We start from the raw sequence: 228,000 nt of genomic DNA on the forward strand, positions 1-228,000 counted from the left end.
CAGGTGTTCTCCGGCGCGATCATCCCTGCCCTGACTAACTGAGCGGCACACCGGCGCTGGTGGGCCACCGAACGCTGCAAGAACCACGCCACTTATCGCTGCGATCCACATCCTTCACCGCTCAGCTCGCGTCCGCTGTTTGAGACCCAATCTGCCGGTGGGAGATGGTCAACTGCCTCGACCAGACTGCCCAGTTCGACGGTGTCGGGCAGCACCGTGTCGGCCTCCTGCCCGGCTCCGGCTCCGACGTCGTCGGCCGGTTCGGTGGCGGGCGTGGACCAGAGCCTACGTCGGGCCAGTTGCCTGGACCAGTCACCCAGGGCCATGATGTCTGCCGCGCCGATCCGCCAGCGGGCGCTCGAAAGCAATCGCAGCAGGGAATCGGATCGATCCGGGTCGCCGAGCACCCGCAGCACTGCGAGCAGTTCAACGATTTCGGGTGTGCGGAGCAAGCCCCCAAGTCCCACAATCTGCACCGGAATGCCACGCTTCGCCAGCTCCTGACGGATGGGTTCAAACTGCCGCCGCCCACGGCATAGGACTGCGACGGTCGGTTTGAGCGCCCGGCCCTCGGCACCGACCTCAAAACCTCGCCGTCGATGGTGCTCCACCTGGTCCGCCAGGGCAGCGGCCTCACCCGTAACCGTTTCGCCGTCCAGCTGTACCGATGCTTCGCACAGGTACCTACCCAGATACACCTCCCCCACTCCTGCCCGGGGTTTCGGTTCCAGCGGAGGGACGAACAGGGTAGAGCTGCGCAGCCAGCTGGGTTGACGATTGAGTTCGGAGGCAACAGCGTTGGCTGCCGCGAGAATACTGGTGCCGTTGCGCCAGGCGACCGAAAGGTTGGCGACCGATGAAGGGCGTAACCCGTCGTCGGCGGTGAGGGGGAACGTGGTGCGGAACGTTCCCAGTTGACCGGCCGAAGCTCCGCGGAAACCATAGATCGACTGGTGGGGGTCCCCCACAGCGGTCACCGCCCGGCCGTCGCCGAAGAGCTTTGAGAACAACACCATCTGTGCAAACGAGGTGTCCTGGAATTCGTCCAGCAGGACTACCCGGAATTTCTGGCGCTCCATTTCCACCGCCTCGGGGATGTCGCTGACAATCCTTGCTGCGAGAGCAACCAGATCACCGAAGTCCAGCTGCCGACGGGTGTGTTTGGCATCTGAATAGTGTTCGACCAGTTCGGTGACGGTCACCCGGGTTCGCAGTTTGTCCAGCAGCCTGGCAACAGCCTGTGCCGGGCGGCGCGTTGTGCCCGTCGCGTATTCCAGCTCACCGACGGCCGAGATGTGTTCCCTCAGCACCGCCCTCACTTCGGCCGGTGTCACCAGATGTTCAGCGCATTCCCCGGCCATGGTGAGGACCGCCTTGACCAGGGTGGACTTCGCGGCACTGAAATGCTCCCATTCCCCCTCATACGCTTCCACCACGGAACTGGCCAGTTGCCAGGCCTGTGCAGCACCGAGCAGCACCGAGTCCCGCTCCACCCCGATGCGCAATCCATAGTCCTGGACAATCGAGTTGGCGTACGAGTGATAGGTCGACACGCTCGGGTCTAGCCGGTCCTCGTCGGTGCCTTCATATCCGGCCGCGTCCAACGCTGGGTACAGTGCCGACAATTGCTGCCGGATCCGGGTGGACAACTCTCCGGCTGCCTTTTTGGTGAAAGTTACACCCAGGATCTGCTCCGGCCGGACCAGTGCGTTGGCTACCAACCAAACCACCCGGTCAGCCATGGTCTTGGTCTTACCTGATCCGGCGCCCGCAATGACGAGCAGCGGCTCGAGCGGCGCTTCAATAATGGTGACCTGATCTGGTGTGGGGTACTGCACTGGTGAAGTGGGATCACGGTGCAGTAGTTCAGCGAGTTCTCTGGCAGAAAACCGCTGGGCCACCCGATTGGCGGGCACTCCACCAGTTGCGACCGGGGCTGCTGCGCTGCTCATTCGGTCACCTGCCGTCCCTCTTGGCACAGCGGACAGATTTCGGGCAGTCGACAACCTGACCCACCGTGGCCTGATCGCTTCGGATCATGCACCGTATCGAACTGAGCTGACGACATAAGACGTGCTGCTTCCTCGATCATTTCCCGGGCCCACCCATCGTCGGCCGCCAGGGCGGGTTGCTGCTGGACTCCCGCTTCCTTGCGGGTGGTTCCCAGCTGGACCAGGGCGGCCCCACCCGATCCTGCGACCTGCCCAGCAGAGAGTGCCCCCTCATTCACGGCGACCTGGTAGGAGGCCAACTGCGGGTGCCGGTCCAGATCCGCCAGCGAGGGCGAGGACTTGCCGGTTTTCAGGTCGACTATGACCAGCCTGCCCTCAGCATCGATTTCCAGCCGGTCGATCTGCCCCCTCAATCTCGCGACGCGCGGGGCATCCCCGATTGCCACCTCCAGGTCCACTTCGAAATCGACCTCAGTGCCGACCAGTGACCGACCTGCCTGCCGCATCGCAATCACGTAGCCAGCGAGCTTCCGCACCATCTGTTCGGCACGCTGAAAATCGATCCTCCCCTCCCAGTTCTCCTTCATCCCGAGGGAAGGCCAACGGCGCTGCAACTCCTCAACGTATTGACTACCGGTGGCATCCGGGAAGTCCTGGGCAATGCTGTGCACCAGCGTTCCCAGAGACCGCGCGAAGTCCATCGTCGGCTCACCGCCGACCGCCGATACAAACCAGTTCAACGGTGATTTCAGGACAGCATCAACCTTGGAAGGAGACACCGGGATGGGCTGGTCGCCGGGCACCACCGGTGCGCTGGAGGAGAGCTCCTGGAGGCCCCACCACTCACGGGGGTGGGCTCCCGGCACCGTAGGAGAATGGTTGACCATAGCGCCCAGATGGTGGGTCGCTTCCCGAGAGAGTTCAGGGTATGCGGTCGCTTGCTGAGCATACTTCCTCAGCTCAGCCACGAGCGCGCGCAGCGTCAGCGGGCGTTGCACCTCGGTCCGGGACCGCTCCAATTGACCGGGGGGCAACGGATCCACCAGGTCCAGGAACGGTGAGGGCTGTGCCTCATCGGATGCCACGGCACAGCAAATCAATTCTTCGGTGGCCCGGGATACGGCGACCGAGAAGCTGCGAAGCTCGTCGAAGCGGATCTCCTGCATCAGGATCAACGGGTCGCGGTGCCGGCGAAAATCCGCTCCGTAATCCATCAGCGCGGTGAGTTCGCCTGAACCGAGCAATTCCCCTCTGAGCCGCAGATTGGGCCAGGTCCCCTCCTGGATACCTGCCACGATCACCACCGGCCATTCCCGACCGGAAGCGCTGGCGGGGGTGAGCAGCGCCACGGATTCCTGGTTCTGGGCGCGCGGCGCCAACGTGTCCATTGGCAGTTCCTGGCTGGTCAGGTACTCGAGGAACCGGGCCGGCGCCGCCCCGGGCACCTGGTCGACGAACCGTTCGGCCGTCTGGAACAGGGCCACTACTGCGTCGAGGTCGCGGTCAGCGCGGGCAGCGGACGCTCCCTCGGCAACCGCTGAGTCGGCCCATTGAGTTGACCACCCTGAGGCCTCCCACAGCGCCCACAACACCGTCTCGGGGTTGGCTCCCTCCGCCTCAAGAGCTGACGTTCCGGCTGAGATCATCCGCGCGACCCTTCGTGCCGCTTTACCGCCCTGCATCCCTGGGCCAATCAGCGAGGGGTCGGTGAGTGCCTCAACCAGCAACTCGTCGCTGGTCCTCCCCCGGCCGGCCGCCACTTCCGTCTGGCGAAGGCTCTGCCGCAACCGGCGGAGCTCAAGTGTCCCCGCGCCGCCTACCCGTGATGATAGTAAGGACACGGCTAACGCCGCATCCAGGGTCACCTGGCCCAGGACGACCCCAAAAATGTCCAGTAACGGCTTCACCGCTGGTTCGTCACGAATGGCCCGCTCCGCTGCCGGAACGTTGACCGCAATCCCCTGTCCGGTCAGATAACGCTGAAACTCGGCCAGTTGGGCCCCGGTCCTCACGATCACTGCAATGTCGCCGAGACTCCGTCCCGCGAAGAGTTGTGCCTCAAGGATCCGTTGCGCCACATACCGCAGCTCATGGAATGAGGAATCCACCAGATGCGCGGAGACCGACCCCACCTCATTGAGAATTGTTGGGCCCTGCGGTGCAGGCTCCAGCGTTCTGTACGCGCCCGCACCGCCGACGATCGAAATGCGCGAGGCCACGTTTTGCCATGCCTCCGCCAACGGCCCGGTCAGCCGGTGGGAGGTCCTGAGCGCAACCGTCAGCAGCTTGGTGTTCCCCGTGAGGTCCTGTGCCAGTCTGCCGGTCAGCTCAGGCCGGGCGCCCCTGAAGCCGTGAACGACGGTGTCCGGGCACGACGCCACGAGGACGTCGCTGTCCCTGCCCAGCAGGGTGAACAGGGCATGGACAGCCGCGTTCGACTCCTGGTAGTCGTCTACGAGAATGAGCTGCAGCCGGGATCGCTCCTGTGCCAGCAGATCCGCGTCGACCTCCAGCAGGTTCCGGGCCGCGGTAAGCACGCCCGCCGGATCGAATGCCTCGGGCATCCGCAGATCCAGGACGTCGCGGTACTCCTGGTACAGCTGGGCGCCCGCTGTCCAGTCTGGACGGTTGAAACGACGCCCCAGGTCAGCCAGTTCATCCGGATGCATTCCGTACTCGCTGACCCGGTCGAAAAGCTCCCGCACCTCTTGCCTGAACCCTCTGGTGGAAAGGGCGAGGGTCAAACCCTCCGGCCACCCCAGCGGTGTCGCCCCGGGCCGGTTGTGACCGTCCAGGAGCTCCTTGATGATTAGGTCCTGTTCCGCGCCGGAGAGGAGACGGGGGCTGCGAATCAGCTCGGGGATCCGTCCCTCAATTCGCGCCCTGCGGATCAGGTCAAAGGCATAAGACGCCCAGGTCCGTGCTGGTGCTGCGCTTAGGCTGCGGTTCAGGCGGGAGGTCAACGCGTCACGAAGCCGTGCTGCGCTCAGGCGGGACGGCGCCAGCATCAGGACTGAGGCCGGATCCAGCCCGTCCTGATCGATCCGCCGCACCGCCGCTTCGACCAGCACGGTTGACTTGCCGGTCCCTGGGCCGCCCAACACCAGCACCGGTCCGCTACCGGCGCCAAGAGCAACGATTTCTGCCTGTTCAGGGCTAAGGACCGGCGCCGTGGCTGACGGTTGCCCGGCCCGCGCATCTCCTGCTGTTACCAATCGTGGTCTGGCGTTCATGGTTTCAGCCAATCATGCGGGTCTGACGTTTTAGGGATCGGCTCCGAACCCCCGGCCAGTGCGGAACGGGTCACCTCGATTGCGCCCCGTTCGGTTTCGGTTGGGTTCCATCGGGCCGCAGCCATCTCGATCGTGTACCCCGGCTCCGACCGGGCCTGGGATCGGGTATCCCCGCTGGTTCGCAGCGGGGTCCCCTCAGCCACATAACGGGGTAAAGCCTCTGCGCTGTGGCCGAGCGGAGGAAGGCCGCTGGCGCGGACCACCCGCCACCACGGCGTACCGTCGCCGCACCGGGACATTGCGGCACCGACCTGCCGGGGGCCAGCGCACTCCAGCAGCTCGGAGATGTCGCCATAGGAAAGGACGGAACCGCCAGGAATCATTCCTGCTATCTCGTACACCGCCTCGGCGAATTCATCATTCATGAATTCCAGCCTAACCGGACCCACCTCACCCGAAATGTCGGTGCCGGAGGATAGCGTCAAAGGCATGGATAGCTGGCATCACCACCCACGAGCGGCCTTTGACCTCGAGACCACTGGACGCGACCCGCTGGCGGCCCGGATTGTCACCGCGTCGATAGTGCTGGTGGACGCGGATGGCTCAGCGCTTGAGCAACATGAGTGGTTGGCCGACCCCGGTGTTGAGATCCCCCTGGAGGCTGCAGCAATCCATGGGGTCAGCACCGAGCGGGCCCGTGCCGAGGGCCAACCGGTGGCCCGGGTAGTGCAGGAAATCGCCGCAGTCCTGAATCGTCTGTTCACAGCGGGAATTCCCGTCCTGGCTTTCAACGCACGCTACGACTTCACTGTGCTGGCCAGTGAAGGTGCCCGGCATGCGGTACCCGTACCCCATCCGTTCCCGGTCCTCGACCCGTACATCATGGACAAGCAGGCTGATCGTTTCCGCCGTGGAAAACGGACCCTGACAGCTATGTCTGAACACTATGGGGTGGCGTTTGAAAACGCCCACACGTCGGCCGCGGATGTGCTGGCAACCTTGCAGGTCGCGGCGGTCCTTGCCGAACGCTTCCCGCATCTGCAACGTCCTGCAGGAGTACTTCATGCATCGCAGGTGGTGTGGGCGGCCCGGCAGGCCGCGAGCTTCCAGGAATACCTCCGCCGCGACGATCCGGCGGCAGTCGTTGAAGGGCGCTGGCCCGCGATCGCCTCCTAGGGACATCACGGGAACGCCGCCGCGAGTCCACTTTTCCGAAGATTCTTCGATCTGGAGGCGGGGATGCCCCAGACGGCGCCCGATGAGTGATTCAGGGCACTAAAGTTCAGTCACTTCTTTCATGCGTGTGATGATGGCTTGGGCGTCGATCGATTCGCCCTCCGGCCGTGATACACCCGATCATCCGGCCGTCGCCAGCAACCATGAGGGCCCATGATCACAGTTTCCGACCTGCGTAAGACCTACCAGCAGGGCAGCCGCACCATTACCGCCCTTGACGGGGTGAGCCTGACCGTGCCCCGCGGGTCGATCCACGGCATCATCGGTCATTCCGGTGCGGGAAAGTCGACCCTCGTGCGGTGCCTGACCCTGCTGGACCGCCCCAGCTCCGGGTCGGTCACCATTGACGGTCGTGAACTGACCGCTGTCAAGGATTCAGAGATCCGCACTGCGCGCCGTCGAATTGGAATGGTCTTCCAGCACGCCAACCTGATGGATTCCCGCACGGCTGCCCAGAATGTGGCGCACCCCCTGGAACTGGTGAAGACCCCCAAGGCAGATATCTCTTCCACGGTGGCACGTCTCCTGGATCTGGTGGGATTGGCTGGCTTCGCCGATGCCTACCCGTCGCAGTTATCCGGTGGCCAGAAGCAGCGGGTGGGTATTGCCCGGGCGCTCGCCTCCGATCCCGACGTGCTGCTCTGCGACGAGCCCACCTCGGCACTCGATCCAACCACCACTGACGACATCCTGGATCTGATCCATAACCTCACTGACACGCTGGGCTTGACGGTGCTGATCATCACCCATGAGATGAACGTCGTGAAGCGCATCTGCGATTCGGTATCGCTGCTGGAGGATGGCCGGGTGGTGGAACATGGCAGGCTGCAGGACGTGGCGGCCCAGCTCGACGGAAAGCTGTCACGGGCGCTGCTGCCGCTACCAGCCCATCGGCCAGGAAGAATGCCAGCGCTCGAACTGCTCCTAGCGGGGGATGTCGCGTCAGCGCCGGTCCTGTCCGATCTGGGCCGACGGTTCGATCTGAGCATCAATGTTCTGGCTGGCAGCGTCGAAAATCTCGCCGACAGCCGCTTCGGCCGGCTACGAATCGAAGTGAGTGAGCTGGCGCCAGTCGAAGAAATGCTGCAGTACCTGCAGTCCCAGGGCGTCGCGGCAAAGGTGGCATGATGGATTTTTTTGATCAGCTCTTCACTAACCCAGGCATCACCCGTGCCCTGCCCGAAGAATTCGCAGCAACGATGCAGATGATCGGCATCTCGGGCTTCTTCACCCTTCTGGTGGGGTTGCCGTTGGGCGTGTTTCTTTCCGCCAGCGCCCCCGACGGGTTGCGGCCGATGCCCCTGACCAACAAGGTGATCAGCGGCGTCGTCGTCAATATCACCCGTTCCATTCCGTTCGCCATCCTGATGGTGTCACTGATCCCGCTCGCCCGGCTCCTGACCGGCACCTCGATCGGACCGGTTGCGGCATCGGTATCACTAAGCATCGGCGCCATCCCGTTCTTCGCCCGACTGGTCGAAACCTCCCTCCGCGACGTCAGTTCAGGCAAGATCGACGCTGCTCTCGTGATGGGTTCCACCCGAATGCAGGTGGTGACCAAGGTGCTCCTCCGTGAGGCGCTCCCGGGTCTGATTGCCGCGCTCACGACGACGCTGGTCACCCTGGTCGGCTACTCGGCGATGGCCGGCATCATCGGCGGCGGTGGTCTCGGCCGACTCGCCTACAACTACGGCCTCCAACGGTTCGACACCACCGTCATGGTGGTGGTAATCATCATCATCGTCCTCATCGTGCAGGCCATTCAGCTCGCCGGGGACTGGGCTGCGCGCCGGGTGGATCACCGCTCGGCAGCGACGGCCGGGAGCGGTAAACGGCTGCGTCGCAAGGCTGCGGTCCAGGTGGTCGGCAGCTGACGCCGTCGCCGTTCCCAACACTCACTGCCTGCACCTACTTTTGTACGCCCCTTGAAAGGAAACCTGTTCTATTGCGTAAGTTACTCACCCTCGCTGCTACCGGCGTCGCTGCTACCCTCATGCTGAGCGCCTGTGGCGGTTCAGCCGACACCGAGGTCGTCTCCTCACTGGATCCCGCCAACCCGCAAACCATCACCGTTGGGGCGAGCCCGCAGCCCCACGCCCGGATCCTTGAGTTCGTCGACGAGAATCTCGCCGAGGAAGCGGGACTCGACCTCGAGATCACCGAGTTCGACGATTACACCACCCCGAATATCGCGCTCAGCGACGGTGACCTGGACGCCAACTACTTCCAGCACCTGCCGTATTTCAACAGCCAGGTTGAAGGCCAGGGGTACGACTTCGCCCACGGCGAGGGCGTCCACATCGAGCCGTATGCTGCCTTCTCCGAGCAGCATGAGGACGTCTCGGACATCCCCGAGGGCGGACGCATCGCCATCACCAACGACCCCTCCAATCAGGCCCGCGCACTGACGCTGTTGCAGGATGCCGGGATTCTTGAGGGCATTGCCGAGGACGCCTCAGTACTTGCGCTCTCCGACGAGCAGAACCCGATGGGCCTGGAGTTCATCGAGAACCAGCCCGAACTGCTGCTCAACGATCTCCAGGACCCCAGCGTTGACCTGGCCATCATCAATGGCAACTACATTCTCGACGCGGGTCTCAGCACCGCTGATGCCCTCGTCGTTGAATCGCTTGATGGCAATCCCTACGCCAATTTCCTGGCCTGGAACACCGCTTCAGACGGTGATGCACGGATCGCGAAGCTCGAGGAGCTGTTGCACTCCCCCGAGGTCAAGGCCTACATCGAGGAACAGTGGCCCAGCGGAGACGTCGCTCCCGCGTCCTAGCCCACACCAGGGAACCCCGCATAGAAACGGCTTTCGTTTCCGTGCGGGGTTCCCTTGTTTGTGCCTGGGTGTCAGTCGACAGGCGTCAGCCGACGGGCGTCGCTCCTGCTGCGGCAGCCGCAGCAGCAGGCAACGCGTCGTAGATCCGGTTCATGGCTGCGTCGTCGTGCGCGGAGGACAGGAACCACGCCTCAAAGACGGACGGCGGCAGATAGACACCCGACTCCAGCATTGAATGGAAGAACGGGGCGTAGCGGTAGGAGTCCTGGGCCAGCGCCTCGGCGTAGTTGTGGACGCCGCCCGCCGACGTCCCGAAGGCCACGCTGAACAGGTTCCCTGCCCGCTGGATGGAATGGTCGACGCCGGCGCGATCCAGTTCGGTGGAGAGCGCGGCTGACAGTGCCAGGGAGTTCGAGTCGATCTGCTGGTAGACATCAGCGGTTGCATGGCTCAACTGGGCAACCCCGGCGGCCATTGCCAGCGGGTTCCCGGACAGGGTGCCCGCCTGGTACACGGGTCCCAGGGGAGCCAGGTAATTCATGACGTCCTCGCGACCGCCCAGGGCTGCTGCGGGGAGCCCGCCCCCGATCACCTTCCCGAAGGTCAGCAGGTCGGGGGTCCATGCTTCCTCGGCGCCGGCGGCGCCTCCGGTGAGGCCCCAATATCCACCCGGCCCCACCCTGAAGCCCGTGAGAACCTCGTCGACAATGAGCAGCGCGCCGTGGGCGGCGGTGATCCGGGACAGGCCCGCATTGAAGCCCGGCCCCGGTGTCACTACTCCCATATTGGCTGGCGCGGCCTCGGTGATGACAGCGGCGATTGAATCCCCGTGGTCGGCGAAAGCTGCTTCGACGGCTGCCAGGTCGTTGTAGGGCAGCACCAGGGTTTCCGCTGCGGTCGCGGCGGTGACCCCGGCCGAGCCGGGGAGCGCGAGGGTCGCCACACCGGACCCGGCTGCTGCCAGGAGGGAATCCAGATGACCGTGGTAGCAGCCAGCAAACTTCACGATCAGGTTGCGGCCGGTGAACCCGCGGGCCAGGCGGACCGCCGTCATGGTCGCCTCGGTACCCGTGGACACCATCCGCAGCCGTTCCACCGCTGGCACCCGATCCTTCACCAGTTGCGCCAGGTCAGCCTCGGCCGGGGTTGACGCGCCAAAGGACAGGCCGTTGTCCGCCGCACGGTGCACCGCGTCCAGCACCGCCGGGTGGCCGTGTCCGAGCAGAGCCGGACCCCAGGAACACACCAGGTCGACATACTCGCGACCGTCGGCGTCGGTGACGTGGGGGCCTTTGGCCGAGACCAGGAAGCGGGGGGTGCCACCGACCGATCCGAAAGCCCGGACCGGAGAGTTGACCCCGCCAGGCATGAGGGCTTGCGCCCGTGTGAACAATTCTTCTGAAACGGTCATGGTTTACTCCTTTAGCCAGCCGGCGAGTTCGGCGGCCCAGTAGGTCAGGATAATGTTCGCCCCGGCGCGTTTGATGCCGAGAACTGATTCTTCGATGGCCCGACGACGGTCGATCCAGCCATTCGCAGCGGCGGCCTCGATCATGGCGTACTCCCCCGAGATCTGGTAGGCGCCCACCGGTACAGGAGACAGCGCCGCAACATCAGCGAGGATGTCGAGGTAGCTCATTGCCGGTTTGACCATCACCATGTCTGCGCCTTCCTCGAGGTCCAGTTCGACCTCCAGGAGTGCTTCGCGGCGGTTTGCTGCGTCCATTTGGTAGGTTCGCCGGTCGCCCTTGAGCTGCGAATCGACTGCCTCACGGAACGGGCCGTAAAAGGCTGACGCGTATTTGGCGGCGTAGGCCAGAACGGCAGTTTCCTGATGCCCTGCCTCCTCAAGCGCCTGACGGATGACTGCCACTTGACCGTCCATCATGCCTGACGGACCGAGAACGTGCGCCCCGGCGTTGGCCTGGGCGACAGCCATTTCGGCATACACCGCGAGCGTCGCATCGTTGTCGACCGTTCCGTCGGACGCGAGCACGCCACAGTGCCCATGGTCGGTGAATTCGTCGAGGCAGACATCGCTCATGACCACCAGGTCGTCTCCCACCTCAGCCCGAACGTCAGCGATCGCCCGGTTCAGGACGCCGTCCGGGTCAAGCCCTGCGCTGCCCGTCGCATCGCGCTGGGCGGGGATACCAAAGAGCATGATCCCGCCGACACCCAACTGGACCGCCTCCGCGGCTGCACGCTTCAGCGACTCGGTGCTGTGCTGGACCACTCCGGGCATCGAGGAAATGGGGTGCGGGCTGGTGAGCCCCTCGCGGATGAACGCTGGCAGCACCAGTTCGGCGGGGCTCAGTCGGTGCTCGGCGGTCAGGCGCCTCAGCGCCGGAGTGGTCCGCAGCCGGCGTGGTCGGTGTTGGGGGAAACTCATGGGTGCTCCTCTTCTCTTGCAGTCAGCTTTTCACGTTCGGGGTGGTCCTGCATCGCGGCTGCGATCGCATCGGCGATCCCCGCGGGCGTCGGGTCGGCTGCTACCGCGGCGATGGGGATACCGCACCGTTGCGCTTCAGCAGCAGTGCTGGCACCGATCATGACGGCGGCGAGTCCGGCCGGAAAGCCTTCGGCGGGTGAGTGAGTGGTCCGTTCGCTCAACCTGCGGACGGTGCTGGGGGAAGTGAACACCACGGCATCGATAGCGCCAGCTGCGACAGCTGTCCAGAAACCGGCTGGGTCCAGTTCGGGCAGCTCGGGGCACCTATCCGGGGCTTCCGGTCCGCTGGCTCCAGTTCCATCGTGTTTAGCGGGTCCGTCAGGTCCTACACTGGCGGTGATCCGACGCGACGGGTCCGCCGGGTAGGACACGGTACGGTACGCGGTGATTTGCACCAGGTCCCAGCCCTGACCGCTGAGTAGGCGCTCAAGGGTGTCGGCTGCAATGTCGGCTTGCGGGAGGAGGATGCGACCCTCGGGTGCCAGCCCGCTGAAGGCGGCGGCCAGTCCGACGGCCGAACTCTCATGACCGGTCCGATCAGGCACCAGGTCAGCCCTCAGACCTTCGGCGAACAGCGCCCCGGCGGTCGCCTCCCCCACCGCCGCGATGAGTGTGCCGGACGGGACCGCTGAGCCAAGCGCAAGTCCACGGCGAGCCAACTGGTGTTTCAGCGCCCGAACCGTGGTGCTGCTGGTCGCCACGAGCCAGCTAAACGCTCCGCCGGCCAGGTCATCCAGGGCAGCCTCGAGCAATGCTGAGTCTTCGGGAGTCTCGAAGTCAATCAGGGGCAGCAGTTGCACTGCGGCCCCGCGCGAGTGCAGCTCCCCCACCGTCCGGACGGCGTGCTCAGCACCTCGCAGCAACACCACGCGGACACCCTCCAGCGGGTGATTACCGGAAGTTGGGGCTGGGGTCATTGGGCGGTGAGCGGAGCAATGCTCGCGGCACCAGCGGCCAGCAGATCCTCGGCAAGTCCCACGCCCAGCGCATCCGCGCCATCGACTGAGAGGTCCCCGCCGGAACGAGCCAGCCGGAGCAGTTGGGTTCCGTCAAGGCTGCACACCACAGCCTGCAGTGTAAGGACTTCGCCGGTCACCGTGGCGAGGGCCCCGATGGGGGCACTGCACCCTGCTTCGAGACGGCGCAGGACCGCCCGCTCGGCGGTGACTGCAAGCCGGGTGGTGGTGTGGTCGTAGTCCTTGAGGGCTGCAGCGAAGGGTGAGTCGAGGGCGTCACCGGTCCGGCATTCGACTGCCAGTGCACCCTGTCCGGGTGCAGGCAGCATCACTGCCGGGTCGATGAGCTCGGTAATGACGCTTTCGCGCCCCAACCGGAACAACCCGGCGGCAGCGAGCACCACCGCGTCGAGGTCACCCGGGCCCGACTCGCTCAGCCCGGCAACCCTGGCAAGGCGGGTGTCAACGTTGCCCCTGATGTCGATGACCTCCAGTCCGGGCCGTGCAGCACGTAGCTGGGCGGCCCGGCGCGGGGAACCCGTGCCCACCGTTGCACCGTCGGGGAGGGTGGCCAAGGTAAGCCCATCCCTGGCGCAAAGCGCATCACGGGTGTCCGCCCGTTCGGGAATGGCTGCGACGTTCAACCCCTCGGCGGGGACCGTCGGAAGGTCCTTGAGCGAGTGCACGGCAAGGTCGCAGCGGTCATCCAGAAGGGCATCGCGCAGCGCCGCAACAAACACGCCGGTTCCCCCGATCTGGGTGAGTGAACCCTTATGCACGTCACCCTCGGTGCGGATCCGGACCAGCTCGTGGACTGCGCCGCTGAGCGAGCTGATCCGCTCGGCAACCGTGGTGGTCTGGGTGAGCGCCAACGCACTGGCGCGGGTGCCCACCCGCAGGGGCCCGGTCACGAGGCGGGTGCCGTCCCCGGTAGTCCGACAGTCGAGTCCGCCGCGGCGACAGTGGGCTTGGGGCCCCTGCGGTTGGCGCAGCAGTTGGGCCGGCAGACATCGAACCAGGGTCCCAGGTTCGTGGCGGACGGCCGGTCGGCGATGTTGTTCTCCACCGTGCGTTCGCAGACCAGGTCGATCAGGCCCGCGACGAACTTGTCGTGGGTTCCCGGGGTGGGGACCCGCTCGGCGAGGACGCCCAGATCGGCGCAGGTCTCAAGGGCCTCGGTGTCGAGGTCCCATTTCACTTCCATGTGGTCGCTGACAAATCCGAGCGGAACGATGACGACGCCCTTGGTGCCCGCCGCGGCGAGATCCTTGATCGCATCGTTGATGTCGGGCTCCAGCCAGGGCACATGCGGGGCACCCGACCGTGATTGGTAGACAAGTGACCAGTCGACGCCGGCGGATTCCGGCACCCGGTCGAGCACAGCCTGGGCTGTGGCCAGGTGCTGGGCGACGTAGGCACCCTCGGCGTAGGCGGGCCCGCCGTCGGCCTCACCGTTGACCCGCGGCCCTGCGGCCTCGGCGTCGCCGGTGGGGATCGAGTGGGTGGCGAACAGGATATGGATTGGGGCGTCGGTTTCACCGCTGTCGGTCAGCTTCTGGCGCAGCGCTGAAAGACCGTTGGTCACACCCTCGACGAACGGCTCGACGAAACCGGGGTGGTCGAAGTATTGCCTGACCTTGTCTACCTCAAGCTTGCCTTCGAGGCCGGTCTCAACCAGGGCCATCCCCAGGTCTTCCCGGTACTGGCGGCAACTCGAGTAACAGGAGTAGGCGCTCGTGGTGACGGTGAGCACGCGGCGGTGTCCGGCGTCGTACGCCTCCTGCAGGGTGTCCGCGATGAACGGCGCCCAGTTGCGGTTGCCCCAGAACACCGGTAGATCGATGCCCCGGTTGGCCAGTTCGGCTTCCATTGCCGCCTTCAGCGCACGGTTCTGGGCGTTGATGGGGCTGATGCCGCCGTTGGCGCGGTAGTGGTGGGAGACCTCTTCGAGGCGTTCGTCGGGGATGCCGCGGCCACGGGTGACGTTCCGGAGGAAGGGAATGACATCTTCCTGACCCTCGGGTCCGCCGAAGGAGGCGAGCACAATGGCGTCGTAGTTTTTGGGCGCCATCCGCCCGTTGTCGTCCACGCCGTCGAGCGGGTGAAAGGCCTGAGCGGTCATCGGAGCACCTCTGCAATCCCGGCGGTATCGATCCGCCGTCCGGTGTAAAAGGGAATTTCGTCGCGCACGTGCCGCCTGGCCTCGGTTTCGCGGAGGTGGCGCATCAGGTCGACCAGGTCGACCAGGTCGGGTGCCTCAAGGGCGAGGATCCACTCCCAGTCGCCGAGGGCGAAGGAGGAGACGGTGTTGGAGAGGACCTGAGGGTAGTCACGGCCCTTCAAGCCGTGGTCGTACAGCATCTCGCGGCGCTCTTCCGACGGGAGGATGTACCAGTCATAGGAGCGGACAAACGGGTAGACACAGACCCATTCGGCCGGTGCCACGCCGCGTGAGAACGCCGGGGAGTGGCTCTTCGAGAATTCAGCGGCCCGGTGAACGCCCATGGCGGACCAGACAATCTCGGCCGTTGCGAATTCGGTGGTCCGACGGATCTTCCGGACGGCGGCCTGCAGTGCTTCGGGCTGGGAGCCATGCAACCAGACCATCACATCGGCGTCTTCGCGCATTCCGGAGACGTCGTAGAAGCCGCGCAGCGTCACCCCGTCGGCGTCGAGGGACTCGATGACCTGCTCAAGGGAGCCGGTGGCGGAGCCCTGTGTCACAGCGCTGCGTTTGAACACCGTCCACAGGGTGAAGAACAGCTCAGCCGCGGCGTCGTCGGCGGTGGCTGTTGAAGGATTTTGCGTGTGCTCCGTGCGGGTTTGCTCACTCATGGTACTAGTCTGCCCCTCAGTGAGGAGCAAACCGAAATCTGAGGTTCTACTGCGCGTAGAAAGTCGCGAAGATCACAGCCCAGTTGGGTCGCTGGCCTGCGGGGCCAACCGATCAGCGAGGGCTTTGGCTCTCACCCTGGCGTCGTCAATGACAGCGACCAGACCTGTCCCAGCGAGCCACGCACCAGTGATTTCAAGGTGGCGTTCCGAGGCCGCGGCGGCACGAACCCGTGCCACCAGGTCACGGTGACCTACCGAAGCGTGGGGCAGGGCACCGTTCCAGCGGACCACTTTCCATCCCACCACGTCAGCTTCATCAATGGTGGTCTCGAGGAGCGCTGAGGCGTCGGCGAGCGCTGCCCCGTAGAGCGCGGTGTCGTCGGCCAGTTCATCGCCGAGCTGACCTGCCCGCCCGTAGGAAAGCCTGAGCACGTGGCTGCCCGGGCCCGCCTGATCCGCGAGCCAGGACCATTTCGCGGTGGCGTGGGTGAGCGCTTTGGCGCTGACGCCCTCAGCCCCGGCTGCTACCAGCACCCCGGTCCCCCGCGGGTGGGCATCGAGTTCCGGAACGTCGACGACGAGGGTCACCAAAGCCACCCCCGGAACCGCCTGGGGTCGGTCCTCCCGCAGCCTTGGCAGTGCATCACCGAGAAGGTCGACGGCGCCTGGCCCGTCCACCGCCATCACCAGCGCCTCGGCTGCAATGGGGCCGCTGGCGGTGGTTACCGTCCAGCCCGTTCCCGACCGGGCGATTGAGAGCACCTCACTGTCCGGCCTGAGATCGGCTCCGCCAGCACGAAGTTCGTCGGTCAACGCAGCGGTGAGTTGGGCCATGCCCCCGCTCAGGCCCCCGACGGCCGAGCCGGCGGGCGCTGCAGCGCGCATGGCGCCCACTGCCGCACCGAGCGATCCGTGGTGCTTCATCATTTTGCGAAGTCCGGGCGCCACGGAATCAACGTCAAGGTCATCGGGATCAGCCGAGAACACTCCGCCGACAACCGGCGCGACCAGGCGGGTGAGGACGTCGATGCCCATCCGGGCGCGCACCACCTCGCCCAGGCTGATTCCCTCGTCTTTGTACAGGCTGCCCAGCGGGAGCACCTTGTCCAGTGATGCCCGCAACGCCCCAGCCCTGCCGATGGCCCGCACGATCTCGGGGTCGAGTACATCCGCGGGAATACCGAGGATGCCGCTACGAGGCAGGGGCATGGCACTGTGCTGGGGGTCTTTGCCGGGGAACCTGATCCACGCTCCCGCCGGGTTAGGGATGACGAGGCGGTCGGCCAGGCCAAGCTGACGTGCCAGGGCGGGCACAGTGTCCGAACGGGTGGAATACGATTCAGCTCCGCTGTCAAGCCTTAAGCCCGCCACCTCGTGGTCGGCCACGCAGCCACCGAAGGCTGATGACCGTTCGAGGACCGTCACGGTCAGACCGCGGGCCAACAGCTCGCGGGCCACGATCAATCCGGCCATCCCGCCCCCAACAACAACGACGGGTTTACCCGGCGTTACGCGTGGGGCACTGCTACGGTGCGGCATGGTTACGGTTCCACCGAGTGGATGAGTTGAACAATCCTTGTCAGGACCGCCGGGTCGGTTTCAGGTGGCACGCCGTGGCCGAGGTTGACGACATGGCCGGGGGCGGCCGAACCCGCCTTCAGCACGTCGAGCACGTGGGCCTCGAGGACCTCCCACGGAGCTGAGAGCAGCGCCGGGTCAATGTTGCCCTGCAGGGGAACTGCGCCACCGAGCCGACGATTGGCTTCGTCGAGGGGCAGCCGGTAGTCAACTCCGACCACATCGACACCAACATCATGCATTGCCACCAGGAGTTCCGAAGTACCGGTTCCGAAGTGAATCAGAGGCGCTCCGAGGCCTCGCACAAAGTCCAACGCCCGTCCGGACGCCGGGGCGACGTGCGCCTGATAATCGGCCAGGCCCAGTGAGCCTGCCCACGAGTCGAAAAGCTGGGCGGCACTCGCTCCGGCCTCCAGCTGGGCCTTCAGGAACTTCCCCGAAGCGTCGGCAGCCCAGCGTGTCAGCGCACCCCAGGTTTCCGGATCGGCATGCATCATGGTCCGTGGGCCGAGGTGATCCCGGGACGGTTTGCCCTCGACCATGTAGGCGGCGAGGGTGAAGGGGGCGCCAGCGAACCCGATGAGCGGGGTGCTTCCGAGCTCAGCGACGGTCAGGGCGACTGCCTGCCGGATAGGTTCGAGCGCTTCATCGGTCAGTTCCGGGAGCGCTGCAACATCCGCGGCGGTGCGGACTGGTGTGCCGAGCACCGGCCCGACCCCTGGCACAATATCGACGTCTACGCCGGCCAACTTGAGCGGGATGACGATATCGGAGAAGAAAATGGCGGCGTCGACGTCGTGCCTGCGAACCGGCTGGAGGGTAATTTCAGAGGCCATCGCCGGGTCGAGGCATGAATCGAGCATCGCCGTCCCCTGCCGCAGTGCCCGATATTCGGGCAGGGACCGACCGGCCTGGCGCATGAACCACACCGGACGCCTGCTGGGACGCTCACCGCGGTAGGCCGAGATCAGCGGCGAGGAGGAAGTCCGGCCATCTACCAGGGGGTGTGTTGCACTTAGAGTCATATCTCGATTGTGCCAAGTTCGGGCGGTTTCGGTTAACCCACCGGACACCAGCGGGGCTTGCCCCTCTCCGGGGGCCGGGCAAAAGCGCTGGCCGGGTGGCGAACCTCACCCCGCCGAGGATCGCCGGAACGGTCGAAAGGACGCCGAACTTAGGCATACCTATTCATGCCTTGGAAGCACGTTTCGCTATGCTGAGTGAGCTGTGGTTTTACTATCTCTGGTTGCAACCCATTCCGATGTGGACTTGGAAACCGTCGCCCGACTAAGTGTCGGCGCCGACCAAGTCGCATCCGCCGTGCTCGCTGACGGGCCCGCCGTCTCAGGGGCGGTCACCCTGGCCACCTGCAACCGCCTCGAAATTTACTGTGATGCCGCCTCCGCAGACGACGTCGAGGCCGCACGCTCTGCAGTCATCACCCGCATCAGCGGACTGTCCGGGTTGCCGGAAAGCTGGGTATCCTCGGCGTTCACCACACGCACCGGTGAAGACGTGGCCCGCCACCTGTTTGCCGTCGGAGCAGGCCTTGACTCGGCTGTGGTTGGCGAACGCGAGATCGCCGGGCAGGTCCGCCGGGCCCTGATCGAATCTCAGGCCAACGGCACCACCAGTGGCCCTCTTGTCCGGCTGTTTCAGGAAGCCTCTCGCACCGCCAAAGACGTCGGGGCGCAGACGGCTCTGGGCAGCCAGGGCCGGTCAATCGTTTCAGTGGCGTTGGAGCTTGCCGCCGATCTGTCGCTGACCCGCGAATTCACCGACAAGTCAGTGGTGGTGTTTGGGACCGGCGCGTACGCCGGTGCAACGATGGCCCTGCTGAAGGAAAAGGGCTGCACTGACATCTCAGTGTTTTCCTCCTCCGGGCGCTCCGAGGCTTTCGTATCCACCCGCGGTGGCGTAGCCCTCACCGCCGATGACCTTCCGGCAGCACTGGCTACCGCCGATATTGTGGTGGGTTGCAGCGGCAGCGACAACCGGGTGGAGGCCGCCGACGTCGAGCGTGTTCGCGCCAGCGTCGACAAGCAGCTCATCGTCGTCGACCTGGCCCTCAGCCACGACTTCGACCCGGCGGTGGGCTCCCTAGACGACGTCGAACTGATTACCCTCGAGTCGGTCCGGCTCGCAGCGCCGAGCGAGCAGGCGGCAGCGCTCAGCCAGGCAAGCTCCCTCGTGGCCGAAGCAGCCCGCTCTTTCCAGGACCGGCAGAACTCACGGGCCATGGACACCGCTATCGTTGCCTTGCGGAAGCACACCCAGCAGGTACTCGAATCTGAGATGCAGAAAGTCAGGGCGCAACACGGCTGCACGGCCGCCGCCGAGGAAGTGGAGTTCGCGCTCCGCAGGATGGTCCGCCAACTGCTCCACGTTCCAACCGTGCGCGCCCGGGAACTGGCAGCCGAAGGACGACAGCAGGATTATGCGGCCGCTCTTGAAGCCCTCTACGGTATTGACCTTGAGGCGCCTGCCGACCAGTCGGCTGAGGCCAGCTGCCCGGTGCGGCAGGATCCGCCAGCGACGGGCACTGCGTAACGCTCGCAGTTTCGTTCCGGGCGATCGAGTCGCTGCATCCCCGACCGCCCTGGACCGCCTCTGCCGCTCATCCCGGGGCAAATCCACCACAGCTGCACAAGTGTTCGACGACGGCGCCTGACTTCTGGCTGGGGGCCTAGTAGACCGGCTTGTCGGGCTCAATCCGCTTGACCCATTCGAGGATGCCGCCGTCAACGTTGTAGACCCGGGAGTGTCCTGCCGTGCGAAGGTGCTGCACGATGTCAGCCGACCGGCTGCCCGCCTTGCAATGCACATACACGTCCCTGTCACGGCTGACCGCCCGCTCCCCGGACAGGATTGAGTTCCTGGGCATCAGGGTGGCCCCGTCGATGCTGACGATCTCGTACTCACCCGGTTCCCTGACATCGATGAGGTCGAAGTCCCTGCTTCCACTCCCGCGTTCGCGCAGCAACTTGTCCAGTTCGACCACGCTGACTGAGGGCACACCGGGTGCCTTCCCGGCCGGCAGACCGCAGAACGCCTGATAGTCGATCAGCTCGGTTACTGGGGCCGCGTCTGGATCCCGGCGGACCCGGACCTCGCGCCAGGTCATTTCCAGGGCGTCGAAGATCAATACCCGACCCAAAAGGGAAACCCCCGTGCCGGTGATGAGCTTGATCGCTTCGTTGACCATCACCGAACCGATCTGCGCGCAGAGGACGCCGAGAACTCCACCCTCGGCGCAGGACGGCACCGAGCCGGGCGGCGGGGCATCCGGGTAAAGATCACGGTAGCTCGGACCGTGCTGAGCCCAGAACACACTCACCTGGCCGTCGAACCGCAGAATCGACCCCCACACATAGGGCTTGCCGAGGATTTCCGCGGCGTCGCTGACCAGGTAGCGGGTCGCAAAATTGTCAGTTCCGTCCAGGATCAGATCGTATTCTGCGAAAATCTGCAACGCGTTGCTGTTGTCCAGGCGCACCACATGCTGTTGGACGGTCACCAGCGGGTTCAGCTCCGCGATGCTCTCCGCAGCCGACTGTGCTTTCGGCTGCCCAACGTTCGACACCCCGTGAATGATCTGCCGCTGCAGGTTCGAAACGTCGACGACGTCGTCGTCGACAATCCCGATAGTGCCCACGCCCGCTGCCGCCAGATACAGCAACGCCGGGGAGCCCAGCCCGCCGGCCCCGATCACCAGCACCCGGGCGTTCTTCAACCGCTGCTGGGCGGTCAGACCAAAACCGGGAATGATCAGGTGGCGGGAATACCGTTCGGTCTCCTCACGCGATAGATCTGCATGCGGGGCAACCAGGGGGTCAAGCCCTGCTACAGGTGAGCTCATGCATCAAATGTATGCCCGTTGAACTATCGGAGGCCAGCCGTGCCATCCCGAGGTTACCCGCGGGTAAACTGGTGGCTACTCCCCCGGGCCATCGCCCCAGAGTGAACCCGTCCCAACGATCAAAGGCCAAACCAAGCGTGAGCGCAGAAGCACCGACCGGCGGCAAAGCCACACGCCTCCCGCGAGACGAGCGGAGGCGTCAGTTGTTGAACGCTGCCCACGAAGTGTTTGTTGCCAACGGGTACCACGGTGCCGCGATGGACGAGATCGCCGAGGTGGCCAAGGTCAGCAAACCGGTGTTGTACCAGCACTTCCCGGGCAAACGAGAGCTGTATCTGGCACTGCTGGAGAATCATTTGGCTGAGCTGACCGCACTGCTTGTCGAGGCGCTACAGTCCACCAGCGATAACAAGCTGCGGGTCCACGCAACCATGCGCGCCTATTTCCAGTTCATCGCCCAGGACAGTCAGGCCCACCGGCTGGTGTTTGAATCTGACTTGTTCAACGACCCCGACGTCAGTGGTCGGCTCGAGGAGTTCAACGCCCGGTTCGCTGATGCCATCGCCGGGGTTATTGCTGAAGATACCCACCTGTCCCATCTGGAAGCCACCCTTCTGGGACACGGCCTTGCTGGTATGGCGCAGGTCAGTGCACGGTACTGGCTGGAGACCGACGGCACCATGGACATCGATGCTGCCAGTGAGCTGATTTACCGTTTAGCTTGGCGCGGAATCAGTCGCTTCCCCAAGGAAATCTAGAGTAAGTTCCAGTGAGGGCACTTACCCACCCAGTTACCGCAACATCAGGAGGAAACCGCCATGGAAATCAAAATTGGTATCCAGAACGTCAATCGGGAAATCGTTCTCGAATCCGAGCAGACAGCCGACGAGGTTGCTGACATTGTCGCGAAGGCCATGAACGGCGGGGCTGAACTGCGGCTGGCCGACAGCAAGGGCCGCCACGTGATCGTCCCCTCGAACGTTCTCGGCTATGTTGAAATCGGTGCCGAAGAGTCGCGCCGGGTAGGTTTCGGGGCACTCTAAACGGGTCTTGGGGGCGGGCGGGGGCGACCATGCTGACACTGATCGCCGTCGCTGCCGCGACCCTGGTGATCGGCTTCGCCGTGCGGATCACCGACCGACGACATCAGCGGTACAACCCCCTGGTCCTTCCCGGGATTGCCCTGGTCTCGGGGCTACTGGGATGGATCGTCGTGCAGTTCACGGGGCTGGGGTATGACCCGACCCTCTTCTGGCTCAGTTGGGCCCTCCCCATTCTCGCGTCGACACTGCTCACCATCGCCATTGCCTGGTGGCTGGGACGACACCGTGAAACGGAAGAAGCGGAGGCGTTCAGGAGAGTGGCTGATGACTAGCGTGGAAAACTTATTCGGGCTACACCCCGCCCGGTGCCCGCTGTACGCTCGTTAGATGAGTGTCGCACCGCAGCTAGCCGTTACCCTCGACGACCGTTTCGCTCGGGAACTGAGCGAAATGGCTGTTCCCTGGCAGGCCGACGAAGCGCCTGATCCCCGGTTACTGGTCCTTAACGTCCCACTCGCAGCCCAGCTGGGGCTCGATTCGGAGTCGCTGCGGACCGCCGAGGGTTCGCGGCTTTTGACCGGCACTTTGCTGCCGCCGGGTGCCACCCCGGTGGCCCAGGCCTATTCCGGCCACCAGTTCGGCGGATTCTCCCCTCGCCTCGGTGATGGCCGGGCACTTCTCCTCGGCGAAATCACCGATCCTGCGGGCGGGATACACGATCTCCATCTGAAAGGTTCCGGGCGCACACCGTTTGCCCGTGGGGGCGACGGGTTGGCGGCCGTAGGACCGATGCTCCGCGAGTACCTCATCAGCGAGTCCATGCATGCCTTGGGTATCCCCACTACCCGGGCTCTCGCCGTCGTAGCCACCGGACGGCAGGTACGCCGCGAGACTCTCCTGCCAGGTGCCGTTCTCGCCCGGGTGGCTGGCAGCCACCTGCGGGTGGGTAGCTTCCAGTTTGCCCAGGCGACCGGCGACGTCGGCCTGATCCGCCGCCTAGCCGATCACGCGCTAGCCCGCCACTATCCCGAAGCCGCTCAATCCGAGCACCCCTACCTCGCCCTGTTCGAGGCGGTAATGGCTGCGCAGGCGGCCCTGGTGGCTCGGTGGATGCTGGTCGGGTTTGTTCACGGCGTCATGAACACCGATAACATGACCATCTCGGGCGAGACCATCGACTATGGGCCCTGCGCCTTTATGGATGAATTCAACCCAGCGGCGGTGTACAGCTCAATCGACGAGAGCGGGCGGTATGCGTACGCCAACCAGCCGGTAGTGGCCGAATGGAACCTAGCCCGGCTTGCTGAAGCCCTCCTGCCCCTCCTCCACGAGGATCAGGAGAAGGCAGTCGCAATGGCCACCGACGCGCTCGGCGGGTTCCGTCGCCAGTATGGCGACGCGTGGGCGACCGGGATGAAAGCCAAACTCGGCCTGGCCGGCAACCCTGATGATTCGGTGCTCCTGCCCCTGATCGATGAGCTACTCGCACTGCTTCAGGCTGATCGGGTCGATTACACCTCCTTCTTCAGGAGCCTCGGCGCTGCCGCCCGGGGCGACGCCGATCTGACGCGGACCCACTTTGCCGATACTGAAGGGGTCGACGCCTGGCTCCACCGCTGGCGTGCCCTTGGGCCAGACGCCGTCGCAATGGGCCAGTTCAACCCCGTCTACATCCCGCGCAATCATCTGGTGGAGGAAGCCCTGGCAGCTGCGACGGGTGGGGATCTGGTGCCGTTTGAACGACTGCTGGAAGCCGTAACCTCGCCCTACGACGAGCGGCCCGGGCTGGAACGTTATGCTGCTGCCGCACCCGACGATTTCGGCGCGTACCGGACTTTCTGCGGGACCTAAATTCGTTCGCCTTCGCCTGCCTGACGCCGAAGAATGTCAGCGGCATGTCGACCGGCGCAATGCGCCGTGGCGCAGGCCTGAGGCAAATGGGCAGGCGCACGCTCAGCAGGGCGCCGACGGGGGAAACAAAACCGCCGCAGGCCGATTGAAGCTAACTAAGCGGTCAGGCCGAGCAGGCTCATGCGGCGGGAGTGGTTGCGGGTGAGCTGGGAAAACAACAGCAGCGTCTCCTTCTCCTGGTCTTCTTCGGCTCCTGCGAACAGCAGCGCGCCGAGGAATGCTCGCTCAATTCCGATGCGCTGTGCCTGGGTGAGAGCCTCCCCGACCAGTCGCCTGCCCCACAGCGCCAGCCGGGAAGCCAACCGCGGGTCGTCGGCAAGTGCCTCCTGCAGCCGTTCCTGCAGCAGCGGCCCCTGCTCATCGGCAGACTGGATCCGTCCGATCAGCTCTCGGGTCGATGCATCCAGCCGTCCGGCGAGCGCCGTATAGAAGTCGTCGGAGATCGCGTCGATCACGTACGCCTTCATCAGCGACTCGTACCAGTCGGCTGGCCGGGTTCGCTCGTGAAAAGAATCGATTGACGGTTGGAAGGGGGACATCGCGGTCTCGACGTCCACCCCCAACACAGCCAGATGGTTGCTGACCATTTCGAAGTGCTCAAACTCTTTGACAGCCAACCGGCCAAGGGTGGCCCGGTCATGGAGGGTGGGAGAGAAACGCGCGTCTGAGGACAGCCGCTCAAATCCTGAGAGTTCGCCGTAAGCCATCACCCCGAACAGGTCAACGATGAACCGTGCGTAGCGGGGGTCCGCAGGGAGCCGGGGCTGCGTTCCGGCGGTGTGCTCGTCGGAGGCCTGCTGGGGAGGGGAGGACGGCAGTGAACTCATGGGGTTAAGGGTACCGGTGCCCGAACGCCTGAAACCCGGTGACGCGCGCTGCGCGCGATCCGGTGGGCGGTCGGTCGGTGTATTACGGTTGAGATTGTGCCGTACTCGCATCTTGATTTGTCGAATCGGAATTCCCAGCTGCAGCTGACCCGTTCCCTGCAGCTCCTCCGGGAGGAGTTGGGCCTCGAGTCCGACTTCCCGCCCGAGGTGCTCGCCGAAGCTGAGCACGCGGTCAGGAACCATTCCCGCCCGGATACCGATCTGACCGACCTCGGCTTCATCACTATTGATCCACCCGGATCCATTGACCTGGATCAGGCAGTCCATCTGGAACGCCGCGGGGCCGGGTACCGGGTCTGGTATGCGATCGCCGACGTGCCGGCATTCGTGGCACCGGGTGGTGCGATTGATCTGGAGGCCCGACGCCGGGGCCAGACGGTCTACGCCCCGGACGGCAGGATCTCGCTCCACCCCGAGATCATTTCCGAGGACGCCGCCAGTCTTCTGCCTGGGCTGGTTCGCCCGGCCTACGTGTGGCAGTTCGAGTTAAACGAGGCGGGCGAGGTCGAGGACACCGACCTGCGACGCGCCCTCATCCGCAGCCGGGCCCAGCTCACCTACGAACAGGTGCAGCGCGACATCGACTCAGGCGGCGCCCCCGAGAATCTGCTCCTCCTCCGGGAAGTGGGGCTCCTACGGATCGAGCTGGAACGCCTCCGTGGCGGCGCCAGCCTCAACCTTCCCGAGCAGGAGATAGCCAACGACGGCGACAGGTACTTCATTCTGACGTCGCCACCGCTCCCGGCGGAGGACTGGAACGCACAAATATCCCTGATGACGGGGATGGCCGCCGCTCAGTTGATGATCGACGGAAAAATCGGTGTGCTGCGCACCATGCCCCCGCCGGACCGGGAGTCCGTGGCCCGCTTCCGCCAGCAGGCGCGGGTGCTCGGCACCCCCTGGCCGGAGGGTATGGCGTACGGGGAATTCCTGCGCAGCCTTGACACCACCGATCCCCGCCAGCTCTCACTGATGCATGCGGCGGCGTCCCTGTTCAGGGGCGCCGGTTATACAGCGTTCGACGGCGAACTCCCCGCCGCCATGAGCCAGGCTGCCATTGCCGCTCCCTATGCTCACACCACAGCGCCGCTGCGGCGGCTGGTTGACCGTTTCGTTCTGGTGATCTGCGCCGCCCTGTGCGGCGACACCGAGGTCCCGGCGTGGGCGCGCGACGCACTTCCGGAACTCAACTCGCTAATGAACTCGTCCAACCAACTCTCCTCCCGGCTCGAACGCGGTGCACTGGACGCCGTCGAGGCAGCGTTGCTGAGTAATCTGGTGGGGCAGGAATTCGACGCCGTCGTCATCTCCGGCGCCAAACCGCCGAACGGCAACTCGCAGAACGGCTATCTGCCCGTCGGAACCATCCAGCTGGCCAACCCGGCCTTCGAGGCGAGGTGTGAGGGGGACCTGGTTGCCGGCGAGGCTGTCCGGGTACGCCTGGTACGTGCTGACATCGATGCCCGTGTTACCCGCTTCGAACTGATCAATGGCCCGGCCGGTCCCGGCGTGTCGGGCACGCCGGCCGGGGCAGGGTAGAGTTTACTGCGTAGTAATGGATGCCCGGTCGTACTCATCATTCCCTGATAAGTTACCCCTGACCCGCAAGTACCTACGCGATCTTGAGTTCTTCTTAGCCGACAGGATTCGTCCGAATCCCCGGCCTGCAGTCGTAAGCCCGCGATCGGCTTCCACTGGACGCCATGCGCCTGTTCCTCCGGGCTGACCACACGTCAGCCACCCGTCGAGATCCAGCAGCCGTACGGCCTAAATGAACGGTATTTAATTGAACACTGAAAACACCCAGGTGACAGACACCCATCATCTCCATGCTGACAACAGCGACGACGAGATCTTCGTCGAGGAGACACTGGTAACCACCGAGGAGCCCCATAAAGAGGCCGAAGAAACGTTCGCGGACTTCAACGTCCGTGCAGACATTGTGGAGTCCCTGGCTGATGCCGGGATTATCCACCCGTTCCCCATCCAGGCCATGACCCTGTCAATCGCCCTGGGCGGACATGACATCATCGGCCAGGCCAAGACCGGCACCGGTAAGACACTCGGCTTCGGTATTCCCGCCCTGCAGCGCGTCGTCGCCCCCAAGGACGACGGCTACGACCGACTGCCTGTGCCGGGCGCCCCCCAGGCGCTCATTGTGGTTCCTACCCGCGAACTCGCCGTCCAGGTTGCTGGTGACCTCACCACCGCCGCCAAGAAGCGTCACGCTCGGATCGTCACCATTTACGGTGGCCGCGCCTATGAGCCACAGATCGAAGCGCTCAAGAAGGGCACCGAGATCGTGGTCGGCACCCCCGGCCGTCTGATCGACCTGTACCGCCAGAAGCTGCTCTCCCTCGCCAATGTGAAACTGGTGGTGTTGGACGAGGCTGACGAAATGCTTGACCTTGGGTTCCTGCCCGACGTCGAAACGTTGATCGCCGGCACCCCGGCTGTACGGCAGACCATGCTGTTCTCAGCGACCATGCCCGGCCCGGTGGTAGCTATGGCACGCCGGTACATGACCCAGCCGACCCACATCCGCGCGGCTGATCCCGAGGACGAGGGAATCACCAAGAAGGATATCCGCCAGGTCATCTACCGGGCACATAACCTCGACAAGGCCGAGGTGGTGGCCCGGATCCTGCAGTCCCGGGGCCGTGGGCGCACCATCATTTTCACCAAGACCAAACGCACCGCCGCCAAGCTGTCCGAGGAACTGATTGACCGCGGCTTCGCGGCCGGGGCGATCCACGGAGACCTGGGCCAGGGCGCCCGGGAGCAGGCGCTTCGGGCCTTCCGCGGAGACAAGATTGACGTCCTCGTGGCCACCGAGGTGGCAGCCCGGGGCATCGACGTGGAAGACATCACCCACGTGATCAATTACCAGTGCCCCGAGGACGAGAAAGCCTATCTGCACCGGGTCGGCCGCACCGGCCGGGCCGGCAAGAAGGGCACAGCCGTCACCTTCGTGGACTGGGACGACATGCCACGCTGGGGCCTGATCAACAAGGCTCTCGGCCTTAACGCTGCCGAGCCCGTGGAGACCTATTCCTCATCCCCACACCTCTACGAGGAACTTGACATCCCCGAGGGCACCAAGGGACGGCTACCCCGGGACAAGCGGACCCTCGCAGGCATCAACGCCGAAACACTTGAGGATCTCGGCGAAACGGGCAAGAAGCATCGTGCAGCCCCCGAGTCACACGGCTCCGGCAGGGGACGCGGCTCGGAGCGGTCCGGCGGCGGTGACCGTTCACGCGGCGGCGACCGCTCACGGTCGTCCGATCAGCGCGACTCCCAGAAATCCGGCGAAAGCTCCGGCAACCGCCGCCGTCGTTCGGGCGGATCAGCCGAAGAATCTGCACCGTCACGCCAGACGGCAGCCAGCGCGCCAGCATCGGGTGCCGACAACGCACCGGCCACCGACCGTCCCCGCCGCAGCCGCTCCCGCACCCGGAGCCGCAACGGTGAGGTAGTGAACAAGCCTGCAGCCGGAGCCGAGGGCTAGGCACAACATGTCCGTCCCCGCGCCGGCGCCGTTGTGGCGTCCGGACGGCAGCAACCTGGTGGTGCACGCTGACAACGCCGACTACCTCCCGACGCTGCCTGACAATTCCTTCACCATGATCTACGTTGACCCGCCCTTCAACACGGGGCGGGCCCAACGGCGTCAACAAACGTCGATGGTCCGCACCATTGATGGGACCGGGGACCGGGTCGGTTTCAAGGGGCACAGCTACTCGACGGTCAAGGGGATGCTGGCGAGCTACGACGACGCCTTCGAGGATTACTGGGAGTTCCTGGCCCCACGCCTCGCTGAAGCGTGGCGGCTCCTCACCGACGACGGCACCCTGTACGTGCATCTGGACTACCGGGAAGTGCACTACGTCAAGGTGATGCTTGACGCCCTTTTCGGCAGGGACAGCTTCCTGAACGAAATCATCTGGGCCTACGACTATGGCGCCCGCGCGAAGAGCCGATGGCCAGCCAAACACGACAACATTCTGGTCTACGTGAAGAACCCTTCGAACTACTATTTCGACAGCGCAGGGGTGGACCGCGAGCCCTATATGGCGCCCGGGCTGGTCACCCCCGAGAAGGCTGCCCTGGGCAAACTGCCCACCGATGTCTGGTGGCATACCATCGTCTCCCCCACCGGTCGGGAAAAGACCGGCTACCCCACCCAGAAACCCGAGGGGCTCCTTCGCCGGGCGGTCACGGCCAGCAGCCGCGAGGGTGACTGGGTACTCGACTTCTTCGCAGGATCCGGAACCATCGGCGCGGTGGCAGCGAAACTGGGCCGCCGGTTCGTCTGCGTTGACCAAAACCCCCAAGCGATCGACGTGATGAAGGCCAGGCTCGGCGCCTACTGCTGACCGGTTCCCGCTTCGCGCAGGCAGGTGTTCAGCGAACCACTACCGACCCGGTGGCCAACGCCTCAATTTGCTCCAGCACGTCGGGGGCAGTGAGGTTCTCCCCCAGGCGGTTCGGTTTCCCTTCCCCGTGGTAGTCGCTGGATCCAGTGGCCAGCAAGCCATGCTCCGCAGCAATCCGTCGCAGGTCACGGCGTCCCGGCTCCGGGTTGTCGCGATGTTCGATCTCGAGGCCCTGCAATCCGGCATCGATCATCTGGCCCATCACATCGTCACCCACGATCCGGCCGCGGGCCGATGCCACCGGATGGGCGAAGACCGCAACGCCGCCCGCCGCGCGAATCAGTTCCACCGCCTGCGCGGGGTGCGGTGCGTAGTGGCCCACCCAGTAAGGGGACGCGGCAGTGAGGATATCGGTGAAGGCTTCGCTCCGGTTGGAAACGATACCCAGCGCCACCAGAGAATCGGCGATATGGGGGCGTCCGACAGTTGCCCCGTCCGCGATGTGCTCCTGCACATCGGACCAGGTAATGGGATAGTCGGCTCCAAGGCGCTCCACCATTCGCTCGGCCCGCGTCAGTCGGGCGTCCCTGGACCGAAGGATTTCAGCCTTCAGTCCGGGGTGTAGCGGATCGTGCAGGTAGGAGAGCACATGAACGCTGATACCCGTGTCAGTCCGGCACGACACCTCCATGCCAGGGATCAGCGCCACGCCATGGGTACGCGCCGCAGCTGCGGCTGCTGCCCAGCCCGCGGTCGAGTCGTGATCGGTCAGGGCAATCACATCAATTTCCGCGTCCAGCGCTGCCTTGATCAGCTCTGCAGGACTTTCGGTGCCGTCCGAGACGGTTGAATGGGTGTGTAGGTCGATTCTCACCCACCTAATCTACGCCCGCAGTGGTGTTCTCCCTGACAACTGTTTGGTTGCCTCCGGTACCGGTGAGATCATGGACTGGTGAGTACAGCAGAGAACAACACCCTGTCCCAGACCGCCGGCGCGCTCTCCACCACCGAAGAGCAGCCTCTTGTTGCCCGGAACGAGAACCGTTCCCAGCGCCCCGAATCGGAGGCGTTTAAGGCGTTCATGGCCCAGCAGTGGGAACCCAAGCCCACCGAGCTGCCCGCCGAGGCTGAGGTAGCCCCGCACGCCGCGAAACGCCGTCGTGCTATCTCAGACCGATTCCCTGGCGAACGGCTCGTCATCCCCGCCGGGCCGTTCAAGGTGCGCTCCAACGACACCGACTACCGCTTCCGGCCGCATTCCGGGTTTGCGCACCTCACCGGTCTTGGGCTCGATCACGAACCCGACGCAGTGCTCATCATGGAGCCCACCGAGGCTGGCCACGGCGACGACGGCGGCCAGCACCACTCCACCCTGTACTTCAGGGAGCTTGCTGGTCACGACAACCCCGAGTTCTATGCCAATGCCCGCTACGGCGAGTTCTGGATCGGCTCACGCCTGTCACACGCGCAGATCAGGACCCTGCTCTCCATCGAGACTGCAGACCTCGCCGAATTGGAAGTCGCAGTCACCAAGGACGCAGGCGTCCCCGAGGTGGGAGGCATGCGGATCCGGTTGCTGCGCGAAGTCGATCTCAACGCGGACGCCCTGGTCGACACCTCCCGGATCAACACCGGCGTCGACCTGGAAAAATCCGATGAGCTCGACGGCAAGCTCGCCGAAGCGCTCTCCGAACTGCGCCTGATCAAGGACGCCTGGGAGGTGGACCAGATGAAGGTCGCCGTCGCGGCGACAGTCAACGGCTTCCACGAGGTGGTCAAGGAACTCCCCCGCGCCATCACCCACCATCGCGGTGAGCGTGTCGTCGAAGGAGCATTTTTCGCCCGCGCCCGTGAAGAAGGCAACGACCTGGGCTACGACACCATTGCCGCGTGTGGCAACAATGCCACGGTGCTCCACTGGATCCGTAACAACGGGCCGGTGCACGCAGGGGAACTCCTGCTCCTCGACGCGGGCGTCGAGGCTGACACCCTCTATACCGCAGACATCACGCGCACCCTCCCGGTCAACGGCAGGTATACCGACATCCAGCGGAAGATCTACCAGGCAGTCCTCGACGCCGCCGACGCCGGATTCGCGGCGGCCCAACCCGGCCGCAAGTTCCGCGATGTCCACCAGGCGGCAATCACCGTTCTCGCGGAACGGCTCGACGCCTGGGGCCTCCTCCCCGTGTCCCTGGAGGAAGCCCTGTCTCAGGACGGCCAGCACCACCGCCGGTGGATGCCGCATGGTACGAGCCACCACCTGGGCATGGACGTTCACGACTGCGCCCAGGCCAAGCGCGAGCTCTACCTGGACGGCATCCTGACCGAAGGTATGGTCTTCACCATCGAGCCAGGCCTGTACTTCAAGGACGAGGACCTGGCGGTCCCCGAGGAGTTCCGCGGGATCGGTGTGCGGATCGAGGATGACATCCTGATGACCGCCGATGGCCCCGTCAATCTGAGCGCGGCGCTGCCCCGCGAGGCCGACGACGTCGAAGCGTGGATGGCCGGGATTTACAGCCCTACCGGCGAGTAGCCCCGGCCCCGAGCGTGCCTAGCCCCAGCGAAGGTGGCTAGGCACGCTCGTCGGCGGGCTGACCCGATTCCTCGGGACCCTTCGCCGGGCTTTCTGTCGCGGCCGCGCTATTCTCCTGAGGGTTAACCCGGACACCGTACTGCGGCCGCCCGTCGGGGAGGTCAGCGAACTGGCCACGCCGGGGACCGGAGAGGCCTGCACCCTGCGACCCATCCGCTGCGGTGTGTGCACCCTGGTCCGGCGCGTTTCCCTGGCTGGCGGTCCCGGACTCCGGGGTGCCGGGCTGCTGTGGATTCTGGATGGGCTGGGCGAGCGGGTCTTTCCAGGCCTGCGGCTGCCCGGGCTGGCCCGGTGCCTGTGGGCCGCTACCCGGAGGCGCCGCGGGTGGTTGCCACCCTTGCGCGGACCCGCCGGGGTGCTGGGCCTGACCGTTCATTGGCAACTGTTGCAGCATCCGTCGGGCTTCACCGGCCGATTCCGGTTCGACGATGACATCGTAGCTGGTGGCGATGACCTGACTCGTGGAGGTGAAGTCCCGCTTGCCACGCTGGAAGGCGTAGGTGATGACGCCAAACAGCATCCAGAACACGGCGCCAAGCGCCATCGCGGTGAAGATCGGCAGGTACGCACCGCCGTCGCCGAACAGCGTCAGGATCAGACCCACGAAAAATCCGAACCATGCACCCGTTGCAGCGCTGGCCAATGCCACCCGCGGGTAGCTGAGCCGGCCCGTCACTCGTTCAACAGTCTTCAGATCGCTGCCAATGATCGAGACTTTCTGCACGGGGAACTTGCTGTCGGCTAGGTAATCCACTGCCTTCTGCGCGTCCAGGTAGGCACTGTACCGTCCGACCGTTTCGCCTTTGGGCAGGATGCGGCCTTCATCCCGTGACGCCGTTCGACCAAGCACATTTGACATGGTTCCATTCTCACCCAGAACGGCTGACCTGTGGGCCCGTATCGCTCGCAGTGAACTAGCGCTACGTTGCCGCCGATCGAATAGGGCGGAAGCGGCCGTTCCAAAGTAGCCTAGGCAGGTGAGCACTAATCCCACCCGCGTCTTCGTGGCGCGCCTGCTTGGCCTCGACGTGTTTGACCCACTGGGTGACCGTCTGGGCCGACTTCGTGATGCGGTGGTTCTTGACCTCGGCCCGAACACCGCGCCCCAGGCCGTTGGCCTGGTGGTGGAGGTACCCGGCAAACGGCGGGTCTTTGTCCCGATGACCCGGGTCACGTCGATTGATTCGACCCAGATCATCTGCACCGGACTGGTCAACCTCCGCCGCTTCGAACAGCGCGGCGCCGAAATGCTGGTGGTGGGTGAGCTTTTTGACCGCCGGGTGACCCTGCGCGACGGGAGCGGCGAGGCAGTAATCGAGGATATCGCCATCGAGGTGGACCGCGCCGGCGACTGGCACGTATCGCAGGTATTCATCCGGCGCGGCTCGTCGTCGTCGGCGCTGCGTGGACTCCGCCGGGGCGAACGCCTCATTGTCGACTGGCTGGACGCCTACCACGGGGACGCTGCCGAACCGCAGGGCGCTTCCCAGTTTGTTGCGCAACACGAGGACCTCAAGCCGGCCGACTTCGCGGACGCGCTGCACGAAATGAGCGACAAACGACGCACCGAGATTGCGGGCGCCCTGCAGGATGACCGGCTCGCTGACATCCTGCAGGAACTCCCGGACGATGACCAGGTGCAGATCATCTCTTCGCTCCACCGTGAACGTGCCGCCGATGTGCTGGAGGAAATGGACCCCGACGACGCCGCGGACCTCCTCAACGAACTGCCCGAAGCGCAGAAGGAGGACCTCCTCGCGTTGATGGAACCCGAAGACGCAGAGGATGTGCGACGCCTGCTCCAATACGAGGAGGACACTGCCGGCTCGATGATGACCACCGTGCCGGTCATCCTCCCGCCCGAGGCGACAGTGGCCGAAGCCCTCGCGCACGTCCGGCGTGAGGAACTGACTCCAGCGTTGGCCTCATCGATTTTCGTGTGCCGACCACCGCTTGAGACACCCACCGGACGGTATCTCGGCGTCGTCCACATCCAGCAGCTGCTGCGATTCCCTCCGCCGGAGCAGCTGGGGAACATCGTTGACACCGATCTGGAGCCCGTCGGGGACCAGGCCAACATCAGCGAGGTTGCCCGCATCCTTGCGACCTACAATCTGAACTCCATTCCCGTCGTCAACGCTGAAGGTCGGTTGGTCGGAGCGGTGACAGTCGACGACGTCCTCGACCACCTGCTGCCCGATGATTGGCGCGCTGCCAACGACTACCCGGGATTGACGAAGGGAGCAACCAATGGCTGAGCGGATCAAAACCACTGCGACAGGGCTCGACACCCCGCGCGAGAGCCGTAAACGCTGGCTGCCCCGGCTGCGGCCGAACCCGGACCGGTTCGGGAGCGCCACAGAAAACTTCGCCCGGTTCATGGGGACACCCCAGTTCCTGTTCTACATGACAGTCTTTGTTGCCCTCTGGCTGGCCTGGAACTCCTGGGCCCCAGGCGGACTGCGTTTCGACAGCGCCGCCATCGGTTTCACCCTGCTGACCCTGATGCTCTCCCTCCAAGCATCCTATGCAGCACCCCTGCTGCTTCTGGCACAGAACCGGCAGGACGACCGCGACCGGGTGTCGCTGCGGCAGGATCGGCAGCGTGCTGAACGGAACCTTTCCGACACCGAATATCTGACCCGGGAAATCGCTGAATTGCGGATCGCGATCCGCGAGGTCGCGACGCGCGATTATGTCCGGTCCGAACTGCGCTCAGTCCTTGAGGAAATCCTTGAGACCGCCGAAGACAAAGACACGGCCCTCCATAAAAAGTCGCGCCGGAAGGGCGGCGACCAGACGGCGTCGCTGCCGAAGCTGCAGCCCAACCGGTCTGACCGGTTGTGACATTGCGGGAGCAGGTGGATGCAGCCCTCGCCACCGTGATTGACCCTGAACTTCGCAAACCAATCACCGAGCTGGGTATGGTTGCGGGCACCGATATCGTCGGCGGCGCCGTCACCGTTGAGGTGCTGCTCACCATTGCTGGCTGCCCGCTGCGCGGGACCATCACCCGCGACGTCGAAACCGCGGTAGGGGGCCTCCACGGAGTCACCTCGGTGGACGTACGGCTCTCGGTGATGACCCAACAGCAACGCGACCGGCTCAAGGAACAGCTCAGGGGCCCCGGTGGCCGGAAGGGCATCCCGTTCAACGACGAGGGCTCACTGACCCGGGTGTACGCGGTGGCGAGCGGCAAAGGCGGGGTCGGCAAATCGAGCGTCACAGTGAATCTTGCGGTGGCAATGGCCGCCCAGGGCCTGAGAGTGGGGATTGTCGACGCTGACGTCTACGGCTTCTCGGTACCTTCCCTGCTGGGGATCACCCAGCCGCCAACCCGGGTCGATGAGATGATCCTCCCGCCGGTCGCCTACGACGTCAAAGTCATTTCAATTGGCATGTTCATCGCCGGCAATCAGCCGGTCGCCTGGCGCGGGCCGATGCTCCACCGGGCACTTGAGCAGTTTCTCAGCGACGTGCACTTCGGCGATCTGGACGTATTGTTCCTCGATCTTCCTCCTGGCACCGGGGACATCGCCATCTCTGTGGCCCAACTGCTGCCCTCGTCGGAGCTGTTGGTGGTCACCACGCCGCAGACGGCGGCCGCGGACGTTGCTGAACGCGCCGGGACCCTGGCCAACCAGACGGGCCAGAAGGTTTCAGGGGTGATCGAGAACATGTCCTGGCTTGAGCTTCCCGGTGGGGAACGGATGCAACTGTTCGGCAAGGGTGGCGGGCTCGCCCTGACCGGCCGCCTCACTGAGGCCCTGGGCTACCCGGTCCCGCTCCTCGGCAGTGTCCCACTCGAGATTGCCCTTCGCGAGGGTGGGGATAGTGGGGAACCTATCGTCAATGGGACCAGCGAATCCGCCGCAGCGCAGGAACTTCGCCAGATAGCGGACACCCTCGCCCGCCGTCCGCGTGAGCTCGGCGGCCGTCGGCTGAAGGTCACTCCCACCTAGCCAGGCAGGCTTCGCCTGACCGGTTCCGTCCGGGCGCAACAGCCTGGTGCTAGGTGGCTTCCACATCGAACGGCGCCAGCTGGCCGGCGCTGAGCCGCGGTGACGTCGCGACTGACGGCAGCGGCCGTGACCTGGCTGGCGGCGTGACGGAAGCCGGGGCCGCCGGGTTCGGTGCTCCCCCGCTAACAGGCTTGAAAGCGTCCTGGACGTCGTCGATCAGGGCTTCCTTGATGATCCGACGCGGATCGTACTGGCGGGGGTCGAGCTTGCGCCAGTCGACGTCGTCGAGTTCCGGGCCGACTTCCTCGCGGAGCTGCTCCCGCGCGCCCGATGCCATCCGGCGGAGATCCTTCACCAGCCTGCCCAGCTGGGCGGCATACTCCGGCAGCCGTTCAGGTCCGAGAACCATGACGGCGATGACAGCCAGCAGCAAAAACTCGAGCCCGTTGATTCCAAACACTGAAGAAGACTACCTTTCGGCGGCGACAGGAGCTATTTGGCTCACTGTCCCGAGGCTGGCTGCGCCAGCTTGTTGAGCCCTCGAAGAATCCTGCTCAGGGGGTCATGCGGAGTCGGCTCGGTTGGCGCCAGCCGGGAATGCTCGGCCAGTACCAGTTGGCTAACAGCCTGCGGCATTTCTGCTGCGGGAAGACTCGAGACAACGGTGTAGGTTACCGACTGGGAGTCGAGCACCACCTGCCAGGAGTGCCCCGGGTGGACCCAGATTTGGCGTTGCATCCCGCCGATGCGTTCGAAGCCGTCGTCGACGACGGAGTTCCCCGTCAGGGCGTTGATGGGCGGTGACGCGACAGGTGCCCGACCGTCGCCGAGTTTGCGCTGTTCGTAGATCGTGACTGAGTCAGTTCCGTCGTTGAGCACCATCATGAGTGCCGGACGGTTCGCCACAGTGATGGCTTCCGCACCCGCCACGCTGAACCCCATCATTTCGAGGTCGGGGCAGTACCAGCCACCGCCCCTGAGCTCTTCGAGCTGGCTGGCATCCAGCAGGGTTGGGGTGTCGGAGGCAACCGACTGCCAGCCAGCCATCAGCGCCCCGCTTCGACCGCTGCCGGCGAGGACCTCATGCTCCGATTCGATGCCAAGGGCATAGGCACCGGTAAGCGTTGCGAGCGCGACGACGGCCAGCCCTCCGCTCACCGCCATCGGTGTGCGGTGGCGTGAGGCAAACCCTGCCATCCGCCGGCGCGGTCCGTGCCTTTCCTCCCCGACGACGTCGGGCGCCACTCCGGGACGCGTCTCTGGGTGGCGCTGGGCGGTCGCCATGATGCGATCGAACAGATCGGCGTCGGGCCGTGGGATCTCTGAGCTTTGCAGCCGGTTTCGGACACCCCGATGCTCCCGCACGGTGTCCCGGCAGGAAGCGCAGCGGGCGAGGTGGCTTTCCACCGCCCTGCGGCGGTCCAAGGGCAACTCCCCGTCTACGAAATCAGCTAGATGCCGCTTCGGATGTCGCATGGCCGCTAACGGGCACCCGCAATCCGGGGCAGCTTCATTCGGGGGCTTTTGGCGGCGGTCAGGGCCGGGTCGCGGTGAGCAAGCTTTTCGCGCAGCATGGTGCGCCCCCGGTGGATCCGTGAGCGCACTGTTCCCAGCTTCACCCCGAGGGCTTCAGCCACCTCGTTGTAGGCGAGCCCTTCCAGATCGCACAGGACCACAGCCGCCCGGAAATCGGGTGGGAGCTCTTCGAGGGCAGCCTGCACATCAATGTCGAGGTTGTTGAATTCAAAACTGCGTTCCGGCCCGGGATGGGCGCTGGGCAGGCGGCTTTCGGCCTCCTCCGTCAGGCCATCGAACCTGATCCGGCTTTTCCGGCGAGCCTGATCCAGGAACAGATTGGTGGTGATTCGGTGCAGCCACCCATCGAGGGTGCCGGGCGTGAAGTTGGCCAGGGACCGGAAGACCCTGACAAACACTTCCTGGGTGAGATCCTCGGCGTCGAACTTGTTGCCGGTCAGGCGGTAGGCCAGCCGGTACACCTTCGGCGAATGGACAACCACCACTTCTTCCCAGGAGGGCGCCACCCAGGCGGCGTCCGTGCCTGCTGCTTCATCGGTGACGGTGGCAGCGGCCACCGTTGTTTGCGAAGTGGACATCAACCTCTCCTCCCAGTGTGAAACAGCATTTTGCCGTCTCCCAAGGTATTCGCGGCCAATGGTTCACCGGATGCCTGGAGCTTGAAATATTGCCCTATCAAGCTGGGAGATCGCTGGAAAACTGGTGTGCCCTGGCCTGCGAAAGCCCTGCGACGGCGCTCAGATTCCGTTGATCACCCAAATGGGGCGAGGAGCCCCCCAACCAGTAGGCTGGGTACCAAAGCGAGAACGTCCCCTGAACGAGAAGACTGAACGGTAAATACATGAGCGCGGACAAACAAAGTAGCTGGTCATACGCCGAGGGGCTGCCCGACGAGGATGAAGTCCTGCTGCGTGCCCGGGACCGGTCCTACGAGCTTGGGGTCACGCCGGTCAGCACCGGTGTCGCGGCCGCGTTGACAGTCCTTGCTGCGACGTCAAAGGCACAGACAGTTGTGGAGATCGGTGCCGGGGCCGGTGTGTCCGGGGTATGTATCCTGCGCGGCCTGGGACCGCAGTCGGTCCTGACCACCATCGACTCCGACGTCGACCACCTCCGCGCTGCGAGAGAGGCCTACGCCGAGGCTGGCGTGCCGGGGAACCGGACACGCACCATCTCAGGCCGGGCCGCTGACGTGCTGCCCCGCCTCACTGACGCCGCCTACGATCTGGTCTTTATCGACGCAGACAAGGCCGGTCTGCCGCTCTACGCAAATCAGGCCATCCGCCTGCTGAAGCCGGGCGGCATGTTGATGCTCAACGACGCACTGGATCAGGATCGGGTGGCAGATCCGGCCATCCGAGAGGATTCGACCAACATTCTCCGCCAGGTGGGACGCACTATTCGCGACCACGAGCAACTGGTGTCGGCCATGCTTCCCACCGGCCATGGCCTGCTGCTCGCCGTTAAGATGCCAGCCATCCGTAAGTAGTCACTGCTGGGGTCGGCACCCTTGGGGTCGACCCCAGCAGCGCTGCCACTTTGGGCGACTACTCGGTGACCGTCAAAAGGCAGTCCTTGAGGTTGCCGGCTTCCTCCGCATTGAGTTCGACCACTAGCCGCCCGCCACCATCAATCGGTACCCGCATGATCAGGCTGCGGCCCTCTTTGGTGACTTCCATCGGCCCATCGCCGGTCCGCGGTTTCATGGCAGCCATAAAGGTATCCCTTCAAATGTGCGCGCCCGGGATCCCCGGCCGCCCGTCAACGAAAATTAACGTCAGTGACACGGCGGCATGCTGGCCCCCGCGCATTGATCCTCCACCATTATCCCGCACAGAGCCGGACTCGGCGAATCGCGGTGCGTTGTGGGTCACATCGAGCCCCGCACCCAGCAGTGCAGCAGATGGTCATTGACGTACCCGGTTGCCTGCATCATGGCGTACCCGGTAGTGGGACCAACAAACCTGAATCCGTGCGACCGCAGGGCCTTTGCCAGTGCCACCGATTCAGGGACAACCGCAGGCACGTCGGTCAGTGCAACCGGGGCGGGACGAGGTGCTGGCCGGTGCGCTTCAAGGATATTGGCGAGGCTTTCACCCGGTGGGAGAGTGAGCAGCGCCCGGGCATTCGCTATGGTTGCGAGGATCTTCGCCCGGTTACGGACAATTCCGGCATCCTGAAGCAACCGCTCGACGTCGTCGTCGTCGAATTCTGCCACCACGGCCGGTTCGAACTCCCTGAAGGCCGCCCGGAAGGACTCCCGCTTCCGCAGAATGGTAATCCAGCTCAGACCGGATTGGAAGGCTTCGAGGCTGAGCCGTTCAAACAGGGCTGCCTCCCCGGAGACGGAGCGACCCCATTCCTCGTCGTGGTAGGTCCGGTAATCGGCAGTAGCGTTGGCCCAGTCGCAGCGCACCCGCCCGTCCTCCCCGAGTGCCGCGCCGCTCATCGGCTGTCCTGGCGGGACCGTCGGAGGTCGGCGATGATCTCGTCCCGCTCGGCGAGCGCTGACGCCAGCTTCTCGAGGACCTCGTCGACCTGGTCCATCCGGTACCCACGCAAGGCGGGGGCGAAGCGGATTCTATCGATGTCGGACGGGTGGGGGTCGTCGGGCAGCAGCACTGCGGGCAGGGACGGAGCGGGTTCGACCAGCCCCGCAGGATGCCCGGGGACCGTCAGATCCCCTCCCGGACGCTGCCGTCCGACGACGGCGAAAGCCACAGCACCCACCACAGCGATAGCAATAAACACCAGGAAAATACTCACCGTGTCAATGCTGCCAGAGTTAACGGTGCCATTGTTATTGGTGCCAGCGAATGGTCACGGTGACTTGTGTGATGCGGTGTCTGCCTGCACCAGCCGGACGGCTTCGGCTGGGTCGTCCACCAGATGCACCAGGTCCAGGTCCCTGGCGGAGATCATCCCGTTCGCCAGCAGGCTGCCCCTCACCCAATCCCAGAGCGGCGCCCAGAACTCAGTGCCCATCAGGACAATGGGGAAGGAGGTGACCTTCCTGGTCTGGACCAGGGTCATGGCTTCGAATAGTTCATCCAGGGTGCCGAATCCACCCGGCAGGACGATGAACCCTTGCGCATATTTCACGAACATGGTTTTTCGGACGAAGAAGTACCTGAAGTTCACTCCAAGGTCCACCCACTCATTCATCCCATGTTCGAACGGCAGCTCGATGCCGAGACCAACTGAGAGTCCGCCGGCCTCGCAGGCTCCCTTGTTGGCCGCTTCCATGGCTCCCGGACCTCCACCTGTGATGACCGCATAGTTTGCCTCCACCAGGCGCCGGCCCACCTCCTCACCCATCGCGTAGAACGGCGAATCCCGTGGGGTGCGCGCCGAGCCGAACACACTGATAGCCGGCCCAAGCTCGGCGAGCGTCCCGAAACCTTCGACGAACTCGCTCTGGATACGCAGCACCCGCCACGGGTCCGTCTTGGTGAAGTGGTTCCCTCCCCCTGAGTCCAGCAGGTAGCTGTCAGATTGAGGTGCCTGGATCTGCCCACGGCGGAGCTCCACCTGGCCTCGCCGGCGTGACGGGGTGGCGCGGGCGCCATTGGATTCTGGACTGGACAAAAACTCGTTGGAAGCCATCTTTTGAGCCTATCCGTCCTCCGCAACCCCTTTGGGTCTTGGTTGCTCTTGAGTCACGATTTACCAAATCGCAACAATCATGTGTTGCCAGCGGGCATTCGTTCGCTACATTCATCTCTATGACCAGTGATTTCGAAGCGAACTCGCCCGCTGCACCATCATCTGAGACGCCGCTCGTGCTGCTGAAGAACGTCAACAAGCACTACGGCGAACTCCATGTGCTGCAGAACATCAACCTCGAGGTGGCCCGCGGTGAGGTGGTGGTAGTGATCGGACCGTCCGGTTCCGGTAAATCAACCCTCTGCCGTGCCATCAACCGGCTGGAAACCATCGACGACGGAGAGATCCGGATCGACGGCGTTGAACTGCCTGCCGAGGGCAAGGCGCTTGCAAAACTCCGCGCCGACGTCGGGATGGTGTTCCAGTCCTTCAACCTGTTTGCCCACAAATCCATCCTCGAAAATGTGACGTTGGGGCCGATCAAGGTCAAAGGCATGAAAAGTGCCGAGGCCAAGGAGCTGGCCATGTCCCTGCTGAAGCGGGTAGGGGTTGATAACCAGGCCCAGAAACTGCCAGCGCAGCTTTCCGGCGGTCAGCAGCAACGTGTGGCGATTGCCCGTGCGCTTGCCATGCAGCCGAAGGTGATGCTGTTTGACGAACCCACCTCCGCGCTTGACCCCGAAATGATCAACGAGGTCCTCGACGCGATGGTCACCCTGGCCAAGGAGGGTATGACCATGATCGTGGTGACCCACGAAATGGGCTTCGCCCGCAAGGCAGCGGACCGGGTGATCTTCATGGACGGCGGCCAGATCGTCGAGGAGGCCACCCCCGAAGAGTTCTTCACCAACCCCCAGAGCAACCGAGCCAAAGACTTCCTCGGCAAGATCCTGGCGCATTAGCCCCACAAATTTTCATCAAGTCAGACGAAACGCAAGGAGAAATCATGCGCAAGACCCGTTACGCAGCAGCCGCCATGGCAGCTGTAGCAGCACTCACCCTTTCCGCCTGTGGCGGCGGGGACGAGGGTGGCGACGACACCGCGACAGATGCAGGCTCCGACAGCATCCGCATCGGCATCAAGTTCGACCAGCCGGGCCTGGGCTTCGATGAAGGCGGCGAGTACTCCGGCTTCGACGTCGACGTTGCCAAATATGTGGCCACCGAGCTCGGTTACTCCGAGGACCAGATCGAATGGGTCGAGGCTCCTTCGGCCAACCGCGAGAATCTGCTCTCCACCGAAGAGGTGGACATGATTTTCGCTACCTATTCCATTACTGACGAGCGCAAGGAAACCGTCGACTTCGCCGGACCGTACTTCGTTGCCGGCCAGGACCTCCTGGTCCGCGCAGACGACGAGGAAATCACCGGGCCAGAGTCGCTGACCGGCAAGAACCTTTGCTCGGTTGCCGGTTCCACCTCGGCTGCTCGTATCAACGAAGAGTTCGGCGCCGATGCCAACCTGGTTGAGCAGCCCGGCTACGCCGAGTGTGTCTCGCTGATGGGCGGCGGCCAGATCGACGCCGTCACCACCGATGACATCATCCTGGCCGGCCTCGCCGCGCAGGAAGCCAATGCCGGCCAGTTCAAGGTGGTGGGCAACCCGTTCTCCGAGGAGAACTATGGAGTTGGCCTCACCAAGGGCAGCGACCTGTGTGAAGATGTCAACGCCGCCATCGTCAAGATGATCGACGAGGGTGCCTGGGAAGAAGCCATCACGAACAACACCGAGGGCGCTGACTACACCTTCAACGACGAGCTGAACCCACCAGAGCCTGACGCCTGCGCCTAAGCTCGAGCCGTTTTTTTGCCTTGGTGGGGTAGCTTCGCGGCTGCCTCACCAAGGCTTTTCAACTTTACGGTTTTCAACACCACGGAAGAGGTGAACCATGGATAACTTCCTATCGCTCTTTGAGACGTACGACGTCGCTGGAGCGTTCTGGGTCAATATCCAGCTGACGTTTTGGGCCGCTATCTGGTCATTTATCCTGGGAACTATCCTTGCGCTCATGCGCATCTCGCCGATCGCCAGCCTGCAGTGGTTCGGCGCGGCGTATGTGAATATCTTCCGGAACACACCGCTCACGGTGATCATTGCCTTCGGTGTCCTCGGGCTGTGGGGACAACTGAATGTGGTCCTGGCCGAGGATTTCCAGGTGAATTTCCTCCGCCTGGCCATCCTGGGCTTGAGCATCTACCACGCGGCCTTCGTTTGTGAAGCGATCCGCAGCGGTGTCAACACCGTTCCCCTCGGCCAGGCAGAGGCCGCCCGCGCTATTGGGCTAAGCTTCCTGCCGGCCGCCCGCCTGATCATTCTGCCGCAGGCGCTCCGTGGTGCAGTTGCACCGCTGGGTAACGTCCTCATTGCCCTGACCAAGAACTCGACTGTCGCGTTCGCTGGATCGGTGATCGAGTCCTCAAACCTGATGAAGGAAATGATCGAGTTCAGGGGTGACCTGGTGATTCCCATCTTCTTTATCTTCGCCATGGGCTTCGTGATCATCGTTGTCCCCATCGGCCTTCTTACTACCTGGTTGTCAAGGAAACTGGCGGTGGCACGATGAGCGCTCAACAGGTTCTATTCGATGCACCGGGACCGAAGGGCAAGCGCCGCATCCTTCTTGGCAATATCGCTGGCGTGCTGCTGGTGCTGGGCCTCTTAGGCTACGTAGTAGTAGCTCTGGCCGCCCAGGGCCAGTTCGAAGCCGCCAAGTGGACGCCCTTCCTCGAGTGGCGGACCTGGGAGTTCTTCATTCTCCCGGGCCTGCTCAGCACCCTGAAGGCCGCGGCGGTCGCAGTGGTCACCTCGATCGCGTTTGGGCTGCTGTTCGGGATCGGCCGACTATCCCATATCGCACCGGTCCGCTGGGTTGCTGGTCTCGTCGTCGAATTTCTCCGTGCGGTACCCGTCCTGCTGATGATGATCTTCCTGTGGCTTGCCCTGGCTCAGGTTGGTTTCATCGATGATCCGATCTTTGTGGCAGTTGTGACGGCACTGACCCTGTACAACGGGTCGGTGATCGCCGAACTGGTCCGATCCGGAGTACATGGCCTTCCCAAGGGCCAGCGCGAAGCGGCGATGGCCATCGGTATGACCCCGGGCAAGTCCCTGCGGAGCATCGAGATTCCCCAGGCGCTGGTCGCGATGCTGCCAGCCATGGTCAGCCAGTTCGTCGTCATCCTCAAGGACTCCGCACTGGGCTACATCATCGGCTACGCGGAACTCCTCCAGTTCTCCCGCCGCCTCGGCGTCGGTGAAGGCAACCTGCTGCAGTCCCTCCTGATTGCTGCCTTCATCTTCATCTTGATCAACTTCGCCCTCTCCTCGGCAGCCAACAAGCTCTCCACGCTGCTGAGCTTCAGGACAGGTCGCAAGGTCAAGCAGACCGAGGATCCGGAACTGGCTGCAGCGGCCCCCGTGCCCTAGCCAGGATCGACGCGGACATGAAAGTGCGGCTACACCTCAGGGTGTAGCCGCACTCTTTTGTCCAATGGCTGCCTGAGCCCGCCGTCTGGGTGGGCTAGCCCAGCCAGGTCTTCAGCGCCCTCAGGCACTCGCGGATCTCGTCGGCGCTGACGTGCTCGTTATCCGAGTGCGCCAGCAGCGGATCACCCGGCCCGAAGTTCACGGCCGGGATGCCCAACTCGCTGAAGCGGGCGACGTCGGTCCAGCCGTACTTCGGTTTGGGCTCGGCACCCACGGCCGCCACGAAGTCTGCTGCCGCAGGATGGTGCAGCCCGGGGCGGGCGCCGGCGGCAGCGTCGGTGCGTTCGACGTCGTAGCCCTCCAGCACCGCCCGGACGTAAGCCTCGGCGTCGTCGGGCGACTTATCCGGCGCAAACCGGTAGTTCACCTCAACCACTGTCCGGTCGGGGATGACGTTCCCAGCCGTGCCGCCCTTGATCATCACCGCGTTAAGGCTCTCCCGGTAGGCGAGACCATCCACGTCAACGGTGAGTGGTTCGTGGTCGCGAAGCCGGGTCAGGATGTCGCCAGCCGCATGGATGGCGTTCTCCCCCATCCAGGCACGTGCCGAGTGCGCTGCCCGGCCGGTGGTGGTGACATTGAAGCGGGCGGTGCCGTTGCAGCCGCCCTCGACGGTACCGTCCGTGGGTTCCAGCAACACTGCGAAATCGGCGGTCAACCAGTCAGGGAACCTGGTCACCAGCCTGCCAAGCCCACTCAACGACGCATCGACTTCCTCGTGGTCGTAAAACACGTAGGTAATGTCGCGGGCGGGTTCGGTCAGCGCTGCGGCGAGCGCCAACTGGACCGCCACCCCGCCCTTCATATCGGTGGCACCCCTGCCGTAAAGCACTTCGCCGTCCCAGGTGCTGGGGACGGTTCCCCGGGAGCCGGGAACACCTGGAAGGGGCACGGTGTCCAGATGGCCGGCGAGGATGACCCGTTCGGCACGGCCCAGTGAGGTCCGCGCGATGATTGAGTCGCCGTCGCGCACCAGCTCCAGATGAGGGCAGGCCTGCAAGGCGGTTTCGACGGCGTCGGCGAGGGTCCGCTCATTGCCGGAGACACTCTCAATGTCGAGGAGAGAGGCGGTCAGAGCTGCAACATCGGCAGAAAGGTCAAGGGCTGCGGGGAGGTTAGCGGTCATTGATCCAGCCTATCGCTCGGTAGACTTGAGGCCATGACTGAACGAGCCACATCCCCCACGCCAGCAACCGATCCAGGCCCCCGCTCAGCCCACGGACTGGGTCTGGCGACCTTCGCCGCCAACCGCACCGTCCTTGATGTGTGGTTTCCCCGCCCCGAACTCGGCGACACATCGCAGGAGGATCTCAGAAGCTCTCTCGACGCCCTGGCCGGGAACGATGACCTGCGCGGCACCAGCCAGGAAGTCATTGCGGCGCACGCCGACCTGGATTCGGCACCGACCGACGCGGCGGACGCATATCTTCGCCTGCACCTTCTGTCCCACCGGCTTGCAGCGCCCAACACCGTCAACCTCGACGGCGTGTTTGGGCTGCTGGCCAACGTGGTGTGGACCAACTTCGGGCCCTGCCCCGTCGAAGACTTCGAAAGCACCCGCCTCCGGCTGCGGACCCGCGGCACGGTAGTGGTCTACGGCGTGGACAAGTTCCCCCGCATGGTCGACTACGTACTGCCCGCCGGGGTACGGATTGCCGACGCCGACCGGGTGCGGCTTGGCGCACACCTGGCCGTTGGTACCACCGTCATGCATGAGGGCTTCGTCAACTTCAATGCGGGCACCCTCGGCCAGTCGATGGTCGAAGGACGCATTTCCGCCGGAGTGGTGGTGGGCAACGGTTCGGACATCGGTGGCGGCGCATCCATCATGGGCACACTCTCCGGGGGCGGCAAGGAACGGGTGGCGATCGGCGAACGGTGCCTTCTCGGCGCTCAAGCCGGCATCGGGATTTCCCTCGGCGACGACTGCGTCGTCGAAGCCGGCCTGTACATTACTGCTGGCACCAAGGTCACCCTCCCGGACGGGCGAGTGGTCAAGGCCGCCGAGCTCTCCGGTGAGTCCTTCCTGCTGTTCCTCCGCAACTCGGCGACCGGCGTCGTCGAGGCACGTCCGCGCAGCGGCCACGGGATCGCCTTGAACTCAGTGCTGCACGCCAACTAGGGACCCGTGGCTTACACGAAAGCCGAAGCGCGTCGCCGTCGTCGGGTGAAGACGACGCTTGTTCTCGTCGTGCTGCTGGCGGTGCTGTCCGGTGGCATCTATCTGGCCGTCAACCAGGTGAACACGTCGGAAGTCCTGGTGCGGGAGCGCTGCACCGCCGTCGTCGGCGACGATACCTACGAACTTGGCCTCGAACAGGCCGAGAATGCCTCGCTGATCGCCGCTGTCGCCGTCACCCGTGGGCTGCCGGCGCGGGCCGCTTCCATTGCGCTCGCGACGGCGGTCCAGGAGTCGGGGCTCCGCAACCTGGACTACGGTGACCAGGCCGGACCGGATTCGCGCGGGCTCTTCCAGCAGCGACCATCGCAGGGCTGGGGCACCGACGCCGAGGTACAGGATCCCCTCTACGCGGCCGGGGCGTTCTACGACGCGCTCGTGCTGGTACCCGGCTACGAGGCCCTGCCCATCACCGAGGCGGCGCAGGCCGTGCAACGCAGCGCCCTGCCGGATGCCTACGCCGATCACGAGGCGGAGGGGCGCGCTTTTGCGTCGGCCTTGACCGGCAACTCCCCTGCCTCCCTGAACTGTGTCTTGCGGGGCACCGACCAGGTGGGCGATCCGGCCGCTGTGCAGGCGGCCGCCGAACAGGTTTTCGGCCCCCTCGAAACGTCACTGAACGACGACGGGGCGCTCAGTTTCGCTGCTTCCGGAACCCAGGGCTGGGCAACCGCGCAATGGGCGGTCGCAAACGCCAAGGCGCTGCACATCGAAGCGGTGTCCTATGGTGGTCTGCAATGGACCAGGTCAACTCACGGCTGGGAAGCCGCTGAAACAACGACTGGGCTGATTGTCGTCAAGCTGGCCTTGGCGGACGCCTGACCGGGGTCCTAGGCGAGCAGTTCCACGACCGGCCGAACGTAGCTAGTGAAGGCTAGTGCGTCGTCGGAGAGGTCCTGGCTCATGAGAAGCGTTGCTGGCTCAACGAACCAGGCACGCGGTTCGCTGAGCGGAAGCTCGACCACCTGCAAGGTAAACGCCCGGGAGCTCCGGCCCAACTCCAGTTCCCGCTCCTCGACCAGCTGCTCGAACGGGTCTCTCCGCCGAACCTTTCCCCTCCGGTGTTTCAGCGCGGCATACTCTGCCCTCCGCTCGCGTGACCAGTCGATCGCCGCACCATAGTGGGCTTGAGCCAGCAGCTGAAGGGCGGGCAGGGACGCCAGCTCCGGAAAATGCGGTGCCGTCGCCTCGGCGTCGAAACAGTCCGCAACCAGCTGACGCCACCACGTCTCCCATTCAATCCGGAGCACCGTCAGGCCCCCGGCGTCGTGCACCAGTTGGCTGGGGTCTACCCGATGCACCGAGGGGACCAGCTCGGACACCACCGGGACCCCGACAGCGTCCAACCCAGCGCAGTCCCTCAAATACAGGGAGAACAGCATTACCGGCGACGTGTCAACAACAATGTGCCACCCATGACCACCCGCGGTCATCAACCAATCATCCTTTCTGGGGCGAATCCTCCGGCCTCCCCGGCAGAGACTCGACCTATTGAATCCAAGGGTAGACCGAACGCCCGCGACCCTCTACCCGTGAAGACCACCGATATCCCAGTAACAAACTAGGCTGGAAGCATGAAAATTCTTGTTACCGGCGGCAGCGGCTACATCGGCTCGCATACGACGCTCGCCCTCCTTGAAGCTGGCCACCAGGTGGTGGTTGTCGACAATCTCATGAACTCCTCTGAGACCGCCCTTGACCGGGTCAGGGAACTGAGTGCGAAGGCTCTTACCTTCCACAAAGTGGATCTCCTCGACGAGGCAGCACTCACGGCGGTTTTCGACGCAGAAGCTGTTGATGCTGTAATCCACTTCGCTGGTTTGAAGGCGGTGGGCGAGTCAGTGGCCAAGCCGCTGCATTACTATCACAACAACGTCGGCGGAACGCTGAATCTGCTACGGGTCATGGATGCAGCACAGGTAAGGACACTGGTTTTCAGCTCTTCCGCCACCGTCTACGGCGCTTCGGAAGAGGTTCCGCTGATCGAGAAAATGCCGCTTGACGCGGTCAATCCCTATGGCCGCACCAAGGAACAAATCGAGGACATCCTCTCGGATCTCGGTGCCGCCGATGGCCGCTGGAACATCGCTTTGCTGAGGTATTTCAACCCGGTCGGGGCCCACGAATCCGGGCTGATTGGGGAGGACCCCACTGGCATTCCCAATAACCTGTTGCCCTTCGTGGCCCAGGTGGCAGTGGGGCGCCGGGAGAAAGTGATGGTTTTCGGCAACGATTACCCCACCCCCGATGGCACGGGCATCCGCGACTACATTCACGTGGTGGACCTGGCAGCCGGGCACCTGGCGGCGCTGGATTATCTGACCACCCACGCCGGGGTGCACCGCTGGAACCTGGGCACCGGCAACGGGTCATCGGTGCTTGAGGTACTTGCGGCCTTTTCCGCTGCTGCCGGGCATGAGATCCCCTACGAATTCGCGGCCCGGCGGCCCGGCGACGCGGCGGTCAGCTATGCCGACCCGTCAGCCGCACTGGCGGATCTCGGCTGGTCGGCCCACCGCTCCCTGCAGCAGATGTGCGAGGACCATTGGCGCTGGCAAAAACACAATCCCCAGGGCTACTCGGACCAGTAGTCGCCCGGCGGCTTCCCCGCGTTAACCGCGACGGCCGGTCACCTGCGAAGGTGACCGGCCGTCGTCGTAAGCGGTAGGTGCGGGCTACCTTGCGGGGTAGTTGCGCGCTGCTTCGCCCGTGTAGAGCTGGCGGGGGCGACCAATCTTGGTTTGCGGGTCCTGCATCATTTCACGCCACTGGGCGATCCACCCCGGCAACCGGCCGATCGCGAACAAGACGGTGAACATCTTTTCCGGGAAGCCCATCGCCTTGTAGATCAGGCCGGTGTAGAAGTCTACGTTCGGGTACAGCTTGCGTTCGATGAAGTAGTCATCGGCCAGGGCCTTCTCCTCAAGGCGCATCGCGATGTCGAGCAGTTCGTCATTGCCGCCGAGTTTGCCGAGAATGTCGTGGGCGGTGGCCTTCACGATGGTGGCGCGCGGGTCGTAATTCTTGTAGACGCGGTGCCCGAAGCCCATCAGCTTCACGCCGTCTTCCTTGTTCTTGACCTTTTCCATGAAGTCTTCGGGCTTCATGCCCTTGCCCTGGATATCGCGGAGCATGTTCAGTACGGCTTCATTGGCCCCGCCGTGCAGCGGGCCGAAGAGCGCGTTGATACCGGCAGACACCGAGGCGAACATGTTGGCGTGCGAGCTGCCAACCAGGCGAACCGTTGAGGTGGAGCAGTTCTGCTCGTGGTCGGCGTGCAGGATCAGCAGCAGGTCGAGGGCCTTGACCATCATCGGGTCCAGGTCATACGGTTCCGCGGGCAGCCCGAAGGAGAGCCTGAGGAAGTTCTCGACCAGGTTCATCGAGTTGTCCGGGTACAGCATCGGCTGGCCGATTGACTTCTTGTGTGCGTAGGCGGCGATGACCGGCAGCTTCGCCATCAGGCGGAAGGTGGAGAGCTCCACCTGTTCGTCGTCGAACGGGTCGAGGGAGTCCTGGTAGAACGTGGATAGCGCCGAGACGGCCGAGGACAGCACCGGCATGGGGTGCGCGTCGCGGGGGAAGCCGCCGAAGAAACCCTTGAGTTCCTCATGAAGGAGCGTGTGCCGGCGGATGCGGTCGTCGAAGGCGGCCAGTTCGGTGGGGGTCGGCAGGTTCCCGTAGATCAGCAGGTAGGAAACCTCAAGGAAGCTGGAGTGCTGGGCCAGCTGGTCGATTGGGTATCCGCGGTAGCGCAGGATGCCCTGGTCGCCGTCAATGTAGGTGATAGCCGAGGTGGTGGCCGCGGTGTTCATGAAGCCCGGGTCGTAGGTGACGGCGCCGGTCTGCTTGAGCAGCTTCGACACGTCATAGCCATTGTTGCCTTCAGCAGCATTGACCATCGGGAGGCTGAGTTTCCCTCCGTCATAGTGCAACGATGCACCGTTTTGCTCGGTCATTGAACTCTCCTCTAGGAGTGGTGGCATGCATTGGCTTGCGACACCTTCGCACATTCAACTAAAACGCTACCGGTAGGGACACCCGGAGCGCTAATCGGCGATCCCGTTCGCCGAACGCTGCATCTACTGGGCTTACTGGGCCTGCTGGGCCGCGGACAGCCTTTGGACTGCCGCATCGATGGCCTGGTCGGAGCCGGTCAGCGCGACCCGGATGAATCCTTGGCCAGCATCACCGTAAAAAGTACCCGGCCCGACGATGATCCCCAGCCTGGCGAACCGTTCCACAGTGGTCCAGGTGTCTTCGCCCGCGGTAGCCCACAGGTACAGGCCCGCCACCGAATCCTCGAGCCGCAGTCCGAAGCCCTCCAGCGCGGGGATCAGCTGGTCCCGACGTCGCCGGTACAGGTCCTTCTGGGCTTGCACGTGCTCGTCGTCGTTAAGTGCGGCGCGCATGGCTTCCTGGACCGGGAACGGCACGATCATCCCGGCGTGTTTGCGGGAGTTGACCATGTTGGCAATCAGGTCAGGATCCCCAGCAGTGAACGCGGCCCGGTAGCCGGCCATGTTGGATTGCTTGCTCAACGAGTAGACGGCGAGCAGGTTGCTGTGGCTTCCCCCATTGACGCGGGCGTCCAGCACACTGGGGACCGGTTCGCCGCCCCTGGCGCTATCCCAGTCGCCCCAGCCGAGTTCCGCGTAGCACTCGTCGGAGGCGACGACGGCGCCCAGCGCGCGTGCTTCGGTCACGACGTGTGCGAGGTCGGTGGCCGAGAGGACGCGACCCGTCGGGTTGGCGGGCGAGTTGACCCACACCAGCCGGACACGCGCCCTGGTCTCCTCATCAAGGGTGGACAGGTCATCGGCGGCGACTGCCGTGGCACCCGCAAGTTCCGCACCGATGTCATAGGTGGGGTACGCGACTGTCGGGCGGACGACGACGTCGCCCTCGCCCAGCCCGAGCAACGTTGGCAGCCAGGCGACGAGTTCCTTGGACCCGACCGTCGGCAGGACATCCAACGGATCGAGCCCGTCAACGCCACGGCGGCGGGCGAACCAGTTGCTAACCGCGGACCTGAGCTCGTCAGTGCCGTGGGTGGTGGGATATCCCGGGGCGTCGGCCGCAGCGGTCAACGCCGCCTGGATGACCGCCGGGGTTGGATCGACTGGCGTTCCGATGGACAGGTTCACAGCCCCACCGGTGTGCTGCTTCGCCAGAGTCACGTACGGTGCCATGGCGTCCCAGGGGTAGTCAGGGAGCGCGATCCCGAACTGTCGGCCGCCGTCGTGGGTGGTCATGCGCCCTGGATCTGGGGCGGGAGGGCCGCGATGATCGGGTGGTCCTTGCCAATGTTGCCCAGCTTCGCGGCGCCGCCGGGTGAGCCAATGTCGTCGAAGAACTCGACGTTGGCTTTGTAGTACTCGGCCCACTGCTCGGGGGTGTCATCCTCGTAGTAGATGGCTTCCACAGGGCAGACCGGCTCGCATGCGCCGCAGTCGACGCACTCATCCGGATGGATATAGAGGGACCGTTCGCCTTCGTAGATGCAATCTACTGGGCATTCCTCGATGCAGGCCTTGTCCTTCAAATCCACGCACGGCTGTGCGATTACGTAGGTCACTTCCCACGCCTTTCCAGTTGGGGCTGTCGTTCCGGTTCCAGCTTAACGCAATGGCCCGGTGCAGCCGCATCGTGTGCTCGTTCAGCCCTATGAGCCCCACCACTACCAACGCTGCCCACTACGCTGATCACATGGACTCCCCCGCACGCCACCTGCTCACACTTCCCGTGGGGACCCGCGTCGTGGTCAGGTATCGCCTTGACGATGGGCTCACCGACGCGCTCGGGGAGCTGGTTCGGATCGATGAGCAGACCTGTACCGTGCGGACCAGGCGCCACGGCGACGTCGTCGTACCCCTCGAGCTGGTAACCGCCGCCAAGCCTGTGCCTCCCCCACCCCCGCGGCGGCCTCGACGCTTCTAGGCCCAGCCGGTCAGCACTTCTGCCCACTACATGCGGGTGATTTCCCCCTGGCAGCACCCCATCACTGGACTTCAACGATGCGGGCTACTGAGCAACCTTGTCGGGGAGCTTCTTCATACCCCAGAAGCCCCCGCCCAGCACGGGAATGGTCGCCACGAGGGTCCCCGCCACCCCGATCCACATTGTCGGGAGGATCCCGAGCTGCTCGCCCAGCACTCCCGCGAGGAGGCCAGCGATCGGCATGACCCCCCACACCACAAACCTGATGGACGCGTTCATCCTGCCGAGCAGCCTCGGGGGACAGACCCGCTGGCGCATGCTGACCTGCATGATGTTGTAGGCCAGGACGCAAAAGGTCATCCCAGCCTCCCCCACAATGAGCAGAGCCAACGCGGTAGGCTTCGACGGCGCGAGTGCAGCCAGCGGCACCAGCATCAGGAAGGCGCTGCTGGCCAGGGACGCGAGCGGGATCACGGTCCCCTCACCGATCCGTGCCGCAATCCAGGGGGTTGCAAGGGCGCCCGCCAGCCCGCCCACCGCAGCGACCGAAAGGATCAGGCCGAGCGCTGCCGCCCCCAGGTCGAGGTCCCGCAGGATCAGCAGGGGCAGCAGGGTGAAGAGCAGCGACGCGAAAAAGTTGACGCCGGCAGTGCAGGCCGCGACGCGCCGGATCAGCGGATGCCGCCAGACGAAGGAAAGCCCCTCCTTGATTTCGACGGCAAGCGGACGCCGGTCCGCAACTGGCGAACGCTGCTCCTCGTCCCGGGTCCGGAGCAGGAACACGGCCGACAGCAGATAGCCAGCTGACTGACCGACGACCAGCAGCGGCGCACTGAGCAGCTGCAATAGCCCGCCGCCCAGTGCGGGCCCACCCAGCCTGGAAATCTGGGCGGTCGACTCGAGCTTCGAGTTGGCACTGGGCACCTGGTCGCCTGCCACCAGCACGGGAACGTAGCTTTGGTAGGCGACATCGAAAAACACGGTTGCGATGCCGACGACGCCGGCCACCAGGCAGAGGTGCCAGATGGTAAGCGAATCCACCCACCAGAGCAGGGGGATCGCGAGCATCGCGACCATCCGCACCAGATCCGCCCCGATCATGACCCGGCGTTTGAGCCAGCGGTCAACCCAGGCTCCGGCGGGTAGCCCGACGAGCAGGAACGCTGCCGTGCCGCTGGCATTGAGCACACCGACTTCAAACTCGGAGGCACCCAAAAGCAGAACAGCGATGACCGGGAGGGCAAGATGCCCGAGTTGGGTTCCCAGCTGGCTGATGGCTTGTCCGGCCCAGAAATTGAGAAAGTTCCGATCGCGAAGCAGGGACGGCGGCGGGGATTCGGTCTGGGTGGTCACCGTCACAGTCTGCGTGCAGTGATTGACTACTGTCAATCACTGGGTCGGCCTGACGTATCATTTAGGAATGGATACTGATGAGGATGTGCAGGCCCGCGGCCGAGCGCTCAGCTCCCCCGTTAGGCTCAGAATCCTCCGGCTGTGCCTTCATAAGGGCAGAACCAACAAGGAAATCGCTGAGCTCCTCGACCTTAATCCGGCGACCGCACTGCACCACGTACGGACCCTCCTGGCAACCGGGTTCCTGACGGCCGAGGAAACCCGCACCGGCAACCGCGGCGCCAAGGAAATTCCCTACCGGGCGACCGGACTGTCATGGCGAAGCAGGATTCCTAATGCTGCGCCGGTGCTGGTAGAAACTTTCCTGCAGGAGATTGACGGGCTGAATCCGTCGGAGATTGATGTCTGGCGGCTTGGTGTCCGTTTGAACGAAACAAACCGCTCCGAGATGATGCGCAGGATCCGCGAGATCCTAGAGGAATACGCAATCCGCGATTCAGACACCGACGGCACCGCCACGTCCATCATGTTGGCCCATCATCTGGACCGCAGCGCGGACTAGCCGACACGGCCTAGACCGGACGGATAGCTCGCCGGGGCCGCAGCACCCACCAGGACACCATCGAAGCGGCGACCGTGACGACCGCCAGGCCAAACACCCAGATGCTTCCCGCGACCGCAGACGGCAAGAGTGGTTCCATCCCCAAGTCAGTCAGCACCAGCGGCTGATCCTCGCTGGCGGCAAACAATCCCACCACCAGGTAAGCGACTCCACCCACCACCGGGGCAAAATATACATTGCGAGCCCACAGCGCCACGAAAACGGCGACACTCCCTGCCAGCAGCACTGCCGCGGCCGCGCCCACCGGAAGGGTGAGGCCGTCAAAGTCCCACTGCTGGCCATGGAGGGCGGTTCCCAGGACTGCCACAGCAAGCCCCAAAGCGAGCGAAACGAGAAACGCCCACCACAGGGGAATTACCTGGTGGTGGGCGTTTCCACGGGCGGGGCGATCCCCCACCGCGGTGCCCATTGGCTGGCTGACGACGACGACGGCTGGGCGCCGGTCGTCGTCGTCAGTCAGTGCCGATGAGCGATCCTGCAAAACGGTCGAAGGCTAGACGCGGGCGCGTGAACGAGCCGCGCGCATCCGCTCGTTGGCATCGAGGATCAGCTTGCGGATCCGGATCGACTCCGGAGTCACCTCAACACACTCGTCTTCGCGGGCGAACTCCAACGACTCTTCAAGGGTCAGCTTGCGGGGAGGGGTGAGGTTCTCGAAGGTATCCGATGAGGCTGCACGCATGTTGGTGAGCTTCTTTTCCTTGGTGATGTTCACGTCCATGTCATCGGCGCGTGAGTTCTCGCCAACGATCATGCCCTGGTACACCTCGGAGGTGGGCTCCACGAAGAAGGAGCCGCGTTCCTGCAGGTTGATCATGGCGAACGGGGTAACGACTCCGGCGCGGTCAGCGATCATCGAGCCGTTGGTGCGGTACTCGATGTCCCCGGCCCAGGGCTCGTAACCCTCGGAGTAGGAAGCAGCGATACCGGCGCCGCGGGTGTCCGTGAGGAACTTGGTACGGAACCCAATCAGGCCACGGGCGGGGACGATGAATTCCATCCGGACCCAACCGGTGCCGTGGTTGGACATGTTGGTCATGCGGCCCTTGCGGGTCGCGAGGATCTGGGTCACTGCGCCCAGGTACTCCTCGGGTACGTCGATGGTCATGTGCTCCATCGGCTCGTGCACCTTGCCGTCGACCATCCGGGTCACAACCTGAGGCTTGCCGACCGTCAGTTCGAAACCTTCACGACGCATCTGCTCGACGAGGATAGCGAGTGCAAGCTCGCCACGGCCCTGTACTTCCCAGGCGTCGGGACGCTCTGTGGGAAGAACCTTCAGGGAAACGTTACCGATCAGTTCACGGTCCAGGCGATCCTTCACCTGGCGCGCGGTCACCTTGGCGCCCTTGACCCGGCCGGCGAGCGGCGAGGTGTTGATACCGATGGTGACCGAGATGGCCGGGTCATCGACGGTGATCAGGGGCAGCGGCTGGGGGTTGTCAATGTCGGTCAGGGTCTCACCGATGGTGATGTCCTCGATGCCGGCGACGGCGACGATCTCGCCCGGTCCGGCGGAATCGGTAGGCACGCGATCGAGGGCGCGGGTGGCCAGCAGCTCGGTGATCTTGACTGACTTCAGCTCACCGTTCTGACGGGCCCAGGCGACGGTCTGTCCCTTACGCAGGGTGCCGTTGAAGATACGCAGCAGGGCGAGACGGCCCAGGAACGGGGATGCGTCGAGGTTGGTAACGTGCGCCTGCAGCACACCGTCCGGGTTGTACCGGGGCGCTGGGATGTGATCGATGATGGTCTTGAACAGTGGCTCAAGGTTGTCATTCGACGGAACCGTGCCGTCAGCCGGCTGCTCGAGTGAGGCTGCGCCTTCACGGGCTGCCGCGTAGACGACTGGCACGTTGAGAACCGAGTCGAGGTCCAGGTCCGGAACTTCGTCGGCGAGGTCCGAGGCAAGGCCCAGGAGGAGGTCCATTGATTCGCTGACCACTTCATCGATCCGCGAGTCGGGACGGTCAGTCTTGTTGACCAGCAGTACCACTGGGAGCTTCGCGGCGAGGGCCTTACGCAGCACGAAACGGGTCTGGGGCAGTGGGCCTTCAGAGGCATCCACCAGCAGGACAACGCCGTCGACCATTGACAGCCCGCGTTCCACCTCGCCACCGAAGTCGGCGTGGCCCGGGGTGTCGATCACGTTGATGGTGATGGTCTCGCCATTGGCAGAGGGCCCGTCGTAGAACACGGTGGTGTTCTTGGCCAGGATGGTGATGCCTTTTTCGCGCTCGAGGTCACCGGAGTCCATGACCCGGTCTGCCACGTCGCCGTGGGCTGCGAAGGAATTGGTCTGCCGGAGCATGGCATCAACCAAGGTGGTCTTTCCGTGGTCAACGTGGGCCACGATGGCAACGTTGCGGAGGTCGCTGCGAACAGCTGTGTTGCCTGTGGTTTCAGACATGCGTAATGACTCAATTCAGTAATCTTGAGGGGAATCTAGCGTTATGAGGACGGCGCCTGCTTGTACCAGTCTAAGCTCTCAGGAAAAAATGCCCTAACGCGGCGATCAGCTCGGGTCAAAATAGCAGGTCCTCGGTGTTCCACGCAGAAACGGCCCGCCCCTGAAGGGCGAGCCGTTTCCGTGTCCTACCCCGGTGAACAATGGGGCAGCTCTTTAGCTAAAGTGCTAGGACTTTTTGGAGCGGGAAAGCTTCCAGCGCCGGGCCCCCGAGTTTCCGGCTGCCCCCCGTGGAGCTTCCTCGAGGTGGTAATCCCGCCAGCTGATCCTGGATCTGCTGATCCATCCGATCAGACATGTGTTCGCTGACATGGTCGTTGACCTGATCGGCAACAGCTATGCGTGCCTGGCGCCGCTGGGCACGCAGGAAATCCTGGTGCTCCTCGTGGAATGCCTTGACCGTGGCAATGCACATGAAGATCATCACCACACTGAACGGCAGTGCGGTCAGGATGGCCGCCGTCTGGATGGAGGCCAGTCCATCATCGCCAACCAGGAGCAGGGAGATTGCTACCGTAGCGGCGGCAACGGCCCAGAACGCGCGGATCCAGTGGTTGGGATCCGGGTGCCCGCCGGTTGAGATCATGCTCATCACCAGAGCACCGGAGTCCGCCGAGGTGATGAAGAAGATTGCGATCAGGATGATCGCCCCGATCAACAGGATCGGACCGCCGGGTAGGTCTGTCAGGAGCCCGAACAGCGCGTTATTGGTATCCACCGCACCGTCTTCCCCAACCAGACCGCCGTTGCCGAACAGCTCGCGGTAGAGGGCTGATCCGCCGAGTACCGAGAACCAGAGGAAGGTGAGCAACGTCGGAACGAGCAGCACGCCGGCAACGAATTCGCGCACGGTACGGCCCTTGGAAATGCGGGCGATGAAGATGCCTACGAACGGGGCCCAGGAAATCCACCAGCCCCAGTAGAAGGTGGTCCAGGCCGACTGCCAGGCTTCGCCGTCGGCTCCGGCAAAGGCGAGGGTGTCGAAGGTCAGACCCACAACGTTCTGCAAGTAGTTACCAATGGACTGAACGAACTCACGGAGCAGGAACAGCGTTGGGCCGGTGAAAAGAATGAAGAGAAGCAGCACGCCGGCGAGCACCAGGTTGGTGTTGGACAGCCATTTCATGCCCTTGCCTACGCCTGAGATAACTGACACCAGGGTCAAGGCTGTGATGCACAGGATGAGACCAACCTGGGTGAACTTGGTTGCTTCCATGATGTTGGCGGTATCGAGCCCCGCCGACATCTGGAGAACGCCGAGTCCCAGGGAGGTAGCGACGCCAAATAGGGTGCCAACCAGGGCAACGATGTCAATGGCGTCGCCCCATTTGCCCTTGACCTTGTCGCCCAGCAGAGGTTCGAGGGTCCAACGAATGGAGATGGGACGACCGCGGCGGTGCACCGCATAGGCAATAGCGAGGCCTACTACTACGTAAATGCTCCAGGCGTGGAGGCCCCAGTGGAGGAAGGTCTGGGTCAGGGCTTGCTGGGCAAGCTCAATGCCGGTCCCTTCTGTCCCGGGCGGGGGTGCAGCGAAGTGGTTCAGCGGTTCAGCGACGCCCCAGAAGACCAGGCCAATGCCCATGCCAGCAGCAAAGAGCAGCGCAAACCAGGACATCAGCGAGAATTCCGCCCGGTCCTCGTCCTTACCAAGACGGATATCGCCGAAGCGACTCAGGCCGACCCAGAGCGAAAAAACAACGAACATGGCAACGATGGCCACGTAGTACCAGCCGAACGCGCTGATGACGTTCGTCTGGATGGCGCCGAAGACTTCGGCGGCCGTGGAGGGGAAGATGAGGGCGAAGCCCACGAACACCACGATAAGCGCAGCGGCCGGAATGAACACCGCTTTGGACAGCCGTGAAGCTGGCTGCGGTTTCCCTTCCGTGGGATGGCCATCTGACTCGCCGGGTGGACTATCGGTTGCCGGATTTCCGGACCTGAGGGACATTCGGGTAACTCCTCATGCTTCTTGTTTTAAGGTGAGAATGACTATTGACAAGGCTCTACCTAGGCAGTAGGGCCTAACCCAGCGTACAGAAGGACCGGTCCCGATGCACAAGGCCGGCTTAACGCGAGAACGACGGCGACCCATCCGCGGAAGGGATGTGTCGCCGTCGTTCCTGGTAAACGGGAGCCGTTACTCGGCTGATGCGAGGAGCTTCGCCCGCAGCTCCCGGCGTTCGCGCTGCTTCTCCGGGTTCGGCAGCGGGACCGCCGCGAGGAGCCGCTGAGTGTAGGGATCCTGAGGCCGCCGAAGGATCTGGTCCCTGGTCCCCTGCTCCACAATCCTGCCTCGTCGCATCACGCAAATCCGGTCGGACATGAGGTCGACGACGGCGAGGTCGTGGGTGACGAACAGGCAGGCGAACCCGAGCTCCTGCTGCAGGTTCTTCAGCAGTTCCAGCACGGTGGCCTGCACCGACACATCGAGTGCTGAGGTCGGTTCATCAGCCACGAGAAGCTTCGGTTTCAACGATAGTGCGCGAGCAATACCGACCCGCTGCTTCTGCCCACCCGAGAGCTCATGTGGGTACCGGTTGCGGTAGGCGCGCGGCAGCTCCACCTGGTCGAGGAGGGTCTCGATCCGCTTCTGCAGATCGGCGCCCTTAGCCACCTTCGCCAGGAACATCGGTTCGCCGATGCTCTCCCCCAGGGGCAGCCGGGGGTTCAATGATGAGGAAGGGTCCTGGAAGACCATTCCCACGTTGCGGCGCAGCTCGAACAGTTCCTTACGGGTCGCGTTCGAGATTTCCTTGCCGGTGACGGTCAGCGACCCTGCGGCGACGGGCAGCAAGCCAACTGCCGCACGCCCGATGGTTGTTTTCCCTGATCCTGACTCGCCAACCAAGCCGAGAATCTCTCCCGGGTAGATGGCCAGATTCGCCCCTTCGACCGCCCGGAATGCGGGGACCCTGCCCTGTTTGGGGTACTCGATTGCCACATCTGTGAGTTGCAACACTGCGGCACCGCGCGAGGTGTCAGCGGCGCGTTCTGCTTCATCGAGCCGCGCCTGGTTGTCGCGTTCGCGCCGCATCAGCTCGTCCTGGTCGACGTCCCTGAGCTCGGTGCGGGTGGCGGCTGCAAGCGCTGCGGTGACATCTACTTCATCGGTGTCGCCGCCGCCCTGCCCAAGGTGGGGCACCGCGGCGAGCAGTTTCCTGGTGTATTCGTGCTGCGGGTCATGAAAAATCTGTGCGGAGGTGCCCGCTTCAACGATCCGGCCCTTGCTCATCACTACGATGTGGTCGGCGAGGTCGGCGACCACTCCCATGTCATGGGTGATCAATACGATGGCACTGTTTAGCTTGTTGCGCAGGTTGCGCATCAGGTCCAGGATTTCGGCCTGAACAGTCACGTCCAGCGCGGTTGTGGGCTCGTCGGCAATGAGTAGCTTCGGATCACAGGAAAGCGACTGGGCGATCATGGCCCGTTGGCGCTGCCCACCAGACAGCTGGTGCGGGTAGGACTTGAACGCCTTCTCAGGGTCGGGAAGCTCAACCATGTCAAGCAGCTTCAGCGCCCGCTCTTTGGCCTCGTCCGGGGAAATCTCGTTGTGCAGGCGGATGGTTTCGATGATCTGGAACCCGATGGTGTACACCGGGTTCATTGCGGTCATCGGTTCCTGGAAAATGACCGCAACGTCACGGCCACGAACCTGGCGAAGTTTGCTTCCGGTCAGCCCGAGGATCTCCCTGCCGTTGAGCTTCACGCTGCCCGTGGTGCGGCTGTTTTCAGGGAGCAAGCCCAGGAGAGACATGGAGCTCGCGCTCTTGCCCGATCCGGACTCGCCCACGATGGCGAGTACCTCACCGGCCTTGACCTCGTAGTTCAGGTCGATGGCTGCAGGGACCCAGACCTTGTCCACGCCATAGTCGACGCTCAAGCCTTTGACCTGGAGCACAGGAACGCCGCCCTGGGGTGTCTGGCCTGTTTCCGAATTTTCGATGACGCCGTCGGTCATGATTCTGCTTTCCTTCCGCCCGTGGCCTGCCACATTCTGGTGATTAGTGGACTGGCCCGGAATCCTGAAACTATATGGGTATGAATAGCCCGAGTGATGTAGCCAGTCCCGTCATCTTCAAACCACGATTTGGCAAGTGGTTTGCAGGTTTGACCTGGGTGCTGGCCGGGATTGGTATTGCCCTGTCGGTGGCTGGTGACGGCGTTGACGGTTTGATTTCCGCGTGGCCGTTGCTCGCCCTGGCCTACTTTGGCTGGTTGCTGTTCTGGCATCCGTCCGTGGTGATTGCCGACGACGCAGTAACGCTCAACAACCCGCTGCGCTCCATTTCGGTGCCGTGGGCGGCGCTGATTCACGTCGACACGAAGTTTGCCCTTACCCTCGTCACCGTTCGCGGTAGTCACACCGCGTGGGCGGCGCCGGCTCCCGGCGTCTGGGGCACACACCGGGGTAAGCCTGAGCATGTTCAGGGCCTGCCCGAATCCAGCTACGGTCCAGCCCAGTCCATTCGACCGGGAGATCTGAAGAATACCGATTCGGGAGCGGCAGCCTTCCTGGTCCGTACCCACTGGGCGGCCCTGGTCGACGGTGGACTGGTTGACGCCGACGCCACGGAAACCACTGCTGTGGTTACCCGCATCCACTGGGTTGAGATCGGATGTGCAATCGCCCTGATTGCCGCCAACCTGATTGCTTTCTCCCTGGTCTAACTGGTAGGCGCGACGCGGCAGCACCACTGCCGCGCCTACCGGGTCAACCATGCGCTTCGGCACTTTAGGCCTCGGGGCGGCTGGGGTCGGAGATATCGCCAGAGTGTACTGCCTTCTTGGCGTTGAATTTCTTCTGACGCGGATCGAAAGCATCTCGTAGCCCATCACCGATGAAGTTGATCGACAAACAGATCAGGATGATGAAGAGCCCAGGCCACCAGAACAACCATGGCCGGGTGTTGAACGCCTGCTGGTTGTCGCTGATCAGACTGCCGAGGGAGATATCGGGGGCCCTGACTCCCAGCCCAAGGAAGGACAGTGCTGACTCCAGCAGGATGGCCGACGCCATCACCAGGGTGGTGTTGACGATAATCACGCCCACGGCGTTGGGCAGGATGTGCTTGAAAATGATCCTGGTATCGGATGCCCCTGCGATCCGGGCAGCGTCAACGAATTCGCGCTCACGGAGGGAGAGGAACTCCCCGCGGACCAGGCGGGCAAGACCAGTCCAGATGATCAGCCCCACAAACACTCCGAGCAGAATTACCCCTGCGCTACCACCCATGATGCTGCGCAGGAAGGTGCCGCTGCCGGTGAGGTTGTTCCCCACGCTACCGAGGACGGCGGCGAGAATGATCAGGGGGATCACGATGATGACGTCGGTGAAGCGCATCAGTACTGATTCGACCCAGCCGCGGAAGTACCCTGACACTCCACCGATGATCACGCCGAGGATCCCACCGAGGATGCCGATGATGAACATGATGATCAGCGAGAGCTGGGTGCCGCGCATGGTCATGGCGAACAGGTCGCGGCCGACGCGGTCCTGACCGAATGGGTGGTCACCGAAGTCGAACGGCAGGACCCAGGTGGGTGCGCCGTTGGGGGTGGCGAGGGGAAGAGTCTGAACGTAGTTCCATTTCCACCAGCCCGGGATGCCCGCATACCCGATCGAGGTGAAAGCGGTGATCACCACGAGGACGAAAACCACCATGCTCACAACGGCGGCTGAGTTGCCGAAGAACCGCTTGCGGACGATCTGACCCTGGCTCAGGCCAATCGAGTCGTCTTTCTTCGGGGTCGGCTTTTGCTTGTTCTCTGCTCTGGTGCTCATGCTTTTACCCTCACTCGTGGGTCAAGTACCGAGTAGGCCAGGTCTGCAACCAGGTTGAAGACGAGGGCCAGGATGCCGGTAATCAGGAAGACTCCCATGATGGGATTCGGATCAACGCGGCCCAACGCACCAATGAACAGTTGTCCCATACCGCTGAAGGCGAAGACCTGTTCGGTGATGATGGCACCGCCGATCAGTCCACCGATGTCAAAGGCGACGAGGGTGGCCAATGGGATCAGTGCGTTCCGGAACGCGTGACGCATCACGACTGTGCGCTCGCCCAGCCCCTTGGCGCGTGCCGTGCGGATGTAGTCCTGGTTCATGATCTCGAGCATCGATGCCCTTGAATAGCGGCTGTAGCCGGCCAATGAGATCAGCATCAGCGCAATGGTGGGGAGCAGGAGATGGGTAAAGGTATCGATGCCCATGATCCAGAAGTCACCCTCAAGGTTCGGGGTGGAGGAACCCAGGGTGGCAATTGGCCTGCCCCGGATCCTGCTGTTGTCCGAGTAGAGGGGCCAGGACTGCATAAATCGGTCGAGGAGGATGGTGAAACCCATGAGGAAAGCAGTGAGTCCCGCAGCGTTCATGCTCTGCCGACGGTCGTAGCCGCCCATGAAGTATCCAACAGCGACGCCGACCAGCACGGTAGCGACAGCCAGCAGGACGATCATCAGCGGGGTCGCCAGGTCGAGCAGTGGCTGCATGGTGAAGTAGGCAATCATGCCGATGCCAACGGTGATCAGCGCCGAGTAGAGCGCCTTGCGGTTCTTCAGCCCTGCGGTCAGGAGGGTGACACCGTAGGCAATTCCGACGCCTGCAATGGCAATGACGACGGGGCCGAAGCCTGGTTCGAGGAACCATTGAGTGAGGTCGAGGAAAAAGAGAATGACTGCTGCGAAGGCGAACCCGGCCGCCCCTGCGATCAGACGCTTCTTCAAAGTCCCTCGGGCGACCAGATACCAGATAAAGGCGGAGACCGAACTGGTGACCAGTATCGCAGTGAGGGAAATATTCGGATCGGCAAGGAACGTGTTGAAGCTAATCGCTCCATACTCCTTCAACAGGACCGCCACCCAGAAGATTGGGAGGGAGAAGAAGAGGAACGCCATGAAGGTGACACCGTAATCGAGTCCGCTGTATTGGCGGAGGGCGGTGATGATACCTAGCGAAATGCCGATCAGGATGGCGAGGACGGTGGCGCCAGTGACGAGGAGGATGGTCTGGCCCATCGCCCGGGAGAGTAACTGGGTTACTTCAATTCCGGCGATGCTGCTGCCGAGGTCGCAGGTAGCAGCGAAGGGGATGAGGCAGCTGGCTGCCCCACCAAGCCATTCGAAGTACCGGATAGGGGCTGGGACGTCGAGACTCAGCAGGTCTGTCCGAAGTTGGATGAGCGTTTCCCGGTTGGGAACGTTGCTCTCGCGCAGATCCCTCAGCGGATCGCCTGAAAATGCGGTCAGCATGTAGACGATGAAGGATGCGCCCAACAGGATGAGCACGGCGGCAACTAAGCGCCGGACGATGTAGGTCACCATAGTGTTTAAACCTCAATGTTAAGGTTCCGGGGATCACCCGGCGTTGTGGCAAGAGTGTAATGCACCGAACAGGCAGCCGATATTTGGGAGATCCCAATCGCTTCCCGCAGATGCGCAATTCCGAGGACGGTGCAGGCGCTAGAAAGCGCTGGGGCCAGCGAGGCCGGCCCCAGCGCTTTCGTGTCTAGCGCACTAGATAATGGGTGTGGCCGAATTACTCAGCAACTGTCCATTCCCAGAAGTTCCACCAGATACCCTCTTGGGTCGGGCTGAAGCCGACGCCTTCGATTGAATCACTGGCAGCGTTGATACCGATCGACTGGAACAGAGGCAGGCCATAGCCGGTCTCGAACAGGCGGGTGTCAACGATGGTCTGCAGCTCCTGCTGCTCAGCTTCATCAGTGGTGACGATCAGCTCGTCCATAGCTTCCTGAGCTTCATCATCACAGAATCCGCTGAAGTTGGATGCCGAGCCACAGCCGTAGAGCTGGGGAACACCGGTTACGCCAACGCCCGTGCTGACCCAGCCGAAGATGGTTGCGTCATAGGTTCCCGTACCCAAAGCTGAACCCCACTCGTTGCCGGGGAGTCCGCCGTCAACAACCTGGAAGCCAGCCTGCTCAGCGCTTTCGGCGATGAGGGTGTAAGCGTCAACCCGGTTGGGGTTGTCGACGCTGTACATGATCCGGACCTCAGGAGTTGCTCCATCGAGCAGTTCCTTTGCTCCTTCGATGTCAACTTCGTCATACTCTTCTGAACCGTTCACGGGAACAGCTGCCTCGTAGCCGGGGGTGCCGACGTCGAAGATGTTGGAGTTGCGGTGGTCAGCTTCTGGATCCAGCTGCGCGATGGTGGAAGCAACAATGGCGTCGCGAGGGATCGTCTTCATGAACGCCTTGCGAACGTTCTCGTCTTCGAAGACACCGCTGTAGTTGAGGTCAAGGTGATCGAAGGAGAGCTCGTCGCCTTCGAAGATGTTGACGCCGTCAATGGCTTCGAGTGACGCGAGCGTGTCAGCTGATGCCTGTGGCTGGATAACGTCGACGTCGCCGTTCTGCAGGCCCTGGACCTGGGCAGTGGCGTCACCGATGTAGCGGATGGTGATTTCGTCGAGCTGGGTCTCGGGGCCCCAGTTGTAGTCTTCGTTCTTGACCAGTGTCATCGACTGGTCAGGAGTCATTGAGTCAACGATGTACGGTCCGCTGGACAGGTACATGGCTGGATCGTCAGGAAGGGTGGTGGTGTCGAAGGCAGTGTTCCAGATGTCAGCGACTGGCTGAAGGTCGGGACGTTCCTGAGGATTTTCCGGATCACCTTCGGGGGTGTTCTGGATGAGTTCGATCAGGGCAGCTTCGTCAGCAAGACCGGCCTGGGTTGCGACCACGTGGGCTGGGGTGTCAATCACGCCGTAGGCGATTTCCCAGTCAGCGTAGGGCTCGGTGTACTCGATGGTGATGGAACGGCCATCTTCGCCCAATTCGGGGAGCAGTGACAGGTCCAGGCCAGCGGTGCTGGCTGCTGCGAAGTACGTGGCGCCGGTTTCTGCTTCGGCGTCCGCGTCGTCAAAGTAACCCGAGCTGACGGCCCAGGAGAACAGGAGATCTCCGCCGTCGATTGGCTCGCCGTCGGACCAGGCGACACCCTCGTTGACGGTGTAGGTGACGGTCAGAGGATCTTCGGAAACAACTTCGTAGGATCCGAATTCTTCCCTCGGAACAACCTCAAGCTGGTCGTTGATGTAGTTGAACCCCGACTTGGTCAAGTAGCTGACCTTGCCGTTGATATCGACGTTGCCTGTAGCGCTGTCTGAGTTGAACGAGGTAAACGGGTTTACCTCGGCAACACTTACGACTCCGCCGCTCGAGGCGCCGGTGTCGCCGCTCGCGTCTGGGTCAGAATTGCCGTCGCCACTGTCTGTGCTGGCGCAGGCGCTGAGTGCAAGTGCAGCGATTGCCGCGACTCCCACAGCTTTGGAAGTACGTCCGAAACGCATTCCGCCTCCTATTTCGTGTTCTGGATAGAGCCCCATGTGGTTTTACAAAGAGCTGACACGCCCCTCCCTGAGGAGTGGCGTGCCTCACATGACTAGAAGCCTAAGGGCTAATTGTTGCGGTCAGGTGTCCTAACCCCCATCGCAACCGGGTTGTTACCGAGATGCAACCAAATTTTTTTTCGGGTGTTCATTCAGGGATTTCCCAGCACCCGCCGATCAACATTATTGGCCCAGCTTTTGTACAGGAAACCCGCTGGACACTCATTGGGCGGCAAACGCGAAGATACGCTTCCAACAACATGAGCTTGGTCGACTACCCGCCGCAGTCCTTCCGGTCGCGGCACGACTTCAGCTCACTCTCGCGAAGCGGATCCTCGTTGCGCACCTTCTGCCTTGGAGACCCGCTTGTTGTTGATCAGATCTGCCTTACTCATGGTGTGTGCCCTCGTAGTTGTAGCTGGCACCCTCATCGCTCCCCCGCCCGCTACATCGGCTTCTGCCTTCAGCGACGTTCCGCTGGGCACACCGTTTCATTCCGAAATCACCTGGTTGGCAACCCAGGACATTTCCACCGGCTACCCAGACGGTACGTTCAAGCCGGGGCAGCCCGTCAACCGGGATGCGATGGCGGCCTTCCTCTACCGCCTGGCAGGCAAGCCTGCGTTCGCCTCGCCCAGCCAATCGAGATTTGCCGACGTCCCCATGGGATCGCAGTTTTTTAGGGAGATTCATTGGTTGGCTTCCTCCGGGATCACAACCGGCTGGTCCGACGGGACATTTAGACCGCTGCAACCAGTTAAGCGGGATGCGATGGCGGCCTTCCTTTACCGCTTTGCCGTAAGCCCCCAGTTCGCTCCGCCCCGGGCTGCAGCATTCGGCGATGTTCCGGTCGGCGTCGAGTTCTACAAGGAAATCAGCTGGCTGGCGACCACCGGAATCTCTACCGGGTACCCGGGTGACGTCTTCAAACCGTTGCAAGCCGTCAACCGCGACGCGATGGCGGCCTTTATGTACCGGACCGCACCCCAGCTGCCGCCCGACCACAGCTTGCCACTTACACCTGTGACGAGAGATTTCAGGCTTTACCCTTTCAGCACCTCTGCGTTCTCCAACACCCGGGTGGGACCTGCGATCAGGTTCGCCAGCGCTTCTGACCCACGGCACTCAACCTTTCGCGCCGGCGGCACCAACGTCAACAGCGAACGGTGGTCCATCTCGGTTCAACAAGCCTCGCAAAGCGATCCGGTCGCCACTGTGCGTGCCGACGCCGGTGGCACCCACTCCATCAGGATCCCGCTCAACGCGACCACCACGGGTGGGACTGACCAACATATGTCGATCATCCAGCCCGACGCCCGAACCGCCTATGAGGCCTGGGGCATGCAACGAATATCCGCGACTGAGTGGACAGCCCGCTATCTCGTGAAGACCGACATTCGCGGCGAGGGAATGACAGCTGGGGCGCGGGCTTCTGGAATCAGCCATCTCCATGGCTTGATCCGGAAGGACGAACTGAAGAACCTCGACATCAACCACAGCCTCGCGATCGGTATCGACAACGCGCAGCTCAAAAGCGTCAACAACGGCACCGGCGTCTGGCCGGCACGGCGAGAGGACGGCGATTCAGCGCGGGCTTATACCGGGAATATTCCGATGGGCTCGATGCTAGCCCTCCCTCATGGCACCAACCTGGGTGCGCTTGGACTGTCGCCCGAGGGTTATGCGCTCGCTGAGGCCTTACAGCAATATGGCGGACATGTCCTGGTCCGCTCCAGCGGGGTCACCCTCTACGCGGAGCCCGCAGCAAACCAGACACAGGTCAAAGCCCTCAAGAATGACTGGGCGAAGCTTCGTCCCCTGCTGCGGATAGTCACCAACAACACCAAGGACAACATTGCCGGTGCCCGCTAGCTACCCGGGTCATACATGAACTCACGGAGTTCCTGGGAACAACGGCAGGACACCGCGATCTTCTTCGCCCACTCGACGGCGTCGCCGCGCGTGGGCAACTCGAGCACGGTGAACCTGCCCGTGAGTTCACTGCCCGGGTAGATCGCGCTGCTGGCAGTGCCATCGGCAGAGATCAGCACCGGATCGATGCTCTCGTTGATCCCGCCCGCGAACACATACACGCCGGCAGCTTTGGCGTCCACGATCACAGCGTGAGAGGCGGCGACGACGGCGGGAAACTCTTCTTCAGGGATCATCATCGCTTCGCTCGGGAATGAGATGAGATATTTGGTCTTGACTCGATGATGGCCGTCATTGGGCACGACGGCAATGGTCTCTGATCGACGATCAGCGTTGCCCTGCAGTCGGCGGTCAGTCACCCACCGGCCGCCACGGCCCCCATTGCTCGGCGCCGGGAACATCACCCCTGGTCCACCACTGCGTCCGGTACATCTCGCCCTCGAAGATCACCCGGCGGCCCTCGGTGTAAACCATGTCTTCCTCCCAGGCCACGGGTTCGGCGTCGGCAGCCTCCTGGGCCGACAGCGAGGGGTCGGCTGCCGGTGGGGCGTCCGCCGTCGTTGCACCCGGGGTGGTTGTGCCGGGGGTGATGGTTGGCGGACTGGGTGGCTGCACCGTGGTCTCGGGCATCACCCTGTCACGTGCCGGGCCTCGTGAGGCTTCCCGCAGCTGATCGGAAAGTACGGTCAGGAGCGAACCGTCCCGGTTGCCTGCCAGGTCCCACCACATGCCACCGCCCAGCCCCTTCTCCAGAATGTAATCGCTCTTGAGACGCACGGTTTCGGGGTTGTCGTAGCTCCACCATTTGTCGCCGTCGAACCGCCAGGCCGCGCCGAGTGTCGTGTCGGTGAATTCCTCACCGACCTCTCGCAGCTCGTCGTAATCCTCCAGGCCCGGTTCTTCACCGCCCGGCGCGGGTCCGGTGGCTTCGCCCCAAGGCTCCGCCGAGTCAGCACCCATCCAGCCCCTGCCGAACGCGGCGAGCCCGAGACCGAGTTGGGCGGGGTCGATTCCGGCGTCGAGATAGGCACTGACGGTCCGGTCCACTGAGAAACGCTCGCCGTCTGGGCGTGGATCTTCCGGATCGTCGAAAAGGTTTCCCTGGTGGCCGGTGAGGCCCGGTTCCCACGTTCCCCACAGGTCGTAGCCCTGGATATTTCCGAAGTCGAGGTATTCAAAGAGTTCGGGGTCGTTCCAGCCACCGGCCTCGATAACCTCAGGATTTGCTGGCAGGAAGGCGCTCAGGGAATAGGAGGCACCCGTGTTAGCCCCATGGGCATCGAGTTGCTCCCGGAATTCTTGCAGCAGCAGCCGGAAGTTCTCGGCGTCGTTTTCGGGGTCCACACCGTTACCCTCTAGCCCTTTATCGGTACCCGGCCATTCCCAGTCGATGTCGATGCCGTCGAAGATGCCGGCCGCAGCACCGTCCCCTCCCCTGCCCTCGATCATCGGGAGGTTGCCCTTGATGTACAGGTCGATGCAGGAGGCGACGAGGGCCTTGCGGGATTCGTCGGTCGCCGCGGCACGCGAGAAGTTCTTCGACCAGGTCCAGCCACCGAGTGAGATCACCGCACGCAGCCCCGGGTTGGCTGCCTTCAGCTGCCGGAGCTGATTGAAGGATCCGGCCAGCGGTTGCTCTGCTGTGTCACCGATCCCGGCAATGGAGCCAGCCGCGTCGTAGGCCATGCCGTAGTCCGCCCACGCGTCGGAGGCGCCGTCAGAACCGTCCGGACCGCTTCCCTGAGCCTTGTTCGCTTCGAAGCAAGTCAGCGTCTCGTGGTGGATGTTCCCGAAGGCGTAGTTGATGTGACTCAGGTTTCCGGCGGCTCCAGAGTCCTGAAGGGCCTTCATGGGGAATTGTCGCCCATAGACTCCCCACTGGGGGAAATAGCCGACGCTTCGGTAACCGTTGATGCGGGCCGGAGTGGTAGCGGCGTCATCGGAACCGCTTCCCTTCGAGGTGTTCCCGAAGGAACAGGCGGCAATGCCGCTGATTCCTAGGAGGGCAACGACGGCCAAAGCGACAATCCGCTGGGATCGGCGCGGACGCACGCGTTTCATTCGTTCCTCCGGCATATGAGACCAACACCGGCAGGCAGCGGCTTCTCTAGGTTACGGCATGAAGCGTGCCGCGGGTGGACCCGGTGTGCAAGCAGCTGCCGGGGTCGCTACCCCCTGATCCGCTTGTTTTCCGGGTCGAACAGAGGGGTGGCATCGGTCGCCGCCACCGTGACGGGATACCGGTCTTCCATGTAGTCAACGGCCAACTCGGTGCCGACCACTGCGAGGGCGGGTGGAAGATAGCTCATCAGCACATGCTTTCCCAGAGAGGGAGCGGACCCCGCTGAGGTGACGTATGAGCGCCGCCCGTGCCCGTCGACTAGCGGTGCGCCGTCCCGCTCAACGATTGGTTCACCGCCAAGCATGTATCGGCGCCGCCCGTTGGGAGAAACGTGGTCGTCCACTGTCAGGGAACAGAGCACGGCTGCGGGGTCCCCAGCGCGTTGTGCAAGGTACGCGGCACGGCCGGTAAACTCGGCATCCTTGACGCGGGGCCGCATCAGTCCGGCCTCGACCAGGGTGCGTTCGGAGTCCAGTTCGGCGCCGTGCGCCCGGTAGCTCTTTTCGATCCGTCCGGTGCCTCCATAGACACCGATTCCCACCGGAACAAGGCCGTGTGGCGCCCCCGCCGAGCGGACCAGGTCCCACAGTCGCGTGCCCTGCTCCATGGGTACGTAGAGTTCCCATCCCAGCTCGCCAACGTAGGAGATTCGGGATGCGAGCACGGAGAGCGGGCCAACCTCGATGTCACGGCAGGAGCTGAACCGGAAGCCCTCATGGGAAATGTCGTGATCCGTCAGCGCCCCAAGAATGTCGCGTGCACGCGGCCCCCAAAGTCCCACCGTTGTATAGGCCGATGTTTGGTCGACAAGCTGGGCGCTGCCATTGGCTGGCAGGTGATCCTGGAACCGCCTGCGGTCGATATTGCCTGTCAGCCCGCCGGTAACCACACGGAAGTGACCATCGCCGAGTCGCATCACCGTGAGGTCGGCACGGATACCGCCGCGGGAATCAAGCACGGGTGTGTAGATGACGCGACCAATCCCGACGTCGGCTTGCGCCACGACCGTGCGCTGCACTGCCGCGAGCGCACCCGGACCAACGACGTCGAAAATCGCGAACGCCGACAGGTCAACGACGCCCGCACGCTCACGCATCGCAAGGTGCTCGGCGTTGATGATGGGCGACCACCACCGGCTGTCCCACTCAACTTCCCTCGGCATCACGGCATCACCGTAGTCACCCAACAAGGCCTCGTTGGAGTTGTACCACATGGGTCGTTCCCAGCCGGCGGCCTCGAAGAATGCCGCACCAAGTGCACGCTGGCTGGAGTGCATCGGAGCCAGCCGTAGGTTGCGGTTGCTGGCCCACTGCTCACCGGGATGCACAATCCCATAGGTCTTGTTGAACCCCTCCGCTGCGCGTGCCCTCACATGCTCACCGGTTCGCTGGTGTGGGTAAAATCGCGCGACGTCGGCGTGGTGGAGGTCAATTCCGGGGTTCCCGTGAGTCATCCACTCAGCTAACAGGCGACCAACGGCCGGACCTTCCCTGATCCACACCGCGGCCGCAGACCAAAGGCCCGCAACCTCCGGTGTCTGCCCCAGCACCTGCCCGCCATCGGCGGTAAGTGAGAGCAGCCCGTTGATCGCGTAATTGATCTTGACATCCGGATTGCCCAGAATCTCAGGCATCAACTCCCTGGCCTGCTTCAGCTGCGGCTCAAAATCTTCCGCGGTAAACGGCATTTCGGTGGGTGAGAGATCCGCCTCGTCAATCGATGGAATCCCATCGGCATCGAGCAGTATGGGACGGTGTGCATAGGAACCGACCTCCATGTCGGAACCGTGCTGGCGTTCGTAGCAGAACGTATCCATGTCCCGGATGATGGGGAACGAGATTTGCCCTGGTGTAGCTGCGAACCGGGGCACCGGACCCACCTTGATGAGCTGGTGCACGGCAGGCGTCAGCGGGATGGACGCCCCAGCCATCGCAGCGATTCGCGGACTCCACACCCCACATGCGATGACGACAGTAGCGGCCTCAATATCTCCCCCGGATGTCCTGACGCGACGAATCTGGCCATCCTCGACGTCGAGGCCGATCACCTCGACCCCGGAAACGACTTGCAGCGCCCCAAGTTCCAACGCCTGCTCGCGCATGATTTCGCCGGCACGCACCGAATCAACAACGCCAGCTGAGGGGGTCCAGAAACCGCCCACCAGCACCGACGGATCAATGAAGGGCACCTTCTCGTGAATCTGCCCTGGTGTGACAAGTTCGGAATCAATACCCCAGGCCTTCGCTGAGGACATCCGCCGGCGCAACTCCTCCATCCGCCCCTCAGTGCGTGCCACCTCAAACCCGCCGGAGGTAGTAAACACGCCCATGTCCTTGTACTGGCGGACGCTGTCCAGGATGAGGTCGGTAACACCCCGGGGATGGTTAACGGGGAAGATGAAATTTGATGCGTGACCGGTGGACCCGCCGGGGTTAGGGAGAGGCCCCTTGTCGATCTGCACAATATCCCGCCAGCCCAGCCGCGCGAGGTGGTGCACCAGGGAGTTACCGACAATGCCGGCACCAATAACCACTGCCTGCGCCCGGGTTGGAATGGTACTCATATTCTGCTCCTCCATCGCCGGGGTGTCCGCGTTCCCTGCAACCCGCGGTTCGCCGTCGTCCGCCGCGCCTGCTACCGCACGAAGCCCTCTCAGAATCCTTGTCGGGAATCCGGGTGTCAAGAGTTCGCCCCAATTCCGCAAGCGGTGCATCGTCATACCGCGGATCCGGAACGGCACATCCGCTGCCCGGCGCCCGAGCTGAAAGCCCCCGCTGGTAGAGTCTGGACCGGCCGTCGGGGACAATTTTCGGGCGGACCAGAGAAGAATTGCAGCAAGTAAATAAAGGAGGCAGCACGTGACGAACGGTTCTCAATCCATCGACCGCGCCGCGCTGCTGCTCTCCCTGGTGGTCCGCGCCGACGATCCGATCTCCTTCACCGAGCTGGTGGACCAGACTGGGTTGGCACGGTCCACCGTTTCACGACTGCTTCAGGCACTTGAACGCAACGGGATGCTGGAACGCAACCATGATGGTCGCTTCCTGGGCGGCGCACTGTTCACCCATTACGCCCACCGGTTTGACCGCGTCGAGTCGCTGGCCACCGCCGCACAACCAATGCTTGAGCGAATCGCCGAGGAGACCGGCGAATCCGTGACTCTTGGTGTCCCTCGCGGGGACACGGTAGTCCACGTAGCCCAGACCGACACCACCTACATTCTTGGCACAACCAATTGGGTGGGAGTAAATCTGCCCCCGCACTGCTCCGCACTCGGCAAAGTGCTGTATGCCTTCGGGGCGCTCCGCCTGCCCAAGGACCCACTTGAGCAGAGGACGCCCAACACAGTCCGGAATGTCGCAGCCCTCGAAGGCGAGCTCACGAGGGTCCGGGAACGGGGCTATTCGCTGACCCGAAGCGAGCTTGAGGAGGGACTGGACGCACTTGCCGCACCCGTCAGTGACAGCCATGGAAGGGTTCTGGCAGCGATCGGGGTATCAGGTCCGGCTTTCAGGCTGGAGCAGTCCCATCAGGAGATTGGCGCTCTACTGGTCGCCGAGGCCGGTTTGCTTTCGCGGATCCTGGGGCGGCGTGCACGCAAGGAAGCAGCTGCTCCTGACCCCGGCGCACTCAGCTGACGGGACCTCCGAGGCGCCCGATGAGGTTCCGCCGCCATTCTTCGGCCTGGCGCACCTGATTAAAGGTGTAGATGTGCAGCCCCTCGACTCTGGACTCGGGTTTCACCAAGGCAGGCGCAAGATGGTCAAGGAATCGCTCCGGACTGTAGCCGCCGGGCGCTGCTAGGCGTGCAAAGAGCGACGTGTTCTTGGCAAGGAACCGAGTGGACTCCCCCACCCCGATCCTGGTGGCCACGGACAGCAGTTTCGATCGCTCAACCGGCCCAGGCATGCCAATCCACAGCGGCATGAGGACGCCACGCTTCCGCACGCGTTCAATCCAGGCAGCGATAACCGCAGGGTCCAGGCACAGGTTGCTCACTACATTGGTGGCGTGATTGCGCTTGTCCCACATCGCTTGAATGGTGACGTCGTCGGCGATGACCGGATGGGACTCGGGATAGCCTGCGACTCCCACCGATCGGAAGGGCCGTCCCAGTGCAGTGAGGTCCTGCAGTAATTCGAGCGAACCCGCGTAACTGTCCTTGTCCGGCCGCGCATCCCCTGCCGGGATGAAAACGCTGTCGACGCCGGCAGCCACCAGCTGTTCGATGATCTCCTCCAGGTGTTGCCGACCCTGAACCATTCGTGCAGCAACGTGAGGAATGGTCTGGTACCCGGCGCGGCTGAGGGTTTCGGTCACCGCCAGGGTCGCCGTCAGCCCTTTTCCGGCCGATGCCGTGATGGTCAGCCGACGGCCAACAGGCAGATTCGCCATCACCTCATCCGCAATGGCTGCGGTAGGCAGGATTTCATACCGGGCGGTCTCAAGCAGCCTGCGATAAGAAGGCCTCGCGAAATCCCTTGCACGCCACATCGGGGTCACCCTACACTCATCATGTGGGACTGAAGTTCCATCTTATGAGACTACGCCGACTGCCTTGGTTTGCAATTCCCCCGGGCTGGTCGATAGGGAGTTCACCATGCATCACAACGTCCCATCAGTTGACCAACGTGACAGAACGGTTCCGATCAATCTCCGCCAATCGGGCCCGACGCCGGTGGAGTTGCAGATCGACACCCGGGTCCGCAAATCACCGTATTGGCAGCTTTCCTATGAAGCAGGCTGCTGGCGTGCGCAGGTCTACAACCGGATGTACCACCCGAGAGGCTACATTCGTCCCGAAGACGGCGGAATGATGGCCGAGTATGAGGCGCTGGTCAACCACGTCACCATGTGGAATGTTGCGGTGGAGCGGCAGATCCAGGTCAAGGGCCCGGACGCGGAGGCCTTTGTGGACTTCGTCATCACACGCGATGCCAAGAAAATTCCCCCGATGAGGGCGCGGTACGTCATCCTGTGCAACGAAGCCGCTGGAATCCTCAACGACCCGGTGTTGCTCCGCGTTGCCGACGACGAGTTCTGGTTCAGTCTCTCCGATTCCGACCTGTGGCTATGGCTTCAGGGGGTCAATGTAGGCAAGCGCTTCAACGTGAGTATCGGGGAAATCGACGTTTCACCGGTGCAAATCCAGGGACCCAAATCTGTTGACCTCATGGTGGACCTGATTGGGCCGGCAGCCGCAGAAATTCCCTCCTACGGGTTACTGTCCTCGTCGGTTGGCGGTTGTGAGGTCATTGTTTCGCAGACCGGCTTCACCGGGGAAAAGGGGTACGAAATCTATCTCCGCGATGCAACCCTGCACGCGGAGAAACTGTGGAATGCCGTTCTGGAGGCAGGCCAACGCCACAACCTCATGGTGGTTGCTCCGGCACACCACCGACGGATTGCAGCGGGAATTCTGTCCTGGGGTCAGGATATGGATGCCGAGACGTTGCCGTTTCAGGTGAATCTGGGCTATCAGATTCCCCGACAGAAGACCACGGACTACATCGGGAAAGAAGCACTGGAGGCGGCCCGTGACGCCTTGGAAGCCGGCTCACCCCCGTATACCCACACCCTCGTAGGCATGAGGCTCGGTGGTCAGCCGATCGACGACTATGCGCCCGATTTCTGGTTGATCAGCGCAGCACAGGACGGCGATCCGATTGGCTACGTCACCTCGCCCTGGTATTCCCCCGAACTCGGCGTCAACATTGCGATGGGATTTGTCCCTATTGATCTCACTGCGCTCGGCACCGAGTTGTGGGTACACCTGCCCGATTCCTATGCCTCGGAGCCCGGAAAGCCGGTCACCGCCGAGGTGGTCGAGATGCCGTTCCGCGAGTCGGTGAATCCCAACCAGCGCGAGCGGTTGAAGATCCGCGGGATGGACGCTGCCGTCTGAGGGCGAGGACAGCCGGAGCTGAACTAGCCAGTCGTCGAATCCAGACGCACGACGAGATGCGCATTTTTCGCGCTTTGTGCGATCAGGCGTGCATTAACTTCATCGGTCCCCCTGGCCCACGCCCTGGCCTCATCATGAGTCTTCCCGAATAGCTCATGGCGTTTGATCAGTTGCTGGTGTCGTACCTCTTCCGGCGGGGCGAGGTGCCAGGTGTCTTCCATCACGGAACGCGCACGTGGCCAGTGTCCGGTGGGCTGGAGCAAATAGTTGCCTTCGGTGACGACCAGGGGCACGTCATAGTGCACAGGAATCGCCGAGCCGATGGGTTCTTCCAGTTCCCGGCGAAACTCCGGAGCGTAGATGTAAGGCTCGGAGTCGCCGGTTTGCGTATGCAGGCGCTCCAGGAGAGCGGAATAGCCGCCGTCGTCGAAGGTGTCGATGGCACCCTTTCTGGAGCCACGACCGAGGTCCTCCAGAACCCGGTTCGCATAGTGGAAGCCGTCCATTGAAACGAGGACTGCGACGCCGGGTCCTAGGCTCGCTACCAGTCGCTCCGCGAGCGTCGACTTACCAGCCCCCGGCGCTCCCGCAATACCGAGGATGCTTCTCTTCCCGCTGCCCGCCAGGGCCCGGGCCCGGAGTACCAGATCCTCGTAAGTCATCGTCCGGGGCATAACCGCGTCGATTGACATCGCTTCACCATCCTCAAGGTCGGTACTGCTAATCATGGAGTTTCTCGAACCAGGTGCGGGCTCCCAGTGATACGCGATGGATCGCGGGAACCTTGGCTGCCATAACAAGAGTCACTCGGGAAGGACGGCCGGGGATTCTGACACCTCTTCCACGCGGACCGGCAGTGCCTTGTCGCCCCGCAGCAGGGCGCGGAGCAACCGCCGGGCCTCCCATTTGGGCCACGGCGGCGCTTTGCCGCGCCGCAGCACCAGGCCCCCGTCCTTAGTCCCGTACCGCTTCTGTAGATCGTCCAGCTCCTCGGCTTGCAGCAGCGCGACTGTGCTTCCCGCAGTCGCGTCGACAAGCCGGACCAGCGCGGACGGCCCCGTCAGGTCGGTGGCGACGATGCGCTGCTCGCTCGCGGCGAGAATAGTCTTCTGCGCTGCGCGGGTAACGATCAGCGGACGTGACGGCCCTTCCAGCAGGCCGATCAGCACGTCCGCGGCGGCGTCAGGGCGGCCGATTTTCCGCGCCGCCGCCTGCATCCGCTGCAGCCGGCCCGGCTCTCGGAGCACCTCGTCGATCTTCCAGCCGATCGTCGCGGCGGTGTTGCAGCGCACAGCTGCCCCCTGCTCCATCAGGTAGTCCCCGTTGCGAACCTCCTGCCCCGGGATGGGGTTCACCAGCACCATGGGCAGCCCTGCAGCCATGCATTCCGACGCCGACAGCCCGCCCGGCTTTCCCACGAACAGGTCGGCGCGGCGCAGCAGTTGCGGCATTTCCTCCGTGAAGCCGAGCACGCGGTAGCGGTCGCCAGCGGGCGCCACCAGCTGTTCGATGCGATGCCGCAGCGCATCGTTGCGTCCGCAGATGATCGTAGCTGTGAACGACGAGCGCATGTGCATCGTCTGCCGCACCACCGAGACCGCATAGTCGCCGCCGGTGGCGCCCGCCGAGATCAGCAGCATCGGAGGCTCATTGGTATCGCTCATGGGCTCGGACGCACCATCAATTTGTTTGGCGATCGGGATGCCTGTGGCTGCGACGCGGTCGGGAGGGAGTCCGAGCGCCATCAGCTCAACTCTTGCCTCCTCCCTGGCCACGAACAGCGAGTGGAATGCGCCCGGAAGCCACAGGCCCTGGAAGTCGTAGTCCGTGGTTACGACAGCGGTCCTCGCGTCAGTCACACCGCGAAGGAGCAGCGACGAAAGGAGCTGGGCCGGCAAGAAATGCGTGCACACGATAGCGGTCGGCCGGAACCGTTTGATCTCATCGATCACCGGAACGGCGTTCGCCCGTGTCCACGGGTCGATTGGACCGCGGCGCCGGAATGGCCGGTCGCTCAGGTCGTAGCCCCAATCCACCAGCCATGGCAGGCCCTCGACCAGCACGAAGTAGCCTTTCCCCAGCAAGGCGCGGTAGAGCACGCTACTCACCTGGAGCACGTCCAAAACCTGTACCTCGGCGATGTCGGCGCGCCCAGCGCACTCCTGCTGTAGCGCCGCCGCGGCGCTGTTGTGTCCCGCTCCGACCCCTGCGGACAGGATCAGAACGCGTTCCCCTCCGTCGGTGTGGGACCCTCGTACCGGTGTCTTGCGCATGGTGTGAGGCTAGCAGTCCTCACCCTGAGAAATGAGCGTCCAACCGTGCTCGGCCCTTTCCCCGGCGGGCCCCGCTACTTTCCCGGCGGGGGCTCGCGGTCTCACTTTGCTGCGAGCGACTGAACCTGTCGGCTAATCGCTGGCAGATCGACGATCATCATGTCCCAGACCGCGCCATAGTCAGTTCCCTCGGCTCGCACTCCACGCCTCACCAACCAAGGACGACTTGCGCCACGGCAACCGGCGATCCCGTGCCCGTGCCCTACCTGAGACTGAGCACCTCATCAATCAGGCGGTTGTTGACGAACACCCGGGCACTAGTGGCACCGGCAGCGGCCATGGCCGTGTATTCGAGTTGCGCCTTAGCGCGCGGTATGTCGCAGACACCCCCGAGCATGAACTGCCCGGTGAGCCAGATCGTGATGGTGTTGCCGTTCAGCTCGCCGCCGACGTACGTGAGACTCGACTGGTACAGGACGTTCACGAGCCCCGACATGCCGACATCGCGACTCTTGTTTGCGAGCAGGGTCTCCATGCTGGGACCCACCTGGTCCGTGAACCGGACGGGGGCCGTGGTCGTAGCGATGAGGCTGTCACCGCAGCCGATCAAAGGTCCTGAAACACCGTTGTCATCGACAGCGACATAGTAGATGGTCAGCGGAGCAACCTGCTCCAGAAGTCCGGCGGGCGTTGGTTCCGCCGTCTCGGACGGGCTCGCGGGGGCGGAGGACGGCGGTACAGCAGCGGTGGAGGTAGGGGCGGCCGACGGAGTGCTCGGCGCAGGCGGGCTAGCCGTCGTCACGGACGGGCTTACTGTCGGGGTTGGATTGGCGGGGTCGCTCGTCGGGACGGCGACCGGTGGGCCGAAACAACCCGTGAGCACGATGAGACCGGAGAGTGCGAGAACCCCGAATGCTGAAAGCCTGGTCATGATGCCCCCTTGGATGCGGCATCGCCCCATCGCGGGACCGCACTTTGAAGCTACGGCTAAGGGTTTCATCGGAACAGAGACTTTGGTCCTGCTTCGGCAGCGAATACCCCATGGGCGCCAGCAGCCAGTAATGCGACGGCCAGCGACCTCCCATACTGCTTGTCTGAAACTCAGGTAAACAGTAGGTCACCCAATCATGTAGGCGAATCCACGCCCCTCCGATGCCACAGCCTGGACGAAGTTTCTGGCTCGATGAAGGAACTCGGTTGCATAGGCAACCTCGGACTCCAGCCTCTGGGACGAGTGGACCCCCTCCAAACCCGCTTCGATGTCGTGGTCGCCAATCATCTCCACATCCCGGGCGACTAGTTCAACCTCGTCCGGTGGGAGGGCGCGCAGCCATGGGCGCCAGGTGAAACCATTGTCGAGGTAGGTCACGTGTCCTTCAAACATTCGATAGGCCGGTCTGGCTCTATCACCTGCACCGGGCGGAGCGGTGAGCCTTTGCAGACACAACCACGCCTTATCAAGGTACAGAAGGTCACGCTCCGGAACGGATCGCCGAAAATCTGTGGAACCCTGCGTGAAGCCCTCTTCGAGGCCCAGAACGTCTGCGAGCGGGTCGGATCCGATCACGGTGAGTGGGTCGCTGAGCGCCCTCTCGGTCTGCTCGCTATCGAACGCGTATGCGTAGTATCCAATACCCATACGACGATTCTGAGCCCATCAAGACACTTTCACTCGCTGGCATTGGCTATATGTGGATAACCCCACCCCTTGGGCAGTCCTGTACGGTAACGGTGCGACATTCCGACACGGAATAAGAGATCTCGATCCCCCACGCGACAATCACAGAAGAGGATCCACTTGCTGCGCTCGGGGACCGTAGACGTCGCGGCGGTGGCCGACCGTGATCACGGCAACGACAAGAACGTTGTCGTCGAGGGTGTAAATGATGCGGTAGTTCCCTACCCTCACCCGGAGCCCAGTCCGCCCCTGAAGCGACTTGGCCACTGGCGGCCGCGGATCCTCCCCAAGAAGCGCAATCGCACCACGAATGCGGTCGCGATCCTGATGATCGATGCGCCTCAAAGCACGAACTGCAGCAGGGCGCAGCTCGATTTGGTAGCTCACGTCCAGCCTAAATCTGCCTTTACCTGGGCCCAGGGAATATTGGGACCTTCCTCAGCTATTGCCTCGTCGAACGCAACAACATCTTCGGCATCTTCGAGCGCATCCAGCATCCGCTCATACTGCTCGGGGCTAACGATCACGGCGGCGCGCTGACCGCGACGCTCGATGAACACAGCTTCGCTCTTCGAACGGGCAATGACGTCGGAAAGATGGTTGCGCGCATCTGCGACGCTCACAGTAGACATGTCTTCATTGTACATTTTGGTAACACTGATGTACATGAAGCAGCGAGTGGCCAGTCCGCAAGAATCTATTTAAACGTTGAAACGGAACTCCACCAGATTGCCGCGGTTAGAACCGTCATTCCAACGCGCGGATATCGTCCCTTCCCAGGCCTGAGGGAGATGCTCACACTGTCCTGCAAATATTTCACCGGGCGTCCTTGTCCGGGGCGAGTCTTGGCAATCCGCGCAATCGTTCACTGCACGAGCGCGCCGACGACCCCTTTTCTAATCATCCGCGGGATGACATGTCATTAACGCTCGTATCGGAGGGAGCTGGGGTCCTGGCCCCCTGAGACTTGTTTCCAGCCGTCCCTTGCTAGATCCCGCTTCAGTTCTGCCAGTGCTGCGTCCATTCCCGGGGACCAGCTCTCCTGTGGTGGCACCGGGGGGACCGACCTTGCTGAAGGAAACGTCGAGCTCTTGTAACGAGCCTTTCCGTCGACTTGACCCACGAACCGCAGATGAGTGCTTCCGTATTGGGACCCGAGCGTTGTCAGGATGCTCGCCCACCATGACGTGCCCCCGATATCCTCAAGGGCAACGGTGAGCTCCTCCTTCGCCAGCTTCACGAAACTGTTCCTTGAATGACTTTGCGATGCGAGGGTGAACGAAGTGAATGCCACACGCTCGTCGGGTACTCCTCCTTCAGCAGCCATGCCAGGCCACCAGCAAGCACAAGATTGGGCAGCGTCCAGATTCCCAACGGTGTATCAGCATTCAAGAAGACGATGGCACCGGCCAGACCCTCTTTGACGGATCGGCCGCGACTGAAAATCAGCAGTCCCATGGCGATTTCGCCCGCATGTTGATCTGCCTCCTCGCTTCCGCGTCGAAGAACGCTTTTTATGGCGTTCGATGATCCGACGCGGTCCGGAGACAACAGGGTCTCTTGCATCCGCTTCTCCGGACAGGGCCAAAAGTCCCCGCCGGCGGCAGAGCTTCCAGGCAAGGTGAAGGCCCGCCCATGCTCCCTCCCGCTGGTCAGGGCGTCGCCCCTCGGGATCCAGTGACGATCTGTGATCTGGTTTCGGGGTGACGGGGCGCTTCAGCTACAGGAGGAAGTCGCTTCCCGGAGCCGGTTCGGCCTCTGCTGTGGAAGACTGCTGGCATGGAGGCACCACCGCGCGATCACGACATCGTCCTCTTCGGTGCGACCGGCTTTGTCGGTGAATTGATCGCCGGATATCTTGCGGACCACGCTCCACCAGACCTGCGCGTGGGACTCGCGGGGAGGTCGAGGGTGAAGCTCGAGGCCGTACGGTCCAGGCTGCCCGTCGCCGCACAGGACTGGTCCCTCATTGAGGCGGATTCGGGGCGCCCTGACTCGCTCGCGGCGCTGGCCGCGGGCACCAGGGTTCTCTTCACCACGGTGGGTCCCTACGCGAAGTACGGGCTGCCGGTTGTCGAGGCGTGCGCCCGTGCCGGCACCCATTACGGGGACCTGACGGGCGAGGTGTCCTTCGTCCGTGAAGCCATCGACCGTTGGGACGCCCTGGCAAGGACTACAGGTGCACGGATCGTCCATGCGTGCGGCTACGACTCCGTCCCGTCCGACCTCGCGGTGCTCCTCCTGCACCAGGCCGCGGAGGCCGATGGTGCGGGCGGACTGACCGAGGTGCAGCTCGTCGCCAGGGCGAAGGGCGGCTTTAGCGGCGGCACTATCGACTCCATGCGTGGGCAGCTCGACGGTATGCGGGCGGACCCTGTGCTGCGATCGCTCGCGGGCGATCCTTACTCCCTCAGTCCGGACCGGACGGCGGAGCCCTCGAACAGGCAGCCGTCGGATCTGGGGTGGGTCGGCCGGTCGGAGGACGGCCTGTGGGCCGCGCCCTTCATCATGGCGTCGGCGAATACGCGGATCGTCCGTCGCAGCAATGCCCTGCAGGGTTGGGCCTACGGTAGGTCCCTGCGGTACGGCGAAGTGATGGGTATGGGGCGGGGGCCCGTCGGCGCCGTCATCGCCGGAGCGACGGCGCTTGGCATACGGGTGTTCGGAGCCGCACTGGCCCTACCTTTCACGAGGAAACTACTGGACCGCGTCCTTCCGTCGCCTGGTGCGGGCCCGAGCGAGGCCGCGCGGCGCTCAGGCTGGTTCCATTCTCGGGTGACTGCTTCCACGGAGAGCGGCCGGCGGTACCGGGCCGTCGCAGCCGGGCCCGGCGACCCGGGATACGCTGCCACCGCCGTGATGGCCGGGGAGGCAGCGCTCTCACTTGCCCTCGACGGCGACCGTCTGCCGCCCGCCGCAGGATCGCTGACCCCGGCGACCGCCTTCGGTAACGTCCTGGTGGAGAGGCTGCGCGCCGCAGGCCATACCTACGAGGTCATGTCCCTCACCTGACGCAGGAAGTGGTGCACTGGTCGTGCTCAATGTCCAAAGAGGAGTGAGAGGCCTACTTCGCAGGACGGAAGGCGGAAGCCATGTCCGCAGGCAGATAAGCGGCTTTACAACGTCATATTCATATATACAAAGTGCCTCGCCAGGTTACTGACCCGGCCGCGTCATTTCGGACTGAAAGATAGTTGATCGGTGGAATCGAGCTGAGCCTGAGTCTTAGAGACATGTGATCACGGCAACGACAAGGACGTCGTCGACGGTGTAGAGGATGCGGTAGCTCCCTATCCGGACCCGTAGCCCGGGTCCCCCTGAAGCGACTTGGTCCGTGGTGAGAGGCGAATACTAAACGTTGAAACGGAACTCCACCACGTCGCCGTCGGCCATAACGTATTCCTTGCCCTCAATACGGACCTTGCCACGGGACTTGGCCTCAGCCATCGATCCGGCGTCCACCAGATCATCGAAGGAGACCACCTCTGCCTTGATGAAGCCGCGTTGGAAGTCGGTGTGAATGACTCCCGCAGCTTCGGGAGCGGTCGCGCCCTTGGTGATGGTCCACGCCCTGGTTTCCTTGGGGCCGGCTGTAAGATAGGTCTGCAGGCCGAGGGTGTGGAAGCCAACGTGTGCCAGCTGGTCAAGACCGGACTCGTTTTGACCGTTCATCTCGAGCATTTCGCGAGCCTCTTCCTCGTCCAGCTCGACCAAATCTGACTCCAGCTTGGCATCGAGGAAGATGCAGTCGGCGGGCGCCACGAGTTCGCGGAGCTCGGCCTCGCGTTCCTCGTTCCCTAGGACAGAATCGTCGGCGTTGAAGACGTAGATAAAGGGCTTGGCGGTAAGCAAGCTCAGTTCGCGAAGATGTTCCATCTCCAGCTTGTCTTTGGCGACCGAGGCGAAAATGGTGTCGCCACGTTCCAGCACCGATTGCGCGGCAACCATGGCTGCGAGCTGCGCCGGTTCCCGCTTCTTGATCTTGACTTCCTTCTCAACCCTGGGAATGGCTTTCTCAAGGGTTTGGAGGTCAGCAAGGATCAACTCGGTGTTGATTGTCTCCATGTCGGAACGAGCATCGACCTTGCCGTCAACGTGAATCACATCGGGATCGTCAAACACGCGGATTACCTGAGCAATAGCCTCGGCCTCACGGATGTTGGCCAGGAACTGGTTTCCCAGTCCCTCGCCCTCCGACGCGCCCTTGACGATCCCTGCGATGTCAACGAAAGAAACGGTGGCTGGCAGAATGCGCTGCGACCCGAAGATTTCGGCCAGTTTGCCAAGCCGTGCGTCAGGCAGGCTCACCACCCCGACGTTCGGCTCGATGGTCGCGAACGGGTAGTTCGCAGCAAGCACATTGTTGCGGGTGAGCGCATTGAATAGGGTTGATTTGCCGACGTTGGGCAGTCCGACGATGCCAATAGTAAGAGCCACGGGAATAGAGTCTACCGTTTGCCCCAGCTTCCACCGCGCCGCGGCGGGTGAACCAGAATGTCGGTGCTGACTGAGATGGTGGTGGCATGGACGGATTCATTGTGGTTTTGATCGTATTGTCGGTGCTCATCGGCGCAATCCTCGGGGCGGTGGGTGTCGCCTGGGCGGCACGGCTCAAGGTGCAGCGTTTGGCAGAGGAGCTCGACGACGTCGGCGAGCGTCTGGGGAGCACCAACGCCGCGTTGGCTACTGCAACAGCGGAAAACCGGATGCTGGTCGCCCAAAACCGTGAGCTCACCTCCCGGTCAGCGGGTGATCAGTCGGTCTTGCGTGCGCTGGCACCGGTGGCCGACAAGCTGACTCATCTCCAGTCTCAGGTGGGGATCCTCGAACGCGACAGGGTGGAGCAGTTCGGGCAACTCGCCGAACAACTCAGGGAGGCACGGCACTCGGACGCGCAACTCCTATCCACCACGCATTCGCTGACGGCTGCACTGCGGAGCAACAGCGCCCGCGGCCAGTGGGGGGAGGTACAGCTTCGACGGGTGGTGGAGGCGGCAGGAATGCTGCCCCGCGTCGACTTCCTGGAGCAGACAACCATCACGCTCAGCGCTGGCGCCAAAGACACCTCAGCCAGGCCCGACATGATCGTTCAGCTGCCCGGTGGTAAACAGCTGGTAGTGGATGCGAAGGTGCCGCTGGCTGCGTTCCTTGACGCCCAGGAGTTGCCCGAGGGATCCGACGGTGGAGACGGCCAGCCGGCCAGCCAGCGCGAGATCCTGCTGCAGCAGCATGCCAAAGCGCTGCGGGCCCACATTGATGCCTTGGCACGAAAGCGGTACTGGCAGGGCGTGGAGAACACGCCGGAGTTGGTGGTGTGTTTCATTCCCGTAGAGTCGGTGCTTTCATCGGCGCTGCGCGCAGATCCCGGCCTTCTCGATTACGCCTTCACCCGCAACGTGGCACTAGCCTCACCGGTTTCGCTTCTGGCCATTTTGAAAGGTGCGGCGTACAGCTGGCGGCAGGATGTCCTGACCGAAAATGCCAAAGAGCTGTTTGACCTGTCCCGGCAGCTCTATGACCGGCTAGGCACCATGGGAGAGCACGTGACCAGGCTCGGCAATTCACTGAAATCGTCGGTGGAGAAATACAACTCGTTTGTGGGAACCCTTGAATCACGGGTCTTGCCAACGGCCCGCCGCATCAACGACTTCGATTCCGCTTCCCTGGACGGCTCGTCGACCGATCCGGCGCAGCCGTCCAGCACGCTCCGGGTACCAGCGGTGGAGTCAACACCACGGCTCCTGAGCGCACCCGAGCTGCTTGAGGATAACGCGTCAGGGAACGACGGCGACCGCCGCAGCGCGTAGGACGGGCCTCAGCGCTTGGGCCGGGGTCCCCTGCCACCGATGCCGCTGGTGGAATCCCCCATCGCCTTGAGGGTGGCGCGGATTTCCTTGGGCAACGAGAAAATGATGTCCTCCTCGGCCGTGACCACTTCCTCGACGTCGCCGTACCCATAGTCTGCGAGGAGACGCAATACATCCTGGACCAGATTGTCGGGGACAGATGCACCCGATGTGACACCAATGGTTGAGACGCCCTCGAACCAGCTCTCGTCCACCTCGTTCGCAAAATCGACCCGGTAAGAGGCCTTCGCGCCGTATTCGAGGGCCACTTCGACCAGTCGTACCGAGTTGGAGGAATTGGCTGAACCAACCACGATCACCAGATCCGAGCTGGGTGAGATCTTCTTGATCGCTGCCTGCCGGTTGGAGGTGGCATAGCAAATATCGTCACTCGGCGGGTCCTGCAGGGTGGGGATGCGTTCCTTGAGCAGGTTGACGGTGAGCATCGTCTCATCGACGCTAAGGGTGGTCTGCGACAACCAGATCACCTTGTCGGGGTCGCGGACCGTCACCTTGTCCACATCCTCCGGACCGTTGACGATCTGGATGTGCTCCGGGGCTTCCCCCGCGGTGCCTTCTACTTCCTCATGGCCCTCATGACCGATCAGCAGGATGTCGAAATCGTCCCTCGCAAAGCGGACCGCTTCCTTGTGGACCTTGGTCACCAGAGGGCACGTGGCGTCGATGGTGCGCAGCCCCCGGTCTGCTGCCGATTGGATCACTGCTGGCGAGACGCCGTGGGCGGAAAAGACCACCAGGGCACCCTCGGGTACCTCCTCGTTCTCTTCCACAAAGATGGCACCCTTGGCCTCAAGCGTGGAGACCACGTGCAGGTTGTGAACAATCTGTTTGCGCACGTACACCGGCGCGCCGTAGTGTTCGAGAGCTTTCTCGACGGCGATTACGGCCCGGTCCACTCCGGCGCAGTAGCCGCGCGGTGCAGCGAGCAGGACTTTGCGTCCCCCCGACACGGGCTGCGCGGCGTCGATCTCGGCAGGCGAGCGCCGCCTCCTGGGCACCGAGGGCATGGGCACTGAGACTGCTGTGCTGGTCATCCCTCAATGCTAACGGTTGTGGGCCCTCTGACCCGAGACAGCTGGCCCTGATCCGCTGAGAGCTAAGCCACGGTTGTTCTTCGACCGCCGCTGATCAGCCGGGATGCTACCCCTACCAGGAGCAACACCACTCCCACTCCGATGACCGCCAGACATAGCGGCTCGCTGACCTCCGCGGCCCGGGCTACCAAACCGTCCTGAAACAGGGCGGAGATGGAACCTTCAGATGCCCCGCGCTCGGCCCGCACCCGTTCCAGAATCTCTGGCGCGGCCCGGACCCCCGCCCAGTAGAGCACCCCGAGGGCCGCCGTGCCCAGGCCCAGGAACGCCAGGGTTGTGCTCCGCCGTCGGGCTAGCCCAAGGGCGCTCAGTGCGCTCACCACCGCGCCGGCACCCAGTATCGGCCACAGCCCCGCGACGGCCGCAAGCTGGCCCACAGTGCTTTGCCGCTCCGGTGAAGCGACTTCCACCAGGGTCTGCTCCGGGGCCGGGACGTCTACCCCCAGTCTTGTCCCCACTTCCTCAAGGGCGAGGGCGAGAACCGGGGCGAGATCGAGCCTTACGGGTTCGGGCGAGTCAACACCGTTGAACACGTCGGCGTCGGCCGGGAAACTCAGCTCGTGCGACCGCTGCAACGTGTCATTCCATGCCGCTGGATAGCCTGGCAGGCCAACGACGTTGCCCGCCGCCTCCGCGATGAGCGGTTCAACAATGCCGGTCAGGGCCTCGGGAAGTCCAGCATTTGCGGTGGCTTCGGAGGCTAGGGCTGACGTTAGCTGCGCCTGAAACTCGGGATCAGAGCCAAGCGGTCCGGCCAGCTCAACGAAACCGTCCACCTGCACGAAGTTCCTGTCGATCCAGGCACCCGGCAGGGCAATCCCGGCCAGCACCAGCGCTACCAGCGTGAAAAACGCCGCACCAAACGTCCGCATATTCTGTCCTGCCTTGTAGTGAGAGAAGTATTGATTATGCCCCGGCCAGCTGGACTCTTCCTCCACACCGAGTCTGTGTGGACCCGGCCGGGGGCGCAAGCTGATAAACATGAAGGGAACAAGGTGCAACGCCACGCCTTGTTCCAGCCACAAGCGTTGGGAGTGTCAACTGATGAATGACGACGGCGCGGTGCAGCCGCGCAACGGTTCCAACGGTGTGCGCCTCCAGAGCCAGGACCTGGCTGGTGTAAACCCATCTCAGCCCACGACTCTTCCTGCCACCGCGGCCGAAACAACGGCCGAGCGGCCCTGGCCCCTTCACCTGCTCTCCGAGAAGTTGAAGGCTCATCTGGAACGCGCTCCGGCCGCCTGGGTTGAAGGGCAGATTATTGAAGTGAACCGCCGGTCCAATATGTGTTTCGTGACGCTACGGGATGTCGACGCCGAGGTGTCGCTGCCGTTGACGATCCGCGGCAACGTGTTGTCCCGCCTGGACCTGCCGCTCGAACACGGTTCACGTGTGGTGGCCCAACTGAAGCCTGACTTCTGGCTGAAGACCGGGCGCCTATCCATGCAGACGTGGCAGATCCGGCAGGTGGGCCTCGGTGACCTGTTGGCGCGGATTGAACGGCTTCGGCAGTCACTCGCCGCCGAGGGTCTGTTCGCCGCACGGCTCCGTAAACCCCTCCCTCTGCTCCCCCACCGGATTGGGTTGATCACCGGGCGCGGTTCGGACGCGATGAAGGACGTACTACGAAACGCCAGCCTGCGGTGGCCGGCCGTCGAGTTCGAGATCCGGGAGGTCGCGGTTCAGGGGGTTGGCTGCGTCGGCCAGGTGACCGCGGCACTGGCCGAATTGGACGCCATGCCCACTGTGGACGTCATCATCATTACCCGGGGTGGCGGCTCACTCGAAGACCTTCTGCCGTTCAGCAGTGAAGAGATGGTCCGGGCGGTAGCAGCGGCCCGGACTCCAGTGGTGAGCGCAATCGGGCATGAAGCAGACCGACCACTGATTGATGAGGTGGCGGATCTCCGTGCGTCCACCCCCACCGATGCAGCCAAGCGCGTGGTTCCCGACGTCGCTGAGGAATTCGAACGGATCCGGCAGTCTCGGGCGCAACTCTCCCGGGCCATTGGAACGCTCGTTGCAAGGGAAACCGAGCGGCTCACCCACCTCCGTTCGCGGCCAGTGTTGGCCCAGCCTGAGGGGATGGTGTCGGTACGGGTGGATGACGTTGAGAGGTTACGAGGGCGCGCCCGGCTCGCGGTGTCGTCGGCCGTCTCGCGCGACACGGACCGAGTGCACCACCTTCGTTCCCAGATCCGGTCACTTTCTCCGCAGAACACCCTCGACCGCGGCTACGCGGTGGTCCAGCTTGAGGATGGGTCCATCGCGCGGGATGCCGCGTCGACTCCTCCCGGGTCCCTGCTCAAGATCCGTCTGGCGCGCGGTGAACTCGCCGCCTCAACCCTCGCATCCAGCCACCCCCACATCACCAATCCAGAGGACACCCCATGAGCCAGCCCACCGGATCTGCTGCCAACGACCCGACAGCAGATCAAGACGTCAGCAAATTGTCGTACGAACAGGCACGCGAGCAACTCGTCTCGGTCGTCAGCCAGCTTGAGGCCGGCGGAGTGACCCTTGAACGTTCCCTGGCCCTATGGGAACGAGGCGAGGCGCTAGCCGATCATTGCGAATCCTGGCTTGAGGGGGCCAAGAAACGTCTCGCGGCGGCCCGCGACAAAGCCGAGCAAACCGGCTAGCTAGTCACCACGACCAAGGACGGCCGGGCGGGTTGGCTGGTGGGGACGTCGGTCAGGACTGGGCGAGGCGTGCCTGCTCGGCTTCGACGTCGAACTGGGCTTTCGGCCAACTGAGTTGCATATCCTGAAGCGCGTCGATGATGAGTTGCTGAACAGCCATCCGTGCGTACCACTTCCGGTCTGCGGGAACCACAAACCACGGCGCCTCAGGGGTGGTCGTGCGCTCAATCGCCAGTTGATAGGCGGCCTGGTACTCGTCCCACAACTCGCGTTCGTCCAGATCGCCGGTGTTGTACTTCCAGTGTTTGTCTTTGCGTTCAAGCCGTTCCGCCAGTCGAGCTTTCTGCTCCTCCGGACTGATGTGGAGCATTACCTTGATGATGCGTGTTCCTGATTCCACCAGCGACGCTTCGAAATCCCTGATGACGTCGTAGCGCTCCTCGATCACCGATGGCTTCGCCAATCCGCGCACCCGCTGGATCAGTACGTCTTCGTAGTGGGAGCGATCGAAGACGCCGATCATTCCGGGACCGGGCAACTGTTTCTTGATCCGCCAAAGAAAGTCGTGGCGCTTCTCTGCGGCCGTGGGTGCCTTGAATGCGTAATGCTTGACGCCCTGCGGATCGACTGCCCCCACCACATGGCGGACAATTCCGCCCTTTCCCGCAGTATCCATGGCCTGGAGCACCACGAGTAGCGAGACCTCGCTGCCGAACCTGCTTTCGGCAAAGAGTTTCTCCTGAAGCTCCGACAGCTCCGCGTTCTCAGCGTCCAGCTTGAGCCGGCCCTTTTTCTTACCCCCCGAAAATCCGGGGGTGGAGCGGGAATCGATCGAGGCGAGGTCGATATCCGGCCCCACCAGCAGGGCCTTGCTGGGGCTGGTCTCAAACGCTGGGGTTGCGGGCGTCATAGTGTTCCTTCCAGAAGCGATTTATGGCTTGTAGGTACTGAGGAACTCGGCTAGCCTGCCGATGGCATCCTCAAGGTCGTCCACGTTGGGCAGCGTGACCATTCTGAAATGGTCGGGATTGATCCAGTTGAAGGCGCGGCCGTGGGAGATCAGGATCTTCTGCTGCTTGAGCAGGTCGAGGGCGAACTGTTCGTCGTCCTTTATCGGATACATTTCGGGGTCCAGCCGTGGGAACAGGTACAACGCACCCTGCGCCAGTTCGCAACTCACGCCGGGGATCTCGTTCAACAGCTGATAGGCCTTATCGCGCTGCTGCTTCAGCCGTCCCCCGGGCAGGATGAGGTCATTGATGCTCTGGTGCCCGCCCAGCGCTGTCTGGATCGCGTGCTGGGCCGGAACATTGGCACAGAGTCTCATGTTGGCCAGCAGGTTGATCCCTTCAATGTAATCTGCAGCCCGATGCTTGGGCCCAGTAATCGCCATCCAGCCGCTTCGGAACCCGGCGATCCGGTATGCCTTCGAAAGACCGCTGTAGGTCAGGCACAGCACGTCGTCACCCGTGACGGTCGCCGCGTTGATGTGAACCGCATCGTCGTACAGGATCTTTTCGTAGATTTCATCGGCGAAGATGATGAGGTCGTGCTCGCGCGCCAACTTCACCATCCCCTCGATGATTGAGCGTGGGTAGACCGCCCCGGTGGGGTTGTTGGGGTTGATGAGTACTATTCCCTTGGTCCGGCTCGTGATCTTTGCTGCAAGATCCTCGAGATCGGGCCACCAATGGTTTTCCTCGTCGCAGAGGTAGTGCACGGCAGTGCCACCGGCCAGGGACACCGATGCGGTCCACAGTGGGTAGTCGGGGGTGGGCACGAGTACCTCGTCGCCGTTGTTCAGCAAGGCCTGCAACGACATGGTGATCAGTTCGCTGACACCGTTGCCCAGGTAGACGTCGTCGACGTCCATGTGGGTAAGGCCGCGACCCTGGTAGTACTGCACCACTGCCGTTCGTGCTGAAAAAATGCCGCGGGAGTCGCTGTAGCCCTGGGCTTTGGGGAGATGGCGGATCATGTCCACCAGGATGGCTTCCGGGGCTTCGAAACCAAACGGCGCTGGATTACCAATGTTCAGCTTCAGGATCCGGTGTCCTTCGGCCTCCATGAACTTGGCATGATCGAGCAGCGGCCCCCGGATGTCGTAGAGAACGTTCTGGAGCTTGTTTGACTGCTTGAATTCTGCCATTTACACAGGATGCCACAGCAGAGCGGTGGGATACGTGATTAGCACTCCGTAGCGCCTCTCGGCGCTGCCTTTCGTTACGGCTGACGGAACCTATTCCGATAGTCCTTGGCCTGGACCTCTTCCCTGGCGGCAGGCCGCTCAGATCTGCCTATACTGGTCCAGCCCTGAGGCTAACAACTCTCGACCCGCCCTCGACGCCGTAAGCCTCGAAGCTCTCCCGACGAGCGCGTTGGCCAGGCCTGATTCACCGGCGTACCAGGGAAGTGATTCGTGCAGTGGGCGCTAACCCGCTGGGTAAATCCGCACTGCTGCAGCATGTTCACTGATTGTCCTCACAGTAAATTCTCCATGCATAAGGCGACATCTACCAGCCCCACCCGGTCAAGGGTGGGCAGGTCGGAGAGGTTCACCCAGGCGGCCCGGTCGGTCGATCCATTAGCCTCATGGCGGAGCGATCCATCGATGGTGCGAGCTCGATAAACAATCCTGAGTGCGTGCATCGGCCTGTCAGAACCGTTGAGGCGGTCGGATGCTGCGATGTGGAGGCTGTCGACACCCAACAGGTGATCGAGCTCGGCCGTGTAGCCGGTCTCTTCATATATTTCGCGGACGGCAGCAGCCGGCGCGTCTTCGCCCAACTCCAAACCTCCGCCGGGAAGAGTCCAGCCAGCGGCCCCGGATTCGTTCCAATGCGCCAGAAGGATTTTGCCGTTGTCGATAATCAGCCCGTAAGCCCCAATCCTCGTATCCCATGCAGCACTCATGGCGGCAAGTCTAACCAGCGTGCGGTGTGAGTGGTCCTGCTCCCGGCAATGTATCGCTCGTCAGATGCTGGAACTTGACCCGCCGGGCAAAATGTTAACTACTTAACAGTATGGATCTCCGACAGTCGACCGTGTTCAAGCTGCACCGGGCAACAACACTGGTGACCCGGGTGTCCGACGAGTACCTCATCGCACGTCATGGCATCCACTACGCACCTTTCCTGGTCCTGTTGACCCTTCGCATCGCTGGCCCGTCTCCGCAGCGGGCAATAGCCCAGGGACTCGACGTGAGCAGGGCATCGGTCACTCAACGCGTCCACCAGCTCAGGGAGCAGGGCCTGGTCAGCGTGTCGATCAACGCCGCAGATCCGCGGGCGAACGTGGTCGACCTGACGCTCTCGGGTCGGCGGCTAACCGACGCCGCGTGGCACGGGCTCGAAGCGACGCTTAGCGCCGTCGACGACGGTGTGGACGACGGATTACTCCGACATCAGCTCGAAAAGCTGATTACTAACTGCACCACTGCCCTTTCAGTGGTCAACGCGACCGACCACAGGACTGAGTGATGTTCCCTTCCCCAATCATCGCGGCGCCCATGGCCGGCGGCGTATCGACCCCGGCCTTGGTGTCAGCTGTCGCGCGGGCCGGCGGCCTTGGCTTCCTCGCTGCGGGCTACAAATCAGTCACGGCTTTGCGCGCTGAGATTGCATCGGTCCGCTTGACCGGCCTGCCTTTCGGGGTGAACCTGTTCGTTCCCGGTGGTCCTGCGAAAAACCGGGAACCGCTGTTGGCCTACCGCGCGAAGCTGGCTTCCCTTGCTGACCGTTATGGCGTGGTACTGCCCGATCCCCAGTACGACGACGACGGCTGGGACTCCAAAGTCCGCACCCTGATGGACGAGCCAGTCCCCTTCGTAAGCCTGACTTTCGGGCTACCGGACCGGGCAATCATTGGCGCACTCCAGCAACGCGGCACCGTGGTCATCTCAACGGTGACATGCCAACGTGAGCTAGTCGTAGCCCAGGAGCACGGGGTCGACGCTGCTGTAGTCCAGCACAGTTCAGCGGGAGGCCACAGTGCTGTCTTCGATCCCAGCCATCCGGCCGAGAGGCCAACCACCGACATTGCAGCCCTGATTGCCTCGCTGATCCCGAACTCCACAGTCCCACTGATTGCAGCGGGGGGTCTCACCGGAGGACGGGACATCCGGCGGACGCTCGACACCGGGGCGACAGCCGTTCAGCTCGGAACACTGTTTGTGCGAACCCATGAAAGCGGTGCGCGCCAGATCCACAAAGACGCTCTCGCCTCCCTGGCATTTCCGGGGACTGCGGTGACCCAGGCATTCAGCGGAAGACCGGCAAGGGGGCTCGAGAATCAGTTCATGAGGGAACACCGCGATGCCCCGCTCGGATACCCGGAAGTGCATCATCTGACATCATCCCTGCGCGCGGCAGCCGCAGCTGCTGGCGATCCTGAGCTGCTGGCGTTGTGGGCCGGCACGGGGTACCGCGCCGCTCAGCCGATTGGGGCGACCGACCTGGTGGCACACCTAATAGCCGAGCTCGACCGCTAGGGTGGAACCCAACCGCAATCGTTCACGAGGAAGTGGCTTGCCCATGGCTGAAGACGCCGCACCTACCCTAGCCGCCCCCAACCGTGCGCGGGATACCCCGATGCTCGATCAGACAGACCAGCAGATCCTGAAGGAGCTGGTCGCCGACGCACGGATCACCAACGCGCAGCTCGCGGAGCGGATCGGGGTGGCGCCGTCGACGGCTCTCTTACGAACGAGACAACTCGTGGACCGCGGAGTGATCAGCGGGTATCACGCACAGCTCGATTTCGCGGCAATTGGCCGCGCCGTTCAGGCCATGGTCTCGGTCCAGCTCAAGGGTCATAATCGCGAGGAGATCGATCGGTTCACTGATCGGGTGCCGAATCTGCCGGAGGTAGTTTCCACCTTTCACGTCGCAGGATCGGTGGACTATTTGCTGCATCTGGCGGTGCCAAGCACGGAGGTCCTGCGGGACTGGGTACTGGACCATCTGACGACAGATCCGGTGGTAGGCCACACCGAGACGACCCTGGTGTTCAACCATTTACCGGGCAATACCGGGGTGTTGCCTTAGCCTCGACGACGGACGCTGCGGGGCCAGGTGCAGCTGGGCCCCTACAGCCGCAGGCCTGAGTGGTGCGCGGCCGCTAGATCCCGCCGTCGCTCGTCGTGAGCATGGATTGCTTCACTGTCGCGGGCCTGATCGAGTGCGAGTCGCTCGCCGATGGAGACCAGGCGGTGACCCACCAGGATGAGAAGGGCGTCGAAACCCGTGGGCCTGACGGACGGGGAATAGGTGGCAAAAGTGGTCATCACTGCTTCTTTTCTACGTCAAAGGTTCGGATGAAGCTGGCTTCCCCTGATGCTGTAGCGGAATGTCGAATTGTCCCTGCAGGATGGGGAAAGCGTTGAAGTGCAGCTGCACTGCGCGAGCGTCGGGATCGGTAGCGCCGCTGTCACGATATTTCGCCAGAAGGGCTCTGGCGTGGTTAAGCATCTCTTCAGTGATCTCGGCCAGCTGCCCGGCAGTCAGCCGGGCGTTCATGGTGGCGATAACCGACCCGTCAAACCAGTCCTGTGGGAGGTAGTCATAGCCTTGTTCCATGAAGTCCTGTAACAGAGCCGCCCGGTGATGCTCAATCTCACGGTTGAGTATTCGAGACGCGTGCAGGGCCGCAGGATCTTCGGCCAGATCACTGGAAAACAGGCTTAGCGCACCCGGTGGACGCTCCCACCAGCGCTCCCGGGCTGAGCCCTTACCCTCCACCTCTCGGACCAGTTGGTGCTTGGCGAGTTGGCGAAGGTGATAGCTGGTCGCACCACTCGATTCTCCAAGCCGGGCAGCAAGTGTGCTGGCGGTCTGGGGGCCGAGTTGAGATAGCTGCTCCAAAAGCTGGATTCTAAGCGGATGAGACAGCGCTTTGAGCCCGGCGAGATCCAGGGTGCGGTCGGCTGACTGGGCGTCGGATCCGTGGCGTGTACTCATAGACCCAAGATACAGTTACAAAACTTTCTTTGCAAGGGTTTCTTTGCATAGAAATCTTTGTAGTGGGGCCTCAGTAGCTGGGCGGTGAAAGCTACCCAGGGAGGTGGCCTCGAAGTGTGCTGCGCAGGCTTCGCATTGCCAGAGCAAAGCTTGCCAGAGCGATCAGTCCCGCGAAGCCCGCTACCGAACGGTCCAGTCCCCACGCTTGGGTGGCGGCACCAAGGCCGACCACCGGAAGGCTGCTTCCCAGGTAGGTGAGGACATAGAGGGTACTGATGATCTGGGCATGCTGGGATGGCTCCACCCGCAGGGACACCTCGTTGAACACCATCCGAAACGCCACCCCCTGTCCCGCCCCGGCAATAACACACGCCACAACCAAGAGCGGCACACTGTCGATAGACCCAGCCACAGGGATCAGTGCCACCCCCACCCCTAGTGCGGTCAGCCCGAGTCCGACGACATGCCTACCCCGCACCTTCATCAATTGGCTCAGCGCCGACGAGGCCAGGACCAGAGCTGCCAGGAGCCCGATCAGGGGCCGGGAGCTAGTGTCGGCGAGCGAGGCAAAGTACGTCGGCGCCAGGCTGAGGGTGAAACCGAAAACGGCAAAACTGAGGAATCCAACTGCTGATGCATTCCAGAAGGCCCTACCAGCGGCTTTCGACACAGCGGGACGACGCGGCTTCAGGGCACGGAGGGGCGACGCTGGGTCAGCCGTCCTGATGGCTGGCCGGGCCTTCAGGGTGAGCAGCGGAACCAGGAGCATCAGCAGGACCACAGAATAGATGGCGAACGGGGTCCTGCTGGGATCGGGCAGCAGGGATAGCAAGCCGCCGATGATTGGCCCGGCAGCAACTCCCCCGGCTGACGCCAGCAGCGTGAATCGTGAAGCCCAGTCTGGTCGGTGTGGCAATAGGTCCCGCAATGCAGCGGAACTGGCCCCGGTCGCCAGGGCGACCGCCGCACCCTGCAGGCAGCGCCCCAGAACCAGCATTGGAAGCGAGGTTGCTGCTCCGAATACCCCTGCCCCGGCAAAACCGATCAGGACGGCGAGCACCAGGGCCGCCCGCCGGCCAACATGGTCAGACCAATGGCCCACGAGCAGCAAGCCGACCACCAGCGACACCACATAGGCGGAGAAAGCCACTGTGACTTCGAGCGGCGAAATTCCAATCTTTGACTGCAGGAGTGGATAGATCGGCGTTGCCAGGTTGGCCCCGATAAGGAGGGTCGAGATGACCACCGCAGCCAGCACCAACCGACTTTTGACTGACGCGTCCCAGCCCCAGCGGACCTTGTCCGACGGCTTCATCCGCAGCTCGCTGAGAACACTCACTTCGACTCCATACAGTTAAACAAACAGCACATATCCCCCTTATTCTCCGGTTCTCAGGTGCAATCGGAGCATTTTGGATAGTAAACTTGAGCGTTATCACCAATTTTTGACAACGTTACTGACAGGAAGTGGGCGTCATGAGCAAATTGGACCTGGTCGACATCCGGCTCCTTCTGGAGCTGGTTCGGGATCCGCGGGCACAGATTGGCGAACTCAGCGATCAGCTGGGTGTTGCCCGCAACACAGCCCAGTCACGTATTCGACGGTTGCTCAGATCTGGGACTCTGCGATCCAGCGGTCGCGAACTGGATTTGGAAGCGCTCAACTACGATGTTGCGGCCTTCGTCACTATCGAGGTCTCCCACCGCGAGCTCGACGGCGTCATTGCTGGCCTTCGACGCCTCTATCAGGTACTGGAAGTCCATGAGATCTCGGGCCGTGGCGATATCTGGTGTCGTGTCACCGCAACCGACACGCATCACCTGCAATCTGCACTTCGATCGATCCTGCGGATCAAGGGAGTGATTCGCACCGAGACCGTCCTGGCCCTGCACGAACACATCCCGTACCGCACCGAACCGCTATTGCAGACCCTCGCCGAGGAGAACTGATTTTTCCCGGACTCTCATGTGGGTCTCATCTTGAGTGGTGATATTCAGGGATGAAGTCCCCACGGGCCCAGCAAGGCACCGCCGCCTTCGCCGATGGCACCGTCCCCCTCGTCGTCGCAGTCCGACACTGTGCAAATCCCCTCCCGGAACCTGTTGATACTGGAGCCAGGATCGGGAGGTACTTGGCTTCTGGTCGGTGGGGTCCTTTCGGGATCCTCAGTAGCTGGTTATATGACCACTGTGCACGGCGTTTGTGAGACGAGAAGGACTGATTATGAGACCTCTCACAATCAGTCAGCTTTCAAGCGTCAACGCTTCGTTGGCGAGGGTCTCCGCGATGGAGAGCCGCTTCAGTGCGTCGGCTCTCCAGGACGTCGGATCCGCGGTGGTCGCCCTGTGTTTGGCGCCGGCCACCAAAGTGAGCGCCACGCCTGCAGCACGGCCACGAAGCGCGGCCGGGTTCACTTCGCCGTCGAATACTGCCAGGAACCGGTTGAGAGCCGCGGGGACATGCTGGTAACGGCTGTCCAGGGCCGGTAAGACCGCAAGATGCCCGATGAAGCAGGCCAGGTCGTCCACCAGGTACCCGGGGCCCAGCGCGTCAACGTCCAATAGACCTGACACGTTGCCGCCCGAAACCAACAGATTCCCTTCATAGAAGTCGCCGTGCGACGGGACTTTGGGGCCGGCAGGGCTTGATGCAACGAGACTGTGCACCCGTTCGGCGAGTTCCGAGATTCGTGTCGCTTCGCCCGGTAGGACGGCGGTAGCTCCCTTGGCGTAGTCGCGGACCCGTGCCGACCAGGCTGGCCGCTCCGGCAGCTGCATCGCTTCGGCTGGCAGCCGGCGCAGCAACTCGACCAGGGTCTTCGGGCTCAGCGACTCCGCACCGTCGCGCATGAGTTGTTCAGCAAGCGGGGTGCCGGCAGCTGGGTGCATCGCCAGCACATCGGGTGCCGGAACGTCGATGAGTGACGGGGCGGGTATCGCCGCGGCCCTGAGCATTTGATGACGTGCGGCGAGTTGGGCTGCTTGACCGGCCCGGAGAACCTTCAGATAACGCCGCTGGCCGGCCAGGTCTGCGGTGAGGACTGCCCGTCTGAGGGGACGGTAGCTGACCGTCGCCAGCACCGGAACGCCCTCCGGTAACGACCCGGTTGATTGGCTGTCCAGGAACAACGCTTCGCCCACTTTTCGGGCATCGCACGCCCACGGCAGCCCGGGTAGCAGCGGATCGTTAGGGTGTAGCCACACCGTTAACGTGGTGTCGTCGGGTCCGCTGAGCTGCACCGTTGCGGGGATGTCGGCAGGTAGTGGCGCGGTGCTGACGCATAGAAAATCTGTGGTGAGTTCGCCGTTTTCGGCTTCCGCCTGCACCTGATATATTCCGGTTGCCCCGGCCCCGGGACGGTGGTGAACCTGTTCCAGTGACCAGTGAGTGGGTCGTCGTCCTAACGTCGCGAGTGCGAGACGAAGTGGCTCAGCCACGTCGTCTCCCTCAAGCAAACGCAGTTGGGCCGCCTCGGCCCCCTGCCTTGGGTGGGAAGAATCAGGCCCGACGACGCTGTAGGACGTCATCCAGGTTCATCCTGCCAGTGGTGGGGTTGGCGGTTGAGTTGCTTCCCGATGACGTGTCAGGACTGGCTACTGCGGGCGCAGCTGCTCCTTGTTTCAGGGTCGTTTTGGCCTGTGCCTTGGGAGCAGCAGGGAGCTCCAGTGGGGCTGGAGCCTGCCGCTGTGCCTTTGCGGCTGCAACATACATGGGCTTGGGCACCTCAACGGGCTGCCAGGGTGTTCCTGCGGATTCGGTAGTCGCCTCAGCGTCGGGTGAGACGGAACTGTGGGGATCAGCGCTGGCTGCTTCCGTAACGGTGGCACTGGCGGCGACGGCGAGGGCTGCCTGGCGCAGTTCGGTGGCAGTCAGGTTTGCGGTGCCGGTTGTGCCCGTCGTCGCCCCCTGCTCGTTAGGAGAGCTCTCTGCTGCGGGGCCCGTTGTTTCGGCGTCGAAGAGGTTGGTCTCCCGCCGCGGGGCGGGAACAGCCGGGGCGGCGAACGCTTGTGCCCGGGGAGGCAGGTCAGTCGTCCGGTGGGACATGGCGTCTGCGAATGCCGCCTCGAGCTTACGACGCCGATCGCGGACAGCGAGGACCCGGAGTCCTGCTACCGCAAGCAGGAACAGCACGAAGGCTCCAGCAGGTACCAGTGCTGGCACCAGGGAGAGGGCGGCGAGAGGTATGCAGACGACGGCCGCTAGAAGCGCTACAGCAGCGATGGCGGCAATGGAGCTGCGCCCGCGCCGGATGGTGAGCCGACCCTGGGGCGAGTAGGCCTTGGGGGCTGCTCCGCCGCCCATGGTGCCAGCGGCGTCGGTGGTGTGGCCGGACATTTCCATAATGCTCCCCTGAGAGACTTTGCTCTCGGCTGTTGCTGATGAAACTAGGGCGGAGGTGGCCACCGGCTCAACCAACAGGGCCGGGCGGCGGATACGAAGAACGTAGGGGGCAACCCAGATCAGCCAGAGGCCGACAATAGCGGCGAGCACCACCGAGCTGTTCATAGAGAAGTCCACGTCTAAAACCGTAGGTTGTTTACCCTGATCAGGTGAGTATTGCCGGCGGTGTGTCGTCCCCGGGTTGGTGAATTGCCGTGTCCCGGTGGCTACGGGCCACCTGGTTTTTCCAGCGTGCCAGTAGCCCGTCGGGGACCTCGTCGTGGGTCAGCGCGAAGCTGCGATGGTCGGCCCATTGACCGGCAATGTGCAGGTAACTCTCGCGCAGCCCTTCGTCCCGAAATCCCAGTTTTTCGACGACCCGTAGACTCGCCGAATTTTCCGGCCGGATGTTGATTTCCATCCGGTGGAGTCCCAGGCTCCGGAAGCAGTAGTCGGTCACCAGGGCAACTGCGGTGGGGGCGATGCCCTGGCCGGCGCGCTGCCGGTCCACCCAGTAGCCGAGAGTGGCGCTCATCGCCGACCCCCAAACGATCGTCGAAACCGTGAGTTGGCCGACAATGGCGGTCTCCCGGAGGTGAGAGCTGCGTTCAGTGATCAGAAAAGGTAACGCGGAGCCGCTCCGTGCCTGTTTCTTCAACGACCGGACCATCTCGGTGTAACTCGGCAGGTAGCCGCCCGGGGCGGGATTTGATGCCTCCCAAGGCGCCAACCAGTCAGCGTTGCGTTGCCTGACCGCTGACCATTCCCGCTTGTCTCGAAAACGAACGGGCCTGAGGACCAGATCGTCGGTCTCAAGGGTCACCGGCCAGGTGAATTGCCCGCTCACTGGGTACAGGCTAGCCGTTGAGGTTGTTGGTGAAGCTCTTCAACCAGTCCTGGAGGTCTGGGCCGAGATCCTCACGCTCCGACGCGAGGGTGACCACGGCCTTGATGTAGCTGAGCTTGTCTCCCGTGTCATACCGGCGTCCACGGAACACCACTCCGTATACGCCTGATCCTTCGCCGTCGGCTGAGGCAAGAGTCTGCAGCGCATCGGTCAGCTGGATTTCACCGCCGCGGCCGGGGCCGGTGGTTTCCAGAACGTCGAAGACCCGCGGGTGCAGGACATAGCGACCGATGACTGCCAGGTTCGATGGAGCTTCGTCAATCGCTGGCTTCTCCACCAGTTCGCTGACCCGAACATACTCTTCGCCGTCGATGGCTGAAATGTCGGCGCAGCCGTAGGCGCTGATCTGCTCAGGGTCAACCTCGATCAGCGCGATCACTGACCCCCCGGTCTTTTCCTGTACCTCAATCATGGTCTTGAGGAGAACATCCCGCTCGTCGATCAGGTCATCGCCGAGCAGGACGGCGAATGGCTCGTTGCCGACGTGAAGCTTCGCACGGAGCACTGCGTGTCCGAGACCCTTCGGGTCGCCTTGGCGGAGGTAGTGGATATCCCCGAGCTCCGATGGACGACGGACCGCGGCGAGCTTTTCGTGATCGCCCTTCGCCTCGAGGGTCTGCTCAATAAATGGCACCCGGTCGAAGTGGTCCTCCAGCGAACGCTTGTTGCGTCCGGTGATCATCAGAATGTCGGTCATACCGGCATGGACTGCTTCTTCGACCACATACTGGATCGCCGGCTTGTCGACTACCGGAAGCATTTCTTTGGGCATCGCCTTCGTGGCGGGAAGAAACCGCGTGCCAAGTCCCGCAGCGGGGATGACAGCCTTGTTCACTCGTGAGCTCATGACACCACCCTACATAACGTCAGTCCGCTTATAGCGACATTTGGCAGCGGGAGGCTAACAGTGGTCGGTTTCGGTAGTGTGTGCCGGTATGGGACACACTACGACGGCGGCGGAAAAGCAAAATGCCAGGCAGCTCTTTCGTTCCAGGCGCCGAGAAATGTCCAACGAAGAGCGTCTCCGCTCGGCTGCTGGTCTGGCTCAGCAGGTCCTACAACGGCTGCAGGCATCGTCAGGCCCCCACGGCGGTTTGATCGCCGCCTACCTATCAATGGACCCTGAACCAGGGACCGCGCGGCTCCTTGACGCGTTAACCCGCGACGGATACGACGTCGTCGTGCCGATCTGCGAGCCTGACTATCAGCTGTCCTGGTGCCAGTGGAGCGCCGACGCCGAACTGCGCCGCAGCCCTCGCGCGCCCCTGATGGAACCTGTAGGTGAACGCTTCAGCTTTTCCGAGCTACTGGACCGTCATGGCTCGCCCTCCCTCGTTTTGGTGCCGGGACTGGCGGTCGACCACACCGGCACCCGCCTGGGACAGGGCGGCGGCTACTACGATCGGTTCCTTGCCCAGGCACGGACGGTGGTGCCGGACCTCCCGGCGGCAGCATATCTCTATGAACACGAACTGTTACCGAAGCGGTCGCTTGCCAAGACCGAACTCGACATGCCGCTCAGCGGCGCGTTCACCCCCTCCGCGTTCCACCGGCTGAGCCCTGCAGTGTAGCGGTGTAGACTTAGCACTCGGGACCTTAGAGTGCCAGTCGAACCGACTTGGGTGACCGATCCCCAAGAACACAGCTTGTCCAGGAGGATTTTCTTGCCTACTTACGCATACGCCTGCAGAGACTGCGAACACGCTTTCGACATTCACCAGGCCTTCTCCGATAACTCCCTGACCGTCTGCCCTGAATGCGACGGATCGCTTCGGAAAAAGTTCAACAGCGTGGGGGTTGTCTTCAAGGGGTCCGGTTTCTACCGCAATGATTCCCGCGACAGCAAGAAGTCAGTCGACGTCGGTGCGAGCAATTCCGTCGCGTCCACCGGCTCGGTTTCTGAATCGTCGTCCAGCAGCTCCGAGAATAAACCCAGCACCACAGGCCCGGGCAAGGACGCCTCCCCGGCCCCCACCAAGTCAGCACCGGCGACAAAGACCACCGCGGCCGCCAGCTAGGGACACCGCTGAACACCGTCTGCCACAGTGGCCTTATCCACATAGCAGGCGAAGCGCCCCTCGTGCTCCCAAGGCGGTTCTAACGTTTGTGGATGGCCCTTGGCAAACATCCACCACGGCACCCCCAACGAGCCGGGGAGTCCTCGCACCGCGTCGGGCGGTTCGTGTTCCGAAACCGCAGGCTCCTGGCAGCAATGCTGTTCTGCCTGGCCACGGCAGTGGCCGTGGAGGCGTTGATCCCTCCCGAGCAGACCCGCGTCGGCGTTGTTGCGGCGGCGGCAGATCTCCCGGTGGGTACCGTTCTCACTGCCGCCCACCTGACCATTGTTGAACTGCCGGCCGAGGCGGTCATGTCCGCGTCCTTCGCCGACCCGAGCGAAGTAGTGGGTGAACAGCTCGCCACTCCCCTGCCGCACGGCTTCGTTCTCACCCCCACCGCCTTTGTCGGATCAGGGCTGCTCACCGGCGCACCCGCAGGCACCGTCGCGGTACCCTTACGCCCGTCGGACCCGTCAACGGTCCAGCTGCTGTCCCCCGGCCACTATGTGGAAGTGGTGCTCAGCACGGGGAATGGCTTCGATGTACCTGGTGACACAACCGTGCTGGCTCGGGGTTTGCCGGTGCTGTGGACCTCGGCTGCCCCCAGCAGCGGCCCATCGGGCGTCTGGCCGGGCAACTCTGAGAGCGAAGGGCTCGTGGTGGTTGCCGCAGCACCGGCAGACGCCGCAGCCCTGGCGGGCGCCTCCAGCACCGGCAACGTTCATCTGGTGCTGACCGGCGCACCACCCGGCTAGGACATCGAGTTAGACCATCGAGTTAGGGCACGGGCGAGGACATTGCGCTAGCGCACGGCGTCCTTGGTTCGGCTGCCAGGGCCGCCAGGGCTGCCAGGGCTGCCAGGGCTGCCAGTCAGGACCATCAGTCCCAGTGCGGGGGACGCTGGTCCTTCAACCACGCTTCATGGGACTCGTCGCGCTCACCCCATGAATCGGCCTCATCCTCTGCAGCGCGCTTGGGCAGGACACTGTCGTGGCTTGCCTGGCCTGTTCCGCTCATGCTCGTCCCGCTCTGTGAGTTTGAATGTCGTCCACTGGTCACCTCGGGCAACCCCAGATAGCGTCCAATCAGATCAGCGCATCCGTTCGGGTCGGTGAACACCTCGATGGTCCAGAGGGGCATGTACCGCCACCCCATCCGCTCAAGGAGTTGGGGGCGAAGCCTGCTTCGCTCCCGAACCGTCATGGTGCGGTACCTTTCGGTCCCATCGGATTCGATAGCGATCGGTGGCGTTTGCATGCCGGAACCTGACTCGTCGGACGGCTTACCTACTGTTGCCGACCCTGCTGTGGCGACGATGTCGAGAACCCCGTCATAGTGGTCCAGCACGTGGGCACCACGGTCGCGAAGTCGATTGACCAGATCCGCGACCAGCGGATCTGGGTTCACCGGTGCTGCGGGCTCCCCTGACGGATCCGGGGTCTCTCCGGTCCCCTCCCCCAGCTCTCGCTCGAGCAGACCGAAGAAATCCAACGCTCCATTGTCGAGCCGGGTGGGGTCGAGGTCCGTTGGGAGGAAGCACGTAACAATGTGGAGTTGGTGACGCGCCCTGGTCATGGCTGTGACGAACCGACCGCGACCATCGGGGCCGGACAGCTGGCCGAAGTTATGCAGTGCCCTGCCGTGCGGGGTCCGCCCGAAGCCGAGGGAGAAGATCACACAATCCCGGGTGAGGCCCGCGGCCCGCTCGACCGGGACCACTCGGAACGATTCCTTGCCCGGGGCGAAGAAGTCAGCCGCCCAGGGCAGCTCTGCCATCCGCTGTCTAATCGCCTGGCCTACCCGCCCTGCGTGCCGGGCGCTAGCGGTTACCACTGCCAGCGAACTGCTGGGACGGCGTCGGATGTGTTCGAAGACCAGTTCCACGACACGGCTGACTTCGGCCGCAACGCTTTCCACACCGGCCTGATCGGCGCTCGGCATTCCGGTGCCGTCTGGTAGATAGTCGACGGTGAGGGCCCGGCCGGTACCCGAAACTTCCGAACCATGAGGTAGCCGGGAGAGCTGGCCGTCATAGAAGGTGTCGCTCAGATAGCCGGTCAAAGCCTTGTCAACGCCCCGATACACCACGCTCAGCGGACTGGTGGGGAAGATGCCAGAGAGGGCCGAGTAGGCGCTGTTGAGCTGGTCGGCTTCCTGAGGTGACTCGGCTCCTGCACCGACGCTGAAGCTTTGGGGTCCACCGAGGCGGTCATCGCCGAAAGCGATGACCTGGGTTGCCCTCGCCAGAGCCGGAACGGCCGACTGCAGGGAGATTGATTCGGCATCCAGAACAATGACCGCGTCAAAGGTCTTGTCGGCTGGTAGCACCATCGGAAGCATGAGGGGACTCGCCGCCCAAACCGGCATGAGGGCGGTCACCAGGTCGTCATCCTGGGCACTGAGCCCAGCGAGATCCAGGGTGCCTGTGCGGAGCAGTTCCCGGAGCTTCTCCGCTTCCGCGGGATGCGCCGCAAGCGCCGTCCGCCAGCGTTCAGCGAGGGCAAATCGGAGCCGTCCTGGACCGGAAGCGATGTGCGCGTTGTCGGCCAGACGGTAGTCCGCTTCGAGCCGGCGCAGGCTCTCGCCGTCGGACATTGCCAGATAGTCGTCACCGCTGATCATGGCGTCGAGGGCAGACTGCCACCACGCCAGTTCCAGTTCGGATCCCACCTGACGCGCGCCTACTTCGCGCCGCGCCAGATCGTCGAGCAATTCGCCCAACCCACGTTCACGCATTTCGTCGAGCAGCAGGGTGCGCTCCGGCAGGGTTGCGAGGGTTTGTCTGTCCCTGGCGAGCTCGGCGAGGCGTTGGCCCAGCTCTTCCAGCGGCATAGCGGCCAGGTCAACATGGCCGGGGGTCGTGGCAAGTACTTTGGTGAGCTCGTCCAGTTCCCGGCGGATCTTGTGGTGGAAGTTGTTGATCTCGGCGAGACCCGTTGGCACAGAGGGGTGCCGTTCAGTCGTCGCGTACCGGGTCCAGAGCGTCCGCTGCTGCTGCACTTCCACCAGGGAAGTGTGCAGGTCGGCGATGTGTACACCGGGGCGAACATATTCCTTTGCCACCCTGCGAAGCCGCGATCGGGTCATCGAGCTCATCTCGATGGCGCGCTCGCGACGCCAGGACGATGAGGCCGTGGCTGTGATGAGGTCGGTGACCGGCCGGTCGAAGATATCTGGCGTGAATTTGTCGAGGCTTGCCCGGACCGCTGCGAGGAGCTCCAATTGCTCTCCCCACTCGGTGAACGAACCGCCGAGACTGATCTGGGAATGATCGGCTACCCGCAGCACCTTTTCGCGAAGCAGCGGGATGTCGCGGGCCAGGTCGACGGCCAGCTCGTGTGCACGCTCAGTTTCCTTACGGTTCAGCAGCTTGGCGCCGTACCAGGGACTCTCTACGGCCGAGGCGCTGAAGCTGCCCAGTTCTGCTGCCCTGCGAAGCCGGCCAGCGAGCTCAACGCGGTCGGGGATGCTGTCCATCACGCTACGGAGCAGGCGAACCGTTGTTGCCGGCGAGGGATTCAATGAGGTCAATTCCGCCAGCGATTGCATTGCCTGGTAGGGCGAACAACCCCAGCGGCTTCGCACGTTGTGCAGAGACCTCACATGGTCCTGCAGCTGATGGCGGTGGTCGACCAGAGTCTGGTGGAGTCCGTCCAGCTCGGGCCGCGTCGCCTTCTCGTTCCGCACGATCGCCCGGATCAGCTGGTCTTTGAGTTGCTGTTCGTTGATGTTGGCATTGAGCTGGAGGACCAGCGAGCCAAGGTTCAGTGTGTCCAGTTCCTGGACCACTTCGTTGAGGGTACCGCGACGCTCAGCCACCACTAGGACGCTCTTGCCCTGCTCGGCAAGAGCCGCAACGGCGTTGAGAGCGGTCTGGGTCTGGCCCGATCCTGGGGGTGCCGACACCACCAATGACCGTCCCTGGACGATCTGGTCCAGGACCTGCTGCTGCGCAGAGTCGGCATCCCTGATCAGCAGTTCATCGGCTGGCAGACGTTCATCAATCGGTGTTGCCAGCTCAGGGGCATCCGGTGCCGCAGGTGCGGGCTGTCCCTCCTTTGCCGCATCCACCAGGGCTGCAAGCACGGGATGGTCGGAGCGGATGGCCGGATCGTCGGCGACGTCAGCGAGATCGGCAAAGGTGGACACGAGGAGATGGTGCTCGATGGCCATCCCACGCACACCCTCGGTCAGTGCACGGAGCTTGTCCAGGACCGGCAACGGATCGAAGCGCGCTGTGCCGTAGGCCAGTTTGGCGACGGACTCGGGGTCGAACGACACCCCCTGTGCTGACCGCAGGTGGCGCACCAGCGCGGGGTTAAGCCGCGCATGCTCGGTGAGCTGGAGTTCGTAGTCGTCCTGGGACGCATGAACCGTCAGTGAAACCGAGGTCAACAGAACCGGCGCGGTCAGCGACTCGGACCGGCCGTCGTCGTCGACGCTGCGCCAGGCGGCGGTTCCGGCAGCGAGATAACCGACGTCGATACCGCGCTCGGTGCCCACCTCGTAGATCTTCGCCCGAAGGACCCGTGCCGCCTTCATCGCTGCCGCGTACTGACCCGGGTCCCGGAGGAGAGTGGACAGCCGGGTGCGACGGCCAGCAAGGAGCTGGGCGAGACCCGAGGGGTGGGCGTGCGTGAGATCGATGCTGTTGGCCGACGCAGGTGAGAAGTGCAGCAGGGTGTCGGCACCCGCGTGGGCGCCGAGCTGCTTGAGCCACGGCAGGAGGAAGTTCCCAGCGGAGTCCCCGGGATCCTGCACTGACACGGTGGTCTCCATTTCTGCGGTTATTTTCGACGATCTCGACCAGATGGGCATGCCTTCCAAGCTATCCGACAAGGGTGGTCACGGCGGGGCCGCAACACCGGGGACGGTCAAATACCCTTCCCAACCGGGGTCGGACTACTCCCACTCGATGGTGCCTGGCGGCTTGCTGGTGATATCTAGCACCACCCGGTTCACTCCCTCTACCTCATTGGTGATGCGGTTGGAGATCCGGGCGAGCAGGTCAAACGGCAGGCGGGACCAATCGGCGGTCATTGCATCTTCACTAGACACGGGCCTGAGTACGATCGGATGCCCATAGGTTCGACCGTCACCCTGCACTCCGACGCTCCGAACGTCGGCGAGCAGCACGACGGGCATCTGCCAGACCTCGTTGTCCAGTCCGGCCGCTGTCAGTTCCGCACGGGCGATGGCATCTGCCCGGCGCAGCAGGTCAAGCCGTTCCTGGGTTACGTCGCCGACAATCCTGATTCCCAGACCTGGGCCGGGGAACGGCTGTCGACCCACAATTTCGGCGGGCAGCCCAAGCTGCGCGCCGACCGCCCGGACCTCGTCCTTGAACAGGGCACGAAGGGGTTCGACGAGTTCAAACTGCAGGTCCTCGGGAAGACCCCCCACATTGTGGTGGCTCTTGATGTTCGCAGCACCTTCGCCGCCACCGGACTCAACGACGTCGGGGTAAAGGGTGCCCTGCACCAGGAAGCGGATCTTTTCACCGTGTGCCTGAGCCTCGGCGATGATCGCCCGCTCGGCTTCCTCGAAAGCGCGAATGAACTCGCGGCCGATGATCTTGCGCTTGGTTTCAGGATCGCTGACCCCAGCCAGTGCGTCCAGGAACCGCTTTTGTTCATTGGCTACGTAGAGGTTGACGCCGGTCGCAGCAACGAAGTCACGCTCGACCTGCTCTGCTTCCCCCTCGCGGAGCAGACCGTGATCCACGAATACGCAGGTCAGCTGGTCGCCCACTGCCCGCTGCACCAGGGCTGCGGCGACGGCGGAGTCAACCCCTCCGGAGAGCCCGCAGATGACGCGCGCGTCCCCCACCTGCTCGCGGATGCGGTCTACCTGCTCTTCAAGAATGTTGCCGGTGGTCCAGTTGGCGTCAAGCCGTGCGCCCTTGAACAGGAAGTTTTCCAGCACCTGCTGCCCGTGGTCCGAATGTTTCACTTCAGGGTGCCACTGCACGCCGTAGAGGCGCCGTTTTTCGTCGGCGAAGGCAGCAACCGGGGCACCAGCGGTGCTGGCCAGAACCTCGAATCCATCGGGTGCGGCCTGAACGCTATCGCCGTGGCTCATCCAGGCGTTCTGGTGCTCGGGGACACCGTCGAGCAACGATCCCCCGACGCCGGACGCTGCGACGTTGGTGGAGCCGTACTCCCGAAGCCCGGTCTTCGCGACCGTACCGCCCAGGGCTGAGGCCATGGCCTGGAAGCCGTAGCAGATTCCCAGGACGGGCACGCCTGCCGAGAACAGCTCGGGGTCAACCCGAGGTGCACCCTCGGCATAGACGCTCGAGGGACCGCCCGACAGGATGATCGCCACCGGGTTTTTGGCCAGCAGATCGGCTGTTTTGAGGGTGTGCGGCACCACCTCGGAGTAAACGTCCGCGTCACGGACCCGGCGGGCAATGAGCTGGGCATACTGGGCGCCGTAGTCCACCACCAGCACCGGCCGGTGGCTGGTTTCGGAGGTCTCCTCGAGGGGGGTGGCGGTGGCTTCGGCTTGGCCTGAAACTCCGGGTCCGGGTGCGGGAATAGTCACGCATCAACAATAGTCGCCATGGGCACCCGACCGCACATTGCGACGGCCCGATATCGCTAGTACCGAGACGCTGCCTCGGGGTGGGCGGCGAGCTCCTGCTCTACCTGACGGTGGATCCGGCGTTCAACAATGAAGGACAGCAACGGCACAACCCCACCCAGGGCCATCACCAGGAACTGTTTGAACGGCCAGCGCATCATCTGCCACAACCGGAAATCAGCGATCAGGTACACCACGTACATCCAGCCATGCACGATCAGCACAGTGGTGGAAAAGTTGAACCCTTCGGCGGAATCCGAGAACTCCTTGTCAGTCAGGGACAGCAGCCCCTCGGGTCCGCCGATCATGATGTGGGATTGCATGCCGTAGGCGGCAATCATCTCCACGACCACCAGCAGCAGCATGATCCCGGTGGCGTAGGCCAGCACCTTGTAGAACTTCACGGCGGAGAGAATCTGGGCGTGGGTGCCGCCGAACCGTCGCTTGGTTTTCTTAGCGGTACCAGCTCTGCCGTCGATGGATTTGTTGACGTCTGGCGTGCTCACTGTCGTACCTCATTCGTAGTTGTTTCACGCTCGGACGGGGCGACTTCTTCCGCCTCGTCATCTTCTGCTTCTTCGAGGGTGCGCCGGTAATCATCAGCCACCAGGCGCCACCAGAGGAAGAAGGCGAACCCGGCAAAGACAAACCATTCCACGGCGTAGAAGATGTTCAGCCAGTTCAGCGGGGTCTCCTGCGGCTGGGGACCGACTGTGACGACCTCCAGTGGATCCTCGGGTGCCTGCTGCGCTCCAGCCAGCGTGGTGCTTGTTGAGACGACGAAGCCGGAGTAGATGGCCCGGTCCCACCGGTTGGTGAGGTCGGCAGTCGCGAGGGTGGGAATCTGGCCAGCGACTGGTCGCTCGGCGACCGGGCCCTCAGCTGGAAGCAGCCGCCCGATCACGGAGCCTGGACCTACCAGCTCAGGCACCTCAATCGCCGCTGTGGCGTCGGCGATCCAACCGTGCACCACCGGAATTACTGTCTGCTCGTCGAAACCGGTCGCCGCCACCGTGGTCCCCTGATCGACCGCAAAGGCCGAGATCAACCAGAACCCCGCCCGGTCTTCCTGAAGCCGATCCTGCACCAACACCGTGGTGTCAGCGAGAAACTCGCCATCCATGGTGATCATCTGGTCCGCGACCGGCGCGGTCATGGGGACACCCGGGCTAAAAACGTCGGTTAGCGGTTGTACCTGCTCGGTGGCGCTCTCTGGGGGCGGCGCTTCACCGGACGAGTTGGAGAACTGCCATTGGCTCAAAAGCACAAAGACTCCCGCAATCACCATGGCGAGGATCAGTGAAAGGATCCAACGGGGTTTCAGCGCGGTTTTGAGCACACCTTAACGGTACTTCGTCACCGTGTAGAAAACCGAATGCACCCGAGAATTCCCAGCCGGTCAGCAGTGGGCAATTTAGTGATTGGGAAGTGTCTACCACTTGGGTGCGAAGGCGCTAGGATGGTTGATCGTGCGCTCGTATCCCTACCCTGACCCCGGCCCTCCGGACCTCCGCTCCCCTTCCCGCTATCTGCTCTGGCTCGCATCGAAGCAAAAAGCAACGCTTCTGGCCGGAGTAGTGTTCGGCACTGCCTGGATGGTCGCCCAGGCTGTGATGCCCTATGTGCTGGGCCGGGCCATCGATGAAGGCGTGGTGGCCGGCGACTTCGACCGGCTCCTGCTGTGGGTGGGCGTCCTGATCCTCCTGACCGTCGTGCAGGCAGTCGCAGGCACTCTCGAGCACCGCACGGCAATCAGCGGCTGGCTGCAGGCGGCCTTCCATTCGATCCGTTTGATCGGCTACAAGATCACCCGTACCGGGGATGCTTTGCCGCGGCGGCTCTCCACCGGTGAGGTGGTTTCAACTGCGGCCTCGGACGCCACCCGGTTGGGCGAGATTTACGCGGTATCGGCCCGGCTGGCTGGCTCCATCATGGCCTGGCTGGTGGTCTGTGTGCTCATTTCACAAACCTCCCTCCTGCTCGGTCTGATCGTCCTGATCGGTGTTCCTGCGTGCTGCGGCCTCCTGCTCTTCGTGGTCCGCCCCCTCCAGGCCCGTCAGCGTGAACAACGCGAAGCGTCCGGCAAGATGACCGCCGTCGGCGCCGATACGGTGGCCGGGCTCCGGGTGCTCAGGGGAATCGGCGGTGAGCACATTTTCGTGAACCGCTACCGTCAGCACTCCGCGAAAACCCGGGACTCTGGCATCCGTGTTGCGTACTCCCTGGCCGATCTCGAAGCTTCCCAGGTATTCATTGCCGGGGCCTTCAGCGTGCTGTTCACCTGGGTCGGCGCCAATCTGGCCCTCGCGGGCGAGATCGAGCCGGGACAGCTGGTGGCGCTCTACGGCTATTCGATCTTCCTCATGACTCCGATTCGCGCGGCTGCCGACAGCGTGGCCCGCTTCATCCGGGCACATGTTGGTGCCCGCAAGATCATCGCCGTTCTCGTCGTCGAACCCGACGTAACTGACAGGGACACCACTTCCCCAGCACCACCCCCCGGCGCTACGCTGCTCGACGCCAGCACCGGCGTGCTAATCCACCCCGGTCGGATGACCGCGGTGGTGTCGGTGGACACCGCCGCGTCAGCCGATCTGGCAACCCGGTTGGGCCGGTTTGAGGACGAGGTGCTCCACCTCGCCGAAGTCCGCTGGGGTGCCGAACCGTTACGCAACATCGCACTGCAGGACATCCGCCAGCGGATCGTGGTGAGCGAGGCGAACCCCCAGCTTTTCACCGGCTCCCTGCGCTCCGAATTGGATCCACAGGCGAGGCATGATGACACGCGCATCCTTGCCGCCCTGGACGCCTCCAGTGCACTGGACATCCTCGACGGAATCGACGACGGCCTGGACCACGAGGTGACCGAGCGCGGCAGGGGCTTTTCGGGTGGGCAGCGTCAGCGCCTGGTCCTCGCTCGCGCCCTGCTGACTGAGGCCGAGACGCTGGTGCTGATCGAACCGACCAGCGCCGTCGATGCCCATACCGAATCCAGGATCGCTGCCCGGCTGAAGGGCCTGCGGGGCGGCGCCGACCAGACCACGGTTGTGGTGACGGCCAGCCCGCTGATGCTCGGCGTCATGGACCACGTCATTTACCTTGAGGATGGCCGTGTGGCCGCTGAAGGAACGCACCTGGAACTGCTGACCAGCCAGCCCGCCTACCGAAACGTGGTAATCCGAAGTGAGTGAAACAACTGCCGCTCCCGACCCGACCGGGAAGCTTCCGGTTGCGGACCCGATCCAGGTTCGAGCCGAAGCCGCGCGGCTAATCAGGCACCACCGCGGCGGACTTTCCCGCGTCATTGCGCTTTATGTTGGGTCTGCCATCGCCGGACTGGTGGGACCAGTACTACTCGGTCGAGTGGTCGACGCCGTGGTCGAGGGAACCACTTCGGACTATATTGCGGTCATTTCGCTGGTCATGCTGGGGTTCCTGATTGTTCAGGCCCTCCTGCGACGACTGGCCGTCCGGGCCGGAATGGTGTTCGGGGAAACGGTTTTCGCCGAACTGCGCGAGGACTTCATGAAACAGGTCACCTCGCTGCCGTTGTCCACCGTGGAAAAGGCCGGAACCGGTGACCTCGTATCCCGCACCACCAACGACGTCGACGCCGTCTCCCACACTGTGCGGTTCGGTGTGCCCCAGGTGGTGGTGTCGATAGTGACCATCCTGCTGACCATCGGCGCAGCGGTGATCACCTCGCCGATCCTCGCACTGGCTCTATTGGTCGGCCTCCCCGTGCTGTATCCGGTGACCCGGTGGTACCTCAAGCGAAGCTCGGCTGGTTACCAGAAGGAACGGGAAACCTACGCCGTCGTGAACGGCTCGATCACCGAAACCATCGAGGGCGCCCGCACGGTGGACGCTCTTGGGCTGGGTGCGCTGCGCCGGGACCGCATCGATGGAGCGTTGACGGACAGCTACCGGGCCGAGCGGTACACCCTCTGGCTGCGCACTGTGCTTTTCCCGGCAGCCGACTTTGCCTTCTGGCTGCCGGTGGCGGGTGTACTGCTCTGGGGCGGCTGGCTCGCCTCCATCGACGTCGTTACCCCCGGCGTCGTCGCAACGGTTGCCTTGTTTGCCGTGCGGCTCATTGATCCGGTGGATCTCCTGATCATGTGGACCGACGAAATTCAGGTGGGTGCCGCATCGCTGGCGCGCATCGTAGGGATCAAGGAGGTTCGGCCGGATCGGCACGCCACCGATAATGAGCCGTTGAACGACGACATCCTCGTATCCAAGGCACGGTACGCCTACCGCCCCGGCCACGACGTCCTGCATGGTGTGGATCTGCAGTTGCGTCGGGGGGAACGGCTGGCAATGGTCGGGCCCTCAGGCGCTGGTAAGTCCACCCTGGGACGGTTGATTGCCGGGATTCACCCGCCCACCGCCGGTTCGGTCACCGTCGGAGACGTGCCCCTGGTTGATCGTCCCCTCGACGCGCTGCGCCGTGAGGTGGCACTGGTCACTCAGGAACACCATGTGTTTGTCGGATCCCTGGCGGACAACATCCGCCTCGGTAAGGACGATGCGACGCAGGCGCAACTCGAACAGGCCCTGGACGACGTCGGGGCGCTGGGTTGGGCACGCGCCCTACCGCTCGGACTCGAAACCGAAGTGGGTTCCGGCGCGCACGAGCTAACCCCAGCCCAGGCCCAGGAACTTGCACTCGCGCGGCTGGTCCTCGCCGACCCGCACACACTGGTCCTGGATGAGGCAACCTCATTGATCGATCCGCAGGCCGCCCGCGATCTGGAACGCTCGCTGAACGCGGTGCTGGAGGGGCGGACCGTGGTGGCCATTGCCCACCGCCTGCATACGGCTCACGACGCCGATCGGGTGGCCGTCGTGGAGAACGGCAACATCACCGAGCTCGGCTCGCACGATGAGCTGCTCGCCCTTGATGGTTCCTATGCGGCGTTGTGGAAGTCATGGCGGTCCGAATGACGACCGCCATGACAACGGGCTTCTCGCAGACGGCTCAGTGGTCGAAGAACACCAGCGAGGAATTGATCAACTCGGCGATTACCTCGGTGTCGTGGGCACGCCTGAGTGATTCCCTGAAGTTCTCCTTGAACAGGGACCGCGCCAGCGTGGCCAGCACCTCGAGGTGTTCCGAGAAGGACTGCGACGGCGTGGCGATCAGCAGGACCAGCGTCGCCGGCCCGTCCACTGCCCCGAAGTCGAGGCTGTGGCCGTATTTGGTGACGCCCACCGCGATACTGGTCTGGGTGACGTAGTCGCTGCGCGCGTGCGGCAGCCCTACCCCACCCGGCAGCCCGGTAGCCATCTGGTGTTCCCTCGAATTGACCTGCGCAAGGAATCCCTCGAGCTGCGAGATACGCCCCGCCTCGAACAGTTTGGTGGCAAGCTGTTCCGTCGCCGCTTCCTTGTCGGCGGCAACCATCTCCAGGATCACCAGATCAGGGGTGGTCAAAACGGCATCGGTGAATTCCAGGGATCGCTCGGTCATGGTAGACCTCTCGCGGGTTGCGTTGGGCAGGCGGCACGGCGTCCAGACCGCGGTCCTAGCTTAGCGGGACAATATCTTCGACTCCCATCCGGGCATTGTCTGCCAGGACGTCGTCGGGCTGCTCCTGACTCAGCCGCTCGGCTTCTACCCGGGCGAGGTAGTGTTTGACCTCGCGGTCGACCTGGGCGTCGCTCCAGTCGAGGAACGGCGCCATCAGCGACGCGACATCAGGAGCCGCCGACACGCCACGGTCCCAGGATTCAATGGAGATCCTGGTGCGGCGGGTGAGGACGTCGTCGACATGGCGCGCGTTCTCATGGGTTACCGCGTAGACCACTTCAGCTCCAAGATAGTCATCTGCCCCTGGCAACGGCTCGCCGAGGCTCCTGTCCTCGCGGATCAGCGCGAGAATGTCCTCCGCATGGCTCCCATAGCGCTGCAGGAGGTGTTCCACCCGTGCCACGTGGACACCCGACTGGTCAGCCATCCTGGCACGCTTGTTCCAGGCCGCCTTGTACCCTTCAGCGCCCAGCAGCGGGACGGTTTCGGTGCAGCTGGCGGGGACCCGCTCGTCCAGTGCCCGGGTCGCCTCATCCACCGCGTCCTTGGCCATCACCCGGTAGGTGGTCCACTTGCCCCCAGCGACGACCACGAGGCCCGGAACCGGGTGCGCGACCACGTGCTCCCGTGAAAGTTTCGCCGTGGAGTCACTTTCGCCAGCCAGGAGCGGCCGCAGCCCGGCGTACACACCCTCGACGTCTTCCCGGGTGAGCGGGCGGCGCAACACCTTATTGACATGCTCCAGGATATAGTCGATGTCCTTGGAGGACGCGGCCGGGTGCGCCTTATCCAGGTCCCAGTCGGTGTCGGTGGTTCCGATAATCCAGTGACGACCCCAGGGGATAACGAACAGGACGGACTTCTCGGTGCGCAGGATCAGTCCCACTGTGGACTGGAAGCGGTCCCGCGGAACGACGAGGTGGATGCCCTTTGAGGCCCTGACCTTCATCTGGCCGCGGTCGGTGACCATAGCCTGGGTTTCGTCGGTCCAGACGCCCGTGGCATTGATGACCTGCTTCGCGCGGATGTCGAACTGTTCGCCGGTTTCCTGGTCCTTGACGCGGGCTCCGACCACACGTTCACCCTCGCGGAGGAAATCTACTACCGTCACCCGGTTGGCGACTTTGGCCCCGTAGTGATCTGCGGTCCGCACCATGTTGACCACATACCGCGCGTCGTCCACCTGGGCGTCGTAATAGCGGATGGAGCCCACCATTGCGTCTTCTTTAAGGCTGGGGGCGGCCCGGAGGGTCCCGCGACGGGAAAGGTGCTTGTGCATGGGGACGCCCCGCGAGTTGCCTGAGGTCATGCCCATGGTGTCGTACAGCAAGATTCCGGCACCCACATAGGGGCGCTCGAAGAACCGCTTGGTGAGCGGGTAGAGGAACGGTACCGGTCGGACCAGGTGCGGTGCGATTCGCTGGATCAGCAGGCCGCGTTCTTTGAGGGCCTCCTGTACCAGCGCGAAGTCGAGCATTTCGAGGTACCGCAGACCACCGTGGATCAGCTTCGATGACCGTGAGGAAGTGCCTGATGCCCAGTCGCGGGCTTCAACCATCCCCACGTCCAGTCCGCGGGTCACGGCGTCGAGCGCCGATCCAGCGCCGACGACGCCGCCGCCTACGATCAGGATGTCCAACTCCCTACCGGACTCCGAGGTGGCTTTCAACGCTGCTAGCGCGTCTTCACGGTTCTTCGGGCTCAGTGCTCCTGATGACATGGCGGCGATCCTTCGTCGGGTTCGATACTACGTCCCCCAACCTTAGCAATCAGCCGTTGGAAATGTAGGGGGAAAGAACTACTTCCACCCGCTGGAACTCCTTGAGGTCCGAGTAGCCGGTGGTGGCCATCGCCCGGCGCAGGGCGCCAATCACATTGGAGGTTCCATCCGTGTGATGCGACGGCCCCCACAGCACCTCCTTGAGCGGACCCACCGTGCCAATCTTGACCCTGTCGCCGCGGGGTAGTTCGTCGTGGTGAGCCTCCTGGCCCCAGTGCCAGCCCTGTCCCGGCGCTTCCTCGGCGCGGGCCAGTGCCGAACCGAGCATGACCGCGTCGGCACCCATCGCGATGGCTTTGACGATGTCACCGCTGGCACCCATCCCGCCATCCGCGATCACGTGCACGTAGCGACCGCCTGATTCATCCATGTAATCCCGCCGTGCGGCTGCTACGTCCGAAATGGCCGAAGCCAGCGGTGAGTGGATGCCCAGGGCGCGTCGCGTCGTCGTCGTCGCACCCCCGCCAAACCCGACCAGCACGCCGGCAGCACCGGTGCGCATCAGGTGCAGCGCCGGGGTGTAACCGGCGGCTCCTCCGACGATGACCGGGACGTCGAGCTCATAAATGAACTGTTTGAGGTTCAGGGGTCGGTCGTCCTTGGAGACGTGCTCGGCGGAGACCGTGGTGCCACGGATCACGAAGATATCGACCCCGGCGGCGAGGACGGTCTTGTAGAACTGCTGGGTGCGTTGGGGTGTCAGAGAGCCGGCCACCGTGACCCCGGCCTCGCGCATTTCGGCGAGCCTGCTGGTGATCAGGCCCTCCTGGATTGGCGCGTTGTAAATTTCCTGCATCCGGCGGGTGGCCGCCGGACTGAAATTCTCGGTGCTCAGGTTCGCGATCTCGTCCAGCATGGGCTGGGGATCCTCATAGCGGGTCCACAAACCCTCAAGGTTGAGCACGCCAAGACCGCCCAGCCGCCCCATGGCAATGGCGGTCTCCGGCGACATCACGGAATCCATCGGTGCGGCGATGACTGGCATTTCGAACTGGTAGGCGTCGATCTGCCATTGCACGGACACGTCATGGGGGTCACGGGTGCGGCGGGACGGAACCACCGCTACGTCATCGAGGGAGTACGCCCTGCGTCCGCGCTTGCCTCGGCCAATTTCAATCTCGTTAGTCACCTGACAAGGTTATCCCAGGGCGACACGCAAGGACTCCGCGGCGGGTTTCCCGGCATTCAGCCGGCCTTTCGCCCTGAATTAGGGGGCTCCACCCACCAGATCCCACCAGAAGGTGATAAGCCTACTTTCTTTTCGCCCCACAAGAGGGCTAGGGTGGATGGCATCCCCGACATCGCATCCCGGACATGGGAGCCTACCTGGTACCGGTCCTCCGATCTCACTAGTGAAGGAATTGTCGACATGCAGGAGCTGGAGCAATGGCCCACCGGGAGGCTATTAACCACCGCGGCGCGACTGGTCGACCATGCCTGGAACGCGGGGCTGGTTGACCTCGGACTCACCCATGCCGGGTACACCGCGCTGCGGGTGTTGCAGGATTACGGCCCGATCAATCAGACCAAGCTGGCTCAGCTGATTCGTGTACAGAATCAGACCATGGGTAAAACCATCGAGAAGCTTCAGGTGAATGGCTACGTCAATCGCGTCCGGGGCGAAGTGGACCAGCGAATCCAGATGGTTTCAGTTTCCGACGCCGGTAGGAGCGCGTTGGTCAGTGCACTCAAGATCGAACAGAACCTCATCGCCGGTGGCGGGCTGCTCTCCGACACCCTAAGGGCGGAGCTGCGCAACCTGATCGAAGAATTGGGTGCAGGTCGCAACGGGGGCGCTCAGGCCGCAGGCTAATATTTCCCAGCCCTTTCGACGTAGACTGCCGTGTGCAGGGATTATCCGAGCACACTCTTCGAAAGGCAGAGGCTTATGGGCGACAAAAGTAGGCTTTCACCGGAGCAGCCCTTCCCGGCGGACCTGGCTCCACTGGAGGATAGCCAGGTTGAAATTCTGAACAGCAAAATCCACCGTCAGCTGGACGCCGAATACACCACGGATCACGAGCCCGATCCGGAAACCGAGTCCCGCTACGAGGAGCTCAGGGCCGAACTTGACTATCGAGCCGCGGACCATCAGCTGCCCGTGGACGGACGAGATGCGTTTGCCACCTCGGCTCAGGAGCCGAAGGACAAGACCTCGGCTTAGGGCTTGCCGATCAGGTTTCAGCAACGGTGTTCGGATCAAGCCCAAGCTGGCTCTCAAACATCCTGAAATACCGGCCACGGAGATTCACGAGTTCATCGTGGGTTCCCGACTCCGCGATCTGCCCATCCTCCAGCATGTAAATGATGTCGGCTTTCTCGATGGTCGCCAGCCGGTGGCTGATGGCAATGATCGTGTGTTCCCGGTCGGCAAAGAGCCGGCCGAAGATGCGGTGTTCGGCAAGCGCGTCGATCGCCGAGGTGGGCTCGTCCATCACGATGAACGGGGCACCGCGGTAGAAGTTGCGGGCCATCGCCAGTCGCTGCCATTGCCCGCCGGACAGCCCACTCCCCTTCCGTCCACGGGGGTCTTCCATCCAGTTGCTGACATGGCTTTCGAACCCGTTCGGGAGGCGACTGATAAAGTCGCTGGCCTCGGCGTCGCGGGCGGCCCGCTCGATCCGTGTATCGTCCCGTGGCAATGACACATCCCCGAAGTAAATGTTGTTGGCCGCCGTTGCGAATTCGTACTTGAGGAAATCCTGCGACATCACCGCGAGATGCCGATGCCATGAGCTGATGTCCAGACCCCTCAGGTCCTGCCCATCCAGCAGCACCTTGCCCGACTCCGGCTGGTACAGCCCGGCCAGAACGCGGATCAGGGTCGACTTTCCCGCACCGTTTTCCCCGACAATGGCTATGTGCTGTCCCTTCCGGATGCTCAGGGAAATGCCCTTCAGCACCCGAGCTGACCCACCAGTGTAGGTGTAGGAAATATTCTCCAACGTCACCTCAGCCGGGGCTTTGGCCAGCACCTCTCCACCGCCGACGGCCGTGGGGTATTTCATGAATTCCTCGTAGTCCTTGAGGTTCGCGAGGTCCTCATCGATTGAACTGAGTGAGGTGACCAGCGAATTGGCGGTCGTAAGGGCGCGGCTGACAATCTGCTGGATGTAGAGGAACTGTCCCACCGGCTGTGCCCGGGCAATGATTTGACCTACCACCCAGATCAGGGCCACCACTTCGGCGCCGTATTGAAGTGCATCGGCAGCCAGTTGTTTGGGAATGTACCGCTTCTGGAACTCCAGTCGGCGGAGTTCGTCGGCATCGCGGAGGCGGGACCGCAGGTCCATCAGGTAGCCCACGATGCCGTAGAGCCTCATCTCGGCAATATGTTGCGGTCGAATCAGGTTCGTTTCTATTAGCCGACGCTGCCGGCGTGAATCCACCTGGGTATTCCAGTGGGCCATTTGTTCGCGGGATAGCTTGAACTGTAGGTAGACGCTCGGGATGATCGCGATCAGTACGATCAGTGCGACCCACCAGCTGACCAGCAGGAGCGCGCCGATGGCCAGGACCACCGAGGCTAGCTGGGTGAAGATCGCAGCGATCCGGTCGAGAACGCGCGCATAGGAATCCGAGAACCGTTTGGCCCGGTCGTACAGGTCAACGGTGTCCTTGTCGTCGTACCGCCAGAACTCGAGCGCGAGAAACCGTTCGTACATCAGGTCCCCCACCACCGCTCCCACCCTGAAGCTCATGACCTGCTGGATATACCGGTCCACGCTGGTGAAGGCGCCCCAAAACAATCCCAGGCCGGCGGTGATCAGCACATAGAGCACCGCCTGCTGGCCGGCGTCGGGATTCCCGGCGTAGGCCTCGGCAAGCGCGGTCGTGGTCAGCGCGGCGAAATAGGTGGTCACCAGCGGGAGGACAGCAGCGATCAGCGACCCCACGACCTTCATGACGACGGCGCCCGGTGACGCTCTGAAGCTCACTCTCAGGACCTGCCCGACGGCGCGCGCGTAGGGTCTCAGGGAAAGCCTCGGTCGAGGGACCCGGGGTGGGCGGAGCTCATCATCTGTCATGGATCCTCACCGTTCTGCCGGGACCCATGCACGCTGCTGACCCGCGCCCGGCGCGTTACTTGCTGCCGTAGTTCGGAGCCTCGACGGTCATCTGGATGTCGTGGGGGTGCGACTCCTTCAAGCCGGCGGAGGTGATACGGACAAACTTGCCCTTTGCCTTCAACTCTCCGATGGTGCGGGCACCCGTGTAGAACATGGTCTGACGCAGTCCCCCGACCAGTTGGTAGGCGACGGACTCGAGCGGTCCGCGGTAGGCGACGCGGCCTTCGACGCCTTCGGGGATCAGCTTGTCATCCCCTGTGACGTCGGCCTGGAAGTAGCGGTCCTTCGAGTAGGACGTATTCTTTCCGCGGGTCTGCATGGCGCCGAGGGAACCCATGCCACGGTAGGTCTTGTACTGCTTGCCGTTCACGAAGATCAGTTCGCCAGGGGCTTCGGCCGAGCCGGCCAGCAGCGAGCCGAGCATGACGGTGTCGGCACCGGCGACCAGCGCCTTGCCGATGTCGCCCGAGTACTGGAGTCCGCCGTCGGCGATCACGGGCACCCCTGCCGGGATGGCAGCCTTGGCTGATTCATAGATGGCGGTCACCTGGGGTACGCCAACGCCCGCCACCACTCGAGTGGTGCAGATGGATCCGGGGCCTACCCCGACCTTGATACCGTCGGCGCCGGCGTCGATCAGCGCCTGGGCGCCGTCCCGTGTTGCTGCCTGGCCACCGATGATGTCGACGTGAGCCACTGATCGTTCGGCTTTGAGCCGGGCAATCATCTCGAGAACACCGGCACTGTGCCCGTTGGCAGTGTCAACGAACAGGGCGTCAACTCCGGCGTCCACGAGGGCCATGGCGCGATCCCAGCCATCACCGAAGAAGCCGATAGCGGCGCCGACGCGCAGCCGGCCTTCGTCGTCCTTCGTGGAGAGCGGATACTGCTCGGCTTTTGTAAAGTCCTTAACAGTAATCAGTCCTCGAAGAATGCCTTCTCCGTCGACGAGCGGAAGCTTTTCAATTTTGTTCTTGGCCAGCAGCCCGATCGCGTCCTCACCACTGATTCCGACCTGCCCGGTCACCAGCGGCATGGGAGTCATGACCGCGCGCACCAGGCGGTGTGGCCACTCATGTTCGGAAACGAACCGGGTATCACGATTGGTGACGATGCCGAGCAGATGCCCGGCGTCGTCGACGACGGGAAGACCCGACACCCGATAGTGGCCGCATAGTTCGTCCAGCTCAGCAAGGGTGGCATCTGGACCGATGGTGACCGGATGAGCGATCATGCCGGACTCGCTGCGCTTGACCCGGTCCACCTGCTCCGCCTGATCCTGGATCGACAGGTTCCGGTGGATCACGCCGAGGCCGCCCTGGCGGGCCATTGCCACGGCCATGCGTGCCTCGGTGACGGTGTCCATTGCCGAGGACAACAGCGGGGTCTGAACGGTGATGCGCTTGGAAACGCGCGAACTGGTGTCAGCCTCGGACGGGATCACATCGGTGAGGCCGGGCAGGAGCAGGACGTCGTCGTACGTCAGGCCAACGAATCCGAATGGGTCATGGGTTTCGTTGCGCTGGGACGGCTGGGTCACTGCGTCGCCTCTTTCTCAGATGGTCTGTGGGTAGAAGCTGGCCGAGGGATATTCGAATTGCCAGACTCTCATCCTAAAACGATTGCCGGGTGCACCCTATTCCGGGAGCGTGTGATTCGACACAGCCCGGATCGATCAGGAATGGAGCAGAGCATCAATCTGGTGGGTTATCACCCGGTAGTAGGAGCTGGAGTAGATAGGGAGAACTGCCCACCAGATGGCAGCACCCCCGGTCCGAGGACCGGGGGTGCTGTCATGTCTGTCTAGCCCTTGAGGGAACTAGTGGCTGTGACCTTCTTCGTCGTCGCTCTCTGGCTTCTCGACCACAAGTGTTTCGGTGGTGAGAATCAGGGCCGCGATCGAGGCCGCGTTCCGGAGTGCTGAACGGGTGACCTTGACGGGGTCGATGATGCCGGCGTCGATGAGGTTCTCGTAGTCACCGGTGACAGCATTGAAGCCGTGTCCGGGCTCGAGTTCCTCGACGCGGTGCACCACAACGTAGCCTTCGTGGCCAGCGTTCTCAGCGATCCAGCGCAGTGGCTGGGCCAAGGCGCGTCGCACCAGGTTGATCGCGGTTGCGGCGTCGCCTTCGAGGGCGAGTACCGAAGCGTCAGTGTCCAGCGCCTTCGAGGCGTGGATCAGTGCGGCGCCGCCGCCGGCAACAATGCCCTCATCGAGAGCTGCACGTGTCGCTGACACGGCGTCCTCAATGCGGTGCTTCTTTTCCTTGAGCTCGACCTCGGTGGCTGCGCCAACCTTGATGACTCCGATGCCGCCGGCCAGTTTGGCCAGGCGTTCCTGAAGCTTCTCGCGGTCCCAATCAGAATCGGTGCGCTCAACCTCGGCACGGATCTGGGCTACGCGGTCCGCAACATCGGACTCGCTGCCGATGCCGTCAACGATCGTGGTGGTGTCTTTGGTAACGGTGATCCGGCGAGCGGAACCCAGCACCTCAAGGCCTACCTGGTCCAGCTTGAGGCCGAGGTCCGGTGAAACAACCTGCGCACCGGTCAGCGTGGCGATGTCCTGCAGCATTGCCTTGCGGCGGTCGCCGAAGCCTGGCGCCTTGACGGCAACCACGTTCAGGGTGCCGCGGATCTTGTTGACTACCAGGGTGGACAACGCTTCGCCGTCAATATCCTCAGCAATGATGAAGAGGGGCTTGCCGGCCTGCAGCGCCTTCTCCAGCAGCGGCAGGAATTCCTGCAGTGAGGAGATTTTGCCGGAGTTGATCAGGATCAGTGCGTCTTCGAGCACTGCTTCCTGGCGTTCGGCGTCGGTGATGAAGTAAGGGCTGAGGAAGCCCTTGTCGAACTGCATGCCCTCGGTGAGCACGAGTTCGGTCTGGGTGCTGGAGGACTCCTCGATGGTGATAACGCCATCCTTGCCGACCTTCTCGAAGGCTTCAGCGATGAGCTCGCCGACCTCTGAGCTCTGGGCGGAGATGGAGGCGACGCTGGCGGTCTGCTGACCGACAACTTCGCGGGCATTCTCGAGCAGGCGGGCAGCAACGGCCTCGATGGAGACCTCAATGCCACGCTTCAGCTGCGATGGGGCAGCGCCGGCTGCGACATTCCGCAGGCCTTCGGTGACCAGTGCCTGTGCCAGCACCGTCGCGGTGGTGGTGCCGTCACCGGCGATGTCGTTGGTCTTGGTGGCCACTTCCTTGGCGAACTGAGCACCAAGGTTCTCGAACGGATCGTCCAGTTCGATTTCGCGGGCGATGGTCACGCCGTCGTTGGTGATGGTGGGGGCGCCCCACTTCTTGTCCAGCACGACGTTGCGGCCGCGGGGGCCGAGCGTCACCTTGACGGTGTCAGCCAACTTGTTGACTCCCGCTTCCAGTGCGCGGCGTGCAGCGTCGTCAAACTTCAACTGCTTTGCCATGATGTGTTCCTCTTCCATTGTGCAAATACTGCTTGTGAAAAACCTGGTGGTTCTTGGTACGTCTTCACGCACCGACGAGAGAACCCCGGCCTGTGTGGCCGGGGTTCTCTCGAGTGAACACTACTTAACGACGATCGCCAGAACGTCGCGGGCTGAGAGTACGAGGTACTCCGCGCCGGCGTGCTTGACTTCGGTTCCGCCGTACTTCGAGTAGATGACAATGTCGCCTTCGGCTACATCTACAGGCACGCGGTTTCCGTTATCGTCAACGCGGCCTGGGCCTACTGCAACAACTTCGCCCTCCTGGGGCTTTTCCTTGGCAGTATCCGGGATTACCAGACCCGAGGCAGTGGTCTGCTCGGCTTCCAGTGGGCGGACAACAATACGATCCTCAAGAGGCTTAATAGAGACCGGCACGCGGACCTCTCCTTCGCTTGGGTGACAAATGGAATTAAGGCCTTCGGATGGCGCTGACCGTCGTCGCGGTGCCGGCTCACGCTTCCCTGAAGGAGTTAGCACCCTCATGGTGAGAGTGCCAAGTCTGACTTTATGCATTGGTTAGCACTCGGTCAAGGCGAGTGCCAGATTGCGCTGCCAGCGCAGCACGGTTTCCGACCGGTTTATCCCAGGAATTCGTTTCCAGGGGTTCAGCGGCCAGGCCAGCGACTACTGCAGCGAAGGCCGCCACGTGGACCCACTGGTTGAGCCCCCCGCCGCAGCAGCAAGCCCCCGACCACCAGCGAGTCCGGGCTGCCACTGAGCAACTGTGCTGCATCCGTGCGCCGACCGCGCTTCGACGCCGTTAGACTCCGCCCAGTAGACTGGGGAACTGGCCAGCAATGGCATTCCCACCACTTTCGAAAGCAGTTTCGTGACCCAGCAGGTACAGGCCTCCACCCAGCGCCACACTGGCATCGCCCAGGAGGCGTCCCGCCGTCGTACATTCGCCGTCATTTCTCACCCCGATGCCGGCAAATCGACCCTGACCGAAGCCTTGGCCCTTCACGCCCGCGTGATCGGCACGGCCGGTGCCACCAACGGCAAGGAGAACCGCCGGGAGACCGTATCCGACTGGATGCAGATGGAGAAGGACCGCGGCATTTCCATCAGCTCCACGGCGCTGCAGTTCTCCTACCGGGACACGGTCATCAACCTGCTGGACACCCCCGGCCACTCGGACTTCTCCGAGGACACGTACCGGGTGCTGGCCGCAGTGGACTGCGCGGTCATGCTGATCGACGCAGCAAAGGGCCTTGAGACCCAGACCATGAAGCTGTTCGAGGTCTGTCGGCAACGCAACATTCCCATCATCACGGTGATCAACAAATGGGACCGACCCGGGCTGGATGCTTTGGCACTCATGGACGAAATCACCGAGCGCACCGGGCTGATTCCGATGCCGCTGACCTGGGCCGTGGGTTTCGCCGGCGACTTCCGCGGCGTGTGGGACCTCAAGCGTGACGAGTTTGTTCGTTTCACCCGCAAGAACGCCGGTGCTTCCCTTGCCGTCGAAGAGCACCTGAGCCCAGCCGAAGCCTTGGCACAGGAGGGCGACGCCTGGACGGACGCCCTCGACGAAGCGTCGCTGGTCATCGAGTCGAACCAGCCGTTCGATCTGGAAAGCTTCCACGCCGGTACGGGCACCCCGGTGTTGTTCTCGTCAGCGGTTCTGAACTTTGGCGTCCAGCACATCCTGGACGCCCTGGTCGACCTGGCACCAGCCGCCGGTCCCCGCAAGGACGTCGACGGCAACCCCCGTCCGGTCGATGCCCCTTTCTCGGGATTTGTCTTCAAGGTCCAGGCCGGCATGAACCGCGCGCACCGCGACCACGTCGCATTCATCAGGGTCTGCTCCGGCGTGTTTGAACGCGGCATGGTGGTCACCCACGCCAACTCCGGCAAGACCTTCGCCACCAAGTACGCCCAGCAGCTCTTCGGCCGTGAACGGGAGGTGATTGACGAGGCCTGGCCGGGCGACGTCGTCGGGCTCGTCAATGCATCGGCGCTGCGGATGGGCGACAGCCTCTACATCGAGGAGCCGGTGGAGTTTCCGCCGATTCCCCTGTTCAGCCCCGAGCACTTCCGGGTGGCCAGATCCAAGGATGCCGGCCGCTTCAAGCAGTTCCGGCGCGGGATTGAACAGCTGGGCCATGAGGGAATCATTCAGGTGCTGCGCTCGGATCTTCGTGGCGATCAGGCACCGGTGCTGGCCGCCGTCGGGCCGATGCAGTTCGAGGTGGTGGCCGACCGGATGGAGCACGATTTCGGCGCACCGATGCGAATGGAGCCGCTCCCCTATTCGCTGGCCCGGCTCACCACCCACGACGCGCAGGCAGCCCTCAGCGCCATCCGTGGCACAGAGGTGCTGGTCCGGTCCGACGGCGAGTATCTGGCCCTGTTCAACGACATCTGGGCGCTGCGTCGGGTCGAGAAGAATTCCCCCGAGATATCGCTGAGCACCATCGGCACCGATGCCGGGGACGCCCGAGGCTACTGAGATGGCCTCCGACGCCGCGACTGACCTGATCGCGCCGCTCCTGACCCCTGCGGGCTGGGAACTGTTGAACTCCCTGGCTCCGTACAACGAAGCCGACACGATGCGCCTGAGCACCTCGCTGCGCCGGGCAGGGCACGACCCGGTGGTCATCTCGGCCGCTCTGACCCAGTCCCGGTTGCGCTCCAAGGCGGAAACGAAGTTTGGGCCGTTCGCAGCCCGCATGCTGTTCACCGCCGCCGGTCTGGAACAGGCCACCCGCCTCGGTGTGGCTGCCCATCATGCTGAACGCTTTGTCACGGCTGGCCTCGAACGGGTCGCCGACCTGGGCTGCGGGATTGGTGCTGACGCGATCGCCCTGGCCAGCCTGGACCGCCAGGTCACTGCCGTGGAGATCGACGAGACGACCGCCGCCGCCGCAACCATGAACTTGATGCCCTGGCCCAATGCGACTGTGGTGGGTGGCGATGCGGAGTCGTTCGACCTTACCGGGTACGACGGCGTCTGGCTGGACCCCGCCCGCCGCACCACCAGCACCTCGGGCACCACCCGGATCTTTGACCCGGAGGCATTTTCCCCTCCCCTGTCCTTCGTCGAGCGCCTCGCCGACGAAGGGACCCCAGTCGGGGTGAAGCTAGGCCCGGGCATCCCCCACGAGGCGGTGCCCGCCGGGTGCGAGGCGCAGTGGGTGTCCGTCGATGGGGATGTCACTGAGGTGTCACTCTGGTTCAACTCCCTGAAGCGCCCCGACGTGCGCCGTTCCGCGCTGGTGATTAGCTCCCACGGTGCCGCGGAGCTCACCAGTGCAGCCGATTTCGACGACGGAACCCGCCCGCCGATCGGCGCCCCCGAAGGGTACCTGTACGAGCCGGACGGCGCGGTGATCCGCGCCGGGCTGGTGGCGGACGTCGCACGTCAACTGGATGGCCACCTGCTGGATCCGCGGATCGCGTACATCTGCGCCCCGAACCTGCAGGAAACTCCGTTCGCCCGCGCCTACAAGGTGTTGAGCGTGATGCCGTATAACGTCAAGGCCCTCCGGACGTGGGTCCGCGAGAACGGCATCGGCGTGCTGGACATCAAGAAACGCGGCACCTCGGTGACCCCCGAAGAACTTCGCAAGCAGCTCCTCGCCGGGTCGGGGAAGGCGCGTAAATCCGCCGGGAAGAAGAAGGCCACCCTGGTCCTCACCCGGATCGGTGAGGATCGGGTGGCGATCGTCGTCGAGCCCGTCACCGCCTGACGGCGTCAGCTGCTCCCGCGGTGGCCAGAAGCTCCGCGGTGGTCAGAAGCCGTCGTCGTCGCCGGAAAGTGTCGGTGGCGGGTGGAAGAGTCTGCTCATGGAAGCAAAAACCCCACGAATAGATGTCATCCTGCGTTCGTTCCTGGCGGACGAAAGTGCGGGCCGAAGTCATGTCGTCGGCGCGCGGTACTACCGGGTGATGGCCCACCTGTGCCATTACCTTGAGTCAGTGGACGCTACGGTGCTGCTAGGGCCGGAATCCGGAATCATTCTCGCTGCCGAACGTGAGTTTCAACCGAACGGTGCCTTCCTGCGGCTGTTCGACGCCCACGATCTGATCTACTGCCTGCCGGGTTTTCTCGACAGCCGGTGGCTGATGACCAATCCCAGCGATGCGCGCACTCAGGTCAGTCTGACGGACCGGCTGCTGCGCTGGGTGCGGCGGCGCTATCGGGAAGACATATATTACTGCGCTGGCGGGATCCGCCAGTGTACCGAGGCAATCAGACAGGCCCGACGACGGCTGCGGGGGTAACGCCCGGCTGCCTAGGCCGATCCCCGCCACATCACTGACGTCTCCAGCACTTCCGCTGGGATCGGCAACCCTCTGATCTGGGCCAGCACGAGTTCCGCCGCCCGTTTACCCAGCAGATCCGCCGGCTGCCTGACCGTTGACAGCTGTGGCCGGCACCGCAGCGCCCAGCTACTGTCGTCGAACCCGACAATCCCCACGTCCTCCGGGACCTGACGGCCACTTTCCTGCAGGGCCGTCATCGCCCCGGCGGCCACAGCATCGGATGCCGCGAAGACGCCGTCGAGGTCGGGGCGACGCCTGAGCAACTCCTGCATCCCCTCCAGCCCAAACCCATACGTGTACAACGGGTACTCCACCACCAGCCCTGGATCAAACAAATCCCCCATCGCCGCCTTGAACCCGGCCAGCCGGTCCTGGCCGGAGTCACGGTCAAGCGCGCACGCGATCATGGCCACCCGGGTACGTCCAGTGCCCAACAGTCGGGCGGTGATGGCTTCGGCCGCCGCTGCGTTATCGATAGCAACATACGGAATATCCGGGATCCCCGGTGGGTGGCCGACGAAGGCCGCAGGCACACCGAGATTCTTGACCGCCAAGGCAATCGGGTCGGACGCCCGCGCGGACACGATCACCGCGCCGTCCACCAAGCCACCCTGAAGATAGTCGGCAACCCTGCGGCTATCGCGTTCGGAGTCGATGATGAGCGACACCAGCTGGTAGTCGGCGGCTGACAATACCGCGTTGGCGCCCAGCAGAATCGACCCGATGTTGGGGTCTTCAAACAACAGCGAGTGAGGTTCGTGAATGATCAGTCCGATGGCCCCGGACTCCTGCCGGACCAGATTCCTGGCCACCGAGTTACGCACATATCCGACCCGCAGGATCGCTTCTTCCACGGCCAGTTTCGCATCCTCGGACACATAGCGTTCCCCGTTGACAACCCGCGACACCGTCCCACGGGACAGCCCGGCAGCCGACGCAACATCATTGATGGTTGCCCTGCGGATGCGCGTGCGCGTTGACTCCATACCTGTACCTTAGCCGAGCCGCTGCCTGCGGCCGTGGCCTGCCCCAGGCTCGCATCGCACCCGCGGCCAAATAATTTCGTTGACAAGCAAATGTGACGTGCCTTACTCTGGGAACGTTCACAGAAGACCTCGAAGGCGAGTTCATTAGCCCGATTCTGGGAGCGTTCACAGAACGCATCCGCTTCACCGGCCGCCCTCGAGCTGAACGTCCACTATCGACGAGGAGCCGGGTTGAATTCGAGCACCACCACTGTCACAGATCTCTCCGGCAACGGAGACCTGGTCTACGGCTGCGACTACAACCCTGAGCAATGGGATCCCGCCGTGTGGCCCGAGGACATCCGGTTGATGAAGGAGGCGGGTGTCAACCTCGCCGCCATCAACATCTTCGGCTGGGCTGAGCTGGAACCCGCCGACGGCGTCGTGACGTTTGACCGGCTGGACGAGGTCATTGCGCTGTTGCATGCCAACGGTATTTCGGTGAACCTCGGGACCGGCACCTCCTCCCCTCCCCCCTGGCTGACCGCCCTGCACCCGGAAATCCTTCCGCAAATGGCCGACGGCACCCGGCGGTGGCCCGGCGGACGCCAGGCGTGGTGCCCCAGCTCCCCGATATTCCGCGAGCGCGCACTCCGGCTGGTGGAGCGGGTGGCGCAACGGTACGGCAACCACCCCGCGGTCACCGTATGGCACGTCTCCAATGAACTGGGCTGCCACAACGCGCTGTGTTACTGCGACGTCTCAGCCGCCGCGTTCCGCACCTGGCTGCACCACCGCTACACCACCGTTGACGAGCTCAACCGGGCCTGGGGCACCTCCTTCTGGAGCCAACGCTACTCGGACTGGGCACAGATCCTCCCCCCGCGGGCCACCATTTCGGCTTTGAACCCCACCCAGGAACTCGATTTCCAACGCTTCAGTTCCGACGCACTGCTTGACTACTACCAGGCTGAAGCCGCAGTGATCCGGAACCACAGTTCCATCCCCATCACCACCAACTTCATGGTTGCCGCCCACATCCGCAACCAGGATTACTGGACCTGGGCCCCTGAGATGGACGTCATCGCCAACGACCATTACCTCGACCACCGGCTCGACGCGCCCCTGGTTGAGCTGGCGTTCGCCGCCGACACCACCCGCGGACTCGCCCAGGGCAAGCCGTGGCTGCTGATGGAACATTCCACCGGCGCCGTGAACTGGCAACCCCGCAACATTGCCAAGGGGCCCGGCGAAATGGTCCGCAACTCACTCAGCCACCTGGCACGTGGCGCCGATGGCCTCTGCTTCTTCCAGTGGCGCGCGTCTCTGCAGGGCAGCGAGAAATTCCACTCCGCCATGCTCCCCCACGCCGGCACCGATTCGCAGACCTGGCGCGACGTCGTCGGCCTCGGCGCAGCCCTCCGAAAGCTGCGCGAGCTGGGCGGAACCACGGTGCACGCCGAGGTGGCGCTCGTCTTCAGCTGGGAGGCATGGTGGGCCCACGACCAGGAGTCGCACCCGTCGGGTGACGTCAGCTACATCGGCCAGGTCCACGCTGCCTACACTGCACTGTGGGAAGCCGGACTCACTGTCGACGTCGTCGCCCCCGGCGCTCCGCTCTCCCGCTACAAGCTGGTGGTGGTCCCGAACCTGTATCTGATCCGGGACGAGCATGCCGCGGTCATCAGGGATTTCGTCGACGACGGCGGGTCCGCCTTCATCAGCTTCTTCAGCGGAATCGTTGACGAGAACGAAAGAGTGCGCCCCGGCGGGTACCCCGGAGCTTTCAGGGACCTGCTGGGTATCCGCACGGAGGAGTTCTTCCCTCTCGATCCGGCGCATCCGCTCACCCTCGACAACGGGTCCCCCGCCTCTCTCTGGTCCGAAGCGCTCCACCTCACGAGAGCCGAAGCCATCCTGAGTTATGCCACCGGCACCCACGTGGGCACCCCAGCAGTGACCCGCAACCACTATGGGGCCGGTGAGGCCTGGTATGCCGCGACGGTACTGGACCGTGGCGTCTTGAAGGACCTGCTGCTGCGTGCCGCGGTGACCGCCGGCGTGACACTGCCCGAGGTGCAGTCAGGGCTCGAGTCGATCACGCGGCGCGGCAACGGCCATGAGTACGTTTTCCTGATCAACCACACCACCGAGGACCGCAAACACCGGGTCAGCGGCATGGAACTGTTGACTGACGAGGCCGTGTCCGGCGTCGTCGTCGTTCCCGCCGGCGCAGTGCGCGTGGTTCGTACCACCCCAGAAATCCCCGACGCCCACGGCCTGGCTCAGGGCCGAAAGGATGCAGGCCATGACAGTCACTAACCCTCCGGTCGGGGCGCCAAAGGCCCCTCCGGTCGTGAGGAAAAACCGTTCGTCGGGAGCGCAGCGCCGCGCCGTCGCCCTGTTCATCGCGCCGTTCGGGCTCCTGTTCCTCGCCTTCTACGCAATTCCGATCGTCTACGCGATTGTGCAGTCGCTGCTCACCGTCGAGCGCGAAGGGACATTCGGCGCACCCCGCCAGGTCTTCGGCGGCTTTGTGCAGTACGAGCAGGTCTTCCAGGACGGCGCGTTCTGGGCTTCGGTGGGCCGGGTGATGGTGTTCGGCGCTGTACAGGTGCCCATCATGCTGGGGCTGGCGCTCCTGTTCGCCCTGCTGCTGGATTCACCGCTGCTGAAGGGGAAAAAGTTCTTCCGCCTGGCGTTCTTCGCCCCCTACGCCGTCCCGGGAGTAATCGCCGCCATCATGTGGGGGTTCCTCTACTCGCCGTCGCTCTCACCGTTCGGCGCGGTGACATCGAACGTCGACTTCCTGTCGGCGAACCTCGTGCTCTGGGCCATAGCCAACATCGTGACCTGGGTGTATGTCGGGTACAACATGCTCATCATCTATGCGTCGCTGCTGGCGATCCCCACCGAAATCTACGAGGCCGCGAGGCTCGACGGGGCGAGCAACATCCAGATCGCGTGGCGCATCAAGATCCCCCTGGTGATCCCGGCGATCATCCTGACGGCGGTCTTTTCGATCATCGGCACCCTGCAGCTGCTCGCCGAACCGCAGACCCTGCGTAGCTTCAGCTCGGCGATCAACAGCACGTTCACGCCCAACCTCGCGGTCTACACCACCGCGTCGGTTCCAAACTACAATCTGGCCGCGGCGTTCTCGGTGGTCCTCGCACTCGCCACGTTCATCCTCTCCTTCGTCTTCCTGAAGTCGACCCAGCGGAAGGTTACCCAGTGACCGCAGCCCCAGCCACGGCCTCCAAACGCCCACGCGGTGGAGGACCCAGACCGCCCCGGGAAGACACCGCGCGTGGACCCCGCCAGAGCATCATGTCGCGCAGCGCCGCGATGCTCATCATGGGTGTTTTCACGCTCTACTTTCTGACCCCCATCTGGTGGCTCCTCACCACCTCAACGAAAACCGGTGGCGAAATCACGTCGACGGCGCCGCTGTGGTTCACGGCGAATTCGTTCGGAACCTTCTTCAACAACCTGGGACGGCTATTCACCTACAACGACGGACTGTTCGGCCGGTGGCTCCTGAACTCGGCCATCTACGCGGGGATCGGGGCCCTGCTCGGCACCGTCATTGCCGCGATGTGCGGGTACGCGCTCGCTAAATACGAGTTCAAGGGACGCGAGGCGATCTTCAACATCGTGCTCAGCGGTGTCCTTGTTCCCGCGACAGCGCTGGCTTTGCCGCTCTTCCTGATCTTCAGCCAGGCCAATCTGACAAACACCATGTGGGCGGTGTTCCTGCCGAGCCTGGTCAGCCCGTTTGGCGTCTACCTGGCCCGGATCTACGCGGCGGCCAGCGTCCCCGGGGAGTTGCTCGAGGCAGCGCGACTGGACGGATCGGGGGAGGTCCGGACCTTCTTCACGGTCTCCACCCGCCTGATGGCTCCCGCGCTGGTCACGATTTTCCTCTTCCAGTTCGTGGCGATCTGGAACAACTTCTTCCTTCCTCTCATCATGCTCCGCGATCAGGTACTCTTCCCGGTCACCCTGGGCCTCTACGCGTGGAACAGCCAGATCAGCCAGATCCCCGAACTGCGGTCCCTGGTGCTTGTCGGAGCTCTCGTCTCGATTGTCCCGCTGATCATCGCGTTCCTCGCACTACAACGCTTCTGGAGCAGCGGGCTCGGCGCCGGCGGCGTCAAATAGCACACAGATTTTCACAATCAGCACCACCTGGTGCAGGGACATCCGCTCCTGCACTGAACTACCACCGATAGGAAAAACAATGCGCGCGCATTACGGAAAAGTCACCGCGGCCTTTGCCATCTCTGCGCTGGCTCTCACCGGTTGTTCAGCCGGCGGGGACAGCTCGGGCGGAGGGGCCGAAGCGGCACCCTGCGAGGCCTCCGAGGGGCCAGTCGAGCTGAACTTCACCACCTGGGTTCCAGGGATGGACCAGGTAGTTGAACTGTGGAACGAGGAGAACCCGGACATCCAGGTCACCGTGCAGACCGGACCCAACGGCAACTCCGGTACCTACCAGAACTTCTTCAATCAGATTCAGGCTGGCAACGCACCCGACCTCGGCCAGATCGAGTACGACGCACTGCCGAACTTCCGTGTCCAGGACGGGCTGGAAAACATCGCCGAGTGCGCTGGCGTCACGGAGGCCGCCGACCAGTTCGTCGATTGGACGTGGGGACAGACGACCTTCGGCGAGGAGGGCTCGGTCTACGCCATCCCGCAGGACAGCGGCCCCATGGCCATGTACTACCGCGCCGATCTCTTCGAGGAGGCCGGCATCGAGGTTCCCACCACCTGGGAGGAATATGCCGTTGCCGCCGAGCAGATCAAGGCGGAGGGCGCCTACATCACCAACTTCCCCAAGACTGACGTCAACTGGTTCGCCGGCATGGTCTGGCAGAACGGCGGCCAGTGGTTCGCCAACGACGGCGAGAGCTGGGACGTTAATCTGACCGGGCCCGAGTCCGAGGAAGTCGCGACCTACTGGCAGGACCTGCTGTCGGAGGACCTCGTGTCCACCCTCCCGTCCTTCTCGGACGAGTGGAACGCATCGTTCAACGAGGGCCAGCAGTGGACCTGGGTTTCGGCCGTGTGGGGTGCAACCACCCTGTCCGACGGCGCACCCGACACAGCAGGCAAGTGGGCCGTTGCCCCCATGCCGCAGTGGGAAGCAGGCGGAGAAACCGCCGGCAACTGGGGTGGCTCCTCCACCGCTGTGCTGAAGGGCTCAGAGCACCCGGCCGAGGCAGCGCAGTTCGCCTTGTGGCTCAACACCGACCCTGAAGCCCTGGCCCTGGCCAACGAACTCGGCGGGCTGTACCCAGCAGCAAAGTCTGCGACCGAGCTTGAGGCCTTCGCTGGCGGCGTCGAATTCTACGACGGACAGCAGATCTATGATGTCTTCGCCGAAGCCTCAGCGAACGTTGACCCCAACTTCACCTGGGGCCCGACCATGACCCAGACCTACACTGACGTCTCCGACGGTTTCGGTGCAGCGATTGGCGGCTCCGGCACACTGCTGGATGCGCTCAGTGAAGGCCAGCAGCAGACCGTCGATGCACTGAAAGCGCAGTCCATCCCGGTCCAGGAATAGCAGTAGCCTCCCTACCCGGCCGTTAGCGCGGCGGCGTTGTGACGGACCCGGATTTGCATGAGTAGTTGATGCCGATCCGGGTCCGCTGTTCATCCACCGCAATGCACCCGTCCGGGTCAGTAACCCGCTGCGCCCGGTCACACACACCGCTGCCAGCTCGTCCTCCCGACCGGGTCGCCGGTTAGCCAGTTAGCCGAATAACAGCCGGTTAGCAGCCGGTTCCGGCGTCGTACCCGGCAGCGTCGACCGGAAGTTGTCCCGGCGCTGGAGCGGCCCCCGTCAGGACAGCCAGCACGGCGGCGAACGCGCCCGGCGTGTTTCCGTACGCAGCAATCTCCACGGGAGCGTCAACCGCTTCCAGCCACCAGGGGGCATCCAGCGCGACGGCGACGTCGGCCGGCGCTGCACCGGTCCCGCCAGCACCGACCAATGAAACTGTGGTGCCGCCGGGGCCCACGGTAACCCCCGCCGCCTCAGCAGCCTCGGTAAACCGTTGGGCGTCGGCCTCAGTACCACCGACGACCGAAGCCGTACCGTTCAAGAGGTCCCCGCCGCACTGGCCGGTGAGCACGGTGATTGCAGCTGCCGACGCCACACCGCTCGCCTCCGCCTGCTCCCCTGGTTCGGCCGGGTCGGCTTCAGCCGCCAACTCCGCCTGCCACAGCATCAGCGAGACCACACGGGTCGCGGCCTCGGCCAGCCGTTCGTCGGGGAGGCTGCCGTCGTCGATGGCGGCAACAATTGCCGCGTGTGCGGCGTACGAGTCGGTGGGCATCAGGAGCAGGTCCGCGCCGGCGGCTAGCGCACGGGGAGCCGACTGCCCGCCCGGGTATAACTCTTCAACGGCTGCCATGTTCAGAGCGTCGGTGACTATCACTCCGTCGAAGCCCAGGCCGCGCAGCGCTGCATAGTTCGGCGCCGAGACCGACGACGGCACGCCCGGGTCCACGGCGTCAACGGCGATATGGCCCATCATCATCACCGGTGCTCCCGAGTCCGCCGCGGCTTTGAACGGCACCCAGTCGCGGGTCTCAAGCTCCTCAAGGGAGGCGGTCTGCACCGGCAACTCAAGATGTGAATCGGCGGGTACCGACCCGTGCCCGGGGAAGTGCTTCACACTGGGCAGCACAGCCGACTCCAGTATTCCGGTGACGGCCGCCGAGCCAAGGTCGCCGACCAGGGCCGGGTCATCCGAGTAGGCGCGGGCACCGATGGTGGGGTCACTGGCCCCGGTGGTGACATCGACCGACGGGGCGTGGTTCATGGTGAACCCAAGACCCGCGAGTTCGGAGTTCATGGCTGTCATTGAGGTTGCCACCAGCGCCGGATCCCCGGCGGCACCGTAGGTCATAGGAGTTGGCCAGCCGGTCAAGGGTGCGCCGAGGCGGGCAACCTGCCCGCCTTCCTGATCCACGGAGATGACGGCGGGCCAGGTCCGGCCGTCATCAGCGACGGCTTCGGCCAGGCCGGACGTGACTGCTGCCATCGCATCCGCATCGACTGTCCCGTCACCGGCCAGTGGAACGTTGTCTCCCATAATGATGCTGCCCGCGAGGTGCAGGTCACGGATGGCCTGTTGCTGTCCGGCCGGATCGGTGCCCGTGTAGAAGCCCACCATCACCTGCCCCGCCCGCTCCTCGGTGCTCATCGCAGCGACGGCGGCAACGGCGTCGTCGTAATTCGCGGTACTCGGGCCCCACGGCAACACGGGGTTGCTGGGTGCCGTCGGTTTCGGAGACGACGACGTGGGCGGACTCTCGGGGGAGGGCGACCCGGCGCCGTTGCCCGCGGGGGTGCACCCGGCCACGAGCAGGAGCGTGAGAACCGCTAATCCTGTCTGGCCTAAGCCCCGACGACGTGGCAGAATCCCAGTGTTCGCCCGGCGGGCTGCGCGTTTCACTGTATCGATGCTACTCCTGCTCTAATATTGGGACAGTTCTCTTCCGCGGATGACGCGATACCGAGGCAGAATTTTCCAGCAGTCCGGTACCGGTCAGGAGCCAGCTACATGAACATCGAATTTGCGCAATCAGCCCAGTCAACGCTCGGCGTGGAGTGGGAACTCGCCCTGGTGGACCGCTACAACGGCGATCTGGTCTCGGTTGCAAATCAGGTCCTGCGGGGAGTCGCGGCCAACCATCCCGAGTTGCAGGAGGATGAGGAGCACCCCCATATCAAGCAGGAGTTGCTGCTGAACACGGTGGAGCTGGTGACCGGCATCTGCCACACGGTGGCCGAGGCGAAAGCTGATCTTTCCCGCTCCCTGGCAGCGGTCCGCGAGGTCACCGACCCGATGGGCGTTGAGCTGTTCTCCGCCGGCTCGCACCCTTTCAGCGTGCCACGGTCCCAGCCGGTGACCGATAAGGAGCGCTACTTCAAACTGATCGATCGCACCCAGTGGTGGGGCCAGCAGATGGTCATCTACGGTGTCCACGTGCATGTGGGGCTGGACCGCCGGGACAAGGCGATGCCGATCCTGGACGGCCTGGTGAACTATGTGCCGCATTTCCAGGCGCTGTCGGCGTCGTCGCCGTTCTGGGGTGGCGATGATACGGGGTACGCGTCGCAGCGTGCCCTGATGTTCCAACAGCTACCCACCGCTGGATTGCCGTTCCAGTTCCCATCCTGGGCGGAGTACGAGTCCTATGTGCAGGACATGTTCACCACCGGGGTGATCGACTCAGTGAACGAGATCCGGTGGGATATTCGACCGGTCGCGAACCTGGGCACCATCGAAATGCGGGTCTGCGACGGACTTTCAACCCTCCAGGACGTGGGAGCAGTTGCTGCGCTGACCCAGTGCCTCGTCGACGAATTCTCCACCACCCTGGACAACGGCGGAACCATCCCCACCATGCCGCCCTGGCATGTGCAGGAGAACAAGTGGCGTGCCGCCCGCTATGGGATGGAAGCCATCATTATCCTGGACGCCCAGGGCAAGGAGCAGCTGGTCACCGAGCACCTCGTCGAGGTGCTGGAGCGGCTGCAGCCGGTCGCGAAGAAACTGGGCTGCGTCGAGGAGCTCGGTGATGTGGAGAAGATCCTGGCCCGCGGTGCTGGCTATCAGCGACAGCGTCGGGTCGCCGCCGAGCACGACGGCGACCTCAGCGCCGTCGTCCTCGACATGGTGGCCCAGCTTCGCGAATAGCCCCCACTCCGCTGCCCCCAAAACCCCGGATCAGTTGGTGGTGGTGGGGTCAGGCGAAGACGCTGGTCACCGGGAGCGAGGAATCGGTGGCGAAGCGCAATCCCGTGGGCTCCCCACCATTCATCACGATCTGCGCCCCGAAGGCCGCCACCATTGCACCGTTATCGGTGCACAGGGACAGCGGCGGCACCGTCAGGGTGATCCCGGCGGCCGCGCAACGCTGGGCGGTCAGCGTCCGCAACCGCGAGTTGGCGGCCACCCCGCCGCCGAGCAGCAGACTGGTGATCCCGTGTTCACGGCAGGCCAGCACGGCCTTGGAGGTGATCACGTCGACCACCGCCTCCTGGAAGGACGCCGCGATGTCGGCAACGGGGAGGTCGACGCCGTCTGCCTCGTATTGTTCCACGCAGCGGGCGACGGCGGTCTTCAGGCCGCTGAACGAAAAGTCGTACCGGTGTTCTCCGGGCTGCTCCGCCGTTCCGAGGTACTTGGGCTGGGTGAGCCCACGGGGAAACCGGATCGCCTTCGGGTTACCGTCGGCGGCAATCCGGTCTATTGCCGGGCCACCCGGGTATCCGAGCCCGAGGATGCGGGCCACCTTGTCATAGGCTTCACCGGCGGCGTCGTCGATGGTGGACCCGAGCAGCTCGACGTCGAAGGCCAGGTTGTTGACCTGCAGTATCTCCGTGTGACCACCCGACACCAGCAGGGCACCGAGATTCGGGGGGAGGCCGTCCGGGAACGCCGAATCCAGCACGCCCACACCCACGTGGGCCACCAGGTGGTTCACGGCGAATAGCGGTTTGCCGGTCGCGAGCGCCAGGGCTTTCGCCGCCGAAACACCCACCATCAGCGCACCCGACAGCCCGGGCCCCGATGTCACAGCGATAGCGTCGATTTCCGCCAGTGAGACGTCAGCCTCGGCGAGCGCCTGGCGCAGGGTGGGAACGAAGGCGTCAAGGTGCGCCCGGGAGGCGATCTCGGGGATCACTCCCCCAAACCGGACGTGTTCATCCATTGAGGAGGACACCGTGTTGGTGAGCAGTTGCGTGCCACGCACCAGTCCGACGCCGGTCTCGTCGCAGGAGGATTCGATGCCGAGGACCAGCGGATTGTCACGGTTCACAGGATCAGCCTCATCACCCAGGCGTCGACGCCGTCGCGGTAGTATTTTCGCCGGGTATGAATATGCTCAAACCCGGTCAGCGTATAGAGTTTCTGCGCCCGGGGGTTGTCAGCCCGGACTTCCAGGAGCACTTCGGTGGCGCCGCGGTGTCGTGCCTCGGCCAGCAGCTCGCTCAGCATCGCGGTCCCGATTCCCTGCCCCTCATAACCGGGCAGCACGCCGATCGTCTGGATGTCGGCGGTCGCCGCCACACACATGACTCCCGCATAGCCGACCATGCGGCCCTCGATCTCGGCGACCAGGTAGCGGCGTGTTTCAGTCTGGGACACCTCATCCAGGAACATTTCCAGCGGCCAGGCGTCAGTAGGGAACAGTTCCAACTCCAGGCGTGCGACAGCCGGAACGTCCTGAAGCAGCAAATCGCGCAACGAGAGGCTCATCCGGTCGCCCGCTTCCGGGGGCCGGGGACCCGCGCGTCGGACTCCCGCAGGTACAGCGGAGCGGTATCCAACAACGCCAGCCCAGCGGAGAGCCGCCGGGAGGCGGACCGCCCCAACGCCGCGGCCGAGGGGTGCAGTTCGGTGAAGCCTGCGACTCCTGCCAGGACGTCGGGGTAGAGGCCCGCGCCTTTGCCATAGGTCGGGAGGGTAGGGAGCGACGACGGCGCGCCCACGTGCGGCCCCTCCAGCACCCCGGGGACGCCGTCCTCGGCCCGGTACCGGGCCCAGTAGACCTCTTTCCGCCGGGCATCCGTGGCGACCAGGAACTCGCCGGTCCCGGCATGCGCTGCAGCGTCCTCGGCGATGGAGTCGAGACTCATCACTCCGTGCAGCGGCACGTCCCAGACGTAGGCGAGAGTCCTGGCGGTAGCCAACCCGGCCCGCAGCCCGGTGAAAGGTCCCGGCCCAACGCCCACCACTATCGCCGTCAGGTCCGTTCCGGTGATACCCGCTTCGGCCAGCAGATCGGCGACTGCGGGGGCGAGCACCTCCGCGTGGCTCCTCGTGTCTTCGGTCGCGAAAGCCCCGGTCACGACGCCGTCCAGCACCAGGGCTGCACTCGCCGCGGCGGAGGTATCGAGGGACAAAATCAGCATCCTGCCAGCCTAATCGAGGGAGCCGACGGCAGACGGCGTATTCGCCCAGCGCTGACCGTACCCCTCGATGAGGACCCGTCGAGGCTCGTCGTCGTCATCGGGGTCAGCGGAGGCGCCGGCCATCGCTGGCCGGTCAAGATGAATCTCGAGGTGGCTCTCGGCCAGATGCTCCACCCGCCCGGCTCCCCACTCGACGACTGTCACGCTGGTATCCATGGTCGATTCCAGGTCGAGGTCATCGATGTCAGCGGCGGATTCCAGCCGGTAGGCGTCGGCGTGTACGAGCGCCGGCCCGCTGGCCAGCGGTGGGTGCACGCGGACGAGGACGAAGGTGGGGGAAATGATCCCCGGCCGGACGCCAAGGCCAACGCCCAGCCCCTGGGTGAAGGTGGTCTTCCCGGCACCGAGTCCGCCGGTGAGGATCAGCAGGTCACCGGCCGCCAGGTCGCCGCCGAGCGCCGCGGCGAACCGCTGCAGTCCGGCGGCCGAGTGCACGGTGAAACTCCGGGACCACGCCGGTCCGCTGTGCCCGCTACTGGTCTGCATCGGCGCTCGTGTCGTTGAGGTAGGTGCGGGGGACGCGGCCACTGATCCGCGTCACTATCTCGTAGTTGATCGAGCCGCTGGCGTCAGCCCAAGCGTCGGCCGACGGTTCGTCGGCGCCGCCGCCAAACAGCACCGCCGGGTGGCCCAGCGGGCTTCGCCCGGTGCCGGCAATTCCGGTGGTCTGCAGGTCGATGACCAGCTGGTCCATGGCGATCCGGCCCACCACCGGGTACTGGCGCCCATCCACCAGCACCGGTGCACCGGTGGCGACCCGGGGGACGCCGTCGGCGTAGCCCACCGGGATCAGCGCTAGCGTTGTGGGTTGGGTGGTGCGGTAGCTGAGGCCGTAGGAGACCCCCTGCCCGGCGGGTACTTCCTTGCAGTTGGCCACCGAGGTGACGAATCGCATTGCGGGGCGCAGGCCCAGCCCCTGCGAACTCTGGCTGCGGAACGGTGAGAGCCCATAGATGCCGAGCCCCACCCGCACCAGGTCGAAGTGCGTGTCTGGGCGGGACAGTGCGCCGGGGGTGTTGGCGAGGTGGCGGAGTTCGACGTCGACGCCGGCGTCCTCGGCCACCGCAACCGCCGCACGGAAGCGGCGGACCTGGTCGTCCGTTTCGTGGCGGTCCGGTTCGTCGGCGACTGCCAGGTGGGAGAAGACCCCGACCACCCGGAGGAGCCCCGCCTCCTGCTGCTCCAGCGCCCGGCCGATCAGCTTGTCCCACAGTTCCGGTGGGCAGCCGTTGCGTCCCAGCCCGGTGTCGATTTTCAGCTGGATCCGCGCGGGCAGTTGCTGGCGCCGGGCCGCTGCCACTACGTGGTCGAGTTCCCATCCGGAGACACCAATGTCGATACCGTTTCTGATGGCCGCCCCGAAATCGGATTCGACGGTGTGCAGCCAGGCGAGGATGGGTGCTTCGATGCCTGCTTCACGCAGGTCCAGCGCCTCCGAGATGTGGGCGACGCCCAACCAGGCGGCACCGGATTCCAGGGCGGCACGAGCCACCTGCCGGGCGCCGTGCCCGTAGCCGTCGGCTTTCACTACCGCCATGACGCGGGCCGGGCTGACGACGTCGGCGATGTGCCTGACATTGTGACGCACTGCGTCCAGATCGACCTCGACCCGCCGTTCGGCTGCCGGGGGTTCAGCTAAGAAACTCACTGGTCCATTCTGTCATTCCTGCGCGGGGGCTCCCGCCGGGCGACCCCGCGCTCGATGAGGTTCACGCGTCGGATTGGCGGGCGATGGTCGCCGAAGCCCGCCGCACTGCTTCCAGCGGAACACCCGAGACCATGTCCTCGAGGAACTCGTAGCGTTTCAGCCACTGTTTGCGGACCTTGTCGCGGGATTCGCTCACCCGGTGCCACCAGTCGGCAATGTCACCCCACCCGGGTGCGGCGAGGGACCCGCCCACTTCCTGCACGGACAGGGCGGCGCACAGGTTGGCGAACCGTAGCCGGTCGGCGAGGGAGAACCCGGCGAGGTCACCCATCACGAAAGCGGCGGCGAAGCAGTCACCCGCCCCGGTGGGGTCATAGGCTTTCACCGGCAGGGCCGGCACCCACTCCTCCTCCCCCGTGATGGAATCGATGGCGATGGCCCCCTGCTGGCCCACCGTGACCACTGCCACCGGCACCCGGTCGGCGAGCGCATACAGGGCCGCCCACGGGTCGTCGGTGCGGGTGTAGGCCATCGCCTCCACATCGTTGGGCACGAAAGCGTGGAAGTACTGCAACGTATCCAGCGCATTTCCCGACCACTGCCCGGTGGGGTCCCAGCCCACATCACCAAACAATTTGGTCCCATTCGCCTGCGCGGCGAGAGCCCAGGGTTCCAGCTGCGGTTCGACGCTGACGACGGCGGCCCGGGCGCGCGGCGGCGGGTCGCCGAGCAGGTCCGTGGCGGAGACCGGCGAGGGGTGTCCGTGGGTCACCATTGACCTGTCGCGTTGCACCGACAGGGACACCGTGACCGGTGAGTGCCAGTTCTCGAATGTCCTCGACCGGGACAGGTCAACATGTTCCTGATCCCGCAGGATGCCCTTGTTGTAGTCACCGTACCCATCGTCGCCGAACGCCGCCGACAGGGTGGTGCGTAACCCCAGCCGGCTCGCGGCGATCGCCTGGTTGGCAACACCACCCGGGCAGGATCCCATCCCGTCAGCCCACACCTCGGTGCCCGGTGACGGCAGGTGTTCAAGGCCGGTGAAAACAATGTCGAGGAAGACTGATCCGCTGAGGAGCAGGTCAAACTCCGGATCGGACGCGGAGCGGCTATCAGCCAGAGGATCAAAACGATGCGCGGTGCCCATGTACGGCACAATACTCTTAGGCCTCCGGCGCGCAGCACACGTGTGACGCCGGACGCCCGCTTATGAGGACACCTACTGCTGCGGAGGGTTCATGAAACTGGTCATCGTGGGCGGCGGCGGCTTCCGGGTTCCGCTGGTGTACCGGGCCCTGGCAACCGGTCAGTTCGCGGGCGTCATCACTGAGGTGGTCCTGCATGATTCGGACCCGTCCCGGCTGAAGGCTATTGCCCGGGTCCTGCAGACGATGCCGCTGCCGGCAGGCTCCAGCCGGCCACAGTTGGAAACCGAGTTGGCCCTTGACCATGCCCTGGCCGGCGCCGATGTGGTCTTCGCGGCCATCCGCAGCGGCGGCGCAGCCGGGCGGGTCCTCGACGAGCGTGTTGCCCTGGACGAGGGCCTGCTGGGCCAGGAAACCGTGGGCGCCGGGGGCATCTCCTACGCACTGCGGTCGGTGCCGCAGATGCTGACGGTCGCTGAATCCATGCGACGAGTCTGCCCCGCCGCGTGGCTGATCAACTTCACCAACCCGGCGGGAATGGTGACCGGCGCGATGCAGGCCGTTCTGGGTGACAAAGCGATTGGAATCTGCGATTCGGCTGCCGGGCTGGTGTCACGCGCGGCGACGGCGGCAGGGGTCCCACTCGTCGAGGGCTCCCTGGCCGGGGTTGACTACGTTGGTCTGAACCATCTGGGCTGGTTGCGTGGCCTGACGTACGAGGACGTCGACCGGCTGCCGGGGTTGCTGGCGGACCCGCAGCGGCTCGCCTCCTTCGAGGAGGGACGGGTGTTCGGGCCGGATCTGCCGAGGCTCCTCGGGGCGGTGCCCAACGAGTACCTGTTCTACTGTTACTTCCACCGCGAGGCGGTCCGGTCCCTGTCGGGGGCCGCTGAAACCCGCGGTGCGTTCCTGCACCGTCAGCAGGAGCAGCTCTACACCGAGTTGCTGACGACGCCCGAGCCCTTCGCGGTGTGGGACGGAGCGCGGCTCGCCCGGGAAGAGGGATACCTGGCCGAGGCCCGCCCGGACGCTGAGGAACGCGATGAAGCCGGCCTGGCTGGGGGCGGTTATGAGCGCATCGCATTGGCGGCGATGCGAGCCCTGCTGACCGGCCAGCCCACCGAGCTGATCGTCAATGTCCGCAATGGGGGCACCCTACCGGCCTTGCCGCCGGACGCCGTCGTCGAACTTCCCGCCCGGCTCGACCAGACCGGTGCCACGCCGCTGCCCGCCGGGCCGCTGACCACCCACCAGCTGGGTCTGATGGGGCAGTTGCTGGCGGTGGAGGAGGCGGTGATTCACGCGGCCGTCCACGCCGACCGGGACTCGGCGCTCCGAGCGTTTCTGGTGCATCCGCTGATCGACTCGGCCCACGCTGCCTCGCGGTTGTTGAACGGGTACGAGCGGGCGTTCCCCGACCTGGCCGCGTTCTGGAGGTAGCCACCCACTTTTGGAGGGGTGTTTCGATGCGGCGGAACGGTCCGGTCAGAGCTCCCGGAACATCAGGTGCAGCCCCACAAAACCTTCGGTCGGGTGCCGGAACGCGCCGGGAACGGTGGTGAGGATCCCGAACCCGAGCGATTCCCACAGCCGCACCGCACGGGTGTTCGTTTCCACGACCGCGTTGAACTGCATCGCGCGGTATCCCTGCTCCCGGGCCTGCGACAGCACCCGGCCGGCCAGAAAACGCCCCACTCCCCTGCCGCCGGCGTCACCGGCCACCAGGAAACTGGCGTTCGCCACGTGCGACCCGCCCCCGCCCCGGTTCGCGTGCAGCTGGGCGGTCCCGACGACGGCGCCACCGGGCACCTCCGCGACGTATACCCGCATCGTGGCGTCGGAGGGGGCCAACCATTCGACCCGCGCCTGCGCTTCGGAAAGCTCAGCGTCCCAGCAGTAGGTCTCACCGGCGCGCAGCACCGGTTCCATGATGGCCCAGAGGGCGGGCCAGTCCGCCTCGGTGGCTTCACGGACGTGCAGTGCCCCAGCGTCGGACATCGGTGGGACGCCTAGGCGTCGAGGGCCTTGGCCCACAGGTTGATGTCCGATTCGACGGCGAACTCGTCGATGGCGGTGAGCTCGTCCTGGCTGAACTCGAGGTTCTTCACGGCTGTCAGGCTGTTCTCCAGCTGCGTCACGCTTGACGCGCCGATCAGGGCCGATGTGATGGGGCTGCCCTTGGACTGCTCGCGCAGGATCCAGGCGATTGCCATCTGCGCCAGCGACTGGCCACGGTCCTGGGCGATCCGGTTGAGGCCGCGGACCCGGCGCAGGTTGTCCTCGGAAAGGTGCTCTTCCGACAGCGACTTGTTGGACGCCGCGCGGGAGCCCTCGGGAATTCCGTCGAGGTAGCGGTCGGTCAACAGCCCCTGGGCCAGTGGCGAGAAGGCGATTGATCCGACGCCCTCCTGCTCCAGCACCTCGGGCAGGTTGGGAGTGCCGTTCTCCACCCAGCGGTTCAGCATTGAGTAAGAGGGCTGGTGGATCAGCAGAGGCGTGCCGAGATCCCTGAGGATTGCTGCGGCTTCGGCAGTTTTCTCCGGCGAGTAGGAGGAGATCCCCGCGTACAGGGCCCGCCCCGACCGCACCGCGGTGTCCAGGGCCCCCATGGTCTCCTCGAGCGGCGTGTTCGGGTCGGGACGGTGGCTGTAGAAAATGTCCACATAGTCCAGCCCCATCCGGTTCAGTGACTGGTCGAGGCTCGCGAGCAGGTATTTCCGGGATCCCCACTCGCCGTAGGGGCCCGGCCACATGTCGTAGCCGGCCTTGCTGGAAATGACCAGCTCGTCGCGGAACGGAGCAAAGTCGTCCTTGAGGTGCCGTCCGAAATTCGTTTCGGCGCTACCGGCAGGGGGTCCGTAGTTGTTGGCCAGGTCGAAGTGGGTGACCCCGAGGTCGAAGGCACGCCGCAAAATGGCGCGCTGATCGGCGAACGGCTTGTCATCCCCGAAGTTGTGCCACAGGCCGAGCGACACCGCGGGGAGCTGCAGTCCGCTGCGCCCCACCCGTCGGTAGGGCATCGTTTCGTAACGGTCATCGGCTGGGTGATACGTCATGGGTCTCTCCTGGGTCTGGGGGAAGGGTGGTGCGGCGGGGCTGGCTGAATCAGCTGAGAATTGCCGACCCGCGGGCCGGCAGGGTGCACCGGCCGGCGTCCAGCACCTCGCCTGGGACGGTGGATAGCAGTACCTGTGAGGCGTCCACGGGAACGGTCCGCTCCTCGTCGGCGAGATTGACGACGACGACGGTCCCGCCGCGGCGGATCGCCAGCCACTTCTCGGGCTCGCTGAAGTCGACGGACACAGCAGTGAAGTCGGGATTCATCAGGTCGGGGGTGTCGCGCCGCAACCGGATCAGCTGGCGGTACACCTCCAGGAGGCGCGCGTGGTCGCCGGTCTCCACTTCATCCCAGTCCAGCTTGGCTGACGCGAAGGTCTCTGGATCCTGCGGGTTGGGCACGGTGTCGGCGTCCCAGCCCATCCGTTCGAACTCGCGCAGACGGCCCTCGGCTGTTGCCTTGCCCAGTTCCGGTTCGGGGTGGGAGGTGAAGAACGGCCAGGGGGTGGAGGCACCAAATTCTTCGCCCATGAACAGCATCGGGGTGAAGGGCCCGGCCAGGTTCAGGACGGCGGCCTGCGCCAGTTGGGCGAAGCCAACGGTGGCACCCATCCGGTCGCCGGCCGCCCGGTTGCCGATCTGGTCGTGATTCTGCGTGCAGACCACCAGCTGGTGGGAGGTGATGTGGGCTGGGTCGATGGGCCGTCCGTGGCCGCGTTCGCGGAAAGACGAGTAGGTTCCGTTGTGGAAGAACCCGTCTTCCATCACCTTGGCCAGTGCGCCAACCGAGTCGAAATCTTCGTAGTAGCCGGTGGTTTCCCCGGTCACGTTGACGTGCACAGCGTGGTGGAAATCGTCGCTCCACTGACCGGTCAGTCCGTATCCACCCGCCGCACGGGAGGTTATGAGCCGCGGATTGTTCAGGTCTGACTCAGCGACCAGAAACAGGGGTTTGCCCAGTTCCTTGGCGAGGGTGTCAGTTTCCTGAGCGAATTCTTCAAGAATGTGCAGGGCGCGTTCGTCGTGCAGTGCGTGCACTGCGTCGAGGCGGAGGCCGTCGACGTGGAAATCGCTGAACCACATCCGAATATTGTCCAGCACGTAGCGGCGGACCTCATCGGACAGCGGCCCATCGAGGTTCAGCGAATCACCCCAGGTGTTCGCTTTGCCTTCGGTGAGGTACGGGCCGAACTGGCCGAGATAGTTGCCGCTGGGTCCCAGGTGGTTGTGCACCACATCCTGGATGACCCCCAGACCCCGCTGGTGCGCCGCGTCGACGAACCGCTGGTATCCGGCGGGACCCCCGTAGGTCTCCTGGATCGCGAACCAGAGGACGCCGTCGTAACCCCAGTTGTGGGTGCCGTTGAACGCGTTCACGGGGAGGAGTTCGATGTGCTGGACGCCGAGCCCAACCAGGTAGTCGAGCTTCCCGATCGCCGCATCGAAGGTGCCCTCGGGCGTGAAGGTCCCGATGTGCAGTTCGTAGATCACTCCGCCGTTGAGACCCGGCGAAGCCCAGGAGCTGTCCTGCCACGAGTGGGCGCTCGGGTCGAAGGTCTGGGACAGTCCGTGCACGCCGTCGGGCTGGCAGCGGGACCGGGGATCGGGGATCGGCGACTCGGCGCCGTCCACCAGATACCCGTAGGTGGTGCTCTCCGTTGCCGCCGGGAGGGCGTCAACGGTCCACCAGCCGTCGTCGGTTTTGGTCATGGCCGCGGTGGTGCCGTCCGCGTGCAGCGAGAGGGTGGTTGCCTTCGGGGCCCAGACGTCGAATGGTTTCCTCATGATGCGTCCTCCCGGACCAGCAGTGCTACTGGGTAGGTTTCAAAAATGGTTCCGGCCGGCACGGGACCGCCGGAGAAGGTTGCACCGGTAATGGCGCAGCTGTACTGGCCGTCCGGAAGCACGATTGAGGTGTCCCTCCAGCCGCCCTGGCGTTCGAGGCCGAGGGGTAGCCGGGTCACCAGGGTGACGGCTCCCCCGCGGTCGAAGGCGAACACGTGATCGGCGGCCGCACCGGTTGTCGCCACGGCGGTGTACCCGCCGAACAGTTCGGGCCGGTCGCGGCGTAGCTTCAGGGCACGGGAGACCACGAGTAGCTTCGCCACCGCTGACTCGTCGACCGCCGGCAGCGCACCGAAGGCCAGGTTCACCAGTGCTTGTTTCCGCGCTTCAAAGTCCACGGGCCTGCGGTTGTCGGGGTCCACCAGTGAGTCTTCCCAGAATTCCGAACCCTGATACACATCGGGGACGCCCGGCATGGTCAGCTGCAACAGCTTCGCGCTCAGGGAGTTTGACCAGCCGTAGCCCTTGATCTTGTCCACCAAAGCGGTGACGAGGGCAGTGACCGCCGGGTTGTCGTAGGCCGCGTCGACCGCGGCATGCATGCGGTCCTCGAAGGCGGCGTTCGGGGCTGTCCAGTGGGTACTGGAGTCGGCTTCACGGGACGCCTTTTCCACGTAGGCGTGGGCCCGTTCGCGGCTGAGCGGCCACGCGCCGACCATGGCCTGCCACAGCAGTGACGAGAATGCCGGGTCCCCGAGGGGTGCTGCGCCGTCGAGCTGGTCAAGAATTGAGGCCCAGTCGTCGGCCAGCTCGGAGAGCACTGTGATCCTCGCGCGGGTGTCTTCGCTACGTTTGGTGTCGTGGGTGCTGAGCGCTGTCATGGACAGTGGGTTGTCACGCTGGCGGCGCAGCAGCCGGTTGTGCATTTCAGTCCGGTTGATCGAGAAAATGGACGGGTCGGCGCCCACCTCGTTCAGGGAGGTCAGCCGGTTGTACCGGTAGAACGCGGTGTCCTCGACCCCTTTGGCCATCACCATGCCCGAGGTCTGCTGGAACCTGGTGGCCAGCTCCGTCAATGCGGAGTCAGGGTCGGCAAGATACGGGTTAAGCAGTTGGTGCAGGGCGCTCAGCGTGTCGGCCAGGTCCGGGCGGTGCACCTGCGCGGCGAGGACGGCGTCGTCGAGGTACCCCGCACCACCGGGCAGGTAACTGCGGTAGACCGGGAAACACGCCAGCAGTTCGGCGATAGCGTCGGCGGTCTGCTCGGCGTCGAGGCCGGCATCGGCCGGAACCAGGCGGGTCAGCCGCAGCACCTCCGACCGGAGGATCCCATCGGCGATCCCGCGTTTGGTGCCGTGGATCATCGAGTGGAAATCCTCGGCCGGCGCAACCCGTTCAAGTGCGGCTTGGCCGGCCGGGTCCACGAACAGGCGGTCAATATCGGCGAGCGCGTCGTAGCCGGTGGTGCCTTCGGTCGCCCATTCCGGCGGGAGGACTTCGCCCGGCTCCAGAATTTTCTCGACCAGGACATAGGCCCCGCCGGTGAGTTCACGCAACCGGTCCAGGTAGCCTGCAGGGTCGGCCAGCCCGTCCGGGTGATCGATCCGGAGCCCATCCACCAGGGATTCCTCAAACCAGCTGCGGATCTCGCTGTGGGACTCATCGAAGACCCGTGGCACTTCGACTCGCACCCCCGCCAGGGTGTTGACGCCGAAGAACCGGCGGTAGTTCAGTTCGCTGTCCGCGCGCCGCCAGTTCACCAGCTCGTAGTGCTGCCGGGCATGCACGGCCTGGGCCGTGTCTCCAGTTTCGTAGCTGCCGTCAGCGATCGGGAACCGGTGATCGTAGTAGCGCAGTTCCCCGCCGTCGAGCTCCAGGGCCGACAGTTCGTCATCCCCGTCGCCGAGGACCGGCAGACGGATCTTCCCGTCCGCGGTCGCCCAGTCGACGTCGAACGCCTCGGCGTAGGGCGAGTTCTGCCCGCCCTTGAGCAGCGAGGACCACCAGGGGTTCTGCGCAGGGGTCTGCACCCCCAGGTGGTTGGGCACAATGTCCACCAGGACGCCGAGCCCCGCCGCATGCGCGGCGTCCGAGAGCGCCACGAAGGCGTCCCGTCCGCCGCGCTCCGGGTCGATCGCCGTGGGATCGGTGACATCGTAACCGTGTCCCGATCCCTTCTCGGCCGTCAGCACCGGCGACAGGTACACCCAGTCCACGCCCAGGTCCCGCAGGTAAGGGACCACCGCCGCGGCAGCCCTCAGGTCGAACTCGGATTGAATCTGCAACCGGTAGGTCGACTTCGGGATCCTCATGGATGTACTCCTGAACTTCGGTGCTGTGTGTCGTTCGAACTGCGGCAGGGTGAACTGCTGCGGTGCCTGGGGTGACCCAGGCGGTTAGGCGCCGCCGGGCTGGTGCGAGTTGGCCAACGCAGCCAGTGACGCTGCCACCGAGTGATCGAGATCCTCGGTTTCGGCGTGGGCGCGCAACACCACCATTGACTTGGCTTCCAGCGTGATCGTGGCTTCCGCGGGGATGGCGTCCGAGTCGGCGTACTTGCCGGCGGTATCGATGACCTCGTCCCAGGTCGGGGCGTACTCCTGCGGTGGGAGGGTGAAGTCGACCGGCTCGTCGCTGGCGTTGAACAGCAGCAGGAAGTTCTGGTCGGTGATCCGCTGCCCGCGGGCGTCGCGGCCGGAGATACCCTGGCCGTTCAGGAACACGCCAATGGATCGGCCGAACCCGGTGTCCCAATCCTCCGGTGCCATGACGGTGCCGTCGGTGCCCAGCCATACGATGTCCGGCAGGGCCTCGCCCTCGCCGCGTCGTACCGGCCGGCCGTCGAAGAACCGGCGACGGCGGAACGTCGGGTGCTCCGACCGCAGCCGGTTCACAGCGGCGGTGAATTCGAGCAGCGGCTGGTCCATCTGGTCCCAGTGAATCCAGCTGATCTCGGAGTCCTGTGCATAGGTGTTGTTGTTGCCCTGCTGGGTGCGGCCCAGCTCATCACCGTGCAGCAGCATTGGCACACCCTGCGACAGCAGGAGGGTGGCAATGAAGTTGCGCTGCTGGCGGACCCTGAGGGTATTGACCTCGGGGTTGTCGGTGGGGCCTTCCTCACCGCAGTTCCAGGACCGGTTGTGGGTTTCGCCGTCGTTGTTGTCTTCACCGTTGGCGTCATTGTGCTTCTCGTTGTAGGACACGAGGTCGCGGATGGTGAAGCCATCATGGGCGGTGACGAAGTTGATCGATGCGACCGGGCGGCGTGCTGACTGCTCATAGAGGTCTGCTGAGCCGGTCAGGCGTGAGGCGAATTCGCCCAGTGTCGACGGTTCTCCACGCCAGAAGTCACGCACCGTGTCGCGGTACTTGCCGTTCCACTCGGTCCACTGCGGTGGGAAGTTGCCCACCTGGTAGCCGCCGGGTCCAACGTCCCACGGCTCGGCGATGAGCTTGACCTGGGAGACCACTGGGTCCTGCTGCACCAGTTCGAAGAACGCCGACAGGCGGTCGACGTCGTAGAACTCGCGGGCCAGGGTGGACGCGAGGTCGAAGCGGAAGCCGTCGACGTGCATTTCCGTCACCCAGTAGCGCAGTGAGTCCATCAGGAGCTGCAGGGAGTGCGGGTTGCCCACGTTCAGTGAGTTGCCGGTGCCGGTGTAATCCATGTAGTACTTCTTGTCGTCTTCGACGAGCCGGTAGTACGCGGAGTTGTCGATGCCGCGCATCGACAGGGTGGGGCCCAGATGGTTGCCCTCGGCGGTGTGGTTGTACACGACGTCGAGAATCACTTCGATGCCGGCCAGGTGGAGTTCACGCACCATGGCCTTGAATTCCTGGACCTGTTCGCCGGTGTCACCGGCGGAGCCGTAGGTGTTGTGCGGTGCGAAGAAGCCGATGGTGTTGTAGCCCCAGTAGTTGGTGAGGCCCTTTTCCTGGAGGGTGCTGTCATTGACGAACTGGTGCACTGGCATCAGTTCGATGGCGGTGATTCCCAGCTTCTGCAGGTGCGAGATGACTGAAGGGTGCGCAACGCCGGCGTACGTGCCGCGCTGTTCCTCGGGGACCTCCGGGTGCAGCTGGGTGAGTCCCTTGACATGGGCTTCGTAAATGACCGACTGGTGGTACGGGATCCGTGGCTTACGGTCGCCGTCCCAGTCGAAGAATGGGTTGACGACGACGCCCAGCATCATGTGGGGTGCCGAATCGTCATTGTTGATCGAGTTTTCGTCGCCGAAGTTGTACCCGAACAGTGCCGGGTCCCAGTCCATCTGGCCGTGGACGGCCTTGGCGTACGGGTCCAGGAGGAGCTTGTTCGGGTTGCAGCGGTGGCCCTCTTCGGGGGCGTTGGGACCGTGGACCCGGTAGCCATACTTCTGGCCCGGGACGATGTGCGGTAGGTACCCGTGCCAGACGTAGCCGTCCACCTCGTTGAGGTGCACGCGGGTTTCGGTGCCGTCGTCCTCGAACAGGCAGAGCTCCACCCTGTCGGCAATCTCGCTGTACAACGCAAAGTTGGTACCGGTGCCGTCATAGGTAGCGCCCAAAGGGTACGCTTCGCCGGGCCAGAGTTCCATGTGTTCTCCTGAAGTGGTGTAATTCGTTGGTCGAAAAGTGAACGGTCCAGCTACCTTCATAGCGCAACCAGGTGACTAGTTAGTGAATTGTGTCCTTGCCGGGTGGTGCGGTGAGCAGGTCCGCGAGGACCGCACCAAGGTGTTGCGGCAGCTCCGAGACCACGATCGGCCCGAACCCGGCAGCCCTGGTCCCCGCCAGACCGTGGAGCAGCGCCGCAGCTGCTGCTATCGCCGCCCACTTGTCCTGCACCGGTACGCCGATGCGGTCGATGGCAGCGTCGCCGTCGTCGTCGGCAAGTGTTGCCACCAGGGCGCCCAGTATGCCAGCGAGCGTATCCCCCGACCCTGCAGTGGCGAGCCACGGCGTCGCTTCCGCCTGGCTGAACAGCGTGCCCGACGGCGACGCCACCACTGTGACTGCACCCTTGAGCAGCACTGTGGCACCGGTGAGCTCAGCCGCGATGCGGGCGTACTCGGTGGGGGCCGCCTCGATGTCGCGCCGGGTCGCCCTGACCTTGCGCCTCGCCAGCACCGCCTGCAGCTCGCCCGCATGAGGGGTCAGGATCACCTGTGGTCCCAGCCTGCGCGGCAGGAGGGCCAGTGCACCGGCGTCGACCACCGTGGGCAAGCCGGACGCCATCGCGTCGCGGGCCCGGCGCCGCTGGTCCGGGTCCTCGTCGGCCCCGGGGCCAACCAACCAGGCCTGAACGTGGGTCGGCTTGACCTGCCCCTGGGAGCAGACCGCCTCGGGGTGGGTCCGGTTGACCAGGGCGGCGACCGACGGTGGTCCGAGATACCTGACCATTCCCAGCCCGGTGGCCAGGGCGGCTCCGGTTGCCAGGACCGCCGCGCCCGGGTACATCGCCGAACCGGCGGCAATGCCGAGCACTCCGCGGGTGTACTTGTGGTCGGCGGGGCGGGGCCTGCGGTACAGGGCCGCTGCGTCGGCGGCCTCGAGACGGAATAGGTCAGGTTCCGGCAGCGACTCGGAGAGCCCAATGTCGACGACGACGACGCGCCCCGCGGCGTGCGCCCCCGGCCCCGTGAGGAGCCCGGTCTTGAGCGCACCGAAGGTGACCGTGAGGTCGGCGTGAAGGACCGGTTCGTTGACCATGCCGGTGTCCGCATCCACCCCGCTGGGAAGGTCGCAGGCGACGACGATGCCGGTAGCCGCCGCGGCGAGCTCCCGGACCAGGGTGGCCGCGGGTTCGCGGAGACCGCCGGACCCGCCGATCCCCAGAATCCCGTCAATGACAAGGTCCGCCGCGGCGGTTGACCCCACCAGGCGTCCAGTGGTCGCTGGGCTGAGCAGTTCAACGCGGCCGCCGGCGCGTTGAAACGCTGCGAGTGCCAGCGGATGAGTGGTGGCGGAGGTGAGGATTGCCGTCGTGCGCACTCCCCTGCCGGCCAGGCGTGCGGCCGCGAAAAGGGCGTCGCCGGCGTTGTTGCCGCTGCCGGCGAGAACCACCGCTGTGCGCCCGTAACAGCCGCCGGTCCGGCTGATCAGTTCGGCGGCGGCGGCAGCGTAAAGACCGTGGGCTGCGCGCTGCATCAGGGCAGCGCCGTGCCCGGCGTCGAGGAGAGGGGCTTCAGCCGAACGGATCGCACTGCCCGAATAGGCGCTAAGCATACTTAGGAGTCTATCCCGACCGACGGTGCTGTTGATGCCACGGGTCCGGCTTCGGCTTCGGCGACCACCATCGCCGTCGCCACCCCTCCGTCATGGCTGAGCGAGAGGTGCCAGCGGTGCACACCCTTCGCGGCGGCGGCGGCCGCCACGGTGCCTTTGACTTCCACCGATGGGCTGCCGGCAGCGTCGAGCCCAATCCAGCAGTCCTGCCAGTTCATTCCCGCGGGGGCGCCGAGGGCCTTGGCCACCGCCTCTTTGGCGGCGAACCGGGCGGCGAGCGAGCGCAGGTTCAGCACCCGCTCGGCCGGCACGAACAATCGTTCACGCAGGCCAGGCGTCCGTTCCAGCTGCCGCCCGAACCGGTCTATGTCAACAACGTCAACGCCTATGCCAACGATCATCGGTTATTACTCAACCGTGACTGACTTGGCCAGGTTGCGGGGCTGGTCGACGTCGTACCCCTTGGCGGACGCCAGCTCGCAGGCGAAGATCTGCAGCGGCACAGTGGTGAGCAGCGGTGCCAGCAGGGTAGGAGTCTTGGGTACGTAGAACACGTGTTCGGCGTAGGCTTCCACCGAGGTGTCGCCTTCCTCCGCGATCACGATGGTGACTGCACCGCGGGCGCGAATCTCCTGGATGTTGGAGACCACCTTGGCGTGCAGGGAGTCCCTGCCGTTCGGTGACGGCACCACGACGACCACCGGCTGCCCATCTTCGATCAACGCGATGGGGCCGTGCTTCAGCTCACCGGCGGCGAACCCTTCGGCGTGGATGTAGGCGAGTTCCTTGAGCTTCAAGGCACCCTCCATCGCCACGGGGAATCCGACGTGCCGGCCCAGGAAGAGCACCGACTTGGCGTTGGACATGTCGCGGGCAAGCTTCTTGACCTTGTCGGCGTTGTCCAGGATGCTCTGGATCTTCGCTGGCATTTCGGCGAGATCGGCGAGGACGTCCGCGATCTCGTCGCCGAACTTGTTGCCGCGCAGTTGCGCCAGGTACAGACCCAGCAGGTAGGCGGCGGTGATCTGGGCGAGGAACGCCTTCGTCGAGGCGACGGCGATTTCCGGACCGGCGTGGGTGTACAGCACGGCGTCTGACTCACGCGGAATGGTGGATCCGTTGGTGTTGCAGATCGCCACCACCTTGGCGCCCTGTTCGCGGGCGTAACGCACCGCCATCAGGGTGTCCATGGTTTCACCGGACTGGGAGATGGCGACGACGAGTGTCTTCTCGTTGACGATCGGATCGCGGTACCTGAACTCATGGGAGAGTTCCACTTCAGTGGGGATACGGCACCAGTGCTCGATGGCGTACTTGGCCACCTGCCCGGCGTAGGCCGACGTACCGCAAGCGAGGACAACGATCTTGTCCACGGAGCGCAGGATGGTCTCGTCGATCCGCAGTTCATCGAGGATCAGCTTGCCCTTCGCATCGGAGCGGCCCAGGAGGGTCTGCGCGACGGCGTCGGGCTGGTCATTGATTTCCTTCTCCATGAAGGAGGGGTAGCCGCCCTTTTCCGCGGCTGCCGCGTCCCAGTCCACGTGGAATTCCTTGCCCTCGGCCGGGGCGCCGAAGAAGTCGGTGATGACGACGTCGTCGGGAGTGATGGTGACTACCTGATCCTGGCCCAGCTCAACGGCGCGGCGGGTGAAGTCAATGAAGCCCGACACATCGGAGCCGAGGAAATTCTCGCCGTCGCCGAGACCGACGACGAGGGGCGAGTTGCGGCGGGCCGCGACGACGATACCCGGTGAGTCCTGGTGCACGGCGAGGAGGGTGAAGGCGCCTTCCAGCTGCTGGCTGGCTTTGCGCATGGCATTGGGGAGCGGATCAGGGTCGCCGGCGGCCGACAGCTCCCGGTAGATGCTGCCGAGCAGGGCTGCCGCCACCTCGGTGTCCGTTTCGGAGAGGAAGGTTTCGCCCTGCTCAAGCAGTGCTGCCTTGAGTTCGGCGAAGTTCTCGATGATGCCGTTGTGAATGACGGCCAGCCGGCCGTTGTCAGCGAGGTGGGGGTGCGCGTTGGTGTCATTGGGTGCGCCGTGGGTCGCCCAACGGGTGTGGCCGATACCGGTCAGGGACGCGGTCAGCGGGCGGGCCTCAAGTTCGGCCACCAGGTTGCTGAGCTTGCCTGACTTCTTCCGCGACTCGATGCCGTTGGGGGTCAATACTGCCACTCCGGCCGAGTCGTAGCCGCGATACTCAAGGCGCCGCAAACCCTCCATGACGACGTCGAGCGCGCCATGGGTTCCCGTTGTACCGTCTGAGGACACTGTTGATCGGCCTACGTAGCCTACGATTCCACACATGGGCTTAAGAGTACCGTCAGCCCGGGCGTTCAGACGCAGGCCGCCGCTCCGCCGGAGCGGCCCGCCCCGGTGAGGTTCGCATCTGGGGCCGCCAACAGGCACAATTCAGATGGTGAATGAGACAAATCCCGGGGTGACCGCGGGCAATGGTGCGGAGAGCAACTTCACACCCTTCGTTGAGCTGGACCGCCAGACCTGGGCCCGGCTCTCAAATGAGATCAGCTCCCCCCTCGATCTTGAGGACATTCTTCGGCTGCGGGGGTTGGGCGACGAGCTCAACCTCGACGAGGTGCGTGAGGTCTACCTTCCCCTTTCGCGGCTCCTATCCCTTTACGTGGCGGCCGCGGGCGAGTTGCATGCCGCTACCACGACGTTCCTGGGCGAACAGCGCACCCGCACCCCTTTCGTCATCGGGGTCGCCGGTTCGGTGGCCGTCGGAAAATCGACGACCGCCCGCGTGCTGCGCGAGCTGTTGAGCCGCTGGCCGGACACCCCCAACGTGGAGCTGGTCACCACCGACGGGTTCCTGTACCCGAATGATGAGCTGGAACGCCGCGGCCTGATGCAGCGCAAGGGCTTCCCCGAATCCTACGATCGACGACGCCTGCTCAGGTTTGTCAGCGAGGTCAAGAGCGGCGCCGATGAGGTGCGCGCCCCGTGGTACTCCCACCTGACCTACAACATCGTGCCCGACCGTGAAGTGGTGGTGAGGCGTCCCGACGTGCTCATTGTCGAGGGCCTCAACGTGCTCGCGCCAGCCAGGACCCGCGCCGATGGGCGGTCCGGCCTGGCCCTGAGCGACTTCTTCGACTTCTCCATTTATGTGGACGCCAAGACCTCCTACATTGAGCAGTGGTACGTCCAGCGGTTCCAGTCGCTGCGCTCCGGTGCGTTCGCCAACCCCCAGTCCTATTTCCACCGGTATGCGTCGTTGACCGATGACGAGGCCCGCGAGACGGCGCTCGGCATCTGGAAACGGATCAACGAGCCCAACCTGATGGCCAATGTGCTGCCCACCAGGGGCCGGGCGCAGCTGGTGCTGACCAAGGAAGCCGACCACTCAGTGCGGCGAATGCTGCTCCGGAAGACATGACCGGGATGCGTCGGTGGCCCGCCCGACCGCTATTGGTGACGGCTGCGATCCTGGCTGCTGCCGTCTCCGGCTGCGGAACACCCGATCCGGACCCCACGGCATCGGACCTCCCAGGCCTTGCCGTCGGGGAGATCCCCGCACCCGCCCAACGGTCGCCGTCGTCAGCGGCCACCGCCACTGCCACTGCTGGCCCGGTCCCCGCCACTGCTGGCCCGGTCCCTGCCAGCTCGGCGACGGACGCCTACGCCGATCCCTCGGCTGCCACCGTCGTCGTCAACAAACGGCGGCCGCTCGACCCGATCGACTACGCCCCATCGGACCGGGTCCTCCCCGAGGTGCCCCTCGCGACGGACCGCGTCAATGCAACGCTGCGCCCTGATGTGGCCGAGGCCGTGGAGGAAATGTTCGCCGCGGCCGCCGACGACGACGTCTGGCTCACCCTGGTCAGCGGCTACCGCTCCTATGCCGTGCAGGCCTCTACCTACGACTACTGGGTGAGCCGCAACGGCAGCCCCGAAGACGCGGATAACTATTCGGCCCGACCGGGCTTCTCGGAGCACCAGACCGGGCTCGCCTTCGATATCGGTCAGGATGACGGCGCCTGCACCCTCCGGTCCTGCTTCAGCGACACGACGGCAGCAGGCTGGGCAGCGGATAACGCCCACGAGTTCGGGTTCATCCTCAGATACCCGGAGGGCCGGCAGGAAACCACCGGGTTCCTCGCGGAAGCCTGGCATTACCGTTTCGTCGGGACAGACACTTCTGCGGCCATGAGGGCTGACGGAGTGGAAACCCTGGAGGAGTTCTTCGGGCTGCCCGAAGCGCCCGACTACGGCTAAGCCGATATCCTAGACGAATGCTAAACGGATTCAAGACCTTCATCATGAAGGGCAACGTCATCGACCTTGCGGTCGCAGTGGTTCTGGGTACGGCGTTCGGCGCCGTTGTCAAAGCGCTGGTCGATTCGGTGTTCATGCCGCTGGTCTCGGCGCTGGTGGGATCCCCGAACTTCGACGACTTCGCGAAAGTCACGATCAACGGGAACGACATTCTGTTCGGGGTCCTGCTGACCGCGGTCGTCAACTTCCTGCTGGTAGCAGCGGCGATCTACTTCGTCGTCGTGCTTCCAATGAACAAGATGATCGAACGACGCAACCGGAACCTCGGAATCGTCGAGCAGGAACCCGCCGTGGATCCCCAGATCGAGCTGCTCACCGAGATCAGGGACAGCCTCGCCGCTCGTCGCTAGCCCGCCCCTGTGAGCAGGGCTGGCCGGGAAACTCTTGACTACCACGACCTCTTGACTACGCCGGAGTGAGGGCCAGCCGATGCTGCACTGTCTCGGCGAGACGGTCCGCGGTGCGCTGCGCTGTCTCCATGTCGGCGGCTTCCACCATGACCCGGACCACCGGCTCGGTCCCGGAGGGACGAAGCAGCACCCGGCCGGTCTCCCCCAGCGCGTCCTGCGCCTCGAGCACTGCCTGCTGGACATGCTCGTTGGTGGTCACCGCTGCCTTGTCCACACCCTTGACGTTGATCAGCACCTGAGGGAGCTTGTTCATGATCTGGGACAGTTCCTTGAGCGACCGCCCGGTACGCGCCACCTGAGCGGCGAGCTGGAGGCCGGTCAAGACGCCGTCGCCCGTGGTGGCGTACTGCGCGAAGATCACGTGACCCGACTGTTCGCCGCCCAGGCTGTACCCGCCGTCGCGCATGCCCTCGAGCACGTAGCGGTCACCCACACCGGTTTCCCTGAGACTGATCCCCGCATCGCGGAGGGCGAGCTTCAGGCCAAGGTTGCTCATCACGGTTGCTACCAGCGTGTTGTCCTTGAGCGTGCCGGCCGCGTTCATTGCCACAGCCATGATCGCCATGATCTGGTCGCCGTCGACGATTGTTCCTTCATGGTCGACGGCGAGGCAGCGGTCGGCGTCGCCGTCGTGGGCGATCCCCAGATCAGCACCATGCTCCAGCACCGCAGCCTGCAGGGGGCCGAGATGGGTGGAGCCATAGCCGTCGTTGATGTTGATCCCGTCAGGATCGGCGCCGATCACCACAATTTCGGCGCCGGCGTCGGCGAAGACCTGCGGGGAGCAGCCACTGGCGGCGCCGTGCGCACAGTCCAGCACCACTTTCACGCCCTCGAGGCGGTTGGGGAGGGTCTGCAGGAGGTGGACCACGTAGCGATCTTCGGCGTCGGCGAACCGCTGGATCCGCCCGACGTCCCCTCCGGTGGGCCGCAGCGCGGGCCGGGTCAGCTCCAGCTCGATGGCATCTTCAATCTGGTCGTCGAGCTTTTTCCCGCCGCGGGCCAGGAACTTGATGCCGTTATCGGGCGCCGCGTTGTGTGAAGCCGAGATCATGACCCCAAAATCGGCGTCCAGATCGGCTACCAGGAATGCCGCAGCGGGAGTGGGGAGGATTCCGGCGTCGTACACGTCAACCCCGGCACCGGCCAGACCGGCTTCCACCGCCGCAGCAATGAAGTCACCGCTGATGCGGGGGTCCCGCGCGATCACTGCTGTCGGCCGTCTACCCTCGGTCTTGCGGTGGCCCAACACCACTGCAGCCGCCTGAGCCAGCTGCATTGCCAGCTCCGGGGTGATCAGGTCGTTTGCCAGTCCGCGGACGCCGTCGGTCCCAAATAATCTACTCATCGGTGTACATCCTAGTTCAGGGGAATCGATCCCTATCTTAAACACCTAACGCCCGTCCGGTAACCGGACGGGCGTTAGGACCACTGAAGGCCGGGCATCCGAAGTGGAAGCGCGCCGGTCCACGTGGTTGGTTAGCGCTTGGAGTACTGAGGCGCCTTGCGAGCCTTCTTCAGACCAGCCTTCTTACGCTCGATCACTCGTGCGTCACGGGTCAGGAAGCCAGCCTTCTTGAGGATGGCGCGGTTGTTCTCGCGGTCAATCTCGTTCAGGGAACGGGCGACGCCTAGGCGCAGCGCACCGGCCTGGCCGGATGGGCCACCACCGTGGATGCGGGCTACGACGTCGTAGGAGCCAAGGAGGTCAAGGATCTTGAACGGATCGTTGACTTCCTGCTGGTGCAGCTTGTTGGGGAAGTAATCAGCCAGTTCGCGGCCGTTGACAATCCACTTGCCGGTACCCGGTACGAGCCGGACCCGTGCAACTGCTTCCTTGCGACGACCAACGGCTCCGCCGCCAACAGTCAGTGCGGGACGTTCCTTGGCTACAGCCTCGGTGGTCTCGCCGGATTCTGAGGTATAGCTCGTGAGCTCCTCAGTTGGTTCATTCAGCTCTTCAGTGTTCTGAGCCACGGTTCTCCTTGAATTAATTTCTTAGTGTGTGGTGGCCAGGACTACTGGGCGACCTGGGTAATTTCGAAGGTCTTCGGCTGCTGGGCAGCGTGTGGGTGCTCAGCACCGCGGTAGACCTTCAGTTTCCCGATCTGCTGAGCAGCCAGGGAAGTCTTGGGAAGCATGCCTCGGATAGCCTTCTCCACAGCGCGGACTGGATTTTGTTCCAGCAGCTCTGCGTAGTTGACCGACGAGAGGCCACCCGGGAACCCGGAGTGGCGGTATGCACGCTTCTGCTCGAGCTTGGCGCCGGTGAGGGCTACCTTCTCGGCGTTGATGATGATGACGAAATCGCCCATATCCATATGGGGTGCAAAGGTCGGCTTGTGCTTTCCGCGCAGCAGTGTTGCGGTCTGGCTGGCAAGTCGGCCTAGGACAACGTCGGTGGCGTCAATGACGTGCCACTGGCGGTTGATGTCGCCTGGCTTCGGGGTGTACGTACGCACGGTTTTTGCCTTCGTTTCTTGTTCGGTGACGCCTTCGCAACCGGGACTTGAATCCCCGCGCGAAAGCTCAGCTTATGCATGCGCTACCGGAACTTCAGGTGAGGGCTGAAAGCCAGTGATCCCGGATATCTCGGCCATATCCGCGGGCCAGGTGACTCTGCAACCGAGTCGCCACGCGGACATGGACGTATCGAGGTGGGATACGCACAACGACTACCAAGATTAGCGCGAAGCTGTGCCTCAGGTCAAAGCGAGCCCTGCGCTGGCTTATCTCGACGGCGGGAGGTTGCCCTGGTGAAAACGTGGATCCGGGGATTTTGTCGAAAACGGAAACTTAAGGTTAGGTTAGCCTTTCCTAATTGTTCCGGCAGGAAGTGCCGCGGACACACATGTCGATTGGAGTTTCCAGGTGAAGAACATCATGGGCCGGACCGTTGCCCTTCCCGCGGCCGTCATTACGACGGCGCTCGTCCTCGCGGGGTGCGGGACAGCAGCCAGCAGCACCGACGCGACCAGCAAAACGTCGGAGTCAGCTGCCACTGAGCTCACGATTGAACATGCCCAGGGTGAGACCGTCCTGGAGGGGGTTCCTGAAACCGTCGTCACCTTCGACATGGCTTCGCTCGACACACTGGACACCCTCGGGGTGCCTGTCGCCGGACTCCCGCAGGAAAACCTGCCGGATTACCTCGAGAAGTACTCCAGTGCTGACTACCAGAATATGGGAACCCTCTTCGAGCCGGACTACGAGGCGGTCAATGCTGCCGAACCGGACCTTATCATCGTCGCCAACCGGTCCTCAGAGGCGTACGCCGAGCTGAGCAAGATTGCCCCGACCATCGACCTGACCCTGGACTGGGAAGACTATCTGGGAAGCTTCACCCAGAACGTGGAGACGCTCGGCGAGGTCTTCGACAAGACGGCCGAGACGGATGCCGCTCTGGAGGAGGTCTCAGCGAAGATCGACGAGGCGCAGTCCGTGGCAGGGGACGCCGGAACCGGCCTGATCGTCATGACCAGCGCCGGGGAGATTACCGCCTATGGGCCGGGGTCCAGGTTCGGCTGGCTGCACGACGAGCTTGGCCTGGAACCAGCAGTGGCCGACGTCGAGGCGGAAACCCACGGGGATCCGGTATCCAACGAATTTCTGCTCGAAACCAACCCGGACTGGCTCTTCGTCATCGACCGTGATGCAGCGGTCGGCGAGTCCGGTAGTGCCAACGCCCAGGAAGTCCTCGACAACGAGGTAGTTGCCAAAAGCACCGCGTGGAGTGAAGACCAGGTGGTGTATCTGGACCCGGTGCCCTGGTACATCGTCATGAGCGGTCTCACCGCGGTGAACGACATGGTCGATTCCGTTATCGACGGGCTGTCCTAATCGGCCCCCAGGCCCTGCGCACCTCCAGCATGGCCCCGGCCGCTCCCACGGTCCGTCGCCGCGGTCCAGCGCCACTACTGCTGCCCCTCGCCGGGGTGGCCGTAGTGGCGCTGGCGGTCGGCAGCACCTTCATCGGCGTCAGCGACGTCACCCCGGCGAGCCTGCTGCGGGGTGGGGCCGATAGCGAGGCGGCCTTCCTGCTCCTCGCCAGCCGGGTGCCGCGGACCATCGCGCTGGTTTTGACCGGCATTTCCATGTCGGTGGTCGGTCTCATCATGCAGATGCTGGTGCGCAACAAGTTCGTCGAGCCCAGTACCACCGGCACTGCTGAATCAGCTGCCCTGGGATTGCTGGTCGCAACAGTCTTCCTTCCAGAGGTTTCCCTGATGGGGAAAATGCTGGTGGCCGCACTCTTCGCCCTTGCCGGAACCTCCCTTTTTCTGTTGATCCTGCGGCGCATCCCGGTCCGGTCGATCGTGCTGGTTCCCCTGGTTGGCATCATGCTGGGCGGCATCATCGGTGCGGTGACCACCTTCTATGCCTACCGCCTTGACCTGCTGCAGACCCTCGGCGTGTGGATGACCGGTGATTTCTCGGGAATCCTCAGGGGCCGGTACGAGCTTCTCTGGGTTGCCTTCGCCATGACGGTCATTGCCTACCTGGCAGCCAACCGATTCACCGTCGCGGGGTTGGGACAGCAGTTCACCAACAACGCTGGACTCAATTACGGGCGCCTGCTGATCTTTGGTCTGGTGATCGTGTCGGTCGTCAGCGCCGTCGTCGTCGTCACGGCCGGCGTCATTCCGTTTCTGGGGCTGGTCGTACCCAACGTCGTCAGTCTGATGATGGGAGACAACGTCAGGAACTCGATGCCCTGGGTCGCGGTCCTGGGAGCCGGGTTTGTCCTTGTCTGCGACATGATCGGGCGCCTGGTGCGTTTCCCTTACGAGATACCGTTGGGCGTCGTCGTCGGCGTGGTGGGGGCTGCAATCTTCCTTTACCTGCTTTTGAGGAGCCCTGGCCGTGTCCACTAAATCGGTAGCTTCGCCTCCGCGAGCGCCCGGGAGTTGTCGGCCCAACCGACCAGCCGCAGTGCTCGTGGTCCTGAGTTTGCTGGCCCTCGGGTGCATCGTCTGCTTCCTCACCGTGGGAATCGTTGGCAGCTGGGATTTTGCAGTGCCGTTCCGCGCGCGGAAAGTCGCAGCCATGACGCTCGTGGCCATCGCCGTCGGCGTCTCAACGGTCCTCTTCCAGACCGTCACCAACAACCGGATCCTGACCCCGTCCATCATGGGCTTCGATGCGCTCTATGTGCTGATCCAGACGTTGATTGTCTTCAGCTTCGGTGCCCTGACCCTCGCAACAATCGATGACCGGCTGAAGTGGGTCGTGGAGGTGGGCGCGATGGTCCTGTTCTCTACCCTCCTCTTTCGTTGGCTGTTCTTCGGGGCACGGCGCAGCCTGCATCTGATGATCCTGGTTGGGATCATCCTCGGGGTGCTCTTCCGAAGCATCTCCGGATTCATCCAGCGGATGCTCGACCCCGCAGCCTTCGCCGTGCTGCAGGACTCGTTTTTCGCAAGCTTCAACGCGGTGAACGAGGAGCTCATTGTCATCTCCGCGGTAGCGGTTCTGATCTGCCTGTTGGTCGGAGTCCGGCTGCTCCCAGTCTTCGACGTCCTGGCGCTGGGCGAGAACCACTCAATAGGTTTGGGCGTCAACCACCGACGGACCGTGATGACCGTATTGGTCTTAATCGCCGTCCTGGTTTCAGTGTCCACCGCACTGGTCGGGCCGATCACCTTCTTTGGGCTGATTGTCGCAAACCTCGCGTATGCGCTTACCGGATCCAGCCGGCACCGCGTGGTGCTGCCCGGAACGGTCCTGCTGGGCATCATTGCTCTCGTTGGTGGTCAGCTCATTCTCGAGCAGGTCTTCGGCTTCAATACGGCACTGGGCATCATCATCGAGTTTGCTGGCGGAATTTTGTTCGTCATTCTCCTGATCAGAAAGGGACCCCGATGATCACGTTACGAGGGGTAACAAAAAGCTACGGCTCGCAGGCAGTTGTCGACGGCGTCGATCTGGACCTCGGTCGGATTGGGGTCACGTCAATCATTGGCCCCAACGGCGCCGGCAAGTCGACGCTGCTCTCGATCGTTGGACGTCTGTTGTCGATGGATCATGGCACTGTCGAAATTGATGGGCTGGACATCAGGACGACGTCGGGCAGGGTCCTGGCGAAAAAGATTGCCATGCTGCATCAGGACAACCACCTCACTGCACGCCTGACGGTGGGCGAACTCGTGGCTTTCGGACGCTACCCACACTCCCGGGGGCGACTCACCAACGATGACAAGAAACGGATTGACGAGGCCCTGCGTTACCTCGATCTGACGGCACTTCAGTTTCGCTTCCTCGACGAGCTGTCTGGTGGGCAGCGACAGCGGGCGTTCATCGCGATGGTGCTGGCGCAGGACACCGACTATGTCCTTCTCGATGAGCCGCTGAACAACCTGGATCTTCGGCATGCTGTTGAAATCATGCGCCTGCTGCGCCGGGCCGCCGATGACATGGGTAAGCGGGTGGTTCTGGTCATGCATGACATCAATTTCGCTTCGGTCTATTCGGACGAGATCGTCGCGATGGCCAGCGGAAGGATCATCCACCAGGGCCCGGTTGAGACCATCATGCGGCCCGAGATACTTTCCGCCATCTACGAGACGCCGATCGATGTGCAGAGCATCGATGGGAAACTGATTAGTTTGCATTACACCTGATTTTGAGACCTAGCTCCCCCGACAAGTCGGAGATCCGGGAACATCGCTCCTGGTCATGGAAGGACATAGCACCGTACTTAGACGCAGGTTTCCGCTTGGTGTCGCCCGATTGGCCCAGCTAATCCGCAGTATCGGCAACCTCTGCGCAGGGTTTACGCAGGATAAGAAAAGCACCCGTATTCAAGGAGTTGCTAATGCTACTTTCTATCCAGCGTCGGTTCTCATCCGGCGTACCGTTTACCTCATTCCCAGGAGCATTACATGGTCTCTCTCTTTGCCACCCTGCACGTCCTTGGCATCAAAGCCACCGAACGCCTTCGCCGCGAACAGACCGGCGCAACCGCCGTTGAGTACGCCCTGATGGTTGGGCTCATCGCGGTTGTCCTGATTGGTGGGCTTACCGTATTTGGCCCCCAACTCAGCACCTTCTTTAATGGGCTTGGCGGCCGACTCGGCATCCTGCCAACGACTTAAGAGACTGCTCAAATCCACCCCGCTGGGCACGGCGACACATCAACAAAGGGTGCGGCAGCGGCGCGTTTGCGCCGCTGCCGCCTGTACTCTACGGAAGATCTAATGAAACGGTTGCGTTCCGAATCCGGTGCCGCCGCGGTGGAATTTGCCTTAGTCGTTCCGATGCTGCTCGTGATCCTACTTGGAATCGTTGAGTTTGGGCGGGTATTCAACGCCCAAATTCAGGTGACTTCCGCGGCCAGGGAGGCCGTTCGGGTGATGGCTATCCAAAAGGATGCAGACGTGGCAGTTTCCACCGCCATCTCGTCTGCTCCCGGGCTAAACCCAATCCTTGACCCGGCTCAGGTCTTTGTTACACCATGCACAACCTCCAGTGATACGACAGTCACAATTACATACACGATCGATCTACTTGCTGGTCTTTTCGCTGATGCGATCCCACTTACTGGAAGAGGTGTCATGCGATGCGGAGGCTGAAGAACGAGGCAGATGGCGCGATAGCCGTCATGACAGCACTACTCATGGTCTTGGTACTCGGTATGACTGCCCTCGTGATCGATGTGGGCATGCTTTACTTCGAACGCGCTCAATTGCAGAACGGGGCTGACGCTGCTGCCCTAGCAATCGCTCAGGATTGTGCATATCAGGACTTATGCGACCCTATTCTTGCGGCAGCCACCGCAACAGACCTCGCTGGTGCGAATGCTAACGATTCACGCGCTGCCGCGGTGGCCGATCTCTCAATTGCAAACTCCGTCGTCGTGACCACCACCACGTTGACGCCGACCGGCCAGCCAGCCGTCCAGCACTGGTTCGCCCCCATCCTTGGAATTAGCTCGACCGCGGTAGGCGCACGCGCCACGGCCTCTTGGGGCAGCCCCTCAAAGGCAACGGTGTTCCCCTTTACCGCCCCCAAATGCCTCTTTGATCAGACACCGTCAGATCAAGAGATCTGGATTACCGTCGACTCAACATGTATCGATGCGTCGGGAAAGTCCCTCCCCGGAGCTTTCGGCTGGCTTGAGGAAAGCGAGAAGAAGAGCTGCAGCGCCTCCGTTGATGTCGATGAAGTGATTGCCGGCCAACCTGGCAAGAGCGCCCCCCAGAACTGCGACATTGACGGCAAGACTATTCTATTGCCTGTCTATGTCGAGAAGTCAGGCAATGGCAGCCATGTGGAATATTCAGTGGATGGATTTGCAGCCTTCTACGTCACTGCTCACAGCTGGCCCAACGATAAGCATCCCGATCAACCGGCGGCAGGAATCCGGGGCAAGTTCATCACCCTGGTATCGCTCGAAGACCTTGAATCATTCGGTGTTGAGGAACTCGGCGGCGACGAGTTGAATGCCTTTTTTGTCACGCTAAGCCAGTAGGGATACCACGGTGAAGAGTCGAATTATCGGTGCCATAGCAGCTGTCTTACTTGCAGTTGTGGGGGCCATTCTGCTCGTGCAGTACGTCAGCACATCCGAGCAGCGTGCCTTTGCTGGCACTGAGACACAGTCAGTTTTGGTAATCCGAGACGGTCTTACTGTCCCGGAAGGCGCGCCTGCAGAAAGTCTGATCGACTTTGTAGACGTCGAATCTGTACCAACGAAGGTCGTACCCACAGACGCAATTGCCAGCCTAGAAGAAGTAGCTGGATTGGTTACAAGTACCCAGCTGATGGCAGGCGAACAGGTACTCCGCACGAGGTTCGTGGATCCGGCGGAAGCCAGTGTGGACGAAAAGGTGGCCGTACCGGAAGGGATGCAGGAAGTGACTATTCTCCTCGAACCCCAACGGGCAGTCGGCGGTCAAATAGTTCCCGGCGACACAGTGGGGGTTTTCATCTCGTTGGATGGGGGTGGCGAAGTCAATCCTCTGGCGGTTACGCACCTAACCTTGCACAAAGTGTTGGTTACCAGCATTCAGGGGCTGCCAGAGCAAGCTGAGGAATCGAATGCGACCGCTTCCACCCCCATTCCGGCCGGAAGCTTGCTTGTGACTCTGGCACGCCCCGTTATGGACGCGGAGAAAATCGTCTACGGTCAAGAATTCGGCAGAATCTGGCTCTCCAAGGAGCCTGCCACCGCTACCGAAGACGGCGCGAGGCGGATCACCGCAGACGAGATCTACGAATGAGCCGCTACGCAATAGTCACTACCGCACCAGAGTTTCACCAGCGGCTGAAGGAAGCAGCATCGGGCGCCCTGGAAGGTGAAATTCATGCTTGGGTCGGTGGCGGCTTCCCTTCAGGATCCCGGGAACTAGTGGACCAACTTCCCGATCCCCGACTATTGGATGTTCTGATACTGGGGCCGGGAGTTCCACTCGACGATGCTCTTGCACTGGCTGACCAGTTCGAAGTGCAGTTCCCCGAGGTCAGCGTGCTTCTGGCGACCACGCCGAGCCCCTCCGTCGTGCTCAGCGCTATGCGCGCCGGGATCCGGGACGTAGTAGAACCCGAAGCTGATGTGGCAGACCTGAGCGTCCTACTTCATCGAGCCACCCGCAGTGCCGCCATTCGCCGCCGTGCTGCCAGTCTTTCCTCCGGAGAGTCAAGCAGTTCGGCTAATGGCAGGGTTATTGCAGTTGTATCGCCCAAGGGTGGTGCGGGCAAGACCACTGTTGCCAGCAACCTCGCGGTTGGGTTGGCTGGCACTGCTCCCCATGCCACTGTGCTGGTAGATCTTGACCTGCAGTTCGGCGACGTGGCGAGTGCCCTGTCGATCTCGCCGGACCATTCAGTGACCGACGCTGTCCATGGACCGGCCAGACGCGACACGATGGTCTTGAAGTCCTTTCTCAGCGCCCACCCGACCGGGCTCTTCGCTCTCTGCGCCCCGGATCTTCCTGACTCGGCGGACGACGTTACCGGTGAGGATGTGGCACACCTACTTGATCAATTGGCGAGCCAATACCGCTATGTCATAGTCGATACGTCGCCGGGCCTTTCAGACCATACTCTGGCGACGCTGGATAAGGCCACCGACTACGTGTTCGTCAGCGGAATGGACGTGCCGAGCGTACGCGGGCTAAGGAAGGAACTTGACGTGCTGAAGGAGCTGGGACTAACTCCGATTCACCGGCACATAGTGCTCAACAGTGCAGACCAACGCGACGGGTTGACGCTCGCCGATGTAGAGGCGACCTTGGGAACAAAAGTAGATATTGTCATCCCCTCGTCACGGCCTGTCCGGATTTCGACCAACCAAGGTCTGCCACTCCTGCAAGGGAAGAAGAGGGATCCCGCCTCGAAGGCCCTTCGGAGGCTGCTTCTCCGTTTCAACCCTCCGGCGGCCGTCAGCCCCAAAGGACGGGGACGCCACCGGGGAGGTAAATCATGAATCTCGCACAACGCCTAGATGCTGCGCGACGATCGTCAGGCGGATCGCCCAGCCCTCTTCTGGACCAAGAGGGACCCCCACCGGATCAACCAAGAACTGCAATAGCACCGACCAAGCTGACGGGTAGCCAATCATCTCGGCCCAGCAAGCCGGCTGCAGCGGCGGCGGCGCCCCCGGCAAGGGACGCGCTCGCGAAGTTGAAGGACAGGGCAGGAACCATCTTGTTCGAGCGCCTGGGTAACAGGCTGCTCGACTCTGCGCTCACGGAGGAACAACTTCACGCTTTAGTACAAGAAGAGCTGACCCAGGTGGTCGAGGAGGAGGAAGTTCCTCTCTCAAAGGAGGAACGGCAGCGGCTCATACGTGGGGTAAGCGACGACGTGTTGGGCTATGGTCCGCTGCAACATCTGCTTGATGACGAGGACATCACTGAAATCATGGTCAACGGACCGAACATGATCTACGTCGAACACAAGGGGAAGCTGACCCGCAGCGGAGTGCGGTTCGCTTCAGAAGAACACCTTCGGAAAGTCATTGAACGTATCGTCTCCCGGGTGGGACGCCGAATCGATGAATCGTCGCCACTGGTGGACGCACGTCTGGCAGATGGCTCCCGCGTCAACGCGGTAATACCTCCGCTGGCCGTCAACGGCTCATCCCTAACCATCCGCAAATTCGCTACGGATCCGTTTCAGGTTCACGACCTGATCGGTTTCGGGACCCTGTCACCGGACATGGCTGAATTGCTGGATGCCTGCGTCAAAGCCCGCCTGAACATCATCGTTTCGGGAGGCACCGGCACCGGTAAAACGACCTTGCTGAATGTCCTGTCCTCCTTTATCCCCGAGGGCGAAAGGATTGTCACCATTGAAGACGCGGTCGAGCTGCAACTGCAGCAGGACCATGTGGTGCGGCTAGAGAGCAGGCCCACCAATATCGAAGGCAAAGGCGAAATCACTATTCGGGACCTGGTACGCAACTCACTAAGAATGCGTCCAGACCGCATCGTAGTTGGCGAGGTTCGCGGTGGCGAAACGCTAGACATGCTCCAAGCTATGAACACCGGGCACGATGGCTCTTTGTCCACCGTGCACTCAAACTCTCCACGGGATGCAATAGCACGCCTTGAAACCCTAGTGCTTATGGCAGGTATGGACCTTCCTTTACGGGCGGTCCGCGAACAGATAGCCGCCGCGGTCGATGTGATCGTCCAGCTCACCCGACTGCGTGATGGCACCAGACGGGTTACGCACGTGACGGAGGTACAAGGCATGGAAGGTGAGATAGTGACCCTCCAGGATGCCTTCGTCTTCGACTATAGCGCCGGTCTCGATTCCAGCGGTCGCTTCCTCGGAACGCCGGTAGCAACCGGGGTGAGGCCCAAGTTCACTGACAAGTTCAGAGATCTAGGCATAGAACTCTCGCCCAGTGTTTTCGGCTCCCCGCTGAATGGCAGGAACGACCGGTGACGACCGACCCACCGGTCACCCAGCTGATCCTAGGGATAGCGGCATGCTTCGCCGCACTAGCCGCGGCAATATTTCTCGTACTTATTCCGCGGAGACCCAAAAACGCATTGAACCGTAGCAGGACATCCGCAGCACCGGCCTCAACTCAGTTAACCCAATTGGCTTCGCTGACAACAAGAATGATTGACAGGCTCCTCAAACGTCGAAATCTTATGGCCGGAATGGCCGGCAGGCTCGAGGACGCCGGACTAAAGATTCGACCTGCAGATTTTATCGTGTTAACCGGTGTAGGGGCACTTCTCGCCGCATGCGTCGGCCTAATCTTGTCCGGGTCCCTCATCGCGATGATCTTTGCGGTGGCGGTACCGCTTATAGCCAAAGTGACCCTCGGGTTCCTAATCTCGCGACGCCGTAAGCAGTTTGCCGATCAGCTTGACGATACCTTGCAACTGCTCGCTGGGGGGCTGCGGGCGGGTCATAGTCTACTTCGCGCCATAGATGCCGTCTCAGCTGACTCGGAGGAACCAACCGCTGAAGAGTTCACACGAATCATCAACGAGACGCGGCTCGGTCGGGACCTCGGCGAAGCACTCGATGATGCATCCTTGCGGATGCAGTCCGAAGACTTTTCCTGGGTCGCCCAGGCTATTGCAATCCACCGCGAGGTAGGTGGGAATCTCGCTACCGTCTTAGATCAGGTGGGTCAGACCATCCGGGAACGTAATCAAATTCGACGTCAGGTAGTTGCTCTCGCTGCCGAAGGCAAACTTTCGGCCCTAATTCTGATGGGACTGCCATTCGTGCTCGGTGGTGTGCTGCTGCTGATCAGTCCCGGCTATATGGACCCGTTGCTCCAACATCCAATCGGATTCATTCTGATGGGGGCCTCGGTAATCTTGCTCATCGTTGGTGCGATCTGGCTAAAGAAGGTCATCTCAATCAAGTTTTAGTCACCAAGCAGATCACATCTGGCCCTAGGAAGAAAACAGTCATGCCACCTCTAGTAATCTTTGCAATCTGCGCAATCCCGACGGCTTTTCTGTTGTTTGCTTGGTCCATATTCGGGGTCCGGGCGCCGGGTCGAAAGGGCATGCAGACCAACCTTCAAAGAGGCTTCGTTGGAGAAATTGGGGTAAAGAAGCGGAGCAACAGTCGAATCGAGGCTATTGCGAGCCGATTTACACCGGATCTTCTTGTCGCGAAACTCGATCGCCAACTCGCTCTCGCGGGACGTCCACCAACCTGGCCGCTGAGACGGCTCGTAACGGCCAAAATTGCACTTGGTAGTTTGGCGGCCATTTTCGGGGCTCTTTACCTTGGTGCGAATCCTGGCGGCAAAAGCATACTGCTGGTCCTAGCGGCCACCGGCGTCGCCTACTTCGTGCCCGACTTGCTGGTCTACAGCAAGGGAACCGAACGCCAAACTGCAATCGCGCTTGAGCTGCCCGACACTCTCGACCAGATGACCATTGCAGTCGAAGCGGGGCTGGGATTCGATTCGGCCATGGCGCGTGCAGGACAGAACGGGAAAGGTCCGCTTGCAGCCGAGTTGGTCCGCACCCTCCAGGACATGCAGTTGGGTATGGGCCGACGCGACGCGTACACTGCACTGCTCGCCCGGACGAACACCCCTGACCTTCGAAAGTTTGTCAACGCGATTGTGCAGGCTGACCGTTACGGCATATCGATCTCGGCTGTGCTTAGGGTGCAGGCAAGCGAGATGAGAGTGAAACGGCGTCAACGCGCAGAAGAAAAAGCCATGCAGATCCCAGTAAAAGTGCTATTCCCTTTGATGGTCTGCATTCTGCCGGTGTTGTTTATTGTCTTGCTCGGACCCGCAGGGATTAATGTCTTCCTCACCGTAACTCAATAGCCGCTTGCGCCTGGTGCGCGGCGAACCACGCGGGCACCTGATCCGCTGGCAGAGCCGGCGACCACAGGTACCCCTGCGCAATGGGCACCTGCATCCGGGACAGCTCGTCCAGTTGCTCAGCGGTCTCCACCCCTTCAGCCACTACCCGTAGCCCCAGAGCCTGCCCCATCGCGGCAATGGCTTCCACAATCGGGCCAGCGTGCACGTCGCTACCACCCAGACCGTCGATGAATGACCGGTCAATTTTCAATGATGTGACGGGAAAGCGTCTGAGATAACTCAATGAGGAGTAGCCTGTCCCGAAGTCATCAACGGCAATGCCAATCCCGAGGCTGCGGAGTTTGGTCAGCGTTTTTAGTGACTGGTCGGCGTCGCCCATCAGGACAGATTCGGTGATTTCCAGGATCACTGCCGACGGTTCAATCCCCGCCGCCCGAATGGCGGCGCCCACTGCTGAGTGAAGGCCTGCGTCCTGCAGTTGCCGCGCCGAAAGATTCACCGCCATCCGCCATTCTTCCGCACCGGGCAGGTTCGCCTTCCACCACTTCACCTGCTGGAGAGCCTGGTTGAGCACCCATAACCCGATCGGAACAATCTGACCGGTTTCTTCAGCGACCGGAATGAACGAGTCAGGCCCAATCAGCCCGTGTTCCGGGTGTTGCCATCTCACCAGGGCTTCAAATCCAACTGGTTTACCGTTCGCCACATCGATCACCGGTTGGTAATGAACCTGCAATTGATCGCGTTCGATTGCACGCGGCAGTTCCGTCTCGACGGCCAGCCGCAAAGCCGCTCGCCGGTGCATTGCCTCATCAAAGACGATTGCCTTGTTCCTCCCGCTCACCTTGGCCCGATACATCGCGGCATCGGAATTGTGCAGCAGGGATTCCGGGGTGTCATCGACAGAGGAGATCGCGATGCCGATACTGACATCCACGAACACTTCCCGGTCCAGAAGCTCAAACGGTATTTGCACTGCTGCACGGATCCGGCGGGCGAGTTTCGTCGCGCTATCCTCGGTCATATCCGCGCAGACAATGACGAACTCGTCACCAGCGAAACGGGCCAGTGTGTCCTCAGGTCGAACAGTGCCCAGCAACCGGGACGACAGCTGGACCAAAAGGCTATCCCCTGCAGCGTGGCCCAGTCCGTCGTTGATGACCTTGAAACGGTCCACGTCGAGGAAGAGCACTCCAACTTGTGAGCCTCTCAGCGCGCACTCGGCCAGAGCCTCCTGAATGCTCTCCGTGAGCAGCGCCCGGTTCGCCAGGCCGGTCAGCGGGTCCCTGAACGCCAGCCGTTCTAGCGCCTGTTCCCCCAGCTTCCGCTCGGTAATATCCAGCGCCGTCCCCAACATCTTGACCGGCTCGCCGTCGTCGTCCCGCTCAAGAACTGCCCTGGCGTAAACCCATCGCACGTCCGCGCCCTGGCCTCCCACACGGTAGGTGAAGTCGACTGACATCCCACGGTCCATAAAGTCCTTCCACAGGAGGGCAATACGGTCGCGGTCCTCCGGGTGCACCGCACTCAACAGTGGCCCGCGCGCGCCCTCCGCCGTAACCGGCAGCCCATGGATTCTGCAATATTCGTCAGACCGCCAGACCCGGTCGGCATGGGCATCCCACTCCACGGACCCAACGTGGGCCATTTCCTGGGCAGCTGCAAGCCGGTCCCGCTCCAGTTCAGAAGCGGCGCGCAGCCTGTTGATTTCAGACACATCACGGGCGACCGCAGATGAACCGACCAATTGTCCCTGCTCGTCATACATCGGGGATAGCGTGAGCGAAATGTCCAACACCGATCCGTCTTTCCGCATCCCCCGAACCAGCTGGCCGATGACGGGCTCCCCCCGCCGGAGCTTGTCGCGTAGCTCCTCGTCCGCACCGGAACGTTCCTCCGGCGAGAGCATCAGCACGCTACGGCCAATCGCTTCCTCCGGCGAATAACCGTAGATCCGCTCAGCTCCTGCATTCCAACTAGTGATAATCCCCTCGAGGGTTGCACCGTTTATCGCATCGTTCGAGAATTCGACCAGACTCGACAGCCGGCCCATTTCAGCCTGGGCGCGATTCGATTCGGTCGTGTCCGTGGAGACATCAATCACCGCAATTACCTGCCCGGCTTTGTCATAGAGCGGGGTGATTGTCGAGTAAACGGACAGGCGTCGACCGTTTCTGTGCTTGGTCCAGTGCTCACCAGACCACGGCTTTCCGGACGATACCTGGGCAATGATCGCCGCGGCTCTGGTGCCGTTGTCGAACAGGGCGAGATCCGCGAAGTGCCGCCCAACCGCATCCCCCGCGCTCCACCCCAGCATCTGCGCCGAGGCATCGTTCCAATAGGTAATCCGCCCTTGTAAATCAATTGCGACTACTGATTGCCCGACGGCGTCGAGCAGCGACGCTTGGAAGGAGCTTTCCAGCTGGGCCACTCGCTGCGGCGTAATGTCGATGTGGGTGACGACCAGACCGCCGCTGTCACTCCTGCAGATGCGCGTGCGAATCCAGCGTTCACCGCCCTGAGACGGATACTCAAGTGCAAGGTTTTGATGGACCCCGCTCAGGACAGCGTGGAGACCAGTTGAAACCTCGACAGCGGCGCTATCACCTTCCGCCGCCGCCGCGACACACTCCGTCAGGTAGGACACCCCGGCGACCGGTGCTGCGATACCGGCGAAGGGCTGAGAGAAACGCTCCCATTCCCGATTCACCGCCGAGATCACGCCATCCACATCGAGTACCGCTACCGCCACCGGGAGCGCGTCAAGGGTTTCACGCAATCCTGCCCGCGGCCGCTGCGCGGGATTGCCGTCGGCCGGGACCGAGGGTCGGTACGTGGTCATCATCACAGCCTATGCCAACCACTGGTCGGGCCTACCATAAACGGACCAGGCAAAGGAATAACGCAGCTTTTGCGCAGTGTAACCCAAACTATTGACCGAAATAAAGGCGATCGAAGTACTCTCAATAAATGATCCCTGCAAATTGCGCCGTGCCTAAAGCGGTGAGGACGGTTTACACGGTGGCGGAATCTACCGCACCAATCGCTCAGTGCTGCCCCTGATATTTTCTCCACAGGGCCGCGTCCCCCTCATCGATCAAAACACCTTACTGGCCCTTGCAGATCAGCTCGAAAACCCGTCGGCCGTCAAGGCATTCATCCTCGACTTCATCCATGTTTGGGATGAAAGGTTTATCCGGCTGGCGGACACCGTTTCCCGTGGTGACCACGCCGCCGCTATGGAAGCGGTGCTGAGCGTCAGAACCAGCGCGATGATGGTCGGGGCAGCGCGGCTCGCCAGCCTGGCTTCCGCCCTTGAGGAATCAGTCCGGCTCAACGACCTGATCGAAGCCGCCGACATCCTTCCGCTCGTGGAAGCGTGCGGCATCCAAACGATCCGCGAACTGGCTCTTTGCTCTGAGGCTGTTCCCGGGTAGAACGAATGATGGCCGCTGGATCAGGTTCGCTTGGGCGCCAACCTGTAGCCAACCCCGCGGACGGTCAACAGCCACCTGGGTTCGCGCGTATCCTCGCCCAGCTTCCGGCGGAGATTGCCCATATGGACCTCTACCGCCCGCTCGTCGGCATCACTGATATAGGCGTCGTCCCGGTAGTGGTGACCCCTGACAACCCGGACCAGATTCGCTTTGGTACGGACTGATCCGCCGCTTCGCAGGAGATCGTGCAGCAAGTCGAACTCACTGCGTGTGAGGCTGAGTTTGTTCCCCGCCAACGTCGCGGTCCGCGTTTCGTGGTTGAGCGCCAGCCCATTGTGCAGCAGTACCCCGGGTTCCCCTTCGTCGGGAGTCGGAGCGCTGCCCTCCCCTGTTGCATCGGGGTTCCGTGGCCTACGGAGCATTGCGGCTATCCGCGCCCGAAGTTCCCGTGGTCGGAAAGGTTTGGTGATGAAATCATCCGCACCTGATTGCAGTGCAGTAAGGGTATCCAGTTCGTCGGTTCGAGCCGTAAGCATCAGAACGTAGCAATTACTCGACTGCCGGATCCTGCGGAGCACCTCGTACCCGTCGATATCCGGAAGGCCCACATCGAGGGTCACAATGGTCGCGTGATGTTTGCCGACCAGCTCGACCCCTTCGCGGCCGGAGCCCGCCGAATGAACTTCAAATCCAGACTGGGTCAGGACAGCATCGACCAGGTTTCGCACATCGGCATCGTCTTCGATAACCACTGCAACTCCGGGATCGCTCATATCATTCCCTATTGTCGGCTCGTCTGGCCACTAGGCCATTGGGCTGTAAAGGATACGTCCCCCCGCATTTCACAATACTTCCGTTCGGTCCCCCAGCATACTCTTTGCAGTGGAGTCTGCTCGGTTTGAATCCGCAGACCGTCTCGACTGCGTATCAATATGCGAGATTCCCGGTGCGAGGGTAGGCAACTCCGATTGTTGGGAGATAATGGGCGCATGCGTTACGACGGCTCGGGGAAGCCGACAACCGAATACTCTCGCCATGATTCCGGAAACTCGGCTACGCCTGAGCGCTTGTGGCTGCCCGGATTCGGACGGTTCGAAGGGGGCTTCAACCCTCGTAAAAAGGCGGCAATGCACCAATTGCCCCTGACGATTGCGGTCGTAATCATTGCCGGGACCGCACCGCTATTGAATCCGGATTTACTGCTGAGCGGACTCTTTCTCACAGGACTATTCCTGACCATTGCTCTTTTCGCGGCGTGTTTCCTGGTTCCATGGGGGCGCCTACCAACAGGGGCAATGCTTGCCATCCCCATCCTGGATTTTGTAGCCATTTTGCTCTGCCGGAACGGCGCCGTCGACATCGTCCCTGGCCTGGGCGCGCTTGCGGCCTTCCCTGTCGTCTGGCTGGCTGCGTCCGGTCTGATGCCCCTGCTGGCCGCGATAGTCAGCTTCGTTGGACCCTACCTCATTGTCCTTTTCCCCTATTTGCTGGACTCCACCACCACTTATGCATCCCTGGTGGACACCCTGTTGCTCCCGACCATGACGCTGGCCCTTTTCCTCGTGATGAGAGTCCTCACGCTCCAGATGCGGATGCAACGGCTGGAGTTACAGCAAAAGGCCGATGAGGTGTTAGCCCTTGAGGCTCAGAGTGGTGATCGCGAGAGACTGCTCGCTGCCATCCTCGACACGGTCGACGTCGGCGTCCTCGCCGTCGATACGGAAGGAAGGACCTTGCTGTCCAACCGGCAGCAGCAACTGTTCCAGCAGGGAGCGTCCTCCCAAGACTGCGACGAAGACATCAGGTTCTTCGGAAGCAAGGGATCCACTCCCCTACCCGAATCGCTGCACCCCATTCGACGGGCCGCCGAGGGCGAATCCTTCTCCAATAACCTTCTCTGGTTCGGCGAGGGAGACTGTCAACGGGCGGTGTCCACAGCAGCCCGGCCGATGACTGGTAACGGCGGGGAGTTCACCGGCTCAGTCATCGTCTTCACGGACGTCACCGACCTGGCGAAGGCGCTGACGGTGAAGGAGGATTTCGTCTCCAATGTCACGCACGAGTTCAGCACACCGCTCACTTCCATTCTCGGCCATCTCGACCTGGTACTCGAGTCCCCGGACGTCCTGACCCCGCATACCCGGGAGTCCCTGGGCATCGCCAGACGGAACGCTGAACGCCTCTCCATCCTGGTTTCGGACCTCCTGTCGGCAGCCTCCGCTTCGATCAACCTGCATGCCAAGCCGACCGAGCTGACGGCTCTTCTGACCTCCCGGATACGGTCGGCCCGGACGCACGCGACCAACGCCGGAATCACACTCGTTTCGGAGGTACCTCAGTGCCTGTGGGCCATCGCCGATCCAATGAGGATGGGCCAGGTGGTAGATAACCTGCTCTCGAACGCCATCAAATACTCGCCCGATGGTGGAGCCGTCACTGTCCGGGCACATGCGGGAGAGGGAAAGGTCCTGCTGGAAGTCGAGGACTGCGGAATAGGTATGACCCCGGACGAGACAGCGCTGATTTACGGTCGGTTTTTTCGCGCTCACAGCGCAAGGGAATCGGCGATTCCCGGGGTCGGTTTGGGCCTGGCCATCACCAAGGCAATTGTCGAAGGCCACGGCGGCACGATTCATTGCTCGAGCTCACTCGGAACCGGTACAAAGTTCACTGTCAGTCTGCCAACAACCATGGCCCATGCGCCGGCAGTCGTTGGCTGACCGGATGCCGATGAGGGAATCTGTTGGCAGCGAGGTCCTGGCTTTGCCACGCGCTGCCCGCATCGTGACCGTGGCTGTGACGGCGTTGCTGGCCGGACTAGTTCTCCTGCGGTTCGGGTGGGCACCCGAGACCCCTTCGTTCCTTGTGCTGCCCCTGTTCGGGGTAGTGCTGGCCATGATCGATCTGCGCACAAGGCTCCTGCCGAACGCGCTCTTGCTGCCGTTCGCGGCCACCACGCTGGTCCTTCTCCTAGCGTCCAGTGGCCTGTCCGGCGACTGGAACCGGCTGGCCGGCGCGGCCCTCGGCGGTGTTGCCATGTTCGGCATCTACCTTGTGCTTGCACTTGTTTCACCGGGCAGCCTCGGGATGGGCGACGTAAAGCTCGCCGCGGTGCTTGGTCTCTACGGGGGTTATGCCGGAATGACCACCTGGTTGGCAACGCTGCTCGGCGGCTTCCTCATCGGCGGCCTTATCAGTGTGTTCCTGCTTCTCTTCACCAAAGCGTCGGCCCGTTCGGTTTTCCCGTTTGGACCGCCGATGCTCGCCGCGTGCTTCGCTGCGATCGTCGCGTTCGGCTAATGCCGTAGCGCGGTGACGCTGCCGTCTCGGCGCGCACGGGTCTCCTCAGCGCGGGAGCCAATGCCGTCGTCGTCGGGGTACCGGACCTCTTCGAGGACCAGCGGGTGAGGGGCAGCGAGCACGGACCGCGCCTCCTTGCTGCGCGCGGTGAGCCGTTCGAAGAGCCACTCGGGGTCTTTCTCCCCCACACCCACACGCAACGTTGAGCCGATAAGCCCTCGCACCATGTTGTGGCAAAAGGCGTCAGCCTGAATGGCCGCGGTGATGACGCCGTCGTCGCCGCGGCTGAAGTCGAACCGCTGCAGCTCGCGGACAGTTGTCGCGCCGGGCCGCGGTTTCACAAAGGAGCGGAAGTCCTGCAGGCCGAGTAGCAGCCGGGCGCCGTCGTTCATCCGGTCGACCTGCAGCTCGTCGGGGTGCCAGAGCGTCACGCCGCGGACCAAGGGGTCCCGCAGTTCGGGACGGTCGGCGATCCGGTAGCTGTAACGACGCCACAGCGCCGAGAACCTGGCATCGAACCCGGTGGGGGCCAGCCCTACCTTGAGAACGACGACAGCGGGCACCTGGTGGCGCTGCCGGTCGACTTTGTTGAGTTCACGGCTGATCGTGGCTCCCAGCCTGCGCATCATTGCCGTTTCCGGGGTCATCTCCTTGCCGCGGCTGAGACCAAACCATTCCGCTGGGGTGAGATCCACATGAGCCACCTGACCGCGGGCGTGGACGCCGGTATCGGTGCGCCCCGCGACCGTCAGCCGAGCGGGACGGCGCAACAGCGTTGCGAGCCCTGCCTCGACCGCTCCCTGTACGGTGAGCAACCCAGGTTGCAGGGCCCATCCGGAGAAGGACGCTCCATCGTAGGCAAGATCGAGCCGGACACGCAAAAGCCCGCTGTCCTCACGAAGGACAGCGGGCTTTTGCTCAGTCATGGTGCTTATTCAGATGCGGAAGAATTACTTCTTGCCGTCGTCTTCGGTGGTGCCTTCTTCGACTACAACAACCTCATCGGCGCCGGCCTCGGCGCTGACGTTGGTGTCCTCAGCGGCGACCTCTTCGGCCGACGATGCTGAATCTGCTGAATCTGCTGAATCGACCGAGTCAGCTGACTCTGGCGAATCCGCTGAATCCGCTGACTCTGGTGAGTCTGCCTCTACCGGAGCGGCTGGAGCTGCGTTCGCCTTGGACTGCTCGGCTTCTGCAACGACTGACTGCTTCGCTGACATTGGCTCCAGAACCAGTTCGATGACGGCCATCGGGGCGTTGTCGCCCTTACGGTTACCGATCTTGGTGATGCGGGTGTAGCCACCTTCGCGCTCGGCAACGGCAGGAGCGATGTCCGTGAACAGCTCATGGACGATGCTCTTGCTGCTGATGACGCCCAGGACGCGACGACGTGAGGCGAGATCGCCCTTCTTCGCGAAGGTGATCAGGCGCTCGGCGTAGGGGCGAAGCCTCTTCGCCTTGGTCACCGTGGTGGTGATGCGCTTGTGCTCGAACAGTGAGGCGGCCAAGTTGGCGAGCATCAGGCGTTCGTGCGCCGGACCGCCTCCGAGACGTGGGCCCTTTGTTGGTGTGGGCATGATTGTTTCTCCTCTAAGTGGTCCTGTCCGCCGCTATCAGCGGCGGACAGGTCTTTCTAACGTTGTTAGAGCTCGTCGTCGCTGTATGCGGCGTCGTCTTCTTCAATGGCTGCTGCGCGAGCCGCGAGGTCGAACCCTGGAGGGGAATCCTTCAGGGACAGACCCAGCTCAACCAGCTTGGCCTTGACCTCATCGATCGACTTGGCACCGAAGTTCCGGATGTCCATCAGGTCGGCCTCGGAGCGCGCAACGAGTTCACCCACGGTGTGGATACCCTCACGCTTGAGGCAGTTGTATGACCGAACAGTCAGCTCGAGATCTTCAATGGGCAGCGCCATGTCGGCTGCCAGGGCAGCGTCCGTTGGCGATGGGCCAATCTCGATGCCTTCGGCGGCGGTGTTCAGCTCACGAGCCAGTCCGAACAGTTCCACCAGGGTGGTACCGGCCGAGGCTACTGCATCGCGGGGGGCGATGGCGTCCTTGGTTTCGACGTCGACGATCAGACGGTCGAAGTCGGTGCGCTGCTCAACACGGGTTGCTTCGACCCGGAAGGTGACCTTCAGGACCGGCGAGTAGATCGAGTCGACCGGGATGCGGCCGATCTCCGAGTCGCCGGACTTGTTCTGTGAGGCCGACACGTAGCCACGCCCACGTTCGATGGTCAGCTCGAGTTCAAACTTCCCCTTCGAGTTAAGGGTGGCGATGTGCAGATCCGGGTTGTGGAACTCGACACCGGCTGGCGGTGCAATGTCCGCCGCGGTGACGACGCCGGGACCCTGCTTGCGCAGGTAGGCGACAACTGGCTCGTCGTGCTCGGAAGACACGGCCAGGTTCTTGATGTTCAGGATGATCTCGGTGACATCTTCCTTGACACCAGGAACCGTGGTGAACTCGTGCAGAACACCGTCGATACGGATGCTGGTTACAGCTGCACCCGGGATCGAGGAAAGCAGGGTGCGGCGGAGTGAGTTTCCGAGGGTGTAGCCGAAACCGGGCTCAAGCGGCTCGATGACGAACCGTGAGCGGTTGTCGGCGACGACTTCTTCAGTCAGGGTGGGGCGCTGTGCAATAAGCACTTACATTTCCTTTCAGGGTGCATCCGCTATATGACGCAACACAAATGGTGGAAAGGGACAGCTAGCAAGCAACGCTTATTAGCTTGGGGAGCGGTGTCGAACGCCGCCCTGAACAATCCCAGGTAGTGGAATCATTCAGCGCGGCATTCGCACCGTAAAAGCTAATTAGACGCGGCGACGCTTCGGAGGCCGGCAACCGTTGTGGGCGCTGGGGGTGACATCCTGGATGGAGCCAACCTCCAGGCCGGTGGCCTGCAGCGAGCGGATAGCTGTTTCGCGTCCTGAGCCTGGGCCCTTGACGAAAACGTCGACCTTCTTGACGCCGTGTTCCTGCGCACGCTTGGCGGCAGCCTCGGCTGCCATCTGAGCGGCGAACGGGGTCGACTTACGAGAGCCCTTGAATCCAACTTCACCGGCGGAGGCCCAGGAGATAACTGCTCCTGACGGGTCCGTGATGGACACGATGGTGTTGTTGAAGGTGCTCTTGATGTGCGCCTGTCCAAGCGCGATATTCTTCTTATCCTTGCGACGCGGCTTACGTACCGCTCCACGAGTCTTGGGGGGCATTGCTTCTCCTACGAAAGGTGATGGGTGAGGTGCCGGGACCTGAGGGCCTGGCGAAGGCGAGCTATGGAACCAATCCTGGGCCGCCTGATGAGGAAGCCAATGGGTGGGCCCATGGCCGCCGGATTCCCTGGCCGGACGAGCGCTAGCGAGTCAGGTTAGGGAGCTGCCAGAGACTAGCGCGCGGCCTTCTTCTTGCCGGCCACGGTGCGCTTGGGGCCCTTACGGGTACGCGCGTTGGTCTTCGTACGCTGTCCGCGTACAGGAAGACCGCGGCGGTGCCGGATGCCTTCGTAGCTTCCGATCTCCACCTTCCGGCGGATGTCGGCGGCTACCTCACGGCGGAGGTCACCTTCGACCTTGTAGTTGACTTCGATGTAGTCACGCAGCTGCAGCAGCTCCGCGTCACTGAGGTCCTTGACGCGCGTATTCGGGCTGATCCCGGTTTCTGCCAGCGTCTGGTCTGCACGGGTCTTGCCCACGCCATAGATATAGGTAAGCGCTATCACTACCCGCTTTTCGCGGGGAATGTCTACGCCAGCGAGACGTGCCATAGTGGCGGTTCTCCTTTGGTGTTTCTGGAGGTCTGAGACAGAGCGGCCTGCTGAGAATCTCAGCTCCCCGGCCTCCGTGCCCGGGGGTGTGCTCCCACTGATCGTGGGAACTGCTCTGCCTTTATGGTTGTACTACTGCAGCGCGTGGGTGGTGCTTCTCCTGAAGAGAAGAACTAGCCCTGACGCTGTTTGTGGCGCGGGTTTTCGCAGATTACGAGTACGTTGCCCTTGCGGCGAACCACCTGGCACTTATCGCAGATCCGCTTGACGCTCGGCTGGACCTTCATGGTTTTCCTTTGCGTTGTTTGCAGATTGTGCTGTAACTACACTCCCTATCCTGAGGCAGGACGGGAGAATTCCTTATTTGTAGCGGTAGACGATACGGCCTCGTGTGAGGTCGTAAGGGCTAAGCTCCACTACCACCCGGTCCTCAGGAAGGATCCGAATATAGTGCTGACGCATTTTTCCCGAGATGTGGGCGAGGACAATGTGACCGTTTGCCAGCTCAACGCGGAACATCGCGTTGGGCAGAGCCTCGTTCACAGTGCCTTCAATCTCAATGACACCGTCTTTCTTGGCCATATCCTCCGCTAACGTCTATGCCAGCCACTTACGCGGTTGGCGATTGGGGTTGTGATCGTTGACCTACTCCCAGCGCAGCAACAGATTCGGGTTACCGGACCGTGCACACGTGGCACCCTAAATGGGCACACGAGTAGAGACAACCAACAGGCAACTCTACGCTAACAGTTGTGAAATGTTAAATCTGAGGCCCGGGAATCAGAGCGCGACGGGCGTGACACCCAAGGGCGCGAGCTTGGCCGCTCCCCCGTCTTCGGCGCTGAGCACCCAGATGCCACCGTCGTGTACCGCAACGGTGTGCTCCCACTGACATGACCGCTTGCCGTCAGTGGTGACAACGGTCCAGTCGTCGTCGAGCAAAGTTGTCTCCAGGCCACCAAGAACAAGCATGGGCTCTATCGCCAAACACAGCCCTGGCTTAACCTTGGGACCGCGGTGTCCACTGCGGTAGTTGAGCACGTCGGGAGGCTGGTGCATGGCGGTCCCGATGCCATGCCCAACATAGTCCTGCAGGATCCCTAACGGAGCGCCATCAAGCCCGGAGACGTAGTCGTCAATAGCGTTGCCCACGTCGCCGACATTCCGAGCGTTCGCCAACGCGGCGATCCCATGCCACATGGCCGACTCTGTCGCGTCTGACAGCCGCTGGTCCTCGGCGCGCGCCTGCCCGACAATCACCGAGCGGGCGGAGTCTGAATGCCAGCCGTCCACGATGGCGCCACCATCAATGGAGAGGATATCTCCGTCCTGCAGCGCATAGTCCCCTGGGATCCCGTGCACAACCTCATGGTTCACCGATGCGCAGATCGATGCGGGGAACCCGTGGTAACCCAGAAAGTTGGACGTTGCTCCCGAAGCCTTCAAGACACCAGCGAACACGTCGTCGAGTTCGCGGGTGGTCACGCCCACCGCGGCGGCGGCTACGGCCTCATCCAGCGCTGCCGAAAGGATCAACCCGGCCTTCCGCATGATGCGGATCTGCTGGTTGTTCTTGTATTCGACCTTCGACTGGCGGAACATCGTCAATCTACCGGGTGCCGTTCAGGGCGCCGACAACTCGTTCGGTGACTTCGTCGATGGCTCCGATACCGTCGACCCGCCTGACGATGCCGCGCCCCTCGTACTGCGAGACAACCTCTTCGGTCTGCTCGTGGTACAGGTCGAGCCGGTGGCGGATGACGGTTTCGTTGTCATCGCTGCGGCCGTCCAGCTCGGCGCGCCCGGTCAGGCGACGGATCAGTTCCTCGTCTGGGGCCGTGAGCTGCAGAACGGCGTCGAGGGTGAGCTCGTTCTGCTTGAGGATGTCATCCAGTTCCACCACCTGCGCTGGTGTGCGCGGGTAGCCGTCGAGGAGGAACCCCTCGCGGACATCGTCTTCCTTCAGACGATCCCGCACCATCGAGTTGGTGACGCTGTCTGGTACGAAGTCTCCGGCGTCCATGTACTTTTTGGCCTCCAGGCCAAGTGGAGTCTCGCGCTTCACGTTGTCCCGGAATATGTCTCCGGTAGAAATCGCGACGACACCTAGCCGCTCGGAGATCCGCGAAGCCTGTGTGCCTTTGCCGGATCCGGGAGGACCAATTATGAGCATGCGTGTCATCGCAACAACCCTTCGTAGTGACGCTGCTGAAGCTGGGCGTCGATCTGCTTCACCGTTTCGAGTCCAACACCCACCATGATGAGGATTGAAACACCACCGAACGGGAAGTTCTGGTTTGCGTTGATCAGCACGAGCGCGATCAACGGGATCAGTGCTACCAGGCCGAGGTAAAGGGCGCCCGGGAGGGTGATGCGGGACAACACGTACTGCAGGTACTCGGCCGTTGGCCGCCCCGCACGGATACCCGGAATGAACCCACCGTATTTCTTCATGTTCTCCGAAACCTCGTCCGGGTTGAACGTGATTGCTACGTAGAAGTAGGTGAAGAAGACGATCATGGCGAAGTAGAGAGCCATGTACAGCGGGTGGTCGCCGTTGGCGAGGTAGGTGGTGATGAAGTTGACCCATTCCGGCGGCGGAGTCTGGCCGTCGGTGGGTGTGTTGAACTGTGCGATCAGGCTTGGCAGGTACAACATCGACGACGCGAAGATCACCGGGATGACGCCGGCCATGTTCACCTTGATCGGGATGTAGGTACTGCTTCCCCCGAGCGTGCGTCGACCAACCATCCGCTTGGCGTACTGCACGGGGATTCGACGCTGCGACTGCTCAACAAAGATCACCAGTGCAACCACCACCAGACCGATGGCGATCACTGCCACAAACACCGTCCAGCCCTGGGTGCGGAGGATCTCGCCCAGAGAGGTTGGGAAGCCTGCAGCGATGGCGGTGAAGATGAGCAGTGACATGCCGTTGCCGACTCCACGCTCGGTGATGAGTTCACCCATCCACATGATCAGGCCGGTGCCGGCAGTAAGGGTCAGGATCAAAAGCAGGATGGTGATGATGCTGTCATCCGGGATGATCGGCACTGGACAGTCACCCAGCAGGGCTCCCGATCGGGCCAGGGAAACCAGCGTGGTCGCGTTGAGCAAGGCCAACGCGATGGTCAGGTAACGCGTGTACTGGGTCAGCGTTGACTGCCCCTGCGCGCCTTCCTGATGCAGCTCCTGGAACCGCGGGATGACCACGCGGAGGAGCTGGGTGATGATGCTCGCCGTGATGTAGGGCATGATGCCCAGAGCGAAGATGGACACTTGCAGGAGAGCGCCACCACTGAAGAGGTTCACGAACTCGTAGAGACCGCCCTCGGTGTTGCCGAGCTGCAAACACTGCTGAACATTGCCGTAGTCAACACCGGGCGCGGGGATGAAGGCACCCAGGCGGAAGATGGTGATGATTCCAAGCGTGAACAACAGCTTGCGCCGCAAGTCTGGCGTCCGGAAAGCCCGGCCAATAGCGCTAAGCAAGCGTCCTCCTGAAGGTCTTGGTGTCCATGGCGGACAGATACACAACAACCGAGTCTAACGGTTGAAACCCGGTGCGTCGGACCCGGGGGCGGCTAGGTAAGCCTACTTGGCCGTAAAAAAACTCTTGGTGGGCCGGAATGTTCCGGCCCACCAAGAGTCTAGTTGCTAGATCGGGTAGATCACAGCGGCTCTGAATTAGAGTCCGGTGACCGAACCGCCGGCTGCAGTGATCTTCTCTGCAGCGCTAGCCGAGTACGCGTGCACGGTGACATCGACCTTGACGGTGATATCACCGGTGCCCAGTACCTTCACGGGCTGGTTCTTGCGAACCGCACCGTTGGCGACCAGGCTGTCGACCGACACCTCGCCACCGTTGGGGTAGAGCTCCGAGATCTTGTCCAGGTTTACAACCTGGAACTCGACCCGGAATGGGTTCTTGAACCCACGCAGTTTAGGAAGGCGCATGTGCAGGGGAAGCTGTCCGCCTGCGAAGCCTGCCTTGACCTGGTAACGGGCCTTGGTTCCCTTCATACCGCGTCCTGCAGTCTTACCCTTGGAGCCTTCGCCACGGCCCACGCGGGTCTTGGCGGTCTTCGCTCCAGGGGCGGGACGCAGGTGGTGGACCTTGAGCGCGTGAACGCGCTCGTTGTCCGGATTGACCGTGGCTGCTGCCACATTCTTCTCTGCCATTAGTTGGCCTCCTCAACCTTCACGAGGTGCGGAACCGTGTTGACCATGCCAACGGTAACGGCATCAGCGGTACGGACAACTGTGTGCCCGATGCGCTTGAGGCCGAGGGACCGCAGGGTGTCGCGCTGGTTCTGCTTGCCGCCAATGACGGACTTGATTTGGGTGATTTCAAGCTTCGCTGAGCTTACTAACACGCGCTTGGGAGTTGCCATTACGCACCTGCCTTTTGTTCCTGCATTGCGCGCAGCATCGACGAGGAAGCCACCTGATCCAGCGGCAACCCACGACGGGCCGCTACTGCCTGAGGCTCTTCCAGCCGCTTCAGCGCGTCAACAGTTGCGTGAACAATGTTGATGGCGTTCGAAGAACCGAGTGATTTGGACAGAACGTCGTGGATGCCGACGCATTCCAGCACAGCACGCACCGGGCCACCGGCGATAACGCCGGTACCTGGGGAGGCTGGGCGGAGCAGGACTACGCCTGCGGCCGCTTCGCCCTGAACCAGGTGAGGAACCGTACCACCGATGCGGGGGACCTTGAAGAAGGACTTCTTGGCCTCTTCAACGCCCTTTGCGATAGCTGACGGAACTTCCTTGGCCTTGCCGTAACCGACGCCGACCATTCCGTTACCGTCGCCAACGACAACCAGGGCGGTGAAGCTGAAACGCCGTCCACCCTTGACTACCTTTGACACACGGTTGATGGCAACCACGCGCTCGACAAACTTGTCTTTGTCGTCGCCACGGCCCCCGTCACGGCCACCACGGCCGCCGTCGCGACCGCCACGGCCGCCGTCACGGCCACCGGCGCCGCTGTTGCGGCCACCACGTTCTCCGCGGGCACCGCCCTTGCGGTCGTCGGCTGCTGCCGTTGCGGGTGCCTCTGTAGCCGGAGCTGCAGCGGCAGGCTGTTCAGTACCTGTACTCAATTCAGGTTCCTTTGCATTGTTTTCCTCGGTCACAGTGCCAACCCACCTTCGCGGGCGCCATCAGCGATGGCGGCAATACGGCCGTGGTACTTGTTGCCGCCGCGGTCGAAGACTACTGCTTCGATTCCCGCGGCCTTGGCACGCTCAGCTACGAGGTTGCCCACGCGCTTAGCTTTGGCGGTCTTGTCGCCGTCGAATGCACGCAGATCGGCTTCGAGGGTCGATGCCGAAGCAACCGTGACACCCAAACCGTCGTCGACAACCTGAACGAACATGTGACGTGCAGACCGGTTGACTACCAGACGCGGGCGGACCGCTGTTCCGGTGATGCGCTTACGCACACGGAGGTGGCGGCGTCCACGCTGGGCGGACTTGCTCTTCGAGCTTCGCTTCTTATTAATGCTGATAGCCATGATTATTTACCAGACTTTCCGACTTTACGGCGAACAACTTCGCCTGCGTAGCGCACGCCCTTGCCCTTATAGGGGTCCGGCTTCCGCAGCTTGCGGATGTTTGCGGCGACTTCGCCGACCTGCTGCTTGCTGATGCCGGAGACGGAAACCTTGGTAGGTCCCTCAACGGTCAGAGTGATGCCCTCCGGTGCCTTGACGGCGACCGGGTGGCTGAAGCCCAGTGCGAACTCCAGGTCGGAACCCTTAGCCTGCACGCGGTAACCGGTGCCAACAATTTCCAGGTTCTTCTTGTATCCGTCAGTGACACCGGTGATCATGTTGGAGATCAGCGTGCGTGTCAGGCCGTGCAGCGAACGCGATTCGCGCTCGTCGTTGGGCCGGGTGACGGTCAGTGTGCTCTCGTCGAGATCCACCAGGATTGGGCTGGGCACGGTGTGGCTCAGCTCGCCCTTGGCTCCCTTGACGGAGACCACGTTTCCGGTGATTTTTACCTCAACACCCGCGGGAACGGAGATGGGGAGACGTCCAATACGTGACATGTGTTTACTCCTTCTCTGTTCCGGCTACCAGACGTAGGCGAGGACTTCCCCACCCACGCCCTTCTTGGATGCCTGGCGGTCTGTCAGCAGTCCGGAGGACGTGGACAGGATTGCGATACCAAGACCACCCAGCACGTGCGGCAGGTTGGTGGACTTCGCGTAAACACGGAGTCCGGGCTTGGAGATGCGGCGGATGCCGGCGATTGAACGCTGGCGCTCAGGACCGAACTTGAGGTCGATGGTCAGCTTCTTGCCAACCTCCGCTTCCTCTTCCTTCCAGCCTGCGATGTAGCCTTCAGCCTTGAGGATGTCGGCGACGCGAGCTTTGAGCTTGCTGTATGGCATGCTCACGGTGTCGTGGTATGCGGAGTTTGCATTGCGCAGACGTGTCAGCATGTCTGCCACAGGATCTGTCATTGTCATGTGGGCTCTTGCCCTTCCTCGTAACGGTTTCCGGGGCCCGGTTTAGGGTGTTGGACTTGCGCCCTGCCCTGCCCGGTACGGACCTGGAACGTAGTTAGATTAATCTTCGGATTTAAACGGGAAGCCGAGCGCTTTGAGCAGTGCGCGACCTTCGTCATCGGTTTTTGCGGTGGTGACAACGGTGATGTCCATGCCACGTACACGGTCGATCTTGTCCTGGTCGATCTCGTGGAACATTGACTGTTCCGTGAGTCCGAAGGTGTAGTTGCCGTTTCCGTCGAACTGGCGGCCGCTAAGGCCACGGAAGTCGCGGATACGGGGCAGTGCCAGTGACACTAGACGGTCGACGAATTCCCACATCCGGTCGCCACGGAGAGTTGCGTGGCAGCCGATTGGCATTCCCTCGCGCAGCTTGAACTGAGCAATGGATTTGCGGGCCTTGGTGACCTGAGGCTTCTGACCGGTGATCTGGGTCATGTCGCGTACAGCGCCATCAATGAGCTTGGAGTCCTTGGCGGCATCTCCAACACCCATGTTCACAACAACCTTGACCAGGCGTGGAACCTGGTTGACGTTGGTGTAACCGAATTCTTCCTGCAGTCCGGACTTGATTTCAGCGGCGTAGCGCGTCTTCAGGCGCGGGGAGATCTTTGTCTCTACGGCTTCGGTAGTCATTAGAGATCCTTCCCTGATGCCTTGGCGACACGAATCCGGACCGTACGCTCTTTACCGTCTTTTTCGACGGTATCGATGCGGTAGCCAACGCGGGTTGGCTTGTTGGTCTCGGGGTCAACCACTGCAACATTGCTGATGTGGATGGGGGCTTCAATGACCTCGATGCCGCCGGTCTTCGAGCCGCGCTGCGACTGTCCAACCTTGGTGTGGCGGGTGACGCGGTTGATTCCCTCGACGAGGACCCGGTTGTTCTCCCGGAATACCTTCAGAACCTTGCCCTGCTTGCCGCGGTCTCCGCCGCGTTCCTGCTTGGCTCCGCTGATGACCTGTACCAGGTCACCCTTCTTGATCTTGAACTTCACTGTCTTATTCGCTCCCATGGATTAGAGCACCTCCGGCGCTAGCGAGATGATCTTCATGAAGCGCTTGTCGCGGAGTTCGCGACCGACGGGACCGAAGATACGCGTACCGCGTGGGTCGCCGTCTGTCTTCAAGATCACCGCAGCGTTCTCGTCAAACTTGATGTAGGAACCATCCGCGCGGCGGCGTTCCTTCTTGGTGCGGACGATAACCGCCTTGACGACGTCGCCCTTCTTTACGTTACCGCCGGGAATTGCATCCTTGACGGTGGCGACAATGACGTCGCCGATGCCTGCGTAGCGACGTCCAGATCCACCGAGAACACGGATTGTCAAGATTTCCTTGGCACCCGTGTTGTCGGCGACCTTAAGTCGCGACTCCTGCTGAATCACTTATTACTCCTGTCGTCGCGCTGGTTCTCTATACGAGCCTTGCGGAACGGATATGGGTTGGCCCCGTAATACTGGTCCTCAGCCTGCGCGGGCGCGAACACGCCTGCGCAAAGAATGCTGAACAAGATTATCGGGCTTTTGTCTCAATCGCCGGTGTGGAAGCTCATACCTCTAACCCACCGGACAGACAAGATTTTCATCTTATCGCGAAAGTGCCCCGGAGGTGAAATCGCAGTGCGATATCACCTCCGGGGCCCAGTCGTAACAGCTGGTTCCCTTGCGGGAGCCTACTTGGCGCGCTCGATTACCTCGACCAGACGCCACCGCTTGGTAGCGGACAGCGGGCGGGTCTCGCTGATGAGAACGTGATCGCCGATGCCGGCGGTGTTCTCTTCATCGTGGACCTTGACCTTGGTGCTGCGGCGAAGAACCTTGCCGTACAGTGCGTGCTTCACCCGGTCCTCAACCTGGACCGTGATGGTCTTTTCCATCTTGTCCGAGACTACGTAGCCACGACGGGTCTTACGGTAGCCGCGGGCCAGATCGTCCGACGTCGTTGCTTCACTCTTCTGTTCACTCACTTGGCGTCCTCCTTAGAAGCCTCGGTGCCTGCGTCAGGCGTGCCCGCATCCGGGGCGTCTTTGGTGGAGGCCTTCTTGGACTTCTTGGCCTTTTCAGGCTTTGCTTCCTCAACGGGAGCAACATAGTCAGGCCGAATGCCGAGCTCACGCTCACGCATCACCGTGTACAGGCGTGCGATATCGCGCTTCACTGAGCGCAAACGCCCGTGATTTTCCAACTGACCCGTAGCGGACTGGAAGCGAAGGTTGAACAACTCTTCCTTACCCTTGCGGAGTTCTTCGACCAGGCGATCACGATCGAAGCCGTCCAACTGCTCGGATGTCAGTTCCTTTGAACCTATAGCCATGTCTACTCACCACCTTCACGACGCACAATGCGTGCCTTCAACGGCAGCTTGTGGATTGCTAGGCGCAATGCTTCGCGGGCTACCTCTTCTGATACACCGGAGAGTTCGAAAAGAACCCGACCCGGCTTGACGTTGGATACCCACCATTCTGGGGAACCCTTACCGGAACCCATACGGGTTTCAGCAGGCTTCTTGGTCAGTGGGCGGTCGGGATAAATGTTGATCCAGACCTTGCCGCCACGCTTGATGTGGCGGGTCATGGCAATACGTGCAGCTTCAATCTGACGGTTCGTGACGTAAGCCGGGCTCAGTGCCTGGATACCCCACTCACCGAAGCTGACCTCAGTGCCACCGGTTGCAGCGCCGGAACGACCCGGGTGGTGCTGCTTACGGAACTTGACTCGACGAGGGATAAGCATTTAAGCCTGTCCTCCTTCCGCTGCTGCCGGAGCTGCAGCTTCAGCCGGTGCGGCAGTTGCCTGCGCCTCGGTAGGAGCGGAACCGGCCGGGTTACGACGACGACGGTCTGCACCGCGGTCTCCGCCGCGGTCAGCGCCAGCTGGGCCACGGCTCGGACGGTCGCTTCCGCCGCCGCGTCCGCGGGACGGTGCAGCTGCAGCCTGGGCTGCGAGCTCCTTGGCGGTGATGTCGCCCTTGTAGATCCAGACCTTCACGCCGATACGGCCGAAGGTGGTCTTGGCTTCGAAGAAGCCGTAATCGATGTTCGCGCGGAGGGTGTGCAGGGGCACACGGCCTTCACGGTAGAACTCGGAACGGCTCATTTCTGCGCCACCCAGACGGCCGGAACACTGGACACGGATGCCCTTCGCTCCTGCACGCTGTGCCGACTGCATAGCCTTCTTCATCGCCCGGCGGAATGCCACGCGTGAGGAGAGCTGCTCAGCAACGCCCTGGGCAACAAGCTGAGCTTCCATCTCGGGGTTCTTGACCTCGAGGATGTTCAGCTGAACCTGCTTGCCGGTCAGTTTCTCCAGCTCGCCGCGAATGCGGTCTGCTTCGGCGCCGCGGCGGCCGATAACGATGCCGGGACGTGCAGTGTGGATATCCACACGAACACGGTCACGGGTGCGCTCGATCTCTACCTTGGCGATGCCGGCGCGATCCATGCCCGTCGCCATGAGCTGACGGATCTTGATGTCCTCACGGACATAGTCCTTGTACCGCTGACCTGGCTTGTTGCTGTCGGCAAACCAGTGCGAACGGTGGTCCGTGGTGATACCGAGCCTGAACCCATGCGGGTTTACTTTCTGTCCCACTAGCGGACCTGCGCTTTCTCAGGGGTGGCTACTACAACTGTGATGTGGCTAGTCCGCTTCAAAATGCGGAATGCACGGCCCTGGGCGCGCGGTCGGAACCGCTTCATCGTGGGGCCTTCATCAACAAATGCCTCGCTGATGAACAGGTTATCTTCGTCGAATGCGATGCCGTCCCGGTCCGCGAGGACACGGGCGTTGGCGACCGCCGACTGTACTACCTTGAATACCGGCTCTGAAGCTGCCTGCGGGGCGAACTTCAGTATTGCCAGAGCCTCATTCGTCTGCTTTCCACGAACCAGGTTGACGACGCGCCGGGCCTTCATAGGCGTGACACGCGAAAAACGCGCAACTGCCTTGGCTTCCATTGCTTTCCTTCTCTCGTCTTCTGCCGCTCGAGCAGCGCCTAGCGGCGCTTGCCCTTGCGGTCGTCCTTTACATGGCCGCGGAAGGTCCGCGTCGCAGCGAATTCGCCGAGCTTGTGCCCGACCATTGACTCTGTGACAAACACCGGGATGTGCTTGCGCCCGTCGTGCACGGCGATCGTGTGCCCCAGCATGTCGGGGATGATCATTGAGCGGCGGGACCACGTCTTGATGACGTTCTTGGTGCCCTTGTCGTTTTCACGAGCTACCTTCACAAAAAGGTGCTGATCGACGAAGGGGCCTTTCTTCAGGCTGCGTGGCATGTCTCCAGGCTCCTATCGCTTGTTCTTGCCGGAACGACGGCGACGCACAATCAGTGAGTCGCTCTCTTTGTTTTTGCGGCGGGTACGGCCTTCGGCCTTACCGTTCGGGTTCACCGGGTGACGGCCACCAGAGGTCTTACCTTCACCACCACCATGTGGGTGATCAACCGGGTTCATGGCAACGCCACGAACGGTTGGGCGGACGCCCTTCCAGCGCATGCGGCCGGCCTTGCCCCAGTTGATGTTGGACTGTTCTGCGTTTCCAACTTCACCGATGGTGGCCCGGCAGCGAACATCCACGTTGCGGATTTCACCGGATGGGAGACGGAGCTGCGCGAAGCGGCCCTCTTTGGCAACCAGCTGTACTGACGCACCGGCCGAGCGAGCCATCTTGGCCCCGCCGCCTGGACGCAGTTCCACAGCGTGAATCACGGTACCAACCGGGATGTTACGCAGTGGCAGGTTGTTGCCTGGCTTGATGTCAGCACCGGAACCGGCTTCCACCATGTCGCCCTGCTTCAGGCGGTTAGGTGCAACGATGTAGCGCTTGGTGCCGTCAACGTAGTGGAGCAACGCGATGCGAGCCGTGCGGTTGGGATCGTATTCGATCTCAGCAACGCGGGCGTCAACGCCGTCCTTGTCGTGGCGACGGAAGTCAATCAGGCGGTACTGGCGCTTGTGGCCACCACCCTTGTGACGGGTCGTGATCTTGCCGGTGTTGTTACGTCCACCCTTTTTAGGGAGGGGACGCACCAGGGACTTCTCCGGTGTCGACCGAGTGATTTCTGCGAAGTCAGCAACGCTTGAACCGCGACGGCCAGGCGTTGTTGGCTTGTATTTACGAATAGCCATGTGTCATTTCCTCGTTAAAGTGGTCTCCGCCCTAACCGAGCGGACCGCCGAAGATGTCGATCGTTCCTTCTTTGAGGGTCACGATGGCACGCTTGGTGCCCTTACGCTGCCCCCAGCCGAAGCGGGTGCGCTTGCGCTTACCCGAACGATTGAGTGTGTTGATCGAATCGACCTTGACGGAGAAAATCTTCTCCACGGCCAACTTGATCTCTGTCTTGTTCGAGCGAGGGTCGACCAGGAAGGTGTACTTACCTTCGTCGATCAGGCCATAGCTCTTTTCCGAAACGACCGGCGCAAGGACGACGTCGCGGGGATCTTTGGAGATGGTCGCGCTCACTTGGCGTCCTCCGTAGCTGTTGTGCTCTCGTCAGCATCTACGGTCGAGTCAGCTGACCCGACGAACGTGTCGTAAGCGGCCTTCGTGAAGATCACGTCGTCGGAAACCAGCACGTCATAGGTGTTGAGCTGGTCAACATAGAGGACGTGTACTTCCGGGACGTTCCGCACGGACAGAGCCGTGAGATCGTTGGCGCGCTCGATAACGATGAGCAAGTTTGGACGCTCCGAGATGCTGCGAAGCGCTTCGATTGCACCCTTGGTGGACGGCTTGTCGCCGGATACCAGGGACTCGAGGACGTGGATACGACCGTTGCGTGCCCGATCAGAGAGGGCACCGCGCAGAGCGGCAGCCTTCATCTTCTTGGGGGTGCGCTGGCTGTAATCGCGTGGGGTGGGTCCGTGTACGACGCCGCCACCGGTCATGTGAGGGGCGCGGATCGAACCCTGACGGGCGCGACCTGTTCCCTTCTGCTTGAACGGCTTGCGGCCGGCGCCGGATACCTCTGCGCGGGTCTTCGTCTTGTGCGTACCCTGACGGGCAGCAGCAAGCTGAGCTACAACAACCTGGTGCAGCAAGGGCACGTTGGTCTGCGTGTCGAAGATCTCCGCTGGGAGATCGACGTTGACGGTGTTGACAACTGAGTTCGTGACCATATTGGTCATGCTCCCTTCACGGCGGTACGCACGAGGACGACCTGGCCGCGGGCGCCGGGAACGGCACCCTTGATCAGCAGCAGCGACTTCTCGACATCCACAGCGTGAACTGTGAGGCTCAGAGTGGTCTGACGAACGGCACCCATACGGCCTGCCATTTTCATACCCTTGAAGACGCGGCTAGGGGTGGACGCGCCACCGATAGAGCCGGGCTTGCGGTGGTTCTTGTGGGCACCGTGGGATGCGCCGACGCCGTGGAAGCCGTGACGCTTCATGACACCTGCGAAGCCCTTGCCCTTGGTGGTGCCGATGACGTCGACCTTCTGGCCGGCTTCGAAGATCTCAACAGAGAGCTCCTGGCCCAGCGAGTAGGTGTCAGCATCGGAGGTACGCAGCTCAACTACGTGGCGGCGCGGTGTGACGCCAGCCTTTTCGAAGTGACCGGCCAGTGGCTTGGTCACCTTGCGAGGGTCGATCTGGCCGAAGCCGATCTGGACAGCTGTGTAGCCGTCCTGGTCCGCTGAGCGGAGCTGGGTAATGACGTTGGAGTCAGCCTGGACGACGGTAACCGGTACCAGCAGGTTGTTTTCGTCCCAGACCTGGGTCATTCCGAGCTTGGTGCCCAGAAGACCCTTTACCTGACGCGTAAGTGAAGTAGACATTATGATCCGCTCTCCCTTACAGCTTGATTTCGATGTTCACGTCCGCAGGCAGGTCGAGACGCATCAGCGAATCAACGGCCTTGGGCGTGGGGTCAATGATGTCGATCAGACGCTTGTGAGTACGCATTTCAAAGTGCTCGCGGCTGTCCTTGTATTTGTGCGGTGAGCGGATAACGCAGTACACGTTCTTCTCCGTCGGCAGGGGCACTGGGCCAACTACCGTAGCGCCTGCGCGCGTCACCGTCTCAACGATCTTCCGTGCTGATACGTCGATGACCTCGTGGTCATACGACTTCAGCCGGATGCGGATTTTTTGTCCCGCCATGGCGTCTCGACTCTCTCTCTCAAGAATTCTTGAATATCTGTCAGTTCCTGCACGTGCTGCGCCCGTTGCACTGGCGCTCCTCCCACAGACTGAATCCGGAAGTTTCCGGGTTCCTCACCCTGTGGAGGTACCGACCCCCGCGCTCGGGCGTGTCGCGGATTTTCTGCAAACTGATCCCTCTGTTTGCTTCCACGTTTCCAGCCGAACTGAAATGGGGGTGGTTATATTTGGGCTAACCGCCCGGCGAACACTGACCCTGCATCAGGCATTATCCTGATCGGGACGGTATCTCAAACCGCGCGCGCAAGCGCTTGAACAACTTGTCCAGTTTGCCAGATATCAGGGCATAAGGCGAATCCACGCGGCGACACGCCCCCGGATAGTGAACTTTGCAGGCACCCACCTTCAAAATAGTGGTCAGGCCGCAGAATCGCCGTCGGGCAACCACTCCCCTGCCCCTCCGCCACTATGCTGCGAACCAAACTGCAGCTGGACCATTCCTTCGGCCCGTTCCCGGCCTCTCCCCCACGGGTGAACGCGGCCCAAACCCGACAGAGCGGCCGAAAGCGGCTGGCGCAGCACACATACCTGGGGCGTTTGCCGTTTTCTGCTGCGCTGGTCGGGTTCTACCGCTTCCATCTGAGTGGGCTTCCAGCAATCAATCCCTTGGAGACCAGCAAAGAGAGCAGCCGCTGCGGTTTGTTGACATCCTCCCAGACCCAGCGCACCACAGTAAAACCGAGGGCACGCAGCCGATCTTCGCGGATCTTTTCATCGACCACCACCTGGCTGGCGCTACGTCCGCCCATGTACTCGGGCTTCTGGTATTTGATGAGGCCGTCGAACTCACCAATCAGCCCCCGTTCCCGCCAATAGAAGTCCGTCTGGGCGACGAAGCCCTGGGCATCGCGGAACGTCTTCTGAAGTTCGGGCGGCTGGATCCCGAACAGGGCCATGAGCGCCCGGCTGGCGGACTCCCCCGGGGATTCCGACGCCGGATCGCCAAAGTCCAGCACCATGCCAAACCGATGGTTCGCCGCCGCCGTCCCCAGACATTGCGCTGCGGTCCGTAACTGGACCGGGTCAGTCCTGTTCCGCCGGAGTGAGTCATCCAGCGCGACGACGGCGCTGGGGAAGGTGGTCTCAGTGGCCAGAGCCAAAAGCGTGTAGTTCAACGAGGTCGCGCGTAGACCATCCAACCGTACCTTTGCCGGCTCGTAGTCATCCGTAAAATGGCGGCGGATATCCTTCCGCGACCTGTCGGACCGACGGCCCTCCTGTTGCGTGTGAACCACGCGGGGGACACCCAGAATTGGTATTGAATGAATCAGGGCTGCAGACTCGTGGGAGAAAAGCGGCGGTCGCTGGGCGCTGAGGTTTACTGCCAGGACCAACATCCGATACCTGTCCCAGCGGTCCAGGTTGTGCCATACCTCGGCCCCCAGGTAGATGCCGTGCCTCACCCGGACCAGGGTGCCGGCTCTGCATTGACGCTGCAGTTGGGTGGGGTCCACGCCTTGCAGTGCCAGTTCCGAGGAAGTCCTCAGGTGGTTACGCAATTCGAGCATACGATTCATACCCCGAGTGTGGCGCGCCAGCGACCGGCCAGGGTGCAACGTCGTCGTTTTGTGGACAACGCTCCCCCGGCCAGCGTCCCGGAACTCTTCTCCCGCAGCCGAAAACGTCCTGCGCTGCGGTAATCGGCAAGCGCTGCAGCTATAGGTGGGGCGGATGCCGATATGTACTGCGCCCGCCGACACCTGCTGCGCCATCAAAAGACCGACGCGAGGGCAAACTCAAAAAGGAAAGGCCCCGCTGCAACTGCAGCGGGGCCTTTCCTCAGTGACTCGTGAAGAGTTACTTGATGATCTTGGTAACGCGTCCTGAGCCTACGGTGCGGCCGCCTTCGCGGATAGCGAAGCCGAGGCCTTCTTCCATAGCGATTGGCTGGATGAGCGCAACGGTCATCTCAGTGTTATCGCCAGGCATAACCATTTCAGTACCCTCGGGGAGAGTAATGACACCGGTGACGTCAGTTGTACGGAAGTAGAACTGAGGGCGGTAGTTGGAGTAGAACGGGTTGTGACGCCCGCCTTCGTCCTTTGCCAGGATGTAGACGTTGGCATCGAAATCGGTGTGCGGGGTGATTGAACCCGGCTTGACGATAACCTGTCCACGCTCAACATCTTCGCGCTTGATTCCGCGGAGCAGGAGACCACAGTTCTCGCCTGCCCATGCTTCGTCGAGCTGCTTGTGGAACATCTCGATACCGGTAACCGTGGTCTTCTGGACCGGACGGATGCCGACGATCTCGATTTCCGAGTTGATCTTCAGGGTTCCACGCTCGGCGCGGCCCGTAACAACGGTGCCACGGCCAGTGATGGTGAAGACGTCTTCAACAGGCATCAGGAACGGCTTGTCCTTGTCGCGGACTGGGTCCGGAACGCTGTTGTCGACTGCGTCCATCAGGTCCTCAACGGACTTGACCCACTCGGGATCGCCCTCAAGTGCCTTCAGGCCGGAGACGCGCACAACTGGTGCCTCGTCGCCGTCGAAGCCCTGCGCGCTGAGCAGCTCGCGGACCTCCATCTCGACGAGATCAAGCAGTTCCTCGTCGTCGACCATGTCGGACTTGTTCAGCGCGACCAGCAGGTAGGGAACGCCAACCTGGCGGGCGAGCAGAACGTGCTCGCGGGTCTGAGCCATCGGGCCGTCGGTCGCAGCAACCACGAGGATTGCTCCGTCCATCTGTGCGGCACCGGTGATCATGTTCTTGATGTAGTCAGCGTGGCCGGGAGCGTCTACGTGTGCGTAGTGGCGCTTCTCGGTCTGGTACTCAACATGCGAGATGTTGATGGTGATGCCGCGCTGCTTCTCCTCGGGGGCCGAGTCGATGGACGCGAAGTCGCGTGCCTCGTTGAGATTGGGGTACTTGTCGTACAGCACCTTGGAAATGGCAGCCGTCAACGTCGTCTTTCCATGGTCAACGTGACCGATGGTTCCGATGTTAACGTGCGGCTTAGTCCGCTCGAACTTTGCCTTCGCCACGGGTTCCTCCTAGAACGTTTTGAGAAGATTTGCTTCCCAGCCGCGCTGTTCGCGGCTGAAACTGTTGCAAGTCTACTGGGGGCTTTTACTTTGATGAAATTACTGCATGCTGCAGGAGCCGGATGGCTCCTGCAGCTGGTCTGCGGAAAAGTTATTCGCCGCGGGTCTTCTGGATGATCTCGTCGGCAACTGCCTTCGGAACTTCCGAGTAGCTGTCGAACTTCATCGAGTACACCGCGCGGCCCTGGGTCTTCGACCGCAGGTCACCGATGTATCCGAACATACCCGACAGGGGCACCATGGCCTTGATGACCTTGACACCGCTGGCGTCCTCCATGGACTGCATCTGGCCACGACGTGAGTTGAGGTCACCGATAACTTCACCCATGTATTCCTCAGGGGTGCGGACTTCAACTTCCATCAATGGTTCGAGCAGGACAGGATTAGCCATCCGTGCCGCTTCCTTGAACGCCATCCGGCCAGCGATCTTGAACGCCATTTCGGACGAGTCAACATCGTGGTAAGCGCCGTCGAGCAGCACAGCCTTGATGCCGACAACCGGGTAACCGGCCAAGACGCCGTCGTTGAGGGCATCCTGGATGCCCGCGTCGACGCTGGGGATGTATTCGCGAGGGATACGACCACCGGTGACTTTGTTGTCGAACGCGTACAGGACGCCGTCTTCAACTTCCATCGGCTCGATGGCGATCTGGATCTTCGCGAACTGACCCGATCCACCCGTCTGCTTCTTGTGGGTGTAGTCGTGCTTGGCGACGGCGCGCTTGATCGTCTCGCGGTAAGCAACCTGGGGCTTGCCCACGTTGGCTTCGACGCGGAACTCGCGGCGCATGCGGTCCACCAGGATGTCCAGGTGAAGCTCGCCCATGCCGGCGATGATCGTCTGGCCAGTGTCAACGTTGAGGGAGACCTGGAAGGTCGGGTCCTCAGCGGAGAGCTTCTGGATAGCCGTTGACAGCTTCTCCTGGTCACCCTTGGTCTTCGGTTCAATCGCAACCGAGATCACTGGGTCGGGGAAGCTCATCGACTCGAGCACGATCTGGTTGGCACTGTCCGACAGCGTGTCGCCGGTGGTGGTGTCTTTCAGACCGATGGCTGCGTAGATGTGACCTGCAAGGGCTTCCTCAACGGGGATTTCCTTGTTGGCGTGCATCTGGAACAGCTTGCCGATGCGCTCCTTCTTGTTCTTCGTGGAGTTGGTCACCTGCGTGCCAGCCGAAATCTGGCCGGAGTACACGCGGATGAACGTCAACTGTCCGAAGAACGGGTGGGTAGCCACCTTGAAGGCCAGAGCCGAGAACGGCTCTTCGGTGCTCGGCTTGCGAGTCAGTTCGATTTCCTCGTCCCGCGGATCGTGACCGATCATCGGGGGAACATCCAGTGGATTCGGGAGGTAGTCGACAACAGCGTCAAGCATCGGCTGAACGCCGCGGTTCTTGAACGCTGAGCCACACAGGACCGGGTAGATCTCCGAAGCAATGGTGAGCTTACGGATTCCAGCCTTGATCTCGGCAACCGAAGGTTCTTCGCCGGCGAGGTACTTCTCCATGAGTTCGTCGTCAGCTTCGGCAACGGCTTCGAGCAGACGCGCCCGGTAGTCGTTAGCCTTCTCCACGAGGTCAGCCGGGATCTCTTCGATCTCGTACTTGGCACCCATGGTGACGTCACCCTTGGAGTCGCCGCGCCAGGTCAGCGCGCGCATTTCCACGAGGTCGATGACGCCTTCGAAGTCGTTCTCCGCGCCGATTGGCAGCTGGATGACCAGCGGCTTGGCGCCGAGACGGCTGATGATGGTGTCAACGGTGAAGTAGAAGTCGGCGCCCAGCTTGTCCATCTTGTTGACGAAGCAGATACGGGGAACTTCATACTTGTCAGCCTGGCGCCAGACGGTCTCGGACTGCGGTTCTACGCCTTCCTTGCCGTCGAACACTGCCACTGCACCGTCGAGGACGCGCAATGAGCGCTCAACCTCTACCGTGAAGTCGACGTGGCCCGGGGTGTCGATGATGTTGATCTGGTTGTTGTTCCAGAAGCAGGTCACGGCGGCGCTCGTGATGGTGATGCCGCGTTCCTTTTCCTGTTCCATCCAGTCAGTCGTGGAGGCGCCGTCGTGCGTCTCGCCGATCTTGTGGTTTACACCCGTGTAGAACAGGATGCGCTCGGTAGTAGTGGTCTTGCCGGCATCAATGTGGGCCATGATGCCGATATTGCGGACCTTGTTGAGGTCGGTAAGCACGTCCTGTGCCACGGTGTCTCCCTTATTCTTGGGTTTCTAGAAGTCGGAGTCTGGTTACCAGCGGTAGTGTGCGAAGGCCTTGTTCGACTCAGCCATCTTGTGCGTGTCCTCGCGGCGCTTGACAGCTGCACCGAGACCGTTGGAAGCATCCAGGATCTCGTTCATGAGGCGCTCGGTCATCGTCTTCTCGCGGCGAGCCTTCGAGTAGCCAACGAGCCACCGCAGGGCGAGTGCCATGGAGCGGCCGGGCTTGACCTCGACGGGGACCTGGTAGGTCGCTCCGCCGACTCGGCGGGAGCGGACCTCGAGGGAAGGCTTGACGTTGTCCATTGCCTTCTTGAGTGCTGCGACAGGATCGCCGCCGCTCTTGGCGCGGGCACCCTCAAGTGCGCCGTACACGATGCGTTCTGCAGTGGACTTTTTGCCGTCGACGAGTACCTTGTTGATCAGCTGAGTGACCAGTGGGGAACCGTAAACGGGATCTACAACTAGCGGCCGCTTAGGGGCCGGGCCCTTACGTGGCATTACTTCTTCTCCATCTTCGCGCCGTAGCGGCTACGAGCCTGCTTGCGGTTCTTGACACCCTGGGTATCAAGCGCACCACGGACGATCTTGTAACGGACACCGGGCAGATCCTTCACACGACCACCGCGCACCAGCACGATGGAGTGTTCCTGAAGGTTGTGACCGACACCTGGGATGTAAGCGGTAACTTCGATGCCGCCGTTGAGGCGCACACGGGCGACCTTACGGAGCGCCGAGTTCGGCTTCTTGGGGGTGGTCGTGTAAACGCGGGTGCAAACGCCGCGCTTCATGGGGCTGCCCTTCAGTGCGGGCGCCTTGGTCTTGACGACCTTAGGTGTCCGGCCCTTACGGACCAGCTGGTTAATAGTAGGCACTTCTGCGTTCTCCGTAATGTCTAGAGATATTGGCTGTCGTTTGCGCCGAACCCACACATGTAAGCCGTCGCGACTTGACCGTAGGCGTGCGAAAATGTGGCATTCGTTGTACAAGTTCCCTACAACGCGGAGATACGTCCGTCAAGACGCCGATCCTCTGCCACACAAACAATTACCACTACTCTACCAGAGATCGCTTAGCGCTTAGACGCGCCCCAGGAGTCCCAACTTCTGCTGGCCGCTCCCCCACCCAGGGCGGAAGGGTTTAACGCGGCAAGCCCCGCCCACCCGAAGGTGTGCGGGGCCTGCTGCTTCAGTATCTTCTAGCGGATCGCCTAGCGGAACTCGGAACCCATGTCGTAGTCATCCAGTGGGATGGCGTGGAACTCGGGTGTCATCGAACCTTCGACGCCTGCATAGTCAAAGTCGCTGAAAGCGCTCGGACCAGTAAACAGGTTGGCCTTTGCTTCTTCTGTCGGTTCGACGGTGATCTTCGTGTAGCGGTCCAGGCCAGTTCCGGCCGGGATCAGCTTACCGATGATCACGTTTTCCTTCAGACCCAGCAGAGGGTCGCTCTTGCCTTCCATGGCGGCCTGCGTCAGAACGCGGGTGGTCTCCTGGAAGGATGCGGCTGACAGCCACGACTCGGTGGCGAGCGACGCCTTGGTGATACCCATGAGCTCGGGACGGCCTGAAGCCGGCTTCTTGCCCTCGGATACCACTCGACGGTTCTCGTCCTCGAAGCGACGGCGTTCTGCCAGCTCTCCGGGGAGGAGGTTCGATTCACCTGACTCGATCACCGTGACGCGGCGAAGCATCTGGCGAACGATGACCTCGACGTGCTTGTCGTGGATGCCTACACCCTGGCTGCGGTACACGGTCTGTACCTCATCGACCAGGAATTCCTGTGCCTTACGAGGGCCGAGGATCCGGAGGATCTGCTTCGGATCGACAGCACCAAAGACCAGCTGCTGTCCAACCTCAACATGCTCGCCATCAGTGACCAGCAGGCGCGCACGCCGCAGGACTGGGTAGGCGATTTCCTCGGAGCCATCGTCGGGGGTGACAACCAGCCGAAGCTGCTTCTCGCCGTCCTCGATGTTGACGCGACCCGCGACCTCGGAGATCGGAGCGACACCCTTGGGGGTACGCGCTTCGAAGAGCTCTTGGATACGAGGCAGACCCTGGGTGATGTCTTCCGCCGACGCGATACCGCCGGTGTGGAATGTACGCATGGTCAGCTGCGTGCCTGGCTCACCGATGGACTGTGCAGCGATGATGCCAACCGCCTCACCGATGTCGACCGTCTTGCCGGTAGCCAGAGAGCGGCCGTAGCAGAGGGCGCAGGTACCGACCTTCGACTCACAGGTGAGCACGGAGCGCACCTTGATGTCAGTCACACCGGCAGCGAACAGCTCGCCGATCAGGACGTCGCCGACGTCGGAACCGGCTGGTGCGAGCACCTTGCCCTTGGAGTCAACAACTTCGCTGGCCAGGGTGCGTGCGTACGCAGAGTTCTCGACCTCTTCGTGCAGCACCAGCTCACCGTCGCTGTTCGGCACCGCAATGGTGACGTTCAGCCCACGCTCGGTACCACAGTCGTCTTCGCGAACGATGACGTCCTGCGACACGTCCACCAGACGACGGGTCAGGTAACCCGAGTTGGCGGTACGCAGAGCGGTATCTGCCAGACCCTTACGGGCACCGTGCGTTGCGATGAAGTACTCCAGCACCGACAGGCCCTCACGGTAGGAGGACTTGATCGGACGAGGGATGATCTCACCCTTGGGGTTCGCTACCAGACCACGGATACCCGCAATCTGACGGACCTGGAGCCAGTTACCACGCGCACCGGAGGAAACCATACGGTTGATGGTGTTGTCCTTCGGCATGGCGCCGCGCATGGACTCGGCGACCTCGTTGGTTGCCTTGTTCCAGATGTCGATCAGTTCCTGACGACGTTCCTCATCAGCGATGAGGCCCTTGTCGAACTGGGACTGGACCTTGGCGGCCTGCTTTTCGTAGACCTCCATGATGCCGGCCTTGTTGATCGGCGCGGAGATATCGGAGATGGCCACGGTGACACCGGAGCGGGTTGCCCAGTAGAAACCGGCATCCTTCAGGTTATCCAGCGTTGCCGCCGTGACAACCTTCGGGTACCGCTCGGCGAGATCGTTGACGATGGTGGACAGCTGTCCCTTATCGGCAACCTTCTCAACCCAGGGGTAGTCAGCGGGCAGCGTCTCGTTGAACAGCACCTGTCCGAGGGAGGTTTCGATCAGCGCGGGAGTTCCTTCAACCCAGCCTTCGGGCGCAGCGACATCAGCGCTGGGCACGAAGTTCGGAATCCGGATCCGCACTACCGAGTTCAGGTGCAGGACACCCATGTCGAAGGCCATGATGGCTTCGGCCGGGGTGCTGAAGACACGACCCTCGCCTGCTGAACCTTCACGCTTGGTGGTGAGGTGGTGCAGGCCGATGATCATATCCTGCGAAGGCAGGGTCACCGGACGGCCGTCCGAAGGCTTCAGGATGTTGTTCGAGGAGAGCATCAGGATGCGCGCCTCGGCCTGGGCCTCAGGGCTCAGGGGCAGGTGAACTGCCATCTGGTCGCCGTCGAAGTCAGCGTTGAACGCGCCACAAACGAGTGGGTGCAGCTGAAGGGCCTTACCTTCAACCAGCTGTGGTTCGAACGCCTGGATACCCAACCGGTGCAGGGTAGGTGCGCGGTTAAGCAGGACAGGGTGCTCAGTGATGATCTCTTCGAGAACATCCCAGACCTGCGGGCGGTAACGCTCAACCATCCGCTTGGCGCTCTTGATGTTCTGCGCGTGGTTGAGGTCAACCAGACGCTTCATCACGAACGGCTTGAAGAGTTCCAGCGCCATCTGCTTGGGCAGACCACACTGGTGCAGCTTCAGCTGAGGGCCGACGACGATCACCGAACGACCCGAGTAGTCAACGCGCTTACCCAGAAGGTTCTGGCGGAACCGACCCTGCTTGCCCTTGAGCATGTCAGAGAGCGACTTCAGCGGGCGGTTGCCTGGTCCGGTGACCGGGCGGCCACGACGACCGTTGTCGAACAGGGAGTCAACAGCTTCCTGGAGCATCCGCTTTTCGTTGTTGACGATGATCTCGGGTGCACCGAGATCGAGCAGGCGCTTCAGGCGGTTGTTGCGGTTGATCACGCGGCGGTACAGGTCGTTGAGGTCGGAGGTCGCGAAGCGGCCACCGTCCAGCTGGACCATGGGGCGCAGTTCCGGTGGGATCACTGGGACTGCATCGAGCACCATGCCGAGTGGGCTGTTGGTGGTGGTGAGGAACGCGTTGACGACCTTCAGTCGCTTCAGAGCCCGCGTCTTACGCTGGCCCTTACCGTTCTGAATGATGTCGCGGAGCATTTCGGCCTCGGCGGGCATGTCGAAGTTCTCAAGACGCTTCTTGATTGCTTCGGCGCCCATCGAGCCCTCGAAGTACAGTCCGTAACGGTCGCGCAGCTCGCGGTAGAGGCCCTCGTCGCCTTCAAGGTCTGCGACCTTGAGGCTCTTGAACCGGTCCCAGACCTGCTCGAAGCGTTCGATTTCGATGTCAGCGCGCTTACGCACGTTGGCCATCTGGCGGTCAGCCGAGTCGCGAGCTTTCTTCTTCTCGGCAGCCTTGGCGCCTTCACCCTCAAGCCGGGCAACCTCATCCTCAAGGTCCTTGGCAATGGTGGCGATGTCGGAGTCGCGCTGGTCGATCATTTGCTTCTTCTCAAGGTCGTGCTCGGCCTGGAGGTTCGGCAGTTCAGCGTGACGGTTTTCCTCGTCGACTGAGGTGATCATGTAGGCAGCGAAGTAGATGACCTTCTCGAGGTCCTTCGGTGCGAGGTCCAGCAGGTAGCCCAAGCGCGAGGGAACGCCCTTGAAGTACCAGATGTGGGTGACGGGAGCTGCAAGCTCGATGTGTCCCATGCGCTCACGGCGTACCTTGGCGCGGGTTACTTCGACGCCACAACGCTCACAAATGATGCCCTTGAAGCGGACACGCTTGTACTTGCCGCAGTAGCATTCCCAGTCGCGGGAAGGTCCGAAGATCTTCTCGCAGAAGAGGCCGTCTTTCTCAGGCTTGAGGGTACGGTAATTGATGGTTTCCGGCTTCTTGACCTCGCCAAAAGACCAACCACGGATTTCGTCCGCAGTGGCAAGGCCGATTCGCATGAGGCCGAAGGAGGATTCGCTGGACATATGGTCCCTGTTCTCTCTTTGTTCTCTAAATTCTTGAAGTCTTCATAAGGGGCGGGGAGGAGGCGTTCACGGGGTCACTGGTCCTCGCAGACCTGGCGACCACCGGCGCCATCCGGACCGGTGTTCGAGGGAGCGGCCTTTAATATTTCTAGGCCGTCCGCGGCCGACGAAATTTCGTTGGCCGCTTTTCGAACACCGGTTCGGGTGAACTAAACTTCCTCGACAGAACTTGGCTCGGCCCGTGACAGGTCGATGCCCAGTTCCTCCGCGGCCCGGAAGACTTCTTCATCCGAGTCACGCATCTCTATCGTGGTTCCGTCAGTGGAAAGTACTTCCACGTTCAGGCACAACGACTGCATTTCCTTGATCAGCACCTTGAAGGACTCGGGGACACCCGGCTCTGGGATGTTCTCACCCTTCACGATCGCTTCGTAGACCTTCACGCGGCCGTGGATATCATCCGACTTGATCGTCAGAAGTTCCTGCAGCGTGTAGGCGGCGCCGTAGGCCTCGAGGGCCCAGACTTCCATTTCACCGAAGCGCTGTCCGCCGAACTGTGCCTTACCACCCAGCGGCTGCTGCGTGATCATGGAGTACGGTCCGGTGGAACGTGCGTGGATCTTGTCGTCCACCAGGTGGTGCAGCTTCAGGATGTACATGTAGCCGACCGAAATGGGGTCCGGGAACGGCTCGCCGGAGCGACCGTCAAAGAGCAACGCCTTGCCGGATCCGCCGATGAGGCGGTTTCCGTCGCGGGTTTCCCGGGTGGAGTTCATCAGACCAACGATTTCGTCCTCTGTTGCGCCGTCGAAGACGGGGGTTGCAACAGTGGTCGAACCGCTTTCGCGGGGCAGGTTCGGGAGGTTCTTCAACCATTCCGGCTCGCCATCGATCTTCCAGCCCTGCTTGGCCACCCAACCGAGGTGGATTTCCAGGACCTGGCCGACGTTCATTCGACCTGGGACACCCAGCGGGTTCAGCACGATATCGACGGGGGTTCCGTCTTCCATGAACGGCATGTCCTCGATCGGCAGGATCTTGGAGATGACGCCCTTGTTACCGTGGCGGCCAGCCAGCTTGTCGCCGTCGGTGATCTTACGCTTCTGAGCCACGTAGACGCGGACCAGCTGGTTCACGCCGGGGGGCAGCTCGTCGTCGTTGTCGCGATCGAAGATGCGCACACCGATAACTGTTCCGGACTCGCCGTGGGGAACCTTCAGTGACGTGTCGCGAACCTCGCGGCTCTTCTCACCGAAGATGGCCCGCAGCAGACGCTCCTCAGGGGTCAGCTCAGTTTCACCCTTGGGAGTGACACGGCCAACCAGGATGTCGCCAGCTTCAACCTCGGCACCGATGTGGATGATGCCACGCTCGTCCAGGGCCCCAAGGACCTCTTCGGAGACGTTCGGGATGTCGCGGGTGATTTCCTCGGCACCAAGCTTGGTGTCGCGGGCGTCAACCTCGTGCTCCTCGATGTGAATCGAGGTCAGCACGTCGTCGGAGACGATGCGCTGGGAGAGGATGATCGCGTCCTCGAAGTTGTGACCTTCCCAGGACATGAACGCAACGAGCATGTTCTTGCCCAGTGCGAGCTCACCCTGGTCGGTGGACGGACCGTCGGCGATCATCGTGTTGTACTCGACCCGGTCACCCTCGGAGACCAGCACGCGCTGGTTGTACGCGTTGCCCTGGTTGGAGCGTGCGAACTTCATGATCGGGTAGTTGGTCTCGGTGCCGTCGTCGTTGAGGATGCTCACCAGATCGGCTGAGACCTCCTTGACAACGCCAGCCTTCGTGGCGGTGACAGCGTCACCGGCGTCGACTGCTGCGTTCTTCTCCATGCCGGTGCCCACGAGGGGACGCTCGGAACGGAGCAGGGGAACAGCCTGACGCTGCATGTTCGCACCCATCAGGGCACGGTTCGCGTCATCGTGTTCCAGGAACGGGATCATGGCCGTAGCCACCGACACCATCTGGCGCGGGGAGACGTCCATGTACTCGACCTCGATGGCCTCGACCAGAACGGGCTCGCCCGAACCGCCTCGGGTACGCACCAGAACCGTAGGCTCGATGAAGTTACCCTTGCCGTCGAGAGGCGCGTTCGCCTGAGCAATCAGGCGCTCCACCTCGTCGTCGGCGGTGAGGTAGTCAATCTGCTCGGTGACGATTCCGCCGACTACCTTGCGGTACGGGGTTTCGATGAAGCCGAACGTGTTGATGCGTCCGTAGGATGCCAGCGAACCGATCAGACCAATGTTCGGTCCTTCAGGGGTTTCGATGGGGCACATACGACCGTAGTGGGACGGGTGAACGTCACGAACTTCCATGCCTGCGCGGTCACGGGACAAACCGCCCGGGCCCAGCGCTGACAGGCGACGCTTGTGCGTCAGGCCGGCCAGAGGGTTGTTCTGATCCATGAACTGCGACAGCTGGGACGTTCCGAAGAACTCCTTGATCGCCGCAACTACTGGACGGATGTTGATCAGGGTCTGAGGTGTGATGGCCTCAACGTCCTGCGTGGTCATCCGCTCGCGGACAACGCGCTCCATCCGGGACAGGCCGGTGCGGACCTGGTTCTCGATGAGCTCGCCGACCGCACGGATGCGTCGGTTACCGAAGTGGTCGATGTCATCGACCTCAACGCGCAGTTCGACGTCGCCGCCGTCGCGCTTGCCGGTCAGAGTCTTCTCGTTGGCGTGCAGGGCCACCAGGAACTTGATCATCGCGACAATGTCGTCAATGTTCAGGACCGAAGCGTCCTTGTCGTCAAGGCTCTTGTCGATACCCAGCTTGCGGTTGATCTTGTAACGACCAACCTTGGCCAGGTCGTAGCGCTTGGGGTTGAAGTACAGGTTGTCGAGCAGCGTCTTGGCAGCCTCGACTGTGGGGGGCTCTCCCGGGCGAAGCTTCCGGTAGATATCCAGCAACGCGTCTTCCTGGGTTTCGGTGGTGTCTTTCTCCATGGTGGCGCGGATGGAGTCGTACTCGCCGAAGGTTTCGAGGATCTGGCCCTCGGTCCAGCCCAGCGCCTTCAGGAGCACTGTGACTGACTGCTTGCGCTTACGGTCAAGGCGGACGCCGACCTGGTCGCGCTTGTCGATTTCGAGTTCAAACCAGGCACCACGTGACGGGATGATCTTCGCGCTGAAGATGTCCTTGTCACTGGTCTTGTCGGCGGTGCGCTCGAAGTAGGCACCCGGTGAACGGACCAGCTGTGAAACGACGACACGCTCGGTGCCGTTAATCACAAACGTGCCCTTCTCCGTCATCAACGGGAAGTCGCCCATGAACACTGTCTGCTGCTTGATTTCGCCAGTGTTGTTGTTCATGAACTCGGCCTTGACATACAGAGGGGCCGCGTACGTAGCGTCGCGGTCCTTGCACTCAGCCATGGTGTATTTCGGATCGGCGAACTCCGGCTCCGAGAAACTCAGGGACATGGTGCCCTGGAAATCCTCGATCGGGGAGATCTCTTCAAAGATGTCAGCGAGACCGGATGTGGAGGCCACACCCTGCAGCTTCAGCTCCAGGGCTTCCTGCACGCGCGCCTTCCAGCGATCGTTTCCAACCAGCCAGTCGAAACTGTCAGTTTGGAGCGCGAGGAGGTTAGGAACGTCCAGCGGTTCGTGAATCTTTGCGAATGAAAGCCGGGTGGAGACGCCTTCGGCGTCGACCTGGCTGGTAGCGGTTGCATTATTAGAGGTGCTCGAGGCGACCAAGAGGGATCCTTCCACAGACCTTCGGCTTGTTCAGCTATATCCGCCCTCTTTGCACTGCCATCGCGTATCAACGCGAGGATTGTGTGTGCGAACCAGGAGCCTGCGGTCAATGACCGGACAGTAAATCTGCCGTTAAATGACTAACGCAAGACAAAGCCCACCGCTATATGAAGGCCGAGGTTAAGAGGAAAGACGCAAATATCTACTGTACTGCAGAGCTCCCGTCCTGTCCAGCCCGGGTGTGGTATACGTAATCCGGGTCAGCCTGCCTGGGTCACCCAGATCAGGAGCATGGTCACCAGGAATCCGGTGAGGAAGTTCAGCCTGATGAAGCGCCGCCATCCCCGGTTGGCAGTTTCGCAGTGCTCATCGCTGAGGTTGGCGTACGGCAGGATACTGAGGATGTAGGGCAGGGCCAGCAGCCCACCCAGCGTCGCTGGCCACGGCGCCAGCAGCATCAGCAAGCCGCTCACCAGATAGGCGCCGACGGCGAACCGCACCACCGCACGCGCGCCCAGGACCGTGGCGATCGATGCAATGCCGCCTTCGCGGTCGGCCTGGATGTCCTGGACGGCACCGAACGCCTGGCTGGCGATGCCCCACAGGAAGAACGCCCCGAGCACCGCCCAGAGCCCGGCGTCGAAGGTGGCGCCGGCCAGGACCAGCCCAAACACTGCGGGGCTGACAAAGTGGGTGCTCGACGTGACCGAGTCGATGAACGGCCGTTCCTTGAACCTCAGACCCGGCGCGCTGTAGGCGACGACGGCGAACACACTCACTGCGAGTACCAGTGCCGAGAGCGGATGCCCCAGCACCAGCAGCACGGCCAGGAACGGAGCGTTGGTGAGTACTGCAGCCCACAGGGTGATGCGGTGGAACCGGCGGTCGAGGACTGCCCCCTCGACGCCGCCCTTGCGTGGGTTGCGGAGGTCCGACTCGTAGTCGAAGACGTCATTGATGCCGTACATCGCGAGGTTGTAGGGAATCAGGAAGTACAGCGTCCCGATGACGAAGGCCACGTCGATGGTTCCGGTGGTGAGAAAGTAGGCGGCGGCGAAGGGGAACGCCGTGTTGACCCAGGAAACCGGGCGCGAGGACAGCAACAGCATCCGCGCCACCCCCGTGTGGCCGGTCCCGGCCTGCGCACTCATGGGCTGGCCTGCTCAGGCGAGCGGGTGGAGGAGGACGGGGTGAAGAGGGTCCACAGTGCCGGCAGCAGCACTACGGCCGCCAACGGGTAGGCGAAGTCTTCGACGGGCGCAACGCCCACAAACACGCCGGAGATCCATTCAGAGTTGTAGCCAAAAAATCCCAGCCGGATCATCAGGTTGTCGAAAACCGCTGTGAGCGCCAGCAGGATGATTGCCGACAGCCCTACCGCACGCCAGGAAAGCGTAGCCGCAGTGTCGGGAGCTGCCGGCGAGCCGGTCGCTGACGCCCCGGTACGACGACGGGAGCTCACCACCGCTGCGACGGCGACGATGGCGACGGGGATCAGGAAGATCGCGTTGAGGGTCCAGTACGTCACTGAGCCACCCGCGTTCGTGTCTCGATGGTCCGTTTCATCAGCAGGTAGATGTTCATCGCCATCCAGCAGAGGAAGGTCAGGAAGAACAACTCCTCCAGGGGAAGTTCGGGTGCCAGCATGGCGCCGATCATGAACTCGGAGTCACCTTTATAGAAGATGTCCAGCCCTATTCCGCCCAGGTCCCAGGCCAGGAAGAACCCCACTCCCACGGCCAGGACCAGTCCTGCCCGGCGGGGCGCTGCCCAGAAGAACAATCCGTACCGGTAATCCATCAGGGCTGCACACGCCAGTCCGCCGAGCAGGGAGACCAGGTACAGGGCACTGATCATTGTCTGCCCTTGCTTTCGGCGACCAATGGAGCAGCACCTGGGGCGACCAGCGGCTCGGCCAGCGGACCGGTGCTGGTGTCGGAGCGCAGCCGTTTGATCAGCAGTTCGGCGCTGATCAAACACATCGGGATGCCGATGCCGGGGATGGTTGAGCTGCCCGCATAGTAGAGCCCTTCCACCTTGCGGCTCTTGTTGCGGCCCCTGAAGAACGCGCTCTGCTTCAGCACGTGCGCCGGGCCCAGCGAAGTGCCTTGCCAGGCGTTGAAGTCCCCCACGAAATCCTGCGGCCCGTAGGTCCGGCGCACCACAATCCGGTCGGCGAGGTCGGGGATGTCCGCCCACTTGCTGATCTGGTCAATCACCGTGTCGGCGAGGCTTTCGATGCGCCGGTCCCCCGCACCGCCGATCCCGCCGGCGCCCAGCCCTGGATCAGCCGGCAGCGGGACCAGGACAAACACGTTTTCGTGACCCTGTGGGGCCACCCCGGGGTCGGTGGCGCTGGGCCGGCACACGTACAGCGACGCCGGGGTCGGCACTGAGGTGGTCTTGCCGAAGATCCGGGAGAAGTTGTCTTCCCAGTCCGCGGTGAACAGAAGTGTGTGGTGTTCCAGTTCGGGCAACTGCCCCTTGACTCCCAGGTACAGGAGCAGGGCGCTGGGCCCTGCGGTCCGCCCGGACCAGTACTTCTCCGGGTAGGTCTGGTCGGCGGGCTGCAGAAGCTGCGTCTCGGCGTGGTGCAGATCGTTGGCGGCGACCACCGTGTCTGCGGGGGTGGTGTGCTCGGTGCCGTCGGCCGACACCCAGCGGACGCCGGTCACCCGGGCCTTTTGGGACCGGCCATCGCCGGGCAGGGTGAGGATCTGTTCCACCCGGGCGCCGGTGATGACCTCGACGTTCCTCGATCGGGCCTGGGAGTCGATGGCCTCGGTCAGCCGGGTGAAACCGCCCATCGGGTACAGGACGCCGTCGTCGAGATCCAGGTGGCTCATCAGGTGGTACATGCTGGGGGCTTCGAACGGGGATGTGCCCAGGAAGACCGCCGGGTAGCCGAGGATCTGTCGCAACCGGTTATCGGTCACCGTTGCGGCAGCGAGCTTGGACAGCGGTTGCAGGAGCAGGCGCACCAGCTTCGGGACACGGCTGAGCACATCGGGGCGGAGCAGGGGCAGGAAGGACTGAAAGGTGGTGTAGAGGAACCGGCGGGTGGCCATGGTGTACGTTTCGCCGGCCGAATCCAGGTACTTTTCCAGGGCCTCCCCCGCACCGGGTTCGACGTCGTTGAACAGCTTGACGACGTCGGCCCGCTCAGCGGGAACGTTGATGGGCTCGGTGTGCCCCTCGGAATACACCCGGTACCCCGGATCCAGTTTGACCAGTTCCAGGTGGTCGGCCGCGCTGGTGCCAAGGAGCCTGAAGAAATGGTCGATCACCTCGGGCATGAGGTACCAGGACGGCCCGGTGTCGAACCTGAACCCGTCGCTCTCCCATAGCCCGGCGCGGCCCCCGGTGGCCGCCTGCTTTTCGAGCACGGTGACGGTGTGCCCCTCCTCAGCAAGCAGCGCGGCCGACGCGAGGCCGGCGATCCCGCCGCCAATGACTACTACGTTCCGGCGTGGGCCGTTCAGGGGTGCGTGCGCGTTCATGGCAGCCTTCCGGTGGTCATCAGGGTGTTTCATCAGGCTGCGGGACACGGCCCGCCAGTGCCTGGGCGGCGATCCGGAGTTTCACGGGATTGGGAACCCGGACCCGTGAGGTGAGGAGCTCCTCGGCGGGAGTCCTGCGCAGCCGCAGGGACAGTTCGGTGAAAAGTCCCTGGGCCAGGGCGACGGCGCGGCGGCTGGAACCCGGCAGGTCGCGGAGGGCGTCGGCCGAGACGGCCAGATCCGCGGCAATGTCATCGAGCAGCCGGTGTTTGTCGGCTTCGCCAAAATTGCCGGGCCTGATCCCCGGGAAGTAGCTGCGCCCCAGGGCCTCGAAGTCGTCGGCGAGGTCACGCAGGAAGTTGATCTTCTGGAAGGCAGCTCCCAGCCTGCGGGCTCCGTCGACCAGCTTGCGTTCCTGGTCGGCGCTGCGCGGGCTGGCTTCCTGGTAGAGGAAACACTTCAGGCACATGAGCCCCACTACTTCGGCCGACCCGTAGACGTACTCGTCGAACGATTCGGCGGTGTGCTCGGTCCGCTCCAGATCAGCGCGCATCGAGGCGAAGAAGGGCCTGGTCAGGTCCGCGGCGATTCCGGTTTCCCTGGCGGTGTTGGCAAAGGCGTGCACAACCGGGTTGGCGCTGTATCCCACGGCCATGGCTCGTTCGGTTTCCTGCTCCAGGTCGTCAAGCACCGCGCGCGTCTGATCAAGGCTGAGCCCGGCGGCGGCTGCAGCGCCGTCCACCACTTCATCGGCGACCCGGACCAGGGCATAGACAGTCTCAACGTGCTGGCGGACATCGCCGCCGAGGAGCCGTGATGCCAGCCCAAACGAGGTGGAGTAGGACCTGATCACCACCGCCGAGGTTCGGTGAGTCACATCGGTGTAGAAGGCAAGAGCATCGCGTGGCTGCATGAGAAGCTACCGCACCCTCGCCAGGACGGCAGTGGCCACGGGGCTCAGACCCTGGCGCAGTTCGGCAGGGATATGGCCGGCCTCCAGATGGACCTGCGCCCGCTGCGCATATTCGGTCGCCAGAGCCACCGCATGATCCAGGGCCCCGCAGGTCCGCAGGACGCCGCGGATCTTTTCGGCCCCGGCAGCTGAAAGCTCGGACGATCCGATCAGTGAGGAAACCTCTTCCCACTCGGCCCGCTGGGCAACGTAGGAGATCAGTGCTGTCCGTTTGCCCTCCCGCAGGTCCCCCCAGGTGGTCTTGCCGGTGGTTTTCTCGTCACCGAAGACCCCGAGAATATCGTCGGCGACCTGGTAGGCGATCCCCACATCCCTGCCGAAGTCACCGAGCGAATCGATGATGGTTTCATCAGCGCCAGCCAGGACAGCGCCGGCTTTGAGCGGGCTCTCGAAGGAATAGACCGCCGTCTTCAGGCGCGCCATCTGAAGGGTGTCCTCGGACGACGTCGTGTTGGAGGTTGAGGCGTCGACGTCGAGTAGCTCCCCTGCTGCTGAGGCGAACACTGCGTCGTCCAGGAGCCAGCCGAGCCGTTCCCGGGTGGCGGGGTCGGTGCGGACGCCGTCAAGGAGGCGGTGCGCGCTGGAGAGGGCCAGGTCCCCGGCAATGACCCCCATGGAGAGCCCACGGTGCGCTGCGTCGTCGGGCGCGAGACCGGCGTTTTCCGCGAGCTGACGGTATGTGCCCGAAACGTTGGGGATTCCCCGCCTGACGAAGTCGCGGTCGATGACGTCGTCGTGAACGATCAGGGCTGTGTGGAGCATTTCGAAGGACGCCGCCACCATGGCCGCGGTGGCACGGTCGGTTCCCGCCAGGCAATCGTAGGCTGTCATGACCATGCGCGGCCGGAATCGTTTGCCACCGGCTGCGCAGTTCTCGAGGGTTTCCCACAGGTGGTGATAGGTGGGTCCAAGGGTCGCGGCACGGGCCTTCGAGCGGGCGAAGCTCTTGGCAAGGACACTTTCCACCTGCTCCAAGCCGCGGGAGTCAACCAGCAAGGTTTCCATGTCCATAGGTAAAGTAAACACTGACCCCACATTTTTATGCTAAACGACTCAGGTCAGAGAGCGGTCAGACAGTGTTTGTAGCAGAAGGCAGTCCCCGCTCCAGTGCGGAACTTGTCGTCCTGGTGGACGACGACGGCACCCCCATCGGGACGCAGGAGAAGTCCGAGGTGCACCACACGTCAACTCCGCTGCACCTCGCCTTTTCCACCCATGTCTTCGACGCCGACGGCCGGATTCTCGTCACCCGCCGGGCGCTCTCCAAACGCACGTGGCCGGGCGTCTGGACCAATTCGTTCTGCGGGCATCCCGGTCCGGGAGAGTCCACGGTGGATGCGATTGCGCGGCGTGCCGACTATGAGCTGGGAATCATCGTCACCGACCTGACCCCCGCCCTGCCGGACTTCAGGTACCGGGCAGTGGACTTTTCGGGAGTGGTGGAGAACGAGATTTGCCCCGTCTACACCGCCCGTTGCAGCGGGCAGCTATCCCCGCGGGCATCGGAGGTCTGCCAGTGGGAGTGGGTTGAACCCCGCCAGCTCGTGGAAGCGGTCCGTCTCACCCCCTGGGCCTTCAGCCCCTGGCTGACGCTCCAGCTTCCGCGGCTCTACCCCGCTGAGTGATACCGCCGCCGGGTAGCCGGCCTTAGGTGATTGGCCCAGCGCTCCCACGGTGGTGCGATGCTCCAGTGCAATGCAATGGTATGAAAGGCACGGGTGACACGACGTCGCAGGTCGGCTCCCCCCACCAGCGCACGAGGTGAGATCCCGACCCGCAGGGAAAAGTCACACGCCGTCCGGTGGCCGGGATCCAGCGCAAACGCGAGGTCGACGTCGTCGTGCACCTCGGGATCGGTTGAATGCACCCGGGACTGCACCGCCTCCCACACCTCGGTGCGTATCGCCATATTGGAACCGAACAGCGGCCAGCGCGCCATGGCCGCGCCCATGAGGAGAAAATAGGCCCGCATGTACAGCAAATCTGCTGTGACGGCCCGCAGCCGGGATACACCGTAGAACTGGCCGGGCCCGGTCAGCGCCGCGAGCCCGACGTCGGCGGCGAAGCGGGCGGCAATCTTCTCCAGCCAGTCGTCGGAGGGCACTGAATCGGCGTCGCACCGCACGATGACAGCGCCCTTGGCCTGGTTGTAGCCGGCAGCGGCAGCCGCGCCAATGCCCACCCGGGGCTCGGTGACCACCAGCGCACCGTGGGCCTCAGCGATCGCGACCGTGAGGTCGGTGGAGCCGTTGTCGACAACGAGCACCTCCAGCGGCTGATAGGTCTGGGCGGCGAGGGCGTCAAGGCAAACCGAGAGGAGCTCGCCGTCGTTCCGGCACGGAATGACCACTGAGAGCGTAGGGAGCATGCCTTTGATACTAGGGTGTTTTACATGATCGACGATTTACTTCGACCTCCGGCAACCCCCTGGGCGGTGATGGCTGACGCGGTCCGCGGGGCCGCTCTGCTCAGCGTCATTGTCGTGCTGCTCTGGTGGGGGCCGGTCGAGTTTGCGGTACTTTTCCTGGTGCTCGGTGGAGTCCTCGTGTCGAGAATGGTCCGGGTTGATCCGAGGATCGATACCGTCTACGGTCTCGCTCTGCTGGTGGCCGCGTGGAGCGCCGTAGTGGATCTGTACGAGCTGATCTCCTGGTGGGATCTTGTCATCCACACGCTCGCCACAGCGGCAATCGCGCCCATCGCCTACCTGCTGCTGTTGCGGATGCGGTACGTGCCTCGGCCCGAGCCGACCCGACGGGCCGGAACGGGAGTCGCGATCATCACCCTCGCGCTCGGTCTGGGCCTCAGTGTGGTGTGGGAGTTTGCTGAGTGGGCTGGAAACGAGTACATCACCAAGGAGATCAATGTGGGCTATGAAGACACGCTGGCCGACATGGCTGCCGGCGGTGCCGGCTCCCTGTCGGCCGGGGTGGTCCTCGCTTCCTCGTTGTCACGACACCGGCACTCCATTTCAGTTAATGCTCACTAGCTGAGCTGGGGAGGAGGGAGTAGCCTTGTCTGCAACTGCTTCAAAGACGAAAGTGAGCGTTCCCCTCGATGAACACTGCAGAAAAGTCACCCGCCGACGTCGTTATTGTCGGAGGTGCCCGGACCCCTCAGGGCCGCCTGAACGGCCAGCTGTCCTCCTTTACCGCTGTTGATCTGGGAGCCCTGGCGGTTGCCGGTGCACTGGACAAGGCTGGGGTCGACGCCGGCACAGTGGGGGCCGTCATCATGGGCCACGTCATCCAGGCGGGCTGCGGCCAGAATCCTGCACGGCAGACCGCATTGAAAGCAGGGATCGGCTGGGATGTCCCAACGGTCACCATCAACAAGGTCTGTCTCTCCGGCCTGACGGCTGTCATCGACGCAGCCCGACTAATCCGCAGCGGCGAGGCAACGGTGGTGGTTGCCGGGGGCCAGGAATCCATGACCCGTGGGCCCCACCTGCTGCCGGGATCCCGCCAGGGCTGGACGTACGGCAACATTCAGGCGATCGACTCGGTGGCCAACGACGGCCTGACCGACGCGTTCGACAACGAGTCGATGGGCGCCTCTACCGAGCGCGGCAACACCGGCCTGGGCATCAATCGGGACGAGCAGGACGCCGTCGCCGCCGCTTCACATCAGCGCGCTGCGGCGGCAATGGAATCCGGTGTGTTCGACGTCGAAATTGTGCCGGTTTCGGTCCCCCAGCGAAAGGGTGACCCGGTGGTCCTGAGCCGGGATGAGGGGATTCGCCCGACGACGACAGTCGAGTCCCTCGCAGGGCTGCGGCCAGCGTTTGATCAAGCCGGCACCATCACAGCAGGTAATTCGTCACCACTGTCAGACGGTGCAGCAGCGCTTGTCCTGACAACGCGGGCTTACGCCGAGGAGAATTCGCTCACCGTCCTCGCGGTGGTGGGGCAGCCTGGCCAGGTGGCCGGACCCGACAACTCGTTGCACTCGCAGCCATCGCGGGCGATTGAGCAGGCTTTGGGGCGCGCCGGCTGGCAAACGTCGGAGCTGGACTTCGTGGAAATCAACGAGGCCTTTGGCTCGGTGGCGTGCCAGTCCCTCAAGGATCTGGACTACCCCTTGGAGAAGACCAACATCCACGGTGGGGCCATTGCGTTGGGGCACCCCATCGGTGCCTCGGGCGCCCGCCTGGCCCTGCATGCTGCGCACGAGCTCGCCCGTCGGGGTACCGGCAAGGCGGCCGTTTCATTGTGCGGCGGCGGCGGGCAGGGAGAAGCCCTGCTCCTCTACCGCGACTGAGCCGTGACATGAAAAAACCCCTGACTCCATGAGTCAGGGGTTTTTTCGTAAACCAGAAAAGACTACTTCAGGGTTACCGTCGCGCCAGCGGCCTCGAGGGATTCCTTGGCCTTCTCGGCAGCTTCCTTGGTTGCGCCTTCCAGCACAGCCTTCGGGGCGCTGTCGACAACGTCCTTGGCTTCCTTCAGACCCAGGGAAGTCAGTGCGCGTACTTCCTTGATCACTGCGATCTTCTTGTCGCCTGCTGCTTCGAGGATAACGTCGAAGGAATCCTTCTCCTCTTCAGCAGCTTCGCCTGCGCCGCCACCGGCGGGGCCTGCAACTGCAACTGCAGCTGCGGTGACGTCGAAGGTCTCTTCGAACAGCGTAACGAACTCGGAGAGTTCGATAATGGTCAGTTCCTTGAAAGCTTCAATGAGCTCTTCGTTGGTGAGCTTCGCCATGGCGAGAGCCTTCCTTCCTATAGTGGTGCCTGGCATCGGGTTCGACGCTCGGTACCGGAGTTTGGTGGATGAAGAAAATTACTTCTCTTCAGGCGCTGCGGCAGCTTCGGGAGCGGCCTCTGACTCGGCTGCTGCTGGTGCAGCTGCTTCCTCTGCAGCAGGAGCGTCGGCGGCTGGCGTCTCTGCTGCTGCAGGCGCTCCACTTTCCTCCTCTTGCTTGATGCGCAATGCATCAATGGTGCGGGCGAGTGCTGCCATGGGTGCTTGCAGCACTCCGGCAACGCGGGCCAGCTGAAGTTCACGCGACTCGAGAGCAGCGAGAGCCTTTACACCGGCGGCGTCAAGGGCTCGGCCCTCGAAAACACCAGTCTTGATGATGAGCTGTGGGTTGGACTTCGCGAAATCCGTCAGGCTCTTTGCCGCTGCAATAGCGTCACCCTTGATGAAGGCGATTGCAGTGGGTCCGGCGAGCTGGCTATCGAACGCGTCGATGCCGGCTTCCTTGGCTGCAATGCCCGTCAGGGTGTTTTTGACGACAGCGTACTTGGTGTCCTGGCCGAGTGAACGGCGCAGTTCCTTGAGCTGTGCAACGGTGAGCCCGCGGTATTCGGTTAGGACTGCAGCATTTGAGTCTTTGAAATCAGTGACGATTTCCTCAACTGCGCTTACCTTGATTGCGGTTGCCATAACCCTCCTTCCGGGGAATTGATGCCGGCTTTTACTGCCCCAATAAAAAACGCCCCGCGCAGATGCACGGGGCTTCGGTACATCGGCTTTACCGTGTGTACCGAGGAGCTTCGTTCACCTGCGCTGGCCGCCCTTGACGGGAACCTTCAGACACATGCCCCGGCCCGCAAGCCACAGGAAACCTGTGGATAAAGGGTGGGGTACGCATCGACCGACGGTCTTTGGTTCTTCAATGGTACGTCACCGGTCAGAGGGTAACCAAATCCTGGCCCCTCGCGGGGTTTCCGTCCCGGTCTGGGACGCGGGATGGCCAGCCCTCTCACGGAATAGTGGCCCACCCGCAGGGCAGCGGTCGGGCCACCACTTTTCCGCAGGGCAGCCACTTTTCTGCGCCGCCGGACGCGGTGCTGCCACTTTCCTGCCCGGCCGAACGCGGTGCATCTACTTTCCTGCCAGCCCTCCCCCGGAATAGTGGCCCACCCGCAGGGCAGCGGTTGGGCCACCACTCTTCCGCAGGGCGGCCACTTTTCTGCGCCGCCGGGCGAAGGGCAGTCGCGTTTCCACCCGGCCGGACGCGGTGCAGCCACTTTCCTGCCAGCCCGCCCCCGGAATAGTGGCCCACCCGCAGGACAGCGGTCGGGCCACCACTTTTCCGCAGCCCAGCCACTTTCCTGCGCCGCCGGACGCAGTGCAGCCACTGTTGTCCTTAGCGTCAACCCTTCTTTTGCCACGCGGCGGTGTACCCCGCGGGCACGAAACCCAGTTCCACGTTCACCGCGAGCATGTGCGCATTCTCCTCCGCGTTCCAGGTGTAGACCCGCTTTGCCTCGGGCCAGACGGAGGGTACGGACAGCAAATTCGCTGCCTTCAACCACATACCGAGTCGATGCCCTCGATGGTTACGCAACACCAGGGTGTCGTCCTGGGACACCACTTCCGGCTTCTCCGGCTGGTACTCCAGGATGGTGTGGCCCGCGAGCAGTCCGGTGGGACAATGCCGGACCGCCCGGACCAGCGAATGGCCACCGGAGCGAAGCAGGCGGTCTTCGCCCTCCCTGATCCGTCCGGCATTCCAGACTTCCTCTTCCCAGTCCAGATCCCCCATCGGCACGTCCGTGCTCATCGTCTGGCGCAGCAGGGCGTATTGCTCCACGAGGTCTTCGGGGCAGCGGTCCCGCCACTGCACCAGCTCGTAATCCTGACCTGCTGTCTTCTGGGCGGTCCGGGCCAGCGCGTCGGCCCGCGGAAGTGACCCGTCCAGATGCAAGACGCTACACCGATCGATCTGCGCCAGCTGGAAACCGTTACGGAGGGCAAGCGCCGTCGTCGCGCAGTGCCGCGGGAAGGCGCCCGCACCCGTCGCAGGGACCAGCACGTTGACTGGACTGGCGTCGAATCCGGCGGGCTCGTCGGCCCAGGCCATGATGATCGTTCTGCCGATCTCCCGCGCGTGATCTTCCAGGGCACGGTAGAGCCGCGCACCGATGCCCTGTCTGCGGTAATCAGGATGGACTGCGACGAAGACGTAGCACGTGCCAAGGTTATCGATGAGGGGAATGTCGATGACGGCTTTCCCGACGACGACGACGCCGTCGCGCGCCACGAACGTCACACGTTCCTCGTAGTCGTTCGGCTGTGAGGACTCGTACCGCGCCTGTGGACTGTAGTAGTGGTCGTCGTTGCCCCAGAGGACCCGCTCAACCAGGTTGCTTAACTCAGCTGCCGCGACGAAGTCGGCTCCGCCAGCATGGTCGAGCGACGCCGGTCGGGTAAGGACTTCAATGGTGGTGGCAGAGGTTTTCATATCGGAAGTCTAACCGAGTGATTGAGAACTGCCAATCACTAATTCCAAACCGACTGAAATCGACGGTTAAACGACGAAGGGACGCAGCGTTATGCTGCGTCCCTTCGGCTGTCTAGCTCAGAAACTGTGCCCGACGGCGTTCGAACTGCCTAGGCGTCGGCCAGAACCTTGGTGACGCTTGGGTCAACGGTGATGCCTGGACCGAAGGTAGTGGATACCGTGGCCTTCTGGATGTAGCGACCCTTGGAAGCTGAAGGCTTCAAACGAAGCACCTCTTCCAGAGCGACCGCGTAGTTCTCGGCGAGCTTCTGCACATCGAACGACACTTTGCCGATGATGAAGTGCAGGTTGGAGTGCTTGTCGACGCGGAAGTCGATCTTGCCACCCTTGATGTCTGTAACAGCCTTCGTGACGTCGGCGGTTACGGTGCCGGTCTTCGGGTTTGGCATCAGGTTACGGGGACCCAGCACCTTACCCAGACGGCCAACCTTGCCCATGAGGTCAGGGGTGGCGACGGCGGCGTCGAAATCGACCCAGCCGGCTGCAACCTTCTCGATCATGTCGTCGGAACCAACGAAGTCGGCGCCTGCAGCAATTGCCGCTTCTGCCTTTTCACCCGTTGCGAAGACCAGGACGCGCTTGGTCTTGCCGGTGCCGTGCGGGAGGTTGACCGTGCCGCGGACCATCTGGTCAGCCTTGCGAGGGTCAACACCCAACCGGAACGCTACCTCGACGGTGGCGTCGAAGGTTGAGGGGTTGGTTTCCTTGGCCAGAACTACTGCCTCGAGCGGGGCGTACTGCTTGTCTGCCTCGATCTTGGCTTCGGCCGCCTTATATGCTTTGCTGCGCTTTGCCATCTGCTTTTTCTCCTTATGCAGTTGTGGTCTGCGGACCGCGCGGGCCCTGCCACACTCCGACGCTCGATTCCGCCAAGTTGGCGGTTCTCGCGTCTACGTTTTCTTTGTGAGGTGCACGGTGAATCGCTTCGCCGAGCGGTGGGTGAAAGGCTTTAGCCTTCTACCGTGATACCCATTGAGCGGGCGGTACCGGCGATGATCTTGGCTGCTGCCTCGACATCGTTGGCGTTGAGGTCTTCCATTTTCATGGTGGCGATCTCGTTGACCTGGTCCTTGCTCAGCTTGGCAACCTTGACGGTGTGCGGCGTTGCGGAACCCTTGGCAACTCCGGCAGCCTTCTTGATGAGCTCGGCAGCTGGAGGGGTCTTGGTGATGAACGTGAATGAGCGATCCTCATACACGGTGATTTCAACGGGGATGACGTTTCCGCGCTGGGATTCTGTTGCAGCGTTGTACGCCTTGCAGAATTCCATAATGTTGACGCCGTGCTGGCCAAGTGCTGGGCCAATGGGTGGTGCCGGGTTAGCGGCGCCCGCATTGATCTGCAACTTGATCAGGCCGGTGACCTTTTTCTTGGGGGCCATGAAGGGTCCTTCTTTCACATTACGTCCACAGGACAGGAGCGTCCCATGGGTTGTTGGTCACCATGGCGTGATGACCTACCGCACCACCTGGGCTAAGCCGGCCCGGGCGGTACGAAGCTTGATTACTGCAGCTTGGTGACCTGGCTGAACGAGAGCGTCACCGGGGTTTCGCGCTCGAAGATCGATACCAGAACAACCAGCTGCTGGGACTCCGGTTTGATCTCGGAAATTGTCGCCTGCAGGGTCTCGAATGGGCCCTCGTTGACCGTGACCGGCTCGCCTACTTCGAAGTTGACCGTCGCTGGGGTGAGCTGGTTCTTCGCTGGCTTGCCCGATTCAGGATCGGTGTGGACCACTGTGTGCTCGAGCATGGAGAACACTTCGCCGAGGCTCAGTGGCACCGGGTTGTGGGCGTTACCCACAAAGCCGGTGACTCCCGGGGTGTGCCGGACGGCACCCCACGATGCGTCGGTGAGGTCCATGCGGACGAGCACGTAACCGGGAATACGGACCCGGTTGACGATTTTGCGGGTGGTGTTCTTGATCTCCACCACTTCCTCCATCGGCACCTGGATTTCGAAGATGTGCTCTTCCATGTCCAGGGTCTGGATACGAGTCTCGAGGTTCGCTTTCACGCGGTTCTCGTAACCGGCATAGGAGTGGATGACATACCAGTCACCCTCCTGCCGGCGGAGCTGCGCCTTGAAAAGTGCCACCGGATCTTCCGCCGGAGCGGCATCCTCGTCGGCGGCTGGCTCGGAATCGTCGACGTCGGTTTCGACATCGGTGGATTCTGCGGTCTCGGTGGATTCTTCAGATTCGCCTTCGAAAGGTTCCACTGGGGACTCGGTCTCGCCGTCGGCCGAGGCATCGCTGTCAGCCGGGGTCGCTTCGACTCCGGAATCAGCTACCTGATCCTCGTTCTCCAGATCATCCTCAACAGAAGTGATCTGCCGTTCGAGTTCTTGCTCGGACACCTAGCTGCCTGCTTTCTAAAATTCTTCAGCTTGTTTACTGCATTACCGCGCGGGTCTCGCTATGCGCCGCCGAAGACCCATACCGCAGCCGTCCCGAACAGGAAGTCCAGGGCGGTCACAATCAGCATCATGATGATCACGAAGACCATCACGGTGATGGTGTACCGCACGAGTTCCCTGCGGGTCGGTACAACTACCTTCTTGAGCTCAGAGACAACCTGCCGCACGAAGAGGATGATTCGGCCGAAGAAACCCCGCTTGGGAGTGTTCTTCTCGGAAGGGCCACCCTGGGGGCTGCCCGCAGCCGTTTCGGTCACCTTCAACCTCTTCCATTTGTGTCGGTTTCTGTAGTCCGTGAGGACTCTCTTGCTACGTCGAATGCGCAGGGCAGACAGGACTCGAACCTGCAACCTGCGGTTTTGGAGACCGCTGCGCTACCAATTGCGCCACTACCCTATGGATTGATTCCGCCGATCCGACTACGCTAACGCAGGCACGAACCATCATGGCGATTTCAACACCGAGGAATAAGTCTACGCAATGTCCGCCCCGGCGTCGAACCGGAAGACCCGGCGAACCGGCTGGACCGCTAGAAGTGCCCGAAAAAGGCTGAGTTGTGCGACAGTAACGTGGCCGGACGGCGTCTTCGGCCTAAGCTGGAATCACGTCACAGTCCACTGCACCACCAACTCTAAGGGAACACCATGACTGCCACCCCTGACGCCCAGACGCAGGACGCCCCGAACGAGCCACGACGGCGGATCTCGAAGCGAATTGCCGCCATCGCTGAATCGGCGACACTCGCTGTCGATGCCAAGGCGAAGGCGCTTAAGGCCGCCGGCCGTCCGGTAATTGGGTTTGGTGCTGGCGAACCCGATTTTCCTACACCCGACTACATTGTGGAAGCGGCGATCGACGCGGCACGGCAGCCCCGTTTCCACAGGTACTCGCCTGCAGGGGGGCTTCCCGAACTGAAGCAGGCCATCGCCGAGAAGACGCTGAGGGACTCGGGCTACACGGTTGATCCGGCCCAGGTGCTTGTCACCAACGGTGGCAAGCAGGCCGTCTATGAATCCTTCGCCACCTTGCTCGATCCCGGAGACGAGGTTCTGGTTCCCACACCGTTCTGGACCACCTACCCCGAGGCAATCCGGTTGGCTGGCGGAGTTCCGGTGGAGGTGTTTGCCGGACCCGAGCAGGGCTACCTGGTGACCGTCGACCAGTTGGAAGCTGCGCTGACCCCGCGCACCAAAATTCTGCTGTTTGTTTCCCCATCCAACCCCACCGGAGCGGTTTACAGCCCGGACCAGGTGAAGGAAATCGGCGATTGGGCTGCGGGGCATGACCTGTGGGTGGTTACCGACGAAATCTACGAGCACCTCACGTACGACGGCGTCCCGTTCACCTCCATTGCCACTGCGTCACCTGCAATTGGCGACCGAATGGTGATCCTCAACGGCGTCGCAAAGACCTACGCCATGACCGGCTGGCGGGTGGGCTGGATGATCGGTCCGAAGGACGTGGTGAAGGCCGCCACCAACCTGCAGTCCCATGCCACGTCCAATGTCTCGAACGTACCCCAGATGGCGGCCTTGGCCGCAGTGTCCGGCCCGTTGACAGCAGTTAACGAGATGAAGGTGGCGTTTGACCGACGGCGGATTGCGATGGTGGAGGGGCTGAACGCGATCGACGGCATCGAGTGCCCGGTCCCCAAAGGCGCCTTCTATGCCTACGCTGACGTTCGGTCTCTGCTGGGTCGCGAACTGGGAGGGATTCGGCCAGCGACCTCAGCTGAGCTGGCCGCGCTAATTCTGGACAAGGTCGAGGTGGCGGTGGTGCCGGGTGAAGCGTTCGGCCCCAGTGGGTACCTTCGGCTGTCCTATGCCTTGGGTGATGCTGACCTCGCCACCGGCGTCGGTCGCCTGCAGGAGTTCCTCGCCACGGCGCAGTAATTAACGACGGCGCAGTAGTTTGCACAGTGTCCTCCCGGCCAGCCGCCCGGGCGCTAGAGGAGCCGCCGTTCGGCGGCCCACCGGGTGAGTTCATGCCGGGAGGACAGCTGGAGCTTCCGAAGCACCGCCGATACGTGCGTTTCGACCGTCTTGATGGAGATGAACAGCTCCTTGGCAACCTCTTTGTAGCTGTAGCCGCGGGCGATGAGGCGCATCACTTCGAGTTCGCGGGCCGAAAGCCGGTCCAGTTCGCTATCCACCGAGGCGACTGCCGCGGTGCCGAAGGCGTCAAGGACAAAACCGGCCAGCCGCGGCGAGAACACAGCGTCCCCGGAGGCAACCCTCAGCACGGCTTCGGAAATCTCGGGGCCGGAAATGGTCTTGGTGACATATCCCCTGGCACCGGCACGGATCACAGTCACCACGTCCTCTGCCGCGTCTGACACGCTCAGCGCCAGGAACCGCGTGCCCGCGAGCAGGCCAGTACAGCCCGCGATAACCTCGGCACCGCCGCCGCCGGAACCGCCCGGCAGGTGCACATCCAGGAGCACCACCTGCGGCCGGTGCTCGTGGATGGCAGCAAGGGCTTCAGCTACTCCGGCGGCTTCTGCAAGAACTGTGATTCGGCTGTCGAGGTCG

219 protein-coding genes and 1 tRNA gene (1 of these 220 only partly in view) are annotated in these 228,000 nt (G+C 63.0%); 76 read left to right on the forward strand and 144 right to left on the reverse strand.

Annotated features, from left to right (window positions below):
- Positions 1-92: 92 nt before the first annotated feature.
- Genes ACX80T_RS06750 through ACX80T_RS06760 form a run of 3 tightly spaced genes read right to left on the reverse strand, consistent with a single transcriptional unit; the run spans position 93 to position 5,610 of the window.
- Entirely contained in the window at positions 93-1,952 is a 1,860-nt protein-coding gene (locus ACX80T_RS06750) for an ATP-dependent helicase (RefSeq protein ID WP_459304045.1), read from the reverse strand.
- Entirely contained in the window at positions 1,949-5,185 is a 3,237-nt protein-coding gene (locus ACX80T_RS06755; protein WP_459304046.1) for an ATP-dependent helicase, read from the reverse strand. Before ACX80T_RS06755 ends, ACX80T_RS06750 begins: the two co-directional genes overlap by 4 nt.
- Complete coding sequence (locus ACX80T_RS06760; RefSeq protein ID WP_165802613.1) at positions 5,182-5,610, reverse strand: MGMT family protein; 429 nt, start codon at positions 5,608-5,610, stop codon at positions 5,182-5,184. The genes ACX80T_RS06755 and ACX80T_RS06760 overlap by 4 nt, the downstream gene beginning before the upstream one ends.
- Before the next feature lie 64 nt (positions 5,611-5,674).
- Here ACX80T_RS06760 and ACX80T_RS06765 point away from each other — a divergent pair, with 64 nt between their 5' ends.
- The 4 genes from ACX80T_RS06765 (at position 5,675) to ACX80T_RS06780 (ending at position 9,206) form a co-directional block, all read left to right on the forward strand.
- The gene (locus ACX80T_RS06765; RefSeq protein WP_459304141.1) at positions 5,675-6,361 is read left to right on the forward strand and encodes an exonuclease domain-containing protein; all 687 of its coding nucleotides are present in this window, start codon (positions 5,675-5,677) and stop codon (positions 6,359-6,361) included.
- A gap of 213 nt (positions 6,362-6,574) precedes the next feature.
- Positions 6,575-7,549: a methionine ABC transporter ATP-binding protein gene (locus ACX80T_RS06770; protein WP_459304047.1), complete on the forward strand. Its 975-nt coding sequence runs from the start codon at positions 6,575-6,577 to the stop codon at positions 7,547-7,549.
- Positions 7,549-8,295 (forward strand): methionine ABC transporter permease, encoded by a 747-nt coding sequence (locus ACX80T_RS06775; RefSeq protein ID WP_459304048.1) that lies wholly within the window; start codon positions 7,549-7,551, stop codon positions 8,293-8,295. The genes ACX80T_RS06770 and ACX80T_RS06775 overlap by 1 nt, the downstream gene beginning before the upstream one ends.
- Positions 8,296-8,366: 71 nt before the next feature.
- Positions 8,367-9,206, forward strand: a complete 840-nt coding sequence (locus ACX80T_RS06780) for a MetQ/NlpA family ABC transporter substrate-binding protein (RefSeq protein ID WP_019481675.1) — start codon at positions 8,367-8,369, stop codon at positions 9,204-9,206.
- An 85-nt stretch (positions 9,207-9,291) separates the two neighbouring features.
- Here ACX80T_RS06780 and hemL read toward each other — a convergent pair whose 3' ends face one another.
- From hemL to hemE, 8 genes are all read right to left on the reverse strand, one after another.
- The gene (gene hemL, locus ACX80T_RS06785) at positions 9,292-10,617 is read right to left on the reverse strand and encodes a glutamate-1-semialdehyde 2,1-aminomutase (protein ID WP_459304049.1); all 1,326 of its coding nucleotides are present in this window, start codon (positions 10,615-10,617) and stop codon (positions 9,292-9,294) included.
- Positions 10,618-10,620: 3 nt separating this feature from the next.
- Positions 10,621-11,598: a porphobilinogen synthase gene (hemB, locus tag ACX80T_RS06790; protein ID WP_019481673.1), complete on the reverse strand. Its 978-nt coding sequence runs from the start codon at positions 11,596-11,598 to the stop codon at positions 10,621-10,623.
- Entirely contained in the window at positions 11,595-12,575 is a 981-nt protein-coding gene (locus ACX80T_RS06795) for a uroporphyrinogen-III synthase (RefSeq protein ID WP_459304050.1), read from the reverse strand. Before ACX80T_RS06795 ends, hemB begins: the two co-directional genes overlap by 4 nt.
- Entirely contained in the window at positions 12,572-13,525 is a 954-nt protein-coding gene (hemC, locus tag ACX80T_RS06800) for a hydroxymethylbilane synthase (RefSeq protein WP_459304052.1), read from the reverse strand. The genes ACX80T_RS06795 and hemC overlap by 4 nt, the downstream gene beginning before the upstream one ends.
- Positions 13,522-14,736 carry a ferrochelatase gene (locus tag ACX80T_RS06805; protein WP_459304053.1) on the reverse strand — a complete coding sequence of 405 codons (1,215 nt, stop codon included), beginning with the start codon at positions 14,734-14,736 and terminating at the stop codon, positions 13,522-13,524. The genes hemC and ACX80T_RS06805 overlap by 4 nt, the downstream gene beginning before the upstream one ends.
- Positions 14,733-15,449, reverse strand: coding sequence for a hydrogen peroxide-dependent heme synthase (gene hemQ, locus ACX80T_RS06810; protein WP_019481669.1), 717 nt, complete (start codon positions 15,447-15,449; stop codon positions 14,733-14,735). Before hemQ ends, ACX80T_RS06805 begins: the two co-directional genes overlap by 4 nt.
- 72 nt (positions 15,450-15,521) lie before the next feature.
- Positions 15,522-16,988, reverse strand: a complete 1,467-nt coding sequence (gene hemG / locus ACX80T_RS06815; RefSeq protein WP_459304054.1) for a protoporphyrinogen oxidase — start codon at positions 16,986-16,988, stop codon at positions 15,522-15,524.
- Between the two features lie 2 nt (positions 16,989-16,990).
- Positions 16,991-18,052: a uroporphyrinogen decarboxylase gene (gene hemE, locus ACX80T_RS06820; RefSeq protein WP_026040926.1), complete on the reverse strand. Its 1,062-nt coding sequence runs from the start codon at positions 18,050-18,052 to the stop codon at positions 16,991-16,993.
- Between the two features lie 202 nt (positions 18,053-18,254).
- Here hemE and ACX80T_RS06825 point away from each other — a divergent pair, with 202 nt between their 5' ends.
- Positions 18,255-19,577 carry a glutamyl-tRNA reductase gene (locus ACX80T_RS06825; RefSeq protein ID WP_019481666.1) on the forward strand — a complete coding sequence of 441 codons (1,323 nt, stop codon included), beginning with the start codon at positions 18,255-18,257 and terminating at the stop codon, positions 19,575-19,577.
- Between the two features lie 136 nt (positions 19,578-19,713).
- On the opposite strand, the gene moeB is transcribed toward ACX80T_RS06825, so the two are convergent.
- Complete coding sequence (gene moeB, locus ACX80T_RS06830) at positions 19,714-20,886, reverse strand: molybdopterin-synthase adenylyltransferase MoeB (protein ID WP_459304055.1); 1,173 nt, start codon at positions 20,884-20,886, stop codon at positions 19,714-19,716.
- A 137-nt stretch (positions 20,887-21,023) separates the two neighbouring features.
- On the opposite strand from moeB, the gene ACX80T_RS06835 reads away from it, so the two are divergent.
- From ACX80T_RS06835 to ACX80T_RS06850, 4 genes are read left to right on the forward strand one after another with little or no spacing between them, the layout of a single operon-like run.
- Positions 21,024-21,644 (forward strand): TetR/AcrR family transcriptional regulator, encoded by a 621-nt coding sequence (locus ACX80T_RS06835; RefSeq protein ID WP_237715215.1) that lies wholly within the window; start codon positions 21,024-21,026, stop codon positions 21,642-21,644.
- Positions 21,645-21,704: 60 nt separating this feature from the next.
- Positions 21,705-21,929: a DUF3107 domain-containing protein gene (locus tag ACX80T_RS06840; protein WP_019481663.1), complete on the forward strand. Its 225-nt coding sequence runs from the start codon at positions 21,705-21,707 to the stop codon at positions 21,927-21,929.
- A 29-nt stretch (positions 21,930-21,958) separates the two neighbouring features.
- Positions 21,959-22,261, forward strand: a complete 303-nt coding sequence (locus ACX80T_RS06845; RefSeq protein ID WP_019481662.1) for a hypothetical protein — start codon at positions 21,959-21,961, stop codon at positions 22,259-22,261.
- A gap of 55 nt (positions 22,262-22,316) precedes the next feature.
- A complete protein-coding gene (locus tag ACX80T_RS06850; RefSeq protein ID WP_459304056.1) occupies positions 22,317-23,780 on the forward strand; it encodes a protein adenylyltransferase SelO in 1,464 nt (487 codons plus the stop codon).
- Positions 23,781-23,935: 155 nt separating this feature from the next.
- On the opposite strand, the gene ACX80T_RS06855 is transcribed toward ACX80T_RS06850, so the two are convergent.
- Entirely contained in the window at positions 23,936-24,667 is a 732-nt protein-coding gene (locus ACX80T_RS06855) for a ferritin-like fold-containing protein (protein WP_459304057.1), read from the reverse strand.
- A gap of 96 nt (positions 24,668-24,763) precedes the next feature.
- Between ACX80T_RS06855 and ACX80T_RS06860 the strand changes: the two genes are divergently transcribed.
- The 3 genes from ACX80T_RS06860 (at position 24,764) to ACX80T_RS06870 (ending at position 29,106) form a co-directional block, all read left to right on the forward strand.
- Positions 24,764-26,266 carry an RNB domain-containing ribonuclease gene (locus ACX80T_RS06860; RefSeq protein ID WP_019481659.1) on the forward strand — a complete coding sequence of 501 codons (1,503 nt, stop codon included), beginning with the start codon at positions 24,764-24,766 and terminating at the stop codon, positions 26,264-26,266.
- Between the two features lie 247 nt (positions 26,267-26,513).
- Positions 26,514-28,238 (forward strand): DEAD/DEAH box helicase, encoded by a 1,725-nt coding sequence (locus tag ACX80T_RS06865; protein ID WP_443110847.1) that lies wholly within the window; start codon positions 26,514-26,516, stop codon positions 28,236-28,238.
- Between the two features lie 7 nt (positions 28,239-28,245).
- Positions 28,246-29,106, forward strand: a complete 861-nt coding sequence (locus ACX80T_RS06870; protein ID WP_459304058.1) for a DNA-methyltransferase — start codon at positions 28,246-28,248, stop codon at positions 29,104-29,106.
- A gap of 28 nt (positions 29,107-29,134) precedes the next feature.
- Here ACX80T_RS06870 and ACX80T_RS06875 read toward each other — a convergent pair whose 3' ends face one another.
- Positions 29,135-29,980, reverse strand: a complete 846-nt coding sequence (locus ACX80T_RS06875; RefSeq protein WP_459304059.1) for a PHP domain-containing protein — start codon at positions 29,978-29,980, stop codon at positions 29,135-29,137.
- Between the two features lie 78 nt (positions 29,981-30,058).
- Here ACX80T_RS06875 and ACX80T_RS06880 point away from each other — a divergent pair, with 78 nt between their 5' ends.
- Complete coding sequence (locus tag ACX80T_RS06880; protein WP_459304060.1) at positions 30,059-31,645, forward strand: aminopeptidase P family protein; 1,587 nt, start codon at positions 30,059-30,061, stop codon at positions 31,643-31,645.
- Positions 31,646-31,682: 37 nt separating this feature from the next.
- Here the strand turns inward: ACX80T_RS06880 and ACX80T_RS06885 are convergent, their stop codons facing one another.
- Entirely contained in the window at positions 31,683-32,564 is an 882-nt protein-coding gene (locus ACX80T_RS06885; RefSeq protein ID WP_459304061.1) for a general stress protein, read from the reverse strand.
- Between the two features lie 118 nt (positions 32,565-32,682).
- Here ACX80T_RS06885 and ACX80T_RS06890 point away from each other — a divergent pair, with 118 nt between their 5' ends.
- From ACX80T_RS06890 to ACX80T_RS06900, 3 genes are read left to right on the forward strand one after another with little or no spacing between them, the layout of a single operon-like run.
- Positions 32,683-33,963: a magnesium transporter MgtE N-terminal domain-containing protein gene (locus ACX80T_RS06890; RefSeq protein ID WP_019481653.1), complete on the forward strand. Its 1,281-nt coding sequence runs from the start codon at positions 32,683-32,685 to the stop codon at positions 33,961-33,963.
- Positions 33,956-34,552, forward strand: a complete 597-nt coding sequence (locus ACX80T_RS06895; RefSeq protein ID WP_019481652.1) for a DUF1003 domain-containing protein — start codon at positions 33,956-33,958, stop codon at positions 34,550-34,552. Before ACX80T_RS06890 ends, ACX80T_RS06895 begins: the two co-directional genes overlap by 8 nt.
- Positions 34,553-34,566: 14 nt before the next feature.
- On the forward strand, positions 34,567-35,667 hold the full coding sequence (locus tag ACX80T_RS06900; RefSeq protein WP_459304062.1) for an Mrp/NBP35 family ATP-binding protein: 1,101 nt from the start codon (positions 34,567-34,569) through the stop codon (positions 35,665-35,667).
- A 49-nt stretch (positions 35,668-35,716) separates the two neighbouring features.
- Here the strand turns inward: ACX80T_RS06900 and ACX80T_RS06905 are convergent, their stop codons facing one another.
- From ACX80T_RS06905 to sigE, 3 genes are read right to left on the reverse strand one after another with little or no spacing between them, the layout of a single operon-like run.
- Entirely contained in the window at positions 35,717-36,127 is a 411-nt protein-coding gene (locus tag ACX80T_RS06905) for a sec-independent translocase (RefSeq protein ID WP_019481650.1), read from the reverse strand.
- Positions 36,128-36,168: 41 nt separating this feature from the next.
- On the reverse strand, positions 36,169-37,143 hold the full coding sequence (locus ACX80T_RS06910; RefSeq protein ID WP_459304063.1) for an anti-sigma factor: 975 nt from the start codon (positions 37,141-37,143) through the stop codon (positions 36,169-36,171).
- Between the two features lie 5 nt (positions 37,144-37,148).
- Complete coding sequence (gene sigE / locus ACX80T_RS06915; protein ID WP_024476023.1) at positions 37,149-37,781, reverse strand: RNA polymerase sigma factor SigE; 633 nt, start codon at positions 37,779-37,781, stop codon at positions 37,149-37,151.
- Between the two features lie 263 nt (positions 37,782-38,044).
- On the opposite strand from sigE, the gene ACX80T_RS06920 reads away from it, so the two are divergent.
- Positions 38,045-38,692, forward strand: a complete 648-nt coding sequence (locus ACX80T_RS06920; RefSeq protein WP_019481647.1) for an O-methyltransferase — start codon at positions 38,045-38,047, stop codon at positions 38,690-38,692.
- Between the two features lie 58 nt (positions 38,693-38,750).
- Here the strand turns inward: ACX80T_RS06920 and ACX80T_RS06925 are convergent, their stop codons facing one another.
- The 4 genes from ACX80T_RS06925 to ACX80T_RS06940 all read right to left on the reverse strand — a co-directional run bounded on the left by ACX80T_RS06925 (position 38,751) and on the right by ACX80T_RS06940 (position 40,809).
- Positions 38,751-38,918 (reverse strand): DUF3117 domain-containing protein, encoded by a 168-nt coding sequence (locus ACX80T_RS06925; RefSeq protein WP_019481646.1) that lies wholly within the window; start codon positions 38,916-38,918, stop codon positions 38,751-38,753.
- Between the two features lie 155 nt (positions 38,919-39,073).
- Complete coding sequence (locus ACX80T_RS06930; protein WP_459304064.1) at positions 39,074-39,652, reverse strand: DNA-3-methyladenine glycosylase I; 579 nt, start codon at positions 39,650-39,652, stop codon at positions 39,074-39,076.
- Positions 39,649-39,969 carry a DivIVA domain-containing protein gene (locus ACX80T_RS06935; protein WP_019481644.1) on the reverse strand — a complete coding sequence of 107 codons (321 nt, stop codon included), beginning with the start codon at positions 39,967-39,969 and terminating at the stop codon, positions 39,649-39,651. The genes ACX80T_RS06930 and ACX80T_RS06935 overlap by 4 nt, the downstream gene beginning before the upstream one ends.
- Positions 39,970-40,023: 54 nt before the next feature.
- Complete coding sequence (locus ACX80T_RS06940; protein WP_459304065.1) at positions 40,024-40,809, reverse strand: LOG family protein; 786 nt, start codon at positions 40,807-40,809, stop codon at positions 40,024-40,026.
- A gap of 119 nt (positions 40,810-40,928) precedes the next feature.
- On the opposite strand from ACX80T_RS06940, the gene ACX80T_RS06945 reads away from it, so the two are divergent.
- The 4 genes from ACX80T_RS06945 (at position 40,929) to ACX80T_RS06960 (ending at position 44,236) form a co-directional block, all read left to right on the forward strand.
- Positions 40,929-41,711, forward strand: coding sequence for an amino acid ABC transporter ATP-binding protein (locus ACX80T_RS06945; protein WP_459304066.1), 783 nt, complete (start codon positions 40,929-40,931; stop codon positions 41,709-41,711).
- A gap of 44 nt (positions 41,712-41,755) precedes the next feature.
- Positions 41,756-42,601, forward strand: a complete 846-nt coding sequence (locus ACX80T_RS06950) for a glutamate ABC transporter substrate-binding protein (protein ID WP_019481641.1) — start codon at positions 41,756-41,758, stop codon at positions 42,599-42,601.
- Between the two features lie 97 nt (positions 42,602-42,698).
- Positions 42,699-43,373 (forward strand): amino acid ABC transporter permease, encoded by a 675-nt coding sequence (locus ACX80T_RS06955; protein WP_019481640.1) that lies wholly within the window; start codon positions 42,699-42,701, stop codon positions 43,371-43,373.
- Positions 43,370-44,236, forward strand: a complete 867-nt coding sequence (locus ACX80T_RS06960) for an amino acid ABC transporter permease (protein WP_019481639.1) — start codon at positions 43,370-43,372, stop codon at positions 44,234-44,236. The genes ACX80T_RS06955 and ACX80T_RS06960 overlap by 4 nt, the downstream gene beginning before the upstream one ends.
- Before the next feature lie 94 nt (positions 44,237-44,330).
- Here the strand turns inward: ACX80T_RS06960 and dapE are convergent, their stop codons facing one another.
- Positions 44,331-45,422 (reverse strand): succinyl-diaminopimelate desuccinylase, encoded by a 1,092-nt coding sequence (dapE, locus tag ACX80T_RS06965; protein WP_116778682.1) that lies wholly within the window; start codon positions 45,420-45,422, stop codon positions 44,331-44,333.
- A 33-nt stretch (positions 45,423-45,455) separates the two neighbouring features.
- Here dapE and dapD point away from each other — a divergent pair, with 33 nt between their 5' ends.
- Together dapD and ACX80T_RS06975 are read left to right on the forward strand one after the other, a co-directional pair.
- Positions 45,456-46,418, forward strand: coding sequence for a 2,3,4,5-tetrahydropyridine-2,6-dicarboxylate N-succinyltransferase (gene dapD, locus ACX80T_RS06970; protein WP_459304067.1), 963 nt, complete (start codon positions 45,456-45,458; stop codon positions 46,416-46,418).
- Between the two features lie 45 nt (positions 46,419-46,463).
- The gene (locus tag ACX80T_RS06975; RefSeq protein WP_459304142.1) at positions 46,464-47,297 is read left to right on the forward strand and encodes a hypothetical protein; all 834 of its coding nucleotides are present in this window, start codon (positions 46,464-46,466) and stop codon (positions 47,295-47,297) included.
- An 8-nt stretch (positions 47,298-47,305) separates the two neighbouring features.
- Here the strand turns inward: ACX80T_RS06975 and ACX80T_RS06980 are convergent, their stop codons facing one another.
- Positions 47,306-47,908 (reverse strand): hypothetical protein, encoded by a 603-nt coding sequence (locus ACX80T_RS06980; protein ID WP_019481635.1) that lies wholly within the window; start codon positions 47,906-47,908, stop codon positions 47,306-47,308.
- 141 nt (positions 47,909-48,049) lie between these two features.
- Here ACX80T_RS06980 and galE point away from each other — a divergent pair, with 141 nt between their 5' ends.
- On the forward strand, positions 48,050-49,066 hold the full coding sequence (gene galE, locus ACX80T_RS06985) for a UDP-glucose 4-epimerase GalE (protein ID WP_459304068.1): 1,017 nt from the start codon (positions 48,050-48,052) through the stop codon (positions 49,064-49,066).
- An 84-nt stretch (positions 49,067-49,150) separates the two neighbouring features.
- Here galE and ACX80T_RS06990 read toward each other — a convergent pair whose 3' ends face one another.
- The 3 genes from ACX80T_RS06990 to fdxA all read right to left on the reverse strand — a co-directional run bounded on the left by ACX80T_RS06990 (position 49,151) and on the right by fdxA (position 52,053).
- Positions 49,151-50,434 (reverse strand): citrate synthase, encoded by a 1,284-nt coding sequence (locus tag ACX80T_RS06990; protein WP_019481633.1) that lies wholly within the window; start codon positions 50,432-50,434, stop codon positions 49,151-49,153.
- Between the two features lie 132 nt (positions 50,435-50,566).
- Entirely contained in the window at positions 50,567-51,730 is a 1,164-nt protein-coding gene (gene dapC, locus ACX80T_RS06995; protein ID WP_459304069.1) for a succinyldiaminopimelate transaminase, read from the reverse strand.
- Positions 51,727-52,053, reverse strand: a complete 327-nt coding sequence (fdxA, locus tag ACX80T_RS07000) for a ferredoxin (RefSeq protein WP_459304070.1) — start codon at positions 52,051-52,053, stop codon at positions 51,727-51,729. The genes dapC and fdxA overlap by 4 nt, the downstream gene beginning before the upstream one ends.
- A gap of 131 nt (positions 52,054-52,184) precedes the next feature.
- Here fdxA and ACX80T_RS07005 point away from each other — a divergent pair, with 131 nt between their 5' ends.
- Positions 52,185-52,415, forward strand: a complete 231-nt coding sequence (locus ACX80T_RS07005) for a putative acetyltransferase (RefSeq protein ID WP_459304071.1) — start codon at positions 52,185-52,187, stop codon at positions 52,413-52,415.
- A gap of 84 nt (positions 52,416-52,499) precedes the next feature.
- Here the strand turns inward: ACX80T_RS07005 and ACX80T_RS07010 are convergent, their stop codons facing one another.
- Positions 52,500-53,768 (reverse strand): MFS transporter, encoded by a 1,269-nt coding sequence (locus ACX80T_RS07010; protein WP_243400582.1) that lies wholly within the window; start codon positions 53,766-53,768, stop codon positions 52,500-52,502.
- A gap of 67 nt (positions 53,769-53,835) precedes the next feature.
- Between ACX80T_RS07010 and ACX80T_RS07015 the strand changes: the two genes are divergently transcribed.
- Positions 53,836-54,330 carry an ArsR/SmtB family transcription factor gene (locus ACX80T_RS07015; protein ID WP_116778676.1) on the forward strand — a complete coding sequence of 165 codons (495 nt, stop codon included), beginning with the start codon at positions 53,836-53,838 and terminating at the stop codon, positions 54,328-54,330.
- Positions 54,331-54,340: 10 nt separating this feature from the next.
- Here the strand turns inward: ACX80T_RS07015 and ACX80T_RS07020 are convergent, their stop codons facing one another.
- The 4 genes from ACX80T_RS07020 to ACX80T_RS07035 all read right to left on the reverse strand — a co-directional run bounded on the left by ACX80T_RS07020 (position 54,341) and on the right by ACX80T_RS07035 (position 60,824).
- On the reverse strand, positions 54,341-54,871 hold the full coding sequence (locus ACX80T_RS07020) for a hypothetical protein (RefSeq protein WP_459304072.1): 531 nt from the start codon (positions 54,869-54,871) through the stop codon (positions 54,341-54,343).
- A gap of 12 nt (positions 54,872-54,883) precedes the next feature.
- Positions 54,884-56,800 (reverse strand): translational GTPase TypA, encoded by a 1,917-nt coding sequence (gene typA / locus ACX80T_RS07025; RefSeq protein ID WP_116778674.1) that lies wholly within the window; start codon positions 56,798-56,800, stop codon positions 54,884-54,886.
- A 217-nt stretch (positions 56,801-57,017) separates the two neighbouring features.
- A complete protein-coding gene (locus ACX80T_RS07030) occupies positions 57,018-58,811 on the reverse strand; it encodes a BCCT family transporter (protein WP_459304073.1) in 1,794 nt (597 codons plus the stop codon).
- Between the two features lie 189 nt (positions 58,812-59,000).
- Positions 59,001-60,824: an ABC transporter ATP-binding protein gene (locus tag ACX80T_RS07035; RefSeq protein ID WP_459304074.1), complete on the reverse strand. Its 1,824-nt coding sequence runs from the start codon at positions 60,822-60,824 to the stop codon at positions 59,001-59,003.
- A gap of 80 nt (positions 60,825-60,904) precedes the next feature.
- On the opposite strand from ACX80T_RS07035, the gene ACX80T_RS07040 reads away from it, so the two are divergent.
- Positions 60,905-61,534: a PH domain-containing protein gene (locus tag ACX80T_RS07040; RefSeq protein ID WP_116778671.1), complete on the forward strand. Its 630-nt coding sequence runs from the start codon at positions 60,905-60,907 to the stop codon at positions 61,532-61,534.
- 64 nt (positions 61,535-61,598) lie between these two features.
- On the opposite strand, the gene ACX80T_RS07045 is transcribed toward ACX80T_RS07040, so the two are convergent.
- From ACX80T_RS07045 to ACX80T_RS07055, 3 genes are all read right to left on the reverse strand, one after another.
- A complete protein-coding gene (locus tag ACX80T_RS07045; protein ID WP_116778670.1) occupies positions 61,599-62,648 on the reverse strand; it encodes an ABC transporter permease in 1,050 nt (349 codons plus the stop codon).
- On the reverse strand, positions 62,645-64,186 hold the full coding sequence (locus ACX80T_RS07050) for an ABC transporter permease (RefSeq protein WP_459304075.1): 1,542 nt from the start codon (positions 64,184-64,186) through the stop codon (positions 62,645-62,647). The genes ACX80T_RS07045 and ACX80T_RS07050 overlap by 4 nt, the downstream gene beginning before the upstream one ends.
- Positions 64,187-64,400: 214 nt before the next feature.
- Positions 64,401-66,179: an ABC transporter family substrate-binding protein gene (locus ACX80T_RS07055; RefSeq protein WP_459304076.1), complete on the reverse strand. Its 1,779-nt coding sequence runs from the start codon at positions 66,177-66,179 to the stop codon at positions 64,401-64,403.
- 432 nt (positions 66,180-66,611) lie between these two features.
- Here ACX80T_RS07055 and ACX80T_RS07060 point away from each other — a divergent pair, with 432 nt between their 5' ends.
- Positions 66,612-68,090 carry an S-layer homology domain-containing protein gene (locus ACX80T_RS07060; protein ID WP_459304077.1) on the forward strand — a complete coding sequence of 493 codons (1,479 nt, stop codon included), beginning with the start codon at positions 66,612-66,614 and terminating at the stop codon, positions 68,088-68,090.
- Here the strand turns inward: ACX80T_RS07060 and ACX80T_RS07065 are convergent.
- From ACX80T_RS07065 to ACX80T_RS07075, 3 genes are all read right to left on the reverse strand, one after another.
- Positions 68,087-68,389 (reverse strand): YciI family protein, encoded by a 303-nt coding sequence (locus ACX80T_RS07065; protein WP_459304143.1) that lies wholly within the window; start codon positions 68,387-68,389, stop codon positions 68,087-68,089. The genes ACX80T_RS07060 and ACX80T_RS07065 overlap by 4 nt on opposite strands.
- A gap of 112 nt (positions 68,390-68,501) precedes the next feature.
- Positions 68,502-70,211 carry a glycosyl hydrolase family 18 protein gene (locus ACX80T_RS07070; protein ID WP_459304078.1) on the reverse strand — a complete coding sequence of 570 codons (1,710 nt, stop codon included), beginning with the start codon at positions 70,209-70,211 and terminating at the stop codon, positions 68,502-68,504.
- Between the two features lie 107 nt (positions 70,212-70,318).
- The gene (locus ACX80T_RS07075; protein ID WP_459304079.1) at positions 70,319-72,835 is read right to left on the reverse strand and encodes a GcvT family protein; all 2,517 of its coding nucleotides are present in this window, start codon (positions 72,833-72,835) and stop codon (positions 70,319-70,321) included.
- 295 nt (positions 72,836-73,130) lie between these two features.
- On the opposite strand from ACX80T_RS07075, the gene ACX80T_RS07080 reads away from it, so the two are divergent.
- Positions 73,131-73,910, forward strand: a complete 780-nt coding sequence (locus ACX80T_RS07080; RefSeq protein ID WP_459304080.1) for an IclR family transcriptional regulator — start codon at positions 73,131-73,133, stop codon at positions 73,908-73,910.
- Here ACX80T_RS07080 and ACX80T_RS07085 read toward each other — a convergent pair.
- The gene (locus tag ACX80T_RS07085; protein ID WP_459304081.1) at positions 73,903-74,667 is read right to left on the reverse strand and encodes a methylenetetrahydrofolate reductase; all 765 of its coding nucleotides are present in this window, start codon (positions 74,665-74,667) and stop codon (positions 73,903-73,905) included. The two genes, ACX80T_RS07080 and ACX80T_RS07085, sit on opposite strands and share 8 nt — an antisense overlap.
- Positions 74,668-74,872: 205 nt before the next feature.
- Between ACX80T_RS07085 and ACX80T_RS07090 the strand changes: the two genes are divergently transcribed.
- Positions 74,873-76,177 (forward strand): glycine cleavage T C-terminal barrel domain-containing protein, encoded by a 1,305-nt coding sequence (locus ACX80T_RS07090; protein ID WP_459304082.1) that lies wholly within the window; start codon positions 74,873-74,875, stop codon positions 76,175-76,177.
- Positions 76,178-76,200: 23 nt separating this feature from the next.
- Here the strand turns inward: ACX80T_RS07090 and ACX80T_RS07095 are convergent, their stop codons facing one another.
- The 7 genes from ACX80T_RS07095 to ACX80T_RS07125 all read right to left on the reverse strand — a co-directional run bounded on the left by ACX80T_RS07095 (position 76,201) and on the right by ACX80T_RS07125 (position 81,694).
- A complete protein-coding gene (locus ACX80T_RS07095; RefSeq protein WP_459304083.1) occupies positions 76,201-76,905 on the reverse strand; it encodes a nucleoside/nucleotide kinase family protein in 705 nt (234 codons plus the stop codon).
- A 75-nt stretch (positions 76,906-76,980) separates the two neighbouring features.
- Complete coding sequence (locus ACX80T_RS07100; protein WP_459304084.1) at positions 76,981-78,450, reverse strand: MGDG synthase family glycosyltransferase; 1,470 nt, start codon at positions 78,448-78,450, stop codon at positions 76,981-76,983.
- 262 nt (positions 78,451-78,712) lie between these two features.
- A complete protein-coding gene (locus ACX80T_RS07105) occupies positions 78,713-79,381 on the reverse strand; it encodes a hypothetical protein (protein WP_459304085.1) in 669 nt (222 codons plus the stop codon).
- A 186-nt stretch (positions 79,382-79,567) separates the two neighbouring features.
- Positions 79,568-80,089 carry a hypothetical protein gene (locus ACX80T_RS07110; RefSeq protein ID WP_459304086.1) on the reverse strand — a complete coding sequence of 174 codons (522 nt, stop codon included), beginning with the start codon at positions 80,087-80,089 and terminating at the stop codon, positions 79,568-79,570.
- A gap of 141 nt (positions 80,090-80,230) precedes the next feature.
- Positions 80,231-80,515 (reverse strand): type II toxin-antitoxin system RelE family toxin, encoded by a 285-nt coding sequence (locus ACX80T_RS07115; protein ID WP_459304087.1) that lies wholly within the window; start codon positions 80,513-80,515, stop codon positions 80,231-80,233.
- Positions 80,512-80,760 carry a type II toxin-antitoxin system Phd/YefM family antitoxin gene (locus ACX80T_RS07120; RefSeq protein ID WP_459304088.1) on the reverse strand — a complete coding sequence of 83 codons (249 nt, stop codon included), beginning with the start codon at positions 80,758-80,760 and terminating at the stop codon, positions 80,512-80,514. Before ACX80T_RS07120 ends, ACX80T_RS07115 begins: the two co-directional genes overlap by 4 nt.
- A 604-nt stretch (positions 80,761-81,364) precedes the next feature.
- Positions 81,365-81,694, reverse strand: coding sequence for a hypothetical protein (locus ACX80T_RS07125; RefSeq protein WP_459304089.1), 330 nt, complete (start codon positions 81,692-81,694; stop codon positions 81,365-81,367).
- Positions 81,695-81,907: 213 nt separating this feature from the next.
- Here ACX80T_RS07125 and ACX80T_RS07130 point away from each other — a divergent pair, with 213 nt between their 5' ends.
- On the forward strand, positions 81,908-83,140 hold the full coding sequence (locus ACX80T_RS07130; RefSeq protein WP_459304090.1) for a saccharopine dehydrogenase family protein: 1,233 nt from the start codon (positions 81,908-81,910) through the stop codon (positions 83,138-83,140).
- Between the two features lie 339 nt (positions 83,141-83,479).
- Here ACX80T_RS07130 and ychF read toward each other — a convergent pair whose 3' ends face one another.
- A complete protein-coding gene (ychF, locus tag ACX80T_RS07135; RefSeq protein ID WP_459304091.1) occupies positions 83,480-84,565 on the reverse strand; it encodes a redox-regulated ATPase YchF in 1,086 nt (361 codons plus the stop codon).
- A gap of 86 nt (positions 84,566-84,651) precedes the next feature.
- Here ychF and ACX80T_RS07140 point away from each other — a divergent pair, with 86 nt between their 5' ends.
- A complete protein-coding gene (locus ACX80T_RS07140; protein WP_019481606.1) occupies positions 84,652-85,935 on the forward strand; it encodes a DNA recombination protein RmuC in 1,284 nt (427 codons plus the stop codon).
- Between the two features lie 8 nt (positions 85,936-85,943).
- Here the strand turns inward: ACX80T_RS07140 and ACX80T_RS07145 are convergent, their stop codons facing one another.
- Both ACX80T_RS07145 and ACX80T_RS07150 read right to left on the reverse strand, forming a co-directional pair.
- Positions 85,944-87,029: a 4-hydroxy-3-methylbut-2-enyl diphosphate reductase gene (locus tag ACX80T_RS07145; RefSeq protein WP_019481605.1), complete on the reverse strand. Its 1,086-nt coding sequence runs from the start codon at positions 87,027-87,029 to the stop codon at positions 85,944-85,946.
- Positions 87,030-87,091: 62 nt separating this feature from the next.
- Entirely contained in the window at positions 87,092-87,961 is an 870-nt protein-coding gene (locus tag ACX80T_RS07150; RefSeq protein ID WP_019481604.1) for a hypothetical protein, read from the reverse strand.
- 172 nt (positions 87,962-88,133) lie between these two features.
- Between ACX80T_RS07150 and xseA the strand changes: the two genes are divergently transcribed.
- Together xseA and ACX80T_RS07160 are read left to right on the forward strand one after the other, a co-directional pair.
- Complete coding sequence (gene xseA / locus ACX80T_RS07155; protein WP_019481603.1) at positions 88,134-89,483, forward strand: exodeoxyribonuclease VII large subunit; 1,350 nt, start codon at positions 88,134-88,136, stop codon at positions 89,481-89,483.
- The gene (locus ACX80T_RS07160; protein ID WP_019481602.1) at positions 89,480-89,731 is read left to right on the forward strand and encodes an exodeoxyribonuclease VII small subunit; all 252 of its coding nucleotides are present in this window, start codon (positions 89,480-89,482) and stop codon (positions 89,729-89,731) included. Before xseA ends, ACX80T_RS07160 begins: the two co-directional genes overlap by 4 nt.
- A gap of 52 nt (positions 89,732-89,783) precedes the next feature.
- Here the strand turns inward: ACX80T_RS07160 and ACX80T_RS07165 are convergent, their stop codons facing one another.
- The 3 genes from ACX80T_RS07165 to ACX80T_RS07175 all read right to left on the reverse strand — a co-directional run bounded on the left by ACX80T_RS07165 (position 89,784) and on the right by ACX80T_RS07175 (position 92,644).
- Positions 89,784-90,641: a polyphosphate kinase 2 family protein gene (locus tag ACX80T_RS07165; RefSeq protein ID WP_019481601.1), complete on the reverse strand. Its 858-nt coding sequence runs from the start codon at positions 90,639-90,641 to the stop codon at positions 89,784-89,786.
- 21 nt (positions 90,642-90,662) lie between these two features.
- On the reverse strand, positions 90,663-91,880 hold the full coding sequence (locus tag ACX80T_RS07170; RefSeq protein ID WP_024476874.1) for a pyridoxal phosphate-dependent aminotransferase: 1,218 nt from the start codon (positions 91,878-91,880) through the stop codon (positions 90,663-90,665).
- A 332-nt stretch (positions 91,881-92,212) separates the two neighbouring features.
- Complete coding sequence (locus ACX80T_RS07175) at positions 92,213-92,644, reverse strand: NUDIX hydrolase (RefSeq protein WP_019481599.1); 432 nt, start codon at positions 92,642-92,644, stop codon at positions 92,213-92,215.
- Positions 92,645-92,754: 110 nt separating this feature from the next.
- Here ACX80T_RS07175 and ACX80T_RS07180 point away from each other — a divergent pair, with 110 nt between their 5' ends.
- Genes ACX80T_RS07180 through ACX80T_RS07190 form a run of 3 tightly spaced genes read left to right on the forward strand, consistent with a single transcriptional unit; the run spans position 92,755 to position 94,776 of the window.
- Positions 92,755-93,210, forward strand: a complete 456-nt coding sequence (locus ACX80T_RS07180) for a MarR family winged helix-turn-helix transcriptional regulator (RefSeq protein WP_035766240.1) — start codon at positions 92,755-92,757, stop codon at positions 93,208-93,210.
- On the forward strand, positions 93,210-94,220 hold the full coding sequence (locus ACX80T_RS07185; protein WP_019481597.1) for an NAD(P)H-dependent flavin oxidoreductase: 1,011 nt from the start codon (positions 93,210-93,212) through the stop codon (positions 94,218-94,220). The genes ACX80T_RS07180 and ACX80T_RS07185 overlap by 1 nt, the downstream gene beginning before the upstream one ends.
- Before the next feature lie 43 nt (positions 94,221-94,263).
- A complete protein-coding gene (locus tag ACX80T_RS07190) occupies positions 94,264-94,776 on the forward strand; it encodes an Lrp/AsnC family transcriptional regulator (protein WP_019481596.1) in 513 nt (170 codons plus the stop codon).
- Between the two features lie 41 nt (positions 94,777-94,817).
- Here the strand turns inward: ACX80T_RS07190 and ACX80T_RS07195 are convergent, their stop codons facing one another.
- The 3 genes from ACX80T_RS07195 to ACX80T_RS07205 all read right to left on the reverse strand — a co-directional run bounded on the left by ACX80T_RS07195 (position 94,818) and on the right by ACX80T_RS07205 (position 97,027).
- The gene (locus ACX80T_RS07195; protein ID WP_019481595.1) at positions 94,818-95,015 is read right to left on the reverse strand and encodes a hypothetical protein; all 198 of its coding nucleotides are present in this window, start codon (positions 95,013-95,015) and stop codon (positions 94,818-94,820) included.
- A 13-nt stretch (positions 95,016-95,028) separates the two neighbouring features.
- Positions 95,029-95,688, reverse strand: coding sequence for an ArsR/SmtB family transcription factor (locus ACX80T_RS07200; protein WP_019481594.1), 660 nt, complete (start codon positions 95,686-95,688; stop codon positions 95,029-95,031).
- Between the two features lie 91 nt (positions 95,689-95,779).
- Positions 95,780-97,027 (reverse strand): MFS transporter, encoded by a 1,248-nt coding sequence (locus ACX80T_RS07205; RefSeq protein ID WP_019481593.1) that lies wholly within the window; start codon positions 97,025-97,027, stop codon positions 95,780-95,782.
- A 137-nt stretch (positions 97,028-97,164) separates the two neighbouring features.
- Between ACX80T_RS07205 and ACX80T_RS07210 the strand changes: the two genes are divergently transcribed.
- Positions 97,165-97,638 (forward strand): Lrp/AsnC family transcriptional regulator, encoded by a 474-nt coding sequence (locus ACX80T_RS07210; RefSeq protein WP_019481592.1) that lies wholly within the window; start codon positions 97,165-97,167, stop codon positions 97,636-97,638.
- Between the two features lie 294 nt (positions 97,639-97,932).
- On the opposite strand, the gene ACX80T_RS07215 is transcribed toward ACX80T_RS07210, so the two are convergent.
- The 4 genes from ACX80T_RS07215 to galU all read right to left on the reverse strand — a co-directional run bounded on the left by ACX80T_RS07215 (position 97,933) and on the right by galU (position 101,823).
- A complete protein-coding gene (locus ACX80T_RS07215) occupies positions 97,933-99,126 on the reverse strand; it encodes a phosphotransferase (protein WP_237715210.1) in 1,194 nt (397 codons plus the stop codon).
- Between the two features lie 61 nt (positions 99,127-99,187).
- Positions 99,188-100,207 carry a hypothetical protein gene (locus ACX80T_RS07220; RefSeq protein ID WP_156808939.1) on the reverse strand — a complete coding sequence of 340 codons (1,020 nt, stop codon included), beginning with the start codon at positions 100,205-100,207 and terminating at the stop codon, positions 99,188-99,190.
- A 28-nt stretch (positions 100,208-100,235) separates the two neighbouring features.
- Positions 100,236-100,916 carry a GNAT family N-acetyltransferase gene (locus tag ACX80T_RS07225; protein WP_019481589.1) on the reverse strand — a complete coding sequence of 227 codons (681 nt, stop codon included), beginning with the start codon at positions 100,914-100,916 and terminating at the stop codon, positions 100,236-100,238.
- Between the two features lie 10 nt (positions 100,917-100,926).
- The gene (galU, locus tag ACX80T_RS07230) at positions 100,927-101,823 is read right to left on the reverse strand and encodes a UTP--glucose-1-phosphate uridylyltransferase GalU (protein ID WP_019481588.1); all 897 of its coding nucleotides are present in this window, start codon (positions 101,821-101,823) and stop codon (positions 100,927-100,929) included.
- Positions 101,824-101,911: 88 nt separating this feature from the next.
- Between galU and ACX80T_RS07235 the strand changes: the two genes are divergently transcribed.
- The 3 genes from ACX80T_RS07235 to ACX80T_RS07245 all read left to right on the forward strand — a co-directional run bounded on the left by ACX80T_RS07235 (position 101,912) and on the right by ACX80T_RS07245 (position 103,788).
- Entirely contained in the window at positions 101,912-102,547 is a 636-nt protein-coding gene (locus ACX80T_RS07235) for a 5-formyltetrahydrofolate cyclo-ligase (RefSeq protein WP_083850807.1), read from the forward strand.
- A gap of 93 nt (positions 102,548-102,640) precedes the next feature.
- Complete coding sequence (locus tag ACX80T_RS07240; protein ID WP_019481586.1) at positions 102,641-102,994, forward strand: FmdB family zinc ribbon protein; 354 nt, start codon at positions 102,641-102,643, stop codon at positions 102,992-102,994.
- 92 nt (positions 102,995-103,086) lie between these two features.
- Complete coding sequence (locus tag ACX80T_RS07245; RefSeq protein WP_019481585.1) at positions 103,087-103,788, forward strand: RcpC/CpaB family pilus assembly protein; 702 nt, start codon at positions 103,087-103,089, stop codon at positions 103,786-103,788.
- Between the two features lie 124 nt (positions 103,789-103,912).
- On the opposite strand, the gene ACX80T_RS07250 is transcribed toward ACX80T_RS07245, so the two are convergent.
- From ACX80T_RS07250 to ACX80T_RS07265, 4 genes are all read right to left on the reverse strand, one after another.
- A complete protein-coding gene (locus tag ACX80T_RS07250) occupies positions 103,913-107,812 on the reverse strand; it encodes a DUF4011 domain-containing protein (RefSeq protein WP_459304092.1) in 3,900 nt (1,299 codons plus the stop codon).
- A 123-nt stretch (positions 107,813-107,935) separates the two neighbouring features.
- Positions 107,936-109,486, reverse strand: coding sequence for a glutamine-hydrolyzing GMP synthase (gene guaA, locus ACX80T_RS07255; RefSeq protein WP_026040912.1), 1,551 nt, complete (start codon positions 109,484-109,486; stop codon positions 107,936-107,938).
- Between the two features lie 149 nt (positions 109,487-109,635).
- Positions 109,636-110,124 carry a DUF3817 domain-containing protein gene (locus tag ACX80T_RS07260; protein ID WP_019481582.1) on the reverse strand — a complete coding sequence of 163 codons (489 nt, stop codon included), beginning with the start codon at positions 110,122-110,124 and terminating at the stop codon, positions 109,636-109,638.
- Positions 110,121-110,957, reverse strand: coding sequence for an SURF1 family protein (locus ACX80T_RS07265; protein ID WP_019481581.1), 837 nt, complete (start codon positions 110,955-110,957; stop codon positions 110,121-110,123). Before ACX80T_RS07265 ends, ACX80T_RS07260 begins: the two co-directional genes overlap by 4 nt.
- 130 nt (positions 110,958-111,087) lie before the next feature.
- Between ACX80T_RS07265 and ACX80T_RS07270 the strand changes: the two genes are divergently transcribed.
- Both ACX80T_RS07270 and ACX80T_RS07275 read left to right on the forward strand, forming a co-directional pair.
- The gene (locus ACX80T_RS07270) at positions 111,088-112,809 is read left to right on the forward strand and encodes an ABC transporter ATP-binding protein (protein WP_019481580.1); all 1,722 of its coding nucleotides are present in this window, start codon (positions 111,088-111,090) and stop codon (positions 112,807-112,809) included.
- Positions 112,802-114,568 (forward strand): ABC transporter ATP-binding protein, encoded by a 1,767-nt coding sequence (locus ACX80T_RS07275; protein ID WP_019481579.1) that lies wholly within the window; start codon positions 112,802-112,804, stop codon positions 114,566-114,568. The genes ACX80T_RS07270 and ACX80T_RS07275 overlap by 8 nt, the downstream gene beginning before the upstream one ends.
- A gap of 34 nt (positions 114,569-114,602) precedes the next feature.
- Here the strand turns inward: ACX80T_RS07275 and ACX80T_RS07280 are convergent, their stop codons facing one another.
- The 3 genes from ACX80T_RS07280 to ACX80T_RS07290 are packed head-to-tail and all read right to left on the reverse strand — an operon-like array spanning position 114,603 to position 118,063.
- Positions 114,603-115,094, reverse strand: coding sequence for a PTS sugar transporter subunit IIA (locus tag ACX80T_RS07280; protein ID WP_019481578.1), 492 nt, complete (start codon positions 115,092-115,094; stop codon positions 114,603-114,605).
- A 55-nt stretch (positions 115,095-115,149) separates the two neighbouring features.
- Positions 115,150-116,874 (reverse strand): glycerol-3-phosphate dehydrogenase/oxidase, encoded by a 1,725-nt coding sequence (locus ACX80T_RS07285; RefSeq protein WP_019481577.1) that lies wholly within the window; start codon positions 116,872-116,874, stop codon positions 115,150-115,152.
- A gap of 49 nt (positions 116,875-116,923) precedes the next feature.
- Entirely contained in the window at positions 116,924-118,063 is a 1,140-nt protein-coding gene (locus tag ACX80T_RS07290; RefSeq protein ID WP_019481576.1) for a GuaB3 family IMP dehydrogenase-related protein, read from the reverse strand.
- Positions 118,064-118,303: 240 nt separating this feature from the next.
- On the opposite strand from ACX80T_RS07290, the gene ACX80T_RS07295 reads away from it, so the two are divergent.
- Both ACX80T_RS07295 and ACX80T_RS07300 read left to right on the forward strand, forming a co-directional pair.
- Positions 118,304-118,747, forward strand: coding sequence for a MarR family winged helix-turn-helix transcriptional regulator (locus ACX80T_RS07295; RefSeq protein ID WP_459304093.1), 444 nt, complete (start codon positions 118,304-118,306; stop codon positions 118,745-118,747).
- Positions 118,748-118,822: 75 nt separating this feature from the next.
- A complete protein-coding gene (locus ACX80T_RS07300) occupies positions 118,823-119,098 on the forward strand; it encodes a hypothetical protein (protein WP_459304094.1) in 276 nt (91 codons plus the stop codon).
- 10 nt (positions 119,099-119,108) lie between these two features.
- On the opposite strand, the gene ACX80T_RS07305 is transcribed toward ACX80T_RS07300, so the two are convergent.
- The 4 genes from ACX80T_RS07305 to groES all read right to left on the reverse strand — a co-directional run bounded on the left by ACX80T_RS07305 (position 119,109) and on the right by groES (position 124,848).
- Positions 119,109-120,962 (reverse strand): ABC transporter ATP-binding protein, encoded by a 1,854-nt coding sequence (locus ACX80T_RS07305; protein ID WP_459304095.1) that lies wholly within the window; start codon positions 120,960-120,962, stop codon positions 119,109-119,111.
- A 55-nt stretch (positions 120,963-121,017) separates the two neighbouring features.
- Positions 121,018-122,544: an IMP dehydrogenase gene (guaB, locus tag ACX80T_RS07310; RefSeq protein ID WP_019481572.1), complete on the reverse strand. Its 1,527-nt coding sequence runs from the start codon at positions 122,542-122,544 to the stop codon at positions 121,018-121,020.
- Between the two features lie 279 nt (positions 122,545-122,823).
- Complete coding sequence (groL, locus tag ACX80T_RS07315) at positions 122,824-124,431, reverse strand: chaperonin GroEL (RefSeq protein WP_019481571.1); 1,608 nt, start codon at positions 124,429-124,431, stop codon at positions 122,824-122,826.
- Positions 124,432-124,551: 120 nt separating this feature from the next.
- The gene (gene groES / locus ACX80T_RS07320) at positions 124,552-124,848 is read right to left on the reverse strand and encodes a co-chaperone GroES (RefSeq protein ID WP_019481570.1); all 297 of its coding nucleotides are present in this window, start codon (positions 124,846-124,848) and stop codon (positions 124,552-124,554) included.
- 454 nt (positions 124,849-125,302) lie between these two features.
- On the opposite strand from groES, the gene ACX80T_RS07325 reads away from it, so the two are divergent.
- From ACX80T_RS07325 to ACX80T_RS07335, 3 genes are all read left to right on the forward strand, one after another.
- Positions 125,303-126,928 (forward strand): peptide chain release factor 3, encoded by a 1,626-nt coding sequence (locus ACX80T_RS07325; RefSeq protein ID WP_019481568.1) that lies wholly within the window; start codon positions 125,303-125,305, stop codon positions 126,926-126,928.
- Position 126,929: 1 nt separating this feature from the next.
- Positions 126,930-128,168 carry a class I SAM-dependent methyltransferase gene (locus tag ACX80T_RS07330; protein ID WP_459304096.1) on the forward strand — a complete coding sequence of 413 codons (1,239 nt, stop codon included), beginning with the start codon at positions 126,930-126,932 and terminating at the stop codon, positions 128,166-128,168.
- A 97-nt stretch (positions 128,169-128,265) separates the two neighbouring features.
- A complete protein-coding gene (locus tag ACX80T_RS07335; protein ID WP_019481566.1) occupies positions 128,266-128,703 on the forward strand; it encodes a hypothetical protein in 438 nt (145 codons plus the stop codon).
- An 11-nt stretch (positions 128,704-128,714) separates the two neighbouring features.
- Here the strand turns inward: ACX80T_RS07335 and ACX80T_RS07340 are convergent, their stop codons facing one another.
- Positions 128,715-129,731 carry a LacI family DNA-binding transcriptional regulator gene (locus ACX80T_RS07340; protein ID WP_459304097.1) on the reverse strand — a complete coding sequence of 339 codons (1,017 nt, stop codon included), beginning with the start codon at positions 129,729-129,731 and terminating at the stop codon, positions 128,715-128,717.
- 231 nt (positions 129,732-129,962) lie between these two features.
- Here ACX80T_RS07340 and ACX80T_RS07345 point away from each other — a divergent pair, with 231 nt between their 5' ends.
- The 4 genes from ACX80T_RS07345 (at position 129,963) to ACX80T_RS07360 (ending at position 135,285) form a co-directional block, all read left to right on the forward strand.
- Positions 129,963-132,032: a beta-galactosidase gene (locus tag ACX80T_RS07345; protein WP_459304098.1), complete on the forward strand. Its 2,070-nt coding sequence runs from the start codon at positions 129,963-129,965 to the stop codon at positions 132,030-132,032.
- Positions 132,010-132,948: a carbohydrate ABC transporter permease gene (locus ACX80T_RS07350; protein ID WP_019481563.1), complete on the forward strand. Its 939-nt coding sequence runs from the start codon at positions 132,010-132,012 to the stop codon at positions 132,946-132,948. The genes ACX80T_RS07345 and ACX80T_RS07350 overlap by 23 nt, the downstream gene beginning before the upstream one ends.
- 92 nt (positions 132,949-133,040) lie before the next feature.
- Positions 133,041-133,874, forward strand: coding sequence for a carbohydrate ABC transporter permease (locus tag ACX80T_RS07355; RefSeq protein ID WP_026040908.1), 834 nt, complete (start codon positions 133,041-133,043; stop codon positions 133,872-133,874).
- Between the two features lie 79 nt (positions 133,875-133,953).
- A complete protein-coding gene (locus ACX80T_RS07360; protein ID WP_019481561.1) occupies positions 133,954-135,285 on the forward strand; it encodes an ABC transporter substrate-binding protein in 1,332 nt (443 codons plus the stop codon).
- 208 nt (positions 135,286-135,493) lie between these two features.
- On the opposite strand, the gene ACX80T_RS07365 is transcribed toward ACX80T_RS07360, so the two are convergent.
- Positions 135,494-137,185, reverse strand: a complete 1,692-nt coding sequence (locus tag ACX80T_RS07365) for a glycoside hydrolase family 3 N-terminal domain-containing protein (protein ID WP_337587499.1) — start codon at positions 137,183-137,185, stop codon at positions 135,494-135,496.
- A 108-nt stretch (positions 137,186-137,293) separates the two neighbouring features.
- Here ACX80T_RS07365 and ACX80T_RS07370 point away from each other — a divergent pair, with 108 nt between their 5' ends.
- Positions 137,294-138,433, forward strand: coding sequence for a glutamate--cysteine ligase (locus tag ACX80T_RS07370; protein WP_024476834.1), 1,140 nt, complete (start codon positions 137,294-137,296; stop codon positions 138,431-138,433).
- Positions 138,434-138,482: 49 nt separating this feature from the next.
- Here the strand turns inward: ACX80T_RS07370 and tsaD are convergent, their stop codons facing one another.
- The 6 genes from tsaD to ACX80T_RS07400 form a co-directional block, all read right to left on the reverse strand.
- Positions 138,483-139,559: a tRNA (adenosine(37)-N6)-threonylcarbamoyltransferase complex transferase subunit TsaD gene (gene tsaD / locus ACX80T_RS07375; RefSeq protein ID WP_024476833.1), complete on the reverse strand. Its 1,077-nt coding sequence runs from the start codon at positions 139,557-139,559 to the stop codon at positions 138,483-138,485.
- A complete protein-coding gene (gene rimI / locus ACX80T_RS07380; protein ID WP_459304099.1) occupies positions 139,556-139,999 on the reverse strand; it encodes a ribosomal protein S18-alanine N-acetyltransferase in 444 nt (147 codons plus the stop codon). The genes tsaD and rimI overlap by 4 nt, the downstream gene beginning before the upstream one ends.
- On the reverse strand, positions 139,996-140,655 hold the full coding sequence (tsaB, locus tag ACX80T_RS07385; RefSeq protein ID WP_024476831.1) for a tRNA (adenosine(37)-N6)-threonylcarbamoyltransferase complex dimerization subunit type 1 TsaB: 660 nt from the start codon (positions 140,653-140,655) through the stop codon (positions 139,996-139,998). Before tsaB ends, rimI begins: the two co-directional genes overlap by 4 nt.
- Before the next feature lie 9 nt (positions 140,656-140,664).
- Positions 140,665-141,201 carry a tRNA (adenosine(37)-N6)-threonylcarbamoyltransferase complex ATPase subunit type 1 TsaE gene (gene tsaE, locus ACX80T_RS07390; RefSeq protein ID WP_035766234.1) on the reverse strand — a complete coding sequence of 179 codons (537 nt, stop codon included), beginning with the start codon at positions 141,199-141,201 and terminating at the stop codon, positions 140,665-140,667.
- A complete protein-coding gene (alr, locus tag ACX80T_RS07395; RefSeq protein WP_019481554.1) occupies positions 141,188-142,363 on the reverse strand; it encodes an alanine racemase in 1,176 nt (391 codons plus the stop codon). The genes tsaE and alr overlap by 14 nt, the downstream gene beginning before the upstream one ends.
- A 61-nt stretch (positions 142,364-142,424) precedes the next feature.
- On the reverse strand, positions 142,425-143,513 hold the full coding sequence (locus tag ACX80T_RS07400) for a carbohydrate kinase family protein (RefSeq protein ID WP_116778310.1): 1,089 nt from the start codon (positions 143,511-143,513) through the stop codon (positions 142,425-142,427).
- A gap of 91 nt (positions 143,514-143,604) precedes the next feature.
- Between ACX80T_RS07400 and ACX80T_RS07405 the strand changes: the two genes are divergently transcribed.
- Positions 143,605-144,951 (forward strand): family 4 glycosyl hydrolase, encoded by a 1,347-nt coding sequence (locus tag ACX80T_RS07405; RefSeq protein WP_459304100.1) that lies wholly within the window; start codon positions 143,605-143,607, stop codon positions 144,949-144,951.
- 45 nt (positions 144,952-144,996) lie between these two features.
- Here ACX80T_RS07405 and ACX80T_RS07410 read toward each other — a convergent pair whose 3' ends face one another.
- From ACX80T_RS07410 to glmS, 8 genes are all read right to left on the reverse strand, one after another.
- The gene (locus ACX80T_RS07410; protein ID WP_019481551.1) at positions 144,997-145,509 is read right to left on the reverse strand and encodes a GNAT family N-acetyltransferase; all 513 of its coding nucleotides are present in this window, start codon (positions 145,507-145,509) and stop codon (positions 144,997-144,999) included.
- A gap of 11 nt (positions 145,510-145,520) precedes the next feature.
- Positions 145,521-146,567 (reverse strand): L-glyceraldehyde 3-phosphate reductase, encoded by a 1,047-nt coding sequence (gene mgrA, locus ACX80T_RS07415; protein ID WP_459304101.1) that lies wholly within the window; start codon positions 146,565-146,567, stop codon positions 145,521-145,523.
- Between the two features lie 49 nt (positions 146,568-146,616).
- Positions 146,617-148,353, reverse strand: coding sequence for a malto-oligosyltrehalose trehalohydrolase (gene treZ, locus ACX80T_RS07420; protein WP_459304102.1), 1,737 nt, complete (start codon positions 148,351-148,353; stop codon positions 146,617-146,619).
- A complete protein-coding gene (gene treY, locus ACX80T_RS07425) occupies positions 148,350-150,665 on the reverse strand; it encodes a malto-oligosyltrehalose synthase (RefSeq protein WP_459304103.1) in 2,316 nt (771 codons plus the stop codon). Before treY ends, treZ begins: the two co-directional genes overlap by 4 nt.
- Before the next feature lie 84 nt (positions 150,666-150,749).
- Positions 150,750-152,930 (reverse strand): glycogen debranching protein GlgX, encoded by a 2,181-nt coding sequence (gene glgX, locus ACX80T_RS07430; RefSeq protein ID WP_024476822.1) that lies wholly within the window; start codon positions 152,928-152,930, stop codon positions 150,750-150,752.
- Positions 152,931-153,009: 79 nt separating this feature from the next.
- Entirely contained in the window at positions 153,010-154,560 is a 1,551-nt protein-coding gene (locus ACX80T_RS07435; RefSeq protein ID WP_459304104.1) for an NAD(P)H-hydrate epimerase, read from the reverse strand.
- A gap of 2 nt (positions 154,561-154,562) precedes the next feature.
- A complete protein-coding gene (locus tag ACX80T_RS07440; protein WP_019481545.1) occupies positions 154,563-154,961 on the reverse strand; it encodes a holo-ACP synthase in 399 nt (132 codons plus the stop codon).
- Positions 154,962-154,967: 6 nt separating this feature from the next.
- Positions 154,968-156,866: a glutamine--fructose-6-phosphate transaminase (isomerizing) gene (gene glmS, locus ACX80T_RS07445; protein ID WP_026040906.1), complete on the reverse strand. Its 1,899-nt coding sequence runs from the start codon at positions 156,864-156,866 to the stop codon at positions 154,968-154,970.
- Between the two features lie 109 nt (positions 156,867-156,975).
- On the opposite strand from glmS, the gene coaA reads away from it, so the two are divergent.
- The 3 genes from coaA to mscL are packed head-to-tail and all read left to right on the forward strand — an operon-like array spanning position 156,976 to position 159,208.
- The gene (gene coaA, locus ACX80T_RS07450; protein ID WP_019481543.1) at positions 156,976-157,959 is read left to right on the forward strand and encodes a type I pantothenate kinase; all 984 of its coding nucleotides are present in this window, start codon (positions 156,976-156,978) and stop codon (positions 157,957-157,959) included.
- A complete protein-coding gene (locus ACX80T_RS07455) occupies positions 157,956-158,798 on the forward strand; it encodes a M15 family metallopeptidase (protein WP_459304105.1) in 843 nt (280 codons plus the stop codon). The genes coaA and ACX80T_RS07455 overlap by 4 nt, the downstream gene beginning before the upstream one ends.
- 17 nt (positions 158,799-158,815) lie before the next feature.
- Positions 158,816-159,208, forward strand: coding sequence for a large conductance mechanosensitive channel protein MscL (mscL, locus tag ACX80T_RS07460; protein ID WP_459304106.1), 393 nt, complete (start codon positions 158,816-158,818; stop codon positions 159,206-159,208).
- 55 nt (positions 159,209-159,263) lie between these two features.
- On the opposite strand, the gene glmM is transcribed toward mscL, so the two are convergent.
- The 3 genes from glmM to rplM form a co-directional block, all read right to left on the reverse strand.
- On the reverse strand, positions 159,264-160,616 hold the full coding sequence (gene glmM / locus ACX80T_RS07465) for a phosphoglucosamine mutase (RefSeq protein ID WP_459304107.1): 1,353 nt from the start codon (positions 160,614-160,616) through the stop codon (positions 159,264-159,266).
- Positions 160,617-160,747: 131 nt separating this feature from the next.
- On the reverse strand, positions 160,748-161,245 hold the full coding sequence (gene rpsI, locus ACX80T_RS07470; RefSeq protein ID WP_019481539.1) for a 30S ribosomal protein S9: 498 nt from the start codon (positions 161,243-161,245) through the stop codon (positions 160,748-160,750).
- A gap of 41 nt (positions 161,246-161,286) precedes the next feature.
- The gene (gene rplM, locus ACX80T_RS07475; RefSeq protein ID WP_019481538.1) at positions 161,287-161,730 is read right to left on the reverse strand and encodes a 50S ribosomal protein L13; all 444 of its coding nucleotides are present in this window, start codon (positions 161,728-161,730) and stop codon (positions 161,287-161,289) included.
- A 409-nt stretch (positions 161,731-162,139) separates the two neighbouring features.
- On the opposite strand from rplM, the gene ACX80T_RS07480 reads away from it, so the two are divergent.
- The 12 genes from ACX80T_RS07480 to ACX80T_RS07535 all read left to right on the forward strand — a co-directional run bounded on the left by ACX80T_RS07480 (position 162,140) and on the right by ACX80T_RS07535 (position 173,036).
- Positions 162,140-163,108, forward strand: coding sequence for a siderophore ABC transporter substrate-binding protein (locus ACX80T_RS07480; protein ID WP_459304108.1), 969 nt, complete (start codon positions 162,140-162,142; stop codon positions 163,106-163,108).
- A 29-nt stretch (positions 163,109-163,137) separates the two neighbouring features.
- A complete protein-coding gene (locus tag ACX80T_RS07485) occupies positions 163,138-164,142 on the forward strand; it encodes an ABC transporter permease (RefSeq protein WP_459304109.1) in 1,005 nt (334 codons plus the stop codon).
- A complete protein-coding gene (locus ACX80T_RS07490) occupies positions 164,132-165,133 on the forward strand; it encodes an iron chelate uptake ABC transporter family permease subunit (RefSeq protein ID WP_459304110.1) in 1,002 nt (333 codons plus the stop codon). The genes ACX80T_RS07485 and ACX80T_RS07490 overlap by 11 nt, the downstream gene beginning before the upstream one ends.
- Complete coding sequence (locus ACX80T_RS07495) at positions 165,130-165,888, forward strand: iron ABC transporter ATP-binding protein (protein ID WP_019481534.1); 759 nt, start codon at positions 165,130-165,132, stop codon at positions 165,886-165,888. Before ACX80T_RS07490 ends, ACX80T_RS07495 begins: the two co-directional genes overlap by 4 nt.
- A gap of 261 nt (positions 165,889-166,149) precedes the next feature.
- The gene (locus tag ACX80T_RS07500; protein ID WP_019481533.1) at positions 166,150-166,362 is read left to right on the forward strand and encodes a Flp family type IVb pilin; all 213 of its coding nucleotides are present in this window, start codon (positions 166,150-166,152) and stop codon (positions 166,360-166,362) included.
- Positions 166,363-166,464: 102 nt separating this feature from the next.
- A complete protein-coding gene (locus tag ACX80T_RS07505; protein ID WP_019481532.1) occupies positions 166,465-166,839 on the forward strand; it encodes a TadE/TadG family type IV pilus assembly protein in 375 nt (124 codons plus the stop codon).
- Positions 166,827-167,738: a pilus assembly protein TadG-related protein gene (locus ACX80T_RS07510; protein ID WP_019481531.1), complete on the forward strand. Its 912-nt coding sequence runs from the start codon at positions 166,827-166,829 to the stop codon at positions 167,736-167,738. The genes ACX80T_RS07505 and ACX80T_RS07510 overlap by 13 nt, the downstream gene beginning before the upstream one ends.
- Before the next feature lie 10 nt (positions 167,739-167,748).
- Positions 167,749-168,489 (forward strand): Flp pilus assembly protein CpaB, encoded by a 741-nt coding sequence (cpaB, locus tag ACX80T_RS07515; RefSeq protein ID WP_019481530.1) that lies wholly within the window; start codon positions 167,749-167,751, stop codon positions 168,487-168,489.
- Positions 168,486-169,694 carry an AAA family ATPase gene (locus tag ACX80T_RS07520; RefSeq protein WP_026040901.1) on the forward strand — a complete coding sequence of 403 codons (1,209 nt, stop codon included), beginning with the start codon at positions 168,486-168,488 and terminating at the stop codon, positions 169,692-169,694. The genes cpaB and ACX80T_RS07520 overlap by 4 nt, the downstream gene beginning before the upstream one ends.
- Positions 169,691-171,163: a CpaF family protein gene (locus tag ACX80T_RS07525; protein WP_035766232.1), complete on the forward strand. Its 1,473-nt coding sequence runs from the start codon at positions 169,691-169,693 to the stop codon at positions 171,161-171,163. The genes ACX80T_RS07520 and ACX80T_RS07525 overlap by 4 nt, the downstream gene beginning before the upstream one ends.
- A 158-nt stretch (positions 171,164-171,321) precedes the next feature.
- On the forward strand, positions 171,322-172,113 hold the full coding sequence (locus tag ACX80T_RS07530; protein ID WP_459304111.1) for a type II secretion system F family protein: 792 nt from the start codon (positions 171,322-171,324) through the stop codon (positions 172,111-172,113).
- A 41-nt stretch (positions 172,114-172,154) separates the two neighbouring features.
- Positions 172,155-173,036, forward strand: a complete 882-nt coding sequence (locus ACX80T_RS07535; protein WP_019481526.1) for a type II secretion system F family protein — start codon at positions 172,155-172,157, stop codon at positions 173,034-173,036.
- Here ACX80T_RS07535 and ACX80T_RS07540 read toward each other — a convergent pair.
- Positions 173,020-175,878, reverse strand: coding sequence for a sensor domain-containing protein (locus ACX80T_RS07540; RefSeq protein WP_192813046.1), 2,859 nt, complete (start codon positions 175,876-175,878; stop codon positions 173,020-173,022). The two genes, ACX80T_RS07535 and ACX80T_RS07540, sit on opposite strands and share 17 nt — an antisense overlap.
- 208 nt (positions 175,879-176,086) lie before the next feature.
- Here ACX80T_RS07540 and ACX80T_RS07545 point away from each other — a divergent pair, with 208 nt between their 5' ends.
- A complete protein-coding gene (locus tag ACX80T_RS07545; RefSeq protein ID WP_019481524.1) occupies positions 176,087-176,473 on the forward strand; it encodes a hypothetical protein in 387 nt (128 codons plus the stop codon).
- A gap of 20 nt (positions 176,474-176,493) precedes the next feature.
- On the opposite strand, the gene ACX80T_RS07550 is transcribed toward ACX80T_RS07545, so the two are convergent.
- Positions 176,494-177,246 (reverse strand): response regulator transcription factor, encoded by a 753-nt coding sequence (locus ACX80T_RS07550; protein WP_019481523.1) that lies wholly within the window; start codon positions 177,244-177,246, stop codon positions 176,494-176,496.
- 354 nt (positions 177,247-177,600) lie between these two features.
- On the opposite strand from ACX80T_RS07550, the gene ACX80T_RS07555 reads away from it, so the two are divergent.
- Both ACX80T_RS07555 and ACX80T_RS07560 read left to right on the forward strand, forming a co-directional pair.
- Positions 177,601-179,193, forward strand: coding sequence for an ATP-binding protein (locus ACX80T_RS07555; RefSeq protein ID WP_083850810.1), 1,593 nt, complete (start codon positions 177,601-177,603; stop codon positions 179,191-179,193).
- Positions 179,171-179,773 carry a prepilin peptidase gene (locus ACX80T_RS07560; protein WP_083850806.1) on the forward strand — a complete coding sequence of 201 codons (603 nt, stop codon included), beginning with the start codon at positions 179,171-179,173 and terminating at the stop codon, positions 179,771-179,773. The genes ACX80T_RS07555 and ACX80T_RS07560 overlap by 23 nt, the downstream gene beginning before the upstream one ends.
- Here ACX80T_RS07560 and ACX80T_RS07565 read toward each other — a convergent pair.
- From ACX80T_RS07565 to ACX80T_RS07775, 43 genes are all read right to left on the reverse strand, one after another.
- Positions 179,770-180,699 carry a tRNA pseudouridine synthase A gene (locus ACX80T_RS07565; protein ID WP_019481520.1) on the reverse strand — a complete coding sequence of 310 codons (930 nt, stop codon included), beginning with the start codon at positions 180,697-180,699 and terminating at the stop codon, positions 179,770-179,772. The genes ACX80T_RS07560 and ACX80T_RS07565 overlap by 4 nt on opposite strands.
- 24 nt (positions 180,700-180,723) lie before the next feature.
- Positions 180,724-181,350 carry a 50S ribosomal protein L17 gene (gene rplQ, locus ACX80T_RS07570; RefSeq protein ID WP_019481519.1) on the reverse strand — a complete coding sequence of 209 codons (627 nt, stop codon included), beginning with the start codon at positions 181,348-181,350 and terminating at the stop codon, positions 180,724-180,726.
- A gap of 65 nt (positions 181,351-181,415) precedes the next feature.
- Positions 181,416-182,426: a DNA-directed RNA polymerase subunit alpha gene (locus ACX80T_RS07575; RefSeq protein ID WP_019481518.1), complete on the reverse strand. Its 1,011-nt coding sequence runs from the start codon at positions 182,424-182,426 to the stop codon at positions 181,416-181,418.
- 165 nt (positions 182,427-182,591) lie between these two features.
- A complete protein-coding gene (gene rpsK / locus ACX80T_RS07580) occupies positions 182,592-182,993 on the reverse strand; it encodes a 30S ribosomal protein S11 (RefSeq protein WP_019481517.1) in 402 nt (133 codons plus the stop codon).
- Between the two features lie 173 nt (positions 182,994-183,166).
- Complete coding sequence (gene rpsM / locus ACX80T_RS07585) at positions 183,167-183,544, reverse strand: 30S ribosomal protein S13 (RefSeq protein WP_019481516.1); 378 nt, start codon at positions 183,542-183,544, stop codon at positions 183,167-183,169.
- A 173-nt stretch (positions 183,545-183,717) separates the two neighbouring features.
- Positions 183,718-183,831, reverse strand: a complete 114-nt coding sequence (gene rpmJ, locus ACX80T_RS07590; RefSeq protein WP_024475611.1) for a 50S ribosomal protein L36 — start codon at positions 183,829-183,831, stop codon at positions 183,718-183,720.
- A 73-nt stretch (positions 183,832-183,904) separates the two neighbouring features.
- Positions 183,905-184,126, reverse strand: coding sequence for a translation initiation factor IF-1 (gene infA / locus ACX80T_RS07595; RefSeq protein WP_019481515.1), 222 nt, complete (start codon positions 184,124-184,126; stop codon positions 183,905-183,907).
- A 198-nt stretch (positions 184,127-184,324) separates the two neighbouring features.
- On the reverse strand, positions 184,325-185,146 hold the full coding sequence (map, locus tag ACX80T_RS07600) for a type I methionyl aminopeptidase (protein ID WP_019481514.1): 822 nt from the start codon (positions 185,144-185,146) through the stop codon (positions 184,325-184,327).
- A 7-nt stretch (positions 185,147-185,153) separates the two neighbouring features.
- The gene (locus ACX80T_RS07605; RefSeq protein WP_019481513.1) at positions 185,154-185,726 is read right to left on the reverse strand and encodes an adenylate kinase; all 573 of its coding nucleotides are present in this window, start codon (positions 185,724-185,726) and stop codon (positions 185,154-185,156) included.
- The gene (gene secY, locus ACX80T_RS07610) at positions 185,723-187,036 is read right to left on the reverse strand and encodes a preprotein translocase subunit SecY (RefSeq protein WP_026040899.1); all 1,314 of its coding nucleotides are present in this window, start codon (positions 187,034-187,036) and stop codon (positions 185,723-185,725) included. Before secY ends, ACX80T_RS07605 begins: the two co-directional genes overlap by 4 nt.
- A 195-nt stretch (positions 187,037-187,231) precedes the next feature.
- Positions 187,232-187,726, reverse strand: a complete 495-nt coding sequence (rplO, locus tag ACX80T_RS07615; RefSeq protein ID WP_019481511.1) for a 50S ribosomal protein L15 — start codon at positions 187,724-187,726, stop codon at positions 187,232-187,234.
- Positions 187,726-187,938 (reverse strand): 50S ribosomal protein L30, encoded by a 213-nt coding sequence (gene rpmD / locus ACX80T_RS07620; protein ID WP_019481510.1) that lies wholly within the window; start codon positions 187,936-187,938, stop codon positions 187,726-187,728. Before rpmD ends, rplO begins: the two co-directional genes overlap by 1 nt.
- Complete coding sequence (rpsE, locus tag ACX80T_RS07625) at positions 187,938-188,687, reverse strand: 30S ribosomal protein S5 (RefSeq protein ID WP_019481509.1); 750 nt, start codon at positions 188,685-188,687, stop codon at positions 187,938-187,940. Before rpsE ends, rpmD begins: the two co-directional genes overlap by 1 nt.
- Entirely contained in the window at positions 188,684-189,067 is a 384-nt protein-coding gene (gene rplR, locus ACX80T_RS07630; RefSeq protein WP_019481508.1) for a 50S ribosomal protein L18, read from the reverse strand. Before rplR ends, rpsE begins: the two co-directional genes overlap by 4 nt.
- 2 nt (positions 189,068-189,069) lie before the next feature.
- A complete protein-coding gene (rplF, locus tag ACX80T_RS07635; RefSeq protein ID WP_019481507.1) occupies positions 189,070-189,606 on the reverse strand; it encodes a 50S ribosomal protein L6 in 537 nt (178 codons plus the stop codon).
- A 24-nt stretch (positions 189,607-189,630) separates the two neighbouring features.
- Positions 189,631-190,029, reverse strand: a complete 399-nt coding sequence (gene rpsH / locus ACX80T_RS07640; RefSeq protein ID WP_019481506.1) for a 30S ribosomal protein S8 — start codon at positions 190,027-190,029, stop codon at positions 189,631-189,633.
- Between the two features lie 99 nt (positions 190,030-190,128).
- Positions 190,129-190,704 (reverse strand): 50S ribosomal protein L5, encoded by a 576-nt coding sequence (gene rplE, locus ACX80T_RS07645; RefSeq protein ID WP_019481505.1) that lies wholly within the window; start codon positions 190,702-190,704, stop codon positions 190,129-190,131.
- Entirely contained in the window at positions 190,704-191,084 is a 381-nt protein-coding gene (rplX, locus tag ACX80T_RS07650; protein ID WP_019481504.1) for a 50S ribosomal protein L24, read from the reverse strand. The genes rplE and rplX overlap by 1 nt, the downstream gene beginning before the upstream one ends.
- Before the next feature lie 3 nt (positions 191,085-191,087).
- Entirely contained in the window at positions 191,088-191,456 is a 369-nt protein-coding gene (gene rplN, locus ACX80T_RS07655; protein WP_019481503.1) for a 50S ribosomal protein L14, read from the reverse strand.
- A 287-nt stretch (positions 191,457-191,743) separates the two neighbouring features.
- Positions 191,744-192,037 carry a 30S ribosomal protein S17 gene (rpsQ, locus tag ACX80T_RS07660; protein ID WP_019481502.1) on the reverse strand — a complete coding sequence of 98 codons (294 nt, stop codon included), beginning with the start codon at positions 192,035-192,037 and terminating at the stop codon, positions 191,744-191,746.
- The gene (gene rpmC, locus ACX80T_RS07665; protein ID WP_019481501.1) at positions 192,034-192,384 is read right to left on the reverse strand and encodes a 50S ribosomal protein L29; all 351 of its coding nucleotides are present in this window, start codon (positions 192,382-192,384) and stop codon (positions 192,034-192,036) included. Before rpmC ends, rpsQ begins: the two co-directional genes overlap by 4 nt.
- Before the next feature lie 2 nt (positions 192,385-192,386).
- Positions 192,387-192,803 carry a 50S ribosomal protein L16 gene (gene rplP, locus ACX80T_RS07670; RefSeq protein ID WP_019481500.1) on the reverse strand — a complete coding sequence of 139 codons (417 nt, stop codon included), beginning with the start codon at positions 192,801-192,803 and terminating at the stop codon, positions 192,387-192,389.
- A complete protein-coding gene (gene rpsC, locus ACX80T_RS07675; protein WP_019481499.1) occupies positions 192,804-193,661 on the reverse strand; it encodes a 30S ribosomal protein S3 in 858 nt (285 codons plus the stop codon).
- A complete protein-coding gene (rplV, locus tag ACX80T_RS07680) occupies positions 193,661-194,026 on the reverse strand; it encodes a 50S ribosomal protein L22 (protein ID WP_019481498.1) in 366 nt (121 codons plus the stop codon). Before rplV ends, rpsC begins: the two co-directional genes overlap by 1 nt.
- Positions 194,027-194,064: 38 nt before the next feature.
- Positions 194,065-194,346 carry a 30S ribosomal protein S19 gene (gene rpsS / locus ACX80T_RS07685; protein ID WP_019481497.1) on the reverse strand — a complete coding sequence of 94 codons (282 nt, stop codon included), beginning with the start codon at positions 194,344-194,346 and terminating at the stop codon, positions 194,065-194,067.
- Positions 194,347-194,358: 12 nt separating this feature from the next.
- The gene (gene rplB / locus ACX80T_RS07690; RefSeq protein ID WP_024475620.1) at positions 194,359-195,198 is read right to left on the reverse strand and encodes a 50S ribosomal protein L2; all 840 of its coding nucleotides are present in this window, start codon (positions 195,196-195,198) and stop codon (positions 194,359-194,361) included.
- Positions 195,199-195,229: 31 nt separating this feature from the next.
- Entirely contained in the window at positions 195,230-195,535 is a 306-nt protein-coding gene (rplW, locus tag ACX80T_RS07695; protein ID WP_019481495.1) for a 50S ribosomal protein L23, read from the reverse strand.
- Positions 195,532-196,200, reverse strand: a complete 669-nt coding sequence (gene rplD / locus ACX80T_RS07700) for a 50S ribosomal protein L4 (protein WP_019481494.1) — start codon at positions 196,198-196,200, stop codon at positions 195,532-195,534. Before rplD ends, rplW begins: the two co-directional genes overlap by 4 nt.
- On the reverse strand, positions 196,197-196,853 hold the full coding sequence (gene rplC / locus ACX80T_RS07705) for a 50S ribosomal protein L3 (RefSeq protein WP_024475622.1): 657 nt from the start codon (positions 196,851-196,853) through the stop codon (positions 196,197-196,199). The genes rplD and rplC overlap by 4 nt, the downstream gene beginning before the upstream one ends.
- Positions 196,854-196,869: 16 nt before the next feature.
- The gene (gene rpsJ, locus ACX80T_RS07710; protein WP_003803825.1) at positions 196,870-197,178 is read right to left on the reverse strand and encodes a 30S ribosomal protein S10; all 309 of its coding nucleotides are present in this window, start codon (positions 197,176-197,178) and stop codon (positions 196,870-196,872) included.
- Between the two features lie 626 nt (positions 197,179-197,804).
- Positions 197,805-198,755 carry a type IV toxin-antitoxin system AbiEi family antitoxin domain-containing protein gene (locus ACX80T_RS07715; protein WP_192813045.1) on the reverse strand — a complete coding sequence of 317 codons (951 nt, stop codon included), beginning with the start codon at positions 198,753-198,755 and terminating at the stop codon, positions 197,805-197,807.
- A 280-nt stretch (positions 198,756-199,035) separates the two neighbouring features.
- Positions 199,036-200,226 carry an elongation factor Tu gene (gene tuf / locus ACX80T_RS07720; RefSeq protein ID WP_019481491.1) on the reverse strand — a complete coding sequence of 397 codons (1,191 nt, stop codon included), beginning with the start codon at positions 200,224-200,226 and terminating at the stop codon, positions 199,036-199,038.
- A gap of 151 nt (positions 200,227-200,377) precedes the next feature.
- On the reverse strand, positions 200,378-202,492 hold the full coding sequence (gene fusA, locus ACX80T_RS07725; protein WP_019481490.1) for an elongation factor G: 2,115 nt from the start codon (positions 202,490-202,492) through the stop codon (positions 200,378-200,380).
- Between the two features lie 42 nt (positions 202,493-202,534).
- Positions 202,535-203,005, reverse strand: a complete 471-nt coding sequence (rpsG, locus tag ACX80T_RS07730; RefSeq protein WP_019481489.1) for a 30S ribosomal protein S7 — start codon at positions 203,003-203,005, stop codon at positions 202,535-202,537.
- Positions 203,005-203,379 (reverse strand): 30S ribosomal protein S12, encoded by a 375-nt coding sequence (gene rpsL / locus ACX80T_RS07735; RefSeq protein WP_019481488.1) that lies wholly within the window; start codon positions 203,377-203,379, stop codon positions 203,005-203,007. Before rpsL ends, rpsG begins: the two co-directional genes overlap by 1 nt.
- Before the next feature lie 335 nt (positions 203,380-203,714).
- Complete coding sequence (locus ACX80T_RS07740) at positions 203,715-207,605, reverse strand: DNA-directed RNA polymerase subunit beta' (RefSeq protein WP_019481487.1); 3,891 nt, start codon at positions 207,603-207,605, stop codon at positions 203,715-203,717.
- A 209-nt stretch (positions 207,606-207,814) separates the two neighbouring features.
- Positions 207,815-211,324 (reverse strand): DNA-directed RNA polymerase subunit beta, encoded by a 3,510-nt coding sequence (gene rpoB, locus ACX80T_RS07745; RefSeq protein ID WP_019481486.1) that lies wholly within the window; start codon positions 211,322-211,324, stop codon positions 207,815-207,817.
- A 260-nt stretch (positions 211,325-211,584) separates the two neighbouring features.
- On the reverse strand, positions 211,585-212,475 hold the full coding sequence (locus ACX80T_RS07750) for a prenyltransferase (RefSeq protein ID WP_459304112.1): 891 nt from the start codon (positions 212,473-212,475) through the stop codon (positions 211,585-211,587).
- Positions 212,472-212,852, reverse strand: coding sequence for a lycopene cyclase domain-containing protein (locus ACX80T_RS07755; protein ID WP_459304113.1), 381 nt, complete (start codon positions 212,850-212,852; stop codon positions 212,472-212,474). Before ACX80T_RS07755 ends, ACX80T_RS07750 begins: the two co-directional genes overlap by 4 nt.
- Positions 212,849-213,181, reverse strand: a complete 333-nt coding sequence (locus ACX80T_RS07760; protein ID WP_019481483.1) for a lycopene cyclase domain-containing protein — start codon at positions 213,179-213,181, stop codon at positions 212,849-212,851. The genes ACX80T_RS07755 and ACX80T_RS07760 overlap by 4 nt, the downstream gene beginning before the upstream one ends.
- Positions 213,178-214,824 carry a phytoene desaturase family protein gene (gene crtI, locus ACX80T_RS07765; RefSeq protein ID WP_459304114.1) on the reverse strand — a complete coding sequence of 549 codons (1,647 nt, stop codon included), beginning with the start codon at positions 214,822-214,824 and terminating at the stop codon, positions 213,178-213,180. The genes ACX80T_RS07760 and crtI overlap by 4 nt, the downstream gene beginning before the upstream one ends.
- A gap of 19 nt (positions 214,825-214,843) precedes the next feature.
- Positions 214,844-215,737, reverse strand: a complete 894-nt coding sequence (locus ACX80T_RS07770; RefSeq protein ID WP_019481481.1) for a phytoene/squalene synthase family protein — start codon at positions 215,735-215,737, stop codon at positions 214,844-214,846.
- 6 nt (positions 215,738-215,743) lie between these two features.
- Positions 215,744-216,808, reverse strand: a complete 1,065-nt coding sequence (locus tag ACX80T_RS07775) for a polyprenyl synthetase family protein (protein ID WP_019481480.1) — start codon at positions 216,806-216,808, stop codon at positions 215,744-215,746.
- Positions 216,809-216,873: 65 nt separating this feature from the next.
- Between ACX80T_RS07775 and idi the strand changes: the two genes are divergently transcribed.
- Entirely contained in the window at positions 216,874-217,422 is a 549-nt protein-coding gene (idi, locus tag ACX80T_RS07780; protein ID WP_459304115.1) for an isopentenyl-diphosphate Delta-isomerase, read from the forward strand.
- Here the strand turns inward: idi and ACX80T_RS07785 are convergent.
- Positions 217,407-218,165, reverse strand: coding sequence for a glycosyltransferase family 2 protein (locus ACX80T_RS07785; RefSeq protein WP_459304116.1), 759 nt, complete (start codon positions 218,163-218,165; stop codon positions 217,407-217,409). The genes idi and ACX80T_RS07785 overlap by 16 nt on opposite strands.
- Before the next feature lie 24 nt (positions 218,166-218,189).
- Here ACX80T_RS07785 and ACX80T_RS07790 point away from each other — a divergent pair, with 24 nt between their 5' ends.
- Both ACX80T_RS07790 and ACX80T_RS07795 read left to right on the forward strand, forming a co-directional pair.
- Positions 218,190-218,786, forward strand: a complete 597-nt coding sequence (locus ACX80T_RS07790) for a hypothetical protein (protein WP_459304117.1) — start codon at positions 218,190-218,192, stop codon at positions 218,784-218,786.
- A gap of 68 nt (positions 218,787-218,854) precedes the next feature.
- Positions 218,855-220,057, forward strand: coding sequence for an acetyl-CoA C-acetyltransferase (locus ACX80T_RS07795; RefSeq protein ID WP_019481476.1), 1,203 nt, complete (start codon positions 218,855-218,857; stop codon positions 220,055-220,057).
- Between the two features lie 62 nt (positions 220,058-220,119).
- On the opposite strand, the gene rplL is transcribed toward ACX80T_RS07795, so the two are convergent.
- The 8 genes from rplL to ACX80T_RS07835 form a co-directional block, all read right to left on the reverse strand.
- A complete protein-coding gene (gene rplL, locus ACX80T_RS07800) occupies positions 220,120-220,500 on the reverse strand; it encodes a 50S ribosomal protein L7/L12 (protein WP_019481475.1) in 381 nt (126 codons plus the stop codon).
- 78 nt (positions 220,501-220,578) lie between these two features.
- Positions 220,579-221,187 carry a 50S ribosomal protein L10 gene (gene rplJ, locus ACX80T_RS07805; RefSeq protein ID WP_019481474.1) on the reverse strand — a complete coding sequence of 203 codons (609 nt, stop codon included), beginning with the start codon at positions 221,185-221,187 and terminating at the stop codon, positions 220,579-220,581.
- Positions 221,188-221,899: 712 nt separating this feature from the next.
- A complete protein-coding gene (locus ACX80T_RS07810; protein WP_459304118.1) occupies positions 221,900-222,991 on the reverse strand; it encodes a GNAT family N-acetyltransferase in 1,092 nt (363 codons plus the stop codon).
- Between the two features lie 149 nt (positions 222,992-223,140).
- Entirely contained in the window at positions 223,141-223,848 is a 708-nt protein-coding gene (gene rplA / locus ACX80T_RS07815; protein ID WP_019481472.1) for a 50S ribosomal protein L1, read from the reverse strand.
- 152 nt (positions 223,849-224,000) lie between these two features.
- Positions 224,001-224,432, reverse strand: coding sequence for a 50S ribosomal protein L11 (gene rplK, locus ACX80T_RS07820; RefSeq protein ID WP_024475782.1), 432 nt, complete (start codon positions 224,430-224,432; stop codon positions 224,001-224,003).
- A gap of 122 nt (positions 224,433-224,554) precedes the next feature.
- Positions 224,555-225,409, reverse strand: a complete 855-nt coding sequence (gene nusG / locus ACX80T_RS07825; protein WP_459304119.1) for a transcription termination/antitermination protein NusG — start codon at positions 225,407-225,409, stop codon at positions 224,555-224,557.
- 59 nt (positions 225,410-225,468) lie between these two features.
- Positions 225,469-225,726, reverse strand: coding sequence for a preprotein translocase subunit SecE (gene secE, locus ACX80T_RS07830; RefSeq protein WP_019481469.1), 258 nt, complete (start codon positions 225,724-225,726; stop codon positions 225,469-225,471).
- A 66-nt stretch (positions 225,727-225,792) separates the two neighbouring features.
- Positions 225,793-225,865, reverse strand: a tRNA-Trp gene (locus tag ACX80T_RS07835).
- A gap of 248 nt (positions 225,866-226,113) precedes the next feature.
- Here ACX80T_RS07835 and ACX80T_RS07840 point away from each other — a divergent pair.
- Positions 226,114-227,361, forward strand: a complete 1,248-nt coding sequence (locus ACX80T_RS07840; RefSeq protein WP_019481468.1) for a pyridoxal phosphate-dependent aminotransferase — start codon at positions 226,114-226,116, stop codon at positions 227,359-227,361.
- A 53-nt stretch (positions 227,362-227,414) separates the two neighbouring features.
- Here the strand turns inward: ACX80T_RS07840 and ACX80T_RS07845 are convergent, their stop codons facing one another.
- Positions 227,415-228,000 carry the 3' portion of a LuxR C-terminal-related transcriptional regulator gene (locus ACX80T_RS07845; protein ID WP_459304120.1) on the reverse strand. It continues 74 nt past the right edge of the window, so the window shows 586 of its 660 coding nt (coding positions 75-660); its start codon lies beyond the right edge, outside the window; it ends in the stop codon at positions 227,415-227,417.

Source organism: Arthrobacter sp. Sr33 (genome assembly GCF_054511195.1).

Excerpts from the sequence above, each read along its gene's own strand:
- ACX80T_RS06750 (WP_459304045.1), bottom strand. The coding sequence starts at position 1,952 with ATGAGCAGCGCAGCAGCCCCGGTCGCAACTGGTGGAGTGCCCGCCAAT.
- ACX80T_RS06755 (WP_459304046.1), bottom strand. The coding sequence starts at position 5,185 with ATGAACGCCAGACCACGATTGGTAACAGCAGGAGATGCGCGGGCCGGG.
- ACX80T_RS06760 (WP_165802613.1), bottom strand. The coding sequence starts at position 5,610 with ATGAATGATGAATTCGCCGAGGCGGTGTACGAGATAGCAGGAATGATT.
- ACX80T_RS06765 (WP_459304141.1), top strand. The coding sequence starts at position 5,675 with ATGGATAGCTGGCATCACCACCCACGAGCGGCCTTTGACCTCGAGACC.
- ACX80T_RS06770 (WP_459304047.1), top strand. The coding sequence starts at position 6,575 with ATGATCACAGTTTCCGACCTGCGTAAGACCTACCAGCAGGGCAGCCGC.
- ACX80T_RS06775 (WP_459304048.1), top strand. The coding sequence starts at position 7,549 with ATGGATTTTTTTGATCAGCTCTTCACTAACCCAGGCATCACCCGTGCC.
- hemL (WP_459304049.1), bottom strand. The coding sequence starts at position 10,617 with ATGACCGTTTCAGAAGAATTGTTCACACGGGCGCAAGCCCTCATGCCT.
- hemB (WP_019481673.1), bottom strand. The coding sequence starts at position 11,598 with ATGAGTTTCCCCCAACACCGACCACGCCGGCTGCGGACCACTCCGGCG.
- ACX80T_RS06795 (WP_459304050.1), bottom strand. The coding sequence starts at position 12,575 with ATGACCCCAGCCCCAACTTCCGGTAATCACCCGCTGGAGGGTGTCCGC.
- ACX80T_RS06805 (WP_459304053.1), bottom strand. The coding sequence starts at position 14,736 with ATGACCGCTCAGGCCTTTCACCCGCTCGACGGCGTGGACGACAACGGG.
- hemQ (WP_019481669.1), bottom strand. The coding sequence starts at position 15,449 with ATGAGTGAGCAAACCCGCACGGAGCACACGCAAAATCCTTCAACAGCC.
- hemG (WP_459304054.1), bottom strand. The coding sequence starts at position 16,988 with ATGCCGCACCGTAGCAGTGCCCCACGCGTAACGCCGGGTAAACCCGTC.
- hemE (WP_026040926.1), bottom strand. The coding sequence starts at position 18,052 with ATGACTCTAAGTGCAACACACCCCCTGGTAGATGGCCGGACTTCCTCC.
- moeB (WP_459304055.1), bottom strand. The coding sequence starts at position 20,886 with ATGAGCTCACCTGTAGCAGGGCTTGACCCCCTGGTTGCCCCGCATGCA.
- ACX80T_RS06840 (WP_019481663.1), top strand. The coding sequence starts at position 21,705 with ATGGAAATCAAAATTGGTATCCAGAACGTCAATCGGGAAATCGTTCTC.
- ACX80T_RS06845 (WP_019481662.1), top strand. The coding sequence starts at position 21,959 with ATGCTGACACTGATCGCCGTCGCTGCCGCGACCCTGGTGATCGGCTTC.
- ACX80T_RS06850 (WP_459304056.1), top strand. The coding sequence starts at position 22,317 with ATGAGTGTCGCACCGCAGCTAGCCGTTACCCTCGACGACCGTTTCGCT.
- ACX80T_RS06855 (WP_459304057.1), bottom strand. The coding sequence starts at position 24,667 with ATGAGTTCACTGCCGTCCTCCCCTCCCCAGCAGGCCTCCGACGAGCAC.
- ACX80T_RS06870 (WP_459304058.1), top strand. The coding sequence starts at position 28,246 with ATGTCCGTCCCCGCGCCGGCGCCGTTGTGGCGTCCGGACGGCAGCAAC.
- ACX80T_RS06885 (WP_459304061.1), bottom strand. The coding sequence starts at position 32,564 with ATGTCAAATGTGCTTGGTCGAACGGCGTCACGGGATGAAGGCCGCATC.
- ACX80T_RS06895 (WP_019481652.1), top strand. The coding sequence starts at position 33,956 with ATGGCTGAGCGGATCAAAACCACTGCGACAGGGCTCGACACCCCGCGC.
- ACX80T_RS06910 (WP_459304063.1), bottom strand. The coding sequence starts at position 37,143 with ATGCGACATCCGAAGCGGCATCTAGCTGATTTCGTAGACGGGGAGTTG.
- sigE (WP_024476023.1), bottom strand. The coding sequence starts at position 37,781 with ATGTCCACTTCGCAAACAACGGTGGCCGCTGCCACCGTCACCGATGAA.
- ACX80T_RS06920 (WP_019481647.1), top strand. The coding sequence starts at position 38,045 with ATGAGCGCGGACAAACAAAGTAGCTGGTCATACGCCGAGGGGCTGCCC.
- ACX80T_RS06925 (WP_019481646.1), bottom strand. The coding sequence starts at position 38,918 with ATGGCTGCCATGAAACCGCGGACCGGCGATGGGCCGATGGAAGTCACC.
- ACX80T_RS06930 (WP_459304064.1), bottom strand. The coding sequence starts at position 39,652 with ATGAGCGGCGCGGCACTCGGGGAGGACGGGCGGGTGCGCTGCGACTGG.
- ACX80T_RS06940 (WP_459304065.1), bottom strand. The coding sequence starts at position 40,809 with ATGGCTTCCAACGAGTTTTTGTCCAGTCCAGAATCCAATGGCGCCCGC.
- ACX80T_RS06945 (WP_459304066.1), top strand. The coding sequence starts at position 40,929 with ATGACCAGTGATTTCGAAGCGAACTCGCCCGCTGCACCATCATCTGAG.
- ACX80T_RS06950 (WP_019481641.1), top strand. The coding sequence starts at position 41,756 with ATGCGCAAGACCCGTTACGCAGCAGCCGCCATGGCAGCTGTAGCAGCA.
- ACX80T_RS06955 (WP_019481640.1), top strand. The coding sequence starts at position 42,699 with ATGGATAACTTCCTATCGCTCTTTGAGACGTACGACGTCGCTGGAGCG.
- ACX80T_RS06960 (WP_019481639.1), top strand. The coding sequence starts at position 43,370 with ATGAGCGCTCAACAGGTTCTATTCGATGCACCGGGACCGAAGGGCAAG.
- dapE (WP_116778682.1), bottom strand. The coding sequence starts at position 45,422 with ATGACCGCTAACCTCCCCGCAGCCCTTGACCTTTCTGCCGATGTTGCA.
- dapD (WP_459304067.1), top strand. The coding sequence starts at position 45,456 with ATGACTGAACGAGCCACATCCCCCACGCCAGCAACCGATCCAGGCCCC.
- ACX80T_RS06980 (WP_019481635.1), bottom strand. The coding sequence starts at position 47,908 with ATGACCGCGGGTGGTCATGGGTGGCACATTGTTGTTGACACGTCGCCG.
- galE (WP_459304068.1), top strand. The coding sequence starts at position 48,050 with ATGAAAATTCTTGTTACCGGCGGCAGCGGCTACATCGGCTCGCATACG.
- ACX80T_RS06990 (WP_019481633.1), bottom strand. The coding sequence starts at position 50,434 with ATGACCGAGCAAAACGGTGCATCGTTGCACTATGACGGAGGGAAACTC.
- dapC (WP_459304069.1), bottom strand. The coding sequence starts at position 51,730 with ATGACCACCCACGACGGCGGCCGACAGTTCGGGATCGCGCTCCCTGAC.
- ACX80T_RS07005 (WP_459304071.1), top strand. The coding sequence starts at position 52,185 with ATGGACTCCCCCGCACGCCACCTGCTCACACTTCCCGTGGGGACCCGC.
- ACX80T_RS07015 (WP_116778676.1), top strand. The coding sequence starts at position 53,836 with ATGGATACTGATGAGGATGTGCAGGCCCGCGGCCGAGCGCTCAGCTCC.
- typA (WP_116778674.1), bottom strand. The coding sequence starts at position 56,800 with ATGTCTGAAACCACAGGCAACACAGCTGTTCGCAGCGACCTCCGCAAC.
- ACX80T_RS07030 (WP_459304073.1), bottom strand. The coding sequence starts at position 58,811 with ATGTCCCTCAGGTCCGGAAATCCGGCAACCGATAGTCCACCCGGCGAG.
- ACX80T_RS07035 (WP_459304074.1), bottom strand. The coding sequence starts at position 60,824 with ATGACCGACGGCGTCATCGAAAATTCGGAAACAGGCCAGACACCCCAG.
- ACX80T_RS07040 (WP_116778671.1), top strand. The coding sequence starts at position 60,905 with ATGAATAGCCCGAGTGATGTAGCCAGTCCCGTCATCTTCAAACCACGA.
- ACX80T_RS07045 (WP_116778670.1), bottom strand. The coding sequence starts at position 62,648 with ATGAGCACCAGAGCAGAGAACAAGCAAAAGCCGACCCCGAAGAAAGAC.
- ACX80T_RS07050 (WP_459304075.1), bottom strand. The coding sequence starts at position 64,186 with ATGGTGACCTACATCGTCCGGCGCTTAGTTGCCGCCGTGCTCATCCTG.
- ACX80T_RS07055 (WP_459304076.1), bottom strand. The coding sequence starts at position 66,179 with ATGCGTTTCGGACGTACTTCCAAAGCTGTGGGAGTCGCGGCAATCGCT.
- ACX80T_RS07060 (WP_459304077.1), top strand. The coding sequence starts at position 66,612 with ATGGTGTGTGCCCTCGTAGTTGTAGCTGGCACCCTCATCGCTCCCCCG.
- ACX80T_RS07065 (WP_459304143.1), bottom strand. The coding sequence starts at position 68,389 with ATGATGATCCCTGAAGAAGAGTTTCCCGCCGTCGTCGCCGCCTCTCAC.
- ACX80T_RS07070 (WP_459304078.1), bottom strand. The coding sequence starts at position 70,211 with ATGAAACGCGTGCGTCCGCGCCGATCCCAGCGGATTGTCGCTTTGGCC.
- ACX80T_RS07075 (WP_459304079.1), bottom strand. The coding sequence starts at position 72,835 with ATGAGTACCATTCCAACCCGGGCGCAGGCAGTGGTTATTGGTGCCGGC.
- ACX80T_RS07085 (WP_459304081.1), bottom strand. The coding sequence starts at position 74,667 with ATGGCGAATCTGCCTGTTGGCCGTCGGCTGACCATCACGGCATCGGCC.
- ACX80T_RS07090 (WP_459304082.1), top strand. The coding sequence starts at position 74,873 with ATGCATCACAACGTCCCATCAGTTGACCAACGTGACAGAACGGTTCCG.
- ACX80T_RS07095 (WP_459304083.1), bottom strand. The coding sequence starts at position 76,905 with ATGATTAGCAGTACCGACCTTGAGGATGGTGAAGCGATGTCAATCGAC.
- ACX80T_RS07100 (WP_459304084.1), bottom strand. The coding sequence starts at position 78,450 with ATGCGCAAGACACCGGTACGAGGGTCCCACACCGACGGAGGGGAACGC.
- ACX80T_RS07105 (WP_459304085.1), bottom strand. The coding sequence starts at position 79,381 with ATGACCAGGCTTTCAGCATTCGGGGTTCTCGCACTCTCCGGTCTCATC.
- ACX80T_RS07110 (WP_459304086.1), bottom strand. The coding sequence starts at position 80,089 with ATGGGTATTGGATACTACGCATACGCGTTCGATAGCGAGCAGACCGAG.
- ACX80T_RS07120 (WP_459304088.1), bottom strand. The coding sequence starts at position 80,760 with ATGTCTACTGTGAGCGTCGCAGATGCGCGCAACCATCTTTCCGACGTC.
- ACX80T_RS07125 (WP_459304089.1), bottom strand. The coding sequence starts at position 81,694 with ATGCAAGAGACCCTGTTGTCTCCGGACCGCGTCGGATCATCGAACGCC.
- ACX80T_RS07130 (WP_459304090.1), top strand. The coding sequence starts at position 81,908 with ATGGAGGCACCACCGCGCGATCACGACATCGTCCTCTTCGGTGCGACC.
- ACX80T_RS07140 (WP_019481606.1), top strand. The coding sequence starts at position 84,652 with ATGGACGGATTCATTGTGGTTTTGATCGTATTGTCGGTGCTCATCGGC.
- ACX80T_RS07145 (WP_019481605.1), bottom strand. The coding sequence starts at position 87,029 with ATGACCAGCACAGCAGTCTCAGTGCCCATGCCCTCGGTGCCCAGGAGG.
- ACX80T_RS07150 (WP_019481604.1), bottom strand. The coding sequence starts at position 87,961 with ATGCGGACGTTTGGTGCGGCGTTTTTCACGCTGGTAGCGCTGGTGCTG.
- xseA (WP_019481603.1), top strand. The coding sequence starts at position 88,134 with ATGAATGACGACGGCGCGGTGCAGCCGCGCAACGGTTCCAACGGTGTG.
- ACX80T_RS07160 (WP_019481602.1), top strand. The coding sequence starts at position 89,480 with ATGAGCCAGCCCACCGGATCTGCTGCCAACGACCCGACAGCAGATCAA.
- ACX80T_RS07165 (WP_019481601.1), bottom strand. The coding sequence starts at position 90,641 with ATGACGCCCGCAACCCCAGCGTTTGAGACCAGCCCCAGCAAGGCCCTG.
- ACX80T_RS07170 (WP_024476874.1), bottom strand. The coding sequence starts at position 91,880 with ATGGCAGAATTCAAGCAGTCAAACAAGCTCCAGAACGTTCTCTACGAC.
- ACX80T_RS07175 (WP_019481599.1), bottom strand. The coding sequence starts at position 92,644 with ATGAGTGCTGCATGGGATACGAGGATTGGGGCTTACGGGCTGATTATC.
- ACX80T_RS07180 (WP_035766240.1), top strand. The coding sequence starts at position 92,755 with ATGGATCTCCGACAGTCGACCGTGTTCAAGCTGCACCGGGCAACAACA.
- ACX80T_RS07185 (WP_019481597.1), top strand. The coding sequence starts at position 93,210 with ATGTTCCCTTCCCCAATCATCGCGGCGCCCATGGCCGGCGGCGTATCG.
- ACX80T_RS07190 (WP_019481596.1), top strand. The coding sequence starts at position 94,264 with ATGGCTGAAGACGCCGCACCTACCCTAGCCGCCCCCAACCGTGCGCGG.
- ACX80T_RS07195 (WP_019481595.1), bottom strand. The coding sequence starts at position 95,015 with ATGACCACTTTTGCCACCTATTCCCCGTCCGTCAGGCCCACGGGTTTC.
- ACX80T_RS07200 (WP_019481594.1), bottom strand. The coding sequence starts at position 95,688 with ATGAGTACACGCCACGGATCCGACGCCCAGTCAGCCGACCGCACCCTG.
- ACX80T_RS07210 (WP_019481592.1), top strand. The coding sequence starts at position 97,165 with ATGAGCAAATTGGACCTGGTCGACATCCGGCTCCTTCTGGAGCTGGTT.
- galU (WP_019481588.1), bottom strand. The coding sequence starts at position 101,823 with ATGAGCTCACGAGTGAACAAGGCTGTCATCCCCGCTGCGGGACTTGGC.
- ACX80T_RS07235 (WP_083850807.1), top strand. The coding sequence starts at position 101,912 with ATGGGACACACTACGACGGCGGCGGAAAAGCAAAATGCCAGGCAGCTC.
- ACX80T_RS07245 (WP_019481585.1), top strand. The coding sequence starts at position 103,087 with ATGGCCCTTGGCAAACATCCACCACGGCACCCCCAACGAGCCGGGGAG.
- ACX80T_RS07250 (WP_459304092.1), bottom strand. The coding sequence starts at position 107,812 with ATGGAGACCACCGTGTCAGTGCAGGATCCCGGGGACTCCGCTGGGAAC.
- ACX80T_RS07280 (WP_019481578.1), bottom strand. The coding sequence starts at position 115,094 with ATGACCGAGCGATCCCTGGAATTCACCGATGCCGTTTTGACCACCCCT.
- ACX80T_RS07285 (WP_019481577.1), bottom strand. The coding sequence starts at position 116,874 with ATGTCATCAGGAGCACTGAGCCCGAAGAACCGTGAAGACGCGCTAGCA.
- ACX80T_RS07295 (WP_459304093.1), top strand. The coding sequence starts at position 118,304 with ATGCAGGAGCTGGAGCAATGGCCCACCGGGAGGCTATTAACCACCGCG.
- ACX80T_RS07300 (WP_459304094.1), top strand. The coding sequence starts at position 118,823 with ATGGGCGACAAAAGTAGGCTTTCACCGGAGCAGCCCTTCCCGGCGGAC.
- ACX80T_RS07305 (WP_459304095.1), bottom strand. The coding sequence starts at position 120,962 with ATGACAGATGATGAGCTCCGCCCACCCCGGGTCCCTCGACCGAGGCTT.
- groL (WP_019481571.1), bottom strand. The coding sequence starts at position 124,431 with ATGGCAAAGCAGTTGAAGTTTGACGACGCTGCACGCCGCGCACTGGAA.
- ACX80T_RS07330 (WP_459304096.1), top strand. The coding sequence starts at position 126,930 with ATGGCCTCCGACGCCGCGACTGACCTGATCGCGCCGCTCCTGACCCCT.
- ACX80T_RS07335 (WP_019481566.1), top strand. The coding sequence starts at position 128,266 with ATGGAAGCAAAAACCCCACGAATAGATGTCATCCTGCGTTCGTTCCTG.
- ACX80T_RS07340 (WP_459304097.1), bottom strand. The coding sequence starts at position 129,731 with ATGGAGTCAACGCGCACGCGCATCCGCAGGGCAACCATCAATGATGTT.
- ACX80T_RS07350 (WP_019481563.1), top strand. The coding sequence starts at position 132,010 with ATGCAGGCCATGACAGTCACTAACCCTCCGGTCGGGGCGCCAAAGGCC.
- ACX80T_RS07355 (WP_026040908.1), top strand. The coding sequence starts at position 133,041 with ATGTCGCGCAGCGCCGCGATGCTCATCATGGGTGTTTTCACGCTCTAC.
- ACX80T_RS07360 (WP_019481561.1), top strand. The coding sequence starts at position 133,954 with ATGCGCGCGCATTACGGAAAAGTCACCGCGGCCTTTGCCATCTCTGCG.
- ACX80T_RS07370 (WP_024476834.1), top strand. The coding sequence starts at position 137,294 with ATGAACATCGAATTTGCGCAATCAGCCCAGTCAACGCTCGGCGTGGAG.
- rimI (WP_459304099.1), bottom strand. The coding sequence starts at position 139,999 with ATGAGCCTCTCGTTGCGCGATTTGCTGCTTCAGGACGTTCCGGCTGTC.
- tsaB (WP_024476831.1), bottom strand. The coding sequence starts at position 140,655 with ATGCTGATTTTGTCCCTCGATACCTCCGCCGCGGCGAGTGCAGCCCTG.
- tsaE (WP_035766234.1), bottom strand. The coding sequence starts at position 141,201 with ATGCAGACCAGTAGCGGGCACAGCGGACCGGCGTGGTCCCGGAGTTTC.
- ACX80T_RS07400 (WP_116778310.1), bottom strand. The coding sequence starts at position 143,513 with ATGGGCACCGCGCATCGTTTTGATCCTCTGGCTGATAGCCGCTCCGCG.
- ACX80T_RS07405 (WP_459304100.1), top strand. The coding sequence starts at position 143,605 with ATGAAACTGGTCATCGTGGGCGGCGGCGGCTTCCGGGTTCCGCTGGTG.
- ACX80T_RS07410 (WP_019481551.1), bottom strand. The coding sequence starts at position 145,509 with ATGTCCGACGCTGGGGCACTGCACGTCCGTGAAGCCACCGAGGCGGAC.
- mgrA (WP_459304101.1), bottom strand. The coding sequence starts at position 146,567 with ATGACGTATCACCCAGCCGATGACCGTTACGAAACGATGCCCTACCGA.
- treZ (WP_459304102.1), bottom strand. The coding sequence starts at position 148,353 with ATGAGGAAACCATTCGACGTCTGGGCCCCGAAGGCAACCACCCTCTCG.
- treY (WP_459304103.1), bottom strand. The coding sequence starts at position 150,665 with ATGAGGATCCCGAAGTCGACCTACCGGTTGCAGATTCAATCCGAGTTC.
- glgX (WP_024476822.1), bottom strand. The coding sequence starts at position 152,930 with ATGGAACTCTGGCCCGGCGAAGCGTACCCTTTGGGCGCTACCTATGAC.
- ACX80T_RS07435 (WP_459304104.1), bottom strand. The coding sequence starts at position 154,560 with ATGCTTAGCGCCTATTCGGGCAGTGCGATCCGTTCGGCTGAAGCCCCT.
- ACX80T_RS07440 (WP_019481545.1), bottom strand. The coding sequence starts at position 154,961 with ATGATCGTTGGCATAGGCGTTGACGTTGTTGACATAGACCGGTTCGGG.
- glmS (WP_026040906.1), bottom strand. The coding sequence starts at position 156,866 with ATGTGTGGAATCGTAGGCTACGTAGGCCGATCAACAGTGTCCTCAGAC.
- coaA (WP_019481543.1), top strand. The coding sequence starts at position 156,976 with ATGGTGAATGAGACAAATCCCGGGGTGACCGCGGGCAATGGTGCGGAG.
- ACX80T_RS07455 (WP_459304105.1), top strand. The coding sequence starts at position 157,956 with ATGACCGGGATGCGTCGGTGGCCCGCCCGACCGCTATTGGTGACGGCT.
- mscL (WP_459304106.1), top strand. The coding sequence starts at position 158,816 with ATGCTAAACGGATTCAAGACCTTCATCATGAAGGGCAACGTCATCGAC.
- glmM (WP_459304107.1), bottom strand. The coding sequence starts at position 160,616 with ATGAGTAGATTATTTGGGACCGACGGCGTCCGCGGACTGGCAAACGAC.
- ACX80T_RS07485 (WP_459304109.1), top strand. The coding sequence starts at position 163,138 with ATGGCCCCGGCCGCTCCCACGGTCCGTCGCCGCGGTCCAGCGCCACTA.
- ACX80T_RS07495 (WP_019481534.1), top strand. The coding sequence starts at position 165,130 with ATGATCACGTTACGAGGGGTAACAAAAAGCTACGGCTCGCAGGCAGTT.
- ACX80T_RS07500 (WP_019481533.1), top strand. The coding sequence starts at position 166,150 with ATGGTCTCTCTCTTTGCCACCCTGCACGTCCTTGGCATCAAAGCCACC.
- ACX80T_RS07505 (WP_019481532.1), top strand. The coding sequence starts at position 166,465 with ATGAAACGGTTGCGTTCCGAATCCGGTGCCGCCGCGGTGGAATTTGCC.
- ACX80T_RS07510 (WP_019481531.1), top strand. The coding sequence starts at position 166,827 with ATGCGGAGGCTGAAGAACGAGGCAGATGGCGCGATAGCCGTCATGACA.
- ACX80T_RS07520 (WP_026040901.1), top strand. The coding sequence starts at position 168,486 with ATGAGCCGCTACGCAATAGTCACTACCGCACCAGAGTTTCACCAGCGG.
- ACX80T_RS07525 (WP_035766232.1), top strand. The coding sequence starts at position 169,691 with ATGAATCTCGCACAACGCCTAGATGCTGCGCGACGATCGTCAGGCGGA.
- ACX80T_RS07535 (WP_019481526.1), top strand. The coding sequence starts at position 172,155 with ATGCCACCTCTAGTAATCTTTGCAATCTGCGCAATCCCGACGGCTTTT.
- ACX80T_RS07540 (WP_192813046.1), bottom strand. The coding sequence starts at position 175,878 with ATGACCACGTACCGACCCTCGGTCCCGGCCGACGGCAATCCCGCGCAG.
- ACX80T_RS07550 (WP_019481523.1), bottom strand. The coding sequence starts at position 177,246 with ATGAGCGATCCCGGAGTTGCAGTGGTTATCGAAGACGATGCCGATGTG.
- ACX80T_RS07555 (WP_083850810.1), top strand. The coding sequence starts at position 177,601 with ATGCACCAATTGCCCCTGACGATTGCGGTCGTAATCATTGCCGGGACC.
- ACX80T_RS07560 (WP_083850806.1), top strand. The coding sequence starts at position 179,171 with ATGCGCCGGCAGTCGTTGGCTGACCGGATGCCGATGAGGGAATCTGTT.
- ACX80T_RS07565 (WP_019481520.1), bottom strand. The coding sequence starts at position 180,699 with ATGACTGAGCAAAAGCCCGCTGTCCTTCGTGAGGACAGCGGGCTTTTG.
- rplQ (WP_019481519.1), bottom strand. The coding sequence starts at position 181,350 with ATGCCCACACCAACAAAGGGCCCACGTCTCGGAGGCGGTCCGGCGCAC.
- rpsK (WP_019481517.1), bottom strand. The coding sequence starts at position 182,993 with ATGCCCCCCAAGACTCGTGGAGCGGTACGTAAGCCGCGTCGCAAGGAT.
- rpsM (WP_019481516.1), bottom strand. The coding sequence starts at position 183,544 with ATGGCACGTCTCGCTGGCGTAGACATTCCCCGCGAAAAGCGGGTAGTG.
- rpmJ (WP_024475611.1), bottom strand. The coding sequence starts at position 183,831 with ATGAAGGTCCAGCCGAGCGTCAAGCGGATCTGCGATAAGTGCCAGGTG.
- infA (WP_019481515.1), bottom strand. The coding sequence starts at position 184,126 with ATGGCCAAGAAAGACGGTGTCATTGAGATTGAAGGCACTGTGAACGAG.
- map (WP_019481514.1), bottom strand. The coding sequence starts at position 185,146 with ATGTTCCGCCAGTCGAAGGTCGAATACAAGAACAACCAGCAGATCCGC.
- ACX80T_RS07605 (WP_019481513.1), bottom strand. The coding sequence starts at position 185,726 with ATGACACGCATGCTCATAATTGGTCCTCCCGGATCCGGCAAAGGCACA.
- rplO (WP_019481511.1), bottom strand. The coding sequence starts at position 187,726 with ATGGCAGAGAAGAATGTGGCAGCAGCCACGGTCAATCCGGACAACGAG.
- rpmD (WP_019481510.1), bottom strand. The coding sequence starts at position 187,938 with ATGGCAACTCCCAAGCGCGTGTTAGTAAGCTCAGCGAAGCTTGAAATC.
- rplR (WP_019481508.1), bottom strand. The coding sequence starts at position 189,067 with ATGGCTATCAGCATTAATAAGAAGCGAAGCTCGAAGAGCAAGTCCGCC.
- rplF (WP_019481507.1), bottom strand. The coding sequence starts at position 189,606 with ATGTCACGTATTGGACGTCTCCCCATCTCCGTTCCCGCGGGTGTTGAG.
- rpsH (WP_019481506.1), bottom strand. The coding sequence starts at position 190,029 with ATGACAATGACAGATCCTGTGGCAGACATGCTGACACGTCTGCGCAAT.
- rplE (WP_019481505.1), bottom strand. The coding sequence starts at position 190,704 with ATGACTACCGAAGCCGTAGAGACAAAGATCTCCCCGCGCCTGAAGACG.
- rplX (WP_019481504.1), bottom strand. The coding sequence starts at position 191,084 with ATGGGAGCGAATAAGACAGTGAAGTTCAAGATCAAGAAGGGTGACCTG.
- rpmC (WP_019481501.1), bottom strand. The coding sequence starts at position 192,384 with ATGGCTATAGGTTCAAAGGAACTGACATCCGAGCAGTTGGACGGCTTC.
- rplP (WP_019481500.1), bottom strand. The coding sequence starts at position 192,803 with ATGCTTATCCCTCGTCGAGTCAAGTTCCGTAAGCAGCACCACCCGGGT.
- rplV (WP_019481498.1), bottom strand. The coding sequence starts at position 194,026 with ATGGAAGCCAAGGCAGTTGCGCGTTTTTCGCGTGTCACGCCTATGAAG.
- rpsS (WP_019481497.1), bottom strand. The coding sequence starts at position 194,346 with ATGCCACGCAGCCTGAAGAAAGGCCCCTTCGTCGATCAGCACCTTTTT.
- rplB (WP_024475620.1), bottom strand. The coding sequence starts at position 195,198 with ATGGCTATTCGTAAATACAAGCCAACAACGCCTGGCCGTCGCGGTTCA.
- rplD (WP_019481494.1), bottom strand. The coding sequence starts at position 196,200 with ATGACCAATATGGTCACGAACTCAGTTGTCAACACCGTCAACGTCGAT.
- rplC (WP_024475622.1), bottom strand. The coding sequence starts at position 196,853 with ATGTCTACTTCACTTACGCGTCAGGTAAAGGGTCTTCTGGGCACCAAG.
- rpsJ (WP_003803825.1), bottom strand. The coding sequence starts at position 197,178 with ATGGCGGGACAAAAAATCCGCATCCGGCTGAAGTCGTATGACCACGAG.
- ACX80T_RS07715 (WP_192813045.1), bottom strand. The coding sequence starts at position 198,755 with ATGAATCGTATGCTCGAATTGCGTAACCACCTGAGGACTTCCTCGGAA.
- rpsG (WP_019481489.1), bottom strand. The coding sequence starts at position 203,005 with ATGCCACGTAAGGGCCCGGCCCCTAAGCGGCCGCTAGTTGTAGATCCC.
- ACX80T_RS07740 (WP_019481487.1), bottom strand. The coding sequence starts at position 207,605 with ATGTCCAGCGAATCCTCCTTCGGCCTCATGCGAATCGGCCTTGCCACT.
- ACX80T_RS07750 (WP_459304112.1), bottom strand. The coding sequence starts at position 212,475 with ATGAGTGCGCAGGCCGGGACCGGCCACACGGGGGTGGCGCGGATGCTG.
- ACX80T_RS07760 (WP_019481483.1), bottom strand. The coding sequence starts at position 213,181 with ATGATCAGTGCCCTGTACCTGGTCTCCCTGCTCGGCGGACTGGCGTGT.
- crtI (WP_459304114.1), bottom strand. The coding sequence starts at position 214,824 with ATGAACGCGCACGCACCCCTGAACGGCCCACGCCGGAACGTAGTAGTC.
- ACX80T_RS07770 (WP_019481481.1), bottom strand. The coding sequence starts at position 215,737 with ATGCAGCCACGCGATGCTCTTGCCTTCTACACCGATGTGACTCACCGA.
- ACX80T_RS07775 (WP_019481480.1), bottom strand. The coding sequence starts at position 216,808 with ATGGACATGGAAACCTTGCTGGTTGACTCCCGCGGCTTGGAGCAGGTG.
- ACX80T_RS07785 (WP_459304116.1), bottom strand. The coding sequence starts at position 218,165 with ATGCTCCCTACGCTCTCAGTGGTCATTCCGTGCCGGAACGACGGCGAG.
- ACX80T_RS07790 (WP_459304117.1), top strand. The coding sequence starts at position 218,190 with ATGATCGACGATTTACTTCGACCTCCGGCAACCCCCTGGGCGGTGATG.
- ACX80T_RS07795 (WP_019481476.1), top strand. The coding sequence starts at position 218,855 with ATGAACACTGCAGAAAAGTCACCCGCCGACGTCGTTATTGTCGGAGGT.
- rplL (WP_019481475.1), bottom strand. The coding sequence starts at position 220,500 with ATGGCGAAGCTCACCAACGAAGAGCTCATTGAAGCTTTCAAGGAACTG.
- rplJ (WP_019481474.1), bottom strand. The coding sequence starts at position 221,187 with ATGGCAACCGCAATCAAGGTAAGCGCAGTTGAGGAAATCGTCACTGAT.
- ACX80T_RS07810 (WP_459304118.1), bottom strand. The coding sequence starts at position 222,991 with ATGAAAACCTCTGCCACCACCATTGAAGTCCTTACCCGACCGGCGTCG.
- rplA (WP_019481472.1), bottom strand. The coding sequence starts at position 223,848 with ATGGCAAAGCGCAGCAAAGCATATAAGGCGGCCGAAGCCAAGATCGAG.
- rplK (WP_024475782.1), bottom strand. The coding sequence starts at position 224,432 with ATGGCCCCCAAGAAAAAGGTCACCGGCCTGATCAAGTTGCAGATCAAT.
- ACX80T_RS07840 (WP_019481468.1), top strand. The coding sequence starts at position 226,114 with ATGACTGCCACCCCTGACGCCCAGACGCAGGACGCCCCGAACGAGCCA.